General features: G+C 45.4%; 175 protein-coding genes, 1 pseudogene and 1 riboswitch (2 of these 177 only partly in view). Of the genes and pseudogenes, 139 read left to right on the top strand and 37 right to left on the bottom strand.

The window, feature by feature from the left end; genetic code table 11:
• On the top strand, positions 1 to 207 hold the final stretch of the coding sequence (gene sdhA, locus AC1DPK_RS01095) for a succinate dehydrogenase flavoprotein subunit (protein ID WP_076267580.1). 1,551 nt of this gene lie to the left of the window's left edge; the window shows 207 of its 1,758 coding nt (coding positions 1,552-1,758); the start codon falls outside the window, past its left edge; the stop codon is at positions 205 to 207.
• 2 nt (positions 208 to 209) lie between these two features.
• Complete coding sequence (sdhB, locus tag AC1DPK_RS01090; protein WP_441908603.1) at positions 210 to 974, top strand: succinate dehydrogenase iron-sulfur subunit; 765 nt, start codon at positions 210 to 212, stop codon at positions 972 to 974.
• 162 nt (positions 975 to 1,136) lie between these two features.
• Here sdhB and AC1DPK_RS01085 read toward each other — a convergent pair whose 3' ends face one another.
• The 5 genes from AC1DPK_RS01085 to corA all read right to left on the bottom strand — a co-directional run bounded on the left by AC1DPK_RS01085 (position 1,137) and on the right by corA (position 5,438).
• A complete protein-coding gene (locus tag AC1DPK_RS01085) occupies positions 1,137 to 1,445 on the bottom strand; it encodes a winged helix-turn-helix transcriptional regulator (protein ID WP_076267582.1) in 309 nt (102 codons plus the stop codon).
• Between the two features lie 143 nt (positions 1,446 to 1,588).
• Positions 1,589 to 2,434: an EamA family transporter gene (locus tag AC1DPK_RS01080; RefSeq protein ID WP_477509000.1), complete on the bottom strand. Its 846-nt coding sequence runs from the start codon at positions 2,432 to 2,434 to the stop codon at positions 1,589 to 1,591.
• A gap of 163 nt (positions 2,435 to 2,597) precedes the next feature.
• The gene (locus AC1DPK_RS01075) at positions 2,598 to 3,407 is read right to left on the bottom strand and encodes a histidinol-phosphatase (protein WP_441876792.1); all 810 of its coding nucleotides are present in this window, start codon (positions 3,405 to 3,407) and stop codon (positions 2,598 to 2,600) included.
• 45 nt (positions 3,408 to 3,452) lie between these two features.
• Positions 3,453 to 4,355, bottom strand: a complete 903-nt coding sequence (locus AC1DPK_RS01070) for a LysR family transcriptional regulator (protein ID WP_076267585.1) — start codon at positions 4,353 to 4,355, stop codon at positions 3,453 to 3,455.
• A gap of 147 nt (positions 4,356 to 4,502) precedes the next feature.
• Entirely contained in the window at positions 4,503 to 5,438 is a 936-nt protein-coding gene (gene corA, locus AC1DPK_RS01065) for a magnesium/cobalt transporter CorA (protein ID WP_076267586.1), read from the bottom strand.
• A gap of 307 nt (positions 5,439 to 5,745) precedes the next feature.
• Positions 5,746 to 5,855: riboswitch (SAM riboswitch) on the top strand.
• Positions 5,856 to 5,955: 100 nt separating this feature from the next.
• On the opposite strand from corA, the gene metA reads away from it, so the two are divergent.
• The 9 genes from metA to AC1DPK_RS01020 all read left to right on the top strand — a co-directional run bounded on the left by metA (position 5,956) and on the right by AC1DPK_RS01020 (position 15,441).
• Positions 5,956 to 6,873, top strand: a complete 918-nt coding sequence (gene metA / locus AC1DPK_RS01060) for a homoserine O-acetyltransferase MetA (RefSeq protein WP_339204404.1) — start codon at positions 5,956 to 5,958, stop codon at positions 6,871 to 6,873.
• Between the two features lie 30 nt (positions 6,874 to 6,903).
• On the top strand, positions 6,904 to 8,070 hold the full coding sequence (locus tag AC1DPK_RS01055; RefSeq protein ID WP_477508999.1) for an aminotransferase class I/II-fold pyridoxal phosphate-dependent enzyme: 1,167 nt from the start codon (positions 6,904 to 6,906) through the stop codon (positions 8,068 to 8,070).
• Positions 8,070 to 9,236: a trans-sulfuration enzyme family protein gene (locus AC1DPK_RS01050; protein WP_477508998.1), complete on the top strand. Its 1,167-nt coding sequence runs from the start codon at positions 8,070 to 8,072 to the stop codon at positions 9,234 to 9,236. The genes AC1DPK_RS01055 and AC1DPK_RS01050 overlap by 1 nt, the downstream gene beginning before the upstream one ends.
• Positions 9,237 to 9,402: 166 nt before the next feature.
• Positions 9,403 to 10,539, top strand: coding sequence for a cyclic dehypoxanthinyl futalosine synthase (gene mqnC / locus AC1DPK_RS01045; RefSeq protein WP_477508997.1), 1,137 nt, complete (start codon positions 9,403 to 9,405; stop codon positions 10,537 to 10,539).
• 173 nt (positions 10,540 to 10,712) lie between these two features.
• The gene (gene ytxC, locus AC1DPK_RS01040) at positions 10,713 to 11,645 is read left to right on the top strand and encodes a sporulation protein YtxC (RefSeq protein ID WP_441960589.1); all 933 of its coding nucleotides are present in this window, start codon (positions 10,713 to 10,715) and stop codon (positions 11,643 to 11,645) included.
• A 448-nt stretch (positions 11,646 to 12,093) separates the two neighbouring features.
• The gene (gene thrS / locus AC1DPK_RS01035; protein ID WP_477508996.1) at positions 12,094 to 14,031 is read left to right on the top strand and encodes a threonine--tRNA ligase; all 1,938 of its coding nucleotides are present in this window, start codon (positions 12,094 to 12,096) and stop codon (positions 14,029 to 14,031) included.
• Positions 14,032 to 14,091: 60 nt separating this feature from the next.
• Positions 14,092 to 14,685, top strand: a complete 594-nt coding sequence (locus AC1DPK_RS01030; RefSeq protein ID WP_477508995.1) for a 3D domain-containing protein — start codon at positions 14,092 to 14,094, stop codon at positions 14,683 to 14,685.
• A 61-nt stretch (positions 14,686 to 14,746) separates the two neighbouring features.
• A complete protein-coding gene (locus tag AC1DPK_RS01025; protein WP_477508994.1) occupies positions 14,747 to 14,875 on the top strand; it encodes a hypothetical protein in 129 nt (42 codons plus the stop codon).
• A gap of 182 nt (positions 14,876 to 15,057) precedes the next feature.
• A complete protein-coding gene (locus AC1DPK_RS01020) occupies positions 15,058 to 15,441 on the top strand; it encodes a hypothetical protein (RefSeq protein ID WP_339204396.1) in 384 nt (127 codons plus the stop codon).
• Positions 15,442 to 15,509: 68 nt separating this feature from the next.
• Here the strand turns inward: AC1DPK_RS01020 and AC1DPK_RS01015 are convergent, their stop codons facing one another.
• Entirely contained in the window at positions 15,510 to 16,805 is a 1,296-nt protein-coding gene (locus AC1DPK_RS01015) for an ammonium transporter (protein WP_441876809.1), read from the bottom strand.
• Between the two features lie 262 nt (positions 16,806 to 17,067).
• On the opposite strand from AC1DPK_RS01015, the gene liaF reads away from it, so the two are divergent.
• The 11 genes from liaF (at position 17,068) to serC (ending at position 29,864) form a co-directional block, all read left to right on the top strand.
• Complete coding sequence (gene liaF / locus AC1DPK_RS01010) at positions 17,068 to 18,087, top strand: cell wall-active antibiotics response protein LiaF (RefSeq protein ID WP_477508993.1); 1,020 nt, start codon at positions 17,068 to 17,070, stop codon at positions 18,085 to 18,087.
• 7 nt (positions 18,088 to 18,094) lie between these two features.
• Positions 18,095 to 19,108 (top strand): sensor histidine kinase, encoded by a 1,014-nt coding sequence (locus AC1DPK_RS01005; protein WP_477508992.1) that lies wholly within the window; start codon positions 18,095 to 18,097, stop codon positions 19,106 to 19,108.
• 17 nt (positions 19,109 to 19,125) lie between these two features.
• Positions 19,126 to 19,791 (top strand): response regulator, encoded by a 666-nt coding sequence (locus AC1DPK_RS01000; RefSeq protein WP_076267598.1) that lies wholly within the window; start codon positions 19,126 to 19,128, stop codon positions 19,789 to 19,791.
• Between the two features lie 75 nt (positions 19,792 to 19,866).
• Complete coding sequence (locus AC1DPK_RS00995; RefSeq protein ID WP_076267599.1) at positions 19,867 to 20,280, top strand: YugN family protein; 414 nt, start codon at positions 19,867 to 19,869, stop codon at positions 20,278 to 20,280.
• A gap of 192 nt (positions 20,281 to 20,472) precedes the next feature.
• On the top strand, positions 20,473 to 22,161 hold the full coding sequence (locus AC1DPK_RS00990; protein ID WP_477508991.1) for a S1C family serine protease: 1,689 nt from the start codon (positions 20,473 to 20,475) through the stop codon (positions 22,159 to 22,161).
• 84 nt (positions 22,162 to 22,245) lie between these two features.
• Positions 22,246 to 22,938, top strand: coding sequence for a response regulator transcription factor (locus AC1DPK_RS00985; protein WP_076267601.1), 693 nt, complete (start codon positions 22,246 to 22,248; stop codon positions 22,936 to 22,938).
• Between the two features lie 4 nt (positions 22,939 to 22,942).
• Positions 22,943 to 24,469 carry a sensor histidine kinase gene (locus tag AC1DPK_RS00980; protein ID WP_477508990.1) on the top strand — a complete coding sequence of 509 codons (1,527 nt, stop codon included), beginning with the start codon at positions 22,943 to 22,945 and terminating at the stop codon, positions 24,467 to 24,469.
• A gap of 37 nt (positions 24,470 to 24,506) precedes the next feature.
• Complete coding sequence (locus AC1DPK_RS00975) at positions 24,507 to 25,487, top strand: 4-hydroxy-3-methylbut-2-enyl diphosphate reductase (protein ID WP_441908263.1); 981 nt, start codon at positions 24,507 to 24,509, stop codon at positions 25,485 to 25,487.
• 297 nt (positions 25,488 to 25,784) lie between these two features.
• Positions 25,785 to 26,846 (top strand): 3-deoxy-7-phosphoheptulonate synthase, encoded by a 1,062-nt coding sequence (gene aroF, locus AC1DPK_RS00970; RefSeq protein ID WP_076267604.1) that lies wholly within the window; start codon positions 25,785 to 25,787, stop codon positions 26,844 to 26,846.
• A gap of 290 nt (positions 26,847 to 27,136) precedes the next feature.
• Positions 27,137 to 28,561, top strand: coding sequence for a type I glutamate--ammonia ligase (gene glnA, locus AC1DPK_RS00965; RefSeq protein WP_076267605.1), 1,425 nt, complete (start codon positions 27,137 to 27,139; stop codon positions 28,559 to 28,561).
• 217 nt (positions 28,562 to 28,778) lie between these two features.
• Positions 28,779 to 29,864 (top strand): 3-phosphoserine/phosphohydroxythreonine transaminase, encoded by a 1,086-nt coding sequence (serC, locus tag AC1DPK_RS00960; protein ID WP_477508989.1) that lies wholly within the window; start codon positions 28,779 to 28,781, stop codon positions 29,862 to 29,864.
• A 99-nt stretch (positions 29,865 to 29,963) separates the two neighbouring features.
• Here serC and AC1DPK_RS00955 read toward each other — a convergent pair whose 3' ends face one another.
• The gene (locus tag AC1DPK_RS00955) at positions 29,964 to 30,686 is read right to left on the bottom strand and encodes a response regulator transcription factor (RefSeq protein ID WP_076267607.1); all 723 of its coding nucleotides are present in this window, start codon (positions 30,684 to 30,686) and stop codon (positions 29,964 to 29,966) included.
• Between the two features lie 149 nt (positions 30,687 to 30,835).
• Between AC1DPK_RS00955 and trmL the strand changes: the two genes are divergently transcribed.
• The 3 genes from trmL to AC1DPK_RS00940 all read left to right on the top strand — a co-directional run bounded on the left by trmL (position 30,836) and on the right by AC1DPK_RS00940 (position 33,262).
• Entirely contained in the window at positions 30,836 to 31,300 is a 465-nt protein-coding gene (trmL, locus tag AC1DPK_RS00950; RefSeq protein WP_339204382.1) for a tRNA (uridine(34)/cytosine(34)/5-carboxymethylaminomethyluridine(34)-2'-O)-methyltransferase TrmL, read from the top strand.
• A 176-nt stretch (positions 31,301 to 31,476) separates the two neighbouring features.
• Entirely contained in the window at positions 31,477 to 31,725 is a 249-nt protein-coding gene (locus AC1DPK_RS00945; RefSeq protein ID WP_054023539.1) for an AbrB/MazE/SpoVT family DNA-binding domain-containing protein, read from the top strand.
• A 340-nt stretch (positions 31,726 to 32,065) separates the two neighbouring features.
• Positions 32,066 to 33,262 carry an aminotransferase-like domain-containing protein gene (locus AC1DPK_RS00940; protein WP_477508988.1) on the top strand — a complete coding sequence of 399 codons (1,197 nt, stop codon included), beginning with the start codon at positions 32,066 to 32,068 and terminating at the stop codon, positions 33,260 to 33,262.
• Here AC1DPK_RS00940 and AC1DPK_RS00935 read toward each other — a convergent pair.
• Positions 33,246 to 33,971, bottom strand: a complete 726-nt coding sequence (locus AC1DPK_RS00935) for a DUF2161 family putative PD-(D/E)XK-type phosphodiesterase (RefSeq protein WP_477508987.1) — start codon at positions 33,969 to 33,971, stop codon at positions 33,246 to 33,248. The two genes, AC1DPK_RS00940 and AC1DPK_RS00935, sit on opposite strands and share 17 nt — an antisense overlap.
• Before the next feature lie 242 nt (positions 33,972 to 34,213).
• Between AC1DPK_RS00935 and AC1DPK_RS00930 the strand changes: the two genes are divergently transcribed.
• The 8 genes from AC1DPK_RS00930 (at position 34,214) to AC1DPK_RS00895 (ending at position 44,094) form a co-directional block, all read left to right on the top strand.
• Positions 34,214 to 36,109: a PrkA family serine protein kinase gene (locus AC1DPK_RS00930; RefSeq protein ID WP_339204377.1), complete on the top strand. Its 1,896-nt coding sequence runs from the start codon at positions 34,214 to 34,216 to the stop codon at positions 36,107 to 36,109.
• A gap of 662 nt (positions 36,110 to 36,771) precedes the next feature.
• On the top strand, positions 36,772 to 37,779 hold the full coding sequence (locus AC1DPK_RS00925) for a protoglobin domain-containing protein (RefSeq protein WP_477508986.1): 1,008 nt from the start codon (positions 36,772 to 36,774) through the stop codon (positions 37,777 to 37,779).
• A gap of 224 nt (positions 37,780 to 38,003) precedes the next feature.
• Positions 38,004 to 39,461 carry a circularly permuted type 2 ATP-grasp protein gene (locus AC1DPK_RS00920; protein ID WP_441876840.1) on the top strand — a complete coding sequence of 486 codons (1,458 nt, stop codon included), beginning with the start codon at positions 38,004 to 38,006 and terminating at the stop codon, positions 39,459 to 39,461.
• Positions 39,462 to 39,479: 18 nt separating this feature from the next.
• On the top strand, positions 39,480 to 40,475 hold the full coding sequence (locus tag AC1DPK_RS00915; protein WP_339204374.1) for an alpha-E domain-containing protein: 996 nt from the start codon (positions 39,480 to 39,482) through the stop codon (positions 40,473 to 40,475).
• Positions 40,472 to 41,362, top strand: a complete 891-nt coding sequence (locus AC1DPK_RS00910) for a transglutaminase family protein (RefSeq protein ID WP_477508985.1) — start codon at positions 40,472 to 40,474, stop codon at positions 41,360 to 41,362. Before AC1DPK_RS00915 ends, AC1DPK_RS00910 begins: the two co-directional genes overlap by 4 nt.
• Positions 41,363 to 41,611: 249 nt before the next feature.
• Positions 41,612 to 42,448, top strand: a complete 837-nt coding sequence (locus tag AC1DPK_RS00905; protein WP_477508984.1) for a polysaccharide deacetylase family protein — start codon at positions 41,612 to 41,614, stop codon at positions 42,446 to 42,448.
• An 87-nt stretch (positions 42,449 to 42,535) separates the two neighbouring features.
• Positions 42,536 to 43,237: a YhcN/YlaJ family sporulation lipoprotein gene (locus AC1DPK_RS00900; RefSeq protein ID WP_477508983.1), complete on the top strand. Its 702-nt coding sequence runs from the start codon at positions 42,536 to 42,538 to the stop codon at positions 43,235 to 43,237.
• Between the two features lie 83 nt (positions 43,238 to 43,320).
• Positions 43,321 to 44,094 (top strand): polysaccharide deacetylase family protein, encoded by a 774-nt coding sequence (locus tag AC1DPK_RS00895; protein ID WP_256710856.1) that lies wholly within the window; start codon positions 43,321 to 43,323, stop codon positions 44,092 to 44,094.
• 58 nt (positions 44,095 to 44,152) lie between these two features.
• Here the strand turns inward: AC1DPK_RS00895 and AC1DPK_RS00890 are convergent, their stop codons facing one another.
• The gene (locus tag AC1DPK_RS00890) at positions 44,153 to 44,767 is read right to left on the bottom strand and encodes a superoxide dismutase (protein ID WP_477508982.1); all 615 of its coding nucleotides are present in this window, start codon (positions 44,765 to 44,767) and stop codon (positions 44,153 to 44,155) included.
• Positions 44,768 to 44,894: 127 nt separating this feature from the next.
• Entirely contained in the window at positions 44,895 to 45,257 is a 363-nt protein-coding gene (locus tag AC1DPK_RS00885) for a HesB/IscA family protein (protein WP_477508981.1), read from the bottom strand.
• A 235-nt stretch (positions 45,258 to 45,492) separates the two neighbouring features.
• Here AC1DPK_RS00885 and AC1DPK_RS00880 point away from each other — a divergent pair, with 235 nt between their 5' ends.
• Positions 45,493 to 46,146, top strand: a complete 654-nt coding sequence (locus AC1DPK_RS00880) for a helix-turn-helix transcriptional regulator (protein ID WP_477508980.1) — start codon at positions 45,493 to 45,495, stop codon at positions 46,144 to 46,146.
• 39 nt (positions 46,147 to 46,185) lie between these two features.
• Here AC1DPK_RS00880 and AC1DPK_RS00875 read toward each other — a convergent pair whose 3' ends face one another.
• A complete protein-coding gene (locus tag AC1DPK_RS00875) occupies positions 46,186 to 47,184 on the bottom strand; it encodes an NAD(P)/FAD-dependent oxidoreductase (protein WP_477508979.1) in 999 nt (332 codons plus the stop codon).
• A gap of 203 nt (positions 47,185 to 47,387) precedes the next feature.
• Here AC1DPK_RS00875 and AC1DPK_RS00870 point away from each other — a divergent pair, with 203 nt between their 5' ends.
• The 9 genes from AC1DPK_RS00870 to AC1DPK_RS00830 all read left to right on the top strand — a co-directional run bounded on the left by AC1DPK_RS00870 (position 47,388) and on the right by AC1DPK_RS00830 (position 57,422).
• Entirely contained in the window at positions 47,388 to 47,927 is a 540-nt protein-coding gene (locus AC1DPK_RS00870; RefSeq protein ID WP_477508978.1) for an NADPH-dependent FMN reductase, read from the top strand.
• Positions 47,928 to 48,093: 166 nt separating this feature from the next.
• Positions 48,094 to 48,378 carry a hypothetical protein gene (locus tag AC1DPK_RS00865; protein ID WP_477508977.1) on the top strand — a complete coding sequence of 95 codons (285 nt, stop codon included), beginning with the start codon at positions 48,094 to 48,096 and terminating at the stop codon, positions 48,376 to 48,378.
• A gap of 362 nt (positions 48,379 to 48,740) precedes the next feature.
• Positions 48,741 to 49,916 carry a family 16 glycosylhydrolase gene (locus AC1DPK_RS00860; protein ID WP_477508976.1) on the top strand — a complete coding sequence of 392 codons (1,176 nt, stop codon included), beginning with the start codon at positions 48,741 to 48,743 and terminating at the stop codon, positions 49,914 to 49,916.
• Between the two features lie 57 nt (positions 49,917 to 49,973).
• Positions 49,974 to 51,191: a beta-glucanase gene (bglS, locus tag AC1DPK_RS00855; protein ID WP_477508975.1), complete on the top strand. Its 1,218-nt coding sequence runs from the start codon at positions 49,974 to 49,976 to the stop codon at positions 51,189 to 51,191.
• Positions 51,192 to 51,272: 81 nt separating this feature from the next.
• Positions 51,273 to 52,604, top strand: coding sequence for an ABC transporter substrate-binding protein (locus AC1DPK_RS00850; protein ID WP_477508974.1), 1,332 nt, complete (start codon positions 51,273 to 51,275; stop codon positions 52,602 to 52,604).
• A 42-nt stretch (positions 52,605 to 52,646) separates the two neighbouring features.
• Positions 52,647 to 53,540, top strand: a complete 894-nt coding sequence (locus AC1DPK_RS00845) for a carbohydrate ABC transporter permease (RefSeq protein ID WP_441880255.1) — start codon at positions 52,647 to 52,649, stop codon at positions 53,538 to 53,540.
• A 13-nt stretch (positions 53,541 to 53,553) separates the two neighbouring features.
• A complete protein-coding gene (locus AC1DPK_RS00840; protein ID WP_441880257.1) occupies positions 53,554 to 54,399 on the top strand; it encodes a carbohydrate ABC transporter permease in 846 nt (281 codons plus the stop codon).
• 250 nt (positions 54,400 to 54,649) lie between these two features.
• Positions 54,650 to 55,684 carry an ABC transporter substrate-binding protein gene (locus AC1DPK_RS00835; protein ID WP_441880258.1) on the top strand — a complete coding sequence of 345 codons (1,035 nt, stop codon included), beginning with the start codon at positions 54,650 to 54,652 and terminating at the stop codon, positions 55,682 to 55,684.
• Between the two features lie 124 nt (positions 55,685 to 55,808).
• On the top strand, positions 55,809 to 57,422 hold the full coding sequence (locus tag AC1DPK_RS00830; protein ID WP_477508973.1) for a helix-turn-helix domain-containing protein: 1,614 nt from the start codon (positions 55,809 to 55,811) through the stop codon (positions 57,420 to 57,422).
• Between the two features lie 223 nt (positions 57,423 to 57,645).
• Here the strand turns inward: AC1DPK_RS00830 and AC1DPK_RS00825 are convergent, their stop codons facing one another.
• From AC1DPK_RS00825 to AC1DPK_RS00810, 4 genes are all read right to left on the bottom strand, one after another.
• Positions 57,646 to 60,795, bottom strand: coding sequence for an ATP-binding protein (locus AC1DPK_RS00825; protein WP_477509121.1), 3,150 nt, complete (start codon positions 60,793 to 60,795; stop codon positions 57,646 to 57,648).
• A gap of 527 nt (positions 60,796 to 61,322) precedes the next feature.
• Complete coding sequence (locus AC1DPK_RS00820) at positions 61,323 to 62,327, bottom strand: FecCD family ABC transporter permease (RefSeq protein ID WP_477508972.1); 1,005 nt, start codon at positions 62,325 to 62,327, stop codon at positions 61,323 to 61,325.
• Positions 62,324 to 63,361: a FecCD family ABC transporter permease gene (locus AC1DPK_RS00815; RefSeq protein ID WP_477508971.1), complete on the bottom strand. Its 1,038-nt coding sequence runs from the start codon at positions 63,359 to 63,361 to the stop codon at positions 62,324 to 62,326. The genes AC1DPK_RS00820 and AC1DPK_RS00815 overlap by 4 nt, the downstream gene beginning before the upstream one ends.
• Before the next feature lie 6 nt (positions 63,362 to 63,367).
• Positions 63,368 to 65,347 carry an AraC family transcriptional regulator gene (locus tag AC1DPK_RS00810; protein ID WP_477508970.1) on the bottom strand — a complete coding sequence of 660 codons (1,980 nt, stop codon included), beginning with the start codon at positions 65,345 to 65,347 and terminating at the stop codon, positions 63,368 to 63,370.
• Between the two features lie 747 nt (positions 65,348 to 66,094).
• On the opposite strand from AC1DPK_RS00810, the gene AC1DPK_RS00805 reads away from it, so the two are divergent.
• Entirely contained in the window at positions 66,095 to 70,732 is a 4,638-nt protein-coding gene (locus AC1DPK_RS00805) for a glycoside hydrolase family 3 C-terminal domain-containing protein (protein WP_477508969.1), read from the top strand.
• A gap of 60 nt (positions 70,733 to 70,792) precedes the next feature.
• On the opposite strand, the gene AC1DPK_RS00800 is transcribed toward AC1DPK_RS00805, so the two are convergent.
• Positions 70,793 to 72,340 carry a response regulator gene (locus tag AC1DPK_RS00800; protein ID WP_477508968.1) on the bottom strand — a complete coding sequence of 516 codons (1,548 nt, stop codon included), beginning with the start codon at positions 72,338 to 72,340 and terminating at the stop codon, positions 70,793 to 70,795.
• Positions 72,341 to 72,347: 7 nt separating this feature from the next.
• The gene (locus AC1DPK_RS00795; RefSeq protein WP_477508967.1) at positions 72,348 to 74,147 is read right to left on the bottom strand and encodes a cache domain-containing sensor histidine kinase; all 1,800 of its coding nucleotides are present in this window, start codon (positions 74,145 to 74,147) and stop codon (positions 72,348 to 72,350) included.
• A 171-nt stretch (positions 74,148 to 74,318) separates the two neighbouring features.
• On the opposite strand from AC1DPK_RS00795, the gene AC1DPK_RS00790 reads away from it, so the two are divergent.
• From AC1DPK_RS00790 to AC1DPK_RS00775, 4 genes are all read left to right on the top strand, one after another.
• Positions 74,319 to 75,686 carry an ABC transporter substrate-binding protein gene (locus AC1DPK_RS00790; protein WP_477508966.1) on the top strand — a complete coding sequence of 456 codons (1,368 nt, stop codon included), beginning with the start codon at positions 74,319 to 74,321 and terminating at the stop codon, positions 75,684 to 75,686.
• An 87-nt stretch (positions 75,687 to 75,773) separates the two neighbouring features.
• Positions 75,774 to 76,655: a carbohydrate ABC transporter permease gene (locus tag AC1DPK_RS00785; RefSeq protein WP_477508965.1), complete on the top strand. Its 882-nt coding sequence runs from the start codon at positions 75,774 to 75,776 to the stop codon at positions 76,653 to 76,655.
• Positions 76,652 to 77,488 carry a carbohydrate ABC transporter permease gene (locus AC1DPK_RS00780; RefSeq protein WP_477508964.1) on the top strand — a complete coding sequence of 279 codons (837 nt, stop codon included), beginning with the start codon at positions 76,652 to 76,654 and terminating at the stop codon, positions 77,486 to 77,488. The genes AC1DPK_RS00785 and AC1DPK_RS00780 overlap by 4 nt, the downstream gene beginning before the upstream one ends.
• 94 nt (positions 77,489 to 77,582) lie before the next feature.
• Positions 77,583 to 79,148 carry an alpha-L-rhamnosidase-related protein gene (locus tag AC1DPK_RS00775; RefSeq protein WP_477508963.1) on the top strand — a complete coding sequence of 522 codons (1,566 nt, stop codon included), beginning with the start codon at positions 77,583 to 77,585 and terminating at the stop codon, positions 79,146 to 79,148.
• 201 nt (positions 79,149 to 79,349) lie between these two features.
• On the opposite strand, the gene AC1DPK_RS00770 is transcribed toward AC1DPK_RS00775, so the two are convergent.
• Entirely contained in the window at positions 79,350 to 79,808 is a 459-nt protein-coding gene (locus tag AC1DPK_RS00770; RefSeq protein ID WP_477508962.1) for an Lrp/AsnC family transcriptional regulator, read from the bottom strand.
• Positions 79,809 to 79,984: 176 nt separating this feature from the next.
• Between AC1DPK_RS00770 and AC1DPK_RS00765 the strand changes: the two genes are divergently transcribed.
• Both AC1DPK_RS00765 and AC1DPK_RS00760 read left to right on the top strand, forming a co-directional pair.
• Positions 79,985 to 81,154 carry a serine hydrolase domain-containing protein gene (locus AC1DPK_RS00765; protein ID WP_477508961.1) on the top strand — a complete coding sequence of 390 codons (1,170 nt, stop codon included), beginning with the start codon at positions 79,985 to 79,987 and terminating at the stop codon, positions 81,152 to 81,154.
• Positions 81,155 to 81,189: 35 nt separating this feature from the next.
• Positions 81,190 to 82,398: an MFS transporter gene (locus AC1DPK_RS00760; protein ID WP_477508960.1), complete on the top strand. Its 1,209-nt coding sequence runs from the start codon at positions 81,190 to 81,192 to the stop codon at positions 82,396 to 82,398.
• A gap of 196 nt (positions 82,399 to 82,594) precedes the next feature.
• Here AC1DPK_RS00760 and AC1DPK_RS00755 read toward each other — a convergent pair whose 3' ends face one another.
• Positions 82,595 to 83,647, bottom strand: coding sequence for an oxidoreductase (locus tag AC1DPK_RS00755; RefSeq protein ID WP_477508959.1), 1,053 nt, complete (start codon positions 83,645 to 83,647; stop codon positions 82,595 to 82,597).
• Positions 83,648 to 83,802: 155 nt separating this feature from the next.
• Between AC1DPK_RS00755 and AC1DPK_RS00750 the strand changes: the two genes are divergently transcribed.
• The 17 genes from AC1DPK_RS00750 to AC1DPK_RS00670 all read left to right on the top strand — a co-directional run bounded on the left by AC1DPK_RS00750 (position 83,803) and on the right by AC1DPK_RS00670 (position 104,186).
• Positions 83,803 to 84,246 carry an Lrp/AsnC family transcriptional regulator gene (locus AC1DPK_RS00750; RefSeq protein WP_477508958.1) on the top strand — a complete coding sequence of 148 codons (444 nt, stop codon included), beginning with the start codon at positions 83,803 to 83,805 and terminating at the stop codon, positions 84,244 to 84,246.
• A 138-nt stretch (positions 84,247 to 84,384) separates the two neighbouring features.
• Positions 84,385 to 85,434, top strand: coding sequence for a selenide, water dikinase SelD (selD, locus tag AC1DPK_RS00745; protein ID WP_477508957.1), 1,050 nt, complete (start codon positions 84,385 to 84,387; stop codon positions 85,432 to 85,434).
• A gap of 27 nt (positions 85,435 to 85,461) precedes the next feature.
• Positions 85,462 to 86,517 carry a tRNA 2-selenouridine(34) synthase MnmH gene (gene mnmH / locus AC1DPK_RS00740; RefSeq protein WP_477508956.1) on the top strand — a complete coding sequence of 352 codons (1,056 nt, stop codon included), beginning with the start codon at positions 85,462 to 85,464 and terminating at the stop codon, positions 86,515 to 86,517.
• 53 nt (positions 86,518 to 86,570) lie between these two features.
• Positions 86,571 to 87,692, top strand: coding sequence for a cysteine desulfurase family protein (locus AC1DPK_RS00735; RefSeq protein WP_477508955.1), 1,122 nt, complete (start codon positions 86,571 to 86,573; stop codon positions 87,690 to 87,692).
• Between the two features lie 123 nt (positions 87,693 to 87,815).
• Positions 87,816 to 88,802 carry an aldo/keto reductase gene (locus tag AC1DPK_RS00730; RefSeq protein ID WP_477508954.1) on the top strand — a complete coding sequence of 329 codons (987 nt, stop codon included), beginning with the start codon at positions 87,816 to 87,818 and terminating at the stop codon, positions 88,800 to 88,802.
• Between the two features lie 84 nt (positions 88,803 to 88,886).
• Entirely contained in the window at positions 88,887 to 89,276 is a 390-nt protein-coding gene (locus AC1DPK_RS00725; protein ID WP_339204343.1) for a MerR family transcriptional regulator, read from the top strand.
• Between the two features lie 136 nt (positions 89,277 to 89,412).
• Positions 89,413 to 89,928, top strand: a complete 516-nt coding sequence (locus tag AC1DPK_RS00720; RefSeq protein ID WP_477508953.1) for a GNAT family N-acetyltransferase — start codon at positions 89,413 to 89,415, stop codon at positions 89,926 to 89,928.
• Between the two features lie 17 nt (positions 89,929 to 89,945).
• Positions 89,946 to 91,178, top strand: a complete 1,233-nt coding sequence (locus AC1DPK_RS00715) for an aminopeptidase (RefSeq protein WP_477508952.1) — start codon at positions 89,946 to 89,948, stop codon at positions 91,176 to 91,178.
• 411 nt (positions 91,179 to 91,589) lie between these two features.
• Positions 91,590 to 93,332, top strand: a complete 1,743-nt coding sequence (locus AC1DPK_RS00710; protein WP_441880295.1) for a sensor histidine kinase — start codon at positions 91,590 to 91,592, stop codon at positions 93,330 to 93,332.
• Positions 93,332 to 94,666: a response regulator transcription factor gene (locus AC1DPK_RS00705; RefSeq protein WP_477508951.1), complete on the top strand. Its 1,335-nt coding sequence runs from the start codon at positions 93,332 to 93,334 to the stop codon at positions 94,664 to 94,666. Before AC1DPK_RS00710 ends, AC1DPK_RS00705 begins: the two co-directional genes overlap by 1 nt.
• Before the next feature lie 116 nt (positions 94,667 to 94,782).
• Complete coding sequence (locus AC1DPK_RS00700) at positions 94,783 to 96,510, top strand: extracellular solute-binding protein (RefSeq protein WP_477508950.1); 1,728 nt, start codon at positions 94,783 to 94,785, stop codon at positions 96,508 to 96,510.
• Positions 96,511 to 96,600: 90 nt separating this feature from the next.
• Positions 96,601 to 97,491 (top strand): ABC transporter permease, encoded by an 891-nt coding sequence (locus tag AC1DPK_RS00695; RefSeq protein ID WP_477508949.1) that lies wholly within the window; start codon positions 96,601 to 96,603, stop codon positions 97,489 to 97,491.
• Between the two features lie 18 nt (positions 97,492 to 97,509).
• Positions 97,510 to 98,397 (top strand): carbohydrate ABC transporter permease, encoded by an 888-nt coding sequence (locus AC1DPK_RS00690; protein ID WP_430060443.1) that lies wholly within the window; start codon positions 97,510 to 97,512, stop codon positions 98,395 to 98,397.
• A 31-nt stretch (positions 98,398 to 98,428) separates the two neighbouring features.
• Complete coding sequence (locus AC1DPK_RS00685; RefSeq protein WP_076267644.1) at positions 98,429 to 99,691, top strand: Gfo/Idh/MocA family protein; 1,263 nt, start codon at positions 98,429 to 98,431, stop codon at positions 99,689 to 99,691.
• Positions 99,692 to 99,706: 15 nt separating this feature from the next.
• Positions 99,707 to 101,368, top strand: coding sequence for a DUF4091 domain-containing protein (locus AC1DPK_RS00680; protein WP_477508948.1), 1,662 nt, complete (start codon positions 99,707 to 99,709; stop codon positions 101,366 to 101,368).
• A 35-nt stretch (positions 101,369 to 101,403) separates the two neighbouring features.
• Complete coding sequence (locus AC1DPK_RS00675; RefSeq protein WP_477508947.1) at positions 101,404 to 103,155, top strand: beta-galactosidase; 1,752 nt, start codon at positions 101,404 to 101,406, stop codon at positions 103,153 to 103,155.
• A 131-nt stretch (positions 103,156 to 103,286) separates the two neighbouring features.
• Complete coding sequence (locus tag AC1DPK_RS00670; RefSeq protein ID WP_477508946.1) at positions 103,287 to 104,186, top strand: polysaccharide deacetylase family protein; 900 nt, start codon at positions 103,287 to 103,289, stop codon at positions 104,184 to 104,186.
• Between the two features lie 138 nt (positions 104,187 to 104,324).
• Here the strand turns inward: AC1DPK_RS00670 and AC1DPK_RS00665 are convergent, their stop codons facing one another.
• Entirely contained in the window at positions 104,325 to 106,043 is a 1,719-nt protein-coding gene (locus tag AC1DPK_RS00665) for an alpha-keto acid decarboxylase family protein (protein ID WP_477508945.1), read from the bottom strand.
• Positions 106,044 to 106,340: 297 nt separating this feature from the next.
• On the opposite strand from AC1DPK_RS00665, the gene AC1DPK_RS00660 reads away from it, so the two are divergent.
• The gene (locus AC1DPK_RS00660; protein WP_477508944.1) at positions 106,341 to 107,213 is read left to right on the top strand and encodes a DMT family transporter; all 873 of its coding nucleotides are present in this window, start codon (positions 106,341 to 106,343) and stop codon (positions 107,211 to 107,213) included.
• Positions 107,214 to 107,297: 84 nt separating this feature from the next.
• Here the strand turns inward: AC1DPK_RS00660 and AC1DPK_RS00655 are convergent, their stop codons facing one another.
• On the bottom strand, positions 107,298 to 107,780 hold the full coding sequence (locus AC1DPK_RS00655; RefSeq protein ID WP_441880315.1) for a CcdC family protein: 483 nt from the start codon (positions 107,778 to 107,780) through the stop codon (positions 107,298 to 107,300).
• 625 nt (positions 107,781 to 108,405) lie between these two features.
• Between AC1DPK_RS00655 and AC1DPK_RS00650 the strand changes: the two genes are divergently transcribed.
• Positions 108,406 to 113,847 carry a glycosyl hydrolase family 8 gene (locus tag AC1DPK_RS00650; RefSeq protein ID WP_477508943.1) on the top strand — a complete coding sequence of 1,814 codons (5,442 nt, stop codon included), beginning with the start codon at positions 108,406 to 108,408 and terminating at the stop codon, positions 113,845 to 113,847.
• A gap of 101 nt (positions 113,848 to 113,948) precedes the next feature.
• Here AC1DPK_RS00650 and AC1DPK_RS00645 read toward each other — a convergent pair whose 3' ends face one another.
• Genes AC1DPK_RS00645 through AC1DPK_RS00630 form a run of 4 tightly spaced genes read right to left on the bottom strand, consistent with a single transcriptional unit; the run spans position 113,949 to position 118,055 of the window.
• Positions 113,949 to 115,076 carry a GerAB/ArcD/ProY family transporter gene (locus tag AC1DPK_RS00645; RefSeq protein ID WP_441880319.1) on the bottom strand — a complete coding sequence of 376 codons (1,128 nt, stop codon included), beginning with the start codon at positions 115,074 to 115,076 and terminating at the stop codon, positions 113,949 to 113,951.
• Positions 115,077 to 115,089: 13 nt separating this feature from the next.
• A complete protein-coding gene (locus AC1DPK_RS00640) occupies positions 115,090 to 115,323 on the bottom strand; it encodes a hypothetical protein (RefSeq protein ID WP_477508942.1) in 234 nt (77 codons plus the stop codon).
• A 12-nt stretch (positions 115,324 to 115,335) separates the two neighbouring features.
• Positions 115,336 to 116,556 carry a Ger(x)C family spore germination protein gene (locus AC1DPK_RS00635; RefSeq protein WP_477508941.1) on the bottom strand — a complete coding sequence of 407 codons (1,221 nt, stop codon included), beginning with the start codon at positions 116,554 to 116,556 and terminating at the stop codon, positions 115,336 to 115,338.
• On the bottom strand, positions 116,553 to 118,055 hold the full coding sequence (locus tag AC1DPK_RS00630) for a spore germination protein (RefSeq protein ID WP_477508940.1): 1,503 nt from the start codon (positions 118,053 to 118,055) through the stop codon (positions 116,553 to 116,555). The genes AC1DPK_RS00635 and AC1DPK_RS00630 overlap by 4 nt, the downstream gene beginning before the upstream one ends.
• 257 nt (positions 118,056 to 118,312) lie before the next feature.
• Here AC1DPK_RS00630 and AC1DPK_RS00625 point away from each other — a divergent pair, with 257 nt between their 5' ends.
• The 17 genes from AC1DPK_RS00625 to AC1DPK_RS00545 all read left to right on the top strand — a co-directional run bounded on the left by AC1DPK_RS00625 (position 118,313) and on the right by AC1DPK_RS00545 (position 140,878).
• The gene (locus AC1DPK_RS00625) at positions 118,313 to 118,834 is read left to right on the top strand and encodes a GNAT family N-acetyltransferase (protein ID WP_441880327.1); all 522 of its coding nucleotides are present in this window, start codon (positions 118,313 to 118,315) and stop codon (positions 118,832 to 118,834) included.
• A gap of 234 nt (positions 118,835 to 119,068) precedes the next feature.
• Positions 119,069 to 119,872, top strand: coding sequence for a carbonic anhydrase (locus tag AC1DPK_RS00620; protein ID WP_441880329.1), 804 nt, complete (start codon positions 119,069 to 119,071; stop codon positions 119,870 to 119,872).
• Positions 119,873 to 120,416: 544 nt separating this feature from the next.
• Positions 120,417 to 121,769, top strand: coding sequence for a lytic polysaccharide monooxygenase (locus AC1DPK_RS00615; RefSeq protein WP_477509120.1), 1,353 nt, complete (start codon positions 120,417 to 120,419; stop codon positions 121,767 to 121,769).
• Positions 121,770 to 122,211: 442 nt separating this feature from the next.
• Positions 122,212 to 122,487, top strand: coding sequence for an acyl carrier protein (locus AC1DPK_RS00610; RefSeq protein WP_339204325.1), 276 nt, complete (start codon positions 122,212 to 122,214; stop codon positions 122,485 to 122,487).
• Positions 122,474 to 123,949 (top strand): ATP-grasp domain-containing protein, encoded by a 1,476-nt coding sequence (locus tag AC1DPK_RS00605; RefSeq protein WP_477508939.1) that lies wholly within the window; start codon positions 122,474 to 122,476, stop codon positions 123,947 to 123,949. Before AC1DPK_RS00610 ends, AC1DPK_RS00605 begins: the two co-directional genes overlap by 14 nt.
• Positions 123,950 to 123,971: 22 nt before the next feature.
• Entirely contained in the window at positions 123,972 to 125,078 is a 1,107-nt protein-coding gene (locus AC1DPK_RS00600) for a hypothetical protein (protein ID WP_477508938.1), read from the top strand.
• Positions 125,050 to 126,225 carry a radical SAM protein gene (locus tag AC1DPK_RS00595; protein WP_477508937.1) on the top strand — a complete coding sequence of 392 codons (1,176 nt, stop codon included), beginning with the start codon at positions 125,050 to 125,052 and terminating at the stop codon, positions 126,223 to 126,225. The genes AC1DPK_RS00600 and AC1DPK_RS00595 overlap by 29 nt, the downstream gene beginning before the upstream one ends.
• 16 nt (positions 126,226 to 126,241) lie before the next feature.
• Positions 126,242 to 127,225 (top strand): ABC transporter ATP-binding protein, encoded by a 984-nt coding sequence (locus AC1DPK_RS00590; protein ID WP_477508936.1) that lies wholly within the window; start codon positions 126,242 to 126,244, stop codon positions 127,223 to 127,225.
• Entirely contained in the window at positions 127,222 to 128,031 is an 810-nt protein-coding gene (locus AC1DPK_RS00585) for an ABC transporter permease (protein WP_477508935.1), read from the top strand. The genes AC1DPK_RS00590 and AC1DPK_RS00585 overlap by 4 nt, the downstream gene beginning before the upstream one ends.
• Before the next feature lie 12 nt (positions 128,032 to 128,043).
• Entirely contained in the window at positions 128,044 to 128,847 is an 804-nt protein-coding gene (locus AC1DPK_RS00580; RefSeq protein WP_477508934.1) for an ABC transporter permease, read from the top strand.
• A 75-nt stretch (positions 128,848 to 128,922) separates the two neighbouring features.
• Positions 128,923 to 129,948 carry a zinc-dependent alcohol dehydrogenase gene (locus AC1DPK_RS00575; protein WP_477508933.1) on the top strand — a complete coding sequence of 342 codons (1,026 nt, stop codon included), beginning with the start codon at positions 128,923 to 128,925 and terminating at the stop codon, positions 129,946 to 129,948.
• Between the two features lie 19 nt (positions 129,949 to 129,967).
• The gene (locus AC1DPK_RS00570; RefSeq protein ID WP_477508932.1) at positions 129,968 to 131,626 is read left to right on the top strand and encodes a glycoside hydrolase family 3 protein; all 1,659 of its coding nucleotides are present in this window, start codon (positions 129,968 to 129,970) and stop codon (positions 131,624 to 131,626) included.
• Positions 131,586 to 132,662 carry a hypothetical protein gene (locus AC1DPK_RS00565; RefSeq protein WP_477508931.1) on the top strand — a complete coding sequence of 359 codons (1,077 nt, stop codon included), beginning with the start codon at positions 131,586 to 131,588 and terminating at the stop codon, positions 132,660 to 132,662. The genes AC1DPK_RS00570 and AC1DPK_RS00565 overlap by 41 nt, the downstream gene beginning before the upstream one ends.
• 174 nt (positions 132,663 to 132,836) lie before the next feature.
• Positions 132,837 to 133,271 carry a MarR family winged helix-turn-helix transcriptional regulator gene (locus AC1DPK_RS00560; RefSeq protein WP_339204315.1) on the top strand — a complete coding sequence of 145 codons (435 nt, stop codon included), beginning with the start codon at positions 132,837 to 132,839 and terminating at the stop codon, positions 133,269 to 133,271.
• Between the two features lie 94 nt (positions 133,272 to 133,365).
• A complete protein-coding gene (locus AC1DPK_RS00555; protein ID WP_477508930.1) occupies positions 133,366 to 135,129 on the top strand; it encodes an ABC transporter ATP-binding protein in 1,764 nt (587 codons plus the stop codon).
• Between the two features lie 43 nt (positions 135,130 to 135,172).
• Entirely contained in the window at positions 135,173 to 136,909 is a 1,737-nt protein-coding gene (locus tag AC1DPK_RS00550) for an ABC transporter ATP-binding protein (protein ID WP_083681904.1), read from the top strand.
• Positions 136,910 to 137,218: 309 nt separating this feature from the next.
• A complete protein-coding gene (locus AC1DPK_RS00545; RefSeq protein ID WP_477508929.1) occupies positions 137,219 to 140,878 on the top strand; it encodes an S-layer homology domain-containing protein in 3,660 nt (1,219 codons plus the stop codon).
• A 154-nt stretch (positions 140,879 to 141,032) separates the two neighbouring features.
• Here AC1DPK_RS00545 and AC1DPK_RS00540 read toward each other — a convergent pair whose 3' ends face one another.
• On the bottom strand, positions 141,033 to 142,544 hold the full coding sequence (locus AC1DPK_RS00540; RefSeq protein ID WP_477508928.1) for an MFS transporter: 1,512 nt from the start codon (positions 142,542 to 142,544) through the stop codon (positions 141,033 to 141,035).
• Positions 142,545 to 142,701: 157 nt separating this feature from the next.
• Here AC1DPK_RS00540 and AC1DPK_RS00535 point away from each other — a divergent pair, with 157 nt between their 5' ends.
• The 5 genes from AC1DPK_RS00535 (at position 142,702) to AC1DPK_RS00515 (ending at position 146,113) form a co-directional block, all read left to right on the top strand.
• Entirely contained in the window at positions 142,702 to 143,520 is an 819-nt protein-coding gene (locus tag AC1DPK_RS00535) for a MerR family transcriptional regulator (protein ID WP_477508927.1), read from the top strand.
• 123 nt (positions 143,521 to 143,643) lie between these two features.
• Entirely contained in the window at positions 143,644 to 143,850 is a 207-nt protein-coding gene (locus tag AC1DPK_RS00530) for a hypothetical protein (RefSeq protein ID WP_076267682.1), read from the top strand.
• A gap of 162 nt (positions 143,851 to 144,012) precedes the next feature.
• Entirely contained in the window at positions 144,013 to 144,516 is a 504-nt protein-coding gene (locus tag AC1DPK_RS00525) for a sigma-70 family RNA polymerase sigma factor (RefSeq protein WP_477508926.1), read from the top strand.
• Positions 144,513 to 145,751 (top strand): anti-sigma factor, encoded by a 1,239-nt coding sequence (locus AC1DPK_RS00520; protein WP_477508925.1) that lies wholly within the window; start codon positions 144,513 to 144,515, stop codon positions 145,749 to 145,751. Before AC1DPK_RS00525 ends, AC1DPK_RS00520 begins: the two co-directional genes overlap by 4 nt.
• Before the next feature lie 239 nt (positions 145,752 to 145,990).
• The gene (locus tag AC1DPK_RS00515; protein WP_477508924.1) at positions 145,991 to 146,113 is read left to right on the top strand and encodes a hypothetical protein; all 123 of its coding nucleotides are present in this window, start codon (positions 145,991 to 145,993) and stop codon (positions 146,111 to 146,113) included.
• 691 nt (positions 146,114 to 146,804) lie between these two features.
• Here the strand turns inward: AC1DPK_RS00515 and AC1DPK_RS00510 are convergent.
• The 3 genes from AC1DPK_RS00510 to AC1DPK_RS00500 form a co-directional block, all read right to left on the bottom strand.
• A complete protein-coding gene (locus AC1DPK_RS00510) occupies positions 146,805 to 147,377 on the bottom strand; it encodes a TetR/AcrR family transcriptional regulator (protein ID WP_477508923.1) in 573 nt (190 codons plus the stop codon).
• 60 nt (positions 147,378 to 147,437) lie between these two features.
• Positions 147,438 to 148,931, bottom strand: coding sequence for a cellulase family glycosylhydrolase (locus AC1DPK_RS00505; protein WP_477508922.1), 1,494 nt, complete (start codon positions 148,929 to 148,931; stop codon positions 147,438 to 147,440).
• Positions 148,932 to 149,058: 127 nt separating this feature from the next.
• Positions 149,059 to 150,978: a DUF6259 domain-containing protein gene (locus AC1DPK_RS00500; protein ID WP_477508921.1), complete on the bottom strand. Its 1,920-nt coding sequence runs from the start codon at positions 150,976 to 150,978 to the stop codon at positions 149,059 to 149,061.
• 262 nt (positions 150,979 to 151,240) lie between these two features.
• Between AC1DPK_RS00500 and AC1DPK_RS00495 the strand changes: the two genes are divergently transcribed.
• From AC1DPK_RS00495 to AC1DPK_RS00480, 4 genes are read left to right on the top strand one after another with little or no spacing between them, the layout of a single operon-like run.
• The gene (locus tag AC1DPK_RS00495) at positions 151,241 to 153,379 is read left to right on the top strand and encodes an alpha-amylase family protein (RefSeq protein ID WP_477508920.1); all 2,139 of its coding nucleotides are present in this window, start codon (positions 151,241 to 151,243) and stop codon (positions 153,377 to 153,379) included.
• 58 nt (positions 153,380 to 153,437) lie between these two features.
• Entirely contained in the window at positions 153,438 to 154,292 is an 855-nt protein-coding gene (locus tag AC1DPK_RS00490) for an EamA family transporter (RefSeq protein WP_477508919.1), read from the top strand.
• 21 nt (positions 154,293 to 154,313) lie between these two features.
• Entirely contained in the window at positions 154,314 to 155,144 is an 831-nt protein-coding gene (locus AC1DPK_RS00485) for an alkaline phosphatase family protein (RefSeq protein WP_477508918.1), read from the top strand.
• Entirely contained in the window at positions 155,141 to 156,157 is a 1,017-nt protein-coding gene (locus AC1DPK_RS00480; protein ID WP_477508917.1) for a metallophosphoesterase family protein, read from the top strand. Before AC1DPK_RS00485 ends, AC1DPK_RS00480 begins: the two co-directional genes overlap by 4 nt.
• A gap of 82 nt (positions 156,158 to 156,239) precedes the next feature.
• On the opposite strand, the gene AC1DPK_RS00475 is transcribed toward AC1DPK_RS00480, so the two are convergent.
• On the bottom strand, positions 156,240 to 158,411 hold the full coding sequence (locus tag AC1DPK_RS00475) for a helix-turn-helix domain-containing protein (protein ID WP_477508916.1): 2,172 nt from the start codon (positions 158,409 to 158,411) through the stop codon (positions 156,240 to 156,242).
• A gap of 391 nt (positions 158,412 to 158,802) precedes the next feature.
• Between AC1DPK_RS00475 and AC1DPK_RS00470 the strand changes: the two genes are divergently transcribed.
• The 6 genes from AC1DPK_RS00470 to AC1DPK_RS00445 all read left to right on the top strand — a co-directional run bounded on the left by AC1DPK_RS00470 (position 158,803) and on the right by AC1DPK_RS00445 (position 166,959).
• Positions 158,803 to 159,747, top strand: a complete 945-nt coding sequence (locus AC1DPK_RS00470; protein WP_477508915.1) for an ABC transporter permease — start codon at positions 158,803 to 158,805, stop codon at positions 159,745 to 159,747.
• A 13-nt stretch (positions 159,748 to 159,760) separates the two neighbouring features.
• Positions 159,761 to 160,648, top strand: coding sequence for a carbohydrate ABC transporter permease (locus AC1DPK_RS00465; protein ID WP_477508914.1), 888 nt, complete (start codon positions 159,761 to 159,763; stop codon positions 160,646 to 160,648).
• 60 nt (positions 160,649 to 160,708) lie between these two features.
• Entirely contained in the window at positions 160,709 to 162,337 is a 1,629-nt protein-coding gene (locus AC1DPK_RS00460; RefSeq protein ID WP_477508913.1) for an extracellular solute-binding protein, read from the top strand.
• A gap of 75 nt (positions 162,338 to 162,412) precedes the next feature.
• Entirely contained in the window at positions 162,413 to 163,828 is a 1,416-nt protein-coding gene (locus AC1DPK_RS00455) for an endo-alpha-N-acetylgalactosaminidase family protein (RefSeq protein ID WP_477508912.1), read from the top strand.
• 127 nt (positions 163,829 to 163,955) lie between these two features.
• Complete coding sequence (locus AC1DPK_RS00450; RefSeq protein WP_477508911.1) at positions 163,956 to 165,776, top strand: right-handed parallel beta-helix repeat-containing protein; 1,821 nt, start codon at positions 163,956 to 163,958, stop codon at positions 165,774 to 165,776.
• Positions 165,766 to 166,959 carry a Gfo/Idh/MocA family protein gene (locus tag AC1DPK_RS00445; protein WP_477508910.1) on the top strand — a complete coding sequence of 398 codons (1,194 nt, stop codon included), beginning with the start codon at positions 165,766 to 165,768 and terminating at the stop codon, positions 166,957 to 166,959. Before AC1DPK_RS00450 ends, AC1DPK_RS00445 begins: the two co-directional genes overlap by 11 nt.
• A gap of 125 nt (positions 166,960 to 167,084) precedes the next feature.
• Here AC1DPK_RS00445 and AC1DPK_RS00440 read toward each other — a convergent pair whose 3' ends face one another.
• Positions 167,085 to 167,390 carry a hypothetical protein gene (locus AC1DPK_RS00440; RefSeq protein ID WP_477508909.1) on the bottom strand — a complete coding sequence of 102 codons (306 nt, stop codon included), beginning with the start codon at positions 167,388 to 167,390 and terminating at the stop codon, positions 167,085 to 167,087.
• A 170-nt stretch (positions 167,391 to 167,560) separates the two neighbouring features.
• On the opposite strand from AC1DPK_RS00440, the gene AC1DPK_RS00435 reads away from it, so the two are divergent.
• The 13 genes from AC1DPK_RS00435 (at position 167,561) to AC1DPK_RS00375 (ending at position 186,909) form a co-directional block, all read left to right on the top strand.
• Complete coding sequence (locus AC1DPK_RS00435; protein ID WP_477508908.1) at positions 167,561 to 167,692, top strand: hypothetical protein; 132 nt, start codon at positions 167,561 to 167,563, stop codon at positions 167,690 to 167,692.
• A gap of 220 nt (positions 167,693 to 167,912) precedes the next feature.
• On the top strand, positions 167,913 to 170,282 hold the full coding sequence (locus AC1DPK_RS00430; RefSeq protein WP_477508907.1) for a beta-galactosidase: 2,370 nt from the start codon (positions 167,913 to 167,915) through the stop codon (positions 170,280 to 170,282).
• A 506-nt stretch (positions 170,283 to 170,788) separates the two neighbouring features.
• Entirely contained in the window at positions 170,789 to 173,185 is a 2,397-nt protein-coding gene (locus tag AC1DPK_RS00425) for a glycoside hydrolase family 95 protein (protein WP_477508906.1), read from the top strand.
• 625 nt (positions 173,186 to 173,810) lie between these two features.
• Positions 173,811 to 174,521: a metallophosphoesterase family protein gene (locus tag AC1DPK_RS00420; protein ID WP_477508905.1), complete on the top strand. Its 711-nt coding sequence runs from the start codon at positions 173,811 to 173,813 to the stop codon at positions 174,519 to 174,521.
• 281 nt (positions 174,522 to 174,802) lie between these two features.
• Complete coding sequence (locus AC1DPK_RS00415) at positions 174,803 to 175,984, top strand: polysaccharide lyase 6 family protein (RefSeq protein ID WP_477508904.1); 1,182 nt, start codon at positions 174,803 to 174,805, stop codon at positions 175,982 to 175,984.
• Between the two features lie 21 nt (positions 175,985 to 176,005).
• Positions 176,006 to 178,360, top strand: a complete 2,355-nt coding sequence (locus AC1DPK_RS00410) for an AraC family transcriptional regulator (protein WP_477508903.1) — start codon at positions 176,006 to 176,008, stop codon at positions 178,358 to 178,360.
• A 172-nt stretch (positions 178,361 to 178,532) separates the two neighbouring features.
• Complete coding sequence (locus tag AC1DPK_RS00405) at positions 178,533 to 180,203, top strand: type 2 periplasmic-binding domain-containing protein (protein WP_477508902.1); 1,671 nt, start codon at positions 178,533 to 178,535, stop codon at positions 180,201 to 180,203.
• 103 nt (positions 180,204 to 180,306) lie between these two features.
• Positions 180,307 to 181,260 carry an ABC transporter permease gene (locus tag AC1DPK_RS00400; protein WP_076267706.1) on the top strand — a complete coding sequence of 318 codons (954 nt, stop codon included), beginning with the start codon at positions 180,307 to 180,309 and terminating at the stop codon, positions 181,258 to 181,260.
• 12 nt (positions 181,261 to 181,272) lie between these two features.
• Entirely contained in the window at positions 181,273 to 182,148 is an 876-nt protein-coding gene (locus tag AC1DPK_RS00395) for a carbohydrate ABC transporter permease (RefSeq protein ID WP_477508901.1), read from the top strand.
• A gap of 21 nt (positions 182,149 to 182,169) precedes the next feature.
• Entirely contained in the window at positions 182,170 to 183,300 is a 1,131-nt protein-coding gene (locus tag AC1DPK_RS00390) for a glycoside hydrolase family 88 protein (protein WP_441880433.1), read from the top strand.
• A 138-nt stretch (positions 183,301 to 183,438) separates the two neighbouring features.
• Positions 183,439 to 185,733 carry a chondroitinase-B domain-containing protein gene (locus tag AC1DPK_RS00385; RefSeq protein WP_477508900.1) on the top strand — a complete coding sequence of 765 codons (2,295 nt, stop codon included), beginning with the start codon at positions 183,439 to 183,441 and terminating at the stop codon, positions 185,731 to 185,733.
• Between the two features lie 8 nt (positions 185,734 to 185,741).
• The gene (locus tag AC1DPK_RS00380) at positions 185,742 to 185,903 is read left to right on the top strand and encodes a hypothetical protein (protein ID WP_477508899.1); all 162 of its coding nucleotides are present in this window, start codon (positions 185,742 to 185,744) and stop codon (positions 185,901 to 185,903) included.
• Positions 185,904 to 185,940: 37 nt separating this feature from the next.
• Entirely contained in the window at positions 185,941 to 186,909 is a 969-nt protein-coding gene (locus tag AC1DPK_RS00375; RefSeq protein WP_477508898.1) for a glycoside hydrolase family protein, read from the top strand.
• Positions 186,910 to 187,145: 236 nt separating this feature from the next.
• Here the strand turns inward: AC1DPK_RS00375 and AC1DPK_RS00370 are convergent.
• Together AC1DPK_RS00370 and AC1DPK_RS00365 are read right to left on the bottom strand one after the other, a co-directional pair.
• Positions 187,146 to 187,366 (bottom strand): annotated as a pseudogene (locus AC1DPK_RS00370) (stage V sporulation protein R); the annotation flags it as partial.
• 106 nt (positions 187,367 to 187,472) lie between these two features.
• A complete protein-coding gene (locus tag AC1DPK_RS00365; RefSeq protein WP_477508897.1) occupies positions 187,473 to 189,179 on the bottom strand; it encodes an RICIN domain-containing protein in 1,707 nt (568 codons plus the stop codon).
• Between the two features lie 376 nt (positions 189,180 to 189,555).
• Between AC1DPK_RS00365 and AC1DPK_RS00360 the strand changes: the two genes are divergently transcribed.
• From AC1DPK_RS00360 to AC1DPK_RS00335, 6 genes are all read left to right on the top strand, one after another.
• Positions 189,556 to 190,350 carry an alpha/beta hydrolase gene (locus AC1DPK_RS00360; protein ID WP_477508896.1) on the top strand — a complete coding sequence of 265 codons (795 nt, stop codon included), beginning with the start codon at positions 189,556 to 189,558 and terminating at the stop codon, positions 190,348 to 190,350.
• Positions 190,351 to 190,716: 366 nt separating this feature from the next.
• Positions 190,717 to 191,625, top strand: coding sequence for an ABC transporter permease (locus AC1DPK_RS00355; protein WP_441910305.1), 909 nt, complete (start codon positions 190,717 to 190,719; stop codon positions 191,623 to 191,625).
• A 14-nt stretch (positions 191,626 to 191,639) separates the two neighbouring features.
• The gene (locus AC1DPK_RS00350) at positions 191,640 to 192,554 is read left to right on the top strand and encodes a carbohydrate ABC transporter permease (protein ID WP_477508895.1); all 915 of its coding nucleotides are present in this window, start codon (positions 191,640 to 191,642) and stop codon (positions 192,552 to 192,554) included.
• 62 nt (positions 192,555 to 192,616) lie between these two features.
• Positions 192,617 to 194,209, top strand: a complete 1,593-nt coding sequence (locus AC1DPK_RS00345) for an ABC transporter substrate-binding protein (RefSeq protein WP_477508894.1) — start codon at positions 192,617 to 192,619, stop codon at positions 194,207 to 194,209.
• Between the two features lie 80 nt (positions 194,210 to 194,289).
• Positions 194,290 to 196,026, top strand: a complete 1,737-nt coding sequence (locus tag AC1DPK_RS00340) for a sensor histidine kinase (protein WP_441880449.1) — start codon at positions 194,290 to 194,292, stop codon at positions 196,024 to 196,026.
• Positions 196,027 to 196,033: 7 nt separating this feature from the next.
• Positions 196,034 to 197,656 (top strand): response regulator transcription factor, encoded by a 1,623-nt coding sequence (locus tag AC1DPK_RS00335; protein WP_441880451.1) that lies wholly within the window; start codon positions 196,034 to 196,036, stop codon positions 197,654 to 197,656.
• Positions 197,657 to 197,701: 45 nt separating this feature from the next.
• Here the strand turns inward: AC1DPK_RS00335 and AC1DPK_RS00330 are convergent, their stop codons facing one another.
• The 3 genes from AC1DPK_RS00330 to AC1DPK_RS00320 are packed head-to-tail and all read right to left on the bottom strand — an operon-like array spanning position 197,702 to position 200,327.
• Entirely contained in the window at positions 197,702 to 198,496 is a 795-nt protein-coding gene (locus tag AC1DPK_RS00330; RefSeq protein WP_441880453.1) for an ABC transporter permease, read from the bottom strand.
• 18 nt (positions 198,497 to 198,514) lie between these two features.
• Complete coding sequence (locus AC1DPK_RS00325; RefSeq protein WP_441880455.1) at positions 198,515 to 199,303, bottom strand: ABC transporter permease; 789 nt, start codon at positions 199,301 to 199,303, stop codon at positions 198,515 to 198,517.
• A 13-nt stretch (positions 199,304 to 199,316) separates the two neighbouring features.
• Positions 199,317 to 200,327 (bottom strand): ABC transporter ATP-binding protein, encoded by a 1,011-nt coding sequence (locus AC1DPK_RS00320; protein ID WP_441880457.1) that lies wholly within the window; start codon positions 200,325 to 200,327, stop codon positions 199,317 to 199,319.
• Positions 200,328 to 200,525: 198 nt separating this feature from the next.
• On the opposite strand from AC1DPK_RS00320, the gene AC1DPK_RS00315 reads away from it, so the two are divergent.
• From AC1DPK_RS00315 to AC1DPK_RS00255, 13 genes are all read left to right on the top strand, one after another.
• Positions 200,526 to 201,974, top strand: coding sequence for an ATP-binding cassette domain-containing protein (locus AC1DPK_RS00315; RefSeq protein WP_477508893.1), 1,449 nt, complete (start codon positions 200,526 to 200,528; stop codon positions 201,972 to 201,974).
• Positions 201,971 to 203,788, top strand: coding sequence for an ABC transporter ATP-binding protein (locus tag AC1DPK_RS00310; protein ID WP_477508892.1), 1,818 nt, complete (start codon positions 201,971 to 201,973; stop codon positions 203,786 to 203,788). Before AC1DPK_RS00315 ends, AC1DPK_RS00310 begins: the two co-directional genes overlap by 4 nt.
• A gap of 29 nt (positions 203,789 to 203,817) precedes the next feature.
• Positions 203,818 to 204,312: a GNAT family N-acetyltransferase gene (locus tag AC1DPK_RS00305; protein ID WP_441880462.1), complete on the top strand. Its 495-nt coding sequence runs from the start codon at positions 203,818 to 203,820 to the stop codon at positions 204,310 to 204,312.
• Between the two features lie 439 nt (positions 204,313 to 204,751).
• On the top strand, positions 204,752 to 204,985 hold the full coding sequence (locus tag AC1DPK_RS00300) for a hypothetical protein (protein ID WP_477508891.1): 234 nt from the start codon (positions 204,752 to 204,754) through the stop codon (positions 204,983 to 204,985).
• 209 nt (positions 204,986 to 205,194) lie between these two features.
• Complete coding sequence (locus tag AC1DPK_RS00295; RefSeq protein ID WP_477508890.1) at positions 205,195 to 206,511, top strand: ABC transporter substrate-binding protein; 1,317 nt, start codon at positions 205,195 to 205,197, stop codon at positions 206,509 to 206,511.
• Positions 206,512 to 206,893: 382 nt separating this feature from the next.
• Entirely contained in the window at positions 206,894 to 207,412 is a 519-nt protein-coding gene (locus tag AC1DPK_RS00290; protein WP_477509119.1) for a MauE/DoxX family redox-associated membrane protein, read from the top strand.
• 16 nt (positions 207,413 to 207,428) lie between these two features.
• Complete coding sequence (locus tag AC1DPK_RS00285; RefSeq protein ID WP_430060237.1) at positions 207,429 to 208,025, top strand: thioredoxin domain-containing protein; 597 nt, start codon at positions 207,429 to 207,431, stop codon at positions 208,023 to 208,025.
• A gap of 43 nt (positions 208,026 to 208,068) precedes the next feature.
• Positions 208,069 to 209,382 (top strand): ABC transporter substrate-binding protein, encoded by a 1,314-nt coding sequence (locus AC1DPK_RS00280; RefSeq protein ID WP_477508889.1) that lies wholly within the window; start codon positions 208,069 to 208,071, stop codon positions 209,380 to 209,382.
• 205 nt (positions 209,383 to 209,587) lie between these two features.
• Positions 209,588 to 211,330: an ABC transporter ATP-binding protein gene (locus AC1DPK_RS00275; protein WP_477508888.1), complete on the top strand. Its 1,743-nt coding sequence runs from the start codon at positions 209,588 to 209,590 to the stop codon at positions 211,328 to 211,330.
• Between the two features lie 55 nt (positions 211,331 to 211,385).
• Positions 211,386 to 214,238: an ABC transporter permease gene (locus tag AC1DPK_RS00270; RefSeq protein WP_477508887.1), complete on the top strand. Its 2,853-nt coding sequence runs from the start codon at positions 211,386 to 211,388 to the stop codon at positions 214,236 to 214,238.
• A 165-nt stretch (positions 214,239 to 214,403) separates the two neighbouring features.
• Complete coding sequence (locus AC1DPK_RS00265; RefSeq protein ID WP_477508886.1) at positions 214,404 to 216,119, top strand: extracellular solute-binding protein; 1,716 nt, start codon at positions 214,404 to 214,406, stop codon at positions 216,117 to 216,119.
• 85 nt (positions 216,120 to 216,204) lie between these two features.
• Entirely contained in the window at positions 216,205 to 217,974 is a 1,770-nt protein-coding gene (locus AC1DPK_RS00260) for a sensor histidine kinase (RefSeq protein ID WP_477508885.1), read from the top strand.
• Positions 217,949 to 219,577, top strand: coding sequence for a helix-turn-helix domain-containing protein (locus AC1DPK_RS00255; protein WP_477508884.1), 1,629 nt, complete (start codon positions 217,949 to 217,951; stop codon positions 219,575 to 219,577). The genes AC1DPK_RS00260 and AC1DPK_RS00255 overlap by 26 nt, the downstream gene beginning before the upstream one ends.
• Positions 219,578 to 219,849: 272 nt before the next feature.
• Here AC1DPK_RS00255 and AC1DPK_RS00250 read toward each other — a convergent pair whose 3' ends face one another.
• Positions 219,850 to 220,992, bottom strand: coding sequence for a family 8 glycosyl hydrolase (locus tag AC1DPK_RS00250; RefSeq protein WP_477508883.1), 1,143 nt, complete (start codon positions 220,990 to 220,992; stop codon positions 219,850 to 219,852).
• 122 nt (positions 220,993 to 221,114) lie between these two features.
• Between AC1DPK_RS00250 and AC1DPK_RS00245 the strand changes: the two genes are divergently transcribed.
• The 6 genes from AC1DPK_RS00245 to AC1DPK_RS00220 form a co-directional block, all read left to right on the top strand.
• Positions 221,115 to 222,686, top strand: coding sequence for a response regulator transcription factor (locus AC1DPK_RS00245; protein ID WP_441880483.1), 1,572 nt, complete (start codon positions 221,115 to 221,117; stop codon positions 222,684 to 222,686).
• 624 nt (positions 222,687 to 223,310) lie between these two features.
• On the top strand, positions 223,311 to 224,846 hold the full coding sequence (locus AC1DPK_RS00240) for a glycoside hydrolase family 43 protein (RefSeq protein ID WP_477509118.1): 1,536 nt from the start codon (positions 223,311 to 223,313) through the stop codon (positions 224,844 to 224,846).
• 538 nt (positions 224,847 to 225,384) lie between these two features.
• Entirely contained in the window at positions 225,385 to 226,068 is a 684-nt protein-coding gene (locus AC1DPK_RS00235) for an ABC transporter ATP-binding protein (RefSeq protein WP_441880612.1), read from the top strand.
• The gene (locus AC1DPK_RS00230; protein ID WP_441880485.1) at positions 226,016 to 227,101 is read left to right on the top strand and encodes an efflux RND transporter periplasmic adaptor subunit; all 1,086 of its coding nucleotides are present in this window, start codon (positions 226,016 to 226,018) and stop codon (positions 227,099 to 227,101) included. The genes AC1DPK_RS00235 and AC1DPK_RS00230 overlap by 53 nt, the downstream gene beginning before the upstream one ends.
• 55 nt (positions 227,102 to 227,156) lie before the next feature.
• Positions 227,157 to 230,024, top strand: a complete 2,868-nt coding sequence (locus AC1DPK_RS00225) for an ABC transporter permease (RefSeq protein WP_477508882.1) — start codon at positions 227,157 to 227,159, stop codon at positions 230,022 to 230,024.
• Positions 230,025 to 230,027: 3 nt separating this feature from the next.
• On the top strand, positions 230,028 to 230,686 hold the 5' portion of the coding sequence (locus AC1DPK_RS00220; protein ID WP_477508881.1) for an ABC transporter ATP-binding protein. It continues 217 nt past the right edge of the window; the window shows 659 of its 876 coding nt (coding positions 1-659); it begins with the start codon at positions 230,028 to 230,030; the stop codon falls past the right edge of the window.

The raw sequence follows: 230,686 nt of genomic DNA, 5'->3' as shown, positions 1-230,686 counted from the left end.
ATGACGCTAGGCGCATTACTGCGCAACGAAAGCCGTGGCGCTCATTATAAACCAGACTTCCAAGAACGCGACGACGAGCATTTCATGAAATCGACGATTGCGAAATGGACGAAGGAAGGTCCACAAATTTCTTACGAGGATATCGACGTAAGCTTGATCAAGCCGCGTAAACGTGATTACTCGAGCGACAAGAAGAAAGGAGAATAATGATGGCTGAAACGACTGTAGCTACAAAATCGGTTAAGTTTATCATCACTCGCCAAGATACTCCTGAGTCCCAACCATATACGGAAGAGTTTGAAATTCCTTACCGCGCTAATATGAACGTAATTAGCGGTTTGATGGAAATTCAACGTAATCCGAAAAAGGCAGATGGAGCAAGCACGGCTCCTGTATGCTGGGATTCCAACTGCTTGGAAGAAGTATGCGGCGCATGTTCAATGGTCATCAACGGCAAGCCTCGTCAAGCGTGTAGCGCTTTGATCGATAAGCTTGAGCAGCCGATTCGTCTTGAACCAATGAAAACATTCCCAGTAGTTCGTGACCTTGTTATTAACCGTGAGCGCATGTTTGGCGCCTTGAAACGCGTTAAGGCATGGATTCCAATCGACGGAACGTATGATCTGGGTCCTGGACCGCGGATGGCAGAAACGAAGCGTCAATGGGCTTATGAGCTTTCCAAATGTATGACTTGCGGTGTTTGCCTTGAAGCGTGCCCGAACGTAAATGATCGGAACAGCTTCATCGGTCCTGCTGCAATTTCACAGGTTCGTTTGTTTAATGCTCATCCAACAGGTGAGATGAATAAGGAAGAACGTCTGGATGCACTGATGACAGATGGCGGCATCGAAGGCTGCGGCAACTCGCAAAACTGTGTTCGCGCATGTCCGAAGGGCATTCCGCTTACGACTTCAATCGCAGCAATCAATAAAGATACAACCAAACATCTATTCAAAAAATGGCTTGGCATGTAGTCCAATTGATTTATAGGAAACCCTCGATCTGATCGGGGGTTTTTTATTTGCATATTGTGATATTGATTATTATTATCAATGATAGTAGATAAATAATCCTTTGTCAATTCCAGATAAAAGAAGAGAAGGCAATAAAAAAAACCGCCTAAGCGGTTTTTTATCTTACATCCATTGTTCGCCCCAAGTTTGAATGGACTCAATGACTGGCTGAAGCTCCCTGCCCTTGTCGGTTAGCTCATATTCAATACGTACAGGCATTTCTGGATAAACTTGACGTTTGATAATCGTTAATGTTTCAAGCTCTTTCATCCGGTCCGTTAGCATTTTGTCGCTCATTTCGGGAATTTGTTCCTTAATCTCTTTGAACCTTTTTGGTCCTCCAAGCAATACCCGAATAATTCTGCCAGTCCACTTCTTGCCTAAAATGTCGGCTGCGGCTTCATACTTTGGGCACATTGTCGAATAATCCAACCGTATCACCCCGCTTTTTGTAATACTATTGTACCATACGAACAAACTAAAAGTAAGTTAATTTCAGTGGGAATGCGATTGTTTGATCGTATATTATATTTACTATATTAAAGTTAGGAAAATACAGGAAAAGCGTTCGCGAATTACAATCGAATCACAATTAACCCAAGAATGGTACAAGCAAAGGCTGTCCACTGCAGGATCGTCAACTTCTCTTTATAAAATATAATAGCGCCAGCTGCTACGACAAGACTGTTCGTAGCAAAGATAGGCGCTGCAAGATTCGCTTGTCCAGTAGCAATCGCGACTGCATAAAGCTGCAATCCTCCGTATGAGAACAGACCTGCAACAATACCGAGCCAAAGCCCAGTTCGCTCTGCGGAACGTGCAGCGGTCGTTTTGACCGGGATGAGAAACCAGCAGAGAGAGAGGGCATAAGCGATGAACAGGATCGGGGCGCTAGGAAGTTCCAATTCATCGGTGACCTTTAATCCGCCATTGCGCAGCGCAAAGAGCACGACTGCCAAAAAGACGAGAATGAACCATCTTTTTTCTATAATCGTGAGCGGTTCCTTTCGTTTATGAGCAATAAAGACGACAGCAAGCAGAAGCAGCATAATGCCTATTGCTTCCGAAGCGCTGAGCGGCTCGTTGTACCACAAGGTCGCTAAAGCGACAACTAAGATAATGTTCATATTCGTTAGGGGAGAGGTCAAGCTGGCGGGTCCAAAATGCAATGCTTTCATAAACAAAGCGTTTCCCCATGCTGAGCCTGCTCCTATTATGATGCCTGCAATCCATACCCTTGGATCAGCAAGAAAGAAAAACGTTCCTTCAAGCGCCGCATGCACCCCAAAACCTAACGTTCCAGAAGCATACAATCCGAGCAGCAGCGTTCTTGCAGAGCCGCCCCGCATTTGTGATACTTTCATCCACCAGCCTGCTAGTCCAAATAAAATAGCGCTGCTGATGGCTGTAATGAGCCACATCGTTTTCCAACCCCTCAAATTTGTTACACAAATGAAATAGTTCTGTTATCGTCTCATTACATTAGTGGGCTATTATAATAAACAAGACCCCCTTTTTAATATATCCTTTTGGGACCTGCGACGTGCAGGTCCACTTTTTTTGTCTAAAGCCCCTCATGAGCTCTTATATCGGTACAATAACTTGTTGGCGCTTGCGATAAAAAACCCACTGTGAGAAGCCAATTTCCTTCAGCCTTTTCTGTACGAGCTCCCAATCTTCGCCAACTCTGCTTGGCTTATGCGCATCCGAACCAAACGTTACATTTACGCCAAAATGAAGTGCTCGCTCTAAGATCGCATCCGATGGATACCATCCGCCTACATCTTTGGTGCTGCCTGATGTATTAATCTCTATGGAAACGCCGCATTCGGCAATCGTCTGCAAAGCATCGTCAATTTCTTTATTAGCAGGTATATCAGAGAAAGCGGGATAATACCCCTTCATCGCGTCGATATGTCCCAAAATATCAAACATGCCGCTGCGTGCAGATTGTTTGATAAGATCATAATAGCTTTGCTTCACTTCAATATGCTGCTGTTCATTTAAGTTTTTAAACCGATTGCGATTGAATATGCTGACGTCGCCAACTTGATGAACAGAACCAATGATATAATCGAAGGGCACGCCGTCATAGGCTTTTTTGTAGCTGTCCACATATTTAGGGAAGAAATCCGATTCTACTCCAAGCATAACCTCGATTTTGCCTGCGTATTTCTCCTTCAACCGCAATACTTCATTAACATAATTGGTGAATTCGCTTCTTGCCATTGCAATGCCTGGCGAAGGCTGATCATTCTCATGATAAAAGAAGGGGGAGTGATCCGAGATGCCGATAACCTGAAGCCCGGCTTCAATTCCGGCTAAAATATAATCCTCGATATTGCCGTCGGCGTGGCCACATCTAAAATGATGGGTATGTAAATCGAATTTCATTTTTTATCTCTCCTAGTTGTTTGTCTAGTGGAAGCTTCTTGTCGACTACTCGCTGCTAATGAATTGATGCTCAGGCATGCCTTTTAGATCACTTAAAAATTGCTTCAGTGCGGTATTGATGTAACGGCCTGATTTATAAACCACTCCAACGGGATGACTTATTTCAAGCTCGTTGACCTTTATCATTTTTAGTGTACCCATACGGAGTTCGTTTGCTATCGAAAGTTTGGATACGACTGCGGCGCCTAAATTAATTTCAACCATGCGCTTCACTTCTTCGCTGCTGGAAACCTCCATTACGATATTGGGTTGAATATTGTATTTACGAAAAATTTGATCGACAAATCGCCTGCCAAGCGTGTCTGGAGCAAGCATAATCATTGGAATGTCCTTAAGCGTATCAACTGTCGTATGCGTCAACCTGCTCATGGGATGGGAAGGCGGAACGACGAGCTCAAATGTATCATAATAAAGGACGGAGGAGGAAACGTTCGGATTTTTTTCAGAAAGATATGTAATCCCTATATCGACTGACCCGTTCTCGACACTGGCCATAACTTGGGATGAGGGCATGGAATGAATCGTTGTTTTAATAAAAGGAAATTGGTTTTGAAAATAGGATAGCACGCGCGGTAAAATCTGAATCGCTATTGAAGCCGTAGTTCCGAGTAATATGTGTCCTTGCGGCGTAAGGTTCATATCGGAAAGCTTCTGCTTCAGTTCTTCCACGATTGAAAGAACTTGCTCCGCATGCTCCAAAAAAACTTGTCCGTGTTCCGTTAATGTAACTGGCTGATTGCGATTAATGAGAATCGTTTTGAATTCATCCTCAAGGCTTTTGATTTGTGCCGAAACAGCAGGCTGTGTGAGATTCAGCAGCTCGCCAGCTTTCCTGAAGCTCATCGTTTTGGATATCGTAAGGAGTGTTTCAAGCTGACTAATATTCACGTCAATCCCCCTCTCATAGGTACTTAATGCTCAAACTCATATTCTACTATTATAAAGGATAGCGGCCATTACAGCAAAAAGGCTGCAGCTCGTTAGGCATAAATTGCCCGTACGAGTGCAGCTCTGTAATGAAGATGGCACAGGTCTCTAGAGCCATTCTTTTTTGCGGAAAATATAAAACATGCTTATGCCAAGCAGCAGCATGATACCAAGTAAAATGTATGATCCTAACCTAAGGTGAAGGCCTGGAATGAAATCGAAATTCATCCCATAGATGCCGGTTATAAAGGTCAGCGGCATGAATATAGTCGTAATTGCTGTAAATACGCGCATGATTTCATTGGCACGGTTGGATACGCTGGACTGATAAGCTTCGCGTAAGTTGCCCATGAGATCGCGGTACGTATCGAAGGACTCGGCAATTTTCAAGGCGTTCTCGTATATATCGCTGAAATATTTTTGCAGCTGATCATCAATGAGCTTCAGATCTTTTTTGTTAAGCGTTGCAATGACATCGCGTTGTGGACCGAGCACTTTCCTCAGCCACAATATTTCACCGCGGAGCCCGATGATTTCGTTCAAATGCGATTTCTTAGTGTGCATTAATATATCTTCTTCAAGCGCTTCAATGCGCGTATCAATGCGGTCGCCAACGAGGAAATAATTATCGACAACAATGTCGACGAGATGATACAAGAAATAATCGGGCCGGCTAACCTCTTGTTCCCACAGCACAGGCTTTAGAGAACGAAGCTCGTTAATTTTTTGCTTGGTGACCGTAATAATGAAATGGCGGCCAAGGAAAATATTGAGTGCCCTTAGGAAGATTTCTTCGTCATCAAATCGTATGCTGTTGATTACAATAAAATAATGGCTTTCGTAAATTTCAATTTTTGGACGCTGCTCCTCTTCACTGAGGCAATCCTCAACTGCCAGATCGTGCATGCTGAATAGGGGCTGTAAAATAGCAAGATCCTCCACATCAGCGTCAATCCAGTAAAATCCTTCTTTCGAGGGAATAAGTGTTTCGTTAATATCTTCAATAGTGGTGAACATGCCATTGCTAACAAGGCGGATTTTCATCCGGAGTCACTCCTTTCTTTCTTCAGAGGAAACTGCCGGCTGAATCGGACTTGGCCGGCAGTAACCGTATTCGATCGTTTTCAGGCTTCGGTCGGTCGCCTTCCATGTCCATATGCACCCCTTTATAAGTCAAATAAATGAAATAATTCTTGTCTAGTATACTCCCGCGTCAGCTTTACATTCAAGCCTAAAAACAATCGTTTTTTTCATCTAAATGTCAAGGATATGAATAGAGGATCTTGACGCAATTGTCAGAATGCATTAAAGTGAAGGTGAAATGAAACCGCGGAAAATTGAATAGACTACTTTCTTATCAAGAGCAGGCGGAGGGACTAGCCCGATGAAGCCCGGCAACCGGCGTGTAAAACGCACGGTGCTAATTCTTGCGGAAACTTTAATGTTTCTGAGAGATGAGAGAGGCGGATGGCTTATTTACTGAGCATACGACCTTTTCTCACAGCAGAAAGGGTCTTTTTCATGTTCAAGCGGTCATACTGCTTCTAGAGGAGTGATACCTATGCCAATTAAAGTGCCTGACAATTTACCAGCCAAAGAGGTATTAAACAACGAGAACATTTTCGTCATGGATGAGAGCATCGCCTACCATCAGGATATTAGGCCGCTCAGAATTGCGATTTTGAACTTAATGCCTACCAAGGAAACAACCGAAACGCAGCTGCTTAGACTTATCGGCAATACGCCGCTACAAGTTGAGGTTGTACTGCTGCATCCAAGAACACATACATCAAAAAACACATCAGCCGATCATTTGGAATCCTTCTATAAAACATTCGATGAAATTTCGGATGAATATTATGATGGTCTCATCATTACAGGCGCGCCGGTAGAGCATATGCCTTTCGAGGATGTAAACTACTGGGAAGAGCTGAAAGAAATTATGGATTGGAGCGCAAGGCGCGTAACTTCAACTTTCCATATTTGTTGGGCCGCACAAGCTGGGCTCTATCATCACTTTAATGTTCCCAAATACAGCTTGGACAGCAAAATGTTTGGTGTGTTCCCACACACGATTGAAAAACGGAATGTTAATTTGCTGAGAGGCTTTGATGAAATGTTTTTTGTGCCGCAGTCTCGTCACACAGAGGTACGCCGCGAGGACATCGAGAAGCTTGATTCCCTCGATATTTTATCGGAATCAGCGGATTCGGGCGTATACATCGTGGCTTCAAAAGACGGCAGACAAATTTTCGTCACAGGCCACTCCGAATATGATCCAACTTCACTTAAATATGAATATGATCGCGATCAAGCCAAAGGGCACCAAATAGATGTACCAAAAAATTATTTCCCAGGTGATAACCCGGCTAACCCGCCGTTATCAACATGGCGTGCGCATGCCAACCTATTATTCTCGAACTGGCTTAATTATTATGTTTACCAGCAAACACCGTATGATTTGGGTGGAGGCATTTAAAACCATATAATAAGGGAGCGCTATATAAAGATGAAGATAGAGAGCCATTTAGCACAGATTGGATCTATTAAAGAGCCTGTAACTGGAGCGGTAAGTTTTCCAGTGTACCAATCAACAGTATTTCGTCATCCTAAGCTGGGACAGAGTACAGGATTTGATTATGCGCGTACCAAAAGCCCAACCAGAGCGGTATTAGAAGAAGCGGCTGCACAATTAGAAGCTGGCGATGCGGCATTTGCCTGTAGCTCCGGCATGGCCGCGCTGCAAACGATATTCGCCTTATTTAGTCAGGGCGATCATTTGATCGTATCTCTTGATCTATATGGCGGTACTTATCGCTTGTTGGAGCGGATCATGTCGAGATTTGGTGTGACGGCATCTTATGTGGATACCAACGATATTGATGCGATGGCGGCATTATGGACGCCGAACACAAAAGCAGTACTTATCGAAACGCCAACTAACCCGCTTATGATGATTACGGATATTGAGAAAGTAACTGCGTGGGCGAAGTCAAAAGGCTTGCTTACTATTGTAGACAATACGCTGCTTACGCCTTTTTTCCAACGTCCTATAGAACTGGGTGCTGACATTATCATTCATAGCGCGACTAAATATTTAGGTGGTCACAATGACGTTCTTGCTGGTCTTATTGTAACCAAAGGCAAGGAGCTCTCGGATGAGATGGCCTTCCTGCACAATTCAATTGGAGCAGTGCTCGGGCCTCAGGATTCATGGCTTCTAATGAGGGGAATGAAGACGCTCGCGCTCCGTATGGAGCGCCACCAATTTAATGCTACCGCAATTGCTAATTATTTGCTTGAGCATTCAGCCGTTGAGGATGTTTATTATCCGGCATTGCCTCACCATCCTGGCCATGAAATTCAGAACAAACAGTCATCCGGCAATACTGGCATTTTCTCATTCCGATTAAAGGACGCTCGTTATGTGGAGCCAATTCTTCGTCACATTAAGCTCATTGCATTTGCTGAGAGCTTGGGCGGAGTTGAATCCTTGATGACCTACCCAGCGGTTCAGACGCATGCTGATATTCCGCTTGAAATTCGTCAAGCGATAGGCGTTGACGACCGTCTGCTTCGTTTCTCCGTAGGAATTGAGCATGCAGATGATTTGATCAGTGACTTGGCGCAAGCACTCGAAGCTGCCAAACGCGAAATCGAGGAGGTTAACAACTAATGGGCAACGACAAAATTCAACCTCAAGATCGCCGGTTTGCAACGAAGCTGCTGCATTTCGGAGCAGAAATTGACGAGCATACAGGAGCTTCAAGCGTACCTATTTATCAAGCTTCAACGTTCCATCATCATGATATTTTCAATCCGCCGCAATATGATTACAGCCGCTCGGGCAATCCTACACGCCAAGCGCTAGAGGATTATATCGCTTTGCTTGAGGGCGGTGCTCGCGGATTCGCCTTTGCATCAGGCATGGCTGCAATCTCAACCACGTTTTTGCTGCTTTCTGCAGGTGAGCATGTCATCGTAACAGAGGATGTCTACGGCGGAACTTACCGCTTGCTGACGACGATTTTGGATCGACTGGGCATTGAGTCTACTTTTGTTGATATGACGGATTTTGAAGCGGTTAAGGCGGCGCTTAAGCCAAATACAAAAGCTGTATTTATGGAGACGCCTTCCAACCCGACGCTCAAAATCACAGATATTGCAGAAACGACAGCTTGGGCAAAAGAGCATGGACTGCTTACACTGCTTGATAATACGTTCATGACTCCGTATCATCAGCGTCCAATTGAGCATGGCGTCGATATCGTCTTGCACAGTGCGACGAAGTTTCTAGGCGGCCACAGCGATGTGCTGGCTGGGCTTGCAGTTACCGCAGATGAAGGTCTAGGCAAACGTTTGAAACAGCTTCAAAACGGAATGGGAACGGTTCTGAGCGCCCAAGAATCATGGCTGTTGATGCGCGGCATGAAAACATTGAAAGCTCGGATGGAATATAGCGAACAAAGCGCTCGCAGACTAGCTGAATGGTTGTCGGAGCATAAGGAAGTAACAGCGGTTTATTATCCTGGTTTAGAGAATCATCCCGGCCGGGCGATACATGAGAAGCAGTCGCTTGGGTATGGAGCTGTCGTATCCTTCGATGTTGGAAGTGGAGAGCGTGCCAAATCTTTGCTGAGCAAGGTTCAAATTCCTTTAGTAGCTGTCAGCTTAGGTGCAGTAGAGAGCATTCTTTCTTACCCAGCTATGATGTCGCATGCAGCAATGCCGAAAGAAGTGCGTCATGCACGCGGCATTACGGACGGCTTGGTGCGTTACTCTGTTGGTCTAGAGGATATTGAGGATCTTATTGAAGATTTGGATAATGCGCTTCGTGCCTAATTGGGACTAAAAGAAAGGAAAGCACGGATGTTCTCACGAACATGCCGTGTTTTTCCTTATTTCAGGGCGAGATGCCATCATACGGCGGGTGACTTGCACTAGAGATCTATGTTAGGATGAAGTGATGGTTAGCATAAATAGAACGGGAATAAGGAGGTCTTGCGGAATGGGAACGTTGGACCATATTTTGGATAAAGCGTTGCGCGGCGAGCGTGTTTCGCTCGAAGAAGGCATGGAATTATTAGCTTCGAATCAGATTGAAAAGATGGGGCATGTAGCTAATCAAATCATGCTCAAGCATCATCCAGATCCAATAACAACTTTTGTTGTTGGTCGAAATGTAAACTACACGAACGTATGTGATGTTTATTGCCGTTTTTGCGCATTTTATCGCGCTCCAGGCTCTAAAGAGGGTTATGTACTGCCTGACGATACGATTTTGAGCAAAATTCAAGAAACGATCGATGTGGGTGGAACTGAAATTTTGATGCAGGGCGGTACGAATCCAGATTTGCCGTTTACGTATTATTTGGATCTGCTTCGCAAAATTAAACAGCATTACCCTGGCATAACGATGCATTCGTTCTCTCCAGCGGAAATTCAGAAGATGAAGGTTGTATCAGATGGCCTTTCTCTCGATGAAGTGATAAGACAACTGCATGATGCTGGACTTGATTCTTTGCCTGGCGGCGGCGCTGAAATTTTGGACGATCGCACTCGCCGCAAGATCAGCCGCATGAAGGGCTCTTGGACGGACTGGATGGATGTAATGAAGTCTGCACACCGTCATGGTATGAATACGACTGCAACGATGGTTTATGGTCTTGGCGAGACCGTTGAAGAGCGCGCATTACATATGCTGCGCATCCGTGATGCTCAAGATGAGTGCATCGCGAACAAATATGATTCGACGGGTTTCTTGGCGTTTATTTCGTGGCCATTCCAGCCAGACAATACAAACCTGAAGCTTGAGAAAGCAAAGCCAGAGGAATATTTGCGTATTGTTGCTGCTAGCCGAATCATGCTTGATAATATTCCGAATTTCCAATCCTCTTGGGTAACGATGGGGCCTGAAATGGGCAAGTTATCACTGTCTTATGGCTGCAATGACTTCGGAAGCACCATGATTGAGGAAAATGTCGTTTCAGCAGCTGGAACAACACATAAAGTGAACATTGAACTTATTCTTCAGCTTATTCGCGAGTGCGGCAAAATTCCGGCTCAACGGGATACAAAATATAATATTTTGAAGGTTTACAATGAATCCGATAAAGCAGATCTCGATTTTGTTATGCAAAATTAATGCTTTTTAGACCGATATAAGCAATATAAATACGTTTGTTGAGCTTCTCGCTGCATAGTGGGAAGTTCGGCAAACGTTTTTTTGTATGCTTGCTTCCCTTACATTCCAATGTCTTCATCGTATATCCCCGAACGCGTCACCATATACTGATAAGGAAAGAAAGGGGTGAGCTGATGGAGCTATTCACGGTATCGTTACCTGCAAGTCTCCAAAAGTCGGTTAATAAACTAACTCAATTGTTGAAGGAACAAGCGCTCGTCGATTTACATATTGGCTCAAAAACGGAGCAAACAGCCGTCATCGAGTTTCAGCAGGTATCGGATCAAAATATAAGCTGTCTAGCGCTGTTGCCAAATTTTCAGTTAAAAACGCATGGTCACATCGTATATAAAGCAGCATCACTAGCCATAGCTGAATTTGTAGTAAGTGAGATGGAACCAGGGATGCTTGCTGCTATTATTCGCAGAAAGTATCGCCATAACAGTTCAGCCGATACAGCTGCTATTGAGCGGTATTGTCATGATTTGCTGCATGGGAAAGAATGGGATAGCCTTGGAACGAGATTTTTGGATGCGGATCGCCTAAGAAGGAAAAGCAAAGTGGCTGCAGAGGTCGAGCTTTTTTTGCAGGATAACACGGAGCTTAATGTAAAGGGGTTTACAACCTTCAGGCTTGAGCCCTATCGTAAAGAACTAGCCGAAGTTGTGGAATACGCATTAGATGAGTATGTGCTCGATAAACAATATCAGGAGTTTATTTCCCTGTTAAAATATTTTGTGTTTCTTCAAGATACAAAGCTGCCTATGGTGCATTTGCTGCATAAGGGCGGTCATGAATTCATGCTCTATGATGAAAAGTTTCAACCGCTTGATCCGAACCCTCCAACCGATCGTATCGTAGCCGAAATGCTTGAAACGGAAATGAACATTGAAGACATGGTAATCAGCTCGCTGATTGCTGTATCTCCCAAGCATATTACGATTCATACGAGGCAGCAGGATATGCAAGTGATTCGAACGATTCAAACGATTTTTGACCAGCGTGTCACGCTTTGCACGCAATGCGCATCCTGCAGCAGCAGCCTTGATGAACTCGTTCAGCCATAGGCGAATTAACGAAATTACTGTCTATTTGAAGCTTATAGCCTTGACCAAACGCGTAAGTCGAGCTATAATGACACACATATACGATGTAATCGGCAATGAAAAAGACATGTGTCTGTTTATGATATTTGGTCCAGAGAGAGGAAACTTGGCTGTAATTTCCTTCCACAATGTCCACAGGCGTACCCCTTTGAAGCTGTATGGCCCAACCTATAGCTGGTTTCTTATGAAGCTGAGCGCTATAGCAGTATGCTGTACCGGAAATCTCCGTTACCAGATAATACGAGGACTGCTGCGATAGGAATAAAGAGCAGTCGAAGTAGGGTGGAACCACGAGCACACAAGCACTCGTCCCTTTTTTAGGGATGCGTGCTTTTTTTGTGCTCTTTTTTGCTTGAAATGATGAATGGAAGCGTAATTCGCTTACGGACAAAATGGAGGATGAACCAAAATGACAATTCAAATCACTTTGCCAGATGGCGCGGTAAGAGAATATGCGGCTGGCACAACTATTGAAGAAGTAGCAGGCTCGATCAGCTCGGGTTTGCGTAAAAATGCGATTGCCGGAAAAATCGATGGCAAAGTAGTTGATGTATACACACCTATCGAGAACAATGCTGCAATTGAAATCGTTACAGTAGATTCAGCAGACGGCCTTGAGGTATACCGCCATAGTACAGCCCACTTGCTGGCACAAGCGATCAAACGGATATACGGCAATGCTAATGTTAAGCTTGGAATTGGTCCAGTAATCGAAGATGGCTTCTACTATGATATTGATATGGAGCAATCGTTGACGCCTGAGGATCTTGTAAAGATCGAGAAGGAAATGGAAAAAATCGTTCAGCAAAACATCGACATTCGTCGTCGTGTAGTTAGCAGAGACGAGGCGCTTTCGATTTTCACTGAGCTTGATGATAACTTGAAGCTGGAGCTTATTCGTGATCTTCCAGCTGATTCGGTTATTACGATGTATGACCAAGGGGAGTTCTTCGATCTATGCCGTGGACCGCATTTGCCATCTACAGGCCGTATTAAAGCCTTTAAACTGCTTAGCGTAGCAGGTGCCTACTGGCGCGGAGATTCCAAAAACAAAATGCTGCAGCGTATTTATGGAACAGCTTTCCCTAAGAAAGCACAATTGGATGAGCATCTTCACTTCCTCGAGGAAGCTAAAAAACGCGATCACCGTAAACTAGGCCGCGAGCTAAAAATGTTTACATTCTCACGTGAGGTTGGCCAAGGCTTGCCGCTATGGCTGCCGAATGGCGCGAAGCTTCGCAGAACAATGGAGCGTTATATCGTGGATCTTGAGGAAAGACTGGGCTATGAGCATGTTTATACGCCAGTGCTTGCAAATGTGGAGCTTTATAAAACCTCCGGTCACTGGGAGCACTACAGCGAGGATATGTTCCCAAAAATGATTATGGACAACGAAGAGCTTGTTCTTCGTCCAATGAACTGTCCACACCATATGATGGTGTTCAAAAGCGACATGCGCAGCTACCGCGACCTGCCTGTTAGGATTGCTGAGCTTGGCACAATGCACCGCTATGAAATGTCAGGCGCGCTTACAGGCTTGCACCGCGTACGTGCCATGACGCTAAATGATGCGCATATCTTCTGCCGTCCGGATCAAATCAAAGAAGAATTTGCACGCGTGGTTAACTTGATCCGCAAAGTGTATGAAGATTTCGGAATTAAAGAGTATCGTTTCCGCTTATCTTATCGTGATCCTAAGGATACAGAAAAGTATTTCCAAAATGATGAGATGTGGGAAATGTCACAGCGCATGCTGCGTGAAGTGGTTGAGGAGCTGGAGCTTCCATTCTTCGAGGCTGAAGGAGAAGCTGCATTTTACGGTCCTAAGCTTGACGTTCAAATTAAAACGGCGCTTGGCAAAGAAGAAACGTTGTCGACTGCACAGCTTGATTTCTTGCTTCCTGAGCGTTTCGAGCTTGAATATGTCGGCGATGATGGCAAGAAGCACCGTCCGGTCGTTATCCACCGCGGCATTATAAGCACGATGGAAAGAATGACAGCTTTCTTGCTTGAGAACTTTGCTGGCGCGCTTCCATTGTGGTTGTCGCCAGTACAGGCGAAGGTTATTCCGGTATCGACTGCCTATGAGGAGTATGCCCGTAAAGTTGCCGAGCAGCTGCAAGAAAACGGCATTCGTGTAGAAAGTGATTTGCGCAATGAGAAGCTGGGCTACAAAATTCGTGAGGCTCAGCTGGAGAAAGCGCCTTACATGCTCGTAGTGGGCGAGAATGAAATGCAGGCTGAAGCCGTCTCCGTAAGGAAACGCGGTGAAGGCGATCTTGGCGCTATTCCAGTTGCAGAGCTGATTTCGCAGCTGCAAAAGCAGATCGCAAACAAAGAACAATAATAAATAACGCATAAAGCTTGAGCCATCGGGGCATTATTCTTCTGAGGAGGAAGTACCCAGATGGCTACAAGCTTTTTTTATATTCAAAAAGGATTAACGGCATTGCTGCTCCTAACTGTTATCGTAATCGGTTTAGATACAAAGGGCGGCGGTACGGTTCATGCTGAAGCATCAGCACCTGAGCAAAGCCCTGTTGCAAGCAAAAGCGACAACCTGGGCAAGTCAGAGGCAGCTGCGCGCACGAAGCCGAAAAAGGTTGAAGTTGTTGCTACAGGCTACACAGCTGGCGTAGAATCGACCGGTAAACGGCCTGGGCATCCACAATACGGAATCACCTATTCGGGCGTAAAGGTACGCAGGGATCAAGTCTCAACGATTGCGGCGGATACGAGGCTGTTTCCCATTGGGACGCTGCTCTATATACCTGGCTATGGCTATGGCGTCGTGGCTGATACGGGTTCAGCGATTAAGGGAAAACGCATCGACTTGTATTTTGAAACGATCAAGCAGGTGTATGAGCAGTGGGGCAAGCGCACCGTTCATGTAGAGGTGCTGCGTATGGGAACGGGCAAGCTTTCGCAGGCATGGCTGAACAAAATCAACTTGGCTATAGAGGCTGGAAAGCCTATTCCGCAGACGTATTTAGAATCGTAAATGAGTCGTATAATAAGCGGCAAGAATGCCATACTATCAATGAAACGGGGAGGTGAATACAATGGCTAAAAACAAAAACAACAAAGCCCAAAACAATCAATACAATGCAGAATTCGCAGAAGAGTTTAACCAAAATAACGCTACTAACAAACAAGCGGCAAACAATGCTCAGCAAAAAGCTGAGAAGTAATATTTTTTTGCTATGCCATGAGAAGGAAACAAAGGGGAACCGTTATCGGTTCCTCTTTTTATTTATCCTCTGCTCATCGCAACGTTATTTTGATCTAATAAAAAACAGTTTTCAAATGACCTCGGTTTGTTGTATGATTACATATGTAAGAAATAATAACATGACAAGACAGGTGAATACTCATGACAGATCCGATCATTCATTCAGGCTTTGTAATTGCTGCCCATCATCGTAAAGCGGGCGAGGTTTTACCTTTTATTGATGCTTACGTTGCTAAGAAAGAGCAGGAAATAGCTGAAATTGAACAGATGGTTGAGCGTTATGAGAAAAGAAGGCTGATGGAAGACCGCGCGTATCAATCGATGTCTACACTTCGAAGAATGCTGACTGGCAGGAAGCCAGATCATCATCTGGCCGTTGAATATATTCATTTTGTAAGAAAACCGATGGAGAAGGTTCGTGCGCTCCGTCTGGAAATCGAAAGTGCTCGCTCCATCAAAAATGTATCGGCTCCAAGCGATATTGTAACGGTATCCTATGAGCTGGCCAATGAGATGAACGATTAATGGAATGATCATTCTAAATAATAGCAAAGAACCGTCCAGGCCATTCCGGCTTGGGCGGTTCTTTATGTTTATTTGCTGTTTTTTAAGCGATCATAATCGAGGAAATCATGCTCCTGGCTGTATGCGGGAACACCGTGAATGCCAACATCGAGGCCGATGAGCTCCTCATCCTTGGATACACGGACGGGCATAATTTTGCGGATCAGCCATAGTGCGCCCCAAGTTAAAGCGAAGCCCCATAAGGAAACCGTTACGAGCCCTAATGCTTGAACGCCGAGCAAGTTGAAGCCTCCGCCATAAAATAAACCGTAGTAGCCCTTGCCTACGCCCTCGGTTAGCTCGGGAAGTGCGAATAAGCCGACTGCAATTGTTCCGATGCTGCCGCTGACGCCGTGTACGGCAAAGGCGCCGACTGGATCGTCGATCTGCCTGCGTTCCAGCCATTCAGTGACCAGCACCATCGCGATGCCGGATACTGCGCCGATCCCAATTGCAGCGATGTCAGATACGAATGCGCAGCCAGCAGTAATGCCTACGAGGCCGGCGAGTGAGCCATTGATGACCATTGGCGGATCTGCTTTCTTGTAGCGGAACATTGTAAACAGAATACATGTTGCGCCGCCTGCAGCTGCCGAGAGCATCGTTGTAATTGCAATATGTCCGATTGAGCCGTTTGTAGCGCTAAGTGTGCTGCCTGCATTAAACCCGAACCAGCCAAACCATAGAATGAACGCTCCTACAGAAGCAAGCGGCAAGTTGGAAGGCGGAACGATATTGGCTTTGCCGTCTGGACTGAACTTACCGATTCTTGGACCAATGAAAATGGCTGCGGCAAGAGCGGAGAAACCTCCTAAAGCATGAATGACAGCAGAGCCTGCAAAATCGATCATGCCAAGCTTGCCAAGAAAGCCGCTGCTTGACCATACCCAGTGTCCGGCTAGCGGATAAATGAAGCCGGTCATTGCAATAGTGAGTAAAATATAAGCTCTAAAATTTATTCTTTCTGCAACTGCGCCCGACACGATTGAAATGACGGCTATAACGAATGCGCATTGGAATAACCAAAAGGTTTCGTGCGTAATATTTAGTTTTATGTGAGACAGGTCTCCGTTGATGAGAAAGCCGGTCGTTCCGATTATTCCGCCTGCGTCCTGCCCATACATGAGTGCGAAGCCAAAAAAGTAAAAAACGAGTGCGCCGAAAGCGATGTCGACAAAAACCTTCATGATGATGCTGACGGCATTCTTTTGCCTGACAAATCCTGCTTCAAGCAATGCGAAACCGCCCTCCATGAGCAAGATCATGGCTGCTGTCAAAACGACCCAGATGGTATCCAGTCCTTTTGACAGTTCGATAACGTCCATTTCTTCATCTCCTATTCCYAATATTCATGCATAGCGGTCTCTATTTTCTTAATCCGTTCATCATTATAAATAGTAGACGTTAACAATGTCAACGCTCTGCGTTATGTTTCGTGACGCATGTTAGGTTTAAATGGATAGAATCAACAAAAGCTCAGTCTAGAGACTGACTAACAATTCAATCGGTCGTCCCTTTTTCTATTGCATGTTGTCCGTTATACTAAGAATATCAAACGACGATGGAATCGTAAGGAGCTGGTGCCGCATGAACGGAAACTTCGCAAACCGGTTATTCACCGGGTTAATCATCATTGCAGTTGGCGTCTTGTTTTTACTGAATCAAACGGGTCATGTGGCCTTTGATATTGGAGATTTATTTTCTACCTATTGGCCTGTAATCATTATGATTGTAGGTATTCGCGGATTGTTGTCCAGCAGAACGTACGGCTCGGGTTCGAGCTGGTGGGGCGCGATTGTCCTATTAATCGGATGTGTATTTTTGGGACGCAATTTAAACTTGTTCTCATGGTCTATTGGCGACATCATTCCTTACATTTGGCCAATAGTTGTGATTTTAGTCGGGATCAATATTATTTGGAGACCAAGATCAAAACGCCAAGCTCCGCCAACAGATGATTGGAAATCTTACCGCCCTTACACTGATGAAGCGTCTGTTCCGCCAGCGCCGCCTCTTCACCCTGATCCAACGAAGCAGCCTGCGGACACGCACACTAAGGAAGAGAAGCAGGAAAGCGCATCAAACAAACCATATGATGATTTTTCTGCCACCAAGAAAGAGTATAAGGAATGGAAAAATCACCATAAATCAGAATACAAAAAAAATGAAAAAGAATGGAAACGAAATCATAAGGAGCATGTGGAATGGTGGAACCATAATGATTCCAATGTGCAGAATCGTTCCGGGTTTATTGGGGATATTCATATCGGTCATGATTATTGGGATTTAAAGCCGCTTAATATTTCCCATTTCATCGGTGATACCGTGCTTGATTTAACAAAGGCACAAGTATCCATGGGCGAAACCAAAATTCATGTATCATCATTTATTGGCGATGTAAAGGTATATGTTCCGAATGATTACGAAGTAGGCGTACAGGTTGTATCAAGCGCCTTTATTGGCGATGTGAAGGTGCTTGGCCAGAAAGAAGGCGGATTGTTTACGAATATCAATATTCAATCGCCAACTTATCAGGAAGCTAACAAAAAAATTAAGCTGGTCGTCAGCACGTTTATCGGAGATGTTCGTGTTACAAAGGTAGGGTGATTCGAGTATGATGGTTCGGTTTTTGAGGAGCGGAAAGTGGGAGCTCATCGGTATGTTTGTCATCGCATCAACCGTGTCTCTAATACTTGGAGCGGTGGTCTGGAATGGACTCTTAGATGAAGTCAATAAGACGGAAGTGCGCCTAGGGGCTGCCTCCGTCTTCCTCCTTGTCAGCGTGGCGTTCGGTTACTGGGCTGCACAGCGCATTGGACGCCGAATTGATACGCTTCATTTATCGCTGAAGCAAGCATCAAACGGCAACTACGGCGTTCGGATTACTGAGGGCGGTCATAATTCATTTAATGAGGTTTATCGTGAGTTTAATGAGCTCGCTCAGCAGATGGAAGAAAAGATGAAATGGCTGCAAGTACGCGGCGAAGAGTATGTGATGACGGAGTCTGCTTCTAATGAAGCGGCAGTGCTCGAGGAGCGCAAGCGTTTGGCAAGGGATTTGCATGATACAGTAAGCCAGCAGTTATTCGCTATCCATATGTGCGCTTCATCGCTTCCAAAGCTGCAGCAGGTTGATCGCGAACGAGCGGATTCTGTGCTTGAGCAGCTCGTCAATATGTCTAATTTGGCTCAGAAACAAATGAGGAACTTCATCGCTCAGCTGCGTCCTATGGAGCTTGAAGGTCGGACTTTATATGAAGCGCTTGATAAGTGGTTCCCTGATTATTGCCGCCAAAACAATTTGCAAGGTGAGCTGGAATGGCGCTTGAAGGAGCGTTTATCCGAAGCGAAGGAGCATCAGCTTTTTCTTATCGTCCAAGAAGCGATGGCGAATATCGTAAAGCATGCAAACGCAAAGGGCTGCACGCTGACAATGGCAGATACGGAACGGCAGGTTAGCATGATTTTGCAGGATGATGGAGTTGGCTTCAAGGTAGATGAGGTAAGACGCGGCTCATATGGACTGTCTACGATGCAGGAGAGAGCACAGAAGCTTGGCGGTGCAGCCGAAATTTGGAGCAAGTCTGGGAGCGGGACGAGGGTAAAGGTTACGATACCAAAAATGTAGCGGGGAGAGTATGAATAATGAATGCATCTGAACTAATAAAAGTAATGATCGTGGATGATCATGATATGGTAAGGACGGGCCTTCGAACTTATCTAATGCTGGAGCCAAAGCTTCATGTCATTGCAGAGGCGAGCAATGGACAATCAGCAATTGACTTGCTGAAGGCTAGCTCGGATGAAAATAGACCTCATATTATTTTGATGGATCTGATGATGCCCGGCATGGATGGCATTGAAGCCACAAGGGCGATTATCTCGCATTTTCCTGATATGAAAATCGTAATGCTGACCAGCTTCCTCGAAGATGACAAGGTTTATGGTGCGATAGAGGCTGGCGCTGTCAGCTACGTGCTCAAAACCGTTTCTGCAGAAGAGCTTATTTATGCGATCAGCGGCGCATTCAAAGGAATGCCGGTCATGACTGCTGACGTATCGCAGGCATTAACGAGAGGCTTAAGACAGAAGACTGCTCAGTCTGGTGACGAGGGGTTAACGGAACGTGAGAAGGAAGTTTTGCTGCTTATTGCAGATGGACAATCGAACAAAGAAATTGCAGAAGAGCTGCATATAAGCGTAAAAACAGTGAAAACACATGTCAGCAATTTATTGATGAAATGTGAGCTTGACGACCGTACACAGCTTGCAGTTCTGGCCCATCGCAAGGGCTGGGCTAATCGCACATAAAGGTGGAAATGGAAGGGTATACTACCTACTAGCAAAAAGAGATTAGAAATAAGCTAGTGCAAAGGAGACGCCTTCATGATACCCATTTCGTCCGTGCTGGAATCACGGGAGCAACATTTCTTAGAAACGAAAGAGCTGCTGGAGTCGCAGCAATTCACGCTTGGCGGCAACTGGGAGTATGCTGCTGGTTCCTTTGACCGCGCGCTTGATGATGCGAATAAGATTTGGCTTCGCATTCCTTTTGAAGTCATTGCTGGTCATATTGATGTTGGGGAAAAAGATAATGAAGCGAGGATTATACTCGGTACACCGTACGTGCTTAAGCATGAGTACAGAGAAGGAAATGATCCGGAAGCATCGGTACGTGTAGTCGGAGCGCTGTTTGATCAATTCCAATCACCGTCGAATCCAGATGCTGAAGTAGAACCGCAGTGGATTGATCGCGCAAAAGAAACATTAAATGAAGTAGAGCAGCTTTTTCCGCATTGATTCACATCGTAGAAGCACTCAAAAAAAACGCTGCCAAAATCATTTGGGAGCGTTTTTTTTATTTCTGTTTAAATTCCTTTTAAGTTTGTTTTAAGGTAGAATGTGCATGATAGAACTATATCAAATAACATGTTTCCGGATAGAATGCCAATTGGACGCATGATGCAATAAGATTCAAGGAGGAGAACGTACATGGACGATCAAAACAACAAAAAGGGATTTGACGACTTTTTCCGCAAAAATGAAGAGGGACATGGCTCAGCTGATAACAGCGAAAGCGTAAATGACTCCGCGCAGCCTATTTCAAATGAGTCATCGGAGCAGCCGGCAAAGCCATCTTATTATTATTCGTATGGGCCGTATAAGGCGAATTCTCAAGAAGGCGGGAATCCTTCAGCTTCTGGCTACGGATCGGAAAAGCCTAAGCTGATTCAAGATCAGCCGTACGGCAATACACATACACACGATACGCAAGCACAGGCATCCAGTGCAGAAGAAGCGAATGTACAATCGGATTCAACGATGGAATCTGAACGGGCAAGATCACAATCGCCTATGCAATCCCAAATACGAACGTTCACGCCGTCGCCGCAGTCCTCCAAAGGGCCATGGCAAGTAAGGGAACCGCGCCGGACTTCCTTTAAGGCCATTTTTTCATCGTTTCTAGCAGGTGTTCTTGTAGTAGGCAGCTTGATGTATACAGCGGACTTAAACAACTGGTTCACGAAAGAAGCCGCATTAACATCAAATACACAATCTAGCGGATCGGGTTCCACTGCTTCTGCGGGTACGACCAGCAACGGCGGTGCGGCTACAGTCGCGGATAGACCAGACAACATCGCTAAATTGTTCGAGACAGCAAGTCCAGCAGTAGTAAAAATCGAAACCTTCGTTAATACGGCAAAACGCAACAATAGCAACAACATGCTCGATGATTCGTTTTTCCGCCAATTTTTTGGCGATGATTACCCTGGAACGACACAGCCGGATGCAGGACAAAAGAATGAAGAAGGCAACATGCAGCAATCAGGCATCGGAACTGGGTTTTTCTTCGATTCAACAGGCTATATTTTAACGAATCAGCACGTAATCGGAGAATCTGACCAAATCAAAGTTATTGTTCAAGGCTATGATAAGCCATTCACGGCTGAATTACTGGGTTCTAGCTATGACTTAGACTTAGCGGTACTTAAAGTAACGGGCGACAAAGCGTTCCCAACGCTTCCGCTTGGCAACTCGGATACGATTAATATCGGCGACTGGGTTGTTGCAATCGGTAACCCATACGGCTTCGATCATACGGTTACTGTTGGCGTATTAAGTGCCAAAGAACGTCCGATTGATATCCCTGATACACAGGGAGCACGTAAATACGAGCATTTGCTGCAAACGGATGCTTCGATTAACCCAGGCAACTCTGGCGGTCCGCTTCTGAATGTGAACGGTGAGGTCGTTGGCATTAATACGGCAGTAAGCTCGCAAGCACAAGGCATCGGTTTCGCGATTCCGACGAGCACGATTCAAGATGTGCTGGAAAATCTTAAAAACAACAAGACGATTCCTAAGCCAGCCGCTCCATACATTGGTGCAGAGCTGCAGGATGTAACAGCGGATATTGCGAAGCAATTAGGCATGGATAAAGTAGAAGGCTCCATTGTACGTAATGTATACTATAATTCACCAGCTTACTTGGCTGAATTGCAGCAGTTCGACGTCATCGTCGGCATTGACGGCAAGAAGTACGCAAACACGCAAGCTCTTATTGATCAAATTAAAACCAAAAAAGTTGGCGATAAGATCGAGCTGAACATTTTGCGCAAAGGCAGTGCGATGAACTTGAAGGTTGAGATTGGTGATAAAAATACGTCAGGCGCTCAATAAAGCCTTACATGATGGATAGAAACAAAAAGCGCAGAGAGACAGCAGGCTCTGTGCTTTTTGCTGCAAATAGAGGGGGACATGCCGTTGAGACAGCATATTGTAGTTGTAGATGATGATGATAAAATTATTTCTTTGCTTCGCAGAAGCCTAGCGTTTGAAGGTTATGAGGTAACTACCGCTTCGAATGGAATGGAAGGGCTGAAGGTGCTGCTTAAGACCGAGCCGGATCTGCTCATTCTTGATGTGATGATGCCTCAAGTGGATGGCTGGGAAGTTTGCCGCCGTGTGCGCGAGGGAGGCAGTACGGTGCCGATTATGATGCTTACGGCAAAGGATGATATCAATGACCGGGTCAAAGGGCTCGATCTTGGGGCTGACGATTATTTGGTCAAGCCGTTTGCGCTGGAGGAGCTGCTTGCGCGAACACGCGCCTTGCTGCGCCGCAAAGCAGATAAAATCGAGCAGTCAAGCAATCAACTGCTTTATGAGGATTTGATTTTGGATATGGATGCCAGAGAAGCGATACGCTCGGGACGCCGTATTGAGTTGACGTCCAAGGAATACGATTTACTGCTGCTATTCATGGAAAATCCTCGGCGTGTACTTACGCGAGATGCAATTATGGAGAAGATTTGGGGTTATGACTTCAGCGGGGAGTCGAATGTGCTGGAGGTGTATATCGCGATGCTGCGCCAAAAGGTAGAGGACGGAGGCAAAAACCGACTCATTCAGACGGTTCGCGGCACCGGTTATGTGCTTCGCGGAGAGGCGGGTTAAGCATATGTCCATTAGGCTCAGGCTCACGCTTTGGTATTCGGGTTTGCTTGCGGTAACATTGATCGTTTTCGGGATATTTATATATATTTTTGTTAATTGGAACACGTATGCTGAGGTTAAAGAACAAATGTTGGTTCAAAATAGTAAAATCAATGTTATCGGTGCAACTAATTTTCTAGATGAAACTTTGGATTTAATAGTAGGTCCTCAATTTCGAATTGACAAAAAAGACATGTATATTCAATTGGTAAATTATAAGGAAGGCGCTATTAAGCAATCAAACAACTTCCCTTATGAATTTGTTATACCGTATCCTGAGGTCAATACTAAGCCTAAAAAGGGTTTTGTTAAAATCCACGTCGAAATTAACAAAAACAAATATGCTATGCTCACATATCAGCGACCTGTTTATTTAGAGAGTGATAACAGCTTAGTGGGTTTAGTCCAAGTGGGTGTATTCTCATATAATGAGGAACGATTCCTGAATGGATTACGTACTATTCTCATTTTTTCATCATTAATTGTTGTTTTTATTGCCTTTACAGTAGGGCTATTAATTGCACGTCAGGCACTTCGTCCAATTGAACGTGTCATTCGTGCTACAGAGCAAATTGAAAATGGTGCTGATCTCAGTGTACGGATTCCTGTCATGGGGCCGAAGGATGAGATAGGAAGGCTTGTGAGTACGTTAAACGTGATGCTTGCGCGTTTGGAGATGGCATACAATGAGCTTGATGAAGCTTACAAGGCGCAGCGCAGGTTCGTATCTGACGCGTCTCATGAGCTTAGGACGCCTTTGACGACAATTCGAGGCAATATTGAGCTGCTCGAGCGGATGTGGACGCGAGTTCGAGAGACGAATAGAGATATCGATACGGGCGAGTGGCTGCCGCTGGATTCGGATCGATGGGATATGTCCAAAGAAGCGATGAGCGATATATCTGCTGAGGCGATTCGTATGAGTACGCTCGTTAATGATCTGCTTGCGCTTGCGAGAGCAGATGCGGGTTATACGATGGAGAAGACGCCGCTTGACCTGCTGCCGCTTACAGAGGAGGTTGTGCGCAGAGCACAGCTGCTCCCGCGTACAGCTGAATGGAAGCTTGGCGATCTATCGGCATTGGATGGGGTGCGCGTCAATGCCAATCACAATTATTTGCAGCAGCTGTTATTTATTTTTATTGAGAATGCATTCAAATATACGTCGGAGGGTACGGTTGAGCTGAGTGCGGTCAGAAGGGATTTACAAATCGGCTTCGTTATCCAAGATACAGGGATTGGGATGAATCCAGATGAAATCCCGCATATTTTCGATCGCTTCTATCGAGCGGACGAATCACGGGGAGTTACCGTCGGTACAGGTCTTGGATTATCCATTGCAAAATGGATTATTGATGAGCATAAAGGTTCTGTAGAAGTGCTCACCAGCGAAGGAAATGGAACGAAGTTTACGATTTGGCTTCCAATTAGCTTTTCTGACACGTCTCATTCGTCTATAATAGTAGCAACGGATGAAATGAAGGATTCATAGCTGTTACGCATATCCGGTCAGAAAGCAGGTGCAATAAATGGAAATCGTTAGAATATCACCGCGTGGTTATTGCTATGGCGTCGTCGACGCGATGGTACTGGCTTTGCAAACGGTCAAAAACTTGGAGCTGCCGCGACCTATTTATATATTAGGTATGATTGTCCATAATGCCCATGTTACAGAAGCATTCGAGCAGGAAGGTGTCATTACGCTTGATGGCGCCAACCGACTCGACATTTTGGATCAAATCGAACAAGGCACCGTTATATTTACAGCGCATGGCGTCTCGCCAGAAGTGCGTCAGCGTGCTCGTGACAAGGGGCTTTCCGTTGTGGATGCGACATGCCCAGACGTTACGAGAACTCATGATCTCATTCGCGATAAATCGGCGGAAGGCTATCATATTATTTATATTGGCAAGAAGGGCCATCCTGAGCCCGAAGGAGCGATCGGCGTTGCGCCGGAGCATGTTCACCTCATCGAAAAGGAAGAAGAAATTGCTGCGCTTAATGTGCCGGAAGGGCGCATTCTTATAACGAACCAAACGACGATGTCGCAATGGGATATTCGTCATGTGATTAGCAAGCTCCTTGAGCGTTATCCTACTGCAGAGGTTCATAATGAAATCTGCATGGCAACTCAGGTTCGTCAAGAGGCGGTAGCAGAGCAAGCAGGCGAAGCGCAGCTTACAATTGTAGTTGGCGATCCGCGAAGCAACAACTCGAACCGTCTAGCACAAGTATCCGAGGAGATCGCAGGAGTGAAAGCTTACCGCGTTTCCGATGTGTCAGAGATTGAACAGGAGTGGCTGAAAGGCATCGATCGTGTCGCAGTTACATCTGGTGCGTCTACGCCGACGCCGCTTACGAAAGAGGTTATTACTTATTTAGAGCAGTACGATCATAATAATCCGGAGACATGGGAAATCCGTCGTACGGTCAATATGAATAAGCTGCTGCCTAATGTTCGAGTGAAGTCGACCCCAGCGGCAACGGCAACTGCAGAGAAACCTGAATAAATAGCTAACATGAAGAGAGAGATGAGACTAGTGATTGATGCAGAAGAAGCATCATGAATGAGTCTCTTCTCCTTTTTTTATTATGACGGGGTTGACGAAAATGAGTTTCTCTTGTATATTTACTTTAGCGGTTAAAAGCGTAGAAGCTTAAAAGCTACGAAGCATAAAAGCCATAAAGTAGATATCCAATGATTATGAGAAAATGAGGCGCGCTTCGTGCGATGCCATGCATTTATTAAGCAAAAGTTTGTACATTTTTTTTGCCCAAATCCCACAATAAATTTAGGAGTGATCCCTATGATCGTTATCACGAATTCAAATATTGCAGAAGAACGCATTACAGAAATTGTTGCTCATATTGAAAGAGCAGGAGTTCAAGCACATGTATCAAGAGGTACGGATCGCACGGTAATTGGAATTATTGGCAAAGCAGAACCTACGCTTGCTGAGCATTTGCGTCAAATGAAAGGTGTGGAAAACGTTATTAAAATTTCGAAATCATACAAGCTAGCAAGCCGTGACTTTCATCCGGATGATACAGTTATTGACATAAAAGGCGTGAAAATCGGCGGAAGCAATCTTGTTATAATGGGCGGACCTTGTGCTGTTGAAACACCGGAGCAAATCGACGAGATTGCTCGTTTAGTAAAAGCGGCTGGCGGACAGGTGCTGCGCGGAGGCGCCTTCAAGCCGCGCACAGGGCCTTACAGCTTCCAAGGCGTAGGCGTGGAAGGGCTTGTTATGATGGCGGAAGCGGGTAAGAAGCACGGCCTTCTGACGATTACAGAAGTCATGACGCCAGAATATGTGGATGTATGTGCAGAATACGCGGACATTCTTCAAGTAGGTACACGCAATATGCAAAACTTCGATTTGCTGCGCAAGCTTGGAACGATTCAAACGCCTGTACTGCTTAAACGTGGATTCAGCTCAACCTATGACGAGTTTTTGAATGCGGCGGAGTACATTTTGGCAGGCGGTAATCCAAATGTCATGTTGTGTGAACGCGGAATCCGAACATTCGAAACTTACACGCGCAATACGCTAGATTTATCTGCAATTCCAGTGCTACAATCGCTTAGCCATCTGCCAGTTATTTCTGACCCGAGCCATGGAACAGGCCGTCGTGAGCTGGTTGAGCCTATGTCGAAAGCTTCAGTAGCGGCTGGCGCGAACGGATTGATCGTTGAAATGCATACCGATCCAGATAACTCGATGACTGGCGATGGGGTACAATCCTTGTTCCCGGACCAATTTGCTAACTTATTGAAGGACCTAGAGAAGCTGGCACCGATCGTTGGCAAACAGTTTGATACGCCAAAAGCACCAGCAGAAGCTTTTGTAGAGTGGAAAATCTAACCTAACATCAAACCAAACTTTGTCATCTTAGGATGGCAAAGTTTTTTTTGTTTTTTGTGTAACCGTTCTCAAAAAGCCTTATAAATAAAAGGATCTCAGCTTTTTTTATTGAGGATTTGTGAACAAACGTACAAACTTGTAAGTATACCTAACATGAGTTCAAAAAATACCTTACATAGCTATTGACGGAGATTGAGGGCTAGTTTTATAATAACGACATGGATTTGGAGCAATAATTGAACAATACTTGTTCAACACTACGCTAATGTTCGGAAATGGAGGAAATTATAATGTCAGTTCAAAATGTTTTGGACAATATTAAAGAAAACAGCATTATGTTTGTAGATTTCCGCTTCGTGGATCTTCTAGGTAAGGCTCACCACATCACGCTTCCTGCTGCTGAGGTTGATGCTGATACTTTTGTAAACGGAGTAGCTTTTGATGGATCATCAATCCACGGTTTCCGCGGTATCGAAAATTCCGATATGGTTATGATGCCGGATACAGAATCCGTATTTATTGATCCTTTCACTGATCATCCTACACTGAATGTTATGTGTAATATTCATACACCTGAAGGCGATCGTTATGACCGTGACCCACGCAGCATCGCTCAAAAGGCTGAAGAGTATCTTCAAACTACGGGTATTGGTACGACAGCATTTTTTGCACCAGAACCTGAATTCTTTATTTTCGACGAAGTTCGCTATGAAAGCACAATGAACGCATCCTCTTATGTTGTTGAATCCGAGGAAGCTGGCTGGAACACGAACCGTAAAGAAGAGGGCGGAAACCTTGGTTCGAAAATTCCAGTTAAAGGCGGCTATGTTCCTGTAGCTCCTATCGACTCCCAACAAGACATCCGCAGCGAAATGGTTCGCCTATTGCAGGAATCGGGCCTTCGCGTAGAACGTCATCACCATGAAGTTGCAACTGCTGGTCAAGCAGAAATCAACTTCCGTTTTGACACATTGACAAAAACAGCCGACAATCTTATGAAATTCAAATATATTATTCACAACACAGCTCGCCAATATGGCAAAACGGCTACTTTCATGCCGAAGCCACTATTCGGTGACAACGGTAGCGGTATGCACGTTCATGCTTCTATCTTCAACGGCGATACTCCTTTGTTCTATGACAAAGGCGCTTACGCTAACCTAAGCGAAATGGCTATGCACTACATCGGCGGCGTACTTTACCACGCTCCGGCTTTGATCGCAATCACTAACCCAAGCACGAACTCATTCAAACGTCTTGTGCCTGGTTACGAAGCGCCGGTTAACCTTGTATTCTCAAAAGGCAACCGTTCTGCAGCCGTTCGTATTCCGATTGCAGCTGTAACACCTAAAGGCTGTCGTATTGAATTCCGTACGCCGGACAACACAGCTAACCCTTACCTTGCATTTGCAGCGATGCTGCTTGCAGGTCTGGACGGCATCAAGCGCAAGCTTGATCCAGTAGCTCTTGGTTACGGTCCTTTCGACAAAAACATCTACGAATTGCCAGAAGAAGAGAAAAAAGAAATCCGCAGCGTTCCTGGAACGCTTGACGAGGCGCTTAATGCCCTTGAAGCAGATTCCGATTTCTTGACTGAAGGCGGCGTATTCTCTAAAGACTTCATTGACAACTACGTTGCAGTAAAACGTCAAGAAGCTAAAGCTGTTGCAATCCGTATTCATCCGCATGAGTTCAGCCTTTACTACGATTGCTAATCAATCGTTCAAGAAATATAAGAAACGGGTCCCTCTAGGACCCGTTTTTTTATGGTTTGTAAAGATAAAATGAACGAAATCCGAATGTTTATTGACAGTATTGCGTCATACGTTCGACTTTTAATTTATTTAATATGCGGAATACACTTGATGCAGCCCTTCAAAATTGCTATCATATCCATATCATAAATAAAGAAACAGAGGTGGGTATCCGAAGATGACACGAGCATTTAATTTTAATGCAGGACCAGCCGCAATACCACTTGAGGTGCTGAAGCAAGCCCAGGAGCAATTTGTTGATTATCAGGGCGCGGGGATGTCCATTATGGAAATGTCTCACCGCAGCAAAATGTATGAAGAAGTGAACAATCAATCGCAAGCCCTGCTTCGTGAATTGTTCGGAATTCCAGAAAACTATGAAGTTTTATTGCTGCAAGGCGGCGCGAGCACACAGTTTGCTATGCTTCCTCTGAATCTTCTGCAGCCTGGCAAGCCAGGCGCTTACGTCATGACAGGAGCTTGGGCTGACAAAGCGCTTAAAGAAGCGAAACTTGTCGGAGAAACGGTTATTGCTGCTTCGACTGAAGCTGACAAATTTATGCGTATGCCGACTTTGTCAGAAATTGAAGTTCCGAGCAATGCTTCCTATGTACATTTAACATCAAATGAAACGATCGGCGGAACGCAGTTCCAAGAATTCCCTGACACTGGTGATGTGCCACTAATTGCGGATATGTCCAGTGATATTTTGAGCAGACCGATTGATGTGAGCAAATTTGGCGTCATTTATGCCGGCGCACAAAAAAACCTAGGTCCATCAGGCGTTACCGTTGTCATCATTCGTAAGGATCTTATCGAGAGCAGCAACAAAACGATTCCAACGATGTTCCGTTACAGCACGCATGCGAAGAGCGGCTCGTTGTACAATACACCGCCGTCTTTCTCGGTATATATGGTGAAGCTGGTTCTGGAGTGGATCAAGGCAAAAGGCGGAGTTTCTCAGCTTGAGCAGTACAACCGCGACAAAACGAAGCTGATCTATGACGCTATCGATCAAAGCAGCGGCTTCTACACGGGCTGTGCTCAGCCGCAAAGCCGTTCGCTTATGAATATTACTTTCCGTATTCAAACGGAGGAGCTTGAGGCTCTGTTCGTTAAGGAGTCGTTGAAAGAAGGTTTTGAAGGCTTGAAGGGTCATCGCGATGTTGGCGGCCTAAGAGCTTCAACATACAATGCAGTTCCGCTTGAGAGCTGCCAGGCGCTTGCACAATTCATGGCTGACTTCCAAAAACGGAACGGTTAATAAGTAGTTTTGATTTCACGCCTATTATTGCTAGAATAGAAACAGCCTGCTTCTAATATAGAAGCAGGCTGTTTTTTGGGTATAGAAGTTATAAGTTCATTAAGCTTGGGCAAGACTGCTCTCAGCAATATGAGGACCGTTTAATTTATAACCGACATTGCGGACGGTCATAATATATTCCGGCGTACGTGCGTTTTTCTCGATCTTGTCGCGCAGATGGCTAATATGAACGTCGACGATTCGTGTGTCACCGAGGAAATGGTAATCCCAAACGCCGTGAAGCAGCTGCTGGCGGCTAAGCACTTTTCCTTTGTGGCGGCATAGGAACAATAGCAGTTCAAATTCCTTTGGCGTAAGCTCAACGGATTTGCCGTCTATGAATACTTCGCGCTGTTCAACCTGAACCTTCAAGCGGCCAATGTTGAACGTTGTGTCATCAGCAGTGCCTGGAAGCGATTGAACTCTGCGGAAAATAGCTTGAATACGGGAAACAAGCTCCTGCGGGCTAAAAGGTTTAGTCATATAGTCATCGGCACCATTATCAAGACCAGCTATTTTATCGGTTACGTCTTGAAGTGCAGTCAGCATAACGATGGGTACAGCATTGCTTTGCTTGCGCAGCTCGCGGCAAACTTGGAGTCCATCCATTTTTGGCAGCATGAGATCTAGAACAATTAAGTCGGGACGGAAAGGTTTAAGCATTTCGAATACAGCTTCACCATCACCTACACAACGTACATCATAACCTGCCAGCTTTAAGTTAAATTCAATCAACATTGAAATAGATGGTTCGTCATCCACGATCAAAATTTTTTTTCGCATGATTCAGCTCTCCTCCATGTGTTTCCGCCTATTATGGTTCTATTATGAAGGTTGAAATTATGCTTGAGATTAACGGTACGTAAAGTGGGTGTAAAAATATTCGTCATTTTCGTGTATAATAGGCAAAATGAGAGGTGAGAAACAAAACTATGCCATTTCATATTGTTTTGGTAGAACCAGAAATTCCTGCAAATACAGGTAATATTTCTCGTACATGCGCTGCAACCGGCACTATTTTGCATTTGGTAAGACCACTTGGCTTCGATACGGACGATCGTACCTTGAAGAGGGCGGGACTCGATTATTGGCATTCGGTACATATCGAGTATCATGATTCCTTCGATGAGGTGCTCGCAAGTTATCCGCAAGGCCGATTCTTCTACGCAAGTACGAAAGCGAAGAAGACGTATTCACAGTTCGAGTATCAGGATGGCGATTTCTTTGTATTCGGAAAAGAAACAAAGGGCTTGCCACAGGAGCTTATAGATGCGAATATAGAAACTTGCATTAGATTGCCGATGACGGATAAAGTGCGATCACTTAATCTGTCCAATTCAGCAGCAATTATCGTGTATGAAGCGCTTAGACAAAATCATTTTCCAGGACTCGATTAAAAATGTTAATTTATTTCTCATTTTTTGGAATTTTTTTGCTCTAATAAAAAGAATTATTGCAGGATATTAAGAAATTATTAAATTAGGAAGGAAATACTGAAGTGCCATCGAAAGACTATAACGCAGAGGTTTCTCAAAAATAGCTTGCGAAACCAGACACAGAAGAGGTGAAAGTGATGAAACCAGCAGGTGTAGTAAGAAAAGTGGACCAACTCGGACGTATTGTACTTCCAAAATCATTACGTAAACGTTATTTGATGAACGAGGGCGATCCCGTTGAAATTTTCGTCCAAGGTGACCATATCATTTTGGAGCGTTACCGTCCAAAGTGTGTTTTTTGCGGTTCAATGGTTGAAGTTCGTGATTTCAAGGATCGCTATGTTTGTGGTGTATGTATGGAAGAAATGGCAGTTCTGCAACGCTAATCAGCGTTTTTGCATGCTGTATAACGAAATGAAGCTTCCCGAGAAGAGTATTAATGCTCTTCGGGAAGCTTCATTTTTTTGTTGCGCTGGCTATAAGCGGATAAAGCAGGCTTATAGTCCTTTTGTTTTGTCGTCATTGTAAGAGCTGGTAAGCATCGCAATAATGAACAATGCAAACACAGTCATAACGATAATAAAGTTCATCTGTGGGACACCTCCAAGTATGCTGTATTTATTATAACCAACGATGGCAAAAAAGAAAACTTTAAAAGTTGTGAACACATTGTTAACATAGAGAGTATAAGCATAGCAATATAGCTTGCGAGGAGGAGCAATCAATATGAATTATCGTTTTTCATCTAGAGTATCAGAGCTTAAATCTTCAGCGGTTAGGGATATACTTAAGCTGACGCAAGGAAAGGAAATGATCTCATTTGCTGGAGGACTTCCAGCTGAGGAGCTGTTCCCCGTACAAGCCGTGCGCGAAGCAGCAGATCGTGTATTTACAGCTGGAGCAAGCGCATTGCAGTATGGTTTGACAGCTGGGTATTTGCCATTGCGGGAGCAGCTTTGTGAGCGAATGGCAGTTAAGCAAATGCATGTTAATCCAGATCAGATGATTCTGACGACAGGATCGCAGCAGGCGATTGATTTGCTCGTTGGCGTACTTACAGAGCCTGGAGATGTAATCTTGGTTGAGAAGCCAACTTACTTGGCAAGTTTGCAAGTCTTTGCTCTTCATGGTTTAAAAGTAGTGGCAGCGGAGAGTGATGAGCATGGAATCATTCCTGAGGATGCAGAGCGTCTTATTCGCGAGCATCGTCCGAAGCTGCTGTATGCTGTACCGACATTCGGCAATCCTACGGGACGTGTATGGAGCGTTGAGCGAAGGAAGAAAATACTTGCTCTCTGCAAGCAAAACGAAATGCCAATTATAGAAGATGATCCTTATGGTGACATAAAATTTGATGAGAGCGAGCAATTCCCTACACTGTTCTCATTAGAAGGACAAGTAGAGGGCGGCGCTGTTTTTTATACGAGTACGTTTTCTAAAACGGTAGCACCTGCGCTGCGGTCAGGTTGGGCTATCGGAGACAGCGAAGTCATCAACATGGTAGCCAAAGCTAAGCAAGCTGCCGATCTACACTCGAGTACGATCGATCAACAAATATTAAGTCAATTGCTTAAAGGGTTTGATCTCGATGATCATATCCGTCTTATTTCAAAGTCATATGGCGAGCGAATGCTTGAGATGCATGGTCTCCTTGAGCGCCAGGCAATAGAGGGCGTCACTTGGGTAAAACCGAAAGGCGGCATGTTCCTATGGCTGGAGCTACCTGACGGGTTGGATGCAGAGGCGCTCCTGCGGTGTGCGGTTCAAAAAGGGGTTGCGTTTGTGCCAGGCAGCTCTTTCTATGCCGATCATCCACAGCGCAACACTGCAAGGTTGAATTACACGTATAATACAGGAGCGCGTACAGAACAAGGCGTATTGCGGTTTGTTGAAGCGATCGGTGAATTTACGGGGCGGAGCTAACCGTTGCTGACCATTCAGCGATAACATTGCTATATTCAGATAATGCAGCCGCGCCCTCAGGGCGCAGGCTGTATTTGCCGCGTTCAATGCGATCAAACCAGCCGTAATAATTGCTGCGCAGCGTTTCGCCGCTGCGTCTATAGCCTGTAATGGCTGCGACCTCACGCGGAGCTAGTGGTCCCGAGGTGTGAAGCGCATAAGCACAGCGCAGAGCCTTCTCGCGGTATGCTGTAACAAGCTTGCGGCCAGCACTGCCGCCGACGTTATAGTCGCCGCTGCGCTCCTTAAATTCGGTCAGCAGCTGTGCTTGCTTCTTGCGCCTTACTCCGCGAAGCGGCGGATCGCCCGGCTGACATAACCAATCGATGACCGGCGGCTTTGTTTTATAGAAGGTGACGGTCATAAATCCGAGTCCAAGCATTCGGCACAGTTCAGTCAAATCGCCAAAGCGCTGGTTGTGCGCTCCGCTTTTCGTTCGATTGCGTTCAACCGCCAGCACGACATGGCTATTTAATCGAAGACGTTCAACCCCTTGCAAAAGCAAGGCGAGATTGAATGTTTTTTTCATTTCGACAATTATCGTATCGGCTCGCTCAGGATGAATAGCGACCAAATCGCAATGAAGGATCTCGCTTTTTACTGCATAACCAAGCTGCTCATAATACTTTTTTATAGGTTTGTAGAGCTCTTCTTCGCGTGCTACTGCCACGTTTGCTAACTCCTCTCCACGTTCATTTCCATTGATGCTTATGAATCATTATAGCAAAGGATTTTGCGCACTTGTCGTTTTTTGATGGATGAAGGACAAAAATAGTGTGCAATTATCTCCTCGAATAAGCATAGGAATGTAATACCTCAATAAAAGTTGGCACCACTCGATAGAGCGTCTAGAGACAAATCCCGGGCGTAGAATGATAAGTGGAATGCGGAAGCGATGGGAGGAGGCACGGTATGGACATTTTCAAGCGAATATCGGAGTATCAGGCTGAGAGCGAGAAACTTGCTTGGACAGGAACATTCAAGGATTACGTTGATTTGTTAAGGAAGGACCCGTCCCCGGCCATGACAGCACATTCTCGCGTTTATGAAATGATTGAATCTCATGGGGTGGAAGATGTTGGCGGCAACAAGCAGTATAAATTTTTCGATCAAGAAATTTTTGGGCTGGATCGTGCGGTAGAGAAGCTGGTTGAAGAATATTTCCATTCATCAGCTCGCAGGCTGGAGGTTCGCAAACGGATTCTATTGTTAATGGGTCCGGTCAGCGGAGGAAAGTCCACAATCGTTACGATGCTCAAAAAAGGACTAGAGAAATTTTCCAGAACTGAGCGTGGAGCCGTTTATGCGATTAAAGGCTGCCCGATGCATGAGGATCCGCTTCATCTTATTCCCCATGAGCTTCGGCTTGATATTGAAAAAGAGCTCAGTGTTCGAATTGAAGGGAATCTATGCCCTTCATGCCAAATGAGGCTTACGACGGAATACAGCGGCGATATTGAAAACGTACTCGTTGAGCGGGTGTTTATTTCTGAGGATAACCGAGTTGGTATTGGCACATTCAGTCCATCCGATCCGAAGTCACAAGATATTGCCGATCTTACAGGAAGCATCGATTTCTCGACGATAACGGAGTATGGATCTGAATCCGATCCTCGCGCCTATCGTTTTGACGGTGAGCTTAATAAGGCAAATCGCGGATTGATGGAATTTCAAGAAATGCTCAAGTGTGATGAGAAGTTTTTATGGAACTTGCTCTCACTGACGCAGGAAGGCAACTTTAAAGCAGGCCGATTCGCTTTGATCAGCGCGGATGAGCTTATTATTGCTCATACGAATGAATCGGAGTACAAATCGTTCATAAGCAATAAGAAAAATGAGGCCTTGCACTCCAGGATGATCGTTATGCCGGTCCCTTACAATTTGCGAGTGTCCGACGAAGAAAAAATTTATAAGAAGCTAATCGCACAAAGCGATATGCGCCATATTCATATCGCACCGCATGCGCTGCGTGCTGCTGCCATCTTCTCTATCTTAACGAGGCTGAAGGAAACGAAGAAGCAAGGCATGGATCTTGTGAAGAAAATGCGGATGTACGACGGCGAGGAAGTCGAAGGGTTCAAGGAAGCAGATTTGAAGGAAATGCAAAACGAATACTTAGAGGAAGGCATGACAGGTATTGATCCGCGCTACGTCATTAACCGAATTTCCAGCGCKCTTATTAAGCAGGATACACAATGTATTAATGCGCTTGATGTTTTGCGTGCGCTTAAGGAAGGATTGGATCACCATCCATCCATTACGAAGGATGAGCGTGAGCGCTACTTGAATTTCATCTCGGTGGCCCGCAAGGAATACGATCTGCTCGCGAAAAAAGAAATTCAGAAGGCATTCGTATATTCCTATGAAGAATCTGCCCGCACTTTATTTGAAAATTACTTGGATAACATTGAATCGTATTGCAACTGGGCAAAAATTAAAGATCCGCTGACAGGCGAAGAGATGGATCCGGATGAGCGCCTCATGCGTTCCATCGAGGAGCAAATTGGCGTCTCCGAAAATGCGAAAAAAGCGTTCCGCGAAGAGATTTTGATTCGAATCTCGTCTTATTCGCGGAAAGGGAAAAAGTTTGATTTTACAAGTCATGAGCGGTTGCGCGAAGCCGTCGAGAAGAAGCTGTTCGCTGATCTGAAGGATATTGTGAAAATAACGACGTCTACAAAAACACCGGATGAGAGTCAATTGAAGCGAATTAATGAAGTAACGAAACGTCTTATGGATGAGCATAGCTACTGCTCGGTATGTTCAAATGAATTGCTTCGTTATGTAGGAAGCCTGCTCAATCGATAAAAAATTGCCCGGAGTATTAGAGAAGTGGGTGTCTCAAAAGTCATAAATGACTTAGGGACGCCCCTTCTTCATTTTGTAAAACCATATTTCTTTGTTTTGATGCTATTTTGATAAGTCTCCAACACCATTTTCCTCGATCTACGTCCAGCTATCCTGCACAATTGCAGGAACTTCGCCCTTTTTTAGCTGTGTTGGATACTTATGTTGTATTTATGCAATAATTTGCAATATGATCTGCCATTTTAGCATTTAAAGAGTGCTTACACTGTAGGAAATACAGTATAGCTACACGTAAGTATGAGAATGATGCCGCTATCCTGCGAATATGCAGTATAGAAAATAATTAAGGACAATGTAGAAGTGCATACTTGCCGGATTAGAAAAGGGGATATTCAAAAAGGGTAAACTTGTGTGAGAGAACCCCAAAGTATATGCAAAAGAACATTCAAAACCACTATGAAATTGAATCTGAAGGTTCTTTTTTGCTAGCATACTGCTTGAAAAGTGGAGGCTGAATGATTCGGAAATTGCTTTACGGACAGCCCCATTTCTTTTCTTCCTCTAGGTTTAAAAAGAATTTGAGATGATCATACTGTTTCTTGAATATTTTCCGATATAATAGGTAATAGTGGTCTACTATATACCGAAGGAGTCGGGCTATTTTGATTAATTTATCAGCAGAGCGCAAGAAGCAGATTGAATACACGGGCATTACGGAGCAGGATCTCAAAATTTTAGCGGAATGCAAGCCCATTTTTCAAAATATTGTCCATGAAGTGGTCGACCGGTTTTATGAAAGCATAGGCCAGCAGCCGGAGCTTGTAGCTATTATTTCTAATGTAAGCACCATTGAACGTTTGAAGGAAACGCAGATATGGTATTACATGTCGCTTACCGAGGGGATAATCGACCAAGCTTACATTGATAACCGCATAAAAATAGGCGCTGTTCATTCCCGAATTGGACTGACGACGGACTGGTATTTGGGTACATATATGACTTATCTGGACATATCGACGAACGTACTGAAAAGAGTTCTTCCTGAACGCTGGAAGGATGTTGTGCATGCTTTGACGAAATTGTTCAATCTGGACTCGCAATTCGTGCTTGAAGCTTACAATCAGCATGAACAGAAAAAAATTCAAGAGCTGGCAGACAATCGATCCATCATGCTGACGACTGTTACGAGTGCTGTGCAAGAGCTTGCTTCACTTATGTTTGAACTGGACGAGGGTGCACAATCGATTGCGGCAACTGCGATTTCGACTTCGCAATCTCAGGATAAGACGCATACACTATTAGGTGAGCTTCGTGAAGAGCTTGAAGGCATTAACGAAATGGGAACTTTGATTCGAGGCATATCGGATCAAACGCATTTGTTAGGTCTTAATGCTGCGATAGAAGCTGCGAGAGCTGGCGAGAATGGGAGAGGCTTCGAGGTTGTTGCGAATGAAGTGCGCAAGCTGGCCGCTTCATCAAGGAACGCACTTGAAGGGATACAGTCAAAGCTTGAGGAAATCGATAAGAAGCTATCCGCAGTGCGCCTTGAATCGGAGCAAACCTCGGTTGAGGCCCGTAATCAAGCAGCTCGATCCCAAGAACTGGCTTCATTCGTTAATATGGTTGATAAAGTTACAAAGGATTTGCAGCAATTAAACCAATCCGAATAGGTAATGCAGCTCAGAAAAAGCAGGAATTCTCTCATTTGAGGGTTCCTGCTTTCGTGTTATATAAGTTGACACAATATTTAGAATTTAGTATGATTATCCTAACATTCCGATACAAATATGTAATTAATGTTAAGTTTTTTAACGTTAAATCAACAAAAATGATCGATTTTTCCCCTAGCTAGTACCAAACTGGTATAGCGGCCATCATGAAGGAGGCGGTTGTCATGTCGACGGCCAAACAGTCGCAATCGCAATATTACGATGCTCAGACCTTTTACGATGAAATGTTCGATAAGGACTTTTCTGTTCGTGACCACTACGAAAGCGTTCATCGATTATTCGGAAGAATGAATCCAACTGAGCTTGCAGTCCGGCAAAACGCGATTAATCAAAGAATGATGGAGGAGGGCATTACCTTCACGCTGTACAGCGGTGCGCAAAATGAGCCGCTTGAGCGAACGATTCCGTTCGATTATATCCCTCGCGTCATACCGAAGCATGAATGGGATGGCGTTGACCGAGGAGTAAGGCAGCGAATCAAAGCTTTGAATGCATTCCTTCATGATGTATATCACGGACAAAAAATTGTAGCAGACGGTATCATTCCTCGTAGAATGATTGTTTCAAATACTTATTTTCGGCCTGAAATGGCTGGTCTACATGTTCCAGGCGGTGTATATATTACAGCATCGGGCATTGATTTGATTCGTGATGAGAAGGGCCGATATTATGTGCTGGAGGATAATTTGCGTTCTCCATCAGGCTTTTCTTATTTGTTTAAAGGCAGAACGTTAATGAATGAGCTATTTCATGATTTGTATTTATCAAGCTCAGTACAAAGTATTGACCGCAGCTTAAATTGTTTTCTAAGCTCACTTCGCGCGCTTTCTCCAAGCGGCAAACGCGACCCCTTGATCGTGCTGCTTACTCCAGGTGCTTATAATTCAGCTTATTATGAACATACCTTTTTGGCGCAGCAGATGGGCATTCACCTCGTTGAAGGCAGGGACCTCGTATACAAAGACCACAAAATTTATTTGCGTGATTTGCGCGGACTTCGCCAAGTGGATGTTATTTATCGACGCATTGATGATGATTTTCTTGATCCGCTTGCCTTTCAGCCGGATTCCTTCCTTGGTGTACCTGGACTCATGAACGCTTATCGTGCCGGAAATGTAGCGATCGCTAATGCGCCGGGAACAGGCGTGGCGGACGATAAAGCCGTTTACGCGTATGTTCCAGACATGATTCGTTACTATTTGGGAGAAGAGCCTCTTCTGCATAACGTTCCAACGTACATTTTAACGCGCAAGGAGGAACGTGATTACGTGCTGGAACACTTGGATCAGCTCGTCGTGAAGGAGACATCGCTTTCGGGGGGCTATGGCATGTTGATTGGTCCAAGCGCTTCCCTGCCTGAGATTCATGCATTTGCTGAGGCTATTAAGCGGGAACCTGAGCGATACATCGCCCAGACGACGATGAAGCTCTCGCGAGCGCCGGTTATGGTGGACGGCGGCATGACGCCTCGGCATATTGATTTGCGCGCATTTGCTTTGATGGGTGAAGAGACACATGTCATTCCGGGCGGTTTAACACGTGTTGCGATGAAGGAAGGTTCACTTGTAGTCAACTCTTCTCAGGGCGGCGGAGTCAAGGATACGTGGGTCCTAAAACGATAATTAACAGGAGGGATTGCTATGCTGAACCGGAATGCAGAAGCGTTGTTTTGGATAGGCCGCTACATGGAGCGTGCTGAGAATCATGCTAGATTAATTGATGTTCATTACCACCTGCAGGTTGATGACGACACGCCAAGCCTAAAAGGAAAGCTGGAGGGCGACGAGATGGTGTCTTATTCGAAATGGGCAAGAATCGTCGATGCTCTTGGCAGCCGAGAAGCTTATGAACAGCAATATAGCAGCTACAATGAACGTGATGTTCTGTTCTACACGACGCTTGATCGTGATAATCCGAACTCTTTAGTTTCCTGCGTCAGTCATGCTCGCGGCAATCTTCGTACATTGCGCGAGAAGGTGCCAAGTGAAATGTGGGATGCAACAAATGCTTTTTATTTGTGGCTGCGGGAGAAGCAGCCGGATGATTTGCTGCGTGAATCTCCGCATTTGTTTTTCGGAAGAATCAAGGAATGGACGGCGCTTTTTCAAGGGGTCAGCCAATCCGTCATGCCAAGGGAAAATGAATGGCATTTCATTGAATGCGGGCGATACTTGGAGCGCTCTGAGAATACGCTGCGCATCATCAAGGCAGTGGGCAACGCAGCTAGCGGCGAGGATTGGGACAATGCAAGGGCATATCCATATTTGCAGGCCGTACTGCGCTCGGTTAGCGGCTATCAAGCGTTTCGTCGTTATTATGCTGATGGCATCTCTGTGGAGTCGATCGTTGAATTTGTTGTTCTTAATGGCGTGTTTCCGCGGTCTCTTCATTTTGCATTGCATACCCTTGATGAACATATGCGGCATATTGAACTGCAGGATAAACAGCTTCGCACCGCACATGAGAAAGTAATCCGCCAAGTGAGCAAGGTGAAAGCTGATTTGGCGTGTCTTGAGCGAGAGGATATGGTCATTGATCGGAATGGAACGATCGTTGCTCATTTGCTGGATGCTTGTCAGCAGCTTGGGATGGCTTTTGCCAAAACCTTTTTTCGTATGGGGGAGGCAAGCGCATGAAGCTCAGTATTTCACATGTCACGCAGTACGAGTATGCAGAGTCAGTGACGGACAGTGTCAATGAAATTAGATTAACGCCCAGCACTAATGAAAGACAGTCCTGTTATCAGCAAGCGATTTCGATTGAACCGAATGCTTCTTTGTTCACCTATGAGGACTATTTTGGCAATCGTGTTCATGCGTTCTCGGTTAATGGTCCCCATAAGCGGCTTACCATTCGAACATCTATGACTGTTGTTACGAAGCAGGCGCCAACGTCGGAGGAACGTGAACAATACTTAAGCAAGCGGCCGCCAGAGCAGGCATGGAACTGGTTAAGAACAGATGAAGCTGCCAATCGTTTCACCGAGTTTTTGCTTACGACAGAATATACAGCTGTTACGTCTGAAGTAGATCAGTTTGCTGGTGAAATTTTGAGCGCAAGCTCAAGCAGTCAAGCCAGCGTTCTCGATTGGCTAAGTGCGCTGTCTACAAAGATTAGGAGCGAGTTCATTTATGATCCTGAAGCGACAGATGTAAAGACGAAAACATCGGATATGTTTTTGAGCAAAAGAGGCGTATGTCAGGATTTTGCGCATTTAATGATCGCAAGCTGCAGAGCTTTTGGCATTCCAGCCAGATACGTAAGCGGCTATCACTTTGTTGGTGATTTGCAGGGAGGAAGCGCTGATTTCGAGCAAGCTTCGCATGCTTGGGTTGAAGCGTTTGTACCCGGACTCGGCTGGTGCAGCTTTGATCCGACTAACGTTGACCCTGTTGGAGAGCGTTATGTTAAGCTTGGGCACGGGCGGGATTATAAAGATATTGTGCCGGTTAAAGGTGTATATAGAGGCACGGGCGAGCAAATATTGCATGTATCTGTAGATGTAAGAAATGTTGAGGATTAAACGATGGCAAATCAAATGTAGAGGGAACAGTTAACCGCTTATGTAGAATGCGGATACTGTTCCTTTTTTGCGTGCAAAAAAAACCATCCCTGCTTGGGAGAAATGGAAGCCTGTTATTTTAAGGAATGGAAGCTACTTTTACCATGTATGATTGCTGGTGCTTTGCAGACCTTATGACTATGACCCTTCAGAGGATATAGCAAAAATTTGAGAACAGCTGAGTTCATGAGAAAGGAGCAAATCGACAAAATGAACATCATTTTTCGAATGACCTTCATGCTGAGTCTGGCTTTTCTAATACTTATAAGTTCCTCCTCTGTTTCGGCAAAGAGCTCATCTGGTGTGTATAAGGATAAAGTCGCTGTTCTAATGTATCATCATGTTCACGATAAAGATTCAAGCTCTTCGACGATTTCATCGATGCTCTTTCGGGATCAGCTAATTTATTTAAGGAGCAAGGGCTACCAGTTCATTAGACTGGAGGACTTTCGTCATTTTTTGGCTGGCGGCGCCGTACCGAGCAATGCCGTATTGATCACATTTGATGACGGATATGAAAGTTTTTACAAAGTGGCTTATCCGATCCTAAAAGAATTATCCATTCCAGCAGTTAATTTTACGATTACAAGCTATTTAGAGAAGCCATCTAAGACGATACCGCATTTGTCTTACGCGCAATTAAAACAAATGATGGCCAAATCAACAAGTATCGATTTTCAATGCCATACCAATCAATTGCATCAGAAGGTTGGGGAGAAAAGCGCATTAACTTATGTAAATAAAAAAGCCGGCGGGAAAAATGCACTAGAGCTTCATAAGTCACGCGTTAAGCAGGACACTCAAACATGCGTGAATCTGCTGAAAAAAGCAGGAGTGAAAAATCCGGATTCGATCAGCTATCCTTTTGGCATCTATTCTAAGACTTTGTTTCCAACGATGCTGGGGGCAGGCGTTAGTTATGGCTATACAACAAAACCTGGCTTGGCCAAAAAAGGGATTAATAAATTGGAAATACCGCGCATTAATGCAGGCAGTCCCGATATTACGCCTGAGGTGCTATATAAACGAATAAAAAGGTTATCTTAAATGCCGTTGTTGCTTGAAATATTTTTTCCATGTATGAATGATCACATTTAGCACAACTTATTATCATTAAACAGGAGGTGTTATGTAGTGAAAAAACATTTAAAACCGGTTCTTACTTCAGTTATGGTGCTTGCTATTGGATTTTCGATATCGGCATGTGGTCAAAACCATACGGTGAACCAAAAATCAATGAGAGTTAAAAACGACATGAATCGTATTGAATCAAAAATGGTTCCTCACGGCACTAATATGACGGATAGAAGATATAACAATTTGGATAATAGAGCATATGGTGTCGATCCTTTAGTGAATAATAACAATTCATACAGCGCCAATCCTTATAGTGCTAATCGCACCTATGGTATTGACGGTGATGGAATGAATGGAATCAACAGTCTCAATGGCACAAATCGTATGAATGGCACCGATGGAACGGTACATCGCCTCGGAATGGATCATAATAAAAGCGCTGGTCAATTAGCTAACCGTGCTAAGCAAGTTAGCGGTGTGAAAAAAGCAACAGTCGTCATTCATAATAAAGATGCAATCGTAGGCCTAGATGTTGATAACATCGGCAAAAAAGCCATTATTGAGAAACAAGTGCATGCTGCCTTAAAAGGGCAATACCCTGAGTACAACATTCATGTGACATCCGATCAAGGTATGCATAAGAAAATACAAACGATGAACACGAGCATGACTAATGGTCATCCATTGAAGACGTTAGCGAATGACGTCACCATCATGATTCGCGATATTGGCAATGCAATAACCGCTCCTCTCCGTTAATAAGACTTGATATCGGCAGCTCCTTATGGAGCTGCCGAATCCATCTCGTCATACATATCGATAAGCCGCTAGGAGGAAAACCGTTGTCCATTAGTAAGCGTGGCCTGCTATTGCTGCTCATGTTCGTTTTTCTGGTAGGTTTCTCAGCACCAATTAAAAAGGACCGTTTTTTTTATGAGAAGCGGGGGGAAATTGTGTGGGAGGTTCCTACGGAGGATAAGAAAATTGCTTTAACCTTTGATGATGGGCCATATCCGAAAACAACGGAAGTTATTCTCGATTTGTTGCAGAAATACAATGCGAAAGCAACATTTTTTGTACTGGGCAACAAGGTGAAGCTTTACCCGGAAACAATTAAGCGAGAAATTGCAGAAGGACATGAGGTAGCCAATCATACGTTTAATCATGTTTACTTCTTGAAATCGATAAGCCAAGCGACTATTCGAGATGAGATTGTAAAAACTGAAAATGCGTTAGAAGCCTTGACGGGGAAAAAGCCGCTTTTATTTCGCCCGCCCGGAGGCTATTACAATGAAAATTCAATTCAGGTTGCGAAAACATTAGGTTACACAACGATTTTGTGGTCATGGCATCAAGACACAAATGATTGGCGAAGCCCTGGCGTGAACAAAATTGTAAACAAAGTTTTGAATAACGCAAGAAACGGAGACATTGTATTGCTGCATGATTACATTCCTGGTTCTCAGCAGACAGTCAAAGCCTTGGAGACAATACTGTACGAGCTGGATAAACGGGGTTTTCAATTCGTGACCGTAACGGAGTTAATGAAATCAATGACAAGCGTAGAATCAAAGGTTGACGACGGCAGTGACGGCAGCATTTTGGAGTCGCCATAAGCATGACAAAAGCTAGGTTGCCATGCAGCAGCCTAGCTTTTTATAATCCGTTGTCATCTTATTTTATAGCCGCTTCGTATCGTTTTGCTACAACATCCCATAACACGATATTCCAGAATGCTGAAATATAATCAGGGCGTTTGTTTTGGTAGTTCAGATAATAAGCATGCTCCCAAACATCGAGTCCTAAAATGGGAGTCAGATTATCCATAAGCGGACTATCTTGATTAGGCGTGCTCGAAACGAACAAATGGCCTTTATGATCTACGCTTAACCACGCCCACCCGCTGCCGAAACGAGTTGTAGCTGCTTTCGTAAACTGCTCCTTAAACGAGTCGAAGCCGCCTAATTCTTTATCGATAGCATCTGCCAAATGACCAGCAGGCAATCCTCCGCCACTCGGTCCAATCGATTCCCAAAATAAAGAGTGGTTGGCGTGTCCGCCTCCATTGTTCTGTACGGCTGTCCGAATATCTAAAGGGACGCTTTTTAAATCTTGAAGCAGCTCATTTAAGCCTTTTTGCTGAAGCTCAGGATAGTTCGCCAAAGCGGAGTTTAAGTTTGTTACATACGTATTATGATGGCGGTCATGATGAATCATCATCGTTTGCTCGTCGATATGCGGTTCCAAAGCATTGTTTGCATAAGGCAGTTCAGGTAATTGATGTGACATGGTTCATTCCTCCATAAGTTGATTTGGTAAGTTATACTTACAGCTTAATTGATATTTCATACTTAGTCAATATAAATGTATAATAAGTGTGATAAAAAAATGCCTCGTTCCGAATGGGAGGAGAGGGTTATTCATCGCATTTTTCGCGTTTGCCTTTGAAGGTCGCCGTACGAAAGCTAGCTCCGCAGCCGCAGGTTGCTTTAGCATTGGGATTATCAATCGTGAAGCCGCCAGTCATGCCTTGCTCCACATAATCAATTTTCACCCCCGCCAAATAAGGCTCGCTCTGAGTGTTCCACACCACGTTGATATGATCCGTTTGCAAGGAGCGGTCATCGTTTGTAGTGGTATCATCCAATTTGATGTTATAGGATAATCCGCTGCAGCCGCCATCTTCAACACCTACTCGCAAAAACGTACGATCATTTCCTGAATCGATAACCATCTGATTAATAATGGACTCTGCTTTTTCGCTTATTTCTATCATCATGTATGCACCTCGCTTAGAATTGGAAAAAAGGATGGAGTTGAATTATTAAATTTATTATATATAATAGTATATAAAAGATCAAATCTAATTTTGATGATCCATTCCGATAAATGAAGATGAATAGCAGGATGAATTATTGCAGAGTGGAGACATTGATTTTAGAAAATGTTATTATTGCAGTATTCATTTCAGACATGAAATATTTCATATGACAATTATCGGAAGGTGATTAGGAATGACCAACATAGATCAAGGACAGCTTTCTACAAGAGAATATATTCTTCAACTGCTGAAGACGAAGGGTAATTTAAGTACAAAGGACCTTACGGAAGAGCTGGGAATTACGGTAATGGCCGTTAGACGTCATATTCAATCGCTGGAGAGGGATAATCTTATCTCATCGAAAACCATCAGACAAGCGATGGGCAGACCAACAGCGGTTTATTGTTTAACGGAGCAAGCAGACGGATTTTTCCCGCGCAAATATCATACCTTAACGCTTGAATTATTGGATGAGCTTACCGATCAGCTTGGCCCGTCGGCGGTAGATTCGTTATTTGAAGGCCGCAAAAACAAAATGACTAAAAAATACGAATCGAGCATGCAAAGCAAAGAGCTTGAGGATAGAGTGAAGGCACTCGCAGAAATTCAGAACGAGAATGGATATATGGTGGAATGGGAAAAGATCAACAATGAACAATTTATTTTGAAAGAAAATAATTGCCCAATTGAGCAAGTAGCGACCAAATATCAGCATGCCTGCCAATGTGAATTGAAGCTGTTTGAAACGATGCTGGGCGATGTAGAGGTTTCGAGATCCGAGTGTCTTGCCAAAGGCGGACAAAGATGTACCTATTCCATAAAAAAGAGACAAAAACAAGAACAGTGAGGTAGCATTTATATCTCACTGTTCTTGTTTTTTCTGTGGTTAAAGCTTCAGATTACTGCTGTGGCCGGGCGAGAGTTTAGCGGTAGGGTCCAAATAAACCTTAGCGTTATTAATGGCAGTAGGAGCTTCTCCGAAACCAACTGCAATAAGCTTTATTTTGCCGGGATAGCTTGTAATGTCTCCAGCTGCAAAGATCCCTTTAATATTCGTTTCCATTCGAGTATCAACAACGATAGAGCCGTTCTCCACTTCTAATCCCCATTCCAAAATGGGACCAAGCGAGGAAACAAAACCAAAATTAACGATGAGCGCGTCGCATGCGAGTTCGCGTGTTTCTCCTGTTTTGCCAAACGTAATCGTTATTTTCTCGATCTGTTCATCCCCGTGCAGCTCTGTAATCTCTGCTGGTGTAATGACATTCACTTTCGATTTTAGAAGATTTTCGACGCTGTGCTCGTGAGCGCGGAACTTGTCCCGCCTATGAATGAGCGTAACCTCTTCAGCAATCGGTTCAAGCATAAGCGCCCAGTCGACCGCGGAATCGCCGCCTCCGTTAATGATTACCCTTTTGCCGCTATACTGACTTAAGTCACTTATAAAATACTGCAAGTTTGTGTTTTCGAAAGGTTTGGCTTCTGGAAGCTCTAATCGACGCGGCTCAAATGCGCCTATGCCGCCGGTAATAATGACAGATTTACTATAGTGTATTCCTTTATCGGTTACGATTTCAAAATGATGCTCGTCCTTCTTAATTACTTGCTGAACCTTTTCTTCCAGGCAAACCTGCACAGGGAAATGATTCATTTGTTCTTGTAAATTATGAATAAGCTGCTGGGCTGTCACCTTAGGGAATCCAGCAACATCATATATATATTTCTCAGGGTATAGAGCGGCCAACTGCCCGCCGAGCTGAGGCATACTGTCCAAAATTTTCACGCTTGCATGCCGCATCCCAGCATAAAACGCAGCGAACATCCCTGTTGGACCGCCGCCAATAATCGTTATATCTGTAAATAGATCTGGTTGTTCATTGCTCACGAAAGGTTCTCTCCCTTTTTATTTATATATAGTATATTAAAATATATAATAAATGTATCTTATCTGTTAGATCATGTCAACGCTGTGGATATGGTCATTGACAAAGAACAAATGACCTCAATATAATATACATTATAGTTTAAAAAGTGTCTAATCAAAAACGGAATAAAAATCAATCTAAAATTTGCGGGAGCGTGAAAAGGATGAAATTGTTGGGCATTTCAGGTACTATTTTGGGATCAAAAACAGCTGCGGCTGTAGATGCGAGCTTAGACGTTGTCCGGAACAAATATCCGGATATTGAAGTCGATTTTCTGGATATGCGGCATTACAAAAACGTACAATTTTGCGATGGAAGCAATATATCCGACTACAATGAAGATACACAAAAGGTAATTGAGATGATAACAACTGCTGATTTCTATATTATCGGCACACCGATTTTTCAGTCGTCGATTACCGGCGTATTAAAAAATCTATTTGATCTCGTTCCCGTTCCCAAAATATCGAACAAAGTAATGGGATTTATCGCTACTGGAGGAACCAGTCATCATTACCTCGTAGTTGAAAATCAGCTGAAGCCGATAGCTGGTTATTTTAGAGCTTATGTAGCACCGGGCCATGTTTATATTCATGATGAACATTTTGATGAGCAGCAGCAAATTGCAAATGAGGACATCATTGCGCGTATCGAGAAGTTAGCTGATGAAGTTGTATTTATGCAGAATAGGCTAAAAGGTTAAGCAAGAATAGCTCGTTGTTATAAAAGTATAAATTATAAATGATCTATGCATTGATCTTTGGATAAACTTCCGATATATGGTAAAATGGAAAAGAGATCTGATTCTGATCTTCGCTTGATTGGAGCGGTTCTCCTTTTTTTCATAACAGATCGGGAGGTTATCATATATGAAAAAAATATGTTTAATAGCGGGATCAACATTCCTTCTATCTGGAACTCTACTATTTGGTATTGTATATCTAGCCATTGCTAATTTTGCTGGAAAAATGACGGGATGGAGTGATCCGCCCGGTAAATTCGCAATAGCTATGGATGAGACGATGATGACAGCACCTCATGTTATCAGCATTTTGTTCATGATTATAGGAATAATATTTTATGCTGTTGCTATTTATATGGCTTTACCTGTTAAGAAGGCAGAGGATAGCAGCAATGAAATAAGTGTGCAGTGAATGCTTTTGTTCTCTTAGCAAAAGTCTATATGAATATTAAACCGTCGAGCTCAGCACTCGAACGGTTTTTTTTATGCCTAAAAACTACGCTTCATCTGGACCTATGCCAAATAACAGTTGGATAGTGCCATTTTATAATCGTTAAGGAGGAGAAAAGCCTATTTTTTATTTGTAAAATTTAACCGTAAAGAACTTATTATTGCAAAATGCTAACTGTGGGAATGACACGAATGTAAAGAATGTTTTTCATCTACTTAACGAAGTAAAACTAAGCTTTTACGTTGGGAGGTGGGGCCTCAGGTAACGGCAATTAGGAGAGGTAAAAATGGAGAAAAGCACAATTTACTATGGGAGGCTCATTTGTGAAACAAAATCTTAAATCCACGCTGCTAACATTCATAGTCGCTGTTATGCTCTGCTCAATGCCGGTTGCTGCTATGGCAGAGGAAGCTGAAGCACCAGAAGCTTTAGGTAAAACATTTATAGATTTGCTGGACCAGAAGGATACGGATCGCTGGTATGCTTCTAACGGATGGTCCAATGGCGGAACCTTTCTGAGCGGCTGGAGAGATGATCATGTCATCTTTGAAGACGGGAAATTGAAATTGTTGATTGACGACAAGCCGTGTGCACAGGATAAAGCGCAATGCTCCGATAAACCGTATGCTTCAGGGGAATATTCTACAACACAGCGTTACGGATACGGTAAGTTTGAGGTTCGAATGAAAGCGGTTAAAGGCGATGGAGTCGTAACCGGGTTTTTCACCTATGGCGCTGATTCAGACGGTAAGGCTGACGAGATCGATATTGAGATTTTAGGTAAAAACACGACGCAGTTCGAAACGAATTATTTTACAAAAGGTGTTGGCATGCATTCGACGATCATTCCTCTAGGGTTTGATGCAGCGGATGATTTCCATGATTACGCCTTTGAGTGGGCGCCGGATTCCATCAAGTGGTATGTAGACGGCAAGCTCGTTCATACGGAAACCGGCTCGAGAGGAGAGCTCCCTTCAGCACCTGGCTATATGATTGTGAACATGTGGCCGGCTACCAAAACCAATGGCTGGGCGAACGAGTATGTGTATCCAGGTAAAACCCAGATCGCTGAGGTGGATCGAATAGCTTATACGCTGCCAAAGCAGCAGCCTGAAACTAATGTAGATCCTTCAACACCTGTAAAACAAGGGAAATCAGTAGATCTGCTAGTTGAAGATGCACGAGAACTAAAAGTATTCAAAATCGGRCAAACAGAAATGGCACCGCTTCGTTTTGTTATGGAAAGTTTATATGCAACGGTGAAATGGAATACAGCTAAACAAGAAATCATCGTCAATGACAAATTGTCCAAATCCGAATTGATATTTAAGGTGAATTCGAACGTTGCTTTTATTAATGGGATAAAAACGATGATGAAAAATCCAGTCATCCTGAATAATGGCCATGCTTACGTACCGCTGCTTGTTTTAACGGATGCGATTGGTGCTGACGTCATTCGGAAGGATGGAAAAGTAAGCATTAGCAGAGGAAATGAGTAAATTGAAAGCCTGTTTACCACTTTTTTTCGCAATACCAATCTGAGAAAGAGGTGTGTAATGATGAACAAGGCAAGCAATAGCAAAAAAAGAATGATGGTATGGCTCTTATCCTGTATGCTGCTTCTCTCTTTAATGATGCCGACTGTTACTTCTGCTGCTGATATTGCGTTTGATGAACCGTTGAATGGGATTAACAATAATTTGTTCTACACGTCGGATGGCTGGGGCAACGGAGTGGACTTTGGCGTTGGCTGGCGGGCAGCGAATCAAGAGTTTAGTAATGGAATTATGGCGCTTCGTTTGGACAATACGGGTTGCCCTGCCAATTGCGCAGGCAAAAATTATGCTTCCGGCGAATATGCAACGAATGTGAAATATGGATACGGTCGTGTCGAAGCGCGCATTAAAGCGGCTAAGGGTACAGGGCTTGTGACAGCACTCTTTACGTATTCGGGCCAAGCGACAAACACGTCAAACGATGAAATTGACATTGAAATATTAGGCAAGGATACGACTAAGCTGGAAGCGAACTACTTCACAAACGGCGTAGGCCAGCATAGCACGATTATCGATCTTGGATTCGACTCTTCCTTGGCCTTCCATAACTATGCCTTCGAATGGTCTCCTACGTATATCAAGTGGTTCGTTGATGGTAATTTGGTGCATACGGAGAACGGCTCGCGTGGTACGCTTCCTACAAGTCCAGGTCATATTATGGCCAATTTATGGTCAGGCGCAGGGCCTGCTGAAGTCTGGACCGGGCCGTTCGTCTATCCAGGCACGCCGATTCGGGCGTATTACGATTGGATCAAATTTACGCCAGCAAGCGATCTTCCTCCGGGAGAAGCAGAAGGCACGGGGCTTACTGCCAATTACTTCAACAACATGGATTTCACCTCGTTAAAAGCGACTAGAACCGATGCAACCGTGAACTTCGATTGGGGTTTAGGGGCTCCTATGACCAGTATGGATGCAGATACCTTCTCCGTAAGATGGACGGGCAAAGTGAAGCCTCAATACACAGGAACCTATACTTTTTATACGAGTAGCGATGATGGGGTTCGGCTCTGGGTGAACAATCAGCTCATCATTAATAAGTGGGTGGATCAGGCTACGACGGAATGGTCTGGAACGATTCAATTAACAGCGGGGCAGAAGTACGATATTAAGCTTGAATACTACGACAATACGGAAGACGCCATCGCTAAGTTGTCTTGGTCGAGTCCGCTTCAAGCGAAACAAATCATCCCGCAAAATAGATTGTATTTGAATTAATGGCAGTATGATCCTCCGTGACGAAATCTGTTGCGGAGGATCATTTTCAAAAGGGAGCAATGACAAAAGGAGAGATTGATTATGAACATGAAAAGGCCGGTATTTGTAACACTGCTCATCATGATATTATTTATCGTTGCTGCTTGCGGTTCAAATAATGGGAGTGCTGAGGCGGAAAAGCCAGCAGCTTCTGACACGCAATCCGAAGTGGCTAATGGACTTAAAGGAGAGTTTGAAATCCAATATTTTGTCGGGGGTTATGGGGATGCGTGGTGGATTGATGTTATTGATCAATTCCAGAAGCTAARTCCTGATCTGAAAATCAAGCAATCGGCTGGCCCCAAAATTAACGATCAAATGAAACCGAGATGGATTCAAGGCAATCCCCCAGATCTTGTTTACATAGATGGAGCTGGATCAAATCCGAGGCAGATGGTAGAAGACGACCAGCTTCTGGATCTATCGGATTGGATTCAAGAAGCGAGCAACGTAGACGGAGAGAAAATTACTGATGTTATGATCGCAAGTCCTGAGCAATACGGCGGCAAAACCTATAATATTCCGCTTGTATTCGGCTCATATGGCACATTCTACGATGCAGCGTTGTTTGAGAAAAATGGATGGGCTGTTCCTACAGACTTTGATCGTTTCTTGGAGGTAAGTGAGAAAATAAAAGCTGCTGGTATTAGTCCCTATATTCATACAGGCGTATATCCGGATTACATTCTTGGCGGCTTCGTATATCCAGCGATTATATCGGCGAACGGTGATAATGGGCAAATTCTGAAAGACATGGGTGACATGAAAGAAGGTATTTTCAAAAGCGAGCCCGTTCTTAAAGCGCTTCGTCAATTAAGCGAGATTTCCGCTAAGGGTCTAATTGATAAAGGTGCTCCTGCGCTTAACCATACAGATTCGCAGATGCAATTTCTACAGCACAAGGCTGCTATGATTCCGAATGGGCTATGGCTGGAAAGCGAAATGAAAAATGATGCGCCGACAGATTTTAAGTATGGGTTCGTTCCTTCAATAACCCAAGCGAAGGGCGGGAAATTCATAGCGTTGCCGTACACAAGTACGATGGCGATTGCCAAAAAAGCGAAAAATCCTGAAGCTGCCAAAGCGTTCATCGAATTTATTTTCACCAAAAAAGCGTCGTTGAACTGGGCGGAGAAAACCGGTGCTCTCATGAACGTGAAAGTAGATTTGGAATCTTCCAATGCTGGGGATACGGCCAAAAATGCTATGAAATATTACAATAGCGACAATACGATTGTCGCACCTGTAGTTGTGTTTAATGCTGATGTATTCAAGGTGATGAGTGATGCAACGATAGCTTTGACGATCAACAAAATCACACCGGAAGAGTGGACGGAGCGGGTTGAGGCAGCAGCAGCCAAGGCTAGAAAGTAAGCCACTTGCAATCTAGTTATTTCAGGTAAAGGATGAGCGTCAATGTCGCGTCAAGCACAAAGAAAGCTATTCATTATTACATTCCTTATTCCAACGTTTCTCTTCTTCTGCCTTTTTACACTGTTTCCCATTTCCAAAGGCATATACATCTCTTTGTTTGACTGGTCTGGCAGCTCTGAGCACATGACTTATATTGGTTTGGACAACTTTAAGGCTCTGATTCAGGATCCGATCGTATGGAGAGCGATTGGCAACGATTATTTTCTAGTCATTGGGAAAGTAATTGGAATCATTCTGTTAGCTACTTTCTTCGCAGTTGCAGTTACTAGGCTCAGAGTGCGGGGGCAGCAGTTTTTTAGATTAGTCTTTTTTCTTCCGAATTTGATCTCAATTGTGGTTATAGGTGTGTTATGGCGATTTGTTTATAATCCGAGCATCGGCTTTCTGAATTCGTTTCTTGGGATATTCACGAATGCCCATAACAATAGGCCTTGGCTAGGGGAAGAAGGAACGGCATTGTGGTCGATCTTATGGCCCTCGATTTGGGCTGGGGTAGGATTTTATTTTCTCCTGCTCGTTGCCAGCATTCTTAGCATACCTGCTTCTTTGTACGAGGCGGCTGAAATGGATGGAGCCTCGCCTAATCGACAGTTTTGGAGGATTACGCTTCCCTTGATCTGGGAGCAGGTTAAGGTCAGCATTCTTCATATTGTGATGACGACTTTAAACGGCTCCTTCGTGATGGTTTTATTGATGACGGAAGGAGGACCAGATAATTCAACGCAAGTGCTAGGTTCCTATTTGTACCAAATGGGATTCCGTCAATTTCATATGGGTTACGCTGCAGCACTTGGTGTATTGATCTTGATCTTATCTCTAGCAACAACGCTAGTCTTGCAGCGAGTGCTTCGACGCGATAGCATTGAATTTTCATAGAGGAGATGCATGTATGAGCTTCAGTCAGCCTTCACGAATATTTAGGACAGCAGCCATCCTCGTTCTTCTTCTGTGGACCTCGGCTGTGCTTTATCCGCTGCTTTGGACATTGCTAAGCGCTTTAAAAAATAATACGCAATTTTTAACGAACAAACCTTGGTCACTGCCTGAATTTCCGCTTTACTGGAGCAACTTTTCTTATGTGTGGAAAACCTATCATTTTGGCGACTATTTTTTGAATTCCGTATACATTACTTTAATGAGCTCATGTTTATCCATTTTGTTATCGGCTACAACTGCCTATGTTATAGCACGTTTCAAGTTCAGCGGCAGCCAGTTGATGTATATGATCTATTTGTCCTCAATGATGATCCCTCTTATTTTGGGGCTGGTACCGTTGTTCTTTCTCCTAAACGATTTGTACTTAATTAATAAACTAAACGGATTAGTACTTGTATATACAGCGTGGTCATTGCCGTTTGGCGTTTTTGTGTTGGTCAGTTTTTTCAAATCGCTGCCGAAGGAATTGGAGGAAGCCTCCTATATTGACGGGGCGGGGTATTTTAGAACCTTTTTTCAAATTATGCTGCCGATGGCTCGATCCGGTATGATTCCCATTTTGATTATGAACGCTTTGAACAATTGGAATGAGTACATTATGGGGACGATCTTCGTGAATGAGCCTTCCAAGTACACACTGCCTGTTGGAATTGCGATCATGCAGGGGGAGATGCAGTACCGAACCGAATGGGGGCCATTGTTCGCTGGACTGTTAATTTCAATGGTGCCTGTTGTACTCGTCTATGCTTTTTTTCAAAGATATATTGTAGCTGGAATAACTGCTGGTGCGGTAAAATAATGATTATTTGCGACAAACAATCGGCTTTGGGCGAAACATTTTGCCTAGAGGCGGTTGTTTTTTTATATAAAGATGACATGTTTTTTAGGATTGAATCGTGTTCGTTATCTCATGTTTGGATAAAAAACTCGCATGAGAATGGACATTGTATCCCAAAACCATAATGATATAATTGCTCATGAACGAAATGAGAATGATAATCAATGAAAACATTTCGTTACGACAATACATATACAGGAGTGGGTAAAATATGTTTCGGCATACAGGTTCACGCAGCATTATCGTAAGGGGTCTCATTTCTCTACTGATTGTTTTCATCGCACTCACAGGATGCAGCACACCGCAAGAAGAGAAGGAAGAAGCAGCGAACAAAGGAAATGCTGTGAATACGCAAACAGACAAAGCCGCAGAGAATGATAAAGAAGTGAAAACGAATGAGAATGAAACACGCGTAGTGAAGGATTTTTTTGGTGACGTTGAAATTCCGGTTAAACCAAAGCGAATAGCTGCTATTTATTTGGAGGATTATTTAGTCACTCTTGGCGTGGAGCCTGTTGTACAGTGGTACCATCCGATGTGGGGCAAACAGGAATATTTGAATTTAGACGTTCCTCCATTTGATATAACAGGAAGCATTGAAGCACTGCTGGATGCGGAACCAGATCTTATTATTACAGATGGTTTTGTAGATGAAGCGATCTATGAAAAATACTCTAAGGTAGCACCAACCTTTCGGATGCCTGACGACATTTTGATGAGCAGCTCCTCCGATATTCTTCTTAAGATTGCTGATCTAATTGGTGAACAAGAGAAAGCCGAGAAGCTGGTGAAGGACTACGAGCAGCAAATCGCGGATACAAAAAGCAAGCTGAAAGCAGCAATTGGAGAAGAATCTGTTGCTGTGTTGCGACTTAATATCGGCGAGACTGACCTCAATCTTCTTGGAATTAAGAACAAATTTATTGGTTCTATCCTTTACAAAGAATTAGGCTTAACTCCGCCAAAGATGGTTGCGGATATGGAAGCCTTTATTGAAACGATCTCCATGGAGAAGCTTCCTGATCTTAATGCAGACCATATCATTATTTTAACTTCAAATGGATCTTGGTCATCGGCCGAAAATCAAGAATCCATTAAAAATCTATTCGATAGTCCGATTTGGCAAAGCGTCCCTGCTATAAAGAAAGGAAATGTTTATCAAGTGGATCGGACCTATTGGCAGACGGGTGCTTTCACGGCTAACCAACTCAAAATTAAAGATTTGGAAAAAGTGCTGCTGAAGTAACATTCGCGCTGCGATTACAATTTTATCGGAAGAGCATTTCAACGAACAGTTGAAGTGCTCTTCTTTATCGTTTATAGTGATTTTATTGATAATCATTCTCACGGAAAGGAGGGCTTATGAATCTATGCAAGAGACAAACGCCAATACGAATACATCTCCAAGCAAAATCTATCGCTTAACCGGAGTGAAATATAAGGAATCTGAACCTCATGAACAACAAAAAGCGAGAAAAAATGATTGCTATCGATTGTTTGTCATTATGGACGGAGGAGGGCGCCTCGTTCTTGATGGATGTGGTTATCAGCTCGAGCGCGGCAAATGTTTTATTTCCGAGCCAGGGGCAACCATTACAAATGAAGTTGGCAGCAGCGGACTCATTCATTATGAACTAAGCTTTGAGATTCTTTACATTGGAAAAGATGCTCGGGCCGCATCGGATAGCGATTGGAGTACTTCATTTCCATGTACAGGAGAAGTGGTGTGCCACCCATTTTCCCAATGCTTGGAGTGGGTTGAGAGGCTACATAGCTTTAGCTTATCAGACACTAGTGATGAGCTGGACGATTTGGATCAACAAATATGTTTTCAACAATTGCTCCGACATATTCTCAAGCACAATCTGACCATTTCTCATGCCCAGAGTAGTCGGAAAGCGGTTGAAGCTACAATTGATCGGCTATACCATGACTATCGCAACGAATGGTCGGTGGGCCAGCTGGCGAATTTGACCGATGTTGGCCGCACACACTATTCGCGTTTGTTCAAAGAGATAACGGGTCAGGTGCCGCTGCAGTACTTATCCGGCATTCGAATTAATCAAGCGAAGCACCTGCTGCAAGCAACCGATGATCGTTTGTCCGATATTGCACAGAACGCCGGATTTGGCGATGAGTTTTATTTTAACCGCCGCTTCAAGAAGACAGTCGGCATATCGCCAGGGCAATACCGAAGACATTACCGAGAGGAGATTCGTGTATTCGCACCGTTTCTTGAAGATTTTCTGGTAACGCTTGGCGTTACGCCTATCCTGCAGTGCTCCATAACGAATTGGGGAAAACAGTCGTATTTGGGGCTTGAGCATATTCCTGCAATTGAGATTTCCGATAAATATGCTGCTCAGCTGCCGATAAAGCCGGACTTTATTTTGGTAGACAACGGCTTTCCAGATAAATGGGACCATCATCTCTTGGAGGAACAGGCTCCGCTCTACAAAATGTCCAATGAGGGGGAAGATTGGCAGGAGACTTTGCGAATCATGGCAGATCTAATTGGGAGAGGAAAAAACGTAAAAGTCGTTGATATTATAGCGAAGTATGAAAAAAAAGCAGAAGCTGCTCGGAAAAAGCTTCGCCCGATTCATCATCAAACCACCGTTTTTCTGCGAATTCAAGCCAATGGAATATTGCTGTACGGCGGTCCGGATAAGGGATACACGGGGCCTGTTCTCTATAGTGACCTGGGAATGACGCCTCATCCGCTTGTAAAGCAATTGACAAAGAGCACAAGGACAGCCGTGCTAACACCAGAATTGCTCGCGCAAATCGATGCCGATAATGTGTTCGTCACTTTTGAAATTTCAGAACAAGAGAAAAGGAATCTTTACGCGACGCCACATTGGCAATCGCTTCCCGCAGTACGTCATAACCGTGTATTCGAGGTTGATTTTCTGAGCTGGATGAATTACGGCGTCCTCGCCCATAGCCTGAAAATCGATGATGTCCTTCGTGCGCTTGGCTAGATAAGGAAGAGCGTGAAGGAGCCCCTCCTCTCCGATATCTTCAAGCTGCAACTTCAGTGCTTTCATGGCTAGCCTACCCCTACTTTTAACCGTTCCGAGCGGAATGTCGCAGTTCACGGACACTTCTTTCGAATTTTTTTTTCGAATAATAAAAAGACGAACAAATGAGAAACCATTTGTCCGTCTTTTTTGTATCGATGAAGTTGTTTAGCAGCTGCTAAAATCAATCGTTATCCATAGCCTGCTGATTGCGATTGTTTGGAATGACAAACGACACGGTGGTTCCTTCCTTGGGCTTACTGATTATAGATAAGCCTTGACCATACATTTGAGTCAATCGTCGATTCGTATTGGCAATCCCTATTCCGCCTTTTCCTTTCATCGTTGGACTGAGCAGTTGAATGACCTGTTCTTCATTCATGCCTATGCCATTATCAATGACTTCAACTCGTATGAAGCTGTCTTGGCGATTGATTCGAATATGCAGCGTGCCGCCATTGTTCTGACTAAGAAGCCCATGTTTAATCGCATTTTCAACCAGCGGCTGTATAGAAAGAGGCGGGATAAGCAAGCTGATGTTGGCATCAACTTCCCATACGACAGTCAACCTGTCCTCGAAACGTTCTTTTTCAATATACAAATAGGCTTTGACAAGCTCCAGCTCGTGAGAGAGCTCAACAAGCTCCCCTGTATTTAAGAAGTCAAAGCTAATCCGTAAAAAGGATACAAAAGAATCGCCCAGATTACGCATCTTTTCAGTATCAATATCGCTTAGCGCCATTAAGGAGTTAAGTGTATTGAACAGAAAATGCGGATGGATTTGTGCCTGAAGATAAGCGGCTTCTAAACGCAAACGTTCATTAATAGACTGCTTCAGCATGGTCAACGCCCTGATTCGGTATTTGAGTTCCAGAGCATCTACAGGCTTGGTAACATAATCATTGGCTCCAGACGAGAATCCGGTATAGATGTCAGCAGGCTGACTTCGGGCAGTCAACAGCAAAATGGGGAGCTCCGATACAGAGTATTGCTCCCGTACCTTCTTCGTTAACTCGTAGCCGGACATCTGTGGCATCATAACATCGGCAACTAATAGATCCCACTGCCCACTGCCTAGCAACACTAACGCTTCACGTGCTGAATTGGCTGTTGTAATGTTATAAGGCTCGGAAGATAAAATGCCAACAAGCACATTCAGATTAACCGGGTCGTCATCCACTGCAAGAATATTCATTTTTCCATCATTCAGAAATGGCGGGTTGGTTGCAGAGGCTGCTAATTCGTCGATTGTGATGTCAGGAAAAAATAATCTACCATGGCTTTCTTCTGTTCCTTCCGTTGTATGGTGTATAGGAAGCAAGGGCTGTGCTGAAGGTAGGCTGGACATATTGGCAAGCGGTAATTGAAAGCTGAAAACAGAACCTTTGCCGAGTGTAGAGCGAACAGTTAGTGCTCCGCCATGCAATTCGACCAACTGCTTGCAAATGCTTAAACCAAGCCCGATTCCTCTTCCATCATTGATACCATAAATGCCTTGTTCGTAAGGGAGAAAGATGCGCGCCTGCGTTTCTTTATTCATGCCGACTCCGGTATCGGAGACATGAATGACGGCATTCCCATGCTGAATTTCGGTAGAGATGGAAATTGTTCCTTCTTCCGTGTATTTTAGAGCGTTGTGCAATAAGTTGTACAAAATTTGTACAAGCCTTTTCTCATCTGCCATGACCCAAGGCATCGATTCAGCTATATTCACATGCAGTTGAATCGGTTTGCCTTCGATCATAAATTTCAGCATGCTAACGATGCCAGGCACGATGGATTGAATTTGTAAAGGCTCCTGCTGCAGCACGATTCGGTGTTCCTTCAGCCTTGCTACATCTAGAAGATCACCGAGCATATGCGACATACGGCGGCTTATTCTTATAAGCAGCTCCATATCGTTAACGCTTTTTGTATTCATTTGCCCTTTCTCTTTCGTTACAACGGTTTGAGCAATATTCATAATACCGTGCAGCGGCGTTCGCAGTTCATGTGAAGTATTGGCAAGAAATTGGTCTTTCAGCTTGTCAGCCTTTTTTAACTGTTCGTTCAGCTCTTTGTTTTCCTTCGAGTTACGGAAAAATTGCTTTAACCAGTACGTAGAAAAACCAATGATAGCTGCTATGATATCTATTGGATAATATACAACCGAAACCTGGCTATTTGAGTTGATTAAGCTCCACAGAAAGCTGGACATAACGCCTGCAGCAGATAACAACAGGAAGACGACGTCGTTGTTGTCTGTTTGCTTCCTTAAGACCATCGTTCCTGTTATATAAACGAACCAAGCAAAGGGCAATAGATAAAAAAAAGAAAATATTTTTAATGCTACCGATTCATTTACAAGCGGTGCGTTTGCGACAATTAGAAACACAGAATAAAAAATGAGCGCTGCAGTGAATGCTCCCAGCCAGCGGTTCTTCGGAGGAGCCGAAGACAATCTTCTAAATAGTAGAAAAATAAAAAAGGAATGCCAAAGCAGAGAGAGCAGCCTGAGCTTCAGCGCCCATGTATAGTTGAGTGGCAGCCATAACAAGAGCAGGTTGTCATGGCCGACGACGATCGTAATACCGGTAGCGAGCGTTAATAAACCAACGATAAGCAAACTTTTTTCTTTAGGATTGAATAAGAAAAGGATAGTAGCATACAAGCCGTGAAGCAGCAAAACAACAAATATGACGAGCTGAAAGCCGATAGAGTACCATCGCACATAATCAATCGCTGCTTGTGAACCAAATTGAATGGAGTGTAAAATTCCCCCGTTGTAAGCATCGTCATAGTTAGCAACACGAATGAGCAGTTCAAGCTCTTTGGTGCCTTTTACAGAGTAAGAAGCGGTGTAGGAGATTTTCTTGGGCTTGTACTCCTCAGCATTTTCGGCAGGTTTTCCGAAGTCGTTCTCAACAAGTCCATTTAATTCTACGCCTGATGAGGCTTGTATTTTTTGCAGCCAAAATGCAACAGGCTGCTCTAGCGGATCGATCAGAATACGCAATCGGTACGTTCCGTACCCGATAGAGGTGTCTGCCTCTTTGGTCAGCACACTGCCCCAGTCACCTGGAACCTGAATATAGCGGAACTGGTTTTGCAGCGGCTGAACATCCTGATGATGGATTAATTTTGCAGGGTAAAACTCCCATTGGCCATCCAATGGAATGGTAGCTGAGTTGTTAAAGTCCCAGCCGCGCATGTCGAGTACGCCATTTACAGCACGAGGGTGCTCCGCTGTAGAAAATAGTTCAGACCATGTCCATCGCAGGGCAAGAAGAATGCTAAGAAACAATAGAATAATAGCTACATATTTGAAGGTGATTTTATTTTTCAGCTGTATCATCATACATTGAAATTCGACATAATACGCGTTTTTCCTTTAACATATTTTGGCTATTTTTATGATTGAAGCGAGTAATGTATACGATTGGCAGCTTGGGAAAATATCAAAAAAACAGCGGCAAAGGTGCTTCTAGTTATGTTCATTAAGCTAACTTAGTAGAATATGTTCTCATAGGTAGTTAGTTTTGATATACTGTATAAGTAAATGAGAATCATTATCGATTATTTTATTTTCTAACATATATGGTTTGTCTTTAGGGCCAGCAGGCTACTTGTCTTCACAGGGCCGAACGATTTATGACGCAAGGTTTCGATGGTATTTCAGGATGTGTATTTGTTTCAGGATACGATAGCTAACAATATCCGATTCGGAAAGAGCGATGCGTCGCAGGAGGAAATTTAGTAGATATGTCTGAGTCATGATTGATTGAAGAAGAAAGGAAGACCTCGAGCCTAGTAGGCCGAGGTCTTCCTTTCTTTACATCAGGGGGAAATGTATCTGATTACATTCGATTTTCTTTACCATGTTTATCGCATCAATAAATATAGGAAATAAGGGACGCTTAGGATCGTAACGATAATACCTGCTGGAATATCAGCTCCAAAACTAACGGTGCGGGCAATCGTATCGGCCGCAACCATAATAATGCCGCCAATGAGCGCTGAAGCAGGAAGCAATAGCTTATGGTCTGGACCAACAAGTTTGCGTGCAATATGAGGACTGATCAGCCCGAGGAAGACGATTGAGCCTCCGAGTGCGACGCATCCCGATGCAATGGCGACCGCGGCTAGGACGAGCCCTAGAAATTCTTTTTTAACGTGAGCGCCTACGCCAGTAGCAATCTCAGTGCCAAGATTCAATGTATTGAGCACTAATGATTTGTACCAGATATACGACACAAGTATTAGCACCCATGGGGCAAGAAGCGCAATATATTGCCATTCCGTCCCCCATAAATAACCAGCCTGCCATTTCTGAGCGAAGACATACTGCTCGTCATCCAGCTTGAGCGTCAGAAACAGGGTTAAGGCGCTGAGGCCGACATTTATTGCAGCTCCTGTCAGTACGAGACGAGTGGAAGAAGGATCGCTTCGTGACCTATAGGCAAGAATATAAATCAACAGTGCAGCCAGCAATCCCCCAACAAACGCCATGACGGGTAGCAGGAAGGCAGATGATAATCCAGAAAGGCCGAATAGCGTAATGAACAGTAGAACCATGAGCCCTGAACCGGCGTTGATACCGAGCATCCCTGGATCAGCGAGATCGTTGCGCAGAAGTCCTTGGAGAACAGCTCCAGAGATCGCCATTCCCATGCCTACAAGCGCAGCCAATACGATGCGCGGCAGCCGAAACTTGAACACGACAAGATTTTGTCTCTCCGTGCCTTGTCCAAATAAAGTGTTCAGCACCTCTCCGGGGTGAAGCGCCATCTTCCCTGTATTCATGCTGATAAGAATACCAGCAATTAGCATCACCAGCAGCCCTGCTAGCAGCAGACTTCTTCTTCCGTGTAATAGTTGCTGCCTCATTCAAACGCTCTCCTTTCCCTGCGAGAAATCAACAAGAAGAAAGGAACGCCGACAATGGCGAAAATAATGCCAAGCGCCATTTCGTTCGGACGGTTGACCAAACGGCCGATTAGATCGGCGATTAGCATAAACAGTCCGCCATATACAGCCGAGGCAGGAATGATATACCGATAATCGACCCCAACCATGAACCGCATCATATGCGGAACAATGAGTCCTACGAATCCGACCGGGCCTACGAGCACAACTGATACACCGGCCAATAGAAGAACCGCAAGGGAAGAGAGGAGCTTGACGACTACAGTTCGCTGTCCCACGCCCCGCGCAATTTCCTCGCCTAGGTTCAGGATAGTAATAGAGCGCGCGAGTCCTATCGATAGTGCTAAACCTATCACAAACCAAGGGGCAGTCAGTGCGAGCTCCGCCCAAGTAGCCCCAGCAACGCTACCTGACGTCCAGTAGGAGAGAGCTTGACCGATATTAAAATTAATAGAGATAAATGTACCAATTGCTCCAAAAAGCAGTGTGATTGACATGCCCGCAAGCACTAGCCGCTGAGGTGACATGCCCTTGCGGCTCAGAGAAGCGGTTAAATACGTTAACCCTGCGCCAAGGCCGGCTCCGATGAAGCATACCAATAGCAGCACGCTATATTGGCTCCCCGGCATAAATGCTAATGCAATCGCCATAGCTAAGGCGGCTCCTGCGTTTATTCCCATCAACCCTGAATCAGCCAGCGGATTGCGTGTGCTTCCTTGCATAATCGCTCCTGCGACCGCAAGGCTGGAACCAACGATGATATCTGCAATGGTTCGGGGGAACCGCAGGAAACGAATAATTTGGTGTTCAGTTAGCTTTTGATCAAAAGAAAAGACAGCGCTCCATGCCGTTGATAGGTCCATTCGAGCAGCTCCGAACGAAATGGACGCAGCAGCAGCCAACAGCACTAACAGGCATCCAACGAGCATAATGGTAGCAAAATAAGTGTTTGTAGGCTGGCTTTTTGAAGCCAGCTGCTCTTTTACGTAGACCATGCCGGTTTAGTTTTTTGTTGCTGTGGCCAGCAACTGTTCGACGATAAAGTCAAGCTGTTCATCAAGGGAATAGATATCACTGTAATATGAGAGGTTAAAGCTCAGCTCGATCATTCTGCCTTCTTTGACAGCTGGAATGCTATTCCAAATTGGATTGCCAGTCAAATCATCCATTCCTTCATAGGAAGAACGGACAACATAATCGCCAATATACTCTGGAAGGACTTCCATAGAAACGGTATCACCTTCTTCATCCGTTGATCCATCAATTTTTTTCTGAATGATCTCTGGCGCTTTCATGCCTAAATATTCATAAATAATTTGAGAGCCGCGTCCAAATTGCTTGCCGGTTACGACCGACATTTCCTTTTTTCCGCCTTCAATAATCGTTACCGTTTTGTCCAGTACGCCAGCTGCTGCGAGCTTCTCTTTGCTTTCTTTTACCTTCGTATTAAAGTTGTCAAGGAGGGTTTGCGTTTCCTGCTCCTTACCGAAGGTTTGGCCCAGCAAAGCAAGTCTTTCATCCGTAGTCATTTTTTCATTTGGAACAAGAATGGTTGGTGCAATTTGGCTTAATTTCTTATACGTATCCTCAGAAGGGACAATAATGAGATCTGGCTCAAGCGCCATAATGGCTTCTGGGTTCGGCTCAAACCAACTGCCCAGCATTTTCACCCCTGCAAGATCCTTTTCAAAAGCAGCCCCTTCGAATACATCGGACACACCAACTGGCTTAATTCCCATAGCAACGACGTCACCTAGCAAATAAAGCACGACTACACGTTTAGGTTCAGCTGGAACCTCAACATCACCCATTACAGTAGACACGATACGTGTTGATTTACTTGCTTGATTGTTATCGCCAGCGGTACCATTCGTATTTTGAGCGGCATTGGATGCAGCTGCGGTATTTGTAGTAGTCGAAGAAGAATTGCCGGTATTCGTTCCGCCTGCTGAGCAAGCTCCTAGCAGTAGCATTAAACTGAGCAATATGCTCACAGCTAATCCAGGTTTTGTGTGTCTTTTCATTTGTATAGACCCTCCACGTTTATATTGATAATGATTATCATCATCGTTACCAATATAACGCCTCATCCCGCCTGATCCAATGGATAATCTGGTTAAATTAAATGGATAATCATCTATTTTTCGTCGCTGCCGCTCTGATGTCCGAAAGTGAAGCGGTGACAATCCCGTATATTTTTTGAAAATTCGGCTGAAATAATAGACATCTGAATAGCCGATTTCCCTTGCGATTTCCTGCATATCAGCATCTGTACCAAGCAGTAATTCGATGGCGTGAGCTACCCGAACCTGAATTAAATAATGGATCGGACCGGCCCCTTTTTCTTCCTTAAACCGCATGGATAGATGACGTGGGCTGTAATTCAGCGTATCAGCAATTGATTCCAGTGTTAGGCTCTTTTGATAATGTTCATCTATGTACCTTATGGCTTGTGATACAAGATCCGGTTTGCGCGCATCAATCCCTTGAGTATCCATTTGACGAAGAAGCTCATGCAGAAACTGATAAAAGAGTCCCTTAATATGAAGCTGATCCAAACTATGCGCACCTTGCCATATATTTCTCATAAGGGTGAGGCAGCGGAGCAGAGCGAGCGGCTCCTCTGGCCGAAAGGCATATTGGAGCGAAAAAGGATTATAGCGCTCCATTAATTGTGTAAGCTCTTTCCGGCCCGTGAATGCATACCCGGTTTTGTAAAACAGTTGATAATATTCAAATTCTTCCTTTGCCTCTATATCTAGGCGCATCCCTTTACCGCCATGCAGCATATGAAAGCGCCTTGCTTCATGCTTATTGCCGTCGAGCTGTAGAGTTGCTGAACCTCGAACACCATAAATAAAGCTGCTTGCCGGCAGCAGATAAGACTCAAGCAGCTCGCCTGGTTCCATAATAACGTGACGTATGTCCAATATTTTTACAGCTGCATGATTCCATAACAAAATATGTTCTTCCAGTTTCATAATGCTTTCATCTCCAATCCTTCTCCCTGTAAGATTGGATTCGTATAAACGGGGAGAAGTACGTTAGAGCTATACGATCTCACCATTATAATTGATAACCATTATCACTTACAATTTAAATATGCTGATTTGCTGTCGAATTGGCATTTAAGTGATGACTGTGTGCTTGCGATTCTAACGAACAGTATGACGCTTATTATGAAGAAAACTAATATTCTTACGTTTTAGCGAATCGTATTAGCGTTATTGCATGCTGTTTGGGGTGTTTTGCGTTGTTTTTCAACAAATAATGATTCTGGAGTTCGTTAAACTTCTAATCGTTAATAAATTGGCGAAATAAGAGCTGCTAGGTTCGTAAGCGAGGTACCTGGCACATAGAAAAACACAATGCACAACGAAAAGTGCAGAACATGCCTAGGACTAACTTTTCCACGAGACATTATGTTAATTGTAGAACACTGACAATGAGCTTTTTGCATAGTCGTATTATCATCAAATTTCATATCTTGTTTTCGAGTATTCGAATGAAAAAGCAACTTTTTCAGCATGTTGTAGAAAGATATGGTTATGAAACCCGGATGGAAGAGGTGGGGAGTGCCTCGGGGGTTGGTGGTTCTACTGAACTGAAAATCTAAAATTACTGCACCAAAAGGTAGAAACAAAGTGTACTCTTGGCAATTGTATAATGAGCTTGGGTCACTATTGAAAGCGATTGCAAAAAAATGAGAGAAGAGAGGGAGCGAAAAAATGAACTACAAAACCCAGCATAGAAGGGGTAAGAAAATGCTGTCTTTGGTGCTTGCAGGGGTTCTTGCCACAAGCATAACTGCAAACGCCGTCCAGCCAGTTCAAGCAGCAGCAAATGTTGTATTTAAAACGCAGAACGGAGGAGTCTTTGACGGGATGCCGTTATTTGATGGCAATCCGGAGCATTTGGATGCGTATGTGGATACGTATTTTGATTATACGGGGCTCGAGGGACCCGCTGTTTATGTAACAGGCTCACGCAATCATTATACGCTGACACAAGGGCGAAATGCCGGGAAAATCATTCCTGGCGCACTTGCGGCCGCGGATAATGTGCAAGGGGTGTCAACGGATTTCCCAGCGCTGGTAGGCATGGGACAATCCTGGAACAAGGAGCTGCTCTCCAATATAGGGAAGGTAGTGGGCAGTGAAAAAATCAGTTTACTTAAAGTAAAACAAGGAGAGTCCAATATTCATGGCGGTACGAATGCATCGGCTACTGTTGCTTTTACAGTGGTCAGCGACATGCGTATCAACCCTTTAAGCGGAAGATTCGACGAGGGCTATTCTGAAGATCCTTACATGGCAGGGACATTAATAGATAAGATGGCTTCGGGACTTAGCGGCATAGACCAAGCGGCAAGCGATGACGGATTCTGGATGCGTGCAGCTGTCGGTACCAAGCATTATTCTGTTTATAACGCGCAATGGTTCCGTGAGACTTCAAACAATAGCGCCGGGGCAAGAGCGATGTTCGAGTACCAGACACGCAGCCCACTTAAGGGTCTGGAATCGGGCTCAATTGCAGGTGTTATGACTTCATATGGCCGTACGAATGGGATACCGAATATTTTATCTCCCCTGCAGCTGCATGCGAATGATTTCTCGAAGTACGGCGTTTACAGCTCGCCAGACTTTAACGCGGATGCCCATGTATCGAGTTCAGGCAATTTAAGCAACGGCTATGATACTAATTATGCTGTCGACCGTACGCATGCAACGGTACTGATGGCGCTGGCTGAAGCGAATGCCGGAAGGCCGTCAGGTACGACGCCTGCCGATGTGCCGGATTTGGTTGCACTGGTAAATAAAGGGGAGTATGGCATTACCGCAGAGGATTTAATTAAGGCAGCAAGGCCTCATGTGAATCAAATGGTACGCGTTGGCATTTTTAATGAAGTCAATGAAAACGGAATACCGAAATTTTATCCGTTTGCACAGGATGCTAAGGATGTGCGTACGACAGCGGCAGCAACTTACAGCTTGCCGGAGCATCAGCTAATTGCACTTCAAGCAGCGCAAGAGAGCATTGTTTTATTGAAAAATGACGGTATTCTGCCGCTGGCCAAAAATAAAAATGCAGCGGTATCCGGTATCTACGCAGATGCGAGATTTAAAACGACTTATTCAGTAGGAACAACTCCTGCGCTTCCTGAATCGGGCGTATCTCCGCTGCTCGCGATTATTAATGCGAATGGATCTAACCATGTTACTTACGATTCAGCGAGCAAGGTTATCGCACTTACTGCAATGAATAATAATCAGACCGTTACCGCTAATGTGTATGATCCTGCAGCTAATACGGGAGGAGCTCAGCTAGTAACGACAGCGGACCAGCTTAATGTTTCCGATCCTGCCCAGCTATTCCGGGTCTTCGATTGGGGACAAGAAGGGTACAGCTTGCTATCGCTCAAAAACAACCGCTGGGTGACATCTCCGGCCAGTAATAATGCAGCGGTAGGCAATACGGATGGAACAACGCTCAATTTAACCAACAATGATTGGGATCTTGCAGCGATGCTTGGGAATACGAGTGCGATCCCGCCAAGAATTCGCATCGAGCAAAACGCTGACCAAACCATATCGCTTGTAGCGAATGGCTATAGAAGCGGCTTCTCCGGTGATTTTACAAATTGGTATTATTCAAATGGACGTTTTATTACAGCAGGTGCAGATGCCAAGCTGAAAACAGCAGCTGCGGTACTCGGAAATGAATCGAATGCAGCTATTCGCAGTGCAGATGTGAAATTTAAAGAAACGGTTGTGAAGGAAGTCGGACAGGATGCTGTTGCTAGGGCGGCGACTGCTGATTATGCCGTAGTATTCGTGGGAGCAGTCCCGCGCCATAGCGCAGGGGAAGGCAATGACCGCTCCAGCCTGTACATGGGCGATGCCGATTACGAGCTTGTAGACAAGGTGTCTGCTGCTTTCGCGGCGAAAGGCAAGAAGACGATCGTTGTTGTCAAAAGTAGCTTTCCAGTTGGGCTTGAGGAAATTCAGAACAATCCGAATGTCTCTGCTATCGTGTATCAGCCATATGGGGGGCAATACGATTCACGGGCACTGGCTCAGGTGCTTTATGGCGATTATGCGCCAACGGGCCGCCTGACGTCCACTTGGTATTCAGATATGTCCGCTTTCCCGGCAATAAATAAATATGTTATTCCAGAGGGTAACAAGACTGCATCAATGGCTACCATTGATCCGCGTTTTACATTGGACATGACGAATGCCGATCCTATGGAGTCAAAGCTTACTTATATGTACACGGATGCACCAATTACGTATCCGTTCGGATACGGCCTCTCTTACAGCAGCTTTATATACAGCGATTTGGCAGTGCCAATGAGTGCTAGCGGGAATGAGCCGTTTACCGTTTCTGTAAAAGTGAAAAATGCTGGCGTTGTCGATACTTCAGAAGTCGTTCAGCTTTATATTAAAAACAATCAATCAGGCTATGGCGGCTCTGCTCCGAAGAAGCAGCTCGTCGCGTTTGAGAAAATCGCTTTGGCAGCAGGCGAGAGTAAAGTGGTTACTCTGTCTGTTGACCCTGGTGACTTCGGCATCTGGGACGTGAATAAAAATAGCTTCATTGTAGAAAATGGTGCATACACGTTAATGGTTGGCGCATCCTCCAAGGACATTCGCGGTGAGAAGGTCCTTGCAATTAATGGAGATGCGATTGCACCGCTGCAGGTCTATAAACCGTTTAATGTGTTCGACCATGCTTATGCCTCCCATGAAGTCATCTATCATGARGTTTCTAAAGAACGCACTGCGCAAAATCTGAAAGCGAAAAAGGTAGTCGGAGGTTATTATGCCGTCCGCTCAAAACAAAACGGTTCCTACGTAGCGCTGCCGAATGTGGATCTGACAAATGCAAAAAGCGTTAAAGCCTCGGTAGCTTCTGACGCAGCGGGAGGAATAATTACATTACACGCGGATTCCCCAAGCAGCGCCCCGCTCGCGATGATTGAGGTTCCGGCAACAAAGCCTAGATCCTATACGATTGCGAATGCATCTGTTCCGGTAACGGAGCTGGCTTATGTCGACGTAAAAGCAGAATTGAGCAACACGAGCTTGAAGGGCAAGCACAATCTCTACGTTGTGTTCAAAGCCGCCGATCTTCGTATTGACAGCTTGGCGTTTGAGAGTGAACCCGTAATCAGCAGCTCTAGTCAGCTTACTGCTGCCCAAATAAACCCTGCCGTTGTTGTGAAGAGCGACGGTGCTCCTTTTGGTGCAGATGCCTCCAATTTGGACAATTGGAATATTGTTTCTGCTGCCAGCGGCTTAACGTTAGCTTCGGTCACTCCAGCGGCATCTGGCTTAGAAGCCACGCTGCAGTTCAGCGGAACTGCGAAAGCTGCAACAATCGCCATCCAATCGAAGGCAGCTTCCTTCGACGGCAATTTGACAAACAGCAATACGTTGACACTAACGATTGCAAATTCTTCATCAGGAGGCGGTAACACATCTGGCACTGGTACGCCTAGCATAGAGCAGACGGTTACGATTACAGCAGCAACCGCGTCCGATACTGCTAAGGTGAAGAATATCAAGGCTGAGGGCGTTACTGTAGTTGGGGCGCCAGTAGGCATTAAAGTAAAGGATTTGAAAGGCTCTTATGTAACAGCAACGATTTCGATTCAGTCTGAAGCAGGCAAAAAGGTGACCGCACTGGCGATGGTTGCCGATGACGGCACGTTAACACCGGTGCCGAGCCGAATTACAACAGATACGAGCGGTAAGTCGATCATCAAAGCGCTTGTATCCTTAAGCGGCACTTATGTGACTGTATCATCGGAGCGTGTGTTTACTGACGTTCCAGTTAAAGCGTGGTACGCAGCAGAGATTGCCAAAGCAAGCAGTCAGCTTTTAATCAATGGTGTGACATCATCTACGATGCAACCGGGAGCTTCAACAACCAAGGCACAGACGCTGATGGCAGCACTTAACGTGCTTGGCATAACGCCGGTAAAAAACGCAGCGGATGTGAAATGGTATGATGAAGTGGTCAGAACTGCAAGTCAGCATAGATTAGTTAGCTACACAACACTAGCGATAGATACGCCAATGTCTCGTGAAGGCATGGCTGACGTACTCGTCAATGCCCTTCGGTATGCTGGTCTCGACATCACGCTGAGCGAAGGGGAAGTGAGCAAGCTGCTGCAAGGCTTCTCGGATACTGCGAGCATATCCAAGGAAAACCGAACAGCAATGGCGGTCGCTGTTAAATACGGTATTTTCAAAGGGAATTCGGCGCAGCAACTGCTGCCTTCAAGCACGATTACGCGTGCTGAGTTGGCTGCTGTCGCGATCCGTACCTACAGCGTAATTATCGATCTCATTTCCTAATATTAAGAGATAGGAGAATAGCCTGCACCTCGTGAGAGGGCAGGCTATTCTTACTTAGCTTTAGCTTTTGCGAAATTCTTCTGGCGTCTGGCCTGTCATTTTTTTAAATACCCGAAAAAAGTATTTGGGATTATCATAACCTAGCTGCTTCGCAACCTTGTATATTTTGTCATCGGTGCTTTTTAATAGTGTTTTGGCTTGCTCAATGCGCAGTTGGTTAATATAGTCGGTAAAATTTTGCGCAGTTTTTTCTTTGAACAGGAAACTTAAATAGCTTGGATTAAGATAAAAAAGAGATGATATTTTTTCCAGTGTTAAATCCTTGGTGTAATTTTTGTGTATATACGTTTTAATATTATCGATCATGTTTTCGGAGGAGTAAGCTGAGTTTTCCTTCAATAAATCGGCGGTACTCATTAAGACAGTGAGCAGGTACTCCTGAATGGAAATCAGATCAAAAGAAATATTAAGCACGGACTCCAGGCTTGAGGACGGCGAGCCGTCTTCATGCGTTTGGAGGTAGGCCGAAAGTATTTTTTTGACCTCTTGAATCATATCTCTGCTTTGCTCCTTTAGCTGAGCAAGGGAGACGGCAGGCTGTCGTATATAAAAGGCGAAAAAATCAAGTACCAGCTCTTTCACCTTCGCGGTTTGACCTGATTCAATCAGGAACAGCAGCTCATGAGTCCGTTCCCACAGCATAACATCCGGTAAAAGTCTTTGTTTGTTGTAAAGATAGCAGCGCCCAAAATCGGTAATCGACCGCTGATCCAATGCGGCAATCGTTTCATGGTGTGCTTGGCGCAGCATACTTAAATGGTGGACAACAGTACTTATGCCTACGCAGCCTTCGCTGCCCTTCCTTACACTAACGGTGTGGATAAGCTCCGCTGCCGTTCTTTCGGCATGCTTAAGCATCGTCGTGACTGATCGCTCCTCCGTAAACGATAGAAGGATGAATGCGAGCTTATCGCTTTGGGAATGCGGGATATAAATATAATCCTGCTGAAGCCCGATCATAGGCTGTTGAATCGAAGCTGGCGCATAGAGCGTCAGTAAAATATGTGCCGAAGCAGCAGACACTTCCTTTAGCCGCGCCGATTGGAAGATGGGCAGCTTATCTTTCTGCTGAATCCCAATTAGGAGATGCAGCAGCGATTGGATATCGGAATGATAACTGATGTGCTCCTTTTCAGCTGCTTTTAGTACTACCTCCTGCTTGACGTTCCGCTCCTTCTCAATAGCATCGATCGCTTGCTCCAGCGTGCGATGAATCTCTTCCCTGCTAAATGGTTTCAGCAAATAACTAACAACTTTAGCGGATATCGCTTCTTTCATATATTCAAAGTCCGAATGTCCGCTAATAACGATCATTTTTTTGTCGGGATATTGCTGATGCACGATTTTCATTAATGATTTTCCATCCATTTCAGGCATGCGCATATCCGTAAAGATAATATCCGGGTCTAGGTGCTGAATTAATTCCAGCCCATCGGCACCATTGTCGGCCTCTCCGGCGAATGTGAGCTTATGCTCGAAGGATTGAATTTTTTTGAGTAGTCCCTTTCGTATTAAGGGCTCATCATCTACGATAATGAATGAATACATCTGGCGTTCACCTCTTCTCCCAATTCGAAGGAATTTTGATTTGAATGGTTGTGCCTATGTTTTTTTCGCTTTCAATGGTAACGCCATCTTCGATTCCGTAATAAAGAGTGAGCCGAGAATGGACGTTCTTTATACCAATACTTTGCTTGGTACGCTGCCCAATAGACGAAAACTCAGGCGGCTGGGCGAGCAGATTCCGTAGCTCCGTGACCTGCTCTTGCGACATGCCTGCACCGTCATCGCAAATTTCGAAGATTATGAGTTCATTGTGCTGATAACCCTTGATCGTGATTCGACCTTTGCCACGCTTGTTCTCAAGGCCGTGATAAATCGCGTTTTCCACGAGTGGCTGCAGAATCAGCTTCAACATTTTGGTTTGCAGTACTTGTTCTTCAATTTCTTTTGTAAATGCAATTTTTTCGCTATAACGGATTTGCTGAATTGCCATATAATTGTCCACGTGCTGGATTTCCTCGGCAGCGGCAACCAGCTCGCTATCGGTTTTAATACTGTACCTAAACATATCACCTAAAGCTTTGGTCATAACAACGATGCTTTCGACTTCTTCGATTTCTGCAATGCTATTGATTGATTCAAGCGTGTTGTACAAGAAATGTGAGTTGATTTGAGCTTCCAGCGCCTTCATTTGCGAATCCATGGTCAAAATGCGATTTTGGTAGCTCTCGCGAATATGGGTATCAATATCCTTCATCATCTTGCCGTACTCATAATACAGAATCCCAATTTCATCGACTCTTTTTTTGTCGGCTTCAATCATGACGAAGCGCTGCGATTTGTTTTTGCGCATCAGCTTTGTTAATTGAATGATCGGCTTTGTAATTAAATTAGAGAGGAAGAAGGAAAGAAGTAGAAAGATAATGGCGCAGGAGGCCGATACATAAATGATCAGCTTTTGCGATATGCCGTATTGTTCATACACTTTGGCGACCGAAATATTGGCAATGACCTTCCAATTATTGCTTGGTACAGCTTGAATGACTGTTAAGCTTTTGGAATCTGTGAATTGCTGCTTAGAGCCCGTCATCGCCATAGACTTGCGGAGCAGTCCATCCGGCAAATATTGACCAATGTCACGATTAGTGCCGTCATATAATATTTTCCCCTGCTCATTTGCTAAATAAATATTTGATATGCTTGGGGCTGGATTCCTGTTTAAGCCTGCAAAAATGTCCATGCTGCAATCCAGCATAAAAACGCCTAAAAATTCATTGGAATTGGGATCAAAAAGCGACCTTGAAAAACCGATTGAAGATTTGGCATTAATGATATAGGGCTTTACACCAACATCGCCGATGTAAAGCTCTCCTTTGCTTGCAACGGTCTGCTTGTACCATTCGTCGTTGAAGGGAATGTAATCAACCATTAAGTCTGTTCCATTTCCGTAGCTAATGAATTTTCCGTCGGGCGTGAATAGGTAAATTCCATTAATGTAATTATAACCCAGTAAAATATTTTCGAAAATCAGCTTCAGCTTGGCTCTCGTAATGAAAATCTCGTATTGGTTGTTCGTATTTTGCAGCTTCCTCAGCTCATCGCTGACTGTACTGTAAGCGGTTGCAGTGGATGACTGCTGCTGCACAGTAATTGAGATCCGGTCAATATTTTTCAAGATTTCCTCAATGCTTTTTACCGAGTTGTTGATCGTTGTGGATGCAACAAGGGAGGTCTGTTCATTGACAAGCCGGGTATAGCTGCGATAAGAACTGACAGTAACGACAATAATAGGCACGATGGATACGAGAACAAGAACAAGAAACAGCTTAGTTTTAATATTAAAAAAGAGCATACACGTATCCTCCTTGTTTGTCTAATCTAAAAATAGTGCACCAAATGAGCTAAAGCATTTATACTGTTTCTCACATTATTATAAAAGTGTGCTTAAGGCAATAGCGTCTCATGAAATGGCAGGAGAGAGTAAGTCATTACCACAAACAATAAAAACAGGGGGAAATGCAAAATGAAATCAGTAAAAACAATGGGGCTCGCTATTTTAGTATTTTGCTTCGTTCTGCTCAGTGCTTGCAGCTCCAACAATGGTACTTTGAACGCGACGAATACGCCGGCAACTAATGCAGGCACCAACGACGCAGGTGGTAAAAATGCAGGAACTGATTCTTCAGAGCCGATTACGTTAACGATGATGATGTCTGGCAACAAAGCGTCGGAAGGGGAAGATTTCGAGCTCGAGACGTTGCCGCGTCTCGTGAAGGAGAAATTCCCGAACATCACGCTTGAAGTACAGAAGCTTCCCGATGATCAATACAATACTTCGGTGCGTACAAAGCTTGCAGCGGGACAAGGGCCGGATATTTTCTGGATCTTCCCTAAAAATGCAGCAGGCGGAGTCATCGATTTCGCTAAAGCGGGTTTTGCTGCTGATCTGTCCGATTTAAAATTCTGGGACAATATCGGTGCTGGCGCTAAGGAGGATATGTCCTATGACGGCAAGCCTTACGGCGTCGCTGAAGGTCTTGATTACCTAGGCGTTTACTACAACAAGGAAATGCTGGAGCAAGTGGGTGTGACCGAATTCCCGAAAGACTGGACATCCTTCCTTGAAGCTTGCCAAAAGCTGAAGGATGCAGGCATTACGCCGATCGTGCTTGGCGATAAAGACCCTTGGGTCATTCAATTCGGTATGTACCCGATTGCAGCAAACGTGGTTTAYCCGGATGAAATGGATTTTGATGTAAAAGTGCAAAATGGTGAAAAATCGCTGAACGACCCTAAATGGGTGAAAACTATTTCGATGTACAAAGAGCTGTATGACAAAGGTTATGTCGTGAAAAATTCACTTGGAGTAGGCAGCGCGCAGGCTTCCCAGTTGTTCATCGATGGCAAAGCGGCTATGACGTTTACAGGCACATGGGACTACGCTTCTATGACGTCGAAGGGCGCGGCGGAGTTTAATCGCGGATTTGCTTCTCTTCCAGGCAATGACGCTGGCAAACCAACGTTTGTATCAGCGGCAACCGCTGCTGGCTATGGGTTAAATGCAAAGTCCAAAAATCTTGATGCAGCTAAAGAAATTCTTAATTATCTGTTCGACGGTGAATCGGAATTGTTTAAAGCTTATGTTGCTTCCAACAGCTCCATCAGTGTATACAAGGATGTTCCTTTGACAAACGAGTTGTTCAAGGACGTCAACGATAACTATCAAACAAACGGCAATTCGGTATACTTTAGCAACCAAATGTGGCCTGCAGGTGTTTCTGATGTGATGCAAGCCAAATTCGCAGAAATCATTGGCGGACAAAAAACGACGCCGGAGGATGTTGCGAAGGCGATGGATGAGAAGTTCCAGGAGCTATGGAAAAATAAATAATCTTTAGAGTGAATGGGTAAGTAGTAGCGGAGGGAAGACGACTGTCTTCCCTGCCGTTATGAGGTTAGCTGGAGAGGATGGAGCAACATGAATTCGACCGTAATGAAAAAAACAATGTACTTTTTTGCAATACCGGCCCTCATTTTTTATTTAATTTTTTGGATATTTCCGATATTGAGATTGTTTCAATATAGTATCACTGATTACAACGGTTTCGCTCAAGCGTACAATTACATCGGACTAGATAACTACAAAGCACTATTTAAAGGAGATACACTAGGTATTTCCGTCAAGAATACGTTGATTTATACGCTAGTTACAGTGGTGCTCGGCAATATCATTGGTCTTGCACTTGCACTTCTCTTAAACATGAAAATTAGAGGGAAAGGGATTTATCGCTCCTTGTCTTACATTCCGACGTTATTCAGCGCAATCGTTGTCGGATTCATTTGGAGCTACGTATACATGCCGGATTACGGTATGATCTCAACCTTCCTGGATAAATTCGGCATAAATGACGACAATCTAAATTTCCTAGGCAGCTACTCCTCAGCACTATATGCCATCATTTTTGTTGAGATATGGAAAAATATTGGAACAACAATGATTATTTTCCTTGCTGGCTTGCAAACCGTCCCTAATGATTTGCTCGAAGCAGGGAAAATGGACGGTTGTGGCCCTTGGCGGCTGTTGCAGCATGTGAAGCTGCCGCTGCTTGCGACTGCGATAACGATTAATGTAACGCTTAGTCTAATCAATGGATTGAAGGCCTTCGACTTCCCGTTTATTATGACAAACGGTGGTCCGGGCACTTCTACCAATACGTTGATTTATTCCATCTACAAGATGGCTTTTACGGAGCAGCTGTTCGGTAAGGCATCAGCGCTTGGCGTTATTTCCTTTGCCCTGATTATTGTGCTTACTGCAGCATTTGTTATCCGCATGAACAAACGGGAGGTGTCGGCATGACTATCGGTTCTTTGACGAAAAAGACACTGGTTCAACTGGGCGTCATCGTTGTGATGGCTGTTAATTTGATCCCGCTCATTATTGCATTGTCGACTTCGCTTCGTGATCCAAAAAATAATGCCAATCCGCTAAACTTGTTTAGTGAAATTTCTTTTGCAAGCTATCGTACTGCCTTTGAACGGATGCATTTTCCGCAAGCACTTATGAACAGCATTATACTTACAGGACTTTCTGTTATCTTCGTCGTACTGCTGGCAGCGATGGCGGCTTACCCAATGGCGAGGCTTAAAACCAAATGGAGCAAATTTTTATATTTGTTTTTTCTCTCGGGACTGGTTGTGCCCTCACAGATGGTGCTCATCCCGATCGTGCAGATGATCAATTCGCTTCATATACCGACTTCACAGTATACACCGATACTGATGTTTATTACATGCAGTCTTCCTTTTTCCACATTTTTGTATACAGGCTTCATTAGAAGCGGCGTACCGGAAGAGGTGGAGGAAGCGGCTCATATTGATGGAGCGGGGTTGTTCCGCAGGTTTTGGCTGGTGGTATTCCCTCTGCTTATCCCGGTTACGGTGTCGGTCATTATTACACAGGGTGTATGGATATGGAATGACTACTTCTTTAATATGATCTTCATCTCCCGAGCGGCTGAATCCCCATTGCCCCTAGCTATGCTGGGCTTTCTCGGTGATCAGCAAAACCCTACGCAGTGGAATGTGCTGTTTGCTGCCTGTTTCCTGTGCGCGCTGCCGCTCCTAGTTGCTTTTCTGTTTTTGCAAAAATACTTTGTGGGCGGGATGACGGTTGGAGCAGTCAAAGGCTGAGTAGCAAACCAAGTGGAGAGAAAAACTCCCCCCGATCTATTTTGACCGCAGGCCTTACGATTATTAGCCTTCAGGCAGAAGTGGAGATAAGGCAATGAAAACGAAACAAACGAACCAACCATTCGTGGACTTGGCGGAGACGCTGATTCCACATTTATATGAAGAAAAGGTTTTTCCTACAAGCCTGATTGACATTGTGAAAGACACAGACGCCTTTCAGGGCTGGCGGACAGTGCGTATCGATTCGATTGATGAGCTAGCCAATCGAGTATTATCCAAAGGAGACAGCGTAACGCTCGATTTTGGGGTTCATCAGGTTGGGTACCTTACGCTCTCAATTAACAATGTACACAGTAATGCGGATGCGCCGCTTCGGTTAAAGCTCATATTCGGTGAGATGCCTTGTGAGATCGGAGAGGACTTCGACAATTATGAAGGCTGGCTCAGCCGGTCTTGGCTGCAGGATGAGACGATCAATATCGACGTGCTGCCAGGGATGGTAACGCTGCCAAGGCGCTATACTTTCCGGTATTTGAAAATAATCGTACTGGCCACATCACAGCGGTACAGCGTTTCATTTTCTGAGATTTATTGCAAGACCGTAACCTCAGGTGATGTCTCGCAGGTCAAGCCGCTTCCGGACGGTATATCCAATGAGCTAAAGGTGATGGATCGCATCGGTATTAAGACACTTCAGGACTGTATGCATACTGTCTTTGAGGACGGTCCGAAGCGGGATCGAAGGCTTTGGATCGGCGATCTGCGACTTCAAGCGCTAGTAAACTATGAAACGTTTAACAGCAATGACCTTGTCAAAAGATGTTTGTATCTCTTTGGCGGAATGCTGCTTGAGGACGGACAGGTAGGTGCTTGTTTATATGAGAAGCCTGCACCTTTTGTAGATGACATCTATTTATATGATTACTCGCTCTTTTTCGTTGCCACTTTATATGATTATTATGAAGCAACCAAGGATCGTATTACGCTAAATGAGCTGTGGCCGATTGCAGTGGAGCAGCTTCGAATTGGGTTGAAGCGACTGGATGAACGGGGAATCGTAACGGATGATGATACATGGTACTGCTTTCTTGATTGGCATGATGAGCTGAACAAGCAGGCAGGCGCGCAGGCCGTTCTAATTTATTGTCTTAAAAGAGGACTTGCACTAGCTGAGAAGCTGGGTGAAGGTGAAGCGCATGCTTTTATTTCGTCGGCAATCCAGCAAGCGACGGACGCGGCTATGACGTTTCTTTGGGATCAAGATCAAGGGTATTTCACAAGCGGGCCTGGTAGTCAGATATCTTGGGCCTCACAAATTTGGATGGTGCTGGCAGAGGTGATGGATGCGGAACAAAATGGCATGCTGCTTGATCGTTTATTCGATCGGCCTCCGGCAATTGCGATGTCGACGCCATACCTTTATCATCATCTGATTGAGGCACTGCTGTTGAGTGGAAGAAAAGAGAAGGCAATGTCCGAAATGCGCGCCTATTGGGGCGAGATGATCAAGGATGGAGCGGATACCTTCTGGGAGCTGTATAATCCTAGCGATAAGAAGCTGTCGCCGTACGGCAGCAATTTAATCAACAGCTACTGTCATGCATGGAGCTGTACTCCGACTTATTTTATACGGAAATACTTTGTAAATGACTACAGCTAGAAAGCTATTCTCTAGGAGGAGAGCCTCTCAACTCGATTATAAAAAAGAGAGGATATTGGAACTAATTTAAAGTGCATCCCTAAAAATGGACATTGAAACAAACCTCAGGTTTATTCGATGGAATTTTAGGGACGCATTTTTTTGTGCTGCTATCAAAGGGGCAAAAGCTAAGGACATATCTTCTATTTCGAAAGGGACGGATTAACTCAGCATATTGGAGTTGGCATCTATAAGCGCGGGGATAAGAAATTTATGATCGATAGGCGATGACATGACAATTAGAATTGTATAGGTTCCGTATTTGTCACATTGATTTCCGAACTCTTCAAGAGCTTGTGTGGAGTCGGTTATTACTTTCAATAAGTAATTGTGTTCTCCGCTGATGCGGTAACATTCTACGACTTCAGGAGCAGAGCGGCAGAACGCAAGGAATGCATGACAATCTCTTGAATGAAACAACATGTAGGCTGATGCATGTTTACCAATTTTATCAGGAGAAATAACGGTGCGATACTCACTAATAATTCCTTTTTCCTCCATGCGCTTAACTCTTTCTGTTACTGCGGGCTGCGATAAACCGACGCTTTTTCCAAGTTCAGTCATAGAAATTCTCGCTTGGCTTTGGAGATGATAAAGTATTTGCTTATCTACATGGTCCATACAAATCTACTCCTTTAAATTTAAGGTATCCGTTATAAACTAGCTTGGCTTTAACCGTAAAAAGGCGAATCTAACTTCGTTCCCTTATGTAAGCTCGATAACTTATTTTATATAATATACTTACAATAGTAAAGTGTATAAGGCTTTAACTATTTCGAAAGGATGAACATCTAAGTATGTTGCATACAAACAAGTTTAGTACAGAACGATTAGCAGGTAGGATCGATGAGGTCATCGATCGAACGCTTGCTGATAAGCGGTTGGTCGGTGCTGTCATTAAAGTGGCGATAGACGGGGATGTGGTTTATAGCCGCGCTGCGGGTTATGCCGATCGTGAAATGAATCGGCTCATGCGTGAAGATGCATTATTCCGGCTAGCTTCTGTTACCAAACCTATCGTTACAACAGCTGCCTTAGCATTAGTTGGGCAAGGCCTACTCAAGCTGAATGACCGTGTTGATCACTGGCTGCCAAACTTTCAGCCACGTCTCCAAAATGGTGAGCTTGCCCTATTAACGGTTCGTCATTTGATGACGCACACTGCTGGGCTGACCTATCGGTTCTTTCAAGAAGAAAATGGTTCTTATCATCAAGCTGGCGTATCGGATGGTATGGATCAACCTGGCATCAGTTTGGAAGAGAACCTGATTCGTTTAGCTTCTGTACCGCTCCTTTATACGCCAGGCACCAAGTGGAAATATTCGATCGCGACAGATGTGCTGGGCGCAGTAATTGAGAAGGTTACAGGAACACCGTTAAGCGAAGCAGTGCATTCACTTGTGACAAAGCCAATTGGTATGAGCGATACTAGCTTTATTGCAATCGCCCCAGAACGTCTTACTACTGCTTATACTAATGAAGTTCCAGAACCACGGCCTTTGCTTGAGCACGATAGCATTCCCTTCTTAGAAGGAACAGCGGGCTTCCGTCTTTCCCCGCGCCGGGCACTTGATGATACGGCTTATCCTTCTGGGGGTGCTGGCATGATTGGAAGTGCAGACGATTTTTTGGTGCTGCTGGAAACATTACGGAATGGCGGAGCTCCTCTGCTGCCACAGTCTCTTGTTCAGGAGATGTCCACAAACCAGATTGGTGATCTGCCAATGGATTTCTGGCCGGGGAGAGGCTTTGGCCTAGGCATTACGGTGCTTAAGGATCCAGTGTTAGCAAACACTTCTGAATCAACTGGTACATGGCGCATGGGTGGCACCTATGGTCATTCGTGGTTCGTTGATCCTGATCAGCGTCTAAGTGTGGTGGCGTTCACCAATACTGCACTCGAAGGCATGTCAGGTCAGTTTACCGTTGACCTTTGCGATGCTGTTTATGACGGGCTTAATAAATAGAGATCGAACATAAATAAAAGAGAGGTACTTTTATAATGAATTCAAACCCAGCTTCTGTTACACAGAGTGCTTCCAGCGCAGTTCCTTCAGAACGTCTCCCGTGGGCTGGATTACTCGCCCTTGCGATGACGGGGTTTATTTGTATCCTAACTGAAACGATTCCAGCAGGCTTGCTGCTGCAAATAGGTCATGGACTTGGAGTATCGGAAGCCTTTGCTGGTCAGCTTGTCACCTTGTACGCCCTTGGTTCACTGCTGGCTGCGATTCCCCTAACGACCATGACGCGCGGCTGGCGGAGAAGGCCGTTGCTGCTTATGTGCATTCTTGGTTTTCTCGTCTTTAACACAGTTACCACTTTTTCTTCCAACTATACACTGACGCTGATCGCTCGGTTTTTCGCGGGCGTTTCTGCGGGTGTCTTATGGGGCATGATAGCAGGTTATGCCCGCCGTATGGTGCCGGAATCACTCAAGGGAAGAGCTATGGCAGTGGCCATGGTGGGTACACCTCTAGCGCTGGCGCTTGGTGTCCCCGCAGGAACTTGGCTTGGTTCGCTCGTAGGCTGGCGCTTTGTCTTTGGGATTATGTCACTTATGGCTCTGATATTAGTCGTCTGGGTGGTTTGGAAATTACCGGACTATCCAGGAGAATCGCCAGGTAAAAGACTCTCGTTATATAAGGTATTTGGTATGTCAGGAGTACGTCCGGTACTGTTTGTTGTTCTTGCTTGGGTGCTTGCACATAACATCTTGTATACCTATATTGCACCGTATCTTGCTCATGCTCGACTCTCTCATCGTGTAGACTTGGTACTGCTTATTTTCGGCATAACAGCGCTTGTTGGAATTTGGATCATCGGTGTTTTGATCGACCGGAAACTGCGGCCACTCGTTTTGATTAGCCTGCTTGCTTTCGCCATCGCATCCATCGTATTAACCTTTAGTAATAACCAACCGATCGTGATCTACCTAGTGGTTGCTGTATGGGGGCTGACGTTCGGAGGCGCGGCGACATTGCTGCAGACAACCATGGCTGAAGCTGCTGGCGAAAGCGCAGATGTGGCCCAGTCTATGCTGGTGACGGCATGGAACCTAGCCATCGGCGTTGGTGGCGTGTTGGGCGCTATTCTTATAGAAACTGTAGGTGTCGGTTCTTTCCCGCTGTCATTGCTTATTCTTATCGTTCTTGCACTACTAGTCGCGTGGCGTGCTAAAGAATACGGATTCCCTTCAAAGAGGCATTAGGTGTTTATTATGAATTTAATCAGCTGAATGATTTATGCGAGTTTAAGTTGTTACTTGCTTCAGAGAAGAAAGCCGTCAGACATGAGCTGGCGGCTTCTGTTTTTTTATGGTGATTAAGGATGGGGGGATTGCTGTTTATCGCAAACGCATATTCTAGTCTGCATTTTTTAATCTATAGTGATTTATTAGTAACGTATTAGACAAGATGTTTAAGATGAAGTGCAGCATCATACGGTGTTATGCTGGTTCCGGCCTTCAAACGCTGAACAAAATCAGGATTGGCGAGGAGCGGCCGCCCGAAAGCCGCTAAGTCTATGGTTCCCGCTTTTATAGCAGCGGCAGCAGATTCATAATCTAAATTTCCTACTCCGATTATTTTACCATTCCAATGTTCACGCACAGCTTGATGAAATGTCATTCCTTTGGTGAATATCTTAGTAAACTGGTTGGTTGAGGGGTGAAGAATCTTAAGGCCTAATGCCTTGAAAATTTGTATATAAGCAGCCATTGTTTGTTCGGGATTATCCCAACTATAATTCGGAATATCATCTTTTATTTCTGAAAAACGAACGATAGTCCTTGGCGCTCCTATTTCTGTAACGACGGCAGTTAGCAGCTCTTTCATGAATGTTAGACGCTGTGATATGTCCCCGCCATAGTTGTCCGTCCGAGTGTTTGTAACCTCTGAATTAAACTGATCGATTAAATACCCATGGGCTGCATGGATTTCAACCCCGTCAAAACCGGCAATTATCGCATTTCTCGCAGCAGCAGCATGCTGTTCAATCACTTCGGAAATTTCGTCCTGAGACATCGCCTCAGGTATCTCATAAGGTTTGCGTAACCGATGTACGAGTCCATTTGCTGCAATGCTAGATGGCGCTTGAGGAGGAAAACCTCCTGTTAATTCATGATGGGTCAGCCTGCCAACATGCCAAAGCTGCGCCACGATCGTTCCACCTTCCAAATGAACAGCATCAGTCACCTTTTTCCATGCTTGGATCTGCTCGTTGGTGTATAGCCCTGATATACCATAGGTTCCTTTGGCTCTTGGGCTAGGGTTTATCCCCTCCGTAATGATCAGACCAACACCGTCAGCTGCCCGTTTACGGTAATATTCTACGACATCTGGACCAACCACTCCTGACTTATTGTCGGCAAAGGAACGAGTCATAGGCGCCATGACTACACGTGATTGAAGCGTCCAATTTTCAATCGTAACTTGTTCAAGCAATTTATTAGATTCCATCTTTATGCCTCCTCAGTGCTTAACAGTTGATTATGCATTAATGTTATAATGGAATCGTTCTATTTTACATAATAAATTCAAGGTATTGCATCATGATTTCCTTTAAAATTGTTTTATTAATGTTATTTGACATTGAAAATAAAGGAGTGACTAGTTTGGTCGATGAACTGGATAAAAACATTATTATGATTCTTCAAGATCAGGCAAGAATTTCAATGACGGAGTTAGGGAAAGCCGTTGCATTGTCGCAGCCAGCAGTAACAGAAAGAGTGCGGAGGTTGGAGGAAAAAGGCATTATTGATCATTACCGTGCTGTTGTTTCTCTTGAAAAATTGAACAAATCGATTGTTGCCTACTTATTATTTCATACGAAGAGCTGCGAAAGTTTTGTTGATCATTGCAAAAATTCGCTTGATGTACTTGAGATGCATCGTATAAGTGGTCAGTACAATTTTTTGGTTAAGGTGATTAGCGAATCATTGCATTCCATGGAAAATGTGATTAATGAAATGGGAAAGTTTGGAGACTCGACAACTTTAATCGTCCTCTCCTCACCTATTGAGCATAGTAAGGTCGTACCTAATATTCAGGATAAATAGATAGAAACCCATATATTCATTTTGAATACATTCCTGACACTAGCTTTAAATATGCCAATATAAATTTGCGTTCCCACTAAACATCAGGTACGATTTTATTATTAATTATTAATGACGAGTAAGAGAGGGACGAATCTAATGCATTCAAACGAAACCATAAAGCTGACATCTTTATCTAGCAAGGGAGGATGCGGTTGCAAAATCGGTCCGGCTGATTTAAAAGAAGTCATAGGAAACCTCCCGCTAGCGGAACGTAATCCTAATTTGCTTGTGGGCATCGAAACAAGCGATGATGCAGGTGTATTTCGAATAAGCGACGATTTGGCATTGGTTCAAACAGTGGATTTTTTTACTCCAATCGTAGATGACCCTTATTCTTTCGGACAGATTGCAGCGGCTAACGCAATAAGCGATATTTATGCAATGGGCGGTAAGCCATTAACGGTATTAAACATTGTTGCTTTTCCCATCGCAACACTAGATAAGCACATTTTAACAGACATCTTACGTGGAGCAGCAGATAAGGTGAAAGAGGCTGGAGCTACCCTTGTAGGCGGACACTCCATTGACGATAAGGAACCCAAGTTTGGACTAGCAGTAACCGGTTTAATTCATCCCGATCAAATTAAAACCAATGCAGGTGCTAGACCTGGAGACAAGCTGATTTTGACGAAGCCAATTGGTGTGGGCATTATGACAACTTCGATTAAGAAGGAACAATTAAGTGTGGAAGAAATCGAGCGTGTTACTCGCGTCATGGCTACATTGAATAAGACAGCAGCAGAAATAATGAATAAATATGAAACGCATGCTTGTACTGATGTAACGGGTTTTGGCTTAATCGGACATGCACTGGAAATGGCTAAAGGAAGCGAAGTAGGAATAACGATTGTAAACGAAGCGGTACCCAAATTGCCTCGTGTCAGAGAACTTGCAGAAAATGGATTTGTTCCTGGCGGCACGAAGAACAATTTTAAGCATGTTGAAAATGATGTTATTTTCCCACAAGCGATGGACCAAGTTGATCGATGGATTCTATGTGATGCGGTGACTTCAGGCGGTTTATTCATTGCGGTTGCGGCAGACCAGTCTGAGCAAATGCTGAATGAGCTTAAGCAAGCAGGTGTGGAAGCAAGTATAGTTGGAGAAGCAACAGAAAGTAATGCTGGCCAAATTGTTGTGCTGTAAGATAAACCATTAAGGAGTCATTAAACTATGTTTCAAGACATCACGATCGAGGAATGTTCTAAGCTTCGGCAACAGGGAGAACTTGTTCTTATTGATGTAAGATCCCCGTCCGAATACAATGAAGCATCAATTCCCGGAAGTCTTAATATCCCTCTATTTAACGATCAAGAACGGGCTGAAATAGGAACACTCTACAAGCAAGTAAGTGTGCAAGCTGCAAAAGAAAGAGGCTTGGAAATCGTATCTGCGAAGCTTCCAACCTTCATCAAAACATTTGCTGGCCTATCCGAAAATAAGGCTGTCTTTTGTTGGCGCGGTGGTATGAGAAGTAAAACAACGGCGACTGTACTATCTCTTATGGGAATTAGGGTCTATCGAATAACGGGAGGATATCGCGCATATCGTCAATATGTTGTTGAACGATTAAACGATATTAGTTACGATCCGCAGTCATTCATCTTACATGGAAACACAGGCAGTGGAAAAACCGCTATCCTGCATAAAATGAAACAAAATGGCCATCCTGTTTTGGATTTAGAAGGGCTGGCTGGTCATAGAGGGTCGATTTTTGGTGGAATAGGTTTAAAAGCGCATAACCAAAAAACGTTTGATTCGTTACTGCTTGATAATATACATGAAAATGAGAAATTTTCCTATGTATTGTTTGAAGCGGAAAGCCGCCGAATTGGCAATATTACGGTTCCGGACCTCATGATGGAGTTGAGAGCAAAAGGGCATCACATTAGCTTGGAGATRCCACTTGAAGCCCGTGTTAATCAAATCATCGAAGACTACAAACCTTGGGAAAATATAGATGAGTGTATGGGGGCATTCCGAAAGATTAAATCCCGTATTCATACCCCTGTTGCAGCGGAAATAGAAGCATGCTTGATGAGTGAAAAATATAATACTGCTGTGGAGCTGCTTCTCACTTATTACTATGACCCAAGGTATTCGCATTCGACGAGCGAACATGATGAACAAATCTCTTCTATTGTGAAGGCAGCAAATACGGCTGAGGCAACGATCAAGATTGAACAGATAGTAAATTCGTTAATGGAACGAAAATCGATGGAGCAATAGCAAATGAAAGGTTGCCGCAAATGATTGCAGGCGAGGGTGCAAAGGAGAAAGCTATGAACCAGATTTATTTGGACTACAACGCAAGTACGCCAATCGCTCCAGAAGTTCTTGCAGAAATGTATCCATACCTGCAAGGAAGCTACGGCAATCCATCATCTAGTCATTGGGCGTCCGTTTCGACAAAGGAAGCTATTTTGGAGGCGCGCATAAAAGTTGCTGCTTTACTCCGTTGTTCTCCAGACGAGGTGATCTTTACTAGCGGGGGAAGCGAATCCAATAATCATGCCTTAAAGGGCGTATTTTTTGCACTTAAAGAAAAGGGTAATCATATCATTACGACAACAGTTGAGCATCCAGCCATTTTGAATCCTTGTTCATTTCTAGAGCGCTTGGGAGCAGATGTTACCTATATAAACGTAGATGAAACTGGCCGCATATTGCCGGAAACTATCGAATCAGCCATTAACAAGCGTACTATTTTAATCTCGGTTATGCATGCGAATAATGAAGTTGGGACGATTCAGCCCCTCGGTGAAATAGCCGAAATAGCAAAAAAACATGGCGTATTGTTCCATACGGATGCTGCTCAATCCGTTGGCAAAATCCCGGTACATGTTGATCAATTAGGTGTCGACTTGGTAACGATAGCGGGACATAAACTATATGCTCCGAAAGGGATCGGGGCATTGTATGTGCGTAGGGGATCCAAGATAGAACCCTATAGTCATGGAGCCGGTCATGAACATGGCATGCGCGCAGGAACAGAAAATGTTCCTTACATCGTTGCATTGGGAAAGGCCGCAGAAATGGCAATGCTCATGCAAGATAACAATGAAATGAGTAGATTAAGCGAGTACTTCTTAGAGCGATTGGTTGCGAAATTTGGTAATCTTATCAAGCTGAATGGTCATCCGACTAACCGATTGCCTAACACCTTGAATATAAGCTTTATAGGTTTGGATGCTAATGAAATTCTGAACAAGATTCCCGAAATCGCAGCGTCCACTGGATCAGCCTGTCATGCCGGTATGACGACAATCTCCCCAGTATTAAAAGCAATGCAGATCGATGAAACTGCGGCCCGAGGCGCTATTAGATTTAGTCTAGGAAAGTATACGAATAAGAATGATATTGATCAAGCAATTATGTTATTGGAAGAAGCCATTATCGTCTAAGCTGATGCAAGAAATACTCTAAACACTTACTACTTTCGCACAATCGCTTGACTTGGAGTTAACTCCAAGGAGTACACTACAGCTGAAGGAAACAATATCTATTTGAAAGTGAGGAACGATTAAATGGAATATGTGAAACTCGGTAATACAGGCTTGGATGTATCTCGGCTATGTCTTGGCTGTATGAGCTTTGGTGTAGCGGAGCGGTGGGTGCATCCTTGGGTACTTGATGAAGCGAGCAGCCGTCCAATCATAAAAAAAGCATTGGATTTAGGCATCAACTTTTTTGATACTGCGAACGTATACTCAGACGGAACAAGCGAAGAAATTGTGGGTCAAGCTTTAAAGGATTATGCCAATCGAGATGAAATTGTTCTGGCGACAAAGGTTCATTTTCGGATGCAAAAAGGCCCAAACGGTGCTGGTCTTTCTCGAAAGGCAATCATGAGTGAAATAGATAAGAGCCTTAAGCGACTCGGAACGGATTATGTAGACCTTTATCAAATTCATCGCTGGGATTACAATACGCCCATAGAAGAAACGATGGAAGCATTACATGATGTTGTGAAGGCTGGAAAGGCAAGATACATTGGCGCTTCAGCCATGTACGCATGGCAGTTCCTAAAGGCATTGCATGTAGCTGAAAAAAATGGATGGACTCGGTTCGTATCGATGCAAAATCATTTAAACCTCATCTACCGTGAAGAAGAGAGAGAAATGCTGCCGCTTTGTAAGGAAGAAAAAATTGGCGTCATTCCTTATAGCCCGCTCGCATCAGGAAGATTGACACGTGATTGGTCAGAAACAACGCATCGTTTCGAAACCGATCAAGTTCAAAAATCTAAATACGATGCGACTGCAAATACTGACCGATTAATTGTAGAGCGGGTTGCAGCCATTGCCGAAAGACATGGCGTTCCTCGTGCTCAGATCGCGTTAGCCTGGGTACTACATAAAGAACCAGTAACCGCACCAATTATTGGCGCTACAAAAATATCGCATCTCGAAGATGCAGCAGCTGCAGTTTCCATTAAGCTAACACCAGAAGAAATTGCATCGCTGGAAGAGCCGTATGTTCCACATCCAGTCGTTGGGCCTATTACGATGTAATGAGTGTTTAATATAAGGAACAACAAGAACGCCCGATTGATTTTTTCGGGCGTTCTTGATCTTAAATTAGGGAGTGAAATCTGCATGTTGATAGCTGAAGCAAGCGCGAAATTTGATTTATCACCGGACACGCTCCGCTATTATGAACGGGTCGGGCTTATTCCACGGGTGAACCGCAATAAAAGCGGAATCAGGGATTATACGGAGGAAGACTGCAGATGGGTTGAATATATTAAATGTATGCGTGGTGTAGGTCTTCCTATTGAGATTTTGATTGAATATGTTGCGTTGTATCAACAGGGTGATGAAACCATCGGGGCTAGGAAAGAGCTTTTAATCGAGCAGCATAAACTGCTAGCCAAAAAAATGGAAGAGATGAAAAAAGGATTAGAACGCATGGATGATAAAATTGCAAGATATGAACAGACAATATTAAAAAAAGAAAAAATGCTAAGTAGATCTAAGACTCAATAGTCTATCGAACCCCTTCGTTTTATTGGCATTGATTCATTTAGGTCTTAACATAAATATTTGGTTAATAGAAAAATTCAGATGAATGTGATAATTTATTAATTATGACTTGCATTTGAAAAGGTGGTTTGTAAACGTTATGGAGCTCGTTTTTCCAAAAGTAGAGACTGTGGAAGAAGTCTCGGTTTTAGCGCAATTGGCATCGGAAATTTGGAATGAATATTTTATAAGCATTATAACAAAAGAACAAATTGATTATATGGTGGATAAATTCCAATCGGATCATGCGATTACGAATCAAATTGAAAATCAAGGTTATGAATATTTTTTCATGAATATACATGGCCATAATATCGGCTACTTGGGGATAAAACAAGAAGAAGACAAGTTGTTTTTAAGCAAGTTTTATATACGCAAAGAGCATCGCGGAAAAGGTTATGCAAGTCAGGCTATGGCGTTCTTGGAAGAGATATGCAAAGATCGAAGGTTAGGTATGATATGGCTCACGGTAAATCGTTATAATGATACAACGATTGCTGTGTATGAGAAAAAAGGGTTTAAATCAGTTCGTACTCAGGTGGCTGATATAGGAAATGGTTTTGTGATGGATGATTTTATAATGGAAAAAGAAGTTGCAATAGAAGAAGTCGAGTAACAAGGGGGTTTTGGTGAATGGAGAAGTTTGAGTTAATGTTGAACAAATATGCTGAATTAGTCGTTAAGGTTGGTGTGAACGTTCAAGTGGGGCAAGTGCTTATCGTACATGCCCCGATTGAAACGGCTGAACTAACGCGATTAATTGTAGCAAAAGCTTATGAGGCAGGAGCCAAATATGTCATTGTAGAGTGGGATGACGATGCCATTACTCGCGTTCGGTATGAGAAGGCATCAGATGATTCCTTCGATTATTATCCACAGTGGCTTGCCGATAGCATGGTGCATTTTGCTGAAGAGGGCGGAGCTATACTGCATATTAAAGTGCCTAATCCAGAGCTGTTTCGCGGCATCGATTCTGCAAAAGTATCGGCTGCGGTCAAGTCCGCTGCTGTCGCGCGAGAAGAATATTCAAAGTATACGCGGAATAGCAAAATTAGCTGGTCGCTGATCAAGGCACCAACTCGTGCATGGGCGGATAAAGTGTATGCCGATCTTCCGGAGGAGCAGCGCGTGGATGCGATGTGGGAAGCTATTTTCCACATGGTGCGAGTAAATACAGATGATCCTATTGCCGCTTGGCGTGAGCACATTAATCATTTGAAAACAAGCCAGGATCTTCTTAATGCGAAACGCTATAAGAGTCTGCATTATCGCGCGCCGGGAACGGATCTGCGAGTACAACTGCCTGAAGGACATATTTGGCGTGGCGGCGGCGGGGAAAATGAGAAAGGTGTTTATTTTGTTGCGRATATGCCAACTGAAGAAGTGTACACCATGCCTCATCGTACCGGTGTGAACGGCACGGTAAAAAGCACATTGCCACTCAATTTGAACGGCAGGTTAGTTGAAGGAATCACGTTTACGTTTAAGGACGGCAAAGTGGTTGCTTATGATGCCGAATCGGGACTTGAACATTTAACTTCATTGCTCGAAACGGATGAAGGTGCATCCTATCTCGGAGAGATGGCATTAGTGCCACATGATTCCCCAATATCGAACTTGAATAGAGTATTTTATAATACAGGCATTGACGAGAATGCTTCCTGTCATTTTGCACTGGGAAGTGCTTATCCTGTCAACCTGGAAGGTGGAACGAAGCTCTCCAAAGAGGAACTACTGGAGCGAGGCGCTAACGTAAGTCTTACACATGTTGACTTCATGATTGGTTGCGCCGATCTCGCTATTGATGGAGAACTGCCTGACGGCACAATCGAGCCTGTCTTTCGTCAAGGGAATTGGGCTTACTAGAAATAAAATGTGGGAAGTGACTGGTTCGTGCGCTCTTGAAGCACTATAGAGAAAGGTTAGCATATCAATTGATGTGCTAACCTTTTTTTGTTAATTACAGTGTTACCTTAGAATAAGAGGAACCAGAAGCCCGCGCCTCTACCATGGAAAAACCCGACCATTAAAAGGTCGGGTTTTTATTTGTTTTACGCCAAAAATTGGCGTGAACTCTAGGCTTTAAATTCAAAAGGTGGCTGGCATGGTTGAACTATCTATTGCGTCTAAATAAAATCTTGGTATGATTCCTTTATGAATGTTAACGGCAAAAGCCCTCCGTTAAGAAGTTGAACAATCTGTACCAAGTCTTTGTTATTCTGGTTATATTAATTAGCATCGAGAAGTTTTCCTAGATGGTGAAGAAGGGGATATCCTATGAAATTGCAGGCTGCCGGCAAAGCGAAGTGGTTCGTCTATCAGAAAATTGTCATCGTATTTATCGTGTTTCTTGTTCCCCTCATTTCGATGAATATTTGGGTCAATTACAAGGGCATGTCGTTTTCGAAAAATACAATGCTGGATTCCGCCGAAGCGGGAGCTTCTTTTTATGCGAAGCAGCTGGACAAGGAAATGTATTTTATTCGCAATCAGCAATTAGGCTTTATTAACGGTGAAGATTTGCAAAAGCTTAGCTTCAGGGGAGGAAGCCTTGGGAAATATGATGAGGTTAGACTCATTGAGCAAGTGAAGGATCGATTGAGCTTTCTTATGAATTCGAGTGAATACGTACTTAATGCAGGCGTTTATATTGCTTCAGAGGGTAAAACCATCTCGATTTCGAATGGGGTTACCAATACGCCAAATGATGAATACGAGCTTATTTCTAAGCTTATAGGCGTTGCAATTAAGCCCTCTTTTTACCTAGATGGTGATCGGATCTTCTTTATTGAAACGGCAAATAATGATGGCATATGGTCGTATATCGAAATTTCTAAAGTGAAGCTGCTCGAAGAGCTGCATACCATTACTACCCTCTATCAGGAGTCAGAGGTTTTGCTTGGGAGCGAGGGTCTGGGGAGTGTATTTGCGACGACGCAAGATGCGCAAGCTATTATTGTACAGCAACAGCTGGTTAAATTACCTAATGAGCAAGATGACAATATGTCCAAAATGGAGAAGGTAAACGGCATCCGTTATTTTGTTATCCATAATTTTGTAAGCTCTTTAAATCTGTCATTAATTATGTATGTGAATCAGAACGAGATCACTAGATCATTAAGCCAGTTTTATACGCTGTATTATTTGCTGTTCAGCATTACCATTATCATTCTTTTGCTTTATTCATTCTCCGTTAACGTCATGATCCATCGCCCATTGTCCAATCTAGGCAAGGCGTTTCGTATGATAGAAACAGATAATCTGAACTTAGTGATCGAATCCAAGACAAAGGATGAATTTCATTATTTATTTCAAAGCTTTAATCGGATGGCACATCGCTTGAAAGTTTCCATAAAGGAAAACTATGAACAAAAGATAGCGCTGCAGCACTCGGAATTAAAGCAGCTGCAATCTCAAATTAACCCTCATTTTTTATACAACAGCTTTTTTAACATTTATATGATGTGTAAGGTAGGCGACTCGGATAGTGCGGCGGAGCTCTCCCAAAAGCTGGGAAGCTATTATCAATACATTACAAGAAGCGGTTCTGATGAAGTGCTGCTTAATAAGGAATTTCAGCATGCGCTCGATTATTGTGAGATTCAATGTATTCGCTTTTCCAACCGCATTTCGTATGAATACACGGAGATTTCAGATCAATTGCATACCGTTTACGTTCCAAGACTTATCATTCAGCCGATCGTAGAGAATGTATTTGATCATGCCTTTGAAGATGGTACGATGAACGGAGTTGTCTATATTGGAGCCAGCTATCAGGATGATATCGTACGCATCACCGTAGAGGACAACGGCAGTTTATTAACAGATGATAAAATTGAGCAGTTGCAGGAGCAGCTTGCAGTCAAAACGAAGCAGATTGAGAAAACGGGATTAATTAACGTCAGCAATCGCCTAAAATTAATTTATGGAGCGGACAGCGGCTTATTTGTCTCCCGAAGCCAATACGGCGGATTAAAAGTGGAGCTTATCATACATCTTGAGAATAAGGGGGCACAATAATGTACCGATTGTTAATAGTAGATGACGAGCCTGTCATTGTGAATGGCCTAGTGCAGCTTTTTCAGGGAAACAAAGACTTTGAGCTGTATATATGCAAAGCCTATTCCTCTGGTGAAGCGCTTGAAATAGCAAAAAAGACGAAACTGGATATTTTGATCAGCGATATTCGTATGCCTCAGAAGAATGGCCTGCAATTGGTGGATGAGATGGTATACTATTGGCCCGCATGCCGAGTCATTTTTCTTACAGGGTATAGCGAATTTGATTACGTATACGAAGCGTTAAAGAAAAACGTAGAAAACTATATTTTGAAAACAGAAGGCATTGAGCCTATTTTCCAAGCGGTAAAAGAGGTAATAGGTAAGCTGGAAGAAGAGAAAAGCGTTAAGCTGCAGCAGGAGAAGGCGCAAAGACATATTCAAATCGCCGAGCCTTATCTAAAAAAAGAAATGATGGAAGCTATGCTTGACGGAGAGCCGCTTCCTTCTTTATTGACTGAGTCCATTTATGCAGAAGTGGAATTTGGCATTGCTGCTGAGCGCCCCGCTTTCTTCCTGGTAGGACAAGTGGATCGGCTTGAGGTTGAAAATTTAAAGGTGCTGGAATCGGTGCAGCGGATTTTTGACAATCATTTGCCGGCTTCCATAGCTAGAGAGAAAGCTATCTACAATGGCAGCTCACTTCTATGGATTCTTCAAGCGGATGAGGAATTATTGGGACGTTTTCGAGGGAATCAACCAGATGAGAATACGAAGGAGCAAGGCATCGCATCCTATATGAAAGGAATTCTTGAGCTTGTACAGAATGAATGCGTTGAGGTTCTCTCGGCTTCAGTTTCATTCGGCATTTCTGGAAATTTGTTAGGAAAGTGGGATACGCTCCATCTCCAAGTGGAAGCTGTTCGTGCAATGATTCAGAAAAGAGCGGCATTTGGCCAAAAAATGGTTATTGTTGATTACGAAAAATCGAATGCTTCTGAATCCGATATGAGCGGAGAGATGAAGCAAGAAGAATTTAAACAATTGCTTATCGAACAAATTCATCAATATGTTCATAACAATCTTTCTAAGGATGTGTCTCTAACGGCTATTGCGGACGAGGTGCATTTTAATCCATCCTATTTGTCTCGCTATTATAAGCAGATCACAGGGCATAATCTATTAGAGTACATTCAATCTACAAAAATGACCGTTGCCATCGATCTGATGATGAATACTTCCTTGAAATTAAATGAAATTGCGAGTAAGGCGGGTTTTGACTCGGCTTCGTATTTTACGACTTTTTTCAAAAAAATGACGGGTCTATCACCTCAAGAGTATCGAAATTCGCAATAAGTAAAAAATTCAAAAGCGATGTAAAAAAAGTGAAATTGAAACCGCTTTCCCTCTCGAAATATAATAAACACAGGGATCAGGGCTACTAACATTATCAAAAGGGGGAAGTGTTCCATATGAAAAATTATAAGACAATGAAGATGATTTTGTTGTTATCGCTGTCTGCTTCAGCCATTACAGCATGCTCCAGCCAAGGAAATGACAAAGGAAACACATCCACTTCTAAACCGTCAACAGAGAACAACCAGACTGAAGTCACTCCGCCAGATCCATTCGGTAAATACGCTGAACCGGTTACGGTTACAGAAGTGCTTGGATTTAATCCACCTGAGGATTCAAGAACGCCAAAAGGAATTACACCAGATCAAAATGCTTACTTTAAAGATTTAAAAGAGATGATGAACATCGAAGTGAAATATAAATGGACCGTGCCTTCCAGCCAATTTGAACAAAAGTTCTCACTTGCGATGGCATCGGGCGACCTGCCTGATATTTTGGAGCTGGACCCGAAAAACTTCGAAAAGCTGAAAAAGCAAGATATGCTCGCTGATCTGACAGAAGCATATGAGCAATATGCATCTCCTACACTTAAGAAATATATGGAGTCTGATGGCGGCTTTGCAATGAAGACTTATAACGCAGACGGCAAACAGCTGGCCATTCCAGCTTTTGAAGATCCATTCCTATCCACGCAGCTGCTTTGGATTCGGAAGGATTGGCTGGATAATTTGAACTTGCAAGCGCCTACGACAATCGATGAGCTGGAGAAGGTTGCAGAAGCATTTGTGAAAAACGATCCAGATCAAAACAAGCAAAATGATACTTATGGTATTTCATTGCAGAAAACGTTGTTTTTCTGGGGCTTTGATGTAAGAGGATTGTTTAACGGATTCGGAGCTTACCCATCCATTGGTGATGCTCAAACGGCTTGGATCAAAAATGGTGAAGATAAACTAATACCGGGCCTTATTCAACCTGAGGTGAAGACGGCACTTAGCAAGCTGCAGTCTTGGTACCAAAATGGCATTCTCAATAAGGAGTTTGCGCTGAAGGATGAGAACAAAGCAGTAGAAGATCTTACTTCGGGCAAGGTAGGTATTTCCTACGGAGAATGGTGGTACCCGAACTGGCCGCTTAATTTAAATATTGACAAAGATCCGAAGGCTGAATGGATTGCTGTTCAAATTCCAGGGCTGGACGGTCCAGCAAAATCACTCGTTCCGAAAATTCGCGCTGGCAAGGTTTTCGCTGTAAACAAAAAAGCGAAAAATCCAGAAGCTGCTATTAAAATGATCAACTTCTATATCGAAATGGGTAACAAACAATATTTAGAGAAAAACAAAGCCGAGAATGGTTATGTATACAACTGGTTTAATCCACGTATCTACAACCCGGCTCAAATTGAAACCATCTATACAGAAGTAAACAAAGCACTCGACGCTAAACAAACTGAAATTACGCTGGATGATGAGAACTACAAGAACGTGGCGGACGTATTCAAAGCAGGAACCGATTTCCTCGCAGGCAATACAAAAGATGCTTCCAAAGGCGTCAATTGGGGTCAATATTACAGCCGTGCAGCAAAAGATGGCGGCTGGGGAACGACGCGTAAAATTAAAGAAAGCGGAGCGTTTGTAAACAATGAATTCTATGGCCTTCCTACAAAAACACAAGTAGAAAAAGGTGCTCAGCTTGATAAGCTTATGCAGGAATCCTTTACAAAGATCATTATGGGCGCTTCCATTGATGAATTTGATAAGTTCGTTGCAAGCTGGAAATCGCTAGGCGGCGATGATATTACAGCAGAAGTTAATGCATGGTACGGCGAGCAAGCGAAAAATTAAATCTTAAATCAATCAAAAGCGGGAGAGACGAGTCGAGGAGTCGACAACTCCTCCCGCTTTAAAATTAGCAGCTGGTTAGGAGGGTCATCTATGAGAACGCTGAAAAAAGAATATGTACTACATTTGATGTTACTGCCCGGTGTTATCGCTACTTTGATCTATGCATACGGTCCTATGGCTGGCCTTGTGATGGCTTTTCAACAATTTGAACCATTATCCGGTTTTTTTAAATCTGAATTCGTAGGCTTTGACAATTTCCGTTACGTATTTGCGTTGCCGGATTTTGGTCAAGTGCTTTGGAATACGATCATTATTGCGATTTTCAAAATGATCCTGTTTTTGCTTGTTCCTCTTATTCTTGCGTTATTGCTAAATGAAGTAACAAGAAAATGGTTCTCAGGTTTCATTCAATCTGCCATCTTCCTTCCGTTCTTTCTGTCATGGACCGTGCTTGGCGGAGTCGTCATTGAATTGTTCTCGCTGAGCGGACCTGTTAATGGCTTGTTAACCGAAATGGGATTTCAGCCGATTATGTTTATGCTCGACAATGACTGGTTCAGAGGCATTGTCATTGGATCAGATGTGTGGAAAGGCATGGGCTACAATATGATTGTTATGCTCGCTGCCATTGTAGGCATCAATGCAACGCTTTATGAAGCAGCAGAGGTTGACGGAGCAGGCAAATGGAAGCAAGTGATGCACATTACGCTTCCAGGCATTTCCCCCATACTCATTTTGCTTGGCGTATTAAGCTTAGGCGGAATTCTAAATGCTGGCTTCGAACAAATTCTAATTATGTATAACCCGACCGTTTATGAAGGCGCAGATATCATTGATACATTCGTTTATCGACTAGGGATGTTCAGCCAGCAATTCGGACCGGCAGCGGCAATCGGCCTCTTTAAATCGGTCATTTCATTAGGGTTAGTATCCATTACCTACTATGCGGCTTATAAACTTAACAACTACAGAATATTCTAGAACGGAGGTAATACAGTGATACACAAACCATCAATCAGTAGAAAGCTTTTTGTCGTCTTCAATACGTTGTTGTTAACAGCTATCACGCTGCTTGGTATTATCCCGTTTATTCATTTACTCTCCATCTCACTTAGCTCGAATACGGCTGCGATGGCAGGAGAAGTTAAGCTTTGGCCTGTCGGCTTCTCCTTGGATGCCTATCAATACTTGGGAGAGAAGGTTGAGTTCTTCCGATCATTATGGGTATCCGTACAGCGGGTCGTGCTTGGGACGGCTGTTAATATGCTGCTTGTATTTATTACCGCTTTTCCGCTTGCGAAATCTAATCATCAGTTTAAATTTAGAACCCCTTATGTATGGTTCTTTGCGATAACGATGTTTTTCGGCGGCGGATTGATTCCTACGTATATCATTGTCAAAGATACAGGCATCATTGATTCGATTTGGGCGCTCGTTTTGCCGGGTGCTTTGAATGTATGGAATATGGTGCTCATGCTGAATTTCTTCAGATCCATTCCGAGAGAACTGGATGAGGCAGCGACAATTGACGGTGCGGGACACTGGCGTGTGCTTTGGCAAATTTATTTGCCTGTATCGCTTCCTTCGATCGCAACGATTGGCTTGTTCACGATTGTTGGGCATTGGAACTCTTGGTTTGATGGCATTCTTTACTTGAATTCACCAGAAAAGTACCCATTGCAAACGTATCTGTCTACATTAATTATGTCGATTAATGCCCAAATGTCTTCCATGTCTATTGAGCAGCTTAAAGTGATGGACAACTTAAGCGAGAAGACACTTCGAAATGCGCAAATCTTTATGGGTGCTTTGCCCATTATGCTCGTATATCCGTTCTTGCAAAAGTATTTTGTTAAAGGCATGACCGTAGGAAGCGTCAAGGAATAGATAGACTTACAACATCGAGGAGAGATTAATTATGAAAAAAGTAACGGTTGCCATAATTGGAGCGGGCTTGCGGGGTGTCAACTATTTGGAGTATGCTCTTGCTCATCCTAATGAGCTGCAAGTTGTAGCTGTTGCAGAGCCGGTTGCAGAGCGCAGGGAGAGCTTCCAAGCTAGACATAACATTGCAGATAATATGTGTTTTGAGAACTGGGATGATTTTTTCGCTATGCCAAAACTAGCCGATGCCGTACTCATCTGCACGCAAGATAAACAGCATTTTGATCCGACAATGAAAGCACTTGAGGCAGGTTATCATGTGCTGCTTGAGAAGCCGATGTCTCCCGATGCCAAAGAATGTTTGCTTATGGGAGAAAAGGCGTCTCAGTTAAATCGAGTGTTTTCGATTTGTCATGTGCTTCGTTATACGAATTTCTTCTCTACCATTAAAGAATTATTAGAAAAAGAAACAATTGGTAAATTAATGTCTATCACGCATAATGAAAATGTAGGGTTCTGGCATCAAGCGCATAGCTTCGTAAGAGGAAATTGGAGCCGGAAAGAGGATTCTAGTCCAATGATTCTAGCGAAGTCCTGTCATGATCTGGACATTTTGCTCTGGTTGGCTGGTTCGGAATGTGTTCGTGTATCCTCCTTCGGATCACTCTCACATTTCACAGCCGATCAAGCGCCGGCAGGAGCGCCGTTACGCTGCTTAGACGGGTGTCCAGTGGCAGACGAATGTCTCTACTACGCGCCTAATTACTATTTAACAGAGGATACGAATTGGCCAACTTCGGCAATTAGTAATGATCTGAGCTATAGTGCGCGTTATAAGGCGCTTGAGGAAGGACCTTATGGCAGATGCGTCTATCATTGTGACAACGATGTTGTTGACCACCAGGTTGTGAATTTGGAGTTTGCGAATTCCGTCACTGCAGCATTTACGATGAGCGCATTTACTAGAGATGTCAGCCGCACAATCAAGCTTATGGGAACCAAAGGTGAAATCCGCGGCGCCATGGAGAAAAATGAAATTGAAGTGATCCACTTTGGCAGCGGCAAGATTGAGCGAATCTCATTTGAAGATATGGGAGGTCATGTTGGCCACGGCGGCGGTGATATGGGTTTACTCAAGGATTTCTTAAAGCTGGTAAGAGAAGATGGCAAGAGTGAGGGACTTACCTCGGCAAGTCAATCCGTTCAAAGCCATTTAATGGCCTTCGCGGCGGAGCAATCAAGAGTAGATGGAAACAGCATCAATCTCAAAGATTTTGCAGAAAGCATTCTAATTTAAAGAGGTGCAAGATGTATGAATAATCCAGTTCAATTTGAGACGAAACTACTAAGCTCGTTGGCAAAAGTATTCGCAGATGAGACGCCAACCGAACAAACCTTTCAAAGCGCTTCTGCGCTTTTCGGCGAAACCTATTCCTTCCAAGTCGCATACACCTCAGATACTCTCTTAAAAAATATAAATGTAAACATCGACTCCGACCTTGCAGACCGTATTTTGATTAGGTCTGTTGGGCTGGCTCCTTCGGAGATGCCATGTTTCACAAATCCTGATGATAACGTCCTGCGCACGACACCGGGACTATATCCAGATCCATTATATGAGCTGAATCAACAATCCATTAATGCGGTACCTGAGCAGTGGCGTTCCATTTGGGTGAGCGTGGAGCTTGATGAATCTGTCGCTGCGGGTGTTCATTCCATTCAATTCTCCTTCCAATCAGAGGAAGGGGAGTCCTTAGCGGTATCCGATACATTTCAATTGACAGTCATCCCTGCTGCATTGCCCGCGCAGCAGTTAATTCACACGGAATGGTTTCATGTGGATTGTATTGCAACGCAGTACGGTGTCGAAGTCTTTAGTGAAGCGCATTGGACGCTTCTGGAACGTTATGTGGACGCGATGGTCAAGCACGGCATGAACATGGTATTGACGCCACTCTTTACGCCGCCGCTCGATACCCTTGTTGGAGGTGAGCGTCCAACTGTCCAACTGGTGAAAGTTGATGTGGAGGGAGATACTTATACATTTGGCTTTGATCAACTTACGCGGTGGGTAACGATGTGCAAGAAGCTGGACGTGAAGTACTTTGAGTTTTCACACTTGTTTACGCAATGGGGAGCAAAATGCGCTCCGAAAATTATGGGAACGGTACAAGGAGAAGAGAGAAAACTATTCGGCTGGGAGACGGATGCATCCTCTGAAGCTTATCGCAGCTTCTTGGATCAATTCCTGCCGAGTCTTGATCGCTACTTGAAAGAAAATGGACTGGATCAGCAAAGCTGGTTCCATATTTCGGATGAGCCGGACCTCAGTCAATTGGAATCCTATCAGGCTGCAAGCCAGATCGTGCGTAAGCATTTGTCTGATTATCCTATTATGGACGCGCTGTCTGATTTGGATATGTATGAGCGGGGTCTAGTGCAAAGACCGATTCCGGGGAACAATCATATCGAACCGTTTCTGGAGCATGGCGTTCCGGATTTATGGACCTATTATTGCTGTGCGCAGCATCAAGAAGTGTCCAATCGTTTTTTTAACATGCCTTCCTCTAGAAACCGGGTTATTGGGCTTCAGTTGTATAAGTTTGGATTGAAGGGCTTTCTGCATTGGGGTTTTAATTTCTGGTATTCGCAGTACTCCATCGATCAGAAGCTGGATCCCTATCGGTCAACGGATGCAAAGCTTGCGTTTCCTTCGGGAGATTCCTTCTTGGTTTATCCTGGCGAAGAGGGTCCAATTGAGTCTATTCGCTTGGAAGTTCTCTATGAGGCGATGCAAGACTTGCGCGCACTCGAGCTGCTAGAGCAGGAGATTGGCAAAGAACAGACGATAAAGCTGTTGGAAGAGGGTTTGCAAGAACCATTGACGTTCTCTGTTTATCCAAAGGGCAGTGGAGAATGGCTGTTAGCGACAAGAGAGAGAATCAATCAGGCTATAGCGAGTCATTATGCTTAATTAATGATTTAACTATTTTATAAGGCGGGAAATAAATGACTACATTTAATTATTCAGGATCTTCATTTTATTATAATGATCAGCCGATACGTCTTCTCTCAGGAGCTTTTCATTATTTCCGAACTGTACCTGAGCATTGGCAAGATCGACTTGCAAAATTAAAAGCCTGCGGGCTCAATACCGTGGAAACGTATGTCCCATGGAATCTTCACGAGCCGAAGAAAGGCCAATTTTATTTTGAAGGCATGGCGGATATCGTTCGTTTTATTGAGCTGGCTGGAGAAATCGGGCTGCATGTTATTGTTCGACCAGCGCCTTATATTTGTGCGGAATGGGAATTTGGCGGATTGCCATCTTGGCTGCTGGCGGACCCTGATATGCGCCTGCGCTGCTACCATAAGCCGTTTCTAGATCATGTAGATGCTTATTATGATGTGCTGCTTCCGAAATTAAAACCGCTTCTATGCACCAATGGCGGGCCGATCATCGCGATGCAGGTCGAGAATGAATATGGAAGCTATAGCAATGACAAACGCTACTTGATTCATCAAAAAGAAAGCATGATTGCACGTGGAATAGACGTTCTGCTATTCACCTCCGATGGACCTGAAGATGCAATGCTGCAAGGCGGTATGATCGATGGTGTTCTGGCAACGGTGAATTTTGGTTCTCGGCCAGCAGAAGCGTTCGAGAAGCTTAAACAATATCAACCGGATGCGCCATTTATGTGTATGGAATATTGGAACGGTTGGTTTGATCATTGGGGGGAGGAGCATCATACCCGTCCCGCTGAGGATGTCGCGAGTGTGCTTGATGAAATGCTTAGTCTGAACGGGTCCGTTAATTTCTATATGTTCCATGGCGGAACAAACTTTGGTTTCTACAACGGAGCGAACGGCCATACGGCGGATAGCTATGAACCTACGGTGACTAGCTATGATTATGATGCCTTGCTAAATGAATCCGGTGAACCGACCGCTAAATATTATGCGGTGCGCGATGTTATCTCCAAATATGTGGATGTACCTGCATGTGAATTGCCAGCTCCGATCGCTAGGAAAGCGTATGGACAAGTGAAAATGACCGAGCAAGCTTCATTAGCGGCTAATTTGGACAACATCTCTGCACCTATTTATACGGCATACCCTGAGACAATGGAAAAACTGGGGCAGGATTACGGATTTATTCATTATCGTACGTTTATTAGCGGACCACGTCCTAAAGATCAGTTTTTCTTGCAAGACGTGCATGACCGCGCACAAATTTTCATTAACGGACAGCCGGCTGGTGTTCTGGACCGCGTTCATACCGATGTGAAGATAGAATTTGAAGTGCCTGCTGAAGGAGTAGAGGTCTCTATCCTTGTTGAGAATTTAGGCCGAGTTAATTACGGACCTTATATGAAAGACCGGAAAGGGATTACCGAAGGGGTACGTTTTGGGCGCCAGTTCTTGTCGGATTGGACGACGTACACGTTACCGCTAACGGACTTATCGGGTTTGCAATTCGGGAACATCACGGAACAAACAGGTCCGAGCTTCTTCCGAGGAACGTTAATTGTGGATGAGCCATGTGATACTTTCCTTAGTTTGGAAGGGTGGACCAAAGGGGTCGTGTTTATCAATGGTTTCAATCTGGGTCGTTATTGGGATATTGGACCGCAGAAGAGATTGTATGTGCCAGGTCCATTATTGAAGCAAGGTGATAATGAGATTATTATCTTTGAATTGCATGGAACGACGGATAACACAGTTAGCTTCTTGGACCAACCTGATTTAGGCTCTTAAAATAAGACAACTATAAATTGAATTGAATAACCAGTATATATTGAACGGAAATAAATGACTTGGGCAAGGGCGTAGGCACAAATGTGCTTACGCCCTTATTCATGTTTCAACTTGTATTAGGGAGAGAGTAAATGAATTCTAAATTTGGATATAAAGAATCAGATCGATTATTAATTATTAATGCGGATGATTATGGAATAACATGGGGAACCAATGAGGCTATTCATACATTATTTCAACAGGCTGCCATTACCTCAACTTCAATAATGATTCCCTGCCGAGCAGCCAAAGAAGCTTTAAGCAAGGGTGATATTCAGACTATCGAGCAGGCCGGAATTCATTTGACATTATCAAGTTCAGAGCATCAAGGATATAAGCCTGTGTATCATGAGAATCCGCTCTACAGCCTTGTTAATTCAGTTAATGAATTCTTTACAGATATCGCATTTTTAGAGTCCAATGCTGATCTGGATGAGGTTAGGCTTGAAATGCGAGCTCAAATTACATATGCGATTTCTCAAGGGATTGATCCCACTCATCTTGACAGTCATGCAGGGAGTATCTTTGGTCTAAACACAGGACGTGATTTTTTGGATATAGCATTAGATTTATGCCAAGAGTATCAACTGCCCTTTAATTTCCCTAGAAGAATTCTAATGCAGCCGTTTATAAACGAAGAGCAAAAGGAGAGGTTTTCCGAACGAATTTCTTCAGCGGACAGGCGCGGTATTTTCCTCATTGATGATATCATTTCTCTTCCCTATTGCCTTAGCACGAATGAAGAGCACGAGACGGTGAAGGCGCAGTTTGTATCCATGATCAAAAACCTAAAGTCTGGTATCACCCAGTTAACTGTTCATCCGTCTATCATTACTGATGAACTGAAGCAATTAACAAACTGTTATATGGAAAGGGAAATTGAATTCCGCTTACTCTGTGATTTGGATATAAAGCAGCTCTTCCTAAAGGAAAACATCAAGCTCATTTCGTGGAAGGACATTCGTGAACTACAACGTTCAATTAATGGGTAACAGCGTATTGTTTAACTCTGATCATTCCATAAATAAAGTTGAAGCCCGATAGCTTGGTTCTAGAGTTTATCGGGCCTCATAATCAGAATATTTACAGTGTTTATGAAGGAAGAAGAAGCAAACTAGATGCTGCTTTTTCTAGTTTTGGCTGCGTTGTTTCTCCTGCATTTCCAAATAATTGCGCATCCGGCGCATATTTTCTGGTGCGTCCATAGGGTCAGCGGCTATCATTTCGATGATACAGAGTCTTCCTGTACATTCCCTCTCCGCTTGAATTATAGCCTGATCAAGCTCTCCATAGGTTCGTACTGTCACGGCAAACGCATCGCCTCCAAACACTTCGGCAAGCTTAGTGTATGACCAGCGCGGAATTTTGTTATATTGCTGATTCTCTGTTTTGACATTTAAATATTTCTCGATTGTGTAGCCATCGTTGTTCAAGATGAAGATAATAGGCTTGCATTCATAATAGAGCATGGTGCTAATCTCTTGGGCTGTCAACTGCAAGGAGCCGTCACCTGTAAATAACAACACCCGCCGATCAGGTGCAGCGACGTTGGCACCGTATGCGGAAGGTGTGGCATAACCGATCGCCTCCCAGCCACCTTGCGCAATATATGTTGCATTGCGCGGCAGTCTCACCTGCGCCATCCCGTTGTAAAACGTGCCGGTCTCGGCGACCACAATATCCCCTTCCTTCAGCAACTTCTGAAAACGCGGGTAATAATTGGCCGCAGTTAGTGGGTCACCGGCACTGCCAGTTATTTGGTCGTATGGGAATGTCGTTTTTCCCGCTAAACCTTGGCCTATGTATCCAATATTCTGCACCGCAAGCAGCATGTCGGCTGCTAATACATTCGGATATTCCGCTTCTGCGACCTTGACCATGCCCGGTTGAATATTGATAGTCACGAGCGGGTTTAGCTTCGCAGTGAAGTTCGCGGTATTATTGTCCGCCCATACCATGCCTACTGCAATGACACAGTCTGCATTTTCTACTGCGGTTTGGACTTCAGAACTTCCGAATGAACCTTCGTACATCCCAATATAATTCGGATGGGTTTCGTCAAATGCCCCTTTGCCGAACATCATTGTTGCAACAGGTACGTTCATCGCATCGGCTAGATGCCGAACTGCGGTTACGAGGTCGAAACGCATGGTTTTGACATCAACCAAAATGATCGGCCGATGGGCACGCTCCAGCAGTTGGCGGGCATGTTCCGTTGCTGCCTGAAGAGTTTTCAGATTGGACATTGGACGCGGGGGTACCGGCTCACTTCGTGTCATGATCGGCATGGTCACTAGATCATCAGCCACAACGAGGTACACTGGCTTTTTCTTTTCCTTCGCAATACGAATGGCGGCAGGGATTTCAATCTCAGCGTTTTCCGGTGTCAGTACTGCAGTATAAGCCGTAATCTGCTCGTACACTTTGTGGAAGACGTCAAAGTTTCCATCCATTAGAGTGTGATGCATCAGCTTATGTTCCTTTTGATCCTTATCGGGAGGCGCACCTACTATATGAATTAGCGGCACATGCTCGCTGTTAGCTCCTGCTATCGCATTACAAGCACTAAGCTCTCCGACTCCAAAAGTCGTAATAAGAGCGGATATGCCTTTAACTCTTGCATAACCATCCGCCGCATAACCTGAGTTTAATTCGTTCCGTCCACTCATAAACCGGATGCCGTTATAGCGCTCCAGCGTATCCAATAGTGTAAAGTTGTAGTCTCCAGCAACGCCAAAAATTTCGGTAATGCCCTCCAGCTGTAGACAATCGAACAAGTACTGGCCTACTGTTTTTTGAGTCGTGCGAGTTTGCAGGTTAGCACTGCCAGCCGCTGTCATCGTTTTCATTTTCCGCTCACTCCCAATTCTTATCAGTCTGATCCTGTATAAGATTCCCATTTCATTGGACTGGTTATTCACTAAGGGTTTTTCTCATACGCTGGTACATCGTTATAATTAAAATAGGTAATAGCCTTATCAAAAAAAATCATATAAAATAAAATTACTCTTTTGAAAGTGAGCTGAAGACAGATGATGTGGTCACCACTCTTTGAAAACGATGTACCTGTAGTTATTCTTCCTTAACGGTAGAAAACTACAACTCCGTTAAGGACAGGAACTGTCTAGGAAAACGGAGGGTACAAAATGAAAAACACTTTATTAGGTTCTTTATATTTATCACTCGCAGCTAGCATTTGGGGCGGGATGTATGTTGTTGTAAAACATGTGGTAGACTTTGTTCCACCACTTGAATTAGTGTGGATTCGTTATGTAATTGCGATTTTATCATTGCTATTTATTGGCGTTGTAACGAAACAATCATGGCGGATTGAAAAGCGTGATTTATTATTAATTTTCTTCATTGGACTTATTGGAAATACAATTTCTATCATTACCCAAGAAGTAGGTACGATGCTTTCTACAGCACAAATGGGTGCTATTATTACTTCAACGACACCAGCATTCATAGTGCTATTTGCACGTATCATTTTAAAAGAAAAGATCACGTTTAAAAAAGCAATTTCAATTATTTTAGCAACAATAGGGGTAAGCATTATTGTCGGAAATGCCAATATCGATTCATCCCTACAGCTTGGTGGTGTATCACTGCTTATTGCCGCCCTTACTTGGGCGCTTATGTCTGTTCTTATTAAGCGGGTACCCAGGAACTATTCACAAATTGTTGTAACTTTTTATACAACCCTTGTAGCCATTGTTTTACTTACACCTTTCACCGTTACTCGATTGCCGGAGCTTGATTTTCAAGCCTTGATGCATCCATCTATATGGGGCGGACTATTGTACTTGGGAGTTATTTCGACAGCCTGTGCCTTTTTACTGTGGAATCGTGGGCTGCAAATGCTTAATGCTTCGAGTGGCGGATTATTTTTCTTTTTCCAACCTATAGTTGGTGCTTTTTTAGGCTGGCTATTGCTAGGTGAACAAATTGGCTTATCATTTTGGATAGGTACTATACTCATTTTTATTGGTTTGTTATTAGTCATTCGCGAAGAATGAATCGAAAAAGCTGATCAGCGCTATTGCCGATCAGCTTTTTTTTACTGTGAGAATTCCTTTTTTTTATCCGCAGGCAACCAAACTTTAGTTTATTTTAGACAATTGCAATTGGTTGGCCACACGCCGAAATTTGATAAACGAAAAAACTCTCCACGGAATGATATAACCGAAAGCTACTAGCATGAATAAAGCTGTTTTACCTTGAGGATCCAAGTCGGACAATTCTTGACGCAGAGCAAACCGTATGAACACAATACCTATGAAAGCTGCGATAAATCCCCAGTTTTTCTTAGAATAAATCAAATTGTCATCTCTCACTTCGTAATTAGTCGTCCAAATCAATGGGATGGAAAATATAACGCCAAGCCCGAAGGCTATTCCAAAAGCCCAAGCCGGTTCATTCACGTTAGGGTTAATAATTAAAGACAGGCCAGGGATTATGAATAACAGAGGAATCAGCAATCGAATCCCGTTCCCCCGTATTGGACGGTACATGCTTCTCGTCCTTCTCCACAAAACTAAAACGGCTATAAAAGCGATCATCATATAAAAAGTGTTTCCGTTCATTTTCTCGCTCACCTCATCGATTTGATACTTTTATCTTAATTGTTTTGGCATGCCTTATTTAGTGATAAAGGTAATTTTCTTAATATGACGATAGTCATTTTATGGGGTACTGGGAATCCTTGTGCTTGATCGCTCTTTCATAAAACTAAATAAACCTCTTACTCTTCTTATTTTCATCACAGCTAAACGCACCTTTTCTCGAAAACTCGAATACTAATTAATGTATATTTTAAGCATTTTAGGAAGTCTATGCATCTGAAAAGTCAACGCTATTCAAATTTACAAATAATTTAAGCGCTTATACTTAAAATAATTAATGAATTCGTTTTTCTTATAGGAACGGGGAGAAAAAGTGCGAAATAAGGAGAAAAATTTGAATTGGACAGGTAAATAGCTCTGAAATTCGTAGAAAAATCCTTGGAAGTGATTGACAGGGCTTTCCTTACAGGATAAACTCTTTTTTGAAGATTAAAGCGTTTAAACTTTTAGGTAATTTAAAATCGACCTGAAAGAGGGGGTGGAGCCAAGAGTGATTGTGAAAACCAAATATTTATGACAGCGCATTCAAAGAATTGGACTTTTTGATCATTCGTTTTCATTATGGAAAAGAAAAGAGGTTAAGTATATGCATAGTAGAAACAAACGGAAAAAATCATTTCATGTAATGACTTGTATATTATTAACGTTCATCATGTTGACAACCACTTTCTCCAACTTTGTTGCTGCCGCGGATGAACCAGCTGCTGTGAGTAACGGAGCAGAGAAGGTTGCGGAATGGATATTTCCGAATGAAGGGGATAATGGCATCTCCATAGCAACAGGCGGTGTTTACGGAGCGGCTTCCTTGTTCCAAAATGTCGGTGGAACGTTTGAATACTATAGCGGGAGCAACAAGGATCTTAGTTATCAAGGCTGGAGCGGTGATTTTAGCCAAAAATATTGGCTTGCTACGATCTCGACTAAAGGCTATAAAAATTTAACCTTGTCATCGGAGCAAACTTCTTCCGGCTCCGGACCACGTGATTTTAAACTGCAGATGAGTACGGACCGGGCGACATGGACGGATGTACCGAACGGTGCGGTTAAAATGACTAAAGGAGTATACAGTTGTCCGCCTAACGATGAATGCAAACTGAAAAACGTTGCGATTCCAAGTGAAGCGAATGATCAGGAGCTTCTGTATCTTCGCTGGGTCGTTAGCTCGGGACAGAACACAAATGGCAATAGTGATGGAATTGGAGGCGGAGGCTCCAGCAAAATCAGAAACATTCTGGTTCAAGGGGAGCGTATAGATAACTCGGCCATTCGTGTACCGACTATTGATCTGGTTAAGCTTCCAAAGGACAAGGCTGAAAATGTATCGGTGGATGCGCCGTTGACCGTGAAGTTTAATAAGGCCATCTCTTTAGATACCGCATCTGCTGTAAGCATTGTCGACAATGAGAATAAATCATTAGCCGGTGTTTCACTGGAAGTTGTTGGTGGAAACACGCTTAAGATTAATCATCCTGAGTTTAGTTATGGCAAAACGTATACGATCTCTGTTCCGAAATCATTAATCAAAGGTACTGACGAAGTAACTCAGATTCGTGATTTGACATGGAGCTTTAGCATACAACAATCGCCTTTCTTGCCGAAAATGATCAATATGACATTTAACGGTGATCCCAAGACGAGTATCGCTCTAGCATGGTATACCGATACGATGACAGACTCTGTCGTTCAAGTCGTTGAGGCTTCGAAAATGTCAGGGAATGTCTTCCCGGCAGATGGAGTAGTCAGCTATAAAGGAACGGCGGAGGAAATTGAAACCTTTATGACAGAAGCTGATCGTGATTCCAACACATTCACGAAATTCATCAGTCATAAAGCAATCGCAAGAGAGCTGAAACCAGGTACAGCTTATAAATTCCGAGTTGGCAATGGAGAAGAAGGCAGCTGGAGCATTATTGGTTCATTTACAACGGATACTGCAGCTAACCAACCTTTCCGCTTTATTGCAGGATCGGATTCGCAGGCTTCTAATAAGTCTGATTTTGAACCGTGGGCAGATACGTTTAGGAAAGCAGTCGATTATACTCTCGATCCTAAATTTCTGATCAGTGCAGGCGATTTGGTCGACAATGGAGATTTGGAAGAGCAATGGCAGTGGATGCTGGGCTTAGCACAGGATTCTCTCACGAATGTTCCTTATGTGCCTGTACTTGGCGGTCATGAAGTGAATGATTATGACGGTGATGTAACGACGCCTAATAATAATTTCTATAACCACTTCAACTTGCCTAAGCAAACGGTTGCCGGAACGGATGAAGGTTCTGTTTATTCCTTCGAGTATGGCGACGCGCTCTTCATGGTATTCAATTCCCAATATGAAGGCGGACTTGCTGCGAATGGGAAAGATGTAGAATGGGCAGATAAAGAGTTCTGGGATCAAGTGAAATGGATGCAAAACACAGTAGCAAAAAGCGATAAAAAATGGAAGTTCGTCACTTTCCATAAAGGACCTTACGGAGCTGGTGACAATTCAGCGCAATGGGAAGATGAGCGGGTTCAATTTTACAAAAAGTATCTCATTCCTGAATTTGACGAAATGGGCATCGATATGGTGTTCGAAGCTCATGATCATATGTATATGAGATCATTCCAAATGTTAAATGATGAGATCATTAAAGATTTTAAAATCGACGAGGAAGGCAATGCCATCGATCCTAAAGGTACAGTCTACCTGATGTCTAATGCGTTCGGAAATAAATTTTACGAAAAAAATAATCAGCATTATATTGATGAAAATGGGGATGCACAAGAAGTAAAGGATGAGAACGGCAATCCCATTCCTTATGATGATTACTTTGCTGAGATTGACACTCAACCATTCAAGAAAATGTTTACGGATGTGTCTATTTCGGATAAAGTACTTGCTTTTACCGCATTCACAGCAGCTGTTGCAGACGAAAAAGCTGAAAATACAGTTGGCAAGGGATTGAAAGCTTATGATGACTACGGAATCAGAAGAACGGATACGAAGCCGGAGAAAGTAGAGAACGTCAAGGTGAAGGTGGAAGGGGATAAAGCGATTTTATCTTGGAAGAAGCCTTCTACAGGAACTGAGCCGGTTAGAGGATTTAGAATTTACGAGAAGAACGACAAAGTAGCAGCACACTGGAGCGAATATATTTCGGCAACTGGCAATCAAACAGAATACAGCTTAGAAATTAAAGACATCAACCCTAATAAGAAATATGATTTTATCGTTAAGGCCGTTGGAACGAGAGACAATTCCGCTCCGGTGGAAGTCACAACGATTGAAAATGGTTCCGAGAATGAGCCGCCTTCAGCACCAACAAGCTTAACTGGAAAAGCTATATCCCCGTATCAGAACGAATTGACTTGGGCGGCATCTTCAGGAAACATCATCGTGGCAGGTTATAATGTGTACCGTGATGGCGTGAAAGTTGGCGCAACATCAAGCTCGAAGCTATCCTATTCCGATACAGGTTTAGCTGCAAACAGCACTTATACGTATGAAGTGAAAGCAATTAATCAAGAGGGACTAGAATCGCTTGCAAGCCATTCGATAAGTTTGAAGACGAAGCCGGCTGCTGCGGGTGAAGGTCCACTTAAAGCTTTCCCTCAGCATACCGCTTATGCGGACGGCACAATTAAGCCAAATCATATTACGCAAGCTGATATGGATAATACCGTGTCAAGATTATATGACGAGTGGAAAACGAAATATTTGAAAGAGAATCCATATACCTCAGGCCAATATTATGTGTGGTATGCGGATGGAGACTGGTTTGAAGAGAATGAGATTACCGTTTCTGAAGCTCATGGCTACGGAATGCTGATCACCGCTCTAATGGCAGGCCATGATAAAGATGCGAAGAAGTATTTTGACGGCATGTATCGTTATTTCAGAGCACATCCAAGCGAAATTAATCCAGACCTCATGGCTTGGCAGCAAGCTGATAATGGTAAAGCGATTATTGATATTAACGGTGTGGATTCAGCTACAGATGGAGATATGGATATTGCCTATGCACTTCTTCTTGCGAGTGAGCAATGGGGAAATGATGGGGAAATTGATTATTTGGCTCAGGCTCGTAAAGTAATAAAAGCCATTATGGATAGTGAAGTCAACCAAAAGGATTGGGTATTAAGAATTGCCGATTGGGCAACTAGCGGCGAGTATGAAAATGCTACCCGTCCTTCGGATTTCATGCTGCAGCATATGAAGGATTTTGCTGTTGTTTCCGGCGATGACCGTTGGAATCAGGTAGTCGACAAAACCTATAACGTGATGGAAAGCCTTTATAAAAATTTCAGTCCGAACGCTGGTCTGCTCCCAGACTTTGTCGTGAAGGATACTGACAGCGGAAGCTTTGTACCTGCACCGCCTTCCTTTTTAGAATCAGATACGGACGGCGATTATAGCTACAACTCATCCCGCACACCATGGCGCATAGGCACAGACTATCTCATTACAGGGGAAAAACGTGCAAAAGATCAGTTAAGTACATTAAATGAGTGGATTCGTAAAAAGACGGATAACGATCCACAAAATATTTTGGCGGGCTATAAATTGGATGGCTCGGAAGCGATAGCTGATTATCAAGATATCACTTTCTCAGCTCCGCTAATGGTTAGTGCAATGATCGATTCATCCAATCAAGAATGGCTAAATAAGCTATGGGATCATAATACGGCTGTTAAAACGGAAGATGATTTATATTTTGGTAATAACCTCCGTTTGCTCAGCATGATCGTCGTATCCGGCAACTGGTGGACACCAACTATCGTTGATACGGATGCGCCTACTGATCCATCGAATTTGAAAGCAGAAGCGGGTTCCAGCACTCAAATTAATTTGACGTGGTCTGCTTCTACTGACAATTTGGGAGTAGCAGGCTACAAGGTTTTCCGCAATGGTATTGAGCTGGCAACAACAACAAGTACATCTTATAGTGATACAGGGTTAAGCTCGGAAACAGCTTACCAGTATTATGTCATCGCATTCGATCATGCGAATAATTTCTCCAAGGCAAGCAATGCGAGAAATATTACGACACCTAAAGCGCCAACCGGCGGTAATTCAGGCGGCGGCACTGGTATAACAGAGATTGTATCTACGAATGGAAAAGCAACAATACCGGCTGGTTACTCAGCAAAGGTGAGTTTAGGTGAGAAAATTAAAGTCACGATCCCAGCTGGAGCAACAGCTCAGGAAATTATTCTGACCATTGAAGAACTGCTGGATACGGCTAAGCTTTTCTCGAAAGTCGATATTCCTCTCAGCTCAGTTTTTGAAGTGTTGAAAAATAGTTCGGGTAAATTCAGCAAAAATGTAACACTCGTCTTTGAATTTAATTCATCGCTGCTTAAAGAGAATCAAACGGCAGCTGTATTCTACTTCGATGAGACGAGCAAAAAATGGGTATCTATTGGAGGCAAGATAAACGGTAATAAAATTGAAGTTGAAGTGGATCACTTTACGAAATTTGCTGTCATGGCAATAAATAAAAATCAACTGAACTTCAAGGATATTGATGGTCACTGGGCACAGCTGAATATCCAAAAGGCAGTGGCAGAAGGCTTTGTAAATGGTTATTCAGACGGCACATTTAAGCCGAATATTTCGGTAACACGTGCGGAGTTTGCAGTGATGATGATGCAAATGCTGAAGCCGCAAACAAGCGGAAGCGAGCTGCAATTTAAAGATAAGTCTGCTATTGGCGCGTGGGCGGTTAAGGCAGTAGCTCAGGCTGTTGAGGCTGGTATTCTTACAGGTTATGAGGATGGCAGCTTCCGTCCAAATGCAAGCATATCAAGAGCCGAGATGGTTGCTATGATTGCAAAAGTTACTGGCCTTGATGCAGATGCAAGCGGTAAAACAGGCTTTGCTGATGACAGTGCTATACCTGCATGGGCTAAGAAGGCTGCAGAAACGGCGAAGAAGCAAGGAATTGTACAAGGACGCAGCGGTAATAAATTTGAGCCAACTGGCGTTGCTACCCGTGCTGAAGCGGTTACTGTGCTGCTGAAATTGAAAGAAGTTATAGGGAAATAATGTCTGAGCTTTACCGTCATTTATGCTTTGCAACGGAGCCGCCTTTTGAGGCGGCTCCGTTTTATTAAACAAACCTCCGATTTGTCTTCTCCCCATCACAGCTATACTTGCTCATTCTCAGTTGTATTTTCCTGCTTACTTTTACTCTCGCCCGGTGCACGAATCAGTAATATACCTAGAATGAACAAGGGTATAAATATCGTGAAAATCGTAGCAAAGGGTGTCCAGTTTTTGGTGAGGAAATCATTGACGGAAATCGTATTTGTGTAACATAACAGCGCTAGAGCGATCAAGCCAAATCCCATGGGTATGACATATGGTTTCGGATCCTTCAATTTGAATAGCTGGCAGAGCCCAATCAACGATGCATCAAACGTCAGCACAATCTTCATCACGATAGATAAAATCCAAATGAACATCATAATCCCTTCAATACGTTCAAGAAAATGGCCGATGTTAATATTTTTCGCCAGTACGTAGGCCGGAAATAATTGATTAGCGGTGACGGCAGCTCCCATTACGCCTATACATCCCACAGTAATGATGATCAGTACAATTCCACCGATTACAGTTCCCCATACAAAGCCTCGTCCTCTTTTTGCTGATTTCGCTACGTAAGGATAAATCATGAGCAGCACAATCATTTCCTGAAAACCGGAAAAGGAGAAGCCTGCTTTTACAATGGGCTTAAAGCCATACTCCAGTATGGGTTCAAAGTCTAGAAATTCTATTTGAGGGAAGATAGGTATGATTAGAAAGCAGAGCATAAAAAATAGGATCGGAAAAAATATTTGTACCGCACGGGAATAAACGACCATGCCTGCTCGTACGGCAAATATAACGATAATGACAAAAATAATTAATAATATTTCAATCGGAGTTTCCGGCAAGGTTTGTGTGGTTAGAAAAAAACCGAGATCCCCAATCATTAGAGAGGTGAGCAAATAGAAAAAAGCGATAAAGCAAAGACCGAATACATTGCCGATCCACTTTCCAAAAGCAAGATGGCACATCTCGATAAGTGTTTTGTCCCCATAACGGTTACCGAGACTGACATAAATGAGGACGCTTAGAGAGTTGAGACCGATTCCTACTATGGCTGCGATCCAAGCATCCTGTTTCGCTACCAAAGTAAGTCCTGCAGGCGTAATGAGGATGGAGGTACCAATCATGAAAAAAATGACTAATATCGTGAAACTGCGAACACTTAAAGTATCTGGCTTCATCATCGGTCTTTTCCTTTCAGGACATCAAGGAGTAGATTGCACGAGCGTAAGGAGATATTATTTTTTCTATCCATTCCAGAGGGTTAGGCGGTATGTTCATATACATGAAAGCCAGACTGCCAGAGGTTGCTGTTATCATAATGAATACAACCAGTAGAAGCTCTTTCATCCTGCGCTTGCCGAATAGGGGTGGGATTTCAACAATGGAAACCCACGTCCATGCACCGATTACACCTATCCATAACCACATAGCTGCCGCCACCTATTTTTTAATTGTGCTTCTAATAGACTGTACCGTAGTCCCAATTCGCCGAATAGTGCACTGAGATTGAACGGTGATATTCACATTTTCGAATATTTTATCCCAATCGTTAATGCCATGCCACATTTTCGGGTTGGAACGATGAAGTGCTGAACCAAATCCAAATATATCTGCTTTAACTTGCTTTTGAAATTTGTGAATCGTGCGGCTCAGTATATCTTCCAGTGTCTTATCGGCCAGCTTGTTTAATTTGGCTAACGTTTCCGGCTGAGTGATATCAAGCTCGCAGCTAATGTCTGTTATATCCTGCTCCGTTTTTAAAATGACTTCGAATGCAGGAGTTTCATTTTTCGTATTTACGCGTATATCCGTATGAGAGTGGACGACTTGAAGACTTACGTTCCCTTTGCTTTCCGGACATGCAATCGTGCCAGTTGTTTTGACAATATTATTTTGAATATAATTGAGCGCCTTTGTGTCGTTTTCATTCAGCCAGCCTACCATACGATCCCGTTTGAAAGCGGCCATACCGGTGTATTTGAGGATGACCTTTGGTTCAACATTTACAGCATCAGTTATTTTATCGCCTTTTGAAGGATTGCCTTCGATTTCGATAGCGGTTAAAGTCGCACCTTTTCCTTGCTGGGATAAATCTTGAATCAGCTTGTCCAATGTGATTTTTCCGGTTGCAGCCCATATTCGGTCAGAGGTCTCCAGCTTGGTGTACAAGTTATTCGCAGGAATCGGATCTATAGGGCTGTACATGTTTAAAAGTTCACTAGCTGTTGTTTTTTTAGCTACAATGAGATAAAAATCTGTTCTCATCTCACGGTTTCTTGCGATAAAATCAAGCGGCTTGCTGATTCCGCTGCGTGCCACTTCCTCACCTATAATCAATATCCGCAGGTGTGGGTAATAGAGCTGTCGTGCTGCTTTAACTGTCATTCTGCTGAGGGCATCCGGTATTGAAACGCCTATTGCTTCATAGGCGACTACTGGACTGTAGTGGTTTGATCCTGCTTGTTTATTGCTTACCTGGCCTGGATTAACAATCTGTACGGTTACATTGTATTTATCGCCTTTCTTATCGATAGCAAGCCCTACCACGATGCTAAGCTCGTTTAACTCATGTCTGCTCCAGCAAGCAGTCATGAGAATGGCGGAGATTAGAAGAACGATGACGACGAGCGCCAGCCTGAAAAATGAAGTAGAACGTATCATGATTTTTTCTGCCTCATTAGATTTTTTGGTTTAAGGCTTTTGGGGCGTGTAATCATGGAGCGCAATGGCATACGAAAAAGAGTATCTTTCTGATCTGTTCGGTTGAAGGGAGCTAGCGGCGCCATATAAGGAACGCCAAATGACGTGAGGCTGCATAGATGAAAAATGATCCCAATGATACAGATAAATACGCCGTACAATCCAAAGGATGCTGCCATGATCATCAGCAAAAACCGGATAATCCGAGCCGCAATGCCTAGATTAAAAGCAGGGAGTACGAAATTCGAAATGGCCGTTATGGAAACCACAATCACCATGGCAGCGCTGACGAGGCCAGCTTCTACAGCGGCTTGTCCGACAACCAGTGTTCCTACGATGGAGATCGATTGTCCAATCGTTTTTGGCATTCGTACACTGGCCTCACGGAGAATCTCAAAGGTAATCTCCATGACCAGCGCTTCTATAAAGGCTGGGAAAGGAACGCCTTCTCGCTGGCTGGCTAGGTTATAGAGCAATGTCGTTGGAAGCAGCTCTTGGTGAAACGTTGTAATCGCAATATAGAAAGAGGGTGTAATGGTAGCTATAAGAAAACACAAAAAGCGGAGCAAACGAATCAGTGTGCTGAAATCCGTCCGTTCGTAATAATCCTCGCTTGATTGAAAAAACTGCGTAAACAGTGCAGGAACGAGCAGTGCAAATGGAGTTCCATCCACCATAATCGCGACTCTTCCCTCCAGCAAACCAGCAGCAACCACATCAGGTCTCTCCGAATTAAATATGGTTGGAAAAGGTGAATATTTCTTATCTTGAATATGTTCTTCTATATAGTTGCTTTCAAGAATGCCGTCGATATCGATTTTCTGCAATCGTTCTCTAACCATTTCAAGCACACTATCCGAAACAAGATTTTCGATAAAAATGATCGAAACGTCAGTCTGAGTGACACTTCCTATTTTATAGGTCTCAAACCATAGGTGCCGACTGTTGATTTTTCTGCGAATCATAGCGGTGTTCCAACTCAACACTTCAGTAAAACCTTCACGGGGACCGCGCACCACAGATTGAACATTAGGTTCTTCCACCGCGCGTGCTTTCAAATCTTTTGTGTCAACAGAAAGAGCTTGCGCACAATTATCTAGAAGAAGGATGCTGTTTCCAGCAAGCAGCATTTCAAATACTTCATTAAATAAAGTCAGATTAAATACGGCACCTTCAGGAATGACACGATCTCTATAGTAGTCCATCAATTCTGTAGGGGTAGAATACTGATTGCTCTCATGGTTTCCCATATAGACGGATTGAAGCATAGAGCTTGAGCTTGATAACCCATCAATATATACAATAGCTCCATGGATAGGCATATTATTTGCTAAATTCACTTGGAAATGGCGTGAAACCAGGTCAGGGCTATGACCGAGATTATCCTGCAGCATTTTTAAATTAGTGTTTAAATCTGTTTGCAACGGCTGGTCATTAATGTTGTCTGTTGGATTAATCATCTGAGTACCTCTGATCTGATGGTTAATATGGTATGGTTTAGTTAGGATATCCTCATTTTCCATATAGATACATATTTGTTGTGGCAACATCACGACATTGGAGTTTATAATTGCAGTAACTGCTAAAATGAATGACGGCACAGTTCAAACATTTGATTCTATGACTAGCTTTAGTGATAATGAGAAGGTCAAAGCGAAATTCATATTAACTTTGCCGCTATGGTGGGGGCATAATCTACTAAAAGAGGGTTGAACCAATGAATATTATAATTAGACAAGAAAACAATGAAGACGTTAACGAAATCTACCATGTCGTACAAAAAGCATTTGAAAATGCTGACTATTCAGATCATGATGAGCATAACTTGGTGAACAGGCTTAGGCTTTCAGCGAACTATATTCCGGAGTTATCTCTTGTAGCTGAATACGAGGACAAGATCGTGGGTCATATTCTTTTTACAGAAATAAAAGTAGGCAATCAGACGCTGATTGCTCTTGCACCTGTTGCTGTATTGCCAGAAATGCAAAGCAAGAGCATAGGGAAACAGCTGATAATAGAAGGCCACAAAATCGCTGCACGGCTTGGTTATAAAGGTTCCATTGTTTTGGGTCATGATAAGTATTATCCGAAGTATGGTTATAAAAAAGCCAGTCAATATGGTATCGAAGCACCATTCGAGGTTTCTGACGATAACTTTATGGCATTGGAGCTTATAGATGCTGGACTTTCAGATGTCCATGGGGTTGTAGAATATGCTAAAGAGTTTTTTGAAAAGTAGATGATAAACGGGAGAGTGGAGCAACTGCTGCGGCAGTTGCTCCATTATTTATGTTTGCCAGTAATCATCATGATGAAAATATGAGTTTTATGTTCAAAATATTCAATATGCGCAAAATATTTCTAATTATTTACAGTTATCCAAGTTGTTGGTACTATACTGTAGGAGGTGTTCGAAGCAGCGTACCGCTTTTGTATCATTCAATCATAACTTATTAAGGAGATGAATTAATTTATGAGCACACGTTTGACTAAATTTCTCACAAGCGCAGCTATGCTAGTTCTACTAGCTTCAACTGTCGCTTATGCAGCACCAGCATCAAAATCCGAGAGCGAAGCACCGCATTGGAGCTATGATGGCAGCACTGGACCAGAGCACTGGGCCCATCTTAATGCGGAATATGCTGCTTGCAGTGCTGGAGTGGAGCAATCACCAATCGATATACACAGCGACGAAGCAAATAAAAGTGGCAACAAAACGAAGGTGACCGTCCATTACAAACCAACCACCTTTACCTTTGGCAATAGCGGACATACCATTCAAGCCAATACATCTTCAGCTGCCAATCAGTTGACAATAGGCGATACTAAGTACACATTGGCTCAATTCCATTTCCATACACCGAGTGAGCATTTAATAGACGGAAAAGCATCCCCCTTGGAGCTGCACTTTGTACATAAGAGCAAGACTGGAAATCTAGCTGTGCTAGGCGTACTTATTAAGGAGGGTAAAGGAAACCCGGCCTTGACTGAAATTTGGTCCAAGCTGCCCAAAACAAAGACAGCTGCTGATTTTATTTTGAAAAACAAAATTGATCTCAGCAAGCTTCTTCCTAGTGATCTGGACGCTTATCGCTACCAAGGATCACTGACGACTCCACCTTGTTCCGAGGGAGTGAAGTGGACTGTTCTAGAGAAGCCTATCGAAATGTCGAAAGCTCAAATAAAAGCATTTCAAGTGATATTCCCTGATAATCATCGTCCTGTTCAACCCCAAAATAAACGTACCATTGCTGAAATAGAAGTAAAAGCAATTTAACATAGGAGAACCATGTAAGTATCCTAATATGCTGCAATGACGAAAACAAATTTAGGTCTTTAAACACAAAAAATGGTAATAAATACATCCTTGTATCATAAGCTTAGGTCGTTGGGGTTGGGTGCAAGACCTATTTTGAGTGTAAAAAATATTAGTTCTAAAATAGCAGTGCAAAATAATAACGTTTACATTATGATTGATTCATAGAACATTCCTCAGCTACAATCCGATTTTAGGGCCATTCATCTCCACCACACTTCGGTACAAACATCCGGAAAGTTTTGGCTTTTTACCAAACCTCACACCTTCCCATGAACCCAAACCATACCCATTTTGCTTTTACTGCTCATTTTTTAATGCGTGTATAAGCTCTTAGGAGTTTATATAAATTCGGATTTTAAAGGAGTTGGTTGCTTAAAAGTGAACCTATCTTTATAGACGTCGCAGCTATGATGAGAGGGGGGAAATGATACTGATATCCGCATGCTGTTAGGAAATGGATGGATTCTAAAACCAGACCAAAAACCTAGGAGGTAATGTGATGATGAATCAGATTCATAGGAGTTCGAGTTTGAAAAAGCGTGTGTTGGTAGCTTGTCTCGGTCTGCTGCTCCTATTAACCAGTATGATTGCTTTTGTTAAGCCTGTTTCTGCTCATGGTTATATCGATAATCCTGCAAGTCGGGCGATACAATGTAAAAATGGACTGAATACGAACTGTGGAGCAATTATTTATGAGCCGCAAAGCCTCGAAGGATTAAAAGGTTTTCCAGCAGCTGGACCTGCAGATGGTAAAATCGCCAGTGCCGGCCTTGCTGCCTTCGCAAATCTTGACCAACAAACAGCTACTCGCTGGAATAAGGTCAATATTAGCAGCGGTACCAATACATTTACTTGGAAGTTCACAGCCCGTCATGCGACGACAAGTTATCGCTATTTTATTACCAAGCAAGATTGGAATCCGAATGCTCCGCTTTCACGTGCACAGCTTGATCTGACACCGTTCTGTACAGTACAGGGGAACGGTCAACAGCCTCCTGCAACGTTGTCCCATACCTGTAGTGTACCAGAGAGAACTGGTTATCAAATCATCCTTGCCGTATGGGATATTTATGATACACCAAACGCTTGGTATAACGTAATTGATGTTCAGTTTGGCGCTTCAGACAACGTTGCCCCAACTACTCCAACGAACCTTACAGCAGSTACAGTCGGTACAACAACAGCTTCACTATCATGGGGAGCTTCAATGGACAATAATGGTGTCTCAGGTTATGAGATTTATTCCGGCTCTAACACCTCGCCAATAGCTACCGTTCCGGGAAATCAATTAAATGTCAACCTGACGAATTTGATTGCCGGAACCACCTATAACTTAACCGTCAAAGCGTTTGATTCCTCCGGTAATCGATCTCCAGCCAGCAATAGTGTACAAATAACGACGGTTCAGATCCCGAACGACACGACTCCGCCAACTAACCCGTCTGGACTTCATGTCATGGGAGCGGCTGGCTCAAATTCACTTACGCTGATGTGGAACGCCTCAACGGATGCTTCTGGCATCGCTGGTTACCGCATTTATGTCGGTTCAAATGTCGTCGCAACAGTAACGGGCACAGCTACCGAGAAGCTCGTTACGGGTCTTACTCCTAATACGTCATATACGTTCACGGTTCGTGCTATTGATCCATCTCAAAACGAATCCGGCAACAGCAATGCAGTCACCGCTACGACGGCTCAAGGGCCAAGCGCTGCACCATGGGCTGCTAACACGGCATATGCAGCGAATGCTCTAGTCTCATACAATGGTGCGACGTATAAATGTATCCAACCGCACACTTCGTTAGCAGGCTGGGAGCCTAGCAACGTTCCCGCGCTGTGGCAGCTGCAGCCATAAACTAATTAAGCCCTCGGAGTTGAATGGGAGCTCCGGGGGGCTTTTTTGTTTTAGATGAAAATAGTACAAAAAACTAAAACTAGCTGCAACAAAATAATGGTTAGATTAGTTTTTTGGATTTTAGGTTAAAAAGCCCTAAATAAGTGGTCAGTTTTGAATGGAATGAATCAATATTGGTGTATGAATTTGTCGTATTCCAATGCCGAGGTTTGAAATTAGATGATTCTTGCTACCTATTCGAAGGGTGTTCACGAAATAATACTGAAAAATAGTGTAAATGATCTACTCTATTCTCGTTGACAGATTCTTGCTAGAGTATGATAATAATTGTAATTTATAGGAATTGGAGGGATAAACAAGAATTTGTTTTTATTTGGTTGGAATTTGTGAAAGTGAGGATTCGGATGCTCCTCATACATTAAACCTTTAAAGGAGTGTAGTAATGTTCGATAAAATCGCTGATATTTTGTGCATGATCAAAGAAGACCAGCCGGAACTCCGCCATTCCCTCTCCCCTGAAACGAATCTGAACAATGATATTGGCCTTGATTCTTTGCAAATGATCCAGTTTATGCTCCAAGTCGAGGATCAGTTGAATGTGGCCATTGACTATGACGAATTCGATTATGAGCATCTCCAGTCGATCGGAGCTTTTATTCAGTTTGTGAAAAGCTGCCAGCCGCAAGGCCAGCCGTTGTACGAAGATGCAAAGTCGTAAAGCCGACGTGATTGCGAAAATGGTTATGGGTACCTTCGACCCCGAAACGAGGTGGAGAGATCCTGATCTGGCCCGGCTGCCCGCTATGCCAGACAAGGATAGTGAGTCCATTGTCCTGTGCATGGATGAGCTGCTCTTTCCGTTTTGCGGGCCTAATGATATCCTCTACATCCGTTGCAAAATCAACCCAGCACTGCATGAGTATCTAAATGGGCTAGGTTTTTCGTTTGGAACTCGTTATCACTATGATTTGAATGATGAGAAGGATCCCTTGCCCGAACCGGACTTATTTAAATCTTGCATGTTCAGGCTTGCGGCCGATCAAGCAAGGCTCTCCAAACCGGCAAACAAAGTGCTTCAGACGACCGGTTCCGGTTTTCCTGAGGGTGCGGTTTTGCAGCAGATGAAATCACAGGGTGAAGAGAGGTTCTCCCGTGCTGCCAAAATAGTGTCCCCGTACGCCATAACATCGGATACGGAAGCGTACCTATACGCCGCCGAACCTAGCGGTTCCTTGCCAGATCTAGAGACGGTTGTACGTGTTAATTCAAAGCTGTATTCCAACAGGCTCTTGGTTAGAATAGGCGAGAAGTGTTACGGCATGGAGGCGAACAGCGCAGCAGAAATAGAGACGGTTGGAAGTGCTCTATTGAAGCAGGGGCACTATTTATTAAAAGATCCCTTCGGCGTTGCTGGCAAAGGCAATATGCTCATTGACAGCGAATCCATGCAGCGAAGAATAACGGATCACTTGCATAAACAGGAGGAAAGAGGTTTGCGCTCTCAATTCCTGCTTGAGCCGCTGCTAAAGAAAAAGACCGATTTCAGCTCTCACTGGTTCATCAAGGAGAGTGGTGAGGCGGAGTTCATTTCAGTTCAGCGGATGATTAATCACCAGCAAAACTACAGCGGATCTATCAAAGCGGATGAAGTTTTTATCAGCATGTTGGAGAACGCTGGCTATTTCAACGTGATGGAGAAGGCGCTCCGTCTGCTGGCGGGAGACGGCTACCACGGCTTTGTCTGCTTTGACTCCATGATATTGGAGGACGGAGAAGTCGTATCGATTGTAGAGATTAACGCCCGCAAGTCCATGGGTCTTATTAACGCGTATCTCGATAAATGTTGGGAAACGTACGGACATAGCGGTTGGCTTACGTTTTTATCCCTCGGATTACCGGAAGGCTTCGAGTTTGGCACTCTACTGCACGCACTGCACACATCTAAACTTCTGTTGACAACCCCCTCAGGGTACGGGGTTGTTCCTCTATCATCCAATACCGTAATGATAAACGAGATTCTGACTCGCCGCCGAATGGCGGAGGGAACGCAATACAAACGAGGCATGCCGAAGGGACGGCTTTATGTCTCGGTCGTAGGCCGAGATGATGAACACCGCAGCGAACTGATTAACAGCTTGCGACAGGTGCTCGCCGACTTATCCGTTAAAGTGTACAACTAAATTTGGAACGCGGGAGCTGAGCATGAATTCATCTTCAGTTATTTTGCTGGCGTCGGGTAATTCGCTCGGCGCGTACATTCCGGCTATGCATCTGCATACGTACCTGCAATGCATAGGAGTCGAAACGGATATTTACGTTCTGGAGAGCTTGTATGACGAAAAAGTGCGAAGCAAGATCAGATCCACCAAAAAAGCATTTCATGCGGATTTCGCCGTTGCTCTTATGGGGCATAAGCTGGCCAAACCCGTTGACAATTCCTTGGACGAGGTAGAGGTTCAAAGACTGCTGAACGCTTGGAAACAGGCCGATGTCACCCGTTTTGCAGTGTTTACGGGTTTCTGGCTGCCTATACTGGAGCGTTACAAGGCAGATTCTAACAAGCAATTGGACATCCGGCTGATCCGACTGGATGCGTGGGATACCCCGTCGTTTAAGGTACATAAGCAGTTGTACCCCGTCTATAAGAACGTTTGGTTTTACGACCTTCAAAAAAAGTCTCCGGGCAGTTACATCGCTTCAGACGAAGCGGAGCCTTTGCCTTTCTGGCAGCGCGCCGGACGCATTCTGATCCATGGCGGTGGCTGGGGAATCGGCACCTATGCCATGACGATCTCAGAACTTCGAATGCTCGGACACCGTCTGGATGTCATTGTTTACGATCCTTCAGAGGTGAAGGAGGACGACGGGTCCATGCGATATTTTGGTACGGAGGTCTCCTGGGACCCATGGAGCAGGGACAAACAAGGGAGACATTCTTTCCCGCCTATGATTCAATATATCCGTGAAAACGGAATTCTCAGGGAGTATCCCCTCAAGGATTACTCAGCTTACACCGAGCTGATGCGCAATTGCTGGGCGATCATCAGTAAGCCGGGGGGAGCGACTTTGAACGATTCGTTGTCGCTTGGAATCCCTTTTGTCATGTTGGAGCCATTCGGTGACCATGAGCTCCATAATTCAACCTATTGGGAATCTTGTGGACTCRGAATCCGCTTTACGGAGTGGAAAAACCAACGTTTTTCGGAGCATTTGCTCGAGGAGACTTGCACACGATTATTAGAGCATCGGTCAAAAATTAACCATTTCGGGAGGATCACCTATGCAGCCGAAAACAGCAGTTACGTTTGACCAAATTACGTTTCGTAATATGAAAAGAACGCTGGTTCCGCTGGCGGAAACCGGAAGGAAGCGCAGAGATGATCCAACTTATGCAGCACCCGTGCCTTATGAGATAGGAATCAAGCTTAATAATGGCTGCAACTTACGCTGCACACATTGCTTTGAGTGGAATCCGGATGGCTTCCATCACGGTTTTGCCAAAGAAGTGAAGAAAGATGAAATCGATATTCCCGTCGTGGAGAAGATTTTGGCTGAAACAAGAGCACGCAAATCACGTGTTTTCCTGTGGGGCGGCGAACCGTTATTTTACTCCAAATTCGATGAGCTGGCAGAGCTGCTATCCAAAGAAGAGCGTTACACGACGATTTGCACGAATGCGATTCTCATTGAGCAGAAGCTGGATTCCATTCTGAAAATGTCAGAAAATCTGGTCATGCTGGTCAGTCTTGAAGGCTTCGAGAAGGAAAATGACGCGATCCGAGGTAAAGGCACGTTTAAAAAAGTAATCCATGCGATTCAGCTGCTGCTGGATCTGAAAAAGCAGGGTATATATAAAGGCAAGGTTTCTGTAGCCTTGACGGTTAACGACCAGATGGTCGGCAAGCTTTACAGCTTTATGGAATTTTTTGAAGAGATGGGCGTAGATTCTGTCTATTTCTGCTTCCCCTGGTATATCCCTTCTGATACGGCGGATAGAATGGACACCTACTTCGATGCTCATTTCCCGCACCTTGCCTCCCGCTTTGCAGACGATCACAAGAATAGTTGGCACTCCTTCACGTTTCACATCTCGCCAGACAATTTTGATATTTTGCTCGAAGAGCTTAATCGCGTGAATTCCCGAATTTGGAATGTGCGTGTCCGTTATCAGCCTGCGCTGGAGCCCGAAGAGGTGGAAGGATTTATTCGGGGCAGCGAGAAACCGGCTATGAATCGTACGAAGTGCTTTTCGATCTCGAATCGGATGGATGTGATGCCGGACGGCAAAGTGAATCCGTGCAAATTTTTCCCGGAATTCAGTGTTGGCAATTTGTACGAGGAAAGCGTAGCCGATGTTTTTCACGGTGAAGATCTTCGGAAACAGCGCGAAATTGTTGCCTGCGGTTTAATGCCGATATGCTCTAAGTGTGTGCTGCTGTACAACAATGGAGTTTAAGCCAGGAGGAACGGGGATGGACTATATCCGTGTGCGGGAGCTGCACAAATCGTTCGTGTACTATCGGAAAGCTGCGGGGCTTAAAAATTCGCTGAAAAATTTATTTGCTCGCAAGTCGCTGGTGAAGGAAGCGGTCAAATCTCTTTCTTTTGACATAGGCCCCGGCGAATGCGTCGGATTTCTCGGTCCAAACGGGGCGGGTAAAACAACAACGCTCAAAATGCTGTCTGGCATTCTCTATCCGACAGGCGGAGAAGCCGATGTGTTTGGCTATGTGCCATGGGAGCGGAAGAATGAGTTCAAACGGCTATTTTCCATTGTGATGGGGCAGAAAAATCAGCTTTGGTGGGACCTTCCAGCTAACGAATCGATTTATTTGAACAAATGCATTTATGACGTCGAGGATAATCTCTACCACCGGAGTCTTGCAGAGCTATCGGAAATGCTAGATGTGCAGGATCTTCTGAACGTGCAGGTACGCAGGCTGTCGCTGGGCGAAAGGATGAAAATGGAGCTGATCGCCGCGCTTATCCACCGCCCTAGGCTGCTTTATCTCGATGAACCGACGATCGGGCTTGATTTCCCCTCCCAGAAGAAGGTTAGAGAGTTTCTGAAATACTACAATGAGCAGTTTGGTGCGACGATTTTGCTTACGAGCCATTACATGAAGGATGTGGAGGACCTCTGCAAGCGGACGATCATTATTAATGAAGGAAGTCTTCTGTACGATGGGGATCTTCACAAGATCAACGACCTGTTTGACGAGCAGAAAATTATAAGGCTGCACTTCTCCGAACCTGTTGCCCAGCAGCGGCTGGCCAAATTCGGGAAAATTGTAAGCGGAGACGAATGCAACGTTGTTTTAGAGCTGCCCAAGCATCGCTTAAAGGAAGTGTCGCGCGCCGTGCTCGATTCGTTTCCAATCATCGACTGGACGATAGAAGACGTACCGATCGAGGAGAGCATTTCCATGCTCTATCGCAAGGAAGCCGTAGGATGAACAGACGCAGATTGTACATGGCCGTTTTTAGGGTGGGTGTCCAGCATTCGATGGAATACCGATTTCACTTCTTTCTTGGTCTTCTTGGGGCTGCTTTTCCGATTCTCGTTCAATATTTTATTTGGACGGCGGTGTACGAACATTCCGGCAAAACGGCGTTGTTCTCGTATTCATATGGTCAAATTATTTTGTATACGATCTTGGCAGGGCTGGTGTCCAAGCTGATTGCTACCCAGTTTGAGCACGAGATTGCCGGCGATATTAAGAATGGCGGCCTTAACAAATATTTGATTAAGCCAGTCAGCTACTTCGGGTACCGGCTGATGTCTTTTATCGGTCAAAAGGCGATTTATTACGTTATTACCGCACTTTTGCTTATTTGTATGATCTGGATTTCAGCCGCTAGGGATGTGCTGGATATCGAGGTCGTACGTATAATCTTGTTCACTGTGACGCTGTGGGGTGCGCTTCTGCTCAACTTTTTGATCGCCTACTGCATTTGCGCCAGCGCTTTTTATTTGCATGAAATCTCATACTTTTTTGTGATTACAAGTTTGCTAGTCAATATTTTGAGCGGTGGCATGTTCCCTTTGGAAATTTTCGGGGAATCGGTTGTAAAGGCGCTTCAATATACTCCTTTTCCGTATACCATTTATTTTCCGGTGAATGTTCTGAGCGGTAAAACAGGGACGATGGCTATGTATCAGGGGCTGTTTATTCAGGTTGGATGGATATTGCTCTTCTTGCTCATTTCCCGTCTGACTTGGCGCGTATCCATAAAGAAATATTCGGCGGTTGGGGGGTAGCAGACGTTCCATATGTTTAAAATTGCGAGAAAATACTTGCGCCTGTACGGTATGTTTATCAAAAATTGTCTCATCGCTCAGATGGAGTTTCGGGGCAATTTTGTGATGAGCCTGCTTGTCGAATCTGTCTATCTGCTTGCCAAGCTTTTGTATGTGCTCGTCGTGTTTCGCACTGATCTACATGTAGAAGGCATACCGCCCGAAGGGTTGCTCCTATTTATAGGCATGCACACCGTCGTTACGGGAATGTATGTCGGGTTGTTTTTTACAAATTTCATGAAAATTCCTGAGTATATTAAAGACGGCTCGCTTGATTTGATGATTACGAAGCCCGTTTCCCTGCAGTTCATGGCATCTTTGCGATACGTCGATCTGGCGCTGCCAATTCCCGATATTTTGGTCGGTTTCACTATGGTCGGAATCGGCTGGCATGCGATGGATATTCCGTTGTCGTTCCTTCAACTTGCGGGATTTGCTTTAATGCTGCTGGTCTCGGTTGTCATCACGTACTGCCTAATGATTATCCCAGCGCTGCTTTCATTCTGGTTCGTCCAGACGGGGGCTATGTCGGATATCGCCCATTCCGCCTGGGATGCCAACAATTTCCCTATGGCTATTTATCCTGTTTGGGTCCGCAGAATCGGGACCTTCGTTATTCCACTGTTTCTTATTACTAATTTCGGACCAATGTTCCTGCTTGGACAGCTCAGCTGGTTATATGCAGGAATGGCGCTGATCGGTTCCCTTCTGCTCTTCGCAGCTGTACGGCTGCTTTGGAATCAGGCTGTGAAGGGATATAGCAGCGCGAGCAGTTAAGATGATTTTGCGATCATAAGGAAATTACAAATATCAGCATCTATATCCCATGCCTAGAAAAGGAAGTGTCATCGCATGCCGGACATGGCGACAACGCAAGACCGTACCTCGATAAATTGCGTTTTTCAGGCGCCAGATCGAATTGAGCTTTTAGAGGAACAGGTGCCGAAGCCAGAACGAGGACAAATTTTATGTGCAGCCAAAAAATCACTAATAAGTACAGGAACGGAGCTGGCTTGTCTAAAGGGGCGTTTCGATGAAGGAACGGTCTGGTCCTCTTGGGTTCGGTATCCATTCTATCCCGGTTACTCGATGGCGGCGCAAGTGCTGGAGACAGGCATTGGAGTGGAGGGAATAAAGCCCGGCGATCGGGTCATCTGCCCGGCTGGTCACCGGCAATATTTCCTCGCAGACTATAAGGAAGCGGCAATTATACCAGATTCAATCCGTGACGAAGAGGCGGTTTTTACACAGATTGCGAAGGTTGCTCTTCTAGGGATTCTGCGCGCAGAACCCGCCTTTGGTGAAAGAGTGGGAGTTGTTGGACTTGGTCTTATCGGCCAGCTTGTCATTCAGTATCTGAATTCCAGTGGTGCAAGGCAGATTATTGCGATTGCTCCGGAAAGCACCCGCCTGAACCAAGCCCTTAGAAGCGGTGCGACCGATCTGCTGAATCTTACGGTAGCCGAAGCATTCGGAGCGGTAGAACAACTTACTGATGGCAAAATGCTGGACACGATATATGATGTGACGGGTTCTTATGCGGTATTGCCCTACTGCACACAGCTGACACGGGACCTCGGAAAAGTCATTCTGTTAGGTGACTCGACAGAGCCTTCAAAACAGACGATCGGTCCCAAAGTCGTTTTTAATTCGGTCAGCATATTAGGCATTCACGGCCGAATGATGGAAGGTTTTAATGGCTGGACGGAGGAGGATATGAACATGTTCATATTCGAATCTATCCGTCGTGGGAAATTGGACGTCGCAAGTCTCATAACGGAAGAAGCAAGCCCGCTCGAAGCTGTATCGGTTTATTCCCGGCTCTCCGGGAGTAAGCCTGATTTGTTAGGCGTTTTATTCGATTGGACGCAATTGTAACGTCAGAGGAGGAATACAGATGAGAGCTTGTAACCAGCTTACGATGAAAGAGAAAATTGGGCAGATGCTTATGGTAGGCTTCGAGGGACTTACGCCGGATGCGAATATTGGCGACCTCTTGCAAAACCATTTCATCGGGGGAGTCGTGTTCTTTTCCCGTAATTTGGACAACCCTGAGCAGGCATATGCTTTAACGAAGAAACTCCAACAAATGGCTGCGGGTGCAACAGGCATACCGCTATGGATCGGAACAGATCAGGAAGGTGGCATGGTCGTCCGATTAAGACAGGGAATTTCACAGCTGCCAGCGGCAATGGCTTTGGGAGCGGCACGTGATCCTTTACTGCTCTATGAAGCTGCAAAGGGAACGGCAAAGGAGCTGAAGTTGCTAGGCATCAATATGAATTTCGCGCCGGTGGTCGATATTAACGTCAATCCGCGAAATCCGATTATTGATGTTCGGGCATACGGCGACGAAGCTGAACTTGTCGCTGAGCTCGGAATCGCCGCAATGCTTGGCTTTCAGGATGGAGGCATCGTCTCTGTTATTAAGCATTTTCCTGGGCATGGCGACACAGAAGTAGATTCGCACGCAGAGCTGCCAGTCGTGAGGCATTCTCTTGAGCGACTGCGGTCTGTCGAGCTTGTACCGTTTCGGCGATGTGCGCGGGCAGGGGCTGAAGCCGTAATGACTGCCCATGTCGGGATTCCATTGCTAAGCGGCGGTTTGTCTGTTCCAGCCACACATTCTCATGAAGTATTGACGGGTCTGCTACGGGAAGAGCTGGATTTCAAGGGGCTTATCGTAACGGATTGCATGGAAATGAACGCTGTAACGCAAGGCATTGGCGTCGGGGAGGCAGTCGTAAGAGCCGTACTTGCTGGAGCAGATCTTCTTCTCGTCAGCCATACGTACGAAAGCCAGCTGGAGGCGGCAGCTGCACTGGAAGATGCGGTAGCAGATGGGCGTCTGCCTGAAGATCGGATTGATGCTTCCGTGGAGCGCATTCTTCTCCTTAAGGAGCTCCGCATCGGAGAGCTGCGAGAGCGCAGCTGGGAAGAAACGCGGACCTATCTCGATCATTCGCAAACACTTCGGACGATTAAGCTGCTTCGCGAGAAAAGCATTACCTCGGTGAACCGTGAACCGAATTTTTGCCAGTTGTCTTCCGAAGTCGACACGCTTGTGCTTTGGCCGCAGATGGCGGCTGCTTGCAAGTCTGAGGATGAACCGATATACGATGATACCCTCGGCAGCTTTCTATATCCTTTAATGAAGGCAAAGTTCACGGAGCGTTTGTATAGGACTAGTCCGAGTACGGATGAGATTGCGGACTTGATCTCCGAAGCGGATGGATATGGGCAAATCATCGTGGGAATATTCCATACGGCTTCAAATCACGGGCAGACCGTTTTGGTTCGGAAGCTTTTGGCAGGTGGGAACAAAGTCATTCCGATCTCCCTTCGCAACCCCGTTGATCTCGCGGCATTTCCAGAAGCTAAAGGTTTCCTAGCCTGTTATGAGCATCATCCGCTAACATTGCAGGCCCTTTCTAGCGTTTTACTGGGCAAGCTTGAGCCTGAAGGAACTTTACCGGTTACGCTTCCCGAATACTCATTAGAAGGAGGCGAATCATATGAACGCGGTACAGCTTCCCGTGTTGAATCCGCCACTTAAAGGATTTTTACGATGGGCCTACACCCTTTCAATCACCAGCGTCCACGAAGAAACAATTCCTTGGTATTACAGCAACTTTATCCAGTTATCTTGCACCACAAAATTTCTGGAGGACGGCAGGCAATATTTTATCGATTTTTTTCGGGGCAAGCCAAACGAGTTGAATTTCAATAACCCATTTCTTCTAACATGCTCTGTGAATTATACGATTCTAGATAATTTGGCATTGGATGACTGGCCGAAATTTTTCGCGGATCAGATCCGCAGCGGCTATTACTGCATTGTGTTTGTGGATGAAGCCAAGCTGTCACCGGCAGCTTCTTATCAGAAAGAGCCGTTCCCTCATCATCTTTTTCTGTACGGTTTTGACTGGGAGGAAAATATGTTCGATGCTTCCATGTTCGATCATACGGGGGTGTACCGTAATGTGAAGATCCCATTCCATGAGTTTCAGGATGCTGCAGGTTCTATGCGAAAGCTTTTGAAGGAGAAACTCACGTCTGATCATCATACGTATTTTTACAAATATGCACCTCATTCTGCTTATCCTTTTGATAAAACGGCCGCGATCGACCAACTGCTCGATTATGTTAATGGCGAGACTCATTTAAACCGAATTAATTACAATCCAGACGAGGAAGCTTTCGGAATCAAGGTGTATAACTATCTGCAAATGTACTTTGATGCTGTAGAACAAAACGATTCTAGGCTAGGTGACCGCAATGATGCGAGACATCTTCACGTTCTCTGGGAGCATAAAAAAATGATGAGCGAGCGAATCGGATATCTTGTAGAAGAGGGGGTAATCCCTTATGACGAAGAGCTTGTGGAAGGCTACAAGGATATAACAAGACGGGCGATGAAGCTAAGAGATCAATACATTCGCCATGTTATTCGCGAAGATAAGGAAGTATTTAAACGGTTGAGGCTCCGCTTTGACCAATTCCGAGAAGAAGAGCCTGTTCTTTTGATTAAATTAATTAAACTTCTAGAAGAACCATCGAAATCGGATAAGATTTATGTAGAAAGTAGATAGCTGTCTAAAATGTTATAAGAGATGAGCTAGTAGGAGGGAGCTGCCGCGAGGACAGCTCCTCTTTGATGTTCATTGTAGTTAAAAGCTTCTAATGTATAATTAATGTTAGTTGACTAACAATAATTGTGATAAAATGAGGAAAGAGCTGGAGATGATAGGTAAAGGGGGGCGAAAATGAACAGAGATCGATCAGTTGCGCTCGAACTTAGAACGCTAAGAAATATGCTGCATAGACAGGTTAGCGGGTTTATGAGTCAAAAATATGGCGATCAATTGACTGGCATGCATGGATGGGTGCTGAGGTACTTTGTTGAGAACCAGCACAAGGAGATTTTTCAACGCGATTTCGAGAGCCAGTTCACGATTCGGCGTTCGACCGCGAGTAAGATTTTGCAGTTGATGGAGAAAAATAATCTCATAACGAGAGAGTCTGTTCCTTATGATGCAAGACTAAAGAGGATTATTCTTACGCCAAAAGCTATTGAATACCATGAAGCCATTATTTTAAAATACGTTGAATTGGAGCGTGAAATTAAGAAAGGTCTATCGCAAGAGGAGATGGATACTTTTTTTAATGTGCTCGATAAAATCAAAAAGAATTTGGAGTAGTCGTCGAAGTTGTTAGAGCGGCTTTTATTATTGTAATATAGTTAGTAGGCTTACAGTTCTATGGCTAACAACATGGAGAAGGAGCGTTTGATAAATGCTTAAGATTTTGAAGTATTTCAATCCCAAAAATGTTTGGTTTATCGTCATCAGTACTGCATTTATCGTGTTCCAGGTATGGCTCGATCTCAAGCTTCCCGATTATTTGGCAGAAATCACAAAGCTGGTGCAGACGGAAGGCAGCTCCTTAAACGAGGTATGGGAGCCAGGCGCCTATATGATGCTGTGTGCCATTGGAAGCTTAATTGCGTCCTTCATCGTTGTTTATTTGGTCGCGAAGAGCGCTGCATCACTCGCTAAGAGGCTTAGAAGCCTGCTCTTCGACAAGGTTGAATCATTCTCCATGGCCGAGATGAATCAATTTTCAACAGCAAGCCTCATTACGCGTTCCACGAACGATATTACGCAAGTACAAACGATTGTGGCGATGGGGCTGCAGGTCATGATTAAAGCGCCTATTTTGGCAGGCTGGGCAATTGTGAAAATCTCAAGCAAGAGCTGGCAATGGACGCTCTCGTCTGGTATTTCGGTTGCACTGCTTCTTCTCATGATCGCGATCGTTATTTTGTTCGCCATGCCGAAGTTCAGAATGATTCAAGGACTAACGGATCAACTGAACCGAGTAACGAGAGAAGGGCTTCAAGGTCTACGTGTCATTCGTGCTTATAATGCTGGACCGAGCCAAGAAGCAAAGTTCGAGTATGCAAATCGGGAGTTAACCGATGCGAATCTATTCACGAGCCGATTAATGGCATTAATGATGCCGGTCATGAGTCTAATCATGAGCGGATTAAGCTTGGCGATTTATTGGATCGGTGCGTATCTGATTAATGGAGCGGATACAGCAGCTAGATTAGGCTTGTTTAGCGACATGGTCATTTTCTCGTCCTATGCCATGCAGATCGTCATGGCCTTTATGATGCTGTCGATGGTTTTCTTCATGCTGCCGCGGGCGTCGGTTGCTGCCAAGCGTGTCATGGAAGTATTAAATACAGAACCAAGCATCAAGGATGGCAGTTCGAAATCGACTAATGCTGCGAAAGCAGGAGAGATTGAATTCCGGAATGTCAGCTTCAAGTATGCGGATTCGGATGAATATGTGCTTAGGGATATCAGCTTCGTTGCACGCAGGGGAGAGACGGTTGCGTTTATCGGCTCCACGGGTAGCGGCAAGAGTACAATGATGAACTTAATTCCAAGGTTTTACGATGTGACGGACGGCGAAGTGGTTGTTGCGGGAATGAATGTGAAGGATTACTCACTGAAAGATCTGCATAACAAGCTTGGTTATGTTCCTCAGAAAGCCGTATTGTTCAGCGGAACAGTAACGTCCAACGTTGCTTATGGTGATAATGGGCATGTGGCTGGCTCGGCGGACGATGTGAAGAAAGCGGTAGCGATCGCTAAGGGGCAAGAGTTTGTCGAGAAGCTGGAAGGCGGGTATGAGGGCACGATCTCGCAAGGCGGCTCGAATTTGTCCGGCGGACAGAAGCAGCGGTTATCCATCGCTAGGGCTATCTACCGTAAGCCTGACATTTATATTTTTGACGACTCCTTCTCTGCACTTGATTACAAAACCGACCGCCAGCTGCGTTCCATGTTGAATCAAGAAACAGCTGGAGCTACCAACCTAATTGTGGGGCAGCGAATCGGAACGATTAAGGAAGCCGATCTCATACTCGTTCTAGACGAAGGCAAAATTGTAGGAAGAGGCACGCATCAAGAGCTGCTTCAAACCTGCGAGGTATATCGTCAGATCGCGAACTCTCAGTTATCGAAGGAGGAGCTTGAAATTGGCTAAACAACAGGTCGCTACCAAGCAAAACATCGATTTCAAAGGCACAATGGGCAAGCTCGTCGCCTATTGCAAGCCGTACATTCCTCTTATTGTCGTGGCTCTGCTGCTGTCCGTGGTAGGCACGATATTTACGATTGTCGGGCCAAGCAAGCTGAAAGATATGACGGATCATATTACCAAAGGGTTAATGGGCGAAATTGACATGGACGCGATTAGCAGCATTGGTATATTGCTTGCTGTTCTATATGGATTAAGCGTCATCTTCTCGTTCTTCCAAGGCTATATTATGGCTACGGTAACACAGAAGGTATCGAAAAGCTTGCGTACGCGCATTTCCCAGAAGATCAATAAGCTTCCGCTCAAATATTTTGATTCCACGAGCAATGGAGACGTGCTGAGCCGCGTCACGAACGACATCGACACGATCGGGCAAACGATGAATCAAAGCGTCGGGATGCTTGTTACTTCTGTAACAATGCTGGTCGGCTCCTTGGTCATGATGTTCTATACAAACGTATGGATGACGTTGACGGCAATCATTTCGACGTTTCTAGGATTTGCCTTTATGACCGTGATGATCAAAAAATCACAAACTCATTTCGTTCACCAGCAGGCGAATCTTGGTGCGATGAATGGCCATGTCGAAGAAATATACTCTGGCTACGATGTGGTTAAGGTCTATAATGGAGAGCGAAAGGCGAAAGAAACTTTTAATCAAATAAACGATAAATTATATGAAAGCTCATGGAAGTCGCAGTTTCTATCCGGCTTGACGATGCCGCTCATGATGTTTGTCGGAAACTTCGGTTATGTGTCGGTCTGTATTGTCGGCGGAGCATTAGCGATGAATGGTCATATTTCGTTTGGTGTCATCGTCGCTTTCATGCTTTATGTTCGATTGTTCACGCAGCCCTTGGGGCAAATTGCACAAGCTGCGACTAGTCTGCAATCAACTGCAGCCGCAGCCGCGCGCGTTTTTGAATTTTTGGAAGAGAAAGAGCTTGAGGACGAGAACCATAAATCGAAGGTGCTTAAGGATGTTAAGGGGCAGGTCGAATTCCGGAACGTTTCCTTCGGATATGATCCGAATAAGCTCATTATTCACGATTTCTCAGCCCGTGCTTTGCCTGGTCAGAAGATCGCCATCGTCGGGCCGACGGGTGCAGGGAAGACGACGATCGTCAATTTGCTGATGCGATTCTATGAGCTGAATGGCGGGGAAATCGCTATCGATGGCGTTCCAATCCATGAGCTTCCTCGGGAAAATGTTCATGAACAATTCTGTATGGTGCTTCAGGATACATGGCTGTTCGAGGGAACGATCAAGGAAAATATCGTCTTCAACAAGCAAGGGGTTACCGATGCTGATGTGAAGGCCGTCTGCAAGGCTGTCGGTATTGATCATTTTATCCGAACCTTAACGAATGGCTACGACACGGTATTGAACGAGCAAGTGAACCTTTCCGCAGGTCAGAAACAGCTCATCACGATTGCAAGAGCGCTCATTGCGAACGCCCCACTGCTCATCCTCGACGAGGCAACAAGCTCTGTCGATACGAGAACAGAGCTTCTCATTCAGGAAGCGATGGACCGGTTGATGGCAGGACGAACTTCTTTTGTTATCGCGCACAGGTTGTCTACGATCAAGAATGCCGATATTATTCTCGTCATGAAGGACGGCGATATTATCGAAAGCGGCAATCATTACGAGCTTCTTGCGGCAAACGGCTTCTATGCTGAATTGTACAATAGCCAGTTTGAGACTGCGGAAGCGGCTTTGTAAAGGGGCATGTACTCCAAAAAAACTAAAAATCGTGGAATAGTCGTCAATCCATAGTGTAGAACTTAGAGAGGCGCTGGGGAAAGTACGATGAATTAATTCCGCGGAAATAGAAAACCCGATCGAATGAGATCGGGTTTTTTTGTATTTCCTACTCGCTTTTTTTCCATCACAGCTAAACTCGAAAGGACGCTTAATTACAATTTTTGTGAATAAAAATAAAATTTCTTAATAGTTAAGGAGGTTTAATTTTACAATGCACTGTTATAGTTCTCATTGACTAACCATTTTATTAAGGGAGAAGGAAACGTAATGAGAGCAAAAGTATTACGCAAGACAATAGTAATTGCATCCATTATAACGCTGCTAGGAGGGGGACTACATAGCGGTTTTGGTCAAAAAAACCATGTCTTTGCAGTAGATGAAGCATCGCCAAATGTTATCGTTGAAGATTTTGAAGATGGAATCTCAGATGTGAAATTTAATCCTAAACGCATGTATGATGCTACGCTGCACTTGGAGAACAACAAGAAGCATGTAAGAAATGGACAATATTCAGCTAGAATTGATTACGATATGATTGGCATCGTAGATAACCCTTCTCAAATTGAAGTCGGGTATAAAACAGGGAATATTCCAGTAACAGGCTACCCTACTAAAGTAGGGATGTGGGTTTATGGGAACAATGAAGGACATTTGCTAACGACAAAATTTAGAGATAAAGGCGGATCTTCATTCCAAGCAGAATTTTATGATGTAAATCAAATGGGTGTAGACTGGTCTGGTTGGAAATATATTGAGGCGGATGTGCCGCAGGGAAAACCAGGTCCGATCGTCCTTGAATTGTTTTTCCAATTGAAACAATCGAATATGAGCAAGAAAAATAAAGGCTCGATTTGGGTAGACGATATTACCTTTATCTATAAGGAACTTGACGAGGATAAAGAAGTTCCAACTATTAAACCTATAGCCCCTGTTCCGAATGAAGTGTTAAGCGCTCCGCTTGATGCATTGAAGGTTGAGCTGGACGATAAAGGATCAGGTTTGGATTTGAATACCTTATCTGTTCTTTTGGATGGAACGAATATAACGGATAAAGTAGACTATTCTGAAAATACAAAGGTATTAACCTACCCAGGAAAATATGTGGATGGCGGTTATCATGAGCTTGTGATTGAAGTGAAGGATAAGGTTGGTAACCCGTCAGGGAAAACATTCGCCTTCACAGTGAATGCAGGAGAACGATTGTTCATGACTGCTAACAAAGAAGCAATAAGCAACGAAATCTACTCTGTACAAGTAGGTATCAAAGATTATTTGAATGCAGAACAGGCAGAATTTGCACTAAATTATGATAAGGGTATTCTTCAAGTTGAAAGCATTACTCAGGCGACTGGTGTTGCCCTAACCTCAGATATTGATAATGAGCATGGGATGGTTAAAGTAGCACTTAATAACGTAGCAGCAGCCCATAATTCCGTTACGGTTAACTTCAGAGTGAGCTCTCATGCCGCGCTGGAGCGTGGTGAAGCTTACAAGACCATAACCATGAGCAATACAAATCTTACAGCTGGCGAAGCTCAGACTAGCTCACCACTCGCTGCTCCTATTCACTATACCATCGCATTTCCATATCAGCTGGAAATGACGGGAGTTGGTTTAGGCACGCCTTCTACATTTACAGTATTAGACCATGTGGGCAAGCCGTATGAAGGTGCGGACATTGTTTTCATTGGATTATTAAAGCAAAGCTCAGTAGTTACCGTTAACACCGTAACGTCTAATGTATATGAGGATGACGATACGTCTTCTGAGGTATTAATGGTTGCAAAAGCTGGTGAACGTTACTATGCTTCTGCAAAAGCTGAAGATGGATTATTCGAAATTATTTTCGCAGATGGTCAAACAACAGGTTATATTTCTGAATCGGATGTTAGCAGTCAGTTATTGAACAGCAGCCTTGGTAAAACAGATGCTAAAGGACAATTAACGACAGACCTAACTACATTGGCACTTGGAACCTATCAGGTTCAAGCGGTCAACGGTGATAAGAACAGTAAAGTTGTCAATTATGAAGTCGTGGAGCAATACGGTACAGATGCACCTCAATATGTTCAAACCTATGTGGCAGAAGATATGTCTTCTGAGCTGAGCGCTGCTTGGCAAACAAAGCCAGACCAAACCATTACTTATCTTGAATACATTGAAGCTAGTGAATGGGGAACAGGAGAAAGTCCTGATATCAAACATGTAAAACAACATCAAGCTGAGAGTGAGCTTCAAGTGCTTAGTATGAAGGAAAATGGAACGAAGGGTGAAATCCGGTTTCATAATGCTCTGATTGAAGGTTTGAAAGCAAATACCGCCTATAAATATCGTGTAGGTTATGAGGGCAATTGGTCGGCGTGGTATGAATATTCGACAGTTGATCAGAATAAATCAACACCGACCTCATTCTTGTTTATTACAGATTCTCATACGAATCAATCACAAGGCATACAAGCCTATCAAGAACTAATGACTAACGCTTTGAAACAACATCCATCCACACAGTTTATTATGCATGGTGGAGATATGGTTGATGTAGGCGGCGCATTTGAAGAATGGCAGAAATTCTGGCAAGCATCTGCGGTCTACGCAACAAAAATTCCAACTGCTCTAACATTGGGTAATCATGATGTGAAGAGTGAAGGGAAAGAAGTATTCACCAAAGGGGCGAATTTCCCAACGAACGGACCAGAATCTCAGCTTCAATATGCTTACTCTTATGAGGTTGATGATACTCATTTTGTCGTATTGAACTCAGAGGGTACAGAGGAACAAATGATAGATCAAGCAGCTTGGCTCGAAGAAGATTTAAATAAAAATGGTAAAAAATGGACTATCGTTATGTTCCATCGTCCTGCCTACCATACAGAAAATGGTCGAGAAACCCTTGTTGAGTATACACAAACGTATTTTGCACCTATTTTAGAAGAGAAAAAAGTTGATTTGGTTCTAGTAGGTCATGATCATGTGTATGCGCGTACCTATCCAATGCAAGATGGTAAGCCCAATAAGGATACAAATGAAGGTACCGTTTATCTTGATGGTGGTGCATCGGGCTGGAAATTTTATGATGGTACACAATATAATTATTTGAAACATATCTTTGATGAGGACGTGCCAGTATATTCCGCTATTGAAATTACTGAGGACGGGATTCATGTGGAAGCACGTACAAGTGCGGGTAATAAGATCGATGAGTTTACTGTCGTGAAAACAACGGGAGTTGAGCCAACGCCGACACCAACGCCAACACCAACGCCAACATCAACACCAACATCAACACCAAAAGCAACGCCGGCGCCAACATCGACACCAACGATTACGAAACCAGTCTTCAACGACAAGATCGATGTGGATGTAGTTAAGGCTATCGTGGAAAAAGAGAAATCTGCTCCTGCTTTAAAATTTACGGACGTCCCAGCATCTTCGTGGAGTGCTTTAGTAGTGGAGCGTGCTGCTAAGATGGGGATTGTAAAAGGCTATAGTGATGGTTCTTACCATCCGAATGAAAATGTAACTCGCGCCGAGTTCGCCACGATGCTTGCAAAAGCTTTTGGTTTAACGAATTCAAACAGTGCTTCCTTCTCTGACACCAAGGGGCATTGGGCCTCAGAAGCGATTGCAGCATTACAGGCTAATGGGATAATTACAGGTTATAGCGATGGTTCTTTCCATCCTAATCAAAAAATTTCCCGTGCTGAAATCGTTGCAATGCTAGCTCGGTTGACGAACTATGTTCCTAGCGCAACCAATCCGTTCTCGGATGTAGTCACGAACTGGGCTTCTGAACCAATTAATGCTTTTGCTAGTGCAGGTATCGTAAGCGGTAAAGGCAGCGGATTGTTCAAACCAAATGAATCTGCTTCCCGTGCCGAGTCAGTTGCGATGATTGTTCGCTTGTTGGATAAATTGCTTGAACAATAAGTAAAGTTAAAATAATTGTAGTGTTGTATAACCAAGGCTCGCCATCAGCATGTAAAACCCCGACCTTAAGAGGTCGGGGTTTTTGCTTGTAGGAATGTAATGTATCTTGATTGCTCCGCAATATAATCCCTTCAAACTTCTTAATTTAGCACTTTCATGGTTGTTCTGAACGTTTTTCTGAATGACTTTGTTTTGATCTATTTCCTATCCATAATATAACTAATGAGGTTATTGCAAAAAATACGGATAACCCCAGCAGTATGGCGAAAAAAGATTGATCAAAAGCTAAGCGCCCAGCCGCTTTCAACGCTTCGGATGCCTGAACAGGCAGCCCATCGGCAACCAACAGCGCTTCGTCCAGACTGTCTTTTACATTGGCAGGAACCTGAAATCCCTCGGGGATATTCATAGCGAGCGTATACACTAGACCAGAAATGCTTCCGATGATTGCAATTCCGGACGCCCCGCCGACTTCATAGGCCACTTCCTCAATTGAAGCCGCCATCCCCGCTTTTTCAGGTGGTGCATAACTCATGATCGAGTGAGAAGCTGCCGTCATTCCTGCTCCCAAGCCTGCTCCGAGGAGTGCTAGTCCAATCATTTGTCCAGCAAGGCCGGAATTAAATTGAAAGACATAAATCATCGTTCCCAAAGCGGCAATCAGAAGAGCGAGGCCTTTGATATATATCACATTATAGCGATGCAGTATCTTACCGATCAGCGGACCTGCAATAAGAGCCGCCGCCGGTACGCTTAGCGTGATCAGACCAGCTTGCAGTGGACTCATTTCTACCACTAATTGAAGTCGCTGAGTCACAATATACTGAACTCCGAGCTGTCCAAATAGACCGACTAAAGCTGTAATACAACCTGTCATAAAGGGAGATATTTTAAAGAGTGACAGGTCGAGCATTGGGTTTGGGCTTTTGAGCTGACGACGAATAAAGATAATCATTGCCACGATCCCGATAACGGCGGCAATAGCAGCAAGCATGGGGGACCCTTCGCGCTTTGCAAATTCTTTAATAGCAAAAACAATCGCCACCATGGAAATCATGATCTGAATGGAGCCGGTAAGATCCCACTTCGTATTCTTATTGCCTTCATGCTTCGGAACATATACCAGCGTCAAAACAAACGCTAAGATCGCGATTGGAACATTGATCAAAAAGGCGGCACCCCACCAAAAATGCTCCATAAGCAATCCGCCTACAAGGGGACCAATTCCAGCCCCTCCAGAAGCAATGGAACCCCAAATGCCGATCGCAAGTCCGAGCTCACGCGGGTCGGTAAATGTGACTCTGATGATGGATAATGTAGCAGGCATCATCATGGATGCCCCAACAGCAAGGAGTATCCGTCCTACTACCAACACAGATGGAGTTGGAGCAAAAGCGGCTAGGAGAGAAGTTGCCGTAAATACGAGCAATCCAAGGGCGAATATTTTTTTATGGCCGTAACGATCTCCGAGTGCCCCCATCGCCGGGAGCAGACCTGCCATAACAAGCGAATAACCGTTCAGAATCCATAATTTTTCCGATGCCGAAGCACCTAGGTCGTAAGTTAAGCTTGGCATAGCCGTATAAAGAATCGTCGCATCCATTACTATGAGCAAAAGAGCGCTTGAGACAACTGCCAGAACGATCCAACGATTGAAACGATACATCTTTCTTTCCCCTCCACGTCAAACTAATCTAATAACCTTCTGAATTAACTCTAAACTACAGGGTTACCCTATTGTCAAAGCCAATTTCGTTAGGTAAAATTTAGCGGTAATCCATGTATCGGTTTATGAGATTTTCAGACTCGGAGGAATATACAACATGTCCGATATTAACGGTCGTTATCTCACGATCAGCAAACTGGCGAGCATAAGCGGAGTTACAAAACATACCCTTCTTCACTATGACGAGATCGGGCTCTTAAAGCCTGAATTTATTCATGTAAATGGATATCGCTATTATTCTCATCGCCAATCCTATATTTTGGATATTATTAATGTGCTTAAGAAGGCTGGGAGCTCTCTTCAGGAAATCAAAGGTTTTATCCAGAACCGGAACACTTCGAGTCTCATCGAGTTGTTTAATCAAAAGCATCGTGAATTGGAATCAGAGCTGCTTCGAATTAAACGGATGCAAGATATTTTGCAAAATGCCACTCAAATGACGAAGACATCGATGGAGACGTTGCGGGACAATCCTTCTATAGAAGAATGTGAAATGGAGTATTTAATCGCGACGCCGCTCGAACAAGGGGACGAAGAGGAATTTGCTGTTAAGTTAAGTGAACATCGCAATTATTGTGAAAAACATTTTATCAATCACGAATTTCCGATCTGGGCGCTTATAAGCAAAGAAAGTTATGAATCCAGCACCTTTTCTTGGAGCCATGTAGCTAATAGGATTAAAGCGCCGATTTTGGGAGGCAGAATGCTAATCAAGCCCAAGGGCTTTTATGTTGTTATGGACCATAAAGGCTCTTACGAGAGTATTTCAGAGGCTTGCTCTATTATTAAAAAATACATTGAGCGCAAAGGATTGAAAGTATGCGGGAATGTGTACGTAATGGATTTGCTCAACTACTTCTCAGAGATGGATTCGGATAGTTATGTTGCTCGGGTCTCCGTTGAGGTTACTGATTAGAACATGCTTGCGAATTTTGCGCCTAATGACTTCGGGATGATATATAGTAAAAAAAATAGGCAACAATCTTTGAAGGATAGTTTTTGATCTTGTCGAACTGCTTAAAATAAGGAGGGCGGCTTAATGCGGATCGATGATTTTATTGGACATGTAGTCGTTGTAGAGTTAGACTCAACAGTTACCTATGAGGGTGTTCTTCTTGATGTTAAAGATCCTGAATTCACAGATTATGTAAAAGTAATTAATGCACAAAGTACGGATTGGTTGCCGAGGCAAGAAATTTATAAAATTGTTCCCGTTTATCCCAAACGCTTTATATCTGAGGAATGAAATTAGAATGCAAATAATAAGCCATTTTAGCAATGTTAACGAGGCTAAGATGGCTTTTTTATATCCAGAGTCATTAATTGAATAGTTGGACGACTTCCGTTTTTTTGACTGTAAACTGTAACTTTAGTTCGTCTGATTCGTGATTAGGGCAGGGGGGAGAAAATGAAGGGAAACCATCTGGATGATATTTACCAGCTTTATGTGCAGGATGTCTATCGCTACTTGCGCTCCCTCTGCTACGACCATCATACGGCAGAAGATTTGATGCAGGAGACCTTTTACCGGGCATATCTTTACTTGGAAAATTGTCAAGACGAGAAGATCAAGCCATGGTTATTCCGGGTTGCCTATAATGCTTATGTAGATTACAAGCGCAAGGAGAGCCGCACAACACTGCAGACCCCTGATTATTTTCAGCGTCTTGCAGATCATCATACCCCGGAGGATGAACTGTTGCGTCAGGAGCGTTGGAACGAAATCGGGCGGTCTTTATCCGGATTGCCGGAAAATCAGCAGCAGGCGATGCTGCTCATTGATTTTAACCAGCTTACGTATCAGGAGGCTGCAGACATTATGGATATCCGATTATCACATGTGAAGATTTTGCTGTTTCGAGCACGGCAAGCGGTACGGGGACAGGGTAGAAAGGAGGAGGGATCAGAATGAGTGAGGATTTCAAACGGAAGTTACAGGATTATGCTGAAGGCAAGCTCACTGATGAAGAGCGTGAGGAAGTAGAGCGTGAAATGGAGAAGATGGAGGTTTATCAAGCTTATTTGGAGGAAGTTGTGACACAGTCAGACCAGAAGCTTTCCCGTGAGGGGGAGGATGGACAGACGACGCGTAATCGCATACCTTCATTGAAAGAAGCCGTTATTATCCGACGTGGCAAATGGAAGGCGCGGGTGATGAATGTCTTTACGGTACTATCCGTCCTACTAGTGCTGACTGTGATTAGTATGATTATTACTGGTGTATTTTACGGGAGCGGCACGCCGGACCGGATGAAGGCTTACCGGGATGTTGTGGAGTCAGCAGTCGCTGTTTCCCACCCCAATCTGAAGGTCAATATGAATGGAACAGGCAATGCTTTTTTTACAATGGACTTTACAGGTAAGCTGAATAAAAGAGTTGGTGACGAAGAGATTGCTGTAGCAGATTTTTCGATGCGGTTTCTGTTGAATCTAGCCTCGGCTCCGCAGATTACTTGGCAGGGAAACATGATAGGGGGCAATAGTATTTTTTATCATCCCGATTATAAACCAGCAAATCAAAGCGAACAGCAGGAGACTAACCGCCGGGAAGAGGAGCGCTTTAACCATAATGAGTGGGTAAAGCTCGAGAAGCTCCCAGAGGGAACTGTGGCAGAAGCTTATCTATCATTGGACCGGTTATTCTCGACAGATGAGCTATTAAAGCAATTCGAGCATAAGAACATGGAGCCAGTCTGGTTCGCGGTGGATACCGGTCTTGATCCGAAGCAAGTTGATAGCGGCGGAGCCATTACAAATCCAGTGGGTTTTCCTTACTATCCGATCTGGCAATCTGATGATATGACGGTGGACTTCTACTCGGAAGAAAAGACAGGGTGGTTCGGAAAAGTGGTGTCCAGTGGTGGATCTTATCCATCACTCGAATCCTATGGAGACGGGGAAAAGAGGAATGGCTACTTCAAGAAAACCTTATACATGCTACAGAAAAATAAAGGTATTTCAACCAAAGTAGCTCCTTTTCTAGAGTTAGATCACACAATTGATTATGTTGAAAAAAATGGTGTAATGCTGTATGGAGCTGTTATTACCGGCCCGGTCAAAGAGCTGCTAAAGCTGCGTGAGGAGCCATGGGTCAGAGACATAAGGGTTGGTGAAGTACAGCTATGGAACTGGCAATCGCGCGAGTAGGGTAGAAGATGTTAAAAAAACAAGAAAGGAGAAGAACGATGAAACATCATCCAGTATCGTGAAGAGGATCACTACGGGCTTATTCAGACAGGACGATCTAGGCTGGTCGGCTCACTTTCTCTTACATATGGGTGATATGAAGCCATAGGAATCTAACAAAAAGATTGAAGGCTCTGCCGGGAGTAAATACCTGTGGCAGAGCCTTTATGTATTATAGGCTTAGTTGACAGCTGTTAACGTTGTCTCATTGGTATAAAGAAGAGCGGCAAGCATTGGATGAAGCTGGGCAAATCGAGACCGAATTCCTTTGGATAAACGAGGTGACCGCTGGTTCAGCGGGCGGGCAAATGAGGCTGTTCTGACGAACATTCGCTGAATATTGAATCACTTCTTCTTCTTTTTGAAAAAACCAAATAACACTGCAAAAATAATGACAACGATTAAGAAACCACTCAATGATAACGCCCCTTTTTTGGAATTATAGCACAATCTGCATGATTGATAGAAGTGAATAAAAGTCAGGATTGAAAATTGACTAGGGAGGAGGTGCTGCCTAATGGGAGCGCCGAGAATATTGCACTGTCCCGGCAGCAAGTGGAGCATGGCTGAGAGGATGTTCAAGGTGATTCGGGATTACCCGGAACAAGTCGCAAAAGCTGTTCATTGGACTCCGTATTCGAGACAGGAGTATGTTTATTCGCAAAAGTCTGCGGGAAATTGGACTCAATCAACCTGGATACGAACAGGTTCTGCCGTTTGCGAGGGTTGTGGAATGCGACGGAACAATCGCTCATGGTGTAACAACCTATTGCCTCTCCTCGAGACCCCAAAAACAAAAAAAGAAACCTCACGTTTTTAAAAAACGTGAGGTCCTCTACAATATGGAGAGGATTGCGGCAAAGGGCTGCAAGCCTCAAGTTTATATTTCAAAAGGGCTCACGAATGTAACTTAATCTTTGAAAATGAAGAGAAGATGATAGGGAAATTGCGTCTCGATTACAAAATGAAAGAGATACCGTCAACTCTCTTAGTCTCCTCTTAACAAAGCGAAGCTTAATATTTTCTCAATAGCGCCGGAAGCACGAAAGCATTGATCGTCTCATGCAAATGCTCGCTTGTGACAGCTTCCGAATGCTTGACCACATAGATACTCGCACTTTCTAACATACCGAGTAAGCAGGCAGCTGCGAGCTCGAAGTTCAGTTTGTTTAATTCCCCGTCATTATGCCCCTGGCGGAGGACTCCAGACAAGAAGACGATATAATTCTGCTTGATTACACCGATCCGCTCCAATATATCTGGCTCGATTCCGTTCGTAATCTCGTTAGAGATAATATGAATAAGCTCACCGTATTGTAAAAACAACTCGATATGCTTGCTAACGATTTTCCGGATTTGCTTATCGGCAGTCTCGTCTTCCTGCAGCACGTCCTCGATTTTCTCCATCAGCATTTGAAGTCCGTCCGTCACGATTCTCTCGAACAGCTCCCCTTTGCCCGAGAAATGATAGTAAAGCGTGCCCTTAGCTACGTTGGCTTCTTTGGCAATATCGTCCATGCTCGTCTTGTGATAACCGAATTCGGAAAAAAGTTTGATTGCGGCATCGATAATTTTATTTCTGCTCACCTTACTATCGGTCCCTTCCTAGGTATTGATTTTCCCTAGAGTATACCATATGTCGGGGAATTAACCGATTCTAAGCGTCCTTCTTCCTCCACCTGAGTGCTGCAAGCAAAGATAACCCGCTGACGATCCTTCTAAGCCTGACCATTCATATCCACTCTCAGCGGAGGTTAGCATCAAGTCTGCGGACTGCATGGCTTTGATATCCGGAAAATAGATTCTCGTCGGTACGTCGACACCGGCATCCTCATCCCACTCCATCTCGAAACGGTTGTGATTGCGATCATAGGAGTAGCTCAAGATTTTCCCGGCGACGGCTGCAGGAAAGCCGCGGCACACTCCGTTAAAGGAGCTGAACTGATCCATCTCTGGGTACAAATAACACCAGTAAATATCACCGCATAACAATCGTTCAAAGTTTTTCTGAACGTCAAGACACGCTTGTTCCGCCAGATGGGATTCGCCGTAAGCTCCCCATTCCCCGATGACCATCGGCATGTTCAGCCTGTTCTGGGTTTGTGCGTGATTGTCGAAAATTAAGTCAACACGACGGCTATTAGCAACGTGCACGTAATCGGAATCTGTAACCAAATCGTAGCCATGCGGCGCATACGCCTGCTGATCATCTAGTTGGCCGTTTGCCCCGACGACTGGTTGGATCGAACTGGTCACTCCTAGATTAGAAAAGTAATTCGTTTCAAGAAACAGAATTCGGTCAGGATCTGCTTCGCGAATGGCTTGACCCGTCTTCTGGAAAAAGGGAGAGAGCACATCCCGTTCGAAAATGACCTGCGCGGGTGCAGTCGCATGCATGACTTGGCGATAAACATCGATGGAATCCAGCAAACTTAGTGCCTGCAGCTTCTTCTCGGGATCGAGCCATGTGTTCAGTAGCTCTTCCATGTTAGGGGGGAGCTGTCCCGTTAGTTTTGCTGCCTGTTCTCCGTATGCAGCAAACATGCCTTGAACCATTTCCCCGACTTTGGAGCCGATGAAGGGTTCATTCATCATATCGTATCCGATGAGATTAGGCTCGTCGCGAAGCCTTTCGACAACGAAACGCCAAGCCGAAACGTAATGGTCCTGTAAGCCGACGCCATCGGAAGCAGGGGTGTTGTTCCAGAAGTGATCGAATGCGGTTTGAACTGCCCGGTCGAACAGATAGGCATCGCTCCAGAGATCGGTTCGGGCATACTCATGGTTGTCGGTCAATGTAGCCCATGCAGGGGCGCCGTCCGCGTATAGCGAGCTATACAAATCTTGGTGCATATCGAGAATGACGTACAGGCCGAATTGATCGGCCAACCGTATCATCTTCTGGACGTTATCTATATATTGGCAATTGAATTGTCCTGGCGACGGTTCGATTCCGTCCCAGATAATTCCCAGCCGGATGACGTTGAATCCCCATTGTTTTAATTTTAGAAAATCCGTCTGTGTCCAATCATCGATATATCCTTTTTCGTTCTCCTTACAAACCATGCTTATGCCGTGAAGAATGACTTGGCGTCCTTGAGCATCAATGAAACGAGAGCCTTTTGTTGTCATGTTTTTCATATGAATTCCTCCCTTATTTAGAATTGTACTGACTAGTCAGTTTAATCTTAAAGGGTGGATACCGGGAATGTCAATCTGAAATTGAAAGAGAGGTTATTAGTTACGGCTCGGCTTGGCGTTAATCGGCCTATTGAAGTTCTACTGATGAGAACGGCTCCTCATTAGCCGGAATGATCGTATAACTATCCTTGTCTAGATCAATCTCGACGATTGTACCGTCTGCGTACGTGCTGCGTTGTTTGCGCCAATTACTTCCTTCAATAAATTCGTGACTCATCATCTCAAGAACCCCTACAAGCTGATGAAGCCTAGCTAGCGTCCGGACGATCGGAATCTCTTTCTCTGCAGGTTGGATCGACAGATAAGGGACGCCGGCATTCAACAAACCATGAAGTGATCCGAGATCGGTCTCTGGGATTCCCCAGTCTCCTCTATTCAAAGACCAAGGTACAATGATCGCATCATGATAGACAAGGGAAAATAAAGGGGTTGAAACGCCGATGCTTTTACCGCCTCCAGGGTCCGGATCAAGCGCATAGGGAGCATGATGGACGAGATCCAGCGCAGGTAATGCCCAATCTGCGGGCTCCTCCGAGCTGACCAGCATCCCTCTAGAGCGGATTTCCTCAAAACAGGAGGCACGGTAAGCCAAGCATTCTGTTCTGGTCATCCGATGCCCCGGATCATAGCATTCATCCCCAGGCACTACGGCGAAAACATCGATGTAAACGCCATTCGGGTGGATACCGTTTTCTTGCAGCAGATCGTGATTGCGCTCAACATAGCCTTTGGACAAACTTGTACAAAGCCAGCTATGGGCGCCTCCTGCCCAGTAGTCAGAAAATTCCTGCTTTCCTTTCCTATCCTTAATCGTCAGATTAGGGTCGTAGGAAGCGGCATCGTGATAGTAGTCGCGGTAATTGTCGTGCAGCGCAAGTAGAATCTGTTCCGCTCGGCAAACCTCTTGAAGCTTTCGGAATCCTTCCCATCCGCCACCTTTAGGGGTTGGCGGGAGGACGTCAGGATGAAGATTGTCGTAGCCATTAAGCCCCCACCCATCCACGTGGACATAGAGCTTACCGGCATATTTTTGTTTGAGCGCTGTGAGCTGTCGGGCCCGCTCTTCGAAGGATACGGCATAGTCGTTCAGCTCGGGATTTTCCTTATCAAAATAATAAGAGTTCGGTGCAATGCGAGTATGCACGCTCGTGTGTACGATGGCCGAGCCAATTAATGCAGATAGTTGTGGATTCTGCACTTGCTTCTCTGTTAATGTGCGTAATTTTCCTAGGCTGCGTACATATTGGCGATACAGCTTAGCCATTACGACATAGCTCATATCTTTCGCGAAGCGGATACGTAGTCTCCGCGCAGCGCTGAAGCGCTCAAGCGAATGAATCCATACGACTTCTGCATGCGTGTGCACAAGTGGAATATGCTCTATGGACAATCGTGCGTCTTCCGGCGTGTCGATGATGGATAGATAGCCATTCCCATCTTTAACCTGCCCCCACCACGGCATATAGGCATCCCTGCTGAACATGATTCCTTGATGATATCTACGGATAGGCTGCGGCCAATTTCCCGGAATTAAGTAGCCTTGCATGGCCGGCACGACCGTATAATCACTCTCGCGAGCACTGGCGAATTGGAAAGTACCAGGCCAGACGACTTCGCATACGTCTTTACATTCGCTAACTTCAAGCACTTCAAACACGAGTTCGCCGTGATGCGTGTTCATCAGAACGGTAACAACCGTTTGAATCCCGCTGGCAATCCCGTCTTCGGAAGAATGATTAAGCTGGATGCGGACGCCTTGGAAGTAGCCCGACACGATCGGTGAGAAACTTTTGTTCTCAGCCTGACTAAGAGGGATTTGAACTCGACCAGTATCCTCGAATCCTAATGCCATACTCGCGGCCTCGGGAACGGTTTCCCACGTGGTGTCTCCTGTATCCACGCGCAGAATTAGACTTCTCTTGTCTAGCGAAACCTTCATGCCGTTGTTTTCCATCATGAATAACTGCTCCGTATTTTGGATGGTCATATCACTGTTCCTTTCTAAAATAGATGGTGATGCCCCTTAATCTATCACTTAAAGGGGGAATCAACTATATCGCTTTATTAAGATCATTACGAAAAAATGGTGCTATAGGGTTGTTCGGTTAAAAATTTGAAAGGAATATGAATAATTGAATATCGTGCTTATGCATTTTCGAGTGCCAGATTAAATTATGAATGTTGTGTCTGAATATGCTCTTGATTAGCATGACAGTATGGGGAAATCAATCGTATATGGAGGTCGTTGGATGAGCGTAATATCAGGCAAGGAACCCCCCGTTGCACATGCATCGCAAAGCTGGGATGCCAGCACTCGGTCACTGAATTACGATTATAACGGCAGTCGCTTACTGTCGATGAGCATTCCAGAGGGGATAAAGCCGTATTATCGGGAAGTATCGAACGGCAATATCCAAAGCAGCCCGTTGGTCCAGCAGCTCTACTTGGCATTGGATAAACCAGCTGCGGTCAAAGTCATGGTTTATTTGAGTAAAGAAGCGATAAACATGAGGCCGAATCGTGCTGTGAGAGGGCAAGCCATACTTGGACAGGTAGGCAAACCGCTGCTCTCTGGGGTTAATGGCTTGTACGATGTTCTACAGGATTTATTGATCGATTGGCACGGAGCAGGATGGAAGTGGACAAAATCGCGCTTAGAGCAGAATGAAGATGGGAACTGGCAAGCTGAACTCGAAATAGAAGGTGGCTTACAGCCTTGGATCGTCAATTTACGAATGCACTATTACCGGATGCATCTTCATTACGAGTACCATAAGCCTTGGCAATGGCGTCCGCAATTGCAGCCGATTACCGGCTGGAGTTCATGGGAGGCATTCGCACAGCAGGTAACCGGGGAAGATATTGAACGTACGGCTTCGTTTTTGGAAACGCACTTCAAGCCTTATGGTCTGACTCACATGCAGATTGATGACGGGTTTCAGCGTGAGGCTATTCCGCCAGAGAGAGATGGCATCGTTGCTGACGCTTGGCTACAGACGAACGCACGCTTTCCAGACGGACATGATGGTATAATTTCCAGCATCGTGGGGCGAGATTTTCAGGCGGGCATATGGACGAGCGCGATGGTCACGAATCCTGAGTTTGTCGCTGCGCATCGCGACCGTTTCGAGCGGGATATCAACGGCGATCCGCTATATGGACAATGGATTGAATACGTGATCAAGGCAGTGCCAGAAACGTTTGCAGAGCAGGTTGCGCCACTGTACAAGGGATTGAAGGAAATAGGCTATAGCTATTTCAAAACAGATCAAATTCGTCACTATCTATACGAAGGCTTGCACAAGGCTGTCCATGAAGGATGTATTACGAGCGAAGAGGCATCTCGCAGCTTGCGAGCTTATCTCCAATGTGCGCGAGAGCAGCTCGGGGAGGATGCATATTTCCTAGCATGCTGGGGCGTGTTAACAGAAGCGGTCGGAATCGTCGATGCTTGTAGAATTGCAGGGGATTCCAATGCGAGCTGGACAGCGATTTGCAAGCAAATGGTGGAGACAGCAAGGTGGTATCATACGCAGCGAATTTTGTTCTTGAACGATCCTGATTACATTTGCGTGCGAACAGAGAAAGACTGGGGGCAAACGCTTCTTTCGCTCGTATCGCTAACAGGCGGCTTGATGATTATTAGCGATAATACAGACCTGTACGATAGCGAAAGGATTCGCTCCATTCAGCGCTGCATCCCTTCGCTGCCGACGATGACAGGTGAAACCGGCCCATTGGATATGACTTTTCCATTGGACTTATTTCTTCCGCAGCACAATGCTAGTCAGACGAGGGAAGAGTATGCGTATGCGATATTGGGTTTGAACGACGGGATGCGGGAATCGTATGTGACGGCATCGCTCTGGGCCATTCATTTCGACCTGCCATTTCGCCGCTGGTGCGTAGCTGGCCGATTCGCGATTGTTCCGCTAACTGAGGTTGAACTGGAGCTTGAAGCATTGGCATTGGATCCGAGTGACGCATATCATGCATTCGATTTCTGGAAGCAAAGCTATATGGGCAAGTTTTCTGTAGCAATCGCGTTAGATCCATTAGAGCTTGGGGCTTGCCAAATTGTCGGGTTAAGTAAAGCCGAAAACCGACCACAATTAATCGGTTCTTCCCGCCACGTTAGCATGGATGCGGTTAGCGTGCTCGACGAATGCTGGGACAATAACCGCTTGCGGCTCGAGCTGTGCGGGGCGAGAGGCATGACAGAGCACTACTGGATAAAGGTGCCGGCTTCGTACACGCTTGAGGAGCATTCTGGGATCGGACTCGCGATTACGATCGACGACAGCGCTTGCGAAGAAGGCTGGTTGTTGACATTGTGCATTCGTTTCGAGGCAGAGCGTGGAAACGTTTTTCTTAGCTTCAAAACATGAATGCGGATTAGACCGTCGCTATCTTGTTTAGGCAATAAATCGCAAAGAAGGTTTGGGTATGTTGTGGATCGCTGTATCGTTGGTTCTCGTGTCAGGCACAATGAATGCTCTATGGAATCTATTCACTAAGAAAAGTAAGCATAAGCAAGCCTATCTCTCCCTCATTGTCATTGCGGCGAATGTGCTGCTTATTCCCTTATTACTGACACAATTGGTGAGCAGGAGCTATCCGCCGGAGGTTTATGTTCTATTGTTGATGTCCATGACAGCACAAGCGACCTATGCATGGATGTTATCCAAAGTGTACGCGTTAGGTGATTTGTCGCAGGTTTATCCGATTCAGCGTGGTACGGGAGTGCTGCTTATTCCTTTGATTAGCGTCATATTTATGGGCGAGCGATTATCTTTATGGGGATGGATTGGTGTCAGTATTATATTTATTGGTATCTTGGGACTAAGTGAATGGAAGAGGGTCCCCTCAGCAGGTCAACCTTTCCAGATGAAGCCTATATTGACCGCTGTGGGAGTAGGGTTATGTATTACTTCTTACGTGCTCATTGATAAAATGACTTTGCAATACGTGTCACCTTTGATTCTGATTTCGGTTTCCAACTTTGGTTTTATGCTAGGAAATAGTCGAACGATGCTGAACGTACAAGTGTTAACGGGCGAGTGGCAAAGAAACAAACGAATGATCCTGCTCGGATCAATCCTGATGCCGGGCTCTTATTTCTTGTTCCTCGTTGCGATGGAATTAGCACCGGTGTCCCACCTGGCTCCGATTAGGGAAGTGGGTACGGTCATGGCTACTTTGCTGGGAATATGGATACTAAAAGAAAAAAGCGGGTTCAGAAGACTTGTGACAGCTTCCGCGATAACAGCCGGTATTATTGTAGTTGGAATGAGCGGATAACAAATAAAGGAGCTGATTAACGTGAAGGAATTAACGAAGAGAGTAATTGTTATCGGCTTGGATGGCGCCGGAAATATGATCGATCAAGCACGTACTCCGAATATCGATCAAGCATTGGACGGCGGATTTATTACTTACGCTGCCCAAACAGTGATTCCGACCATTAGCGGGGAGTGTTGGGGATCTATGTTTCATGGGGTAAAGCCTGAGCTGCATGGCTTGACGAACGAAAGAGCCGAGAAGAACAAGTATCCAGCCGATTCACCTTATCCTTCTTTTATGAGACTCGTCAAGGAAGCAGATCCGTCTGCTGTAATCGCCTCGTTCAGCGCATGGAAGCCTATTAATGACGGAATTATTGAAGAGGGGGTTGCGACGTATATTGCAAACGTCCATGCCGATAAGCATCTGGTTCGAGAAGTAGCCGACTTTGCCGAAAAGCATTCGGACTTCAAGGTCATGTTCATCCAATTCGACGGAATCGATGGGGCAGGACATAACTTCGGTTATGGGTCGCCGCTATACTTGGAAGTCATTGAAGAGACAGACGAATTGGTGGGCAACATTCTCGATCTTCTTCGGAAACAGGACTTGTTGGAGGAAAGCCTAATTATATTTCTTGCGGATCATGGCGGGGGCGGCGAGGATCCGTTGAATCACGGCAGCGATCATCCGAAGGACGTGACAATTTTCTGGGGCTGCGCAGGCCCGAACGTATCCACCCCTACCGAGGCGAGGCCGATTCGCATAGAAGATACTGCTGCTGTCGTCGTAAAAGCGCTCGGTTTAGAGGCACCGAACACCTGGTCAGGCCAAGTTCTCGCAGGCTTGTTCAAGGAGGCAGTCGAGTGAACCGCCTTAATCAGGACATAGAAATTCCAGAGTATTTCCGTTCCGAGCTTTCGGTAGTGGCCCAAAAGGCAACAAAAGATCAGGGAGATGCGATCGTACGATTGCTTTTCTATACGGATCCGCATCATATGCCGGGAGGCAATCAGCTACAAGCCGCAGCGGCCATTAGGCGATTGGCGCAATTGCTTCCACTTGATGCGATCGTGTGCGGCGGAGATTTCAGCGAGAACGGCCCGAAAGAGGAGGTCGTGCAATCGCAAAGAGAAATTCTTAACGCGCTTCGGGTACCGGAGTGTCCCTTGTTACCGGTGAAAGGCAACCACGACGATAATTCCATACATGACTTCTATCGAAAAACCGGAAGCGTAGAGCATGTGATCTTTCCGATTGAATCTTACGAGAATTGGCTTAAACCGTTGGAAGGCACGGTAACATTCGATAAGGGAAACGAATGCGGCCTCTATTACTACTATGATATCCCGGACAAAAAGACGAGGATCGCAATGTTGAACAGCATCGATATTCTCTACAAAATAAAAGCGGACGGGATGCTGCAGCAAAACGGGCAATGGGAATACGCCTTCTCGGACAGGCAGGTCGATTGGTTCGAACATAGGGTGTTCGATTTTACCGGTGTACCGGAAAGCGAAAACTGGAAAGTTGTCATTTTCTCGCATCTGCCTATTATTCAACGTGGGGTTAAAGGGTACGTCGACGGAGAGGTTGAGAACGGTGAGAAGATTTGGAAAATCATCAAAACAAACCGTAAACACGTCGTCGCTTGCCTGTTCGGACACGTTCATATCGATCAGGTGCTGTATCATGACGATGTTCCGATGATATCTACGCTTAACGCGGTCAGCTACAGAAATTATGACGAAAGCCCCGAAAGGACGGTCGGTACGGTGACTGAAACGGCGTTCGATCTCATCAGCATTGATTACGCGAAGGGAGAATTGCGCTTTACCCGGTTCGGAGCGGGAGTAGACAGGATCATAACCTTCGAAACTTAAGGGCCCGGCAGTGCCGGATAGACACAGTAAGGAGGCCGTTCAAAGCAACGGCCTCCTTACTAGTATCGTATCCTGTTTATTTCTATTCCTGCTGTAACCTGACATGCTGCGTGGGCGTCGTTCCGGAGATTTTCTTGAAATGCCGGATGAACGTTCCGGCATTCGAGTATCCGACTTGTTCCGCGATATCCTTCATGGTCATATTCGGATGAGATTGGATAAGGCGGATTGCAGCTTGGATGCGAACAAGGTGCATGTAGTAGTTTAAGTTGTAGCCGGAGTGCTTCTTAAAGTATGTCGATAAATACACGTGAGTGATAGCCAGATGATCGGCAATTAGCGTTAACGATAAATCCGGATTGGCATAATGCTTGTCAATATATTGGTTTATCTGCTCCAGAAGAGGCGTAATCGGCAGGGCGGATCGCTTGGCCACGAGAAAATATCCCTCTTGGATTTGCCGGAATAAATACTGGAGATGGTACGTATGCGAAAATGCCGGCGGAACGTCCCACACCTCTTCGACGCTGATCTTCTTACTGTTCATGATGACAAGCAGCAGGTCGTGGAGGTAACGAAGCATGTTCCGGAACTGTTCAAATGTTAAATTTTTGAACGTCTTTTGTATCGTTTTATCGAAAAATTGCTGTAGCGTCTCCGTATTTCCTTTGAGGGTATAGTTGACAAGTTCTTGCTCCTTATCGATGGACAAGTGGATAACCGCCGCTTGATCGCTGTTCCGATCTTGATAGAGAATGACGCTCTTTAAATGGGCTAGATTAGGGACATGCTTGTCAATCGCGTCAGTCGATTCACGAAGCGCTTTCCCGATGTCCTCTAGTCGCGTATGAACGGAGCTGATACCGCAAAATACAAGCATGTTGTCTACCGGATCAGAACAGCTATCAAAGACGCGGGAAACCAGAGCTTCCAATGCGTTCGTATCGGAGCAGCTTGTGATAAATATAGATTTATCGCTATGGGCATGCAGTCGAATGTACGGTCGGGATTGACTTAACGCCGCTTCCAGTAAGGGAGCATACAAGGCAACGGATTGGCCTTGGCTGCTTTCTTCAATGACGGTGAGTATGGCATAGGAATCATACTTCACGGACAGCATCCGGTTTATGTGGGGCTTCATCGTATAATTCTCGTCCGTTGACAGCCGAAGCAGCGCGTTATGCTCCAAGATGTCGGCTTGCTCCGTGATCTCCTGTTTCATGGAGACTGTGGCGGAATTTAGTTCCTTGAACGTATCCGAGAGAATCGCGAATTCATTTTTCGTAGCAGGGCCCGTCGTCCATTGATTGAATGTTCTCGCCATGAGCCTTAGCGGCCTGAACATGGACCAGTTGACGAACAGAAATCCCAAATTAACGGCGAAGAAAAGGGCAAACAAGACGAAGGTGTACCCGTTGGCCTTTTTAAGCTTTTCCTGCATCTGGCTTTCCGAGAACAAAACGGTGTAAGTGAACAATGGATCTGTTTGAGAAATAGGCGTATATTTATTTCCATTAATGATGAGCGGACCTTTTAGCTCAGGAAGCCGTTGCTCGGCGATTGCTGGATCAAGCGTCGCTGTACTTACAAAAAGTTGATTTTCCCTATCGCTTATCACGATAACGTTATCAAGCAACATTGTCTGATTGTTCAGATAAGCGAGCAGCTCGGCTTTGGCGATTTGTACGAATATATAGCCTTCCGGGAATAGCCGGTATGAGAACACGATAGTATTGCGGAAATTATACAGTTGTTCCAATTCGTTTTGCAGCAGGCAACGGCAGGTTTCACCACCGTTTTTAACATCCAGATTCGTATAGAAGACGCTCAAACTACGGGTTCCGTCACTGCTGATCACCAAGTCCTGATTCGGGAAGTAAGTGGAGATCTGCGCCCGGAACGGAAGTTGCAGATTCGATTGCGTTATTTTGTTTTTGTATGACATTAACGTGGGGTAATAAGACCGTGAATTTTTGGGATTGTTGGACAGGAGTTTCGTATCCAAGCTAACGCTGAAATTGTAAATCATGTTGCGAATCTCCAACCATTCACCAGACAAGTCACCGGACAATTGCTTCAGGAAGCCTTCATTCGTTCGCACAACTTGTTCCTTGACGTTTGTTTTCAAATACGAGTAGTTGAACCCAAGCAGTGTGGTGAGCAGAATGATAAAAATCATGTTGACGATGAGCAGCTTAAACAGAACGCTGCTTCTGTGATATCGAGTGGAAACAGTTCGGAATAATCTGTTCAAGTTGGGAACCTCCCTTTTTTCTTTCTATAAGGTAGATCAGTTTCTAATCTTTATTTTGTAACCGCTTGCATAAAGCAGGTTGCGCTTTCCATCATTATAAGGGGATAATTCTTGGCTGTCATGCGCAGCTGAAATATTGAACAGCACATTAATAAATGACACTCCCATATTTCGTAACCAGGAGCGATTTTCGTTCTTTCACATACAATCAATTTTCTATCGAAATGAAATTATTCAAACGATATTAATAGTTGATAATTGCTTAAAATTCATCATCTCCCGTATGCTGAGGTCACCAAGAACGATGTGGGCTTGGTGAGATGATCAGCTGCATTTCGAAAGGGCTTACATTTTATTGTCATTATGTATATGTGTACTGGAGGGGTGAAATTTGCAGAATCAACAGCTTGCGCACAATCTACAACTCACAAAAAAACAAAGCTTTCTGCGAAAATGTTGGAAGCAGCGCTACTTGATCCTAATGGTGCTGCCTGGTTTTCTGGTTATTCTAGTTTTCAAGTATTTACCCATGTATGGAATTACAATCGCTTTCAAAAGTTATGACGCATCGTTGGGCTTCTTAAGAAGTCCTTGGGTCGGCTTCGACCATTTTAAGGCGTTTTTTGATAGTCCGATGAGTTGGAGGATTACTAAAAACTCGCTATTGCTTGCTTTTTATTCTTTGATTTTCAGTTTTCCGGCTCCAATCCTATTCGCTTTATTATTGAATGAACTTCGCAACAAATTTTTTAAGCGGGCTGTGCAGACGATTACTTATTTCCCGCATTTTCTATCCGCGGTAATCGTTGTCGGTTTCGTTCATGAATTTACTTCAGTAGAGGGGATCGTCAATAAAATTCTGTTTTGGTTTGGGGCGGAACCAAGGACGCTGCTGTATATATCGGAAGCTTTCCGGCCGATTTACATTAGTGCGGGTATATGGCAGGAATTGGGCTATGGAGCCATCATCTATTTGGCAGCGCTTACCGGTGTCGATCCGGCGCAACACGAAGCAGCGGTCATAGACGGCGCGAATCGTTGGCAGAGACTGAGATACGTCACATGGCCGGCAATTATCCCCGCGACAGCGGTCATGCTCATTCTGAAGCTAGGAAGTATTCTAAGCACGGATTTTCAAAAAGTGCTTCTCATGTACAATCCGAAAATTTACGAAACGGCGGACGTTATCGAAACTTACGTCTATCGGGTAGGCGTGCAAGGCGGACAGTTTGAATATGGCGCTGCGGTCGGTTTGATGCTCTCCGTGATCAGTCTTGTTTTAATTGTATTTGCGAATTACTTTTCCAAGAAAGTATCTGAAAACAGTTTATGGTAAGGGGGGGGATACATTGAAAGTATATAATGAAGGGCTTGGGTCTAAAGCTTTCGATATTATTAATTACACGATTATGATCGTGCTATGTGTTGTTATGCTTTATCCGCTATTAAATACGTTTGCTGTTTCGATTAGCGATCCCACCTTAGTTGCTCAGGGCAAGATTACTTGGTATCCGCGAGGATTTGACTTTAACAGCTACAAATTCATTTTACAGGATAAAAACATCTTGAATGCTTATATGAATACGATTGAGTTCTTAGTCATCGGCACTTTTCTTCAATTGCTGCTGACCTCCTTATTCGCCTACCCGTTAGCAATCAACGAATTCGTATTTCGTAAACCGTTGGTCTTTTACGTGATCATAACGATGGTATTTAGTGGGGGACTTATTCCGCACTTCCTTCTTATCAGGGATTTGCATTTGTTCAATACGATATGGGCGATCGTGCTGCCAGTTGCAATGAGCGCATTCAATATCATCATTTTCCGTACTTTCTTCCAAGATATCCCCAAGGAGTTGCGGGAATCCGCTTACCTTGATGGAGCGAATGATCTCGGCATTCTGTTTCGCATATATATGCCATTATCCAAGCCGCTGCTGGCGACATTTGCGCTATTCGGTGCAGTCATGTTCTGGAACATGTGGTTTGAACCAATGATCTTTCTCAATGACGAAAGCAGCCATCCCATCCAGTTGCTCTTGCGCAGGATGGTAATCGAACTGAAGGATGATACGAGTTCAGGCGGGTTGCAACGATTCCTCGAGACGTACAATCTGAATACCAAAAACATTAGGATGGCGTCTATCATCGTCACGATATTACCGATTCTGTTCGTCTACCCGCTATTGCAGAAGCATTTTGTGTCCGGAATGATGATCGGTTCGGTGAAAGGCTAACAGCGGTTGATCTGAAATTAAACATAGATTAACAAATACAATTCATGGAGGGGTTATGCTTTGAAGAAAAAAATGGTTCTAGTGCTTAGTTTTCTGCTCGTTGCGACACTCGTGTTTGCTGGCTGCAGCAAAGGAGACAACAAACCGTCAGAGCAAACAAACAACAGCAATTCCGGTGAGACATCCAAGCCATCTGAACCGGCTGAGGAAACGATCAAGATTAACGCTTACATGTCCAGCTTCGGGGACGATCCGAAGGATACCGAGCTCTATAAGCTCTGGAAGGAAAAGATGGAAGCGCATATCGGCAAAAAGCTTGATATTAAATGGATCTATGTGAACAGTGACGACTATCCGGAGAAAATAAAATTGACGCTGGCCAGCGGCGATACACCGGACATTATGTCGGGTGTGAAGGATGCCGAAGTCATGTTCCAATTCGGCAACCAAGGGTCCCTCTTGGACATTGCGCCTTACCTGGACGAGTACGCTCCAAACTATAAAGCTTATTTGGAGTCTACAAAGTTCTCGGACAAGAGTATGTATACACCGGAAGGCAAAATGTTTTTCTTCGGGGATGGATTCCGGAACGATACGGGGTTAGCGGGTTCCGCATACCCAGCGTTATACCGGTTCGATGTTTTCCAGAAACATAATATCAAAGTTCCGGAAAACTGGGATGAATTCTACGATGCGGCCGTTAAGCTGAAAGAGCTGTATCCGGATTCCTATCCGGTCAATTCGCAGGAATGGCCAAAATTCATAGACGCGTTAGCTCTCTCGAACCATACGAAAAGCGATATTTACTGGAACGGCGAGAAATACGTATACGGACCGACTGAGGAGTCTTTCAAAGAAGGTTTAATGTATATTCGCAAATTGTACGACGAGAAGCTGCTCGATCCCGAGTTCCTGAGCCAGTCTCAAGATCAATTGAAGGCGAAAGTAACAACCGGCAAGTCCTTCATGCTTCCGTTGGCGTGGGCAGGTTGGTGGGAGCAATATTCCGTTCCGGATCAAGGCGTCTCATGGGGAGCAGCGGTCAATCCGAAAAACGAAAAGTACGGCGATCAGTGGGTGTTGGGGCCGGCCCTCTTGGGTCATACCATCTATGCCAACTACGGCGTCATGGTCTCCAAAAACACGAAATATCCGGAACTTATCGTCAAGATGCTCGATTATCAGTATTCGGATGAAATGATTGATTTGATGCATTGGGGCGTTGAAGGGAAAACCTACCAAGTGGTCGAAGGTAAAAAGGAATTCATCAACAAAAACGGAGACTGGCAAGAGAAGAAAGACTTAAATGGCGATGGTACAACGCGTCAAGGTTTCGTCTTCGCCCCGCAAAATTATTCTACTGACTATATCGCTTATAAAAAAGTGCAATTTTTCGCCAAGGGCCAATTCGAGGAGATGCGTCCTCAAGAGGGAATGGGAAAATTCACAAGTTCGGAAACGTCCATTGCTCCGTATGAACAAGCGCCGGTCGTTCGTCTGAGCAAAGATGACGAAGCGAAGAAAGCGCAAATCATGACCGCGGTACAAACGTATTTGGACGAAAATATTTATAAATTCCTGCTTGGCGAGAGAAATCTCTCCGAATGGGATGCATTTAAGAAGGAGCTTTCGGATATTGGCGATTATCAATCGATCGTGGATATGATGAACGCTCAAGTATCCAAGTAAAAAGAAATGCGAAGCCTGACAGCGTCGATGTGTGGCGCTGTCAGGTTTCTTCATTACAGAAAGGAAGAGGCCAGAATGACTAACTCAATAGATACTAATGAAGTGTGGAGATCCATTCCGGGGGAATATTACGATTGGCAAGCAACGATGCAACCGGAGAGCCCTTACAATTTCGATTATAGTCAGACGCTCACGATGAAGCTGGGCATGGCGATTCCGGACGGTAAAGGCGGGTCGAAGGTGTTTTGTACGTTTGAACAGGCGCTTCGATATATTGTGGACATCGATCGACTTACCAGAGGCATTCCGAAAATCATTTATTTGGTCGGATGGCAGTATAATGGTCACGATGACAGATACCCTGCCTGGGATGAGGTGAATGTCCATTTGAAGAGGCCGCAGGATTCGACTGCGAGGGACAGCTATTTGTGGTTGGCGGAAGCAGCCAAACGTTATAACACAACAGTTAGCGTTCATGTCAATATGACGGACGCCTACGATAATAGCCCGCATTGGGATCTTTACATGGAGCATGATCTGATTTCGCGTAACGAAGATGGTTCTTTGCTGCAAATCGGTAACTATAATAATATGGCTGCCTATCAAATTTTTTATAAGAAGGAATGGGAGAGCGGGATAATCGTCCAGCGAATCGAGAAGTTGATCTCGCTGTTGGAGCTTGATAAGGCCGGCACGGTACACCTGGACGCTTATTTTCCGAGAGCAAATGTTTTCCGAGGCGTCTCCCAGGAGGAGGAGTCCTCCTACATGCGCCGGACAATCCGCTATTTCAGAAGTCGCGGGATTGATGTGACAAGCGAAAATTTCGCCCATCATCGCAACGATCCGTTCATCGGATTGCAACCGTGGTGCTGGTGGTTTGATCAGAACCAGGAGAAGCATTTTCTGGAGAGACCCGCCAAGCTGCTGAGCGGAGCTGCTATTCGAGATTACTCTATACCGGGCATTCCGCGCAGACATGATCTGGAGTTCTTGTTCGGCGCGGGCGTGCATGGTGAGGATGTATTCTGGGATCTTGACAACGAAGTTTCACGCGAGGATTGGCACGATATCTTCATGGAGCAGATCTGTACAAGAATGCTTCAATACCAGTATTTGAATTCGCTTGATCGCATTCGGATAGAGGGCGAGGGCGATAACAGGGTCGTTCATTATTCGGGAGGGCATTCCGTTCATCTAGCGGATCACTCCGTTCGTCGAGACAGCAAGCCGCTGCGCGTAGGAGACGACGTGCTGTTCCCTGCTTTATGGCAAGAGCAACCGGAATTAATCGCATTCAGCAAGAGTGGTTACTCGAAGAAGGCTTGGTCGCTTCCGCCTGATTGGAACGAAGTAGCTGCCGTTGATATCTACCGAATTACGGCTGAAGGATTATCGGAAGCGCAACTTGGTCAACGAATTGTGGGAGGGTTGCTGGAGCTTTCTCTAGCGCCGGGAATGGCGATATCAATCATTCCATCGCAGCAATAAATAGAGAATGAGCGGACGAAGGAGACGAGGGGGCGCTCATTGCAGCTTCGACAATTGATTCGATGGCGCTCAAGCGCAGTTTGTCGAAGGAGTGTAGTGAAAAGTCGATCATACTGGGAGATGAAGCATGCGAGGTCAAGCAAATGAGATAGGAAACGATCCGGCGCCCCGTTTGTTTCGGGCAACTGATTACGGAGCGATACCGGATTCTGGCGAGGATGCGACTAGGGCCATACAAGCTATGATCGATGCCGCTTCGGCCGAGGATGGGCCGACGGTGATCGAATTTCCGCCAGGACGATATGATTTGTATGCCAATAACGCTAGCAAAGAACCTTACTATGTCTCGAATACGGCTAGCGAAAAGGAGCATCCCCATCCAATCAAAACGATAGGCCTCTGGTTCAAAGGGGCAAAACGAATTCATGTGGAAGGGAACAGCTCGCGGCTGCTGTTTCACGGGAAGATGACGCTGATCGTCATGGACGGCTGCGTCGATGTGGAAATACGGAACCTGACGATCGATTTCGCCCGGCCGACTATATCCGAAATGCGAATCGTCGCGATCTGCGAAAGCTATTGGGAGGTGGAGGTTCATCCGGATTCTTATTATTTGTTGATGGACGATAAGCTTTATTGGACTGATGAAGATTGGTCTTACCGCGGGGGTCCTGCCCAGGAATTTGACCCGGTGAGCAACCGGACCTGGAGAGTACCCAACCCGATCACGTTAGCCAGCCATGTCGAACAGATGGAGCTTGGTAAGCTTCGGCTTTGGTTTGTATCGCCTGCTCCGATCACGAAGGTTGGTCATGTGTTTCAAATGCGCGATGGCATTCGGGATCAGGTTGGTGCCCTGATCGTTGGCTGCCGGAATATTACCTGGCGTCATGTCTGGATGCAATATATGCATGGGCTTGGGATCGTCGGGCAATTCAGCGAAAACTTGACTTTCGAGGGCTTGCGATTGGCGCCGGATCCTTCCCATGGACGAACAGCGGCGGCGTTCGCCGATTTTGTTCATCTTTCCGGGATGAAAGGAAAAATATCGATCAACGATTGCTTATTCGAGGGTGCGCACGATGATGCCATCAATATTCACGGTACCCATCTAAGAATCATTGGCGCCGAGGACGAGAGATGCATTCGCGTACGGTTTATGCATCCGCAAAGCTACGGATTCAGCGCCTTCCATCTGGGCGATGAGATTGATTTTATTTCCGCTAGCTCGTTAATACCTTATGCTACCCGTCATGTCGTCGACATCAAGCAGCGTAGTCTGCGTGAAGCCGAACTGACGCTGGATGCTCCGGTACCGAGAATGATCGGGGACGAGGATGTCATCGAGAATGTCACATGGACGCCCGAAGTATCCATATGCGGAAATGTCTTCAAGAGAATACCGACTCGTGGAATTCTAGTGACAACGCGCCGTAAAGTGACCATCGAGAATAATTTGTTCGAGAAGCTGCATATGAGCGCGATTCTCATCGCCGACGATGCGGTAAGCTGGTATGAATCGGGGATGGTTCGCGATGTCCAGATAAGGGGAAATCGGTTCGTCGCTTGTGGTAACGGTAATCAGCCGGTCATTCTGATTCAACCGGAGAACACGGTTGTATCAGTGGATGCACCCGTGCACAGCAACGTTGTGATTAGCAATAACCGCTTTGAATTGGACGGTTCCCCATTATTGGATGCGAAGAGCATAAACGACTTAATTGTTGCGGATAACCAGATCTCAAGGAACGGCGATATGGGCGGAGAATACGCTGATTCGCAAGAAATCATCCGCTTACGGGCATGCAGCGGAGTTGAAATTCGCGGGAATACAATGGCAGACAAGGCAGTCGCAATCGTAAAGACGATATCAATGAAGGCAGAGCACCTTGCGATCGATAAGGGGCAAGCAGCTATTATTCGGAGGGATCACGAGGATGAAATCTAAAGTGAAAATCGGTTTAATCGGGCTTAGTGGACGGGGAACGGGGCTTTTGGAAATCATATTGCTGAAAATGGAGGACGTGGAAGTCGTCGCCGTCTGTGACTTGCACGAGGATCGTCGCGAACAGGCAGCTAATCTGATTGAGAAGGCAGGCTGCAGTCGACCTTTTGAAACTGGTGACTATAAGGAAGTTCTGAATAAAGAGGCAGTTGACGTCATCATGATCTGCACACCTTGGTCCACCCATATCCCTATCGCAATCGAAGCGATGGAGAAAGGGAAGTATGTCGCTTGCGAGGTCGGAGGAGCTTATTCCATGCAGGAATGCTGGAAGCTGGTAGAAGCTTATGAGCGAACGAGAGTTCCATGCATGATGCTGGAGAATTGCTGCTATGGCCGCGATGAGCTCATGGTATTAAATATGGTAAAGCGAGGCATTCTCGGGGAAATCGTCCATTGCTCAGGAGGTTATCTTCACGACCTGCGCTATGAAATCGCTAATGGCAAAGAAAACCGTCATTATCGACTGAACGAATATATTCATAGAAACTGTGATAATTATCCCACTCACGAGCTAGGTCCCATCGCCAGAATACTAGATATCAATAGAGGAAATCGCATGGTATCGCTTGTGTCTCTCGCCTCAAAATCGGGAGGCATGCAGGAATACATCACAAGCAAGAGGAAGGATAGCGAGCTTGCTCGTACTCGGTTTAAGCAAGGCGATATCGTAACGACTATCATCCAGTGCGCTCGCGGAGAAACGATTACACTCACATTGGATACTACATTGCCTAGATATTATTCAAGAGGTTTTACGGTAAGGGGAACAAAAGGAATGTATATGGAGGAGAACCATTCTTTATTCATAGATGGACAGCATAACCAGTATGAATCGAATTGGAAGACGCAATGGGGGAACGTCGAGCACCATCGCGAGCAATATGAACATCCGCTGTGGGAGAGCTATTTGCAGGAAGGAATTAAAGGAGGCCATGACGGTATGGATTGGCTTGTCTTCCGGGATTTCATCGAGAGTTTCAAGAACAGGACGCAAACGCCGATTGATGTATATGATATGGCTTCGTGGATGAGTATATCCTCATTAACCGAGGACTCGATTGCCATGGGCGGGCAACCGGTAGCGATCCCCGACTTCACGAACGGGAAATGGATCGGCAAGTGATAAGTTCTCGAATGACAATGCGTCGCTGGATGAAGAGATAAACCGAAGAGGACAAAAGGTAGATTAGGAGGAACAACCGACGGCAGACATTCGAGCTGCCGTCGGTTTCATGTGAAAGGGAATTTTTAGCTGGTAACAGTGAAGATAACCGTTTGCTTAGGTCCCTTGTTTCCTATCTTGTCTATCGCATACACATCGATCTCGTAGGTTTGGATCAGTGCCTCATACGGAATTGGATAAGACCATGTGAACGATCCGTCTTCTTCGCGTTTCATTGCATCGTAAATCCCGTAATCCGAAATTCTTATGATCGTTTTGTCGATCTCGATGCTATCCCCGAGATTGCCGTACTCCACTTTAAGTTTTGCCCAATCTCCGCGTTTTCCTTCATTCGGCGTAAAGATAGCTTTCAATTCGTACATTTCATGCATGAATATCAACTCCTTTTAATTTGTACTGACTAGTCAGTATTATCATATTCGGGACAATAGGCTTTGTCAAACGATTATATCCATCATTGCTTCGAATATTAAGAAATGAGAACGACCTAAAAATCTAACTATATCTCTTCATATTGAACTGGAATCTAGAGGATCGGAGGATGAGTGTGACGCTTGTCTCGAACGTCGATCAGACAGTCGATTTTAGAGTAAGGGGCGGAGAAGTGAGTAAGTTGAAGTTGCTTGCAGGTGAACGCTGGAAGATGGACAACAAGCCATGTTCTGAACTCTAATGGCCTTCTGGTCAGCAATCAGTTTCGATTTTTAAATATCTGACTACGAGATTAATATTTGTATAAGACAGTTCGACGGATTTGGACAATGATCTTAAAAAATGCCCGTTGTTCAGGTAGGATTCCAAAATTATGATGGAAGTGAAATTTAATTCAAGCGCTCGAATCCAGTGCAACAGCTCGGATGGGTTGGAAGGACGCATACTCGGGGAGTGAAACAATGAAATACTTACTAGATGTCGGCAATCAACGAAAGCCAGTATTGATCGAAGGCCATCTAAAAATGGGAGGCACCAATCCGGCGGGAGAGGAAATCAACGTGAACAGCTTGCATCTCACCCGCGAAGGAAAGCCGTGGCTGCCGGTTATGGGGGAGTTTCATTTCTCCAGGTTTCCTCATGGACAGTGGGAGGAAGAGCTGCTTAAGATGAAAGCGGGTGGCATCCAGATCGTCGCTACTTATATATTCTGGATCTATCATGAAGAAACAGAAGGTCGCTTCGATTGGTCGGGAGACAAGGATCTTAGGACATTCGTGCAGCTCTGTCAGAAGAACGAATTGGAGGTTCTTGTTCGCATAGGCCCATGGGCGCATGGCGAATGCCGTAATGGAGGCTTTCCGGATTGGATCTATGGAAGATGCGCGTTACGGACAAACGATGATGACTATTTGTGGTATGTTAGAAGGTTTTACGGGGAAATTGCTAAGCAGATCGAAGGGCTGTCCTTCCAAGATGGCGGCTCGATCGTCGGTATGCAATTCGACAACGAGTTGACGGATAACCCCGAGCATTTGCGAACCTTAAAGAGTATCGCGCGAGAATTGGGCATGAAAGCTCCTTTATATACGGTTACAGGTTGGGGAGGCCCAGGTGGAGCACGGATTCCGAAGGACGAAATGCTGCCGCTATTCGGAGGTTATCCGGATCATCCTTGGGAAAAGCATACAAACCAACTGCCTCCAGGACCGCATTATTTCTTCCATTCAGTACGCAATGATCCGAGCATCGGCAGCGATCTGTTCGGCGAGAAAGCCGTTGATATTAAAGATTTGGAAGACATCGAACGTTATCCCGATGGCTCTTGCGAGCTTGGGGGCGGCGTGCAAATTACCTATCATCGGCGTCCCATCATACAGGCGGACGACGTTGGCGCGATGGCGATGATTAAGATAGCTAACGGGTGCAATCTGCTGGGCTATTATATGTATCATGGAGGAACCCAGCCGCTCGGAGAACTTTCAACGATGCAAGAATCCAATCCCCAAGGCAATCAGTTGCCCGTACGGAGCTACGATTTCCAGGCGCCGCTCGGAGAGTTTGGCGGAATCAGGGATTCTTATAGAAAACTAAAGCGGCTTCATTTATTTCTACACGATTTCGGAGATAGGCTGGCGCCTATGGCTGTGGTTTTTCCGCAAGTTCGGCCTTCATCCTTGGAGGATAACGAGACGGTACGCGTCGTAGCGAGAGCGCAAGGAGATAGCGGCTTCCTGTTCTTCAACAACTACCAGAGACTGACGGAGATGAAAGACAAGGATGACGTACAGGTTGAATTGCGGTTGCCCGGAGGTGAGCTGAACGTTCCTGCAAATGGATTTACGCTTAAGAAGGACGGTTACTTCTTCTGGCCATTCCATATGGATATGGACGGTGTACGTTTGAAATATGCGACCGCACAGTTGTTATGTAGGCTTCGCGGAGATGGGGAGACGCTGTATGTATTCTTCGAGGTTTCTGGCGTGCGCCCCGAATTCGCCTTCGAATCGGATACCGTTTCCGATGTCGAATTGAAAGAGGGAACTTTGGTTCGGCAGGATGGTACGCTCGCCATTTCCGATCTGAAACCGGGGTCTGGCTGCGAATTCGCTGTTCGCTCTGTTGCCAGTCATGTCGTTAAGGTGCTGACAATAACCGAAGAGCAGTCGCTGCATTTGTGGAAGGGCCGGGCATTTGGAGGTGAACGGTTAATTCTATGCGAAGGAAACGTCGTGTTTAAGGAGAAAGGATTGCGCATTAGCGGTACTGAAGCCGACCGGATGGCATTTGCTGTTTATCCTCCTGTTGAACATAACATCACTTGTCAGGGCGTTTCGTTGAAGACTTCACAAGACAAAGAGGGGATATTCCAGGCGTTCAAGCCGATCCTGCAAACTCGTGAAGTCGAATTCTCATGGAAGCGGATCCGTGATTCTACGCTAAACGGAGATTTCTTCAACTATTTATTCGAAGATAAGGGGCAAGAAGGAACAGCACCTGAATGGGAGATTCGTATAGATGCTTCGGCATTCGATGAAGCGAGCGAAATCACGTTGATCGTCGATTTCGTAGGAGACGTAGTACAAGCCTATATTGCCGGACAATGCGTCGCAGATCAGTTCTATAACGGCGTCCCTTGGAAAATAGGCTTAAAGAGATTTCGTGATCAATTGGCGAGCCATTCGATTGTTCTGAAAATTTCTCCTCTATTAAAGGAGAGAGACATCTACATGCCATCCAGACCACTGGAAGATCGCCAGCCAGAGATTTTGGCGCTTTCTGCGGAAGCGGAGTATGCGATTAGCATAGACAATGGCAATCGGAGGGTTTAAAGGATCTGAATGATATGAATGTGGGTCAGCTTATAAAGAATGTGCAGATAACTTAGCTCCAAACGTTTCGGTAAGTCAAGTAAGCGCAGGCTAATAAGGGATTCTATGAGCATGAGATGCTGCTTGGCCAATACGGCTAACCAAACGAATAGCCCAACTGATGCAAATTCCCAATCCCCTAATAACTTAGGGGTTAGGGATTTTTATGTTTTATGTAAAGCACCTTAATATCGGATACCTAAGTGCTTATAAATGATCCGTATTCATTTAATGAAAACGTTTTATAATTAAGACTATAGAAAGGAGGCAAACATGAAAACGAATTCACATCCTGTTACATGAACCTCTCTGACCAGTCCTTTACCAGACATATTCAGCAGACGTTTCAGAAAGCAGATCACGTTTCAAATATTTGTGTGGCTAGGACATTTTTATAAAGTATTTAAACAATAGGTTGGCGTAACCCCCGGCAGTTATCGGGAAACAACAAAGAGGAGTGAACGTGAATGAATATGTATTTTGACAAGCCGGCAGATGTATGGACAGAGGCGCTGCCTGTTGGGAATGGGCATCTAGGGGCGATGATTTTCGGCGGTGTGGAAAGAGAACGATTACAACTAAATGAGGATACGCTTTGGTCAGGTCCCCCTAAGGGAGATAATAATCCGAATGCATTAGCGGTGTTGCCCGAAGTTAGGAAGCTGCTGCAAGAAGAGCGATATGAAGAAGCAGACGAGCTAGCGAAGTCTATGTTGGGCCCCTATACACAATCCTACTTGCCATTAGGAGATCTCATACTCGATTTTTATCATGGTGATCTAGCTACCGAATACAAACGAAGCCTTGAATTGGCGACTGCTATTGCCCGTGTTGAGTTTAAGGTGGGAGATAACCGTATCATTCGTGAGACGTTCTGTTCTTACCCAGATAAGATACTTGTAATGAGATTAACTGCCAGCAAAGCTTCGTCGCTTAACTTCTCTGCTAGGATGCAGAGTCCGCTAAAATATCGAATGTCTGTGCGAGATGATAGTCTCGTCATGAATGGCCGCTGTCCGGATCATGTGGATCCAAGCTATTATTGTACCGATAACCCAATCGTATATAAAGAAGAAGTGGAAAGTGAGGCTATTCGCTTTGAGGCGGGGCTAACCGCAACAGCGGATGGTGGAATGATAGAGCTGGATGATAGCGGTCTTCATGTCAGTAAAGCCTCTTCGGTTATACTTATATGGACTGCTGCATCTAGCTTTAATGGTTATGATAAGTCGCCTACTCATGAGGGGAAGAATCCGTCCGAGGAGGTTGCAAGACGATTATCGCTAGCGGCAGCACAGTCCTATGATTTGCTGAAGGATAAACATCTTGCCGACTACAAGCCTTTGTTTGATCGTGTCCAATTGCAATTAGATTCGGCTTCATCGGAACATGAATCAGAGATACCAATTAATAAACGGATTAGGATGCACGGAGCTGATGATCATGGACTCATAGAGCTATTTTTCCAATATGGACGATATTTGCTTATTGCCAGCTCTCGGAAAGGAAGTCAGCCGGCTAATCTTCAAGGGATATGGAACCGAGAAACGAGGGCGCCGTGGAGCAGCAATTGGACGCTGAATATTAATGCGCAAATGAATTATTGGCTTGCAGAGACCTGCGGATTGCCTGATTGTCACGACCCATTATTTGATTTGATTGACAGTTTGAAAATTAAAGGAAGTGAGACAGCCAAGGTGCATTATGGCATAAGAGGCTGGACAGCTCATCAAAATACTGATATTTGGGCACAAACAGCGCCTGTAGGCGACTATGGGCATGGTGATCCAGTCTGGGCACTATGGCCGATGGCGGGAGCATGGCTATGCAGTCATTTATGGGAGCATTATTTATTTGGTGGTAGTCTCCTATTTCTTAAAGAGCGTGCATATCCGATTATGAAGCAGGCGGCTCTGTTCATAAGTGATTATTTAACGGAGGATCATCAAGGCTCGTTAGTCACATCGCCTTCCACTTCTCCCGAGCATAAATTCAAAAATCCTGCGAATGGCAGCTTAGTTGGTGTGTCGACGGCAAGCGCTATGGATATGGAACTTATTTGGGAGCTGTTTACAAACTGCGTTAAAGCTGCAGAAGTGCTACAGGTGGATGAGGAGTGGCAGAAGGAGCTGCTCAGCAAGAGAGATAAGTTAGCTCCGCTTCGAATCGGAAGAGGAGGCAGACTCCAAGAATGGTCTGTTGATTTCGATGAAGAGGATCCCCATCACCGCCATGTTTCTCATTTATATGGCGTTTATCCGGGCAGTCAATTTACGAAAGATCACGATAGTGACTTGTTCAAGGCAGCTCGTCGCTCTTTAGAAATTCGGGGTGATGAAGGAACAGGTTGGAGTCTCGCATGGAAAGTTGGACTATGGGCACGCTTTGGCGAAGGCAACCGTTCTCGTAAATTAATTAGTCATTTGCTGCGAATTGTTGATGAGAGGGACCCAGATAGAGGGCATACTGGAGGAGTTTACCCGAATCTTTTCGATGCTCACCCTCCATTTCAGATTGATGGAAACTTTGGGGTAACGGCTGGCATTGCTGAAATGCTGCTGCAGTCACATGCAGGGAAGCTGCAACTGCTGCCGGCTTTGCCGGATACTTGGCAGACGGGAAGCGTAACAGGCTTGCGTGCGCGCGGCGGATTCGAGATAGGGATAGAATGGGCAAGCGGTAGGCTTTCGCAAGCCAAGCTTGTTTCAAAGCTAGGACGCAATTGTACGATAGATGCTGAAGTAGAAATTGAAGCTATCAATAATGGAGTAGTTATAGCTAAGTCGGAGCAGCATATTAAGAAAATTTCTTTTCCTACAGTTGCAGGTGAACAGTACATAATTAGACCAATTTCTGCTTTGTGATATCAAGCTTAATGATCAGACAATTTCCGGACTTTTTATGTAAAAGGATTTCGCAAGAAAATGGATAGGAATAGCAAGTTAATCATTTAATCTTCTAAATAGGATGAAAAACATTCCGTCCCCCTTGCATTTGAGGGTTGCCGAGCATAAACGAGTCACGATTTGAATAAAAAACATTGATGAGCAGGTGCTACGGTAACCTGCTCTATTTATTGAGCTAACGGAAGCTAGTATGAGGCAGCGTACGTGCCCTTTTTCTCGAAAATTTACGATCTCATGAGTGACTTTTTTAACATTTGATGTCCATTCCAGAATTTGCAGATAGGAAATCGATATATTCGAGGGGGGGTTTAGCTTTTGACGATTTATCAAAGTTCCATCTTTTTATATAAAGGAGGGAGAGTGTGCTGGGCAAATGGGAGAACACTTAGATCCGAATGCTGGAGTGGGTTCGTGCCGGGTGCCGAGGGGGAGTAAAGCTGGCTTTAACCAAGTTGTTCGGAACAAAAAACGGAAATCGTACAGGGGTGGGAGCGCAACCGTTTCATGCCAGGGGATACATTGCGCGGGTGGAAGTGGTGACGGTACTGCTGGGAATTTTGAATTTATGGGAGTTGAACTGAATATGAAAGCTTTAATTATTTCGGATATTCACAGCAACGTCTATGCATTGGAATCGATCCGCAAAGCAGAACAAGGCTGTGACTTAATCTATTGCGCGGGAGATCTCGTAGACTACGGTCCTTTCCCGCGGGAAGTTATCGAATGGGTGCATAAGAACGATGCAATTTGCGTTCGCGGCAACCACGACGACATTATTATTGACCTATACCGAAACGGCAATAGAGGTCATGATGTGGCGGAGGATAGTATCAAGTGGGCACATTGCAATGCAAGGCTGCTCGGTGAAGCGGAAATTTCCTTCCTAGAAAGCATACCAGTCTACCGCACATTCGAAATGGATGGCTATCGTTATACGATGCAGCATCTGTACGACAACTATTTGACGATTGACAGCTTGCCCAAGTACGACGCTTTCTGGGAGGAACGCAGTGGCGAGACAACAGAGGACACAGGAGATCGCCGCATTATATTCGGACATACGCATCGCAGATGCATTCATTATTTGAGCGACACCAGTTTGTGGCTGAATCCGGGAAGCGTGTCCTACCGCCGTCGCGACGATCCGTCGAAAGAAGCGCACTATTTCACGATTACCGATGGCAAAATTGCAATGAAAAGTCTTGTCTATGACCGCACGCCTCTGCTTGAAGCAGCACAAAAGTTGCTGTTGAAGGAAGAAGAGATGAAGGTTGCATACTTTTTTTTCGGTTAAGCGGGCTGGTAAACAGGCAGCTGCAAAGGGGACGTATCCACGATTTGATATCGGGATACGTCCTTTCGCATGTTTTGTCCACCGCAGGTTGCGATTTACAGGTTGCAAGGCGATAATTTTCGCTATTTTTGAGCCTCAGTTTACTTTTTTATGATTGTTTCATTTTTTTACACTATGGCATGGGAAACGTATCTTTCATAATAGAGGTTGTGAAGTTGCTGATATGATCCTGCAAAGGCTGCGGATCATATCAGCCTATTTAATAGGAAGCAGGTGGGAAGATGACTACTATTTATTGGGTGTCGAGCAGCGACGAGTTGGCGGCAGCCATGGGCCGGGCAGAACCTGGTTCCACGATCTTGTTGGCAGACGGCGTTTATGAGCGGAATGAAGACTATATCATTGAAGGCAAAGTGGGATCGGACACCGCCATATTAAGCATTCGCGCTGTCAATAAAGGAAAAGCGACGATAGCTGGCGAATCAAGTATACGCATCTTGAACTCTGCTTATGTAGAGGTATGGGGGCTGCTATTCCAGGTCGAGCAGCGCGAATCTATCATTCTGGACGGTTCGCGGCATGTGAGGATTGCGCGGAATAGATTTGAGCCGCGACAGGTTGGGGCGGAGTACAGCCTGCTGTCTGTGGTGGGAAGCGGCAGCGGCTGGAACCGAATCGAACGCAACGAGTTCGGGCCAAAGGCCGACCTTGGACCGCTCGTCATTTTTGATGGCGACGGGGAACAAATTTCGCAGCATGATGTTATCGAATATAATTATTTTCATCATATAGGCCCACGAGTCGTCAACGGGCTTGAAGCGATCCGGCTCGGCTTGTCCGGAATCTCTCTCTCGAACGGTTATATTACGATTCAACACAATCTGTTTGAAAATTGCGACGGAGAGCCCGAGATTATTTCGGTAAAAAGCTGCTATAATACAATTCGGTACAACACATTCCTTAACTCCGCCGGCCAAGTGACTGCGCGGCACGGACATGGAAACCGTTTTCATCACAATGTGTTTATCGGTGATGGCATGAAGGAAGAGATGGGCGGGTTTCGCATTTACGGCAACGACCATCACATTTTTGATAATTATATGGAAAACTTGACGTTGGATGCGCTGCTCGTTGACGGCGGTAACTACGATGGGGGTCCAGGCGGCTATCCGGAGGCGCCGACGCAGCAGGAACTGAGGAAACATTGGCGCGTCTATCGCGCGCATGTCGTGAATAATACGATTGTGAATTGTCGTCATGGTATTACGCTGGGCAAGCGGATTCCTTATGCGCCTGAGAATTGTGTAATCGCTTACAACCGTGTATGCGGCAAGGAGCAACAGGCCATATATGAATACCGGCCGTCTCCGGCGGTATGTATCAACAATCAGAAAGCGGAAGTCGAGGATATTCGTTGTCCGGCCATTCTAACAAGAATTGACGTCGGTCCCGACTCCGACTAAAGCTAACATGGAGGAGAACCTATGGCCCAAACTCGAAACCGGTGGACGATCTATCTAAAGCAGCTCCGGCACAAAAATCGCAGCGTATTTCTGACCTGGATGCTTTCATACATTTCGGTGCTGCTCGTGCCCATTCTGATCAGCGGCGTTATATACGGCGCGACGCTGAACGTTGTAAAGGCCGAAATTAACCGCGCCAACCAATCCATTCTTGTTCAGATGGAGCAAGCCATAGATAGCCAGTTCAAAGGAATCGAGAGCCTAAGCCTCGAGGTGAGCCTCAACAGGCGAATCGCATCATTTATTTCTGCCGATCCCATTTTGTCTGATTCAGATCACTACGAAATATACCAAATCGCCAATGATTTGCGCGTATATGAAATTGCTAACGATTTTCTTGAAGGCATTTATATTTATTACAAAAATAGCGATACGGTCATCGCCCGCAACAACCGTATGAACATCGAAGCGTTATACGACCATATCCGCCTTGAAGAGCAAATGCCGTTCCAGTCGTTTCAAAAATATTTTGACCAATGGTACATTAAAGGCTACCACTCGGTTGTTGTATCTGAAGAGAATGAGTGGAGGCCTACGGTCATGTATGCCCAAAATGCGACATCAACGATCATGAATCAGCCGGGAGCTGTCTTGCTATTTATGATTGACCGCAGCAAGCTGCTGGAGCAAGCGTCGGTGCCTGAGGAAGGCACTATCTTTATTTTGGATGAAGACAATCGGTTCATTGCGTCTACGGGCGAGTCGCTGGCGGAACCTGCTCTAAACTACAGCGATATGCCGGAAGAATCAGGGCAACTGGAGATCGAGGCTTCCGGTCGCAGGCTTGTTGCATCCTATACAACCTCCTCCATTACGGGATGGAAATATGTGATGACGCTTCCGGCGGGCGTATACCACCAGAAGATGAACGTAGTAGAGCAATTGACGAACGCAAGCATCTTGCTTTGCCTTATTATTGGCGGTGGCGTGACGTATTGGCTGCTCAAGCGGAACTACCTGCCGATTCATGCGCTCATTCAGAGCTTGTCGTTCAAGGCTGGTGTTACATTCGATCGCGGCTCTAATGAATACTCCTTTCTGGAGCAGGCGCTGAGCAGCACCTTCCATGAGAAGGAGGAGCTTCATAACAAGCTGAATCAGCATAACAATACACTCAGATCGCATTTCCTGCAGCGGTTGCTGAAAGGGCAGCTCGACAGCCATATCCCGCTGCACGAATCGTTCTCAGCCTATGATCTGCGCTTCCCGCTGGGCGGATTTTCTGTTATCTTGCTGCGCATCGAGCATTTCGGCAAGTTCCATCGGAAGGATGAGGATCAGGTACATAACAAGCGGTTGCTGCACTTCCTGATCGCCAATGTGGTCGAGGAGGTTGCGCGAAAGTCCGTCAACGCCTATGCGGTAGAGCTGGACCAGGAGCTGCTCGCCTGCATCGTCAACCATCAGCTTGTTTCGCCGGTGGAGCAGCGGGGGGAGCTGGAGCACATCGCGGAAGAAACGATGTCGTTCATCGCAAGTCATGCCGATGTCCAGTTGACCGCTGCCTTCAGTGCACAGCAGGAGGGCGAATATGGCATCTTCCAGGCGTTTCAGGAAGCGGTCGAGGCGATGGAATTCCGTATCATTGCAGGCAGCGGGGGCATTATTCATTATGCGGACCTGAGCGGCAGCGACAACCAGGGGACTGCTCCTGGTGGTTATTTTTATCCTCTCAAGGCCGAGCAGCAATTGATCGTTATGGTTCGCGAAGGCCAGCTCGAAAAGGCGAAAACGTTTGTCGGGGAGATTGTTCAGAAAAATGTTACGACAGAGCCGTATCCTTTCCATACAGCGAAATGTCTCATGTTCGATCTGATGGCAACGCTGCAAAAAGTAATTGGAGAAATCCGCATCGCGGGCAAGCCGGATATGCCTGACGGAGTGCGCGCCATAGAACGCCTGATGCAATGCCAGACGGTTGGGGAGATGCGCAGCCAGCTATACGATATGCTGGAGCTTTTGTGCGGCTACGTTAATAATAACCGTGAATACTGCAGCAATCCGCTAATCGATAAGGTCATGAAATATGTTAACGAGTATTACCAAGACGAGAACCTGAACATTTCGATGATCGGGGAAGCCTTCTCCATGACGCCGTCGTATGTTTCCAAATTGTTTAAGGATCTTGCGGGCGAATCTCTGCTCGACTACATTAACAAGACGCGGCTGGCGCAGGCCAAATTGCTGCTTACCAGTGAGAAATATAATGTCAGCGAAATATCGCTGATGGTCGGTTACAACGATGTGAATACCTTCCACCGCATATTTAAAAAGTTCGAAGGCATTACGCCCGGGCGCTACAGGGAAGTCAAGTAGCTCTCGGGCTTTTTTTCAAGAAAAAGCGGTTAACTTGCGGTTTTGCTACCCTCATTTTTGAGAAATTGCAGTATATTTGAGGTTTTGACAATGGTTTGTGGCACTGAATTAGCGTTACGATGAAAGCGTATTCACACCAACATATTCGATACGAAAAGAACGGAGGGGCACAATGGCGAAAAATCGAAACGGCAAGATGCACAAAGGGCTGCAGCTTACACTGGGGATCACAATGGTACTCTCATTGTTGTTAACCGCATGCACGAGTAATGGGGGCTCCGGCAACAAGGACAAGACAGAGCCAACTCAAAGCGCCGTCAGCAATACGGGCGGCAATGACGAAAGCAAAGGCAACGAGGGAGCGAATAAGCCGGTTTATCCGCTGGATGCCAAAGATACGTTCTCGTACTGGGCTCCAATCAACGGAAACCTGATTACATTTACAACGAATCTGGCGGAAGYGCCAATCGGGAAGGCGATTGCAGAAGCTACCGGCGTGAAAGTAACCTACATCCACCCGACCGACGGTCAAGCGGAAGAGCAGTTTAATTTGTTGCTGGCTTCCAGCAAGCTGCCGGATGTGCTGGAGTACGACTGGAGCATCTATCCAGGTGGACCAGAAAAGGCGATTGCAGACGGGGTTATCGTACCGCTCAACGATTTGATCGATAAATATGCGCCTAATCTAAAGAAGATGCTGGAAGCTGATCCGGATCTGGATAAAATGGTGAAAACCGACAGCGGCCAATATTACGCCTTCCCGATGGTACGCAACTCGGAAGGCGTAGTCTTCCGCGGACCAATGCTGCGCAAAGACTGGCTGGATGAGCTGGGGCTGCAATTGCCTGTGACGATAGATGATTGGCATAAGGTCCTAACGGCGTTCAAAGAGAAAAAAGGCGCCGCAGCACCGCTGACGGCACTATACGCGAACAAAATGAATTTACAGGATGCGTTTTTCGGCGCATACAAAACGTCGCACGGCTTCTATATTGACGATCAGGGCAAAGTGAAATACGGTCCGTTAGATCCGCAATACAAAGATGTTTTGACGTTGTTCCGCCAGTGGTATTCCGAAGGGCTGATTGATAAAGACTTTCCAATCGTCGAGCGCAACACGCTGGATAAGCGGTTTCTGAACGGCGAGTCCGGCGCAACTGTTTACCTGCTGGGCGGCGGCATGGGCAAATGGCTGGAGTCCGGCAAAGCACAAAATCCGGATTTTAATCTCGCAGCGGCTCCTTATCCGGTATTGAAAGCAGGCGAAAAACCATTCACCGGACAGCGCGATTTCAAATATAACCCGAAAGCAAGCGCGGCCGTGACGACATCAGCGAAAGACCTGGAAACGATCGTAAAATGGCTGGATTTCGCATTTAGCGAGCAAGGAACCATGATGTACAACTTCGGCGTTGAAGGCGAAAGCTACACGATGGACAACGGCGTCCCGAAATTTACCGATATGATCGTGAAAAACGAAAAGTACACTTCGCAGCAGATGCTGGCGCAATATACAGTTCCGAATGGCCCGTTCCCGATGCATGAGCAAAAATCGACCAACACGTTTCCGCAACAGGATGAGGCGGTCAAGGTTTGGTCGGAGACCGATGCGGAGAAACATATTTTGCCCGCGTTCATTACGCCTACTGTAGATGAGAGCAAGAAGGTAGCGCAGACGATGACGGCAATCAACACGTATCTGGAAGAAATGTTTATCAAATTTTTAATGGGCAACGAACCGCTCGACAAGTTCGACAGCTTCGTGAAGCAGCTGGAAGATATGGGCATTCGCGATGTAATCGACATCTATCAAGGTGCCTTGGAACGCTACAACAAAAGATAACTCCATGTATCGTCTTGCGGCAGGCTGCTGGCCGCCGTGGGGACAGGGGGTGGTGCAACCATCCCCTGCCGATGATGCTGCATGTGGACAGGAGGAGTAGGAGATGGCTCAGTTGAAGCTGGGACGCAGCAAAGTCGCGCATGCCGGGCGTCTGCCGCTTAATATCGCGAAAGACATAGTTAAGAACAAGTATTTGTACATCATGCTTACTCCTGTTTTGGCATATTTCATTATTTTTCAATATTTCCCGATGTACGGTGCAATTATTGCGTTCAAGGATTTTAATCCCAGGCTTGGAATTGGGGGCAGCGCGTGGGCTGGGCTTGAGCATTTCAGAGACTTTTTTGGCGGAATGTATTTTTGGCGGGTGTTTAAAAACACTCTGATGATAAGCTTGTACGATCTCGTTTTCGGTTTTCCCGCTCCGCTTATTCTCGCCTTGCTGCTTAATGAGGTGAAAAATGCGCTGTTCAAGCGTTCGGTTCAGACGATCACTTATTTGCCGCATTTTATTTCGCTTGTCATTATTTGCGGCATGATCAAGGATTTTACGAGCAGTGACGGTGTCATTAACGATATTATCGCATTTTTCGGCGGCGAGCGGATCACGATGCTGCTGGAGCCGTCTTTTTTCCGGACGATCTTCGTTTCGTCGAATATTTGGCAGCATGTAGGCTGGGGGACAATTATTTACTTGGCCGCGCTGTCTGCGATCGATCCCGAGCAATATGAAGCTTGCAAGATCGACGGCGGTGGACGCTGGAAGCAGATGCTTAATGTTACTCTACCGGGGTTGCTGCCCGTCTTCGTTATATTGCTCATCCTGGACATTGGCCGAATTATGAGCGTTGGCTTCGAGAAAGTTATTCTGCTGTACAACCCGACCACTTATGTGACAGCGGATGTCATTTCCTCGTATGTGTACCGAGTCGGGCTTCAAGATTTTCAATTCAGTTTCAGCTCAGCAGTCGGATTGTTCAACTCCGTGATTAACTTCGCGCTCGTTATCGGCTCCAACTGGATAAGCCGAAAGTTGAACAATACGGGCTTGTGGTAGAGGAGGGTTCGCATGCGAGTAAGCTTGGGTGAACATATATTCCGGGTTTGCAATACGCTGTTTTTGTCCGTGCTCATGATTGCAACAATGTACCCCATTCTGTACGTGGCATTTGCTTCATTCAGCGAACCGGCGCTGATGATGGCGCATAAGGGCATTCTTTGGAAGCCGCTGGGCTTCTCGCTTGAAACATACGGGGCGGTATTCAGCAACCCGATGATCCTGCTCGGCTATCGCAACACGTTATTTATTGTCATTGTAGGCGTGGCTCTCAATTTGCTGCTCACTTCCTTCGCCGCATACGCCTTGTCCAGAAAAACGTTGCAATATCGCAAGCAGCTTACGCTCTTTATCGTGTTTACGATGTTTTTCAGTGGTGGATTAATTCCGTTCTACTTGCTGGTTAGAGGGCTAGGCATTACGAACTCACTGTGGGCGCTAATTCTGCCTACCGCAATAAGCGCGTTTAACCTCATTATTATGCGGACTTCGTTCGAAGCGGTGCCGGATGCGCTGGAAGAGTCGGCCAAGATCGATGGCGCCAACGACTTTGTCATTCTGTTCCGCATCTTCCTGCCGTTATGCAAGCCTGTGCTTGCAGTGGTAGGCCTGTATTACGGAGTAAGCCACTGGAACTCGTGGTTTAATGCCATGATCTTCCTTCAGGATCGGTCGATGTATCCGTTGCAGTTGATCCTGCGAGAAATATTGATTATCGGCGAGGCGAGCTCCATGGCGGAGGGAGCATCCCAGGATGAGATCATCATACTCGGCGAGACATTGAAATACGCCACGATTATGGTAGCTACCCTTCCGATTTTTTTGGTATACCCGTTATTGCAAAAATATTTCGTGAAAGGCGCCTTGATCGGTGCCATCAAAGGTTAGGATAAGGAGTGGAATTTTGAGATGAGCCATGAAAATGTGAAGCTGAAACCATCCGAGCTGTCGGATTGGTGGGATAAAGTGAAGATTAAAGTTGATCATATGATCGAAGCGGGCTGGACAGAAGCGCCGCATGTTTCGGCAGCAGGCAAATATGACCAGATCAAAGTGGATCAGTGGATTTCGGGCTTTTGGCCGGGCATTCTGTGGATTCTGTACGATATGACCGGAGAGCGGCGTTATCGGGAGGAGGCAGAGCCTTGGGATGTACGCATGGAGCAATGTTACTTGCGAGACAACCATTTCCACCACGATGTTGGCTTTCAGTTTCTGCCGACATCGGTTATTCGCTACAAGCTGACCGGCGACGAGGACGCACGGCGGCGCGGGCTGTTTGCCGCCAACTATTTGGCAGGCAGGTACAACCCGGTCGGACAGTTCATTAGAGCGTGGCCCCGCAACCAGACGGGATGGTCGATCATCGATTCGATGATGAATTTGCCACTGCTGTTCTGGGCGAGCGAAGAAAGCGATGATCCGCGCTTCAAGCATATTGCGGTTGCTCATGCAGATATGGTGCTCCGCTCGTTTATAAGAGACGACGGCTCGGTGCATCATATCGTAATCTTCGATCCGGAGACGGGCGAAGTGGAGCGTTATGACGGTGGACAGGGCTTCGCGCCGCAATCGTCCTGGTCGCGTGGCCAAGCTTGGGCGCTCTACGGGATGAGCTGCGCTTACCGTTATACGGGGGAAGCGCGTTACTTGAATGCGGCGAAGCGGGTGGCGCATTATTTCATTAGCGCGTTGGCGGAAGACGATGTGCCGCATTGGGATTTCCGTGCGGCGGCCGACTTGACAGACGAGCCGCGCGACACCTCGGCGGCAAGCTGCGCGGCATCCGGACTGATCGATATCGCGTCGCAGGTGCCTCCTGAGGAAGCCGCTTTATATCAGCTCGCGGCCACGCGCATTCTGCGCTCGTTGTCGAACAACTACAGTACGTTCGATCAGCCGAAGTATGAAGGCATTCTGCTCGGAGCAACCGGGCATAAGCCAGTCAATAGCAACATCAACGTATCGCTGATTTACGGCGATTACTATTATATTGAAGCTTTGGCGAAGAGCAAAGGCTGGAGCCAGCATATTTTTTGAGCGGGATCATGGGCCGTATTAACGAAGCCGGGAGGACTGGAAGCACCTCCCGGCTTCCGTATTCTTGAGAGGAGGTGCGGACGGAACGAAGGGAATGATTCAATAACCATCAATTCATAACGGAAAGGATGAAGAATTATGGGAACCAAAAGTATGACATGCATGATTTTGCTCTGTATGCTAGTTGCGTTAATGCCAGGAGCGGCGCGGGCGGCCGATACGAAGTTCACAATTGGCAGCTCCAGCGTGACGGCGAGTGGACATGACGGCAATGTTCCGGCCAACACGGTGGACGGCGATTTCGCCACACGTTGGTCAGCGAATGGCGACGGGCAATGGATTCAGTACGATTTGGGCGTAAACCGCAAAGTGTCTTCCATTAAAATTGCTTTTTTGAATGGGGCAAGCCGCACTTCTACTTTTGATATTTTGACGTCTACGGACGGTTCCGCCTTCACGACCGTCAGCAGCGGAATTGTGAGCAGCCTTGTGGAAGGCCTGCAAACGTTCGATTTTCCGGATGTCGATCCTGCCCGCTATGTGCGGGTCGTTGGGCACGGCAATTCCTCCAACCTGTGGAACAGCTATACCGAAGTTGAACTGTACGGCACCGCGAGCGGCCCTTCGCCGGGTGCAAGCAAGCTGGCGGTTACTGTACCGCAGCTAATGGCTAGTGGAGATGACGGCAACATCGTCGCGAATACGATCGACGGCGATCTCGGCACGCGCTGGGCGGCGAGTGGCGACGGGGAGTGGGTCCAATACGGCCTTGGATCGAGCAAACAAGTGGAATATGTGAAGATCGCCTTCACCAACGGGGCGGAGCGAACTTTCAGCTTTGATATCCAGACTTCCTATGATGGCTACAACTTCAGCACAGCGCTTTCGGGAGCAGTCAGCAGTCTGAGCAACAGCTTGCAGACATTTGATTTTGCCGATGTGGCCCCTGTACGCTACGTTCGTATTGTTGGCCACGGCAACTCGGTGAACGCATGGAACAGCTTCGCAGAGGTCGAAATTTATGGCAGCGATTCAAGCGGCAGCGGTAGTGAAGGGACGGTTGTCGAAGTTAGCACTTCCACGCAGCTCACTGCCGAGCTTGCAACCGCTGCGGCGGGTAAAACGATTGTGCTGGCAAACGGCACGTATTCGCGTACAAGCCCGTTTGCTGTTCAGAACAAAAACGGCACCGCCAACGCTCCAATCGTCATTAAGGCGAAAAACCGCGGCCAAGCTATCATCTCGGGAGCATCGGGCTTCCGCGTCGAGAACTCCTCGCATGTGGTGTTGGACGGATTAAAGTTTACGAACACAAGCAATGGCGCGGTGGTGCTCGAAGGCTCGCACCATGTGCGACTGACCCGTAATACATTTGCGCTGCCAAGCTCAGGCGGCGGCCTGATGTGGTTGCAAGTGCGGGGCACGAACAGTCATCATAACCGCATCGACCGGAACGACTTCGGAATGAAGAGCGACACCGAACCGCTGATCGCTTACGAAGGACAGGATGGCTCAGGGCAAATTTCGCAATACGATATTATTGAATACAACTATTTCCATGATGTAGGCCCATGGGTAGCCAACGGCAAAGAGACGATCCGTCTCGGCTTGTCCGGTCTAACGCTCTCCCACGGCTATAATACGATACAATATAATGTATTTCAGAATTGCGATGGCGAGCCGGAAATTGTTTCGGTCAAGAGCAGCAGCAATTCAGTGCGCTTCAATACATTCCTCACGTCCAAGGGCAGCCTAACGCTGCGGCACGGCCATAACAACAGCGTATACGGCAACTTCTTCCTCGGGGACGGTGTCGAGTCGGATCAGGAAGGCATCCGGATGTTCGGCAATGACCATAAGATTTATAACAACTACTTCGAGAATTTGACAGGCGAAGCAATCTACTTGCCAAACGGCGATTTCGACGGAGGTACTGGAGGCTCTCCTCCAAGCCCGACGGTCGAACAATTGCGCAAACAGTGGAAAGTTTACCGGGCGCTTATCGTCAACAATACGATTGTAAACAGCACAACCGGCATCGTCATTGGATCGGGCAAAGCGTATGCTCCGCAGGATTCCGTCGTGGCGAACAATATCGTGCGCAACAGCACCGGCACGCTTTATTACGAGGCGGCGACAACGAATACGCTGTTTCAGGGCAACATCGGGTATGGCAGCACCATTAGCAACATATCGCGCAGCTCGGGGCAGATCCGAAATATCAATCCGCTGCTCACTACGGTGAGCGGCATCCAGAAGTTGTCCGCAAGCAGCCCAGCGATTGACGCCGCTGTAGGGACATACGCGTTCGTGCAGGCGGATATGGACGGCCAAATGCGGGCGACAACGGATGTGGGGGCGGATGAATATTCCGGAGCGCCTCTGCTGAATCGCCCGCTTGCGGCAGGCGATGTGGGGCTGAATACGCCTTAGGGTAATTGATGATCAAGCATGCCGGCGGTCGGTCCGCCGGCATGGCTATGTCGTTCCATAGCTGTGCGGAGCATGCCGGTTATTTACTTTATTTGAAAGGATGGGAGACCATGGTTCGCAGAAGCTATGGAGCAGAGGGAAAAGGCGAGTTGACGTTACATGCATACTAACACGATGCTGCCGGCTCCGCGTGGCGGCGGCTTCCGAATGGAAGGTTATTGGATATGGTGTGGTTCCGTCGTGCAGGGCGAGGACGGCAAATTCCATATGTTTGCCTCGCGCTGGCCGAAGACTCTGCCGATGCACCCCGGCTGGATGACGGCTTCAGAGATTGTCAGGGCGGACTCGGATACGCCCGAGGGACCGTACCAATTCCGCGAGGTGGCGCTTCCGGCGAGGGGAGCGCAATATTGGGACGGACGCTGCACGCACAACCCCCATATCGTTAAGCACAACAACAAATATCTACTTTATTATACGGGCTCGACCCATCCGCTGGGCGATCCGGAGCCGCCCGAAAATTTCGGGTTAACCGATCCGCAATGCATCGTGGCGCGGGCGAACAAACGGGTAGGCCTGGCTATCGCAGACAGCGTATTCGGTCCTTGGTACAGAGCGGACGAACCGATATTGCCAACACGCCCCGGCCGATTCGATAGCTTTCTGACCTCCAATCCGGCTCCGTGTGTCCGGGAGGACGGTTCCGTGCTGCTGATCTACAAGGCACGAAGCTACGAAGGCAACCTGCATGGCGGCATGACGATTGGCGTCGCGTATGCGGATCACTACGAGGGACCATACCGGGTGCTGAGCGGAGAGCCGGTGTTTCCTCCGGAGTCGTTCCATATCGAAGATCCGTTCATCTGGCAAACAGCGAAAGGATACCATTTGATCGCCAAAGATATGGAAGGGCGTCTATGTGGTGAAAAATACGGCGGCATCTACGCTGGGTCTCCAGACGGGCTGAAATGGACCTTGCATGGACAGCCGCAAAGCTATTCCCGGACGGTACGTTATGATGATGGAACGGTGCAGACGCTGGGAAATCTGGAGCGGCCATTCCTGCTTTTCCAGAACGGCAAGCCGACACATTTGTTCGCGGCCGTCTCGGACGGCATCGACGGTTTTATGGATGCTTCCGATACATGGAACATGGTTATACCTTTAAAGCAATGATACATGGGGGAGTTTGCGGTGAGCAATTGCGTGGCGTCAAGCGATTGTTATGTGGCTATGACGTATAACCACTGCACTGAATTGATCGAAATGTAGTATGTTATCCATATTTGTATATGACAAAATTGCATAAAAGAGTGTTACAAAAAACCCGATCCAATGAGATCGGGTTTTCTGTAGCATCTTTAAATATGATTTCTTTTCAAAACAGAGTTAAGAAGCACTGTCCTCTTAACTCAAACAAACTTCCGACTCGTCTTCTTCCCAACGCAGCTGAACACAATCTTCTTATCCTCAACAAACGTCTCCAGATGAACATTTTTCCCCAAAGCTGACTGACATGGAGAAGCGTGCGCTCCAAATACTTCAGATCCTTAACCATCAATCTAGGGAAACCACCGTTTACTTTTGAATAAACAAGTTGATCGCGAATTTTCTCCCACGATTTATCGGATATAAGCGAGCACATGGGCGACGATAAGTATATTTTGAATTAGAGATTCATAACCGGGGGGCAGTCCCGTCTATCCCCCTTTAGGACATCTTTTTTGTACCTCTTCCTGCTAGTTAATCTGTACCAGCTGCCATTGCTGATTGAGATTGCCGCTGTATAAGTTTTGCTGAATATTCGCGCCATCAGCCGTGGAGGAGCCGGCGACTTCTACCGCTTTGTTGCTATTCACATTCAAGATGCTCCAGTAACCGTTGCTGAGCTTGATCAATCGGAACTGCTGCGCGGTATTGGAGAGATCCTGCATAAGCTGAATCGCTTCCCCGTTGTTTTTTGTCCCGTTACGAACATCCATGACTTTGTTGTCAGTTGAGCTTACGCTTCGCAATTCGTAATAGTTATTGTAGGTGCCTTGATCCGTGACGATCCAGCGCTGAGCTGTCGTATTATTGTCTGCCCGCTGTTGAAGCTGCAACGCGTTAGTATTCTGGCCGCCTGGAACCTCGAGTATTTTACCCGAAGCACGGTTGACGAGCTTGTAAGTTGCGCCATTCGTGACTCCATTCCATATACCATTCCAAGGATTGAATTGCGCACGTTCATAGTACCATTCGAATATAAATCGGGCCATGCCGTCCCGGGCAGTGTTGCCATCATACATCAATCCGCCTGTTGGGTCTGCAAATGAGCTTCTCGTGCCGGGATTCAACAAAAATCCATTCATATGGACAGCGATGCTCACATTGCCCGCTGCCGTGAAGATCGCTTTGGTATTTTTGCCGAAGCCCGCGTTCGAGCCGTTGAACAGATCCCAGTAGGAAGAGTCTCCCGGTTGGGTCTTGAACCAGGTTGTCTCCGTAATATTAATTGGATAATTATCAGCGCAAGGCTTAATATTGGTATCCCATTGCTGTTGCAAAGGAGTGTAGTCATCATAAGCGCCATAGCCCGGATACCAATGTACGGAATAACCTATATTGTTCAGTGAATCCGTCAACGGATAGGCTGCGCATAGCTGATAGTATTGATCCCAACCAAGTCCCGATGCCCAGATGACGTTATCCGCGCCTTTGCTGCGAATTGTGGAGATCATGGAATTTTGGAAATTTTTGAGCGAGTTCCAGTAGGCAATGAAATTGGACTGGGAAGGATGACCGCCCCAGACGCCATTGACATCAGACAGCACGGGCTCGTTAATGAGCTCGAACATAACATTGTCAGCGCTCTTGATTCCTGGCTGATCAGCGAGGTAACCCCAAATCTGATTAAACTTTGCGAGATTGGCAGGGGTTGTTGCTTGGTTGTTGCTTAAAGTGAAATCTAGGCCGAGGGTGACATATAGGCCCTTGGTCTTGGCATAGTTGATATAAGGAATGATGACGTTCTGAGTAACGGCTTGCAGGCCGGCAAAATTGTACGTGCCCGCCGCTACGTCGCCCATGTCTTCCCGGTCAATGAATAGACGTACCTGATTCATATACCATCCATGGTTGTTGCCGTATTTGGCCGAGGTGCTTGTAAAGGTGTCGGTGATATCTTTCAAATACGCTAAGATCGCTGCATGTCGATTCCCGCCATTCTGATTCAGGTAGTAATTGCTGTTCTGGTACGTCCAGTAAGCGCCCGAAGGCTGATGCCACCCGCTTAGCAAAACAGGCTGTCCACTGCTGTTCACCAATTGGTTGCCGCTTACATGGAGCTTGGACATCGGCATGCCAACCCACGCATCTGCCTTCTTGCCGCTCAGCAATAATGGCGACATCACTAGCGCCACAAGCAGCAGAAGCTTCAATGCCAAACTGACTTTCTTTTTAATCATTAATACTCATCTCCTTTTTTTTGTTTTACATATGTTAATTCATGGTAGTACAAGGGTGTGGTGAAGCATACGGTGGATGAGGTACCCAGAGCCGATTCAGAAGTGAAGAATAACGATTCATAACCATTTAGACTTCAGGAGAGGAGAAGATGAAAGAGGTGAATTATTTGTCAAATTAATATGTATGCGCTTACAAAATTGAGTTTACTATTCGTTTGACACTATCAACAACCTGTCTAATTATGGTTCTGAAACCCTTCTAACTCTATCTTTAACGTACAAGTGATAGTAACAATTGACAGGTTGTTTGTTCATTATGGAAAGTTTATACTTTTCGCAGTTAAGTAGGTGTAAACAGGAAGGGGAAGGAAAAAGGATGAGTTCAATTAACTATGATTTGCTAAGACGAGCCGTTCCGACCGGGTATGACCAGTACAGGGATGATATTGCCCACGGCAAAATTGAAACGGTTGAATATTTCTCTAAGACAATAGGATGCAAGCGTAGAGCGATGATTTACATCCCTTCAGGTTACCCGGATGGTCAAGGGGAATATAACGTTCTTTATTTATTGCATGGTATCGGCGGAGACGAAGAGGAATGGTACAATCATGCGGGTCCGCAAGTGATTCTTGATAATTTGTATGCAGACAATAAGCTTGCGCGCATGATTGTGGTTCTACCTAACGGCCGTGCCATGCAGAACGACCGGGCGGAGGGCAATTTATTCGACGCGGACAAATTAAAGGCGTTTGAGGATTTCGAATTCGATTTGCTTTATGATCTCATTCCTTATGTGGAATCGAACTATACGGTTCTGACGAGGAGAGAGAACCGTGCTCTAGCCGGTTTATCGATGGGAGGAGGACAATCGCTCAATATCGGATTAGGCAATCTAGATCATTTTGCTTGGATTGGAGGATTTTCCTCTGCTCCAAACACGAAGGAACCCGAGTTGCTTGTCCCGAATCCGGAAGATGCGGCTGCTAAGCTGAGTTTGCTCTGGTTGTCATGCGGACTTCTGGACAATCTTAAGCATGTCAGCGACCGGACACATGCCTATTTGGAGAGGAACGATGTACCCCATATTTGGTACGAGGAGAGCGGCGGCCACGATTGGCCGGTTTGGAAAAACGATTTATACCATTTTTCCCAACTCATTTTTAGATAGCCTGTCTAGCGACTAATCTCTTAGATGTACACGAGTGAAATAATAACCATGGTATCATGACAATTTGGATTCTCAACAATCGGAGCATCACCTTATTAAGGTGATGCTTTTGTGATGTTTTGTTCCACTTTTGATTGTAAGACGAAACACGAAGAATAGACAACGAGGATGATATTTGGAAATCAGGTTAAGAGGTAACTTTCTAATAAATGAGATCACCTGGGATAGAGAATTCCAATTTCCAACTTCATTATAATAAATCTATCCTATTGAAATAGAGTGAGGTTAAATGCTATGTCAATTCCATCATCTGTAAATTTTTCTGCTAAGCAAGCACATTCACTGCGACAGAGGGGCTACGTCCGTTTGCTGCGGAACATTGTGAAGTATCGCGTGCTGCTGCTTATGCTGCTGCCGACAAGCATCGTTTTTTTCATTAATTGTTATATTCCCATGTTTGGCGTTTTCATTGCTTTCAAGAACATTAACTACATCGACGGAATTATGGGCAGTCCGTGGGCAGGGCTCGACAATTTCCGTTTTCTCTTCGCTACTTCCGATGCGTGGCGAGTAACGATTAATACGGTCGCCTACAATGTTGTCTTTATTGTGACCGGTCTTATTCTCTCCGTTGCGATCGCCATTGCCGTTAATGAGGTACGTGCCAGGCTTGCATCGCGACTCTATCAGACAGTGATGATCATGCCGAATTTTTTGTCTATGGTCGTCGTTAGCTATATCGTGTACGCCTTTCTGCACCCTGAATACGGTTTCCTGGTCAAATACGTTTTGCCTTTGTTCGGACACTCTTCATTTAATGCTTATATGCACCCGGAGGCTTGGCCTTATATTCTGTGGTTAACGAAAATGTGGCATTCCGTCGGCATAGGGAGCGTCATTTACTTGGCAGCAATAACTGGCATCAGCGAGGAGCTGTATGAAGCAGCGGTCATGGATGGAGCCAGCAAGTGGCAGCAGATCATCCGAATTACAATTCCGCTCCTGACTCCCGTGATGGTCATTCTGACGATATTGAATTTGGGCGGCTTATTCCGCTCTGATTTCGGATTATTCTATCATGTTACGCTCGACTCGGGCGCATTGCGCTCCACGACGGATGTCATCGATACGTATGTCTATAGAGGACTGATTCAGCTCAATGACTTGGGAATGTCCTCCGCAGCGAATTTTTACCAATCGGTAGTTGGATTTTTCCTTGTTATCGGAGCAAATAGCCTGGCTCGTAAGCTTAATCGCGACACGGCACTTTTCTAGAATGGAGAATCAAAATGAACAAAGCAACGAACGTTAAACCGTACCAAAAGGTGTCTAAGCTAGCTGCGATATTGCTTCATATTATTTTCATCGCATTCAGTCTCGCTTGCATTTTGCCGATCCTGCTGATCGTCGCCATCTCGTTTTCAAATGAAAAGCTTCTAACGTTAAAGGGATACAAGTTCTGGCCTGACGAGTTCGATGGATCTGCATACCACTATCTTTTTGCCAATTCGTCTACTCTCATGAAGGCCTATGGGGTTAGCCTATCTGTTACCTTTATTGGTACTTTGCTGGCAGTGTTGTTAATTGCGTTATATGCGTATCCTATCTTTCGCAAAGATTTTCCGTTTAAAAAAACCTTTAATATTTATCTTTTGATTACGATGCTGTTCTCCGGTGGGCTTGTCCCTTTCTATCTGTTGTACGTCAACTATTTGGATCTGAAGGACACTTATGTCGCGCTTATCCTTCCAGGCCTTTCGAACGCGTTTTATATCTTCATTGCTCGTACATTTTTCCAGCAAACGATACCGGAAGAAATGATTGAATCGGGCAAGCTGGATGGAGCGTCGGAGTGGCGAATTTTTTTCCAGCTTGTACTTCCCATTTCACTTCCAGTGCTGGCAACCATCGGATTGTTCACGACGCTGATGTATTGGAACGATTGGTTCAACTCCTTGTTGTTCATTAACGATAGCGATAAATTTTCTTTGCAGTATGTGATGATTCAAATGATTCGCCAAGCGGAGTTTTTCAAAAATCAATTGGCGGGGAGTGGAGTAGCTCTGCTTGTACAGCAATCGGTACCAACGGAAAGTCTGCGGATGGCGATGGTAGTCGTCTCCATTGGTCCCATCCTGTTCGTTTATCCATTCTTTCAGAAGTACTTTACCAAGGGGCTCACCATTGGAGCCATCAAAGGTTAATTCGTCTAGCTCTGGCTTAACGGCCGGTTAGAATATATGAAAATTTATAGGGGGTTCAAGAAATGAAGAAAACGAAAGGGTGGGGCATGGCGCTTGCTTGGGTAACCGCGACTATGCTGGTCATGTCAGGCTGCAGCACCAATTCAGGATCATCCGGTTCACCTAATGCAGAACCGCTTTCAACAAGCAAGCCATCTGAGGATATCGGATCAAGCAATCCCGATATATCCACCTACCGCAAGCTCAAAGTATACACGGTAGGCAATTTTCCGCAAAACGACTCCAAGGCAGTTGTAGAAGAAATCAATAAATACTTGAAAGAAAAAATCAACGCCGAAATCGACTTTCAGGGACTGCCTTGGTCCTCCTGGTCTGAGAAGATGGCGCTGGCCTATCAGTCCGGAGAGCAAGTAGACTTGACTTTTGCTCCGAACTGGGCAGATTTTTCCAACAATGTAACCAAAGGGGCGTTTCTCCCGCTAGATGATTTGTTAACCGAATACGGGCAAGGAATAATGGAGACTTTAGATCCTCGTTTTCTCGATGGGGGCAGAGTAAATGGGAAAATTTACGCGATCCCAACTAACAAAGAAATCGGCGAGAGCCACACGATTATGTTCAGGAAAGATCTTATTGATAAATACGGATTTGATATCAACTCTATCCAAACACTGGAAGACCTAGAGCCGTGGCTTCAAACCATTAAGGATAAGGAACCCGGCCTTGCACCTATCTGGCTCTCAGGCAGTGGTTCTGATACGCTGAGCTACTTCGACAAAACAAAGCCGAGCATGGAAGAAAACTTCCGTTACGAGCTGGTGGCCGGAGCGCCTGCCGGTATTGTATTGGATACTAAGACAGATAAGATGATCATCAGCACGTTGGAATCCGATGCGACTATTTATAGGTTGAGGCTCTACAGCGAATGGTTCAAAAAGGGATTCATCAATCAGGATGCCGCGACGACCAAAACGAGCGCCGAAGATGCATTTAAGGCCGGCAAAACGTGGATGAAATTCGGTTCCGATAAACCGGATTCTGACAAGGAAGATTCCAGCGCGACGGGTATCGAACTAGTCAAGCTGAAGGGGAATGATCCTGAAATCAGTACAGCAAGCGTCAGCAACTCCATGATGGCAATCGGCCGCACATCTGTCGATCCGGAGCGCACAATGATGCTTCTAAACCTTCTTCATACCGACAAAAATCTGGTCAACCTGATCGATTTCGGTGTGGAAGGACGGCAATATGTCAAGGTAGAGGGCAAGGATAATTTCATTAAGCTGCAAGATGGCGTCTCTACCCGTGCGGATACGGGGTGGGCTCCGGGTATTGAGTGGATGTTTGGGAATCAGACGCTCACTTATTTGTGGGAAGGCGAAAGCCCTGACAAATGGGAGAAGTTCAAAGCCTATAACGAAAAAGCTCATAAAGTAAAATCGTTTGGCTTCAGCTTCAACACGGACGCTGTCAAAACAGAGGTGTCCGTCGTCAGCAATATTATTAAGGAGTATCGTCCGCTGCTTGAAACGGGAAGTTTGGATGCCGACAAGGTACTGGCAGAATACAATGAAAAGCTAAAGGCCAACGGTATTGAGAAGATCCGAACCGAAGCTCAGAAACAGTACGATGATTGGAAGGCGAAGCAGTCATAAGCAGGCAGGGGAAAGACCGAAATGGTCTTTCCCCTTTCGTGCCGCATGGGCGTTCATATACTAGACAAAGGAGTGGAACTGTGGGACTTTCATTGCAATTTAAAGTAAGCGCACTCGTCCTGCTATTAGTGGCGCCACTTTTTTTCTTTCTTTACTACACCAATATCTACTCCACAAATATTGTTCGTGAGAAAGTAGCGAAATCCGCATCGGACACGTTGACCCTTCATTTAGGCGCTCTTGATGAGCTGCTGGAGCAGACCAGTACTTATTTGCTGCGAACGGCAAATGAAAGCATGCTGCTCGAGCTATACTCGGAGAGCGACCCAGACAGTGTAAACTATTATTTATCTATCAGAAAATTAATGGATCAATGGTATAGCGATGTTAGCTACTACTCTATTATTCGCAGTGTATTCGTGTATCATCTTGACCGGGAGGAGCTATTCCTCAGCAGTCAAAAGGAGTATTACGAGGAGAAGAAGGCTATCCGTGCCGGTCTGTCCGCTCGGCTGAAGAAGTTCAAGCTTCCGACGTCCTTGAAGTGGGAAATCATTAACGTCGGCGGCGAGCCGGTCTTATTTAAGGCACTTCCGGATAAAAGTGGAAGGCTGCTCATCGGTGTACTTGTCAGCATTGATTCCTTAGCTCAGCCTCTAATCCGGTTGGAGTCCGTAGAGAGCGATGAGAAAATCGGCATTATATCCAAGGAGGGGCATCTGTTGTGGGGGCAGTTCGGCAATGAGGATCTTGTCCGCATCCGTAGCCATCTGAACGATCAATCGAATCGCTCTAGCGCTTCTATTCGACTTAGTGACGGCAGCAGCTATTTGTTCGTAGGCAAACCGTCTCTTTTTTCGGATCTCAACGTTTTCATTTTATTGGACGAAGAATTGCTGCTGGACGAGCTGCCTCTGTTCCAACGCGTAATTAAGGTCATTCCCATAGCGGTAGTTGTCATTCTAGTTGTATTGTTCTTTCTATTAAGCCGGCTTGTATTTAAACCCATTCAGCAGTTGGCAAGCGGGATGCGCATACTTGGCAAGGGACAGCTGGATTACCGTTTAAAGGAAGAGAAATCCAAGGAGTTCCAACTGATTACACAACAGTTCAATCGGATGGCTGAACAAATTGGGAATTTAAAAATCTTCGTATATGAAGAGCAAATGAAAGTGCAGCAAGCCGAACTTAAGCATCTTCAGGCCCAGATCAATCCCCATTTTTTCATGAATTCCTTAAATATCGTCTTCCATCTTGTAGAGCTTCAGAAGTATTCACTGATTAAAAAGATGATCAGCCACCTCGTCTCCTATTTCCGGTTCATCATGAGCACCAACGATGCGTGGATTACGCTTGTTAGCGAATTTAATCATATCCGAAACTACCTTGAAATCCAAATGGTTATGTACCCGAACAAGCTGAGTTTTCACGAACGGGTGCCCAAGGAACTTGAGAACGTCCTTGTGCCGCCATTGCTTGTACAACCGTTCGTGGAGAATGCTATGAAGCATGGATTTATTAATAATGCCAAGCATTTTGAAGTCAACGTCACGGTAAGTAAAGAAACTAGTAAAGAAGGGGATTCATGCATGGCCATCGAAATCCGCGACTCTGGACCTGGATTCTCCGAGCAGCAATTGGTCATGCTTAACCTTGGCTTATATGAAAAGGAGCCCACAGACCGTCAACTGGGGATATGGAATGTGCGCAGACGCTTGATTATGTTCTATGATGGACGCGCGAATATAGCCTTCAGCAATGATCCACAGGGCGGCGGAATAGTGAATATCAAATTGCCTATGCAAAGGAGGCTTTGATCATCGTATGTATAGAATCTTAATTGTTGATGACCAATATTTTGCCTTGCTCGGTTTGCAGCAAGGCGTGAACTGGAGCGTGCTGGGCGTTACGCACATTAGTTTGGCGGAGAACGTGGATCAAGCGTTGAAGATACTAAGGAACACTACTATTGACTTGCTAATTTGCGATATCGAAATGCCGGGGAGCAGCGGTTTGGATTTGTTGGCCTGGGTGGAGCAGCATTCGCCGTACACTTTGACGATTATGCTTACTTGTCATGCGGACTTTGAGTACGCGCAGCGCGCCATCCATCATGGAGCGTTCCATTATTTGCTGAAGCCCGTCGATTATGAGCAATTGAAGAAAGTGGCCAGCGATGCTTTTGCAGAGGTCGGTAGGCAAAAAGAACAAAAAAAGTTTGAAGCTCTGATGCAGGACTATCGAAGAAAATGGGAACATCAGCTGCCTATATTGGTGGAACGCTTCTGGCAGGACATCCTTAGTCAGCGGGCATCTCTGCTCCCGGACTCGCTACAAAGATCCGCACAAACTTGTGGCTTGTCGATCAAGCCTGATGATCGTTATATCCTGGTTCTGTTTGGACTTGAGCAATGGAAAGATAATCTGAGCGCGCGTGATGAAGCCATTATGGAATACGCGCTTCGCAATTTGGCTGGAGAACTGCTTCTGCTAGAGCTGGAAGGTGTTGTATTTCAGGATCATACAGGGCTTAATCTGGCGATCGTATATGTGAGAAGTGAAGAAACCTCTATTAGCAGCGTGCTTAATCACAATTGCCGTCAGTTTCTGAACGAATGCGAACGGCTTCTTCATTGCTCCTTATCTATTTATATTAGCCCGACGGTAGTATTACCGGAAATCGTTAGCGCCTACACGTATGTGACAGAGAGAGAGCAGCACAATTTAACTCGATCCCGGCAAGTATTCATGCCTGCCTCTACTCCTATGGAAAAAAGCATGAAACAATTGCAGGCTGTAGCTCCACTAAGCTTATTTGCGGAGTGGTCCACTATTATGGAGCTTGGTGAGTTAGAAGAGCTGGATCGCCGCGTGAAGCAATGGTTCTGGAGCAGTGAAGGAAATACATGGACAAAGGAATCTCATCATCAGTTTATCCACGGTATTCTCTTCATTATTCACACCATATTGGCCCAAAAAGGTTTATCTATTCACAAGTCGGCCGAATTAAAGAGCTTGACAGATAAGGAAAGCTATCCCAAGCACTCGGATGCCCTGCAACAATGGACGAGATGCTGCCTGAAGGCAACCGTACGACTTCTCACGGTAAGCAACAAAGTATCTTCTGCTGTGGTTACCAAGATTAGACATTACATTCGTTCACGATTGAACCAGGAGATTACCCGGGAGGAAATGGCTGCCCATGTCTATCTGAACCCGGCGTATTTATCCAGATTGTTCAAGAAGGAGACCGGGTTATCTTTGTCGGATGCCATCATTCAGGAACGAATCCAAGAGGCCAAACGATTGCTGGAAGAAACCGAATACAAGATTACAGACATTGCAGAGCGTATAGGTTATACCAGCTTAGGAAGCTTTTCGAACTTGTTCAAAAGAATTGTCAGCGTAACGCCACAGCAATATCGAGCACGGAAAAAACGGGATTAATTAATCATTTTACACAACGATACGGACTTTAAGAACGGCAAATATTTATCCGCCTGCTCCCTGATACTTGTTTGCGCCGTACATCCAAAAGCGGTAGCCTAGTCCATAAATCAGCGGACCCGCGAGCGGGACCAGCCACTTGGCCCAATGCGGTATTAGCGATGTCTCGTACGACAAAAGAAAGGCTGCAGGATAGAAATTGACAAAAGCGAGTGGAATGCCAACGGTCAAGAGCAGCTGAACCACTGTTCCGAATATGGGAAGAGGATAGGATATGAACTCCTTCAAATGGAAAAACAATGAAAACAAATATCCCGTCCTCACCCACACGAAGGTTGTAGCGCCAATAGCAGTGAGCAATCCAGCATGAATCATTGCACCGCTGATTAAAGCAAGCAGTAAATAGACATACTCTGTCCACGCCCACTGTAAATTTAATTGAGCGATGGCCCAAATCAATACAGTTCCGGAAATACTGATATGAGCGACGTATGCCAGGTTAAAACCGCGACTAATCAGGTATAAGTAGGGGTTGACAGGTTTAATGAGCAGCGTATCGAATGTGCCTTCCCGAACTTGACCTTCTAGACCCGACATTTGCACGAAAGAAAAGGATGCGCCAAGTGCATATGTAAATAATCCGATGCTATAAAGCAAAGCAATTTCAGGCCAGTTCCAGCCAGCAATCGAGTTGAATTGCTTCATAAACAGCCAAATGACAATATAGTCTCCTGCATAGGAAATGATTTGCGCGCAGGCAGAAAGTACAAAATCAGCTCGGTATTCCATTTTCTCTTTCAACAATAATCGAACCAGCTTACTGAAGAGTAATAAAGTCATAGTACGCCTCCTTTCTTATTAGCCTCCTTGAACGATTAATCGCCGTACGGCTTTGCCCCAAAGCCAATAGGCAACAACAAGCAACAAGATGATCCATACACATCCCAACGCGACGGTTCTCCATAATTCTGCCTCGTTCAGATTACCGAGATAAATCGCCGCAGGTACATAGCCTAGATATTGGAATGGCAACAACTTGGCGACCGCTGCCCAAGAAGGGGAATAGAACCACAAGGGCAGAAACGAACCGCTGAAAATGGTAGTTAGGCCGCCAAGCGTCCAACTGAGCGCAAAATGGCTTAAGAACCAAAAGGCCAGAAGAGAAACAAGATAACCAAGAAGAAAAGAAAGTATTAAAGCCATTAGCAGAGCCACTAGGAAAGCAATGAAATGTATCGTGGAAGCAGGAGGAAGCATCCCGAACAAAATCCATGCAAGAATCAGAGAGGGGATAACTGTGAAAATGAACTGATAAAGCGATTGTCCAAGCCCGTCAAAAAGCAGATATAAAGGATAGGAGAGCGGCTTGACGAGCTCTGATGCGATACTGCCGGACTTAAGACTGCCGTCAACTTTACTGCTGACCCGGTTTAGCAAAAGAGCAAAAAGGAGGGTGTTTAGTATACTATATGTAATCATTTGTTCGACTGTCGTACTGGCTGAACCGCCATTTCCGATAACGGCCCTCCAAATCTCCACTTGGATGAGTATTGCAAAATAGTTGCCCAGCAGACGAAGCCATACTTCGGAACGATATGCTAACTGGTTAACAAAGGCCTTTAACGTAAACATAAAATAGGTCGACATTGTCTGCTCCTTCTCATCCGATTTTGCTGATCGTTTGTTCCTCGCTAGCTAGTTGAAGATACAACTTGCGTATTACAGATTCGATATCCAGGCTTTCAATAGAGGCGTCTTCTACAGGATATTGGGAGGCAATCCGGCTGACGTGTTCAAATACGGTTGATTCACCTCGCGGTACTAGAAATGTTTTGCGTATTCCCTCGTCCTGAAGCATCGTAATGCCAGGGATATCGATCAGCCCGGGATCGACTCGGAAATCGATGATAACTTTCCTTTCACTTCCTAGCTTAGCTCGCAAATCTTCAACAGAGCCATCGTAGACCAGGCTTCCTTTGTTAACGACAAGCATACGTGGGCAAATTTCTTCAATATCTTTCATGTCATGGGTAGTTAATACGATCGTTACTTTACGGTCCCGATTTACAGTGCGAAGAAAGCGCCGAATTTGATCCTTGGCCATGACATCTAGACCGATCGTTGGTTCATCGAGAAATAGAATTTTGGGCTCATGAAGCAGCGCCATGGCGATCTCAACTCGCATACGTTGCCCTAGGCTGAGCTGTCTTACAGGCTTCTGCACAAATTCATGGATGGAGAGCAGACTCATGCAAAGCTCCAGATTTTTACGAAAAGCAGAATCCGGTATTTTATAGATGTATTTGTGAAGATCAAAGGAATCAGTGACGGGAAGGTCCCACCATAATTGACTTCGTTGTCCGAAAACGACCCCGATTTGCTGTGCATTCGCTTTTCTTGCTTCATGCGGTACTGCGCCGAGTACTTTAATGTCTCCGTGCGTTGGGACCAGGATGCCTGTCATCATTTTAATCATTGTAGATTTACCCGCACCATTTGGTCCCAGATAACCAATGGCTTCTCCTTCATTGATCGTAAAGGACATATTGTTAACAGCATCTTCTTCCGTATATTGCCTTGTAAATAGACTTCTAACGGACCCAATCAGTCCAGGAAATCTTCGGTATTGCCGATACGTCTTCGTAATTCGGTTAACAGCTATTATACTCACATCGTCACCTGCCTTTAGAATTTATCGCTACTTCGATTATTTACAGCTTAACAATCTTAAGGGATATTGGCGGTAAATTCAATAAAATGTAAAATAAACTATGATTTGACGGGTGAATGATCAGCTAATTGACAGGTTGTTTCCAATTCCACTATGTAGTAAATTTTGAATTACTAATTATTGGAGGAAGAAGCGGCCTTGGAGAAAATTAAACTTACAATTCAACATATTAAAGTGATTATTGCCAATAACTTATTTGTGTTCAGATTAGCTTGGAGTATGCATCCACAGAGAGTGCTGGCGGATTTTGCAGTTCAAGCCGGTAGAATGATTGGCAATGTGTTTTTTTCTGTATATTTCATGAAGTACCTCATTGAGTCTATTTCAATCGAAAGGGACTTTCAGCAAATTATCCATTTCATAATTATGACGTTAGTGTTGATACTTGCTTTAATTTTACTGGATAATTGGTATGAAATTCGCTTCAAACCCTTAAGTGATCTCAAGTTATATGAGAAGCTGTATCTCATTCTCTTTCGGAAGGCAGCATCCGTAGAATTGAAATGTTTTGAGGATTATGAGTTTTATAACAAGTATACAAAAGCCATTCAAGAAGCCGATCAAAGAGTCAGCGCTGTTCTTGAAAATCTCTCAAGGGTGATATTCGTATCGCTCGCAACGATTAGCATATTTGCCGTGATGTACGCCATTGACCCATGGGTGGTATGGTTTGCTTTATTGCCTATTTTCGGAAATTTTTATTTTGGAAAAAAGCTTAACCGAATTCAGTTTCAGCAAAATAATGAACGGGTACCCTACCAACGAAAAATGGATTATGTCAACCGTGTCATCTATTTATCCCACTTTGCCAAGGAAATCCGTCTGTCCCGCATATTTTCAGTTCTGAGAAACACCTATATAGAAGGGTATGACGGTGCCATTTCGGTCGTTCATAAGTATCGAGTCAAAGCAGGAGTTGTTTCCTTTTTCAAGATATTTACAACCTTTACACTAATATTCCAAGGGGTTCTGTTGTATGGAGCTTATTTGGCTATTGTCAAGCAGTCGATTTCTATCAGTTCCTTTATCGTTCTGGGAAGCGCAATGGTCGGCGGTGCGTGGTCGCTCATCCGATTGTCTGATAGTTTTGTAGAAATTAATAAAAACGGCATTTACATTGAAAATTTAAAAACCTTTTTAAGCTACGTTTCCGAAATCGAGGAGCATGCCGGTCCAGTTAAAGCAATTGCGCCGCCAATTCAGAAATTAACATTTAGGCATATTAACTTTACTTATGATGGGGCAGCTGAGGCTGCTATTCGCGATATTACGATAGAAGTTAATAAGAACGAGAAAATTGCTTTAGTCGGCCATAATGGCGCCGGCAAATCAACGCTAATCAAGCTCATGATGCGATTGTACGATCCTACTGACGGCGAAATATTATGGAATGGCCAAAATATTAAAGAGTTTGATCTCCTGTCATACCGCTCAATGTATGGAACCATATTTCAGGATTTCAAGATTTTTTCGATGACGATTGCAGAGAATGTGCTTATGCGTGATTTGGTTTCCGAAGCAGACCGCAAGCTCGTCATAGATGCACTCAAGAAAAGAAGAGTTGGCAGGGGTGGTGAATCTGCATGAAGCCCAATAAGCATAGCTTTACTAGGGTCCTTAAAAATAATTGGTTTATTATGAAATACGGGCTGCGCCATTCCCGCAACTATATCATCTTTACATGCTTGTATGCATGCTTGCAGGAAATCGAAATTTTTATTGAGCATGTCATTTTGATTAAGTTTGTATTCGACAGCGTTCAATATGGAACTTCCTTCTCTACCGTTGCTTTATATATCGGACTTACAATTTTGTTTATCGCAATTTGTTTTGTGCTGGACAGCATCTATTTTCAAAGCGTTGAACCGAAAGGAAAAGAATTGCTGTATCAAAAAATAAGGATGGATCTCTACGAAAAAGCGATTAGCACCGATTTGGCCAACTATGATGATCCTGTTTATTATAATGATTATGTGTGGAGCGCCAATGATGCCCATAATCGAATTGATGCTACGATAAACAACATTAGAAAATTGTGCCGATCCGTCACGGTTATTATAACCTCTATAAGCTTTTTCTTGTTTGTTGACAAGCTTGGTTTGCTATTTGTGCTCGCGTCCTTCATTCTAACTCTGATTGTCAGCATGATCTCCAATAAAATCAGGTACAAAATGAGAATGGAGCTTAACGAAAAGGATCGTAAACGAATCTATCTGAAACGATTGTTTTACTTGGCTGATTACGCGAAGGAATTAAGACTTTATTCCATCAAGGAGAAATTTTTTAGAGATTTCTCCGATACGCATAAAGAAATGCACGGGATTGTTAAAAAACGTTCAAAAAAGCAGTTTTGGTTAAACTTCACCTCAGAGTATTTCTTCAATGAGTTGATTTTGAGCGGCCTGTACGTGACTTATGTTGTCTTTATGACGTTAGTGAAAGGAACGTTAAGCTTTGGCAGCGCGGTTACACTGTTGAATTCATCATGGCGTCTAAAAGGCAACATGCAATATATGACGACGCTCATCAGTGAAATGCAAGAAAACAGCTTGTACATCGAGAAGTTAAGAAGTTTCCTGGAGCAAAAGAACGCTCTGAAGGAAGTTGAAGATCCACTGCCTGTGCCGGATAAGTTTACTGGATTAATGCTAAAAGAGTTATCGTTCCAATATGGTCCATCCGGGCCGCGTATTCTTCATAATGTTAATTTCAGCATTAGGCCAGGTGAGAAAATTGCAATCGTTGGTTACAATGGTGCCGGAAAAACGACATTGACGAAGCTGATCATGCGTCTATACGATCCAAGCTCGGGAGAAATTCGTTTAAATGGGATACAAATCGATCAGTTCAAGCTGGATGATTACCGTATGAAGATTAGCTCAGTGTTTCAGGATCATCAATTGTTCGCTGCTACGCTTTCCCAAAATGTCGTCATGAATCAGTTTTCATCCGGCGATTCATTTCTGGTAAGAGAAGCGCTGGAGAAAAGTGATTTTGGCAATAAGCTGCAGACCTTGCGATTGGGGACCGATACCTCCATTACCAAGGAGTTTGACGACGCCGGGATAGAGCTATCTGGTGGAGAGGCGCAGAAGGTAGCGATTGCAAGAGTGTTCGCCAAGCCGACTCTTCTCATCCTATTAGACGAGCCTTCCAGCGCCTTGGATCCAATGAGCGAATATCATTTGAATCAAGTGATGCTGGAGAAGGCAGAAGATCGACCCATCATTTTTATTTCACACCGCTTATCGACGACCAGAATGGCGGATCGCATACTCATGATGGAAAATGGTCAAATCATTGAGCAAGGCTCACACGAAGAACTTATGAGAATGGACGGGAAGTATGCTCAAATGTTTAACCTTCAGGCTTCACGTTACCGCGTGGTTGTAGGAGCTTGAAAAATAATGATYGTGGGGTGGCTTGGATAGTGGAATTTAAAGAAATAACGTGGGACAACTTTATTGAATGTATTGAGCTGAAAGTTGCAGAGGAACAGAAACGCTTTATCTCCTCTAATCAACATGCACTCGCAGAAGCATATATCGCATCAAAAGAGGGGCAGGTCATTATTACATTTGCTATTTATAAAGATGAGACTATGGTCGGCTTTATCATGATGTATTATGACGATGGAAATGGGAATTTCGAATACAGCAGCTATGGCGTTTTTAAAATCATGATTGATGGGCGATATCAAGGCAAAGGGTATGGGAAGGAAGCCATGGAAAAAGCTGTAGAATTGTCTAAGACATCTCCTCATGGTGAAGCGAGGGTCGTTGAAGTTACCTATAACCCCGAAAACATAATTGCGAAAAATTTATATGCCTCATTAGGATTTGTTGAAACAGGAAATACCCACCCTTCTGGTGAGGTATATGCTGAGTTTGTTCTACCTAAAACACCATATTTACGGAGTTTTTAAAGCAAGAATGTTATCTGAAGGAACCTGAAATAATTGAAAATACGAGGAGGAGAGTCTCATAGTTTCCATTCGAGATTGTACCGAGGCTGATCTTGATGCCGGCTTCATTGGTTGGTCCTGTAGCTGCATGGATGACCCATAAGGAGTAGGTCTTGAACAAAGTGGGTTCGCTACGTGGGACGATTAGAAAGTCATATTCGTAACCGAATAGTGGCAATGTATAGACCAAACAAGCAGTCGACCATGTCGGCTGCTTGTTTGTTTTTTAGTGCGATGAAATGAGTATCTGACCCATGCTCTTGTGTGGAAAATCCCATCATCTAACAGGTATAGAAACCATTGAACAAAAGGTTGTTTACAAAACATGTAAACGTTACACTTTTTTATGAAGAAAATATTTCGTATACATTGACGAACAAGCAAAAGGAGGATAAGCGTCATGAAATTCAAAAGGTTATTTGCAATCTTACTGCTAAAAACGGTCTTCATATCCGGCTGTACGACAATTGTAACAGAAGAGGCAGTGCCAGTTGAGATTGAGAAAAGTCAATCATTGATCATACAGCTTGTTTCCTGGGTCCCGATGGCTTCGTCAAACGAGGATAATCCGTTGAAGCAAAAAATCGACCGTTTCCGCGAAAAGTATCCGAATGTACAAATTACGATCAATTAGATGAACCCGTGAATGTTGGAGGAAAGTCGAATATTGAACAAGAAATATGGTTTAGCAGCACCAAGTCTCTTCAAGTGATCGTGAATGGACAGAATGGGAGAGAGGCGTTAGCAATATGCGAAAGAATTAGATATTGAATTTGGCTCTCGAGATTAGCATCTGGCATTACATTGTCATGTGAAGTAAAGGCGTAGAGGAGAAATATGTTCATGTCAAACATCAGAAAACTGGGGATACTGCTAATGTTCGTTATGATGTTATCGAGTTGTATGTCGTCATCGCATACACTCAAGAATAACGATACGTCTGCTCGAGTCGGGGAGAAACAGCAGCTAACAATTAAGCTGGTTGGTCGTTATAGCGGGGATTCGCTCCCTCAGAAGATCCAGCGTTTTGCCGATATGCATTCGAATGTGGAAATTAAGATCGAGTGGGTTCAGTCTTATAATAATCCGTATAGCAAATCTCCAGTTTTGTTTGCACCTTGGACTCCAATTGAGGTACCTTCTGAGCTGTATGAGGACTCTAATAACGTTCCGGATATCGTTGAACTGGTGCCCTACCAGATGCGAGAATTGTATCGGATGGGAGTTATCGAGCCGTTAAATTTGAACGAATCGGATCTAGACGATTATGCGATTGCGACTAATGACGGATATGTTCTGGGTATGAAAAGCAAGATTAACCCGATGATTCTTTACTACAATAAAGATATTTTTTCTACCTTGGGGATTGAAGTTCCTTCGGAAAAATGGGATATCGATATGTTGAACGATGCGATCGTCAAGCTGAAGGCTGCGGGAGAGACGCTCTATATTCCTCTATCGCCATTTACACTGGAGTGGGCAACGGGACTGTACGGTGGACGTGTTGTCGGAGTAGACGGCAGGTCATTCACCGGTTATATCGATAGTGATAATGCAATTAAAGCTGCCAAGTGGATTATGACTATCGGAACGAAAATGGAATATGCCTCGATGTCCTTAACTGATTTACGTCCCCCTATGCCTTACGATTTGGTCGATGGTAAAATCGCGCTAGCGATAGAATATGCGTATGGGTTTAATATATCTATGAAAAACAGCTATGAGGAGATTGCGCAAGAGAATAACCAAATCGGAGTGGCAGCGTTACCTGTAGGAACGAACGGTCATAATCCGGCTTTAATATCGGGATTATCCCTAACCTCGAAATCTGAACATAAAGAATTGGCTATGCAGTTAATTCGGTATCTATCAGAAGACCGAGATTCATTGTATACGGACATTGCTTCGCATACACTTCAGACCGCTACAAGAACCTTGAAGGAGCCAGTGGACGCTGCACGGAAATTGATAATTATAAAGGCTATGAAAAGGTCCGTTCCAGCAATACTTAATACGCATGAGGTAGCCGAAATCGGTTTTTATGACGCGATACAATTATTTTTGCCAAAACCACTGCTTGCGATCAGGGACGGGCAGTCAATTAGAGATATGCTAAAACAGTATGCGGATCAACTGGATAGCGATGCGAGAGACAAATAATGTTTTTAAGTAAAAAACCAATAATTAGACATGTATTATAAATTATTCCATAAATGCTAAAATGATTGTGAGTCCGAGAGTTTTGTTGATTCTGTAGTCTGTACTCTCCAAGGACTGGTCTTGGTAAAAAAATAGAAACGGAGGTGATTATATGTGTGGATATCAATCTGGGGGCTGTCTGGCGAGTTCCTGCGGAGGTTCTTCTAAACTGGGGGTTCAACTGGTGAATTACGTATGTGATGGTGTCATTCTATCCCAGACTTCGTCGGGTTGCTGCAACCTTTAAAATCAGTGGACTACATGCTTACAATAATGAGAAAACACGGCTTTATGCCGTGTTTTCTCATTATATTTCATGTTGGAATAGGAGGATCATAAAGTGATGGGTCCCTTTTTGCAGTTCCTGTTACTGATTACCTTTTTGTTGTCTGGATTCGGAAAACTAATCAGTTTCGCAGATTTTAAGAAGACGATTGAACAATTAGAAATCAGCCGTCGACTTGTTTTACCGAGTGCAGCTGTTGTTGTACTGCTAGAATTATCTGTTTCGATCCTTCTTATATTTTCGGGGACTCAGTATCTCGCGTATTTAATAGTCTTGTTTTTACTAGGCTGCTTTGTGTGGTCTATCTACCGGGCATATAAACGCCAGCTGAAAGTGGCCTGTAATTGCTTCGGCAATATTAATCCAGAGTCGTTCGGTTGGAATACGGTACTACGGGTTGTCCTGTTACTTGTCATTACCCTATATCTCTTATCAACCGGAACAACAACTGTATGGGCGGAGTATCCAATCGAAGATATCTATTATGCTGGAGTTGGTTCGATCGGTGTGCTTCTGGTTTACAGCTTAATGCCGTACGCGGCATTCGGTACTTTAGCAAGTGATGGTTCCAAGTAAGGGGGAGTTGGATAACATGCAATCCATTGCGAATGCTGTTCTATGGTTATTAGTCATAATGTTAGCGGTCAGTGTGCTGCGGTTGCGCAATAAGGTCTATATGCCTTTCAAGCTAAAAGAACTGTTGTACTCCGATTTCGGTGCGCCGCTAGGGGAGAAATTTCCAGTAACACACTTTCAGACGATCACTGGCGGACAAGCTGCGGTTCATAATGATTCAGGAAAAAAGAAAATTATATTGGTCACCTCTCCGACCTGCGGCACATGCACGACGTTATATCCACTGATCAATCCTTTCATGCAGAACAAAAACGATCAATACGAGTTTATCTCAATGATGTATGGTGATTTGCAAGAGGTTAAGGCAATCGGTCATAACTACAGCCTGATGGTGCCGATTGTTCAACTGGAGAACGAGGAAAGTTTGAAAGCAATTAAGACCGATCGTTTCCCATTCGGCTATTTGCTATCTCCGGATGGTAAAGTCACATCCAAAGGATTGATTACGAATGAAGAGCAATTTGACCTTCTCCTTACGTGGGCTCCGAAGCAGTCGAAGAAAAGCAGACTAGCCTTTTATCGGCAAAGATCTAATGCAGAGCAGCAAGTCTAATCGGTTATCTGACAGATTACTTTTACATCGTGGGAGCCCTGTCGTGAAATACACAATGATGATAAATGTAGCATTGCTCTTCATCACTTTATTATCCAGCTGCGTGTCGACAACAACAGCTGAAGAAGCAGCACGGAACAGTGAGGAACCCAAGTCGAAAGACACGCTGACCATCCAGCTTGTCTCCATTAACGGCTCGTTTTACGGAGTGGAGCACCATCGGCTAGCGCGGAAAATCGAACGATTTGGAGATCTCAATCCCAATACGAACATTACGATACGTTGGATAAATGATTATAATTTGACACAAGGCTCTAATTCTGTGCCGATTTGGATAAAAACTACAAAGCCAGCCGACTTGTATACAGTAACGCAGAGGGCACAGGATGTACCGGATATCTTCGAACTTGCGCCTAATCAGATGCTAGAGTTGTATCGGCGCGGCGCAATTGAACCGCTGAATATGAATGAAACAGGCGTTAGCGAATATGTGATCTCCTCCAATGACGGCTACGTGCTGGGCATTAAGAGCAAGATCAATCCAATGGTTGTCTACTATAATAAGCAAGCTTTTGAATCGCTTGGATTGGATCCGCCTTCGAATCAATGGGACTGGGAAAAGCTGAACGATACGATTGTCAAACTGAGAGCACCAGGAGAGAACGTTTATATTCCACTTAACCCGTATACGCTGGAGTGGGCGACAAGTTTGAACGGCGGGCGTATCGCAGCGGCAGATGGTGTCACATACCGTGGATTTCTCGATAGTGAAGAGGCGATCAAAGGTGCCGAGTGGCTCGTCGGCATCGGAACAAAGTATAGAGAGAAAGTTGTCAATGGCACTATTCCGCCGGCTATGCCCTTTGATTTATTAGACGGCGAGATTGCGCTTGCAGTCGAATATGCGACTGTTGGCGACCCGAATAATTACGAGGCAATATCCCAGCGCAATGATCTGATTGGCATTGCTGGGCTTCCTACGGGAGATGGGGGCATTAATCCCGCTCATGTATCGGGCCTATCTCTTGCCTCACGGTCGAAGAATAAGGAGCTGGCATTAAAGCTGCTGCGTTATTTAATGGAGGATAAAGACACCATTTATTCGGACATATCGGATTATACGCTGCAAGCGAATATGAGGCCCTTAGCAGTAACAGCCAGCGCTGAGAGGAAAACGTTAATTATACATGAAATGAAACGTTCCGTTCCGGCAGCGCTCTTCATGCATGAGGCATTTTCCATGCCATACTTTGAGCAATGGAGCAGTCCTAATCGGTTAGCTGCCATTCATAATGGCCTGCCGATTCGTGAATCCCTGCACCATTATGCTTTAGAGTTAGAGCTGGAGTTGAAATGAAATTGCATACGCGAAACAACTTTTCGAAGTGTTATGAAACTGTGAAAGATAAAAAGGAGGCGTCTCATGCTTGAACTGACTTTATGGCATCACCTTGAGCAGCCGGAATCCTATGCGTGCAATGGAGAAGATGAATATGACAAATCAAACTCAGAGACCGAACATCGGGATTCGTAGCATAATAGCCATACTGGGGCGTTCATTGATGCTCGTGTGGCGTTTATCGGCGCCACTCGTGCTGCTGCTTCTCGTTATGCGAGTTGTGAGCGCATTCATTCCGGCTATGCAGGTATTGGTCGTGAAGGAATTAACAGATGCGGTCGCCGGACTGCTCACGCGTGATGGCGAGATGTCGGAGCCCGTCAAGTGGCTGGCGGCAAGCGGCGGTCTGCTGCTGATTGGCGCGCTTTTGGATGCCGCAGCCCAATACATGACGATGCTGATGAAACAGAAGACGCAATTCAAAATGGAAACGATGCTGGCGGGGAAATCAATGAGTATTCCGCTGTCTCGATTCGAGCAGCCACAATACTATGATCAACTGCAAAGGGCTAAGATGAACGTCTCTTTTCGAGGTTTTCAACTGATCGAGCAGTTTTTTTCCATTGGCCAATCGCTGCTCACGGTCGCTTCATTCTTCGCCCTGCTGTGGCATTTCAGCTTTGTATTGTCGCTGGGAATGGTGCTTGTTGTCGTTCCGACGCTTGTTGTACATATGAGAATCGGTGAATGGAAGTATTGGCTGATGCGTGTGCAGACGCCGTTCTCGCGGCGCCTGTTCTACTTCTTCGATCTGATGACCAACCGTCAGTCCTCTAAGGAGGTCAGATTGTATCGACACGCTAATAAGCTGCTACACTATTGGGGCGGATATTTCTGGAAAAATGCTGGCGAGCAGAAGAAGGTCGAGCTTCGATCGCAAAAGATGCGAATAGGAATTGAAGGTCTGAACGGAGTGCTTGCCTTTTTATTCTCCTGTTATGCGGTCTGGGTATGTTATTCACAGCAGCTATCGCTCGGGGCTTATGTCGCAATCGCGCAAGTGCTGGCCACGACTCAAGCTTCAATGCGCATGATTGCTCAGAACTTGTCGTCCATCTACGAGGAAACGCTCGTCATGAACGAGTATTACGACTTTTTGGATTCGGAGGAGGAAGAGAACGGGCAGGGACGGCATGTGCTAAACAGCCCCATTGCGGAAGGCATTACCGTTGATCATTTGACTTTTGCCTATCCAACCAGCCTGAAGCCCGTGCTTAACGATATTTCGTTCCGAATCAAACCGAATCAGACAGTAGCGATTGTAGGGGAGAATGGCGCGGGCAAGAGCACGCTCGTTAATTGTCTGATTGGACTTTACCGTGAATATTCGGGCTCTATAAAATACGACGGCGTTGACTTGATGGAGCTGGACGTTAACACATTTCGCGACCGTACTGGAGCGGTATTCCAGGATTTTCTAAGGTACCAAGTATCCGTGAAGGAGAATATTGGGTTCGGCGATGTAGGCCGGATGGAAGACTTGGCCGCAATTGAGGCGGCTGCCGCGCGGTCCGGTGCCGCGGACGTTGTACGAGGGCTTCCGGACGGTATGGATACGTTGCTCGGCCCGATTTTTGATGGGGGGCACGAGCTGTCCGTAGGCCAGTGGCAGAAGCTTGCCCTCGCAAGGTCGTTTATGCGAGATTCTGCAATTATGGTACTTGACGAGCCTACAGCATCCATGGACCCGATGGCTGAAGCGGAGTTGTTCAAGCGATTCACGGAGCTGGCCGAAGGCCGCATTACGCTGCTCATCTCTCATCGAATCGGAAGCTGCCGAATGGCGGATCATATTCTAGTCATGAAGAATGGCACACTAGTCGAGCAAGGCTCACATGAACAATTGCTAAGCTTACAAGGGGAATATTGCCGAATGTTCGAATTGCAGTCATTGGCTTACCGATAATCTAGGTTTCAAACCAACCTGCTATGAACTTCATATCAAGGACGGGGGTGTATATATGGCATTATGGACGATGATTCTCCGCAAGATGGTGAATAATAAGTGGCTGCAGCTGAACTTGTGGTTCGGTCTGACTGTATGTGTGGCTCTATTCTGCTCGATGCCCCTTTATTCTGATGCCATCCTGCAGCGGACGTTGCTGAGGGAGCTCCAGCAGCTTCAAGAGAGGGAAGCTGTATTTCCTGGATATGTAGGAATTAGTACGACCGTCTCCTCCAAGACGACGGACGAGAAGACGAGAAGCCAGATCGCCGAGGCCGATCAATTCGTACAATCGATACCCGAGCGGTTGGGAATGGAAGCAAGAGCGTTCTACCAACAAAGATTTACATCAAAAATGAAAATATACGGGGCGGACGCGTCGGAGCAAGAGAAGAAAGTGCTGAATGCGACAGGCGGCTTTAGGACGCTGACGGACATGGAACATCGGGTTCTTCTTATTGAGGGACGGATGCCCGTCGATCGAACGGACGGCGTCTACGAGGCGCTCGTTACAGAACCCTTCTTGCTGTCGACGAAGAGGGAGCTCGGAGAAGAACTGATCGCCGAAGTAATGACAGGGGATCGTGCACGCTTCCGTGTAATCCCTGTTGGACTTATTGTAACCGATCCGAATGCGGAGCCATATTTGCCTTTTGTTGCAGAAGAGGTCGTTGACGGATTCATGATTCCATTCGAGACGTTCGAGCGCGAGTTTGTACAAGGAGGTAAAGCGGCAATCGCTTTCCTAGAATGGCGTTATGCTATGGAATATGAGCAGTTGAACGTTGAGTTTATCGATCAGCTCGTTAAGGCGGATACCGAGATTCGACGTTTTTTCCAAGGTTATATCGGCATTGCCGAGGTCGAAATTCCGGCAACGCCGACAGCGGCATCATATCATGCGACGGAGAGTCAACTGACCGTTATGATGTTGGCGTTGTATACGCCCGTCATGCTAATGCTCTCCTTCTATTTATATATGGTTGCAAACCTGATTATTAATCAGCAGAAGACGGAGATATCCGTGCTGCGCAGCCGAGGAGCAAGCCGTACGCAGCTGATGACGGCTTATACCGTAGAAGGCTTGCTTCTTGGCCTCAGTGCACTTGCGATCGGACCGTTTCTTGGCGTGAAATTTACACAATTGCTGGGCGCTTCCAGCGGCTTTCTGGAGTTCGTCCAGCGTTCGGCGCTTGAGGTCAGCTTGAGCAGCAATTCTTACAAGATTGGAGCGGTTGCCGTTGGTGCGGCGCTTCTGCTGATCCTGATTCCGGCATTTATGGCTACTCGCGTCAGCATCGTTAGCCACAAGCAGGAGATGGCTCGAGGAGCTAAGCTCTCGTTCTGGTACAAGAGCGGAATTGATATTATTTTGGTCGGATTGGCCATCTATTTACTGATTAACTTTAATAAACGAATGGACGATTTGCAGCGGCTTGCGCTCGATGCCAATGCCTTGCAGGTTGATCCTCTGTTGTTCTTCATGCCCGCAATGTTCGCGCTTGGCGGGGGGCTATTGGCGCTTCGCGTCTATCCATGGTTCATTCGGTTCTTATATTGGGCTGGTCGCAGATGGTGGCCGCCGTCACTTTACCATTCGCTTGTGCAGATCAGTCGCTCATCCGACCAATATTTGACGATCAAGGTGTTTCTAATTATGACTGTAGCGACAGGGTTGTTCAGTGCCAATGCAGCGCGGACAATTAACGATAATATGGAAAGTAAAATCCAATATGCTATCGGCGCGGATATCACGGTGAAGGCCAAGTGGGAAACCTACGAGTCCGATTCCGGAGGTCAAGCAAGTCTGGCACCGAATTCGAAGCAAATCCAATATATTGAGCCGCCCATCCAGCCGATGAGAGAGCTGGATGGCGTGGAATCGGCAGCCAAAGTGTTCAGGAAGGAAGACGCGTTTTTCGTAGAAACGAAAAACAAGAGCTCAGGCGTTATGACGATAATCGGCATCGACACGTTGGATTACGGCAAGACGGTCTGGATGAAAGACGGATTGCTTGATTCTCACATTAACTACTATCTTAATCTTATTGCGCCAGACCCGAAGGCGGTGCTCGTCTCTCGTTCCATTGCCGAGGAGCACGGCGTAAAGCCGGGCGATAGTATTCGGGTTTATTGGCAGGGACAAACCCAAGCCCTGTTTACTGTATATGGCATTATCGACTATTGGCCGACATGGAATCCTCTACCTTCCGAAAGATCGTTCGGAGACATGAAGACGGAGAAACCTCATCTGATCGTTGGACATCTGGGTACAATTCAGAATCGGATTGGATTCGAGCCATACGAGGTATGGTATAAGCTGAAGGCCGGCATTTCCAGCTCGCATATCTACGATCAGCTTGCGGAGAAAGGAATTCCGCTTGTGAGTGTCCGTGACGCAAAGCAGGAATTGATACAGTCCGCGAACGCTCCGCTGCGGATGGCAATGAACGGCGTTATGACGCTTGGTTTTGCCGTTGCGATGCTCATCTGCTTCTTCGGCTTCTTGATCTTCTGGGTACTGACCTTATCCGGACGCACGCTTCAATACGGAGTGCTGCAGGCAATGGGCATTCCGTTCCACCAGGTATTCAGCATGCTTGTCAGCGAGCAGGCGCTCACCTCGGGAGCCGCAATCATTATAGGCGTCTATATCGGCAACTTGACGAGCGATCTATACGTTCCGCTGTTCGAAATGTCTTTCGCAACAACGGAGCAAGTGCCGCCGTTCCAAATCGTGCGCAAGCTTGGAGATTATGTGCAGCTCTATGGCATCGTTGGGCTCACGATTGGCATCGGCTTGTCGATTCTCGTCTACCGGTTGTCGCGTACGCGAATTAGCCAAGCGCTTAAGCTGGGAGAGGAATAATAGGCCTACATGAAAACACGCCAGAACCGGCGTGTTTTTTGCATGCTATCGGCAATCGGGTTCCGACTTGTGCCTCGTTTTTTTCATCAAGTAAAGATTGGGTAACATTATAAAGGATTGGCTCTTGATTTTTTGGTGATCAATCATGGAGAATAATAAACATGCATGATTAATTCGTTGTCGAGAAATGGGGTTGTCATCTTGCGGAAGCGAATATGGAATAAGGCTGCGCTTATGCTCGCCGTATTCATGTTTATGCAGACGCTTACGGCGTGCGAAGAAAATAAGGAAGCAGCAGAGAAGCCTGATACCGAAGTTACGGAACAATCGATGTATTCGGATTTAGGCTTAACCAAATATAATCCTCCGATCGAAATTTCGCTCGTACGGGAAATAGACGAAGATTTTACGGATTTGATAGCCAATTTTCCGGGGGAGACACTCGATAACAATCGGTGGAGCCAGCTCTACGAGGATGTGCTTGGCATTCGTGTTAAGTACGAATGGACTGCCAAAAGGGATCTCTATCAACAAAAATTAGGATCTGCGTTAGCATCGGGCAACATACCCGATATCGTCAGAGTGAATGCGCAGCAGTTGCGGCAATTGGCAAACGAAGGACTCATGCAGGATTTAACCAGCGTGTACGAGCAGTATGCAGCGCCGTTCACCAAGGATGTGCTGAACCAGGAAGGGACGGGGCCGTTTGAGGCGGCAACGATTGACGGGAAGCTGATGGCGATACCAGAAACGTCGGCATCGATCGAAGGAGCCCAATACTTATGGATACGGACCGATTGGCTGAAGCGGCTCGATTTAAAGCCGCCAGAGACGTTGAATGATTTGCTCGCAATTTCGAAAGCGTTTACAGAAAACGATCCCGACGGAAACGGCAAAAACGACACGTACGGGCTGGCGCTCACGCAATATTTGTGGGATCCCGTTATGGGGGCTTTGGATTTTATGGCCGGTTACGGCGCTTACCCAAACATTTGGCTGGAGGATGATACGGGCAAGCTTATGAATGGAGCCGTTCAGCCGGAAGTGAAAAAGGCGCTAGCCGTTCTTCAGCAGATGTACCGCGATGGACAAATTGATCCGGAATTTGCGTTAAAGGACGGCCGTAAAGAGAAGGCGATGATCTCGGAAGGGAAAATCGGCATGATGTTCGGAGAGCAATGGGGTTCATTCTTGGTTCAAGCAAGCTACGAGAAGGATGCCGATGCGGACTGGCAGCCATTCCCTATTGTGTCGGATAGCGGCCAGAAGCCCAAAGTACCGCTTCGCTTTGCGACTACGCAGTTTCTAGCCGTCAAAAAAGGGGTAGAGCACCCCGAAGCGATCGTGAAAATGATCAATTTGCATCTAGAGAAAAATTGGGGCGTTACAGCGGAATACGAAACCTACTACAGCACTCCGTATCCAGCATGGCAGCTCTCGCCCTTTACTCCCGCCCCATTGCTCAAAAATTACGAGGCTTTTCTGCAGCTGGATGAATTCCGGACCACGGGAGACGAAGCGGTGCTGCATGATGAGGCTAAAGCGATCAAAAAAAATATCGATGCGTATTTGACTAAAAACAACGTAACCGGCTGGGGGTGGGAACGTACTTACGGGCCCAAGGGGGCGTTCTCCATCTTCAGGGATTATGAAAAAAACAATCAGCTGCTCTACGAGAAGTTCGTCGGCGTTCCGACGCAAGCGATTATCGAGAAGCAATCCATATTGGACGATTTGAAGCATAAAACATATATGAACATTATTCTCGGACGGCCTATCGAGGAATTTGACCGCTTCGTCGAAGAATGGCATCGATTAGGCGGATCGCAGATGACGGCTGAGGTAAACGAGTGGTATACCAAGAAAGACGGTACATCCTAGATAAGAAGTAGGTTCTCTCATGGCGTTCCTTTAGTATTACTTGTTCCCTCCATAGATAAAGCTGCTTGCGAGGAGTTGTGTAAGATTGCTTAAGATACCCGTCAATTCCATGCGCCATGCTTTGTTTTTAAGGCTTGTTATCATGCATCTCGTCGTTATTTTGCCTATTATCTTACTTGGCGTTTATTTATATAACTGGAGCTACACCAACGCGAGCCAGGACATTTCCAGAAACACCTTGGCGCAGCTGTCATCGTATCTTGAGGACATGAACCGCGAGGTGGAATGGCTGGAGGTTCAGCAATTCGATATGCTGCAGGAAGGAGAGCTTACGAAAGTCGCGGTAACGTGGGATATGATGGACAGCGTCGAGAAGAAGGAGAGCATGGACTACTTGGTTCATCGGCTGACCTCCATTAAGAACAGCAGCGCTTATATGAAGGATATATATGTTCATATCCCCTCCATCGGCAAAACGCTCTCATTCGGCAATGCCGTTCACGATCTCGAGCAAGGAAGGTATGATCAAATCCGTGCCGTGTCGGAACGAAACGGGGCGAAGCGTCTCATCAGGCAGGGAGATTCACTTCACCTAAGCGCCTCCAAGTTCGGGGGAAGGAAGGGGGAAGAGCCGCTTTATATCGTGCAGATCGAGCTCGATACGGCGAAGCTGAAGGAATCGTTAAATCAACTGAGCGTTTATGCTGAGAGCGGTTCTTTCTTGATCGCCGATCAGGTGGATTTTACGCTGCTTGGCAACGACAATTCTAGCGTTATTTTGGACAAATATTTGCAAACAACTCGTCTTTCGAAAGAAAGTTCCCTGCTATTGAAAGTCAATGGACAATCGTATCATGTCGACAAAGCCAATTCACCGGAATTAGGGCTTTCGGTCGTCACGTATTTGCCGGAGGAGACGGTCAAAAGGCCGCTTAATAAGTTTAATCTATGGGCTTGGCTGTTCACGGGCACGTCGATTCTCGCTATAGTTGTTTATTCCCTCTCGACGTATAGGCTCGTTCATCGGCCGCTGCTGCTGCTTGTTCAGAGCTTCCGCAGAATGGAAGGCGGCACGCTGGATATTCAGATCGATCACGAGAAGAAGGACGAGTTCGGTTATTTATATGATCGTTTTAATCACATGCTGAACAAATTGCAGACGCTGATCGATCAGGATTTTAAGCAGAAGCTGATGATGCAGAAGGCTGAGCTGAAGCAGCTGCAGTCACAGATTAACCCGCATTTCCTGTACAATAGCTTCTTTATCCTTAATTCGCTTGCCAAAACGGGCGATACGGATCGTATCGAGCTTTTTACAAATATGCTGGGCGAATATTTCAGATTTATTACGCGCAACGGGGAGGATAATGTTTACCTTTCGGAGGAAATCAAGCATGCAAGGATGTATACCGAGATCCAGAAGCTTAGGTTTTCTAGACGCATAAGCGTACAGTTCGACGAGCTGCCGAAGGAAATGGAGCGCATACGTGTACCAAGGCTTATCGTTCAGCCGATTATCGAGAACGCGTATGAACATAGTCTTGAGAAAATGTCGGAGGAGGGCTTTCTGCGCATCTTCTTTGTACGGAATGAGCAGGAGTCCATGATTGTCGTCGAAGACAACGGAAGCCGGATCGATGACGCTCTAGTCGACGCTTTGAACGGTCAAATGGCAAATAACGGGGAAGCGCATGAAATGACAGGGATCATTAATATCCACCGTCGGATTATACTGACCTATGGCGAAGGTAGCGGCTTGTTTCTATCAAGAAGTGAGTTAGGTGGCTTGCGAGTCGAAATACGCATAAATTCAAAGGAGGCGGATGGGGATGCACCGGCTGCTAATCGTCGATGACGAGGAAATTATAACCGACGGACTTTATGAGGTGTTGAGCAAGCTCATTCCGGATCAATTGGACGTTTGCAAGGCGTATTCGGCTAAGGAAGCTTTGGAATGGATGTCGCGAACGCGCATCGATATTGTAATGACTGATATCGCCATGCCGGGCAAGAACGGACTGGAGTTGTCGGAAGAAATATTGACGTATTGGCCGAGATGCAAGGTCATTTTTCTTACGGGACATAGCGAATTCGATTTTGCTTACCGGGCATTTCAAATGCCGGATGTCCGTTATTTGCTGAAGACAGAAGGGTATGCGAAAGTGACGGAAGCCGTCCGGGGCGCCTTGCTCGATATTCAGCGAAGCACGGTCGAGAACATGTTGCTTGAGCAATCACGTGAGCAGAAGTATGCATACGAGTTCATGGCGCAAGGCGATTATATGAGGCAACTGCTGCATGAGAGCGATTCGCTCTGTTCGGAGCAGAAGGAGCTCATGGAGGAATTCGGCCATTTGAATATCGGACTGGACCCAACGAAAACTGTCATGCTCGTGCTTGCTAGGTTGTCGTACCCGTCCGGCATGACGTATACGGAGAGGAGCAAGCTGCTTGCTTCGGCCAGGACGATATGGGATTCCTTGCTGAAGGACCATGTGAAGAGCATCGGAATTGTCGATCGGCATGGTGACCTTATGTGGTTCATACAGTCTGGAAGTGAAAGCGGTGGGAAACCAGCCGTCGACTTCGCATGTTATATCGAGGGGGTACTCGAGCTTATCCAAGAAGCCTGCCTCTCCTCTCTTAAACTGGAAATCACGTTGACAATAAGCGGAACAAGCTGCGATTGGACGGCCGTCACCCAGCAATATGAGAGACTGCGCCGACTGCAGCAGCTTAGGATCGGAACTGGCATTTGCATGATTCTAAGGGATCATGACGAGAATATGGACGGATTTTCGGGGAAAGAAGCATTCGTACCGAGCCGTAAAGTAGAGATTATGGCTGCACATTTGGAGGCTGGCCGCGCGGAAGAGTTTTATTCTGATTGGGAGCAATTGTCGAGAGTGGCGCTGCTTCACAACGAGCAAGCACAGCGATCCATCGAAGCTTATTATTCGGTTGCTCTGATACTCTACTCGTGCTTGAACAAGCTGGGGCTGCAAAGCCGCCTTGATGATCACGGGAAGCTGATGCGACTGGACTGCCATGCCTCGATGAAGGAGGGGTTCGAGTATTTGAAGCAAACCGCGGAAGCGATTTTCCGATATAAGCAGAGCGATGAGCGGGACAGAACCTCGCAAGTTATTGACCGAATCTGCCAGTACATCGACGACCATCTGAGGGAGGACCTTTCTTTGGTAAGGCTTGCGGAAATCCACTACTTCAATCCATCCTATCTGTCGCGTTTCTTCAAGCAGGAACGAGGCATTAATCTATCTGAATATATCGATACCTGCAGAGCAAGAAAAGCGAAGGAACTGCTGCATGACAACGATTTGAAGGTAAGAGAGGTTGCCGTATCAGTCGGGTATGAAGCCGCTCATTCGTTCACGCGTTTCTTCAAGAAGGTGACGGGTATGACGCCCCAAGAGTATCGCGATTCACTCAACGTATAGATGAATTCCAATGAACAAGGCGAAAGGATAAGGTTTCTCTTATCCTTTCGCCTTGTTCATTGTTTCTGCGCGTAGCCCGTTGTTGCAGTACTACAATTTGAAGGGTAAAAACATATGATTCGTCAGGTTGTGGATGTATCTTGAAGACGATAAATTGATGTAACGAGAGGCCGAGCGATGCCGCGGATCGCAATCGAAGTCTTATATGACTCGGAATAAATCGAGCCACGCCGCCAAATGACGGCGACAGCCGTTTCACCTTGTGAAATTGTTTAATAAATACGGTAGTTGCCGCTTAATGCCAGCAGACTGAAGAAATACAGGCAATTATCGTAATAGCGTCGATCGCCGGTACGGAGGGGCGTGTCCCAGAACAAGCGGACAAAATAGGCGGCATCGGGTCCGTCCGCAGCGAGAGAAGCCATTGCATTCGTGGCGAGAAGGCCGATCGGATGCAGCGCCGGTTCATCAAATGGTTTGCCTTCGATTGTATAGCGACGATAGTCGGAAACATCGATGTTGCGGAAGAACGCCTGGATGCGATTACTCTGATCGATTTGCCATGGGTCCTTGCGGAACCATTCATAGTCAAGTCCGATATTCGCCGCTACGCGGTAAGCGTCACTGAAGAAATGCCGAAAGTCGCCGTGCCGCTGAGGTACCGCAGGCGTTCCGTCATAGTTCGCGTATTCGGGGGAGAGTCCCGTTTCCGGATGGCAGGCAGCATGCAGGTAAGCGCGACTCGCTTCTGCGGCATCTCTCCAGAACGGCCTGTCCTGTTCATCGGCATGAATCGCGAACAATTCATAGAAGTGCGGGAGATGATAGGAGGGATCGCTAAACGGCGATTCAGGAATGAATTTAATCAGCTTAGTTGCTGGATCCCACATCGGGTCGCCTTCGCCGTTCTCTCCCTGATGGATGCATGCGCGCAGAATTGTTTTGGCTTGCTCGGAATAATCAAACGGCACTGGCCCGTTACCCCAGCGGTTGGAGGCGAAAATTAAGGCCATGGCGAAAAACTCTTCCCCGTCGGGTGCTGGACCTTGCGAAATACGAGAGCCGTCCGGCTTGCAATGCCACGCGAAGTAATGCTTGTAACGCCCGTCCTTATGCTGCATGAACGTCTTCGCATAGTTCCATAGTCTGTCGAATTCATCTTTTTTGTTCATTTGCACCGCCATCATCATGCCGTAAGACATGCCTTCTGAGCGTACATCCAGATTGCCAGTATCTAGAAGATACCCTTTGTCGTCGCCCAAAGGGTAATAGATGCGCATTTCAGGGTTGCCATAGAACAGCTCGTTCCAAGCCTGCTCGAGCTTGCTTTCGATTTCCTGAAAGGAATACCCAAGTTCCTTGAATAGATTTCTGTAGCTGCCTGTATGGAAAGCACCTTGGTTTGAGTCTGACATTGTCGCAACCTCCACAGTACATTTTTTTGAACCTATCATAACATGGTCGATGCTTAAGGAATTATAGCGTTTACTTTAAAAAATATAGCACTTTTCAATTTTCGAAGAGAGAGGGCTGCCTCATGCATAGCGTTATTATTGTCGACGACGAACTATTTTTCCGCAAAGACTTTATAGGAATGATAGATTGGGAGGGCAACGGTTATCAAGTGATCGGTGAAGCGGCTGATGGCAAGGACGCGCTTGCCATGATTAGAGACAAAAAACCCGATCTTGTCATCACTGATATCCGAATGCCCGTACTCGACGGTCTTGCCTTAATCCAAGCTGCGGAGGAGGAGAAGCTCGATACCGAGTTCGTTATTATAAGCAGGCATACCGATTTCTGTTATGCGCAGCAGGCCGTTCGTTTGGGCGTATTGGATTATGTGCTTAAGCCTATCGACGAAGATGACTTTGTTTATGCACTTGTGAAGCTGCACGACAAGCTGGAGAGGAAAAAACAGCTTCAAGTGCGTAAACGCATGCTGAAGAACCAGAAGCAGATCGAAACTTTGATCAGGGGAGAATCGACGGGGAAGGCGAAAGAGGAAAGCATAGTGCTGGAAATGGCGATCGGATCAGAGGCGTTTACATACACGCTAATTGAGCTGAATAACGTTCATCCTTGGAGCGGAAGGAAGTTTCCGTTAAAGGAGAAAATTCGGGCAGACATTCGGGATGCGATACAGCAAATCGTCCCAAGAGCGTCAGAGCCGTTTATATCCGAGCACGGAAGAACCTATGGGTTGATCGTTCCCTCAATGTATCTTGCTGGCGTTGGAGGAAGCATAAAGACGTTTATGGAGCTTTTATTAATGCGGCTCGAAGATCGCTGTGGGCTTCCGTATCGCGCCTACGCGGGAACAACGGTCAAGCAATTGGATAAGATCAAGGAATCGTATGCAAGCGCCAAGAAAGCAGTAACTAGCAAGTATTACAGAAGCGCCGATTGTTTCATTGCATATAGCGAAGTGAAAGAAACAACATTAGTTTACGGACAATTAGACGGCGACCTATGTCGGAAGTTGGTAGAGGCAGTCGAGGAGAATGATTCATATGAAATCAGACTGGTCGTTAATCGGATATTTTCTGAATTTCGCGAGAAACGTTTCTCGCCCGAGGCGATTCAAACAAGCATCGTACACTGCGTGTTATTGATTTGTATATCGATTAGAAGCATGGAAGGTGATGAAACCGAGCTGACGTCCTTTGAAGCAATTATTAATTGGTATGATTACAATGTCACGTTAGACGAGATCAAACGGCTGCTTAACGCTTTCGTTTTCGAAGCAAGCGATTTGATCAACATGCTATACAGAACCTACGGGAAGGGGAGAATTCACAAAATCAAAACGTACATCGACCAAAATTACAGTAAAAATATTAGTTTGAAAATCATTGCTGGTCAATTTTATTTGAATCCGGCTTATTTAGGACAGCTTTTCAAAAAAAAATACGGTGTGTACTTTAATGAATACCTGCAGCAGCTTAGAATCACAGAGGCGAAAAAATTGTTGAGGATTAAGGACTTTCGCATATACGAGGTGGCAGAGCGTGTCGGATTTAACAATTCCGATTATTTCATCACTCAATTCGAGAAGCTGGAGCAAATGTCACCTTCCGAATATCGAAATAAATGGAACCTGCAATAAGACCGAAGGCTGTTAGTTGGCGGTGCTGCTCGAATTGCTATTTCGCTTCGTGATCGGATTCATCTGCATAACAACTAGAAATAGACGGGTAATGACTGAGAATTTGGCGGGTTGTTCCTTGCCGAGGTTAACCTTACTATGTTCAATAATAGGGAAAGAGGTGAAAGCTTTTTGACAAGCAAGAAGCGCTTTGGAATCATTGCCGCCCTTGCAGTGACCGCCACAGCGATATTCCTTCTCAGCCAATTGCAGGCTAACCGGAATGAATCGGAGCAGATGCCTGATGTGAAGCTGTCGGCTTATCTGAAGGAAGAGACGGTAGAGCTTAGCAAGAAGAGGGATAGCACATATGAAGTGGATTTACTCATGGATGATTTCCCGATCGGGGCTGAGGTTGTACAAATTCGCGCCTTGCTTCACATTCCGGTTGCATTCGAAGTCGGTTCGATCGTTCTGAACCTCAATAATGTTTTGGCGGCAAATGTCGCCTTAAAGCCTTCCGATGAAGGGCTGGAGCTTTGGATCAGCAATGACGACGGTTCCAAGGTTTCATTCACGAATCTTGACGGCAGCAAAGCGCTGGCTACGATTACATTAAAACAAAAGCGGGAGTTGATTGTGAAAATGAAAGATGAATTGAAGGTAAGCAGTCTGGAAATCTTGGAGTCCAATCATAATAACACGGCATATGACGTTAACCAGGCAACCTCGAAGCTGAGCTATGAGCCGCCTGCCAGCGCGGTTGGGAAGCTTCCGCAGAACGGCAATCCGATCGTATCCCATAAATTCGGCGCAGATCCTTATGCTCTCGTATATAATGGCCGTGTTTATATTTACAATACCTACGACGTACTAGAATACGACTCCGCTGGAGAGGTGAAGGATAACTCTTACGGATCAATCAAGCGGCTGTCGATCGTTTCCTCCTCGGACTTAATGAACTGGACGGATCATGGTTTCGTAGTTGCCGCTGGTCCCGAAGGGGAGGCGAAGTGGGCGACGCAATCCTGGGCGCCGGCAGCGGCGCATAAGGTGATTGACGGCAAGGATAAGTTCTTCCTTTACTTTGCGAATAACGCCAGTGGCATTGGCGTGCTCACGAGCGACAGCCCGACGGGACCTTGGATCGATCCGATCGGCAAGCCGTTAATTGCGAGATCGGCGCCGGCCGCAGAAGGCGTGACATGGCTGTTCGATCCGGCGGTGCTGGTCGATGATGACGGCAAGGCGTACATCTACTTTGGCGGGGGTATCCCAGAGGGCAAAGAGGAGAAGCCGGATACGGCTCGCGTTATGCAGCTAGGGGACGACATGATCAGCGTCGTCGGCGAAGCCGCTGTCATTCCTGCGCCATTCATGTTCGAGGATGCCGGCATCAATAAAGCAGGCGGTACTTATTATTACACATACTGCTCGAATTTTTACGGCGGCACTCGTCCAGAAGGAAGCCCGCCTGCAGGGGAAATCGCTTATATGACAAGCGATCATCCCATGGGGCCGTGGACATACCAAGGCACCATTCTGAAAAATCCCGGCCACTTCTTCGGCGTGGGCGGCAATAATCACCATGCGATGTTCCAATTCCAGGACGAATGGTACATTGCGTATCACGCGCAGACATTATCAAAGGCGATGGGTGTACCGAAAGGCTATCGATCGACGCATTTGAACAAAGTGAGCTTCGGCGCGGACGGCTCGATTCTAGAAATTGAAGCGGATTTGAAAGGCGTACCGCAGATCGATAAGCTTAACCCGTTCGTGCGAGTGGAGGCGGGAACGCTTGCTTGGAGCGCAGGCATTGATGCGTTGCCGCATAAGATGGACGATAACGGAACGACGGTAGGAGAGGTTGCAATCGGAGCTATTCACAACGGCGATTGGACAGCTGTGTCAGGCGTGGACTTCGGCGCCGGCGCCTCTACGTTCTCGGCGTTCATAGCAGGCGGAAGCGAGGCTGCCGTCATAGAGCTTCGTTTGGACAGTCCGGATGGCGATTTGATAGGTACGCTTGCTGTTCCACAGGCAGACGGATCGACAGGCTGGACAGAAATAAATACGGTGGTTGAAGGCGCCGTAGGCATTCACGATCTGTATTTTGTGTTCAAAGGCAAGGCCGATACGGATTTGTTCACCTTTCGTGCATGGCAGTTTTCTAAATAATTGAAAAGGTTACCCTTAATGAAATCGATTCATCTTCCTTGAACAGAAAAAGACTTGCAGCCTCTTCGCTGCGAGTCTTTTCTTTGATGTAAAGCAGAGGTTTTGTTGTTAGTGGAGTTCCTATATTGGTTGAACTAAAGAAATACAGTTTAAGCGAAGCGAGAAGATCGTTCTGGAGAAACGCAGTGTTCGCCTTTGTAGCCGGATTTTTACCTTTAAATGTCTTAGTCAATCAAAAAATCTGGTTACAACCTCGATTGTAAGAATGATCTTCTCGCGCAGCGACCAAAACGAGAAACTTTAGTTCAACTTATATAGTTCAATTGAAAAGAGGCCTTAGCTTGCGATTTAGGGTTCAATTTGTTGTTTTTTAGTTGTTAATCGAGACCAAAGCTATCGTTTATAGGGTAAACGAACAAGAAATGAACAGGTACTTCTACAGAAATGAAAGCGTTAAAATAAATAGTAATAACGGGGAAAAATGAGGAGGTTAGCGGTATTGGCGAAGTTAGAATTGCCGGGAGAAGCAATCGGCGGGATGATTCTGAAGGCGGTCGGCCTTAAGCGTGTATTCGGTAGAGGCAGTGGCGCCGTCACCGCGTTATCGGATGTTCATTTGGCTATACCAGCCGGATCAATGGTTGCGCTTAAGGGCAGGTCCGGTTCAGGCAAGACGACTTTGCTGAATATGCTCAGCGCGCTTGACGAGCCAACGGAAGGGCAAGTGTTTTTCCGAGACAGAGAAATTACGCGTATGCCCGGAAAAGAGAGAAGTGCTCTGAGGCGCAAAGAAATCGGCCTCGTCTTCCAGTCATTTGGACTTATTCCGCTCATGAATGCATACGAGAACGTGGAATTCGGCCTGCGCGTTGCGGGCACGCCGTTTAAGGGCAATCGGGAGGCGGCGGAACGGGCATTGGAGCAGGTTGGGATGAAGGAAAGAATGAAGCACCGGCCGGCCGAGCTCTCAGGAGGAGAGCAGCAGCGCGTGGCGATCGCAAGGGCAATTGCCCACGAGCCTGTGCTGCTCATCGCGGACGAGCCGACGGCGGAGCTCGATAGCCGAATGGGCTTTCAAGTGATGAGAGTATTCCGGGAGCTCGTTAATCGTTCTGGTATGACGGTCGTTCTGACCACGCATGACCCGGGCATTATGGAGCTTGTCGATCATGTCATTTCATTGGAGGATGGAAGAATTGTATCGCAAACGAACATCGAATAAGGGAGGCGGACTGCTGCTTTCAGGCGTGCGCCGATCGGCAGTGGCGTTGGCATTGATGCTAGCGCTGTCCGGATGCGGCCTTCTCCCTGCAGAGCAGTCTGCTTTGCAGCCGCCGCTTGTTCAGCCGGCGCAGGAGCAATTGGATATCGTAGAAGCAAGCCGCGGATCGATTCAGACATATCTGAAAGGAACGGCTCATTTCGTTTCCTCGAGCGCGGAGAACTTGTCATTCAAGGAATCGGGAGGTCGGCTCAAAGCAATCAAGGTAAGCGCCGGGCAGGAAGTTCACGCTGGCGATCTGCTCGTGGAGCAGGAAACCGGTGATCTTGAGCTTCAGGCTAGCCTTCAACAGCTTAACGTGGAACGGGCAGAGCTGCTGTTCAAGCAAGCATATCTTGACGGCGCGTCGACCACTGACTTGCGTTTGCGCGAAATCGATCTCGAACGCGAGAGAATATCGCTTCAGTCGATGGAGAAGCGTCTTGCAAAATCACGTCTTTATGCGACCCTATCGGGAACGGTGACGTTCGTGGAGACGTTGAACGCGGGCGACTTTGTGAACGCCTACCAGGCTATCGTATCGATCGCGGATACGTCCCGCATTCAGCTTACGTATGTTGCCGCAGACATGAAGGAGGTACAGCCGGTCGAAGCAGGAATGCCGGTCAATTTGAAATACAAGGGAAAGGCGTATACAGGCAAAGTGCTGCAATCGCCTTCCACTGTGCCTATCGGAACGGACGGATCCAAAGCAGAGCGCAATGCTGTAACGCTCTACATGAGCATGGATAAGGCCCCGGCAGGCATCCAAATCGGAGATAGCGCCGAGCTGACGATCGAGCTTCAGAAGCGCGAGAACGTCATCATCCTGCCTCGCTCGGCCATTCGTTCTTACATGGGGCGCTATTACGTACAGGTGGCGGAAGGCGAGCGACGCAAGGAGGTTGACGTAGAGGTGGGGCTGATAACGCCGACGGAGGCCGAAATCATTAAGGGACTCGAGGAAGGCCAGAAGGTCATCTTGAACAACTAACTAACAATGAAGACCGGATACAGCAATGTATCCGGCGCTGGGATGGGGTGTACGTATGGCCTTATGGACGATGATCCTTCGAAAGATGGCAAACAACAAGTGGCTGCAGTTGAACCTTTGGATCGGCCTTACTGTGTGCGTGGCTTTGTTCAGCTCCATGCCGCTTTACTCCGAAGCCATATTGCAGCAGACGCTGCAGAAGGAGCTTCAATCGGTGCAGCTTCAAGAAGGCGTGTATCCGGGATATATCCGCATCGGAACGACAGTATCCTCGTCGACCGTGGACGAGAAGACAGTAGAGGCCATCAGGCGGGCTGACCGATTCGTGCAAACGATACCGGGAAGAGCGGGACTCGAAGCTTTATCCGCTTATCAACAACGCTTCACGCAGCGAATGAAGGTGTACGGAGCTGATGCTACGGATCAGGAGAAGCAGTCGCAAAAGGCGGCGGGCAGCATCAAGTCGCTATCCGGTCTTGAGAAGCGCGTTCGCCTGATCGACGGCGTGATGCCAGCCGTACGCACGGACGGCATTTACGAGGCTCTCGTTACGCAGAAGTTCCTTATTGCGACGAAGCGTGATCTCGGGGATGAATTGATCGCGGAAGCGCCGGACAAAATGAAGTTCCGCTTTATCGCGGTAGGGATCATGGAGACGGATCCGACTGCTGATCCTTATTTGCCTTATCTCGCTTCAGAGGACAGCGATGGTTTTATTATTCCATTCGATCAATTCGAGAGCGATTTTATCATTGGAGGCAAGACGAAGCTCGCGAGCCTCGATTGGCGCGTGGCGCTTGATTACGAGAAGTTAACGATCGATTCGATTGATGCATTCGTACAGGCCGACAAGGACATCAGGCGATATTTCCGTGGTCGCATCGGTGTCGACGAGGTCAACATTCCTGCCATTTCGACAGTGGATGCTTATCAAGGCAAACAAGAGAAGCTTGATGTCATGATGCTGTCTCTTTATTCGCCGGTCATGCTGATGCTCGCCTTCTATCTCTATATGGCGGCCAATCTCATTATTGAACGGCAGAAGACGGAGATTTCCGTTCTGCGCAGCAGAGGGGCAAGTCGTCTGCAGATTATGACGGCCTATACGTTCGAGAGCCTATTTCTTGGCGTTAGCGCACTTGCGGTTGGTCCTTTTCTCGGCATTCTGTTCACTAAAGTATTAGGCGCCTCGAACGGTTTCCTAGAGTTCGTCGATCGTTCGGCCCTTGAGGTCAGTCTGACCAGCAGCGCTTACTTGATGTCGGGTGCAGCGGTAGCTGCCGCATTGGTTTTGACTCTCATACCGGCTTTCATGGCAACCAGAGTCAGTATCGTCAGTCATAAGCAGCAGAATGCCCGCCATAACAAGCTGACGTTTTGGCATAAGACCGGACTTGATTTTATCCTCGTCGGCGTTGCTATGTATTTGCTCTATAATTTCAACAAACGGCAGGAGGATTTGCAGCGGTTAGGGCTTGATTCGGATGCTTTCCAGCTCGATCCGATGCTGTTTCTGATGCCTTCGCTTTTTGCTCTCGGGGGCGGCTTGCTGCTGCTGCGGGTTTATCCGTGGTTCATACGTCTAATCTATTGGGCAGGCCGCAGATGGTGGTCGCCAGCGCTGTACAACACGCTAATACAGATTAGCCGATCGTCCGGTCAATATCAGACGATCAAGCTGTTTCTGATCATGACCGTTGCGACAGGACTCTTTAGCGCGAATGCGGCCCGAACCATAAACGACAACATGGAGAGCAAGATTCAGTACGCCATCGGAGCGGATATGTCGATTATGACCCGCTGGGAAAGCGATGCGCGTCCCTCAACCTATATGTCGTCGGCCTCTCAAACACTGACCGAACCGACACCGTCCAGCTCGAGCCGGGTAAATTACATCGAGCCGCCGTTTCAGCCGTTCGAAGAGCTGGAAGGCATTGAGGCGAGCGCTAAAGTATTTAAGAAAGAGAATGCGCGCTTCGTCACGCCTGCCAGCGGGGCAAGCGGAGCGACGACGCTCTTTGGCATCGACACGATGAACTTCGGCCAGACGACATGGATGAAGGATGGGCTGCTTGACTATCCCATTAACGGCTACCTTAATCTCCTCGCGCCTAATACGAAGGCGGTACTGATCTCTCGTTCAATCGCGAAGAAGGCAAAAGTAAAGCCAGGCGACACCATCAGCTTGTCCTGGGACGGGCTCGATCAGGCGCAATTCATCGTCTATGGCATTATCGACTACTGGCCAAGCTGGAATCCGCTTCCTACGGGCAGCAAGGATAATGAAAAAGCGGTTCAGCCCAACTTGATCGTAGGCCATCTCGGAACAATTCAGAAGAGACTTGCTGTAGAGCCATACGAAGTATGGCTGAAACTGAAGGATGGCGTTACAAGCCAATTCGTCTACGACCAACTGGCAGAGAAGAAGCTGCGAATCATCCAGCTTCAGGATGCCACGCAAGAGCTGATTGAATCGAAAAACGATCCGTTCAGACTCGCAATCAATGGCGTTATGACACTCGGATTCGTTATCTCCATGCTCATCAGCTTTTTCGGCTTCTTGCTGTTCTGGGTGCTTACGCTGTCAGGCAGAACACTTCAATACGGCGTGCTCGGGGCAATGGGTATTCGGTTCGGACAAATTATCGGCATGCTCGTCAGCGAGCAATTGCTGACTTCGGGAGCGGCAGTTGTTCTGGGTGCTTTCATCGGCAATTCGATAAGCGAGCTATTCGTACCGCTCTTCGAGATGTCCTTCGCAACGAAGGATCAAGTGCCTCCTTTTGAAATGATTCAGCAGCTCAGTGATTATTTGCAGCTGTACAGCATCGTCGGCATTACGCTGACCCTGGGTTTGCTTATTCTCGGTTACCGCTTGTCGAGAATCCGGATTGCACAAGCACTCAAGCTTGGAGAGGAGTAAAGGATGATTAGAAGTGAAGGACTCGTCAAAATTTACAAAATGGCGGATCTTGAGGTGTTCGCTCTGCAAGGTCTGGATCTACAGGTCGAGGCCGGCGAGCTAATGGCGATTATCGGCAATTCAGGCAGCGGCAAGTCGACGCTCCTGAACATGCTGGGGGGACTTGACAAGCCGTCGGCCGGCAAACTTTATGTGGACGGCAAAGACCTGCTGAAGTTCGGAGAAAAGGAACTGGTAGCCTATAAGCGGGATACAGTCGGTTTTGTATGGCAGAACAATGCGCGTAATCTTATTCCTTATTTAACGGCGCTTGCTAATGTGGAGCTTCCGATGCTGCTTCGCGGCAAGCGCCGGCAGGCACGGGCTATGGAGCTGCTGGAGGCGGTTGGGCTTGGCCACCGGATGAAGAACAGGCTGAATGAGCTGTCTGGCGGTGAGCAGCAGAGGGTGGCGATCGCGATCGCGCTTGCCAACGATCCGAAGCTGCTGCTCGCCGATGAGCCAACAGGATCCCTTGATACGAACACATCGAATCAAGTACTCGATTTGTTCCGAGCTCTTAATCGATCGATCGGAATTACGATCGTAATTGTAACGCATGATCCGGAACTGGCTCGCAAGGTGGATCGGGTCGTCCAGATTCGGGATGGCAAAACGTCGGC

The organism is Paenibacillus sp. 01T424 (genome assembly GCF_056398745.1).
This window is presented reverse-complemented; position numbering and strand designations above follow the sequence as displayed.

What these genes read in the sequence shown, in the direction of transcription:
- AC1DPK_RS00870 (WP_477508978.1), top strand. Translation starts at nt 47,388, where the DNA reads ATGAAATTGTTGGGCATTTCAGGTACTATTTTGGGATCAAAAACAGCT.
- AC1DPK_RS00695 (WP_477508949.1), top strand. Translation starts at nt 96,601, where the DNA reads ATGAGAACGCTGAAAAAAGAATATGTACTACATTTGATGTTACTGCCC.
- AC1DPK_RS00540 (WP_477508928.1), bottom strand. Translation starts at nt 142,544, where the DNA reads ATGTATCGTTTCAATCGTTGGATCGTTCTGGCAGTTGTCTCAAGCGCT.
- AC1DPK_RS00785 (WP_477508965.1), top strand. Translation starts at nt 75,774, where the DNA reads ATGAATTCGACCGTAATGAAAAAAACAATGTACTTTTTTGCAATACCG.
- AC1DPK_RS00770 (WP_477508962.1), bottom strand. Translation starts at nt 79,808, where the DNA reads ATGGACCATGTAGATAAGCAAATACTTTATCATCTCCAAAGCCAAGCG.
- AC1DPK_RS00495 (WP_477508920.1), top strand. Translation starts at nt 151,241, where the DNA reads ATGAGCGTAATATCAGGCAAGGAACCCCCCGTTGCACATGCATCGCAA.
- AC1DPK_RS00755 (WP_477508959.1), bottom strand. Translation starts at nt 83,647, where the DNA reads ATGGAATCTAATAAATTGCTTGAACAAGTTACGATTGAAAATTGGACG.
- AC1DPK_RS01050 (WP_477508998.1), top strand. Translation starts at nt 8,070, where the DNA reads ATGGGCAACGACAAAATTCAACCTCAAGATCGCCGGTTTGCAACGAAG.
- AC1DPK_RS00335 (WP_441880451.1), top strand. Translation starts at nt 196,034, where the DNA reads ATGTATAGAATCTTAATTGTTGATGACCAATATTTTGCCTTGCTCGGT.
- AC1DPK_RS01055 (WP_477508999.1), top strand. Translation starts at nt 6,904, where the DNA reads ATGAAGATAGAGAGCCATTTAGCACAGATTGGATCTATTAAAGAGCCT.
- AC1DPK_RS00390 (WP_441880433.1), top strand. Translation starts at nt 182,170, where the DNA reads ATGAGCCATGAAAATGTGAAGCTGAAACCATCCGAGCTGTCGGATTGG.
- AC1DPK_RS00400 (WP_076267706.1), top strand. Translation starts at nt 180,307, where the DNA reads ATGGCTCAGTTGAAGCTGGGACGCAGCAAAGTCGCGCATGCCGGGCGT.
- bglS (WP_477508975.1), top strand. Translation starts at nt 49,974, where the DNA reads ATGATGAACAAGGCAAGCAATAGCAAAAAAAGAATGATGGTATGGCTC.
- AC1DPK_RS00395 (WP_477508901.1), top strand. Translation starts at nt 181,273, where the DNA reads ATGCGAGTAAGCTTGGGTGAACATATATTCCGGGTTTGCAATACGCTG.
- AC1DPK_RS00795 (WP_477508967.1), bottom strand. Translation starts at nt 74,147, where the DNA reads ATGCTCTTTTTTAATATTAAAACTAAGCTGTTTCTTGTTCTTGTTCTC.
- AC1DPK_RS01025 (WP_477508994.1), top strand. Translation starts at nt 14,747, where the DNA reads ATGGCTAAAAACAAAAACAACAAAGCCCAAAACAATCAATACAATGCA.
- AC1DPK_RS00885 (WP_477508981.1), bottom strand. Translation starts at nt 45,257, where the DNA reads ATGATGATAGAAATAAGCGAAAAAGCAGAGTCCATTATTAATCAGATG.
- AC1DPK_RS00230 (WP_441880485.1), top strand. Translation starts at nt 226,016, where the DNA reads ATGTCATTTCATTGGAGGATGGAAGAATTGTATCGCAAACGAACATCG.
- AC1DPK_RS00775 (WP_477508963.1), top strand. Translation starts at nt 77,583, where the DNA reads ATGAAAACGAAACAAACGAACCAACCATTCGTGGACTTGGCGGAGACG.
- AC1DPK_RS00800 (WP_477508968.1), bottom strand. Translation starts at nt 72,340, where the DNA reads ATGTATTCATTCATTATCGTAGATGATGAGCCCTTAATACGAAAGGGA.
- AC1DPK_RS00810 (WP_477508970.1), bottom strand. Translation starts at nt 65,347, where the DNA reads ATGAAACTGGAAGAACATATTTTGTTATGGAATCATGCAGCTGTAAAA.
- AC1DPK_RS00535 (WP_477508927.1), top strand. Translation starts at nt 142,702, where the DNA reads ATGTCCGATATTAACGGTCGTTATCTCACGATCAGCAAACTGGCGAGC.
- ytxC (WP_441960589.1), top strand. Translation starts at nt 10,713, where the DNA reads ATGGAGCTATTCACGGTATCGTTACCTGCAAGTCTCCAAAAGTCGGTT.
- AC1DPK_RS00730 (WP_477508954.1), top strand. Translation starts at nt 87,816, where the DNA reads ATGGAATATGTGAAACTCGGTAATACAGGCTTGGATGTATCTCGGCTA.
- AC1DPK_RS00450 (WP_477508911.1), top strand. Translation starts at nt 163,956, where the DNA reads ATGCGAGGTCAAGCAAATGAGATAGGAAACGATCCGGCGCCCCGTTTG.
- AC1DPK_RS00440 (WP_477508909.1), bottom strand. Translation starts at nt 167,390, where the DNA reads ATGCATGAAATGTACGAATTGAAAGCTATCTTTACGCCGAATGAAGGA.
- AC1DPK_RS00905 (WP_477508984.1), top strand. Translation starts at nt 41,612, where the DNA reads ATGAACATCATTTTTCGAATGACCTTCATGCTGAGTCTGGCTTTTCTA.
- mqnC (WP_477508997.1), top strand. Translation starts at nt 9,403, where the DNA reads ATGGGAACGTTGGACCATATTTTGGATAAAGCGTTGCGCGGCGAGCGT.
- AC1DPK_RS00630 (WP_477508940.1), bottom strand. Translation starts at nt 118,055, where the DNA reads ATGATTAATCCAACAGACAACATTAATGACCAGCCGTTGCAAACAGAT.
- AC1DPK_RS00250 (WP_477508883.1), bottom strand. Translation starts at nt 220,992, where the DNA reads ATGTCAGACTCAAACCAAGGTGCTTTCCATACAGGCAGCTACAGAAAT.
- AC1DPK_RS00295 (WP_477508890.1), top strand. Translation starts at nt 205,195, where the DNA reads ATGTCAAACATCAGAAAACTGGGGATACTGCTAATGTTCGTTATGATG.
- AC1DPK_RS00675 (WP_477508947.1), top strand. Translation starts at nt 101,404, where the DNA reads ATGACTACATTTAATTATTCAGGATCTTCATTTTATTATAATGATCAG.
- AC1DPK_RS00410 (WP_477508903.1), top strand. Translation starts at nt 176,006, where the DNA reads ATGGCCCAAACTCGAAACCGGTGGACGATCTATCTAAAGCAGCTCCGG.
- AC1DPK_RS00455 (WP_477508912.1), top strand. Translation starts at nt 162,413, where the DNA reads ATGACTAACTCAATAGATACTAATGAAGTGTGGAGATCCATTCCGGGG.
- AC1DPK_RS00865 (WP_477508977.1), top strand. Translation starts at nt 48,094, where the DNA reads ATGAAAAAAATATGTTTAATAGCGGGATCAACATTCCTTCTATCTGGA.
- AC1DPK_RS00825 (WP_477509121.1), bottom strand. Translation starts at nt 60,795, where the DNA reads ATGATACAGCTGAAAAATAAAATCACCTTCAAATATGTAGCTATTATT.
- aroF (WP_076267604.1), top strand. Translation starts at nt 25,785, where the DNA reads ATGATCGTTATCACGAATTCAAATATTGCAGAAGAACGCATTACAGAA.
- AC1DPK_RS00365 (WP_477508897.1), bottom strand. Translation starts at nt 189,179, where the DNA reads ATGATTAAAAAGAAAGTCAGTTTGGCATTGAAGCTTCTGCTGCTTGTG.
- AC1DPK_RS00255 (WP_477508884.1), top strand. Translation starts at nt 217,949, where the DNA reads ATGCACCGGCTGCTAATCGTCGATGACGAGGAAATTATAACCGACGGA.
- AC1DPK_RS00240 (WP_477509118.1), top strand. Translation starts at nt 223,311, where the DNA reads ATGAAAGATGAATTGAAGGTAAGCAGTCTGGAAATCTTGGAGTCCAAT.
- AC1DPK_RS00815 (WP_477508971.1), bottom strand. Translation starts at nt 63,361, where the DNA reads ATGGTCTACGTAAAAGAGCAGCTGGCTTCAAAAAGCCAGCCTACAAAC.
- AC1DPK_RS00265 (WP_477508886.1), top strand. Translation starts at nt 214,404, where the DNA reads ATGATTAATTCGTTGTCGAGAAATGGGGTTGTCATCTTGCGGAAGCGA.
- AC1DPK_RS00910 (WP_477508985.1), top strand. Translation starts at nt 40,472, where the DNA reads ATGAAGCTCAGTATTTCACATGTCACGCAGTACGAGTATGCAGAGTCA.
- AC1DPK_RS00955 (WP_076267607.1), bottom strand. Translation starts at nt 30,686, where the DNA reads ATGCGAAAAAAAATTTTGATCGTGGATGACGAACCATCTATTTCAATG.
- AC1DPK_RS00665 (WP_477508945.1), bottom strand. Translation starts at nt 106,043, where the DNA reads ATGAAAACGATGACAGCGGCTGGCAGTGCTAACCTGCAAACTCGCACG.
- AC1DPK_RS00700 (WP_477508950.1), top strand. Translation starts at nt 94,783, where the DNA reads ATGAAAAATTATAAGACAATGAAGATGATTTTGTTGTTATCGCTGTCT.
- AC1DPK_RS00275 (WP_477508888.1), top strand. Translation starts at nt 209,588, where the DNA reads ATGCTCGTGTGGCGTTTATCGGCGCCACTCGTGCTGCTGCTTCTCGTT.
- AC1DPK_RS00735 (WP_477508955.1), top strand. Translation starts at nt 86,571, where the DNA reads ATGAACCAGATTTATTTGGACTACAACGCAAGTACGCCAATCGCTCCA.
- AC1DPK_RS00555 (WP_477508930.1), top strand. Translation starts at nt 133,366, where the DNA reads ATGCTTAAGATTTTGAAGTATTTCAATCCCAAAAATGTTTGGTTTATC.
- AC1DPK_RS00780 (WP_477508964.1), top strand. Translation starts at nt 76,652, where the DNA reads ATGACTATCGGTTCTTTGACGAAAAAGACACTGGTTCAACTGGGCGTC.
- AC1DPK_RS00725 (WP_339204343.1), top strand. Translation starts at nt 88,887, where the DNA reads ATGTTGATAGCTGAAGCAAGCGCGAAATTTGATTTATCACCGGACACG.
- AC1DPK_RS00840 (WP_441880257.1), top strand. Translation starts at nt 53,554, where the DNA reads ATGAGCTTCAGTCAGCCTTCACGAATATTTAGGACAGCAGCCATCCTC.
- AC1DPK_RS00765 (WP_477508961.1), top strand. Translation starts at nt 79,985, where the DNA reads ATGTTGCATACAAACAAGTTTAGTACAGAACGATTAGCAGGTAGGATC.
- AC1DPK_RS00710 (WP_441880295.1), top strand. Translation starts at nt 91,590, where the DNA reads ATGAAATTGCAGGCTGCCGGCAAAGCGAAGTGGTTCGTCTATCAGAAA.
- AC1DPK_RS01005 (WP_477508992.1), top strand. Translation starts at nt 18,095, where the DNA reads ATGATGGTTCGGTTTTTGAGGAGCGGAAAGTGGGAGCTCATCGGTATG.
- AC1DPK_RS00560 (WP_339204315.1), top strand. Translation starts at nt 132,837, where the DNA reads ATGAACAGAGATCGATCAGTTGCGCTCGAACTTAGAACGCTAAGAAAT.
- AC1DPK_RS00245 (WP_441880483.1), top strand. Translation starts at nt 221,115, where the DNA reads ATGCATAGCGTTATTATTGTCGACGACGAACTATTTTTCCGCAAAGAC.
- AC1DPK_RS00650 (WP_477508943.1), top strand. Translation starts at nt 108,406, where the DNA reads ATGCATAGTAGAAACAAACGGAAAAAATCATTTCATGTAATGACTTGT.
- AC1DPK_RS00945 (WP_054023539.1), top strand. Translation starts at nt 31,477, where the DNA reads ATGAAACCAGCAGGTGTAGTAAGAAAAGTGGACCAACTCGGACGTATT.
- serC (WP_477508989.1), top strand. Translation starts at nt 28,779, where the DNA reads ATGACACGAGCATTTAATTTTAATGCAGGACCAGCCGCAATACCACTT.
- AC1DPK_RS00445 (WP_477508910.1), top strand. Translation starts at nt 165,766, where the DNA reads ATGAAATCTAAAGTGAAAATCGGTTTAATCGGGCTTAGTGGACGGGGA.
- thrS (WP_477508996.1), top strand. Translation starts at nt 12,094, where the DNA reads ATGACAATTCAAATCACTTTGCCAGATGGCGCGGTAAGAGAATATGCG.
- AC1DPK_RS00350 (WP_477508895.1), top strand. Translation starts at nt 191,640, where the DNA reads ATGAACAAAGCAACGAACGTTAAACCGTACCAAAAGGTGTCTAAGCTA.
- AC1DPK_RS00995 (WP_076267599.1), top strand. Translation starts at nt 19,867, where the DNA reads ATGATACCCATTTCGTCCGTGCTGGAATCACGGGAGCAACATTTCTTA.
- AC1DPK_RS00640 (WP_477508942.1), bottom strand. Translation starts at nt 115,323, where the DNA reads ATGTGGTTATGGATAGGTGTAATCGGTGCATGGACGTGGGTTTCCATT.
- AC1DPK_RS00385 (WP_477508900.1), top strand. Translation starts at nt 183,439, where the DNA reads ATGGGAACCAAAAGTATGACATGCATGATTTTGCTCTGTATGCTAGTT.
- AC1DPK_RS00435 (WP_477508908.1), top strand. Translation starts at nt 167,561, where the DNA reads ATGAGTGTGACGCTTGTCTCGAACGTCGATCAGACAGTCGATTTTAGA.
- AC1DPK_RS00300 (WP_477508891.1), top strand. Translation starts at nt 204,752, where the DNA reads ATGAAATTCAAAAGGTTATTTGCAATCTTACTGCTAAAAACGGTCTTC.
- AC1DPK_RS00565 (WP_477508931.1), top strand. Translation starts at nt 131,586, where the DNA reads ATGAACGCGGTACAGCTTCCCGTGTTGAATCCGCCACTTAAAGGATTT.
- AC1DPK_RS00940 (WP_477508988.1), top strand. Translation starts at nt 32,066, where the DNA reads ATGAATTATCGTTTTTCATCTAGAGTATCAGAGCTTAAATCTTCAGCG.
- AC1DPK_RS00625 (WP_441880327.1), top strand. Translation starts at nt 118,313, where the DNA reads ATGAATATTATAATTAGACAAGAAAACAATGAAGACGTTAACGAAATC.
- AC1DPK_RS00990 (WP_477508991.1), top strand. Translation starts at nt 20,473, where the DNA reads ATGGACGATCAAAACAACAAAAAGGGATTTGACGACTTTTTCCGCAAA.
- AC1DPK_RS00590 (WP_477508936.1), top strand. Translation starts at nt 126,242, where the DNA reads ATGGACTATATCCGTGTGCGGGAGCTGCACAAATCGTTCGTGTACTAT.
- AC1DPK_RS00980 (WP_477508990.1), top strand. Translation starts at nt 22,943, where the DNA reads ATGTCCATTAGGCTCAGGCTCACGCTTTGGTATTCGGGTTTGCTTGCG.
- AC1DPK_RS00545 (WP_477508929.1), top strand. Translation starts at nt 137,219, where the DNA reads ATGAGAGCAAAAGTATTACGCAAGACAATAGTAATTGCATCCATTATA.
- AC1DPK_RS00270 (WP_477508887.1), top strand. Translation starts at nt 211,386, where the DNA reads ATGGCATTATGGACGATGATTCTCCGCAAGATGGTGAATAATAAGTGG.
- AC1DPK_RS00705 (WP_477508951.1), top strand. Translation starts at nt 93,332, where the DNA reads ATGTACCGATTGTTAATAGTAGATGACGAGCCTGTCATTGTGAATGGC.
- AC1DPK_RS00670 (WP_477508946.1), top strand. Translation starts at nt 103,287, where the DNA reads ATGAATTCTAAATTTGGATATAAAGAATCAGATCGATTATTAATTATT.
- AC1DPK_RS00575 (WP_477508933.1), top strand. Translation starts at nt 128,923, where the DNA reads ATGCCGGACATGGCGACAACGCAAGACCGTACCTCGATAAATTGCGTT.
- AC1DPK_RS00975 (WP_441908263.1), top strand. Translation starts at nt 24,507, where the DNA reads ATGGAAATCGTTAGAATATCACCGCGTGGTTATTGCTATGGCGTCGTC.
- AC1DPK_RS00415 (WP_477508904.1), top strand. Translation starts at nt 174,803, where the DNA reads ATGACTACTATTTATTGGGTGTCGAGCAGCGACGAGTTGGCGGCAGCC.
- corA (WP_076267586.1), bottom strand. Translation starts at nt 5,438, where the DNA reads ATGAAAATCCGCCTTGTTAGCAATGGCATGTTCACCACTATTGAAGAT.
- AC1DPK_RS00500 (WP_477508921.1), bottom strand. Translation starts at nt 150,978, where the DNA reads ATGACCATCCAAAATACGGAGCAGTTATTCATGATGGAAAACAACGGC.
- AC1DPK_RS00610 (WP_339204325.1), top strand. Translation starts at nt 122,212, where the DNA reads ATGTTCGATAAAATCGCTGATATTTTGTGCATGATCAAAGAAGACCAG.
- AC1DPK_RS00380 (WP_477508899.1), top strand. Translation starts at nt 185,742, where the DNA reads ATGATCAAGCATGCCGGCGGTCGGTCCGCCGGCATGGCTATGTCGTTC.
- AC1DPK_RS00595 (WP_477508937.1), top strand. Translation starts at nt 125,050, where the DNA reads ATGCAGCCGAAAACAGCAGTTACGTTTGACCAAATTACGTTTCGTAAT.
- AC1DPK_RS00685 (WP_076267644.1), top strand. Translation starts at nt 98,429, where the DNA reads ATGAAAAAAGTAACGGTTGCCATAATTGGAGCGGGCTTGCGGGGTGTC.
- glnA (WP_076267605.1), top strand. Translation starts at nt 27,137, where the DNA reads ATGTCAGTTCAAAATGTTTTGGACAATATTAAAGAAAACAGCATTATG.
- AC1DPK_RS00915 (WP_339204374.1), top strand. Translation starts at nt 39,480, where the DNA reads ATGCTGAACCGGAATGCAGAAGCGTTGTTTTGGATAGGCCGCTACATG.
- AC1DPK_RS00835 (WP_441880258.1), top strand. Translation starts at nt 54,650, where the DNA reads ATGTTTCGGCATACAGGTTCACGCAGCATTATCGTAAGGGGTCTCATT.
- AC1DPK_RS00360 (WP_477508896.1), top strand. Translation starts at nt 189,556, where the DNA reads ATGAGTTCAATTAACTATGATTTGCTAAGACGAGCCGTTCCGACCGGG.
- AC1DPK_RS00585 (WP_477508935.1), top strand. Translation starts at nt 127,222, where the DNA reads ATGAACAGACGCAGATTGTACATGGCCGTTTTTAGGGTGGGTGTCCAG.
- AC1DPK_RS00530 (WP_076267682.1), top strand. Translation starts at nt 143,644, where the DNA reads ATGCGGATCGATGATTTTATTGGACATGTAGTCGTTGTAGAGTTAGAC.
- AC1DPK_RS01075 (WP_441876792.1), bottom strand. Translation starts at nt 3,407, where the DNA reads ATGAAATTCGATTTACATACCCATCATTTTAGATGTGGCCACGCCGAC.
- AC1DPK_RS00285 (WP_430060237.1), top strand. Translation starts at nt 207,429, where the DNA reads ATGCAATCCATTGCGAATGCTGTTCTATGGTTATTAGTCATAATGTTA.
- AC1DPK_RS00680 (WP_477508948.1), top strand. Translation starts at nt 99,707, where the DNA reads ATGAATAATCCAGTTCAATTTGAGACGAAACTACTAAGCTCGTTGGCA.
- metA (WP_339204404.1), top strand. Translation starts at nt 5,956, where the DNA reads ATGCCAATTAAAGTGCCTGACAATTTACCAGCCAAAGAGGTATTAAAC.
- AC1DPK_RS00235 (WP_441880612.1), top strand. Translation starts at nt 225,385, where the DNA reads ATGATTCTGAAGGCGGTCGGCCTTAAGCGTGTATTCGGTAGAGGCAGT.
- AC1DPK_RS00570 (WP_477508932.1), top strand. Translation starts at nt 129,968, where the DNA reads ATGAGAGCTTGTAACCAGCTTACGATGAAAGAGAAAATTGGGCAGATG.
- AC1DPK_RS00290 (WP_477509119.1), top strand. Translation starts at nt 206,894, where the DNA reads ATGGGTCCCTTTTTGCAGTTCCTGTTACTGATTACCTTTTTGTTGTCT.
- AC1DPK_RS00760 (WP_477508960.1), top strand. Translation starts at nt 81,190, where the DNA reads ATGAATTCAAACCCAGCTTCTGTTACACAGAGTGCTTCCAGCGCAGTT.
- AC1DPK_RS01000 (WP_076267598.1), top strand. Translation starts at nt 19,126, where the DNA reads ATGAATGCATCTGAACTAATAAAAGTAATGATCGTGGATGATCATGAT.
- AC1DPK_RS01015 (WP_441876809.1), bottom strand. Translation starts at nt 16,805, where the DNA reads ATGGACGTTATCGAACTGTCAAAAGGACTGGATACCATCTGGGTCGTT.
- AC1DPK_RS00325 (WP_441880455.1), bottom strand. Translation starts at nt 199,303, where the DNA reads ATGTCGACCTATTTTATGTTTACGTTAAAGGCCTTTGTTAACCAGTTA.
- AC1DPK_RS00820 (WP_477508972.1), bottom strand. Translation starts at nt 62,327, where the DNA reads ATGAGGCAGCAACTATTACACGGAAGAAGAAGTCTGCTGCTAGCAGGG.
- AC1DPK_RS00830 (WP_477508973.1), top strand. Translation starts at nt 55,809, where the DNA reads ATGCAAGAGACAAACGCCAATACGAATACATCTCCAAGCAAAATCTAT.
- AC1DPK_RS00520 (WP_477508925.1), top strand. Translation starts at nt 144,513, where the DNA reads ATGAGTGAGGATTTCAAACGGAAGTTACAGGATTATGCTGAAGGCAAG.
- AC1DPK_RS00890 (WP_477508982.1), bottom strand. Translation starts at nt 44,767, where the DNA reads ATGTCACATCAATTACCTGAACTGCCTTATGCAAACAATGCTTTGGAA.
- AC1DPK_RS00345 (WP_477508894.1), top strand. Translation starts at nt 192,617, where the DNA reads ATGAAGAAAACGAAAGGGTGGGGCATGGCGCTTGCTTGGGTAACCGCG.
- trmL (WP_339204382.1), top strand. Translation starts at nt 30,836, where the DNA reads ATGCCATTTCATATTGTTTTGGTAGAACCAGAAATTCCTGCAAATACA.
- AC1DPK_RS00620 (WP_441880329.1), top strand. Translation starts at nt 119,069, where the DNA reads ATGAGCACACGTTTGACTAAATTTCTCACAAGCGCAGCTATGCTAGTT.
- AC1DPK_RS00425 (WP_477508906.1), top strand. Translation starts at nt 170,789, where the DNA reads ATGAATATGTATTTTGACAAGCCGGCAGATGTATGGACAGAGGCGCTG.
- AC1DPK_RS00490 (WP_477508919.1), top strand. Translation starts at nt 153,438, where the DNA reads ATGTTGTGGATCGCTGTATCGTTGGTTCTCGTGTCAGGCACAATGAAT.
- AC1DPK_RS00880 (WP_477508980.1), top strand. Translation starts at nt 45,493, where the DNA reads ATGACCAACATAGATCAAGGACAGCTTTCTACAAGAGAATATATTCTT.
- AC1DPK_RS00375 (WP_477508898.1), top strand. Translation starts at nt 185,941, where the DNA reads ATGGAAGGTTATTGGATATGGTGTGGTTCCGTCGTGCAGGGCGAGGAC.
- AC1DPK_RS01020 (WP_339204396.1), top strand. Translation starts at nt 15,058, where the DNA reads ATGACAGATCCGATCATTCATTCAGGCTTTGTAATTGCTGCCCATCAT.
- AC1DPK_RS00655 (WP_441880315.1), bottom strand. Translation starts at nt 107,780, where the DNA reads ATGAACGGAAACACTTTTTATATGATGATCGCTTTTATAGCCGTTTTA.
- AC1DPK_RS01030 (WP_477508995.1), top strand. Translation starts at nt 14,092, where the DNA reads ATGGCTACAAGCTTTTTTTATATTCAAAAAGGATTAACGGCATTGCTG.
- AC1DPK_RS00920 (WP_441876840.1), top strand. Translation starts at nt 38,004, where the DNA reads ATGTCGACGGCCAAACAGTCGCAATCGCAATATTACGATGCTCAGACC.
- AC1DPK_RS00330 (WP_441880453.1), bottom strand. Translation starts at nt 198,496, where the DNA reads ATGACTTTATTACTCTTCAGTAAGCTGGTTCGATTATTGTTGAAAGAG.
- liaF (WP_477508993.1), top strand. Translation starts at nt 17,068, where the DNA reads ATGAACGGAAACTTCGCAAACCGGTTATTCACCGGGTTAATCATCATT.
- AC1DPK_RS00660 (WP_477508944.1), top strand. Translation starts at nt 106,341, where the DNA reads ATGAAAAACACTTTATTAGGTTCTTTATATTTATCACTCGCAGCTAGC.
- AC1DPK_RS00645 (WP_441880319.1), bottom strand. Translation starts at nt 115,076, where the DNA reads ATGATGAAGCCAGATACTTTAAGTGTTCGCAGTTTCACGATATTAGTC.
- AC1DPK_RS00845 (WP_441880255.1), top strand. Translation starts at nt 52,647, where the DNA reads ATGTCGCGTCAAGCACAAAGAAAGCTATTCATTATTACATTCCTTATT.
- AC1DPK_RS00225 (WP_477508882.1), top strand. Translation starts at nt 227,157, where the DNA reads ATGGCCTTATGGACGATGATCCTTCGAAAGATGGCAAACAACAAGTGG.
- AC1DPK_RS00635 (WP_477508941.1), bottom strand. Translation starts at nt 116,556, where the DNA reads ATGATACGTTCTACTTCATTTTTCAGGCTGGCGCTCGTCGTCATCGTT.
- AC1DPK_RS00580 (WP_477508934.1), top strand. Translation starts at nt 128,044, where the DNA reads ATGTTTAAAATTGCGAGAAAATACTTGCGCCTGTACGGTATGTTTATC.
- selD (WP_477508957.1), top strand. Translation starts at nt 84,385, where the DNA reads ATGCATTCAAACGAAACCATAAAGCTGACATCTTTATCTAGCAAGGGA.
- AC1DPK_RS00525 (WP_477508926.1), top strand. Translation starts at nt 144,013, where the DNA reads ATGAAGGGAAACCATCTGGATGATATTTACCAGCTTTATGTGCAGGAT.
- AC1DPK_RS00505 (WP_477508922.1), bottom strand. Translation starts at nt 148,931, where the DNA reads ATGAAAAACATGACAACAAAAGGCTCTCGTTTCATTGATGCTCAAGGA.
- AC1DPK_RS00605 (WP_477508939.1), top strand. Translation starts at nt 122,474, where the DNA reads ATGCAAAGTCGTAAAGCCGACGTGATTGCGAAAATGGTTATGGGTACC.
- AC1DPK_RS00550 (WP_083681904.1), top strand. Translation starts at nt 135,173, where the DNA reads ATGGGCAAGCTCGTCGCCTATTGCAAGCCGTACATTCCTCTTATTGTC.
- sdhB (WP_441908603.1), top strand. Translation starts at nt 210, where the DNA reads ATGGCTGAAACGACTGTAGCTACAAAATCGGTTAAGTTTATCATCACT.
- AC1DPK_RS00310 (WP_477508892.1), top strand. Translation starts at nt 201,971, where the DNA reads ATGAAGCCCAATAAGCATAGCTTTACTAGGGTCCTTAAAAATAATTGG.
- AC1DPK_RS00720 (WP_477508953.1), top strand. Translation starts at nt 89,413, where the DNA reads ATGGAGCTCGTTTTTCCAAAAGTAGAGACTGTGGAAGAAGTCTCGGTT.
- AC1DPK_RS00430 (WP_477508907.1), top strand. Translation starts at nt 167,913, where the DNA reads ATGAAATACTTACTAGATGTCGGCAATCAACGAAAGCCAGTATTGATC.
- AC1DPK_RS01080 (WP_477509000.1), bottom strand. Translation starts at nt 2,434, where the DNA reads ATGTGGCTCATTACAGCCATCAGCAGCGCTATTTTATTTGGACTAGCA.
- AC1DPK_RS00420 (WP_477508905.1), top strand. Translation starts at nt 173,811, where the DNA reads ATGAAAGCTTTAATTATTTCGGATATTCACAGCAACGTCTATGCATTG.